The organism is Streptomyces sp. NPDC046915 (assembly GCF_040644935.1).
Classification (GTDB): Bacteria; Actinomycetota; Actinomycetes; order Streptomycetales; family Streptomycetaceae; genus Streptomyces.
Genome location: NZ_JBEYXB010000001.1, coordinates 398,175 through 626,445 on the forward strand (window position 1 = coordinate 398,175; position 228,271 = coordinate 626,445).

At 72.1% G+C, this 228,271-nt stretch carries 200 protein-coding genes and 5 pseudogenes (2 of these 205 only partly in view); 85 read left to right on the forward strand and 120 right to left on the reverse strand.

Annotated elements, in window-relative coordinates:
• Positions 1-224: the 5' portion of a 4'-phosphopantetheinyl transferase superfamily protein gene (locus tag ABZ915_RS01740; protein WP_361794061.1), read on the reverse strand. It extends 442 nt beyond the left edge of the window; the window shows 224 of its 666 coding nt (coding positions 1-224); it begins with the start codon at positions 222-224; the stop codon falls past the left edge of the window.
• A 64-nt stretch (positions 225-288) separates the two neighbouring features.
• Positions 289-735, reverse strand: coding sequence for a MarR family transcriptional regulator (locus tag ABZ915_RS01745; protein ID WP_361794064.1), 447 nt, complete (start codon positions 733-735; stop codon positions 289-291).
• 106 nt (positions 736-841) lie between these two features.
• Between ABZ915_RS01745 and ABZ915_RS01750 the strand changes: the two genes are divergently transcribed.
• Entirely contained in the window at positions 842-1,786 is a 945-nt protein-coding gene (locus ABZ915_RS01750) for an alpha/beta hydrolase (protein WP_361794067.1), read from the forward strand.
• Here the strand turns inward: ABZ915_RS01750 and ABZ915_RS01755 are convergent.
• On the reverse strand, positions 1,732-3,666 hold the full coding sequence (locus tag ABZ915_RS01755) for an N-acetylmuramoyl-L-alanine amidase (RefSeq protein WP_361794070.1): 1,935 nt from the start codon (positions 3,664-3,666) through the stop codon (positions 1,732-1,734). The genes ABZ915_RS01750 and ABZ915_RS01755 overlap by 55 nt on opposite strands.
• A 191-nt stretch (positions 3,667-3,857) precedes the next feature.
• Between ABZ915_RS01755 and ABZ915_RS01760 the strand changes: the two genes are divergently transcribed.
• Together ABZ915_RS01760 and ABZ915_RS01765 are read left to right on the forward strand one after the other, a co-directional pair.
• The gene (locus tag ABZ915_RS01760; RefSeq protein WP_361794073.1) at positions 3,858-4,217 is read left to right on the forward strand and encodes a transglycosylase family protein; all 360 of its coding nucleotides are present in this window, start codon (positions 3,858-3,860) and stop codon (positions 4,215-4,217) included.
• Between the two features lie 23 nt (positions 4,218-4,240).
• Positions 4,241-4,555 (forward strand): hypothetical protein, encoded by a 315-nt coding sequence (locus tag ABZ915_RS01765; protein ID WP_361794076.1) that lies wholly within the window; start codon positions 4,241-4,243, stop codon positions 4,553-4,555.
• A 26-nt stretch (positions 4,556-4,581) separates the two neighbouring features.
• Here the strand turns inward: ABZ915_RS01765 and ABZ915_RS01770 are convergent, their stop codons facing one another.
• Positions 4,582-5,025: a GNAT family protein gene (locus tag ABZ915_RS01770; RefSeq protein ID WP_361794079.1), complete on the reverse strand. Its 444-nt coding sequence runs from the start codon at positions 5,023-5,025 to the stop codon at positions 4,582-4,584.
• Positions 5,026-5,246: 221 nt separating this feature from the next.
• Here ABZ915_RS01770 and ABZ915_RS01775 point away from each other — a divergent pair, with 221 nt between their 5' ends.
• On the forward strand, positions 5,247-6,308 hold the full coding sequence (locus ABZ915_RS01775) for an NUDIX domain-containing protein (protein ID WP_361794082.1): 1,062 nt from the start codon (positions 5,247-5,249) through the stop codon (positions 6,306-6,308).
• Positions 6,309-6,415: 107 nt separating this feature from the next.
• Positions 6,416-6,910, forward strand: a complete 495-nt coding sequence (locus ABZ915_RS01780; protein ID WP_361794085.1) for a lamin tail domain-containing protein — start codon at positions 6,416-6,418, stop codon at positions 6,908-6,910.
• A gap of 60 nt (positions 6,911-6,970) precedes the next feature.
• On the opposite strand, the gene ABZ915_RS01785 is transcribed toward ABZ915_RS01780, so the two are convergent.
• On the reverse strand, positions 6,971-7,861 hold the full coding sequence (locus ABZ915_RS01785; RefSeq protein WP_361794088.1) for a LysR family transcriptional regulator: 891 nt from the start codon (positions 7,859-7,861) through the stop codon (positions 6,971-6,973).
• Positions 7,862-7,941: 80 nt separating this feature from the next.
• On the opposite strand from ABZ915_RS01785, the gene ABZ915_RS01790 reads away from it, so the two are divergent.
• From ABZ915_RS01790 to ABZ915_RS01800, 3 genes are read left to right on the forward strand one after another with little or no spacing between them, the layout of a single operon-like run.
• Complete coding sequence (locus tag ABZ915_RS01790) at positions 7,942-8,862, forward strand: EamA family transporter (protein ID WP_361794091.1); 921 nt, start codon at positions 7,942-7,944, stop codon at positions 8,860-8,862.
• Positions 8,859-9,491, forward strand: coding sequence for an NAD(P)H-binding protein (locus tag ABZ915_RS01795; RefSeq protein WP_361794094.1), 633 nt, complete (start codon positions 8,859-8,861; stop codon positions 9,489-9,491). The genes ABZ915_RS01790 and ABZ915_RS01795 overlap by 4 nt, the downstream gene beginning before the upstream one ends.
• 36 nt (positions 9,492-9,527) lie before the next feature.
• Positions 9,528-10,070 (forward strand): GNAT family N-acetyltransferase, encoded by a 543-nt coding sequence (locus tag ABZ915_RS01800; protein ID WP_361794097.1) that lies wholly within the window; start codon positions 9,528-9,530, stop codon positions 10,068-10,070.
• Between the two features lie 168 nt (positions 10,071-10,238).
• On the opposite strand, the gene ABZ915_RS01805 is transcribed toward ABZ915_RS01800, so the two are convergent.
• The gene (locus ABZ915_RS01805) at positions 10,239-10,565 is read right to left on the reverse strand and encodes a hypothetical protein (RefSeq protein WP_361794100.1); all 327 of its coding nucleotides are present in this window, start codon (positions 10,563-10,565) and stop codon (positions 10,239-10,241) included.
• A 169-nt stretch (positions 10,566-10,734) separates the two neighbouring features.
• Between ABZ915_RS01805 and ABZ915_RS01810 the strand changes: the two genes are divergently transcribed.
• Entirely contained in the window at positions 10,735-11,385 is a 651-nt protein-coding gene (locus ABZ915_RS01810; RefSeq protein WP_361794103.1) for a DedA family protein, read from the forward strand.
• Between the two features lie 9 nt (positions 11,386-11,394).
• Here ABZ915_RS01810 and ABZ915_RS01815 read toward each other — a convergent pair whose 3' ends face one another.
• From ABZ915_RS01815 to ABZ915_RS01825, 3 genes are all read right to left on the reverse strand, one after another.
• Positions 11,395-12,315 (reverse strand): RNA polymerase sigma-70 factor, encoded by a 921-nt coding sequence (locus ABZ915_RS01815; protein ID WP_361794106.1) that lies wholly within the window; start codon positions 12,313-12,315, stop codon positions 11,395-11,397.
• Positions 12,312-13,247, reverse strand: coding sequence for an NAD(P)-dependent oxidoreductase (locus ABZ915_RS01820; protein WP_361794109.1), 936 nt, complete (start codon positions 13,245-13,247; stop codon positions 12,312-12,314). Before ABZ915_RS01820 ends, ABZ915_RS01815 begins: the two co-directional genes overlap by 4 nt.
• A 112-nt stretch (positions 13,248-13,359) precedes the next feature.
• Entirely contained in the window at positions 13,360-14,205 is an 846-nt protein-coding gene (locus ABZ915_RS01825) for a class I SAM-dependent methyltransferase (RefSeq protein WP_361794112.1), read from the reverse strand.
• 404 nt (positions 14,206-14,609) lie between these two features.
• On the opposite strand from ABZ915_RS01825, the gene ABZ915_RS01830 reads away from it, so the two are divergent.
• From ABZ915_RS01830 to ABZ915_RS01850, 5 genes are read left to right on the forward strand one after another with little or no spacing between them, the layout of a single operon-like run.
• Positions 14,610-15,860: a cytochrome P450 gene (locus ABZ915_RS01830; RefSeq protein WP_361794115.1), complete on the forward strand. Its 1,251-nt coding sequence runs from the start codon at positions 14,610-14,612 to the stop codon at positions 15,858-15,860.
• A 56-nt stretch (positions 15,861-15,916) separates the two neighbouring features.
• Positions 15,917-16,534 carry a TetR family transcriptional regulator gene (locus tag ABZ915_RS01835; protein ID WP_361795762.1) on the forward strand — a complete coding sequence of 206 codons (618 nt, stop codon included), beginning with the start codon at positions 15,917-15,919 and terminating at the stop codon, positions 16,532-16,534.
• The gene (locus ABZ915_RS01840; RefSeq protein ID WP_361794118.1) at positions 16,531-16,731 is read left to right on the forward strand and encodes a ferredoxin; all 201 of its coding nucleotides are present in this window, start codon (positions 16,531-16,533) and stop codon (positions 16,729-16,731) included. Before ABZ915_RS01835 ends, ABZ915_RS01840 begins: the two co-directional genes overlap by 4 nt.
• Positions 16,728-17,927: an FAD/NAD(P)-binding oxidoreductase gene (locus tag ABZ915_RS01845; RefSeq protein WP_361794121.1), complete on the forward strand. Its 1,200-nt coding sequence runs from the start codon at positions 16,728-16,730 to the stop codon at positions 17,925-17,927. The genes ABZ915_RS01840 and ABZ915_RS01845 overlap by 4 nt, the downstream gene beginning before the upstream one ends.
• A 49-nt stretch (positions 17,928-17,976) precedes the next feature.
• The gene (locus ABZ915_RS01850) at positions 17,977-19,215 is read left to right on the forward strand and encodes a cytochrome P450 (RefSeq protein WP_361794124.1); all 1,239 of its coding nucleotides are present in this window, start codon (positions 17,977-17,979) and stop codon (positions 19,213-19,215) included.
• A gap of 32 nt (positions 19,216-19,247) precedes the next feature.
• Here ABZ915_RS01850 and ABZ915_RS01855 read toward each other — a convergent pair whose 3' ends face one another.
• Both ABZ915_RS01855 and ABZ915_RS01860 read right to left on the reverse strand, forming a co-directional pair.
• On the reverse strand, positions 19,248-23,090 hold the full coding sequence (locus ABZ915_RS01855; RefSeq protein ID WP_361794127.1) for a hypothetical protein: 3,843 nt from the start codon (positions 23,088-23,090) through the stop codon (positions 19,248-19,250).
• Positions 23,091-23,484: 394 nt separating this feature from the next.
• A complete protein-coding gene (locus ABZ915_RS01860; RefSeq protein ID WP_361794130.1) occupies positions 23,485-25,980 on the reverse strand; it encodes a SpoIIE family protein phosphatase in 2,496 nt (831 codons plus the stop codon).
• A gap of 196 nt (positions 25,981-26,176) precedes the next feature.
• On the opposite strand from ABZ915_RS01860, the gene ABZ915_RS01865 reads away from it, so the two are divergent.
• Positions 26,177-26,842 carry a DUF1579 family protein gene (locus ABZ915_RS01865; protein ID WP_361794133.1) on the forward strand — a complete coding sequence of 222 codons (666 nt, stop codon included), beginning with the start codon at positions 26,177-26,179 and terminating at the stop codon, positions 26,840-26,842.
• Positions 26,843-26,876: 34 nt separating this feature from the next.
• Here ABZ915_RS01865 and ABZ915_RS01870 read toward each other — a convergent pair whose 3' ends face one another.
• Positions 26,877-27,908: a LacI family DNA-binding transcriptional regulator gene (locus ABZ915_RS01870; RefSeq protein ID WP_361794136.1), complete on the reverse strand. Its 1,032-nt coding sequence runs from the start codon at positions 27,906-27,908 to the stop codon at positions 26,877-26,879.
• Positions 27,909-28,003: 95 nt separating this feature from the next.
• Complete coding sequence (locus tag ABZ915_RS01875) at positions 28,004-29,320, reverse strand: phosphoribosyltransferase family protein (protein ID WP_361794139.1); 1,317 nt, start codon at positions 29,318-29,320, stop codon at positions 28,004-28,006.
• Positions 29,321-29,403: 83 nt separating this feature from the next.
• On the opposite strand from ABZ915_RS01875, the gene ABZ915_RS01880 reads away from it, so the two are divergent.
• On the forward strand, positions 29,404-30,534 hold the full coding sequence (locus ABZ915_RS01880) for a CapA family protein (RefSeq protein WP_361794142.1): 1,131 nt from the start codon (positions 29,404-29,406) through the stop codon (positions 30,532-30,534).
• A gap of 42 nt (positions 30,535-30,576) precedes the next feature.
• Here the strand turns inward: ABZ915_RS01880 and ABZ915_RS01885 are convergent, their stop codons facing one another.
• Together ABZ915_RS01885 and ABZ915_RS01890 are read right to left on the reverse strand one after the other, a co-directional pair.
• Positions 30,577-31,992 carry an FAD-binding oxidoreductase gene (locus tag ABZ915_RS01885; RefSeq protein WP_361794145.1) on the reverse strand — a complete coding sequence of 472 codons (1,416 nt, stop codon included), beginning with the start codon at positions 31,990-31,992 and terminating at the stop codon, positions 30,577-30,579.
• Between the two features lie 66 nt (positions 31,993-32,058).
• Positions 32,059-35,301, reverse strand: coding sequence for a BTAD domain-containing putative transcriptional regulator (locus ABZ915_RS01890; protein ID WP_361794148.1), 3,243 nt, complete (start codon positions 35,299-35,301; stop codon positions 32,059-32,061).
• Between the two features lie 94 nt (positions 35,302-35,395).
• Here ABZ915_RS01890 and ABZ915_RS01895 point away from each other — a divergent pair, with 94 nt between their 5' ends.
• Positions 35,396-36,634, forward strand: a complete 1,239-nt coding sequence (locus ABZ915_RS01895) for an FAD-dependent oxidoreductase (protein ID WP_361794151.1) — start codon at positions 35,396-35,398, stop codon at positions 36,632-36,634.
• A 34-nt stretch (positions 36,635-36,668) separates the two neighbouring features.
• On the opposite strand, the gene ABZ915_RS01900 is transcribed toward ABZ915_RS01895, so the two are convergent.
• The gene (locus ABZ915_RS01900) at positions 36,669-37,172 is read right to left on the reverse strand and encodes a hypothetical protein (protein WP_361794154.1); all 504 of its coding nucleotides are present in this window, start codon (positions 37,170-37,172) and stop codon (positions 36,669-36,671) included.
• 155 nt (positions 37,173-37,327) lie between these two features.
• Between ABZ915_RS01900 and ABZ915_RS01905 the strand changes: the two genes are divergently transcribed.
• Both ABZ915_RS01905 and ABZ915_RS01910 read left to right on the forward strand, forming a co-directional pair.
• Entirely contained in the window at positions 37,328-39,655 is a 2,328-nt protein-coding gene (locus tag ABZ915_RS01905) for a GH92 family glycosyl hydrolase (RefSeq protein WP_361794157.1), read from the forward strand.
• 74 nt (positions 39,656-39,729) lie between these two features.
• Positions 39,730-40,221, forward strand: a complete 492-nt coding sequence (locus ABZ915_RS01910) for a peptidylprolyl isomerase (protein WP_361794160.1) — start codon at positions 39,730-39,732, stop codon at positions 40,219-40,221.
• 78 nt (positions 40,222-40,299) lie between these two features.
• Here ABZ915_RS01910 and ABZ915_RS01915 read toward each other — a convergent pair whose 3' ends face one another.
• Positions 40,300-41,670 carry a HEAT repeat domain-containing protein gene (locus ABZ915_RS01915; protein WP_361794163.1) on the reverse strand — a complete coding sequence of 457 codons (1,371 nt, stop codon included), beginning with the start codon at positions 41,668-41,670 and terminating at the stop codon, positions 40,300-40,302.
• 111 nt (positions 41,671-41,781) lie between these two features.
• On the opposite strand from ABZ915_RS01915, the gene ABZ915_RS01920 reads away from it, so the two are divergent.
• The gene (locus tag ABZ915_RS01920; protein WP_361794166.1) at positions 41,782-42,339 is read left to right on the forward strand and encodes a hypothetical protein; all 558 of its coding nucleotides are present in this window, start codon (positions 41,782-41,784) and stop codon (positions 42,337-42,339) included.
• A gap of 6 nt (positions 42,340-42,345) precedes the next feature.
• On the opposite strand, the gene ABZ915_RS01925 is transcribed toward ABZ915_RS01920, so the two are convergent.
• Positions 42,346-43,278: an SDR family oxidoreductase gene (locus tag ABZ915_RS01925; RefSeq protein WP_361794169.1), complete on the reverse strand. Its 933-nt coding sequence runs from the start codon at positions 43,276-43,278 to the stop codon at positions 42,346-42,348.
• 124 nt (positions 43,279-43,402) lie between these two features.
• On the opposite strand from ABZ915_RS01925, the gene ABZ915_RS01930 reads away from it, so the two are divergent.
• Entirely contained in the window at positions 43,403-43,978 is a 576-nt protein-coding gene (locus ABZ915_RS01930; RefSeq protein ID WP_361794172.1) for a helix-turn-helix domain-containing protein, read from the forward strand.
• Here ABZ915_RS01930 and ABZ915_RS01935 read toward each other — a convergent pair.
• The 7 genes from ABZ915_RS01935 to ABZ915_RS01965 form a co-directional block, all read right to left on the reverse strand.
• Positions 43,963-45,822 carry an ABC transporter ATP-binding protein gene (locus tag ABZ915_RS01935; protein ID WP_361794175.1) on the reverse strand — a complete coding sequence of 620 codons (1,860 nt, stop codon included), beginning with the start codon at positions 45,820-45,822 and terminating at the stop codon, positions 43,963-43,965. The two genes, ABZ915_RS01930 and ABZ915_RS01935, sit on opposite strands and share 16 nt — an antisense overlap.
• Positions 45,819-46,256: a lasso peptide biosynthesis B2 protein gene (locus tag ABZ915_RS01940; protein ID WP_361794178.1), complete on the reverse strand. Its 438-nt coding sequence runs from the start codon at positions 46,254-46,256 to the stop codon at positions 45,819-45,821. The genes ABZ915_RS01935 and ABZ915_RS01940 overlap by 4 nt, the downstream gene beginning before the upstream one ends.
• Positions 46,253-46,507 (reverse strand): lasso peptide biosynthesis PqqD family chaperone, encoded by a 255-nt coding sequence (locus tag ABZ915_RS01945; RefSeq protein ID WP_361794181.1) that lies wholly within the window; start codon positions 46,505-46,507, stop codon positions 46,253-46,255. The genes ABZ915_RS01940 and ABZ915_RS01945 overlap by 4 nt, the downstream gene beginning before the upstream one ends.
• A 53-nt stretch (positions 46,508-46,560) precedes the next feature.
• Positions 46,561-48,411 (reverse strand): lasso peptide isopeptide bond-forming cyclase, encoded by a 1,851-nt coding sequence (locus ABZ915_RS01950; protein WP_361794184.1) that lies wholly within the window; start codon positions 48,409-48,411, stop codon positions 46,561-46,563.
• 26 nt (positions 48,412-48,437) lie between these two features.
• Positions 48,438-48,548 (reverse strand): keywimysin-related RiPP, encoded by a 111-nt coding sequence (locus tag ABZ915_RS01955; RefSeq protein WP_107047813.1) that lies wholly within the window; start codon positions 48,546-48,548, stop codon positions 48,438-48,440.
• Between the two features lie 312 nt (positions 48,549-48,860).
• Positions 48,861-49,034 carry a hypothetical protein gene (locus tag ABZ915_RS01960; protein WP_361794187.1) on the reverse strand — a complete coding sequence of 58 codons (174 nt, stop codon included), beginning with the start codon at positions 49,032-49,034 and terminating at the stop codon, positions 48,861-48,863.
• A 21-nt stretch (positions 49,035-49,055) separates the two neighbouring features.
• On the reverse strand, positions 49,056-49,337 hold the full coding sequence (locus tag ABZ915_RS01965) for a hypothetical protein (protein ID WP_361794189.1): 282 nt from the start codon (positions 49,335-49,337) through the stop codon (positions 49,056-49,058).
• Positions 49,338-49,440: 103 nt separating this feature from the next.
• Here ABZ915_RS01965 and ABZ915_RS01970 point away from each other — a divergent pair, with 103 nt between their 5' ends.
• Positions 49,441-50,196 (forward strand): SDR family oxidoreductase, encoded by a 756-nt coding sequence (locus tag ABZ915_RS01970; RefSeq protein WP_361794191.1) that lies wholly within the window; start codon positions 49,441-49,443, stop codon positions 50,194-50,196.
• Between the two features lie 25 nt (positions 50,197-50,221).
• Here ABZ915_RS01970 and ABZ915_RS01975 read toward each other — a convergent pair whose 3' ends face one another.
• On the reverse strand, positions 50,222-51,037 hold the full coding sequence (locus ABZ915_RS01975) for an IclR family transcriptional regulator (protein ID WP_361794194.1): 816 nt from the start codon (positions 51,035-51,037) through the stop codon (positions 50,222-50,224).
• Positions 51,038-51,353: 316 nt separating this feature from the next.
• Between ABZ915_RS01975 and ABZ915_RS01980 the strand changes: the two genes are divergently transcribed.
• The 5 genes from ABZ915_RS01980 to ABZ915_RS02000 all read left to right on the forward strand — a co-directional run bounded on the left by ABZ915_RS01980 (position 51,354) and on the right by ABZ915_RS02000 (position 55,204).
• Positions 51,354-51,716: a carboxymuconolactone decarboxylase family protein gene (locus tag ABZ915_RS01980; protein WP_361794197.1), complete on the forward strand. Its 363-nt coding sequence runs from the start codon at positions 51,354-51,356 to the stop codon at positions 51,714-51,716.
• 81 nt (positions 51,717-51,797) lie between these two features.
• On the forward strand, positions 51,798-52,670 hold the full coding sequence (locus tag ABZ915_RS01985; RefSeq protein WP_361794200.1) for a fumarylacetoacetate hydrolase family protein: 873 nt from the start codon (positions 51,798-51,800) through the stop codon (positions 52,668-52,670).
• Entirely contained in the window at positions 52,667-53,515 is an 849-nt protein-coding gene (locus tag ABZ915_RS01990) for a fumarylacetoacetate hydrolase family protein (protein WP_361794203.1), read from the forward strand. Before ABZ915_RS01985 ends, ABZ915_RS01990 begins: the two co-directional genes overlap by 4 nt.
• Before the next feature lie 11 nt (positions 53,516-53,526).
• Positions 53,527-54,312 carry an SDR family oxidoreductase gene (locus ABZ915_RS01995; protein WP_361794206.1) on the forward strand — a complete coding sequence of 262 codons (786 nt, stop codon included), beginning with the start codon at positions 53,527-53,529 and terminating at the stop codon, positions 54,310-54,312.
• A gap of 103 nt (positions 54,313-54,415) precedes the next feature.
• Positions 54,416-55,204: a fumarylacetoacetate hydrolase family protein gene (locus tag ABZ915_RS02000; protein ID WP_361794209.1), complete on the forward strand. Its 789-nt coding sequence runs from the start codon at positions 54,416-54,418 to the stop codon at positions 55,202-55,204.
• Between the two features lie 34 nt (positions 55,205-55,238).
• On the opposite strand, the gene helR is transcribed toward ABZ915_RS02000, so the two are convergent.
• From helR to ABZ915_RS02035, 7 genes are all read right to left on the reverse strand, one after another.
• Entirely contained in the window at positions 55,239-57,410 is a 2,172-nt protein-coding gene (gene helR / locus ABZ915_RS02005; protein WP_361794212.1) for an RNA polymerase recycling motor ATPase HelR, read from the reverse strand.
• A 98-nt stretch (positions 57,411-57,508) separates the two neighbouring features.
• A complete protein-coding gene (locus tag ABZ915_RS02010) occupies positions 57,509-58,738 on the reverse strand; it encodes a glycosyltransferase (RefSeq protein WP_361794215.1) in 1,230 nt (409 codons plus the stop codon).
• A gap of 130 nt (positions 58,739-58,868) precedes the next feature.
• Entirely contained in the window at positions 58,869-61,538 is a 2,670-nt protein-coding gene (locus ABZ915_RS02015; protein WP_361794218.1) for a discoidin domain-containing protein, read from the reverse strand.
• Positions 61,535-63,256 (reverse strand): DUF2264 domain-containing protein, encoded by a 1,722-nt coding sequence (locus ABZ915_RS02020; RefSeq protein ID WP_361794221.1) that lies wholly within the window; start codon positions 63,254-63,256, stop codon positions 61,535-61,537. Before ABZ915_RS02020 ends, ABZ915_RS02015 begins: the two co-directional genes overlap by 4 nt.
• The gene (locus tag ABZ915_RS02025) at positions 63,256-64,122 is read right to left on the reverse strand and encodes a carbohydrate ABC transporter permease (protein ID WP_361794224.1); all 867 of its coding nucleotides are present in this window, start codon (positions 64,120-64,122) and stop codon (positions 63,256-63,258) included. The genes ABZ915_RS02020 and ABZ915_RS02025 overlap by 1 nt, the downstream gene beginning before the upstream one ends.
• Before the next feature lie 8 nt (positions 64,123-64,130).
• A complete protein-coding gene (locus ABZ915_RS02030) occupies positions 64,131-65,072 on the reverse strand; it encodes a sugar ABC transporter permease (RefSeq protein ID WP_361794227.1) in 942 nt (313 codons plus the stop codon).
• Positions 65,069-66,388, reverse strand: a complete 1,320-nt coding sequence (locus ABZ915_RS02035) for an extracellular solute-binding protein (RefSeq protein WP_361794229.1) — start codon at positions 66,386-66,388, stop codon at positions 65,069-65,071. Before ABZ915_RS02035 ends, ABZ915_RS02030 begins: the two co-directional genes overlap by 4 nt.
• Positions 66,389-66,479: 91 nt before the next feature.
• Between ABZ915_RS02035 and ABZ915_RS02040 the strand changes: the two genes are divergently transcribed.
• Positions 66,480-67,529 carry a LacI family DNA-binding transcriptional regulator gene (locus ABZ915_RS02040; protein WP_361794232.1) on the forward strand — a complete coding sequence of 350 codons (1,050 nt, stop codon included), beginning with the start codon at positions 66,480-66,482 and terminating at the stop codon, positions 67,527-67,529.
• Positions 67,530-67,535: 6 nt separating this feature from the next.
• On the opposite strand, the gene ABZ915_RS02045 is transcribed toward ABZ915_RS02040, so the two are convergent.
• The 3 genes from ABZ915_RS02045 to ABZ915_RS02055 all read right to left on the reverse strand — a co-directional run bounded on the left by ABZ915_RS02045 (position 67,536) and on the right by ABZ915_RS02055 (position 70,649).
• Positions 67,536-68,642, reverse strand: a complete 1,107-nt coding sequence (locus ABZ915_RS02045) for an FAD-dependent oxidoreductase (RefSeq protein WP_361794235.1) — start codon at positions 68,640-68,642, stop codon at positions 67,536-67,538.
• Positions 68,643-68,739: 97 nt separating this feature from the next.
• Complete coding sequence (locus ABZ915_RS02050) at positions 68,740-69,414, reverse strand: polysaccharide lyase family 7 protein (RefSeq protein ID WP_361794238.1); 675 nt, start codon at positions 69,412-69,414, stop codon at positions 68,740-68,742.
• Positions 69,411-70,649, reverse strand: coding sequence for an SGNH/GDSL hydrolase family protein (locus ABZ915_RS02055; RefSeq protein WP_361794241.1), 1,239 nt, complete (start codon positions 70,647-70,649; stop codon positions 69,411-69,413). The genes ABZ915_RS02050 and ABZ915_RS02055 overlap by 4 nt, the downstream gene beginning before the upstream one ends.
• Positions 70,650-70,902: 253 nt before the next feature.
• Here ABZ915_RS02055 and ABZ915_RS02060 point away from each other — a divergent pair, with 253 nt between their 5' ends.
• Positions 70,903-73,224, forward strand: coding sequence for a Tat pathway signal sequence domain protein (locus tag ABZ915_RS02060; RefSeq protein WP_361794244.1), 2,322 nt, complete (start codon positions 70,903-70,905; stop codon positions 73,222-73,224).
• A 25-nt stretch (positions 73,225-73,249) separates the two neighbouring features.
• Positions 73,250-75,148 carry a glycoside hydrolase family 97 catalytic domain-containing protein gene (locus ABZ915_RS02065; RefSeq protein ID WP_361794247.1) on the forward strand — a complete coding sequence of 633 codons (1,899 nt, stop codon included), beginning with the start codon at positions 73,250-73,252 and terminating at the stop codon, positions 75,146-75,148.
• A gap of 17 nt (positions 75,149-75,165) precedes the next feature.
• On the opposite strand, the gene ABZ915_RS02070 is transcribed toward ABZ915_RS02065, so the two are convergent.
• The 4 genes from ABZ915_RS02070 to ABZ915_RS02085 form a co-directional block, all read right to left on the reverse strand.
• A complete protein-coding gene (locus ABZ915_RS02070; protein ID WP_361794250.1) occupies positions 75,166-75,945 on the reverse strand; it encodes an SDR family oxidoreductase in 780 nt (259 codons plus the stop codon).
• 34 nt (positions 75,946-75,979) lie between these two features.
• Positions 75,980-80,548 (reverse strand): caspase family protein, encoded by a 4,569-nt coding sequence (locus tag ABZ915_RS02075; protein WP_361794253.1) that lies wholly within the window; start codon positions 80,546-80,548, stop codon positions 75,980-75,982.
• Positions 80,549-80,551: 3 nt separating this feature from the next.
• Positions 80,552-80,965, reverse strand: a complete 414-nt coding sequence (locus tag ABZ915_RS02080) for a hypothetical protein (RefSeq protein ID WP_361794256.1) — start codon at positions 80,963-80,965, stop codon at positions 80,552-80,554.
• Between the two features lie 115 nt (positions 80,966-81,080).
• Positions 81,081-81,530, reverse strand: coding sequence for a hypothetical protein (locus ABZ915_RS02085; RefSeq protein WP_361794259.1), 450 nt, complete (start codon positions 81,528-81,530; stop codon positions 81,081-81,083).
• Between the two features lie 32 nt (positions 81,531-81,562).
• On the opposite strand from ABZ915_RS02085, the gene ABZ915_RS02090 reads away from it, so the two are divergent.
• The 5 genes from ABZ915_RS02090 (at position 81,563) to ABZ915_RS02110 (ending at position 89,081) form a co-directional block, all read left to right on the forward strand.
• Positions 81,563-82,288: a hypothetical protein gene (locus ABZ915_RS02090; protein ID WP_361794262.1), complete on the forward strand. Its 726-nt coding sequence runs from the start codon at positions 81,563-81,565 to the stop codon at positions 82,286-82,288.
• Between the two features lie 213 nt (positions 82,289-82,501).
• Positions 82,502-83,254: an FtsX-like permease family protein gene (locus ABZ915_RS02095; protein ID WP_361794265.1), complete on the forward strand. Its 753-nt coding sequence runs from the start codon at positions 82,502-82,504 to the stop codon at positions 83,252-83,254.
• 868 nt (positions 83,255-84,122) lie between these two features.
• Complete coding sequence (locus ABZ915_RS02100; protein WP_361794268.1) at positions 84,123-86,042, forward strand: tetratricopeptide repeat protein; 1,920 nt, start codon at positions 84,123-84,125, stop codon at positions 86,040-86,042.
• On the forward strand, positions 86,035-88,194 hold the full coding sequence (locus ABZ915_RS02105; RefSeq protein WP_361794271.1) for a hypothetical protein: 2,160 nt from the start codon (positions 86,035-86,037) through the stop codon (positions 88,192-88,194). The genes ABZ915_RS02100 and ABZ915_RS02105 overlap by 8 nt, the downstream gene beginning before the upstream one ends.
• Complete coding sequence (locus ABZ915_RS02110; RefSeq protein WP_361794274.1) at positions 88,191-89,081, forward strand: hypothetical protein; 891 nt, start codon at positions 88,191-88,193, stop codon at positions 89,079-89,081. Before ABZ915_RS02105 ends, ABZ915_RS02110 begins: the two co-directional genes overlap by 4 nt.
• Before the next feature lie 109 nt (positions 89,082-89,190).
• Here ABZ915_RS02110 and ABZ915_RS02115 read toward each other — a convergent pair whose 3' ends face one another.
• Positions 89,191-89,385 carry a hypothetical protein gene (locus tag ABZ915_RS02115; protein WP_361794277.1) on the reverse strand — a complete coding sequence of 65 codons (195 nt, stop codon included), beginning with the start codon at positions 89,383-89,385 and terminating at the stop codon, positions 89,191-89,193.
• Between the two features lie 537 nt (positions 89,386-89,922).
• On the opposite strand from ABZ915_RS02115, the gene ABZ915_RS02120 reads away from it, so the two are divergent.
• From ABZ915_RS02120 to ABZ915_RS02130, 3 genes are all read left to right on the forward strand, one after another.
• Positions 89,923-90,987 (forward strand): hypothetical protein, encoded by a 1,065-nt coding sequence (locus ABZ915_RS02120; protein WP_361794280.1) that lies wholly within the window; start codon positions 89,923-89,925, stop codon positions 90,985-90,987.
• Between the two features lie 172 nt (positions 90,988-91,159).
• Positions 91,160-92,617: a cytochrome P450 gene (locus ABZ915_RS02125; RefSeq protein ID WP_361794283.1), complete on the forward strand. Its 1,458-nt coding sequence runs from the start codon at positions 91,160-91,162 to the stop codon at positions 92,615-92,617.
• A gap of 8 nt (positions 92,618-92,625) precedes the next feature.
• Positions 92,626-94,008, forward strand: coding sequence for a hypothetical protein (locus ABZ915_RS02130; RefSeq protein ID WP_361794286.1), 1,383 nt, complete (start codon positions 92,626-92,628; stop codon positions 94,006-94,008).
• An 8-nt stretch (positions 94,009-94,016) separates the two neighbouring features.
• Here ABZ915_RS02130 and ABZ915_RS02135 read toward each other — a convergent pair whose 3' ends face one another.
• Complete coding sequence (locus ABZ915_RS02135) at positions 94,017-94,421, reverse strand: VOC family protein (protein WP_361794289.1); 405 nt, start codon at positions 94,419-94,421, stop codon at positions 94,017-94,019.
• Between the two features lie 115 nt (positions 94,422-94,536).
• Between ABZ915_RS02135 and ABZ915_RS02140 the strand changes: the two are divergent.
• A pseudogene (locus ABZ915_RS02140) lies at positions 94,537-95,507 on the forward strand (YafY family protein).
• On the opposite strand, the gene ABZ915_RS02145 reads toward ABZ915_RS02140, so the two are convergent.
• Complete coding sequence (locus ABZ915_RS02145; protein ID WP_361794292.1) at positions 95,495-96,451, reverse strand: LLM class flavin-dependent oxidoreductase; 957 nt, start codon at positions 96,449-96,451, stop codon at positions 95,495-95,497. The pseudogene ABZ915_RS02140 and the gene ABZ915_RS02145 sit on opposite strands and share 13 nt — an antisense overlap.
• 85 nt (positions 96,452-96,536) lie before the next feature.
• On the opposite strand from ABZ915_RS02145, the gene ABZ915_RS02150 reads away from it, so the two are divergent.
• Positions 96,537-97,316 (forward strand): helix-turn-helix transcriptional regulator, encoded by a 780-nt coding sequence (locus tag ABZ915_RS02150; protein WP_361794295.1) that lies wholly within the window; start codon positions 96,537-96,539, stop codon positions 97,314-97,316.
• Here ABZ915_RS02150 and ABZ915_RS02155 read toward each other — a convergent pair.
• Together ABZ915_RS02155 and ABZ915_RS02160 are read right to left on the reverse strand one after the other, a co-directional pair.
• A complete protein-coding gene (locus tag ABZ915_RS02155; RefSeq protein WP_361794298.1) occupies positions 97,295-97,717 on the reverse strand; it encodes a hypothetical protein in 423 nt (140 codons plus the stop codon). The genes ABZ915_RS02150 and ABZ915_RS02155 overlap by 22 nt on opposite strands.
• A 95-nt stretch (positions 97,718-97,812) precedes the next feature.
• A complete protein-coding gene (locus ABZ915_RS02160; protein WP_361794301.1) occupies positions 97,813-100,131 on the reverse strand; it encodes a glycoside hydrolase family 95-like protein in 2,319 nt (772 codons plus the stop codon).
• Between the two features lie 241 nt (positions 100,132-100,372).
• On the opposite strand from ABZ915_RS02160, the pseudogene ABZ915_RS02165 reads away from it, so the two are divergent.
• Positions 100,373-101,404: pseudogene (locus ABZ915_RS02165) on the forward strand (M23 family metallopeptidase); the annotation flags it as partial.
• 17 nt (positions 101,405-101,421) lie between these two features.
• On the opposite strand, the pseudogene ABZ915_RS02170 reads toward ABZ915_RS02165, so the two are convergent.
• Positions 101,422-101,529, reverse strand: a pseudogene (locus ABZ915_RS02170) (MarR family transcriptional regulator); the annotation flags it as partial.
• 5 nt (positions 101,530-101,534) lie between these two features.
• Here ABZ915_RS02170 and ABZ915_RS02175 point away from each other — a divergent pair.
• Positions 101,535-101,903: a hypothetical protein gene (locus ABZ915_RS02175; protein WP_361794304.1), complete on the forward strand. Its 369-nt coding sequence runs from the start codon at positions 101,535-101,537 to the stop codon at positions 101,901-101,903.
• Between the two features lie 29 nt (positions 101,904-101,932).
• Here ABZ915_RS02175 and ABZ915_RS02180 read toward each other — a convergent pair whose 3' ends face one another.
• Positions 101,933-103,153, reverse strand: a complete 1,221-nt coding sequence (locus ABZ915_RS02180; RefSeq protein ID WP_361794307.1) for a phosphotransferase — start codon at positions 103,151-103,153, stop codon at positions 101,933-101,935.
• Between the two features lie 225 nt (positions 103,154-103,378).
• On the opposite strand from ABZ915_RS02180, the gene ABZ915_RS02185 reads away from it, so the two are divergent.
• A complete protein-coding gene (locus ABZ915_RS02185) occupies positions 103,379-104,761 on the forward strand; it encodes a glycoside hydrolase family 43 protein (RefSeq protein WP_361794310.1) in 1,383 nt (460 codons plus the stop codon).
• Here ABZ915_RS02185 and ABZ915_RS02190 read toward each other — a convergent pair.
• From ABZ915_RS02190 to ABZ915_RS02225, 8 genes are all read right to left on the reverse strand, one after another.
• The gene (locus ABZ915_RS02190) at positions 104,755-105,498 is read right to left on the reverse strand and encodes a class I SAM-dependent methyltransferase (RefSeq protein WP_361794313.1); all 744 of its coding nucleotides are present in this window, start codon (positions 105,496-105,498) and stop codon (positions 104,755-104,757) included. The two genes, ABZ915_RS02185 and ABZ915_RS02190, sit on opposite strands and share 7 nt — an antisense overlap.
• A 43-nt stretch (positions 105,499-105,541) precedes the next feature.
• Entirely contained in the window at positions 105,542-106,753 is a 1,212-nt protein-coding gene (locus tag ABZ915_RS02195) for an epoxide hydrolase family protein (protein ID WP_361794316.1), read from the reverse strand.
• A gap of 24 nt (positions 106,754-106,777) precedes the next feature.
• Positions 106,778-107,536 (reverse strand): ABC transporter ATP-binding protein, encoded by a 759-nt coding sequence (locus ABZ915_RS02200; protein WP_361794319.1) that lies wholly within the window; start codon positions 107,534-107,536, stop codon positions 106,778-106,780.
• A 9-nt stretch (positions 107,537-107,545) separates the two neighbouring features.
• On the reverse strand, positions 107,546-109,180 hold the full coding sequence (gene mdlC, locus ABZ915_RS02205) for a benzoylformate decarboxylase (protein WP_361794322.1): 1,635 nt from the start codon (positions 109,178-109,180) through the stop codon (positions 107,546-107,548).
• Positions 109,177-110,025, reverse strand: a complete 849-nt coding sequence (locus ABZ915_RS02210) for an ABC transporter permease (protein ID WP_361794325.1) — start codon at positions 110,023-110,025, stop codon at positions 109,177-109,179. Before ABZ915_RS02210 ends, mdlC begins: the two co-directional genes overlap by 4 nt.
• Positions 110,022-110,852 carry an ABC transporter permease gene (locus ABZ915_RS02215; protein WP_361794328.1) on the reverse strand — a complete coding sequence of 277 codons (831 nt, stop codon included), beginning with the start codon at positions 110,850-110,852 and terminating at the stop codon, positions 110,022-110,024. Before ABZ915_RS02215 ends, ABZ915_RS02210 begins: the two co-directional genes overlap by 4 nt.
• A complete protein-coding gene (locus ABZ915_RS02220) occupies positions 110,849-111,826 on the reverse strand; it encodes an ABC transporter substrate-binding protein (protein ID WP_361794331.1) in 978 nt (325 codons plus the stop codon). The genes ABZ915_RS02215 and ABZ915_RS02220 overlap by 4 nt, the downstream gene beginning before the upstream one ends.
• 88 nt (positions 111,827-111,914) lie before the next feature.
• Positions 111,915-112,499 carry a rhodanese-like domain-containing protein gene (locus tag ABZ915_RS02225; protein ID WP_361794334.1) on the reverse strand — a complete coding sequence of 195 codons (585 nt, stop codon included), beginning with the start codon at positions 112,497-112,499 and terminating at the stop codon, positions 111,915-111,917.
• 96 nt (positions 112,500-112,595) lie between these two features.
• Between ABZ915_RS02225 and ABZ915_RS02230 the strand changes: the two genes are divergently transcribed.
• On the forward strand, positions 112,596-112,883 hold the full coding sequence (locus tag ABZ915_RS02230) for a metal-sensitive transcriptional regulator (RefSeq protein WP_361439061.1): 288 nt from the start codon (positions 112,596-112,598) through the stop codon (positions 112,881-112,883).
• A gap of 34 nt (positions 112,884-112,917) precedes the next feature.
• Here the strand turns inward: ABZ915_RS02230 and ABZ915_RS02235 are convergent, their stop codons facing one another.
• The 4 genes from ABZ915_RS02235 to ABZ915_RS02250 all read right to left on the reverse strand — a co-directional run bounded on the left by ABZ915_RS02235 (position 112,918) and on the right by ABZ915_RS02250 (position 116,472).
• The gene (locus ABZ915_RS02235) at positions 112,918-113,667 is read right to left on the reverse strand and encodes a sulfite exporter TauE/SafE family protein (RefSeq protein WP_361794337.1); all 750 of its coding nucleotides are present in this window, start codon (positions 113,665-113,667) and stop codon (positions 112,918-112,920) included.
• Entirely contained in the window at positions 113,664-113,798 is a 135-nt protein-coding gene (locus ABZ915_RS02240) for a hypothetical protein (RefSeq protein ID WP_361794340.1), read from the reverse strand. Before ABZ915_RS02240 ends, ABZ915_RS02235 begins: the two co-directional genes overlap by 4 nt.
• Positions 113,789-115,195, reverse strand: coding sequence for a rhodanese-like domain-containing protein (locus ABZ915_RS02245; RefSeq protein WP_361794343.1), 1,407 nt, complete (start codon positions 115,193-115,195; stop codon positions 113,789-113,791). The genes ABZ915_RS02240 and ABZ915_RS02245 overlap by 10 nt, the downstream gene beginning before the upstream one ends.
• A gap of 128 nt (positions 115,196-115,323) precedes the next feature.
• On the reverse strand, positions 115,324-116,472 hold the full coding sequence (locus ABZ915_RS02250) for a glutathione-independent formaldehyde dehydrogenase (RefSeq protein WP_361794346.1): 1,149 nt from the start codon (positions 116,470-116,472) through the stop codon (positions 115,324-115,326).
• 204 nt (positions 116,473-116,676) lie between these two features.
• Here ABZ915_RS02250 and ABZ915_RS02255 point away from each other — a divergent pair, with 204 nt between their 5' ends.
• Positions 116,677-116,865, forward strand: coding sequence for a hypothetical protein (locus tag ABZ915_RS02255; RefSeq protein WP_361439068.1), 189 nt, complete (start codon positions 116,677-116,679; stop codon positions 116,863-116,865).
• Between the two features lie 19 nt (positions 116,866-116,884).
• On the opposite strand, the gene lexA is transcribed toward ABZ915_RS02255, so the two are convergent.
• From lexA to ABZ915_RS02280, 5 genes are all read right to left on the reverse strand, one after another.
• Positions 116,885-117,556 (reverse strand): transcriptional repressor LexA, encoded by a 672-nt coding sequence (gene lexA, locus ABZ915_RS02260; RefSeq protein ID WP_361794349.1) that lies wholly within the window; start codon positions 117,554-117,556, stop codon positions 116,885-116,887.
• Positions 117,557-117,662: 106 nt separating this feature from the next.
• A complete protein-coding gene (locus tag ABZ915_RS02265) occupies positions 117,663-118,814 on the reverse strand; it encodes an XdhC/CoxI family protein (RefSeq protein ID WP_361794352.1) in 1,152 nt (383 codons plus the stop codon).
• A complete protein-coding gene (locus ABZ915_RS02270) occupies positions 118,807-120,939 on the reverse strand; it encodes a xanthine dehydrogenase family protein molybdopterin-binding subunit (RefSeq protein WP_361794355.1) in 2,133 nt (710 codons plus the stop codon). The genes ABZ915_RS02265 and ABZ915_RS02270 overlap by 8 nt, the downstream gene beginning before the upstream one ends.
• Entirely contained in the window at positions 120,936-121,928 is a 993-nt protein-coding gene (locus ABZ915_RS02275) for a xanthine dehydrogenase family protein subunit M (RefSeq protein WP_361794358.1), read from the reverse strand. Before ABZ915_RS02275 ends, ABZ915_RS02270 begins: the two co-directional genes overlap by 4 nt.
• Positions 121,925-122,500 carry a 2Fe-2S iron-sulfur cluster-binding protein gene (locus tag ABZ915_RS02280; RefSeq protein ID WP_361794361.1) on the reverse strand — a complete coding sequence of 192 codons (576 nt, stop codon included), beginning with the start codon at positions 122,498-122,500 and terminating at the stop codon, positions 121,925-121,927. The genes ABZ915_RS02275 and ABZ915_RS02280 overlap by 4 nt, the downstream gene beginning before the upstream one ends.
• A gap of 223 nt (positions 122,501-122,723) precedes the next feature.
• Here ABZ915_RS02280 and ABZ915_RS02285 point away from each other — a divergent pair, with 223 nt between their 5' ends.
• Positions 122,724-123,302, forward strand: a complete 579-nt coding sequence (locus ABZ915_RS02285; RefSeq protein ID WP_361794364.1) for a TetR/AcrR family transcriptional regulator — start codon at positions 122,724-122,726, stop codon at positions 123,300-123,302.
• A 9-nt stretch (positions 123,303-123,311) separates the two neighbouring features.
• On the opposite strand, the gene ABZ915_RS02290 is transcribed toward ABZ915_RS02285, so the two are convergent.
• The 11 genes from ABZ915_RS02290 to ABZ915_RS02340 form a co-directional block, all read right to left on the reverse strand.
• Complete coding sequence (locus tag ABZ915_RS02290; protein ID WP_361794367.1) at positions 123,312-125,144, reverse strand: GMC family oxidoreductase; 1,833 nt, start codon at positions 125,142-125,144, stop codon at positions 123,312-123,314.
• Positions 125,141-126,550, reverse strand: coding sequence for a hypothetical protein (locus tag ABZ915_RS02295; RefSeq protein ID WP_361794370.1), 1,410 nt, complete (start codon positions 126,548-126,550; stop codon positions 125,141-125,143). Before ABZ915_RS02295 ends, ABZ915_RS02290 begins: the two co-directional genes overlap by 4 nt.
• The gene (locus tag ABZ915_RS02300) at positions 126,547-127,233 is read right to left on the reverse strand and encodes an FCD domain-containing protein (RefSeq protein WP_361794373.1); all 687 of its coding nucleotides are present in this window, start codon (positions 127,231-127,233) and stop codon (positions 126,547-126,549) included. Before ABZ915_RS02300 ends, ABZ915_RS02295 begins: the two co-directional genes overlap by 4 nt.
• Positions 127,234-127,319: 86 nt before the next feature.
• Positions 127,320-128,117: a hypothetical protein gene (locus ABZ915_RS02305; RefSeq protein ID WP_361794376.1), complete on the reverse strand. Its 798-nt coding sequence runs from the start codon at positions 128,115-128,117 to the stop codon at positions 127,320-127,322.
• 10 nt (positions 128,118-128,127) lie between these two features.
• Entirely contained in the window at positions 128,128-129,015 is an 888-nt protein-coding gene (locus ABZ915_RS02310; RefSeq protein ID WP_361794379.1) for an XRE family transcriptional regulator, read from the reverse strand.
• Entirely contained in the window at positions 129,012-129,233 is a 222-nt protein-coding gene (locus ABZ915_RS02315) for a hypothetical protein (protein WP_361794382.1), read from the reverse strand. The genes ABZ915_RS02310 and ABZ915_RS02315 overlap by 4 nt, the downstream gene beginning before the upstream one ends.
• Positions 129,234-129,358: 125 nt before the next feature.
• Entirely contained in the window at positions 129,359-130,012 is a 654-nt protein-coding gene (locus ABZ915_RS02320) for an HAD family hydrolase (protein ID WP_361794385.1), read from the reverse strand.
• Positions 130,013-130,098: 86 nt separating this feature from the next.
• Positions 130,099-130,851, reverse strand: a complete 753-nt coding sequence (locus ABZ915_RS02325) for a DUF2071 domain-containing protein (protein WP_361794388.1) — start codon at positions 130,849-130,851, stop codon at positions 130,099-130,101.
• A gap of 51 nt (positions 130,852-130,902) precedes the next feature.
• Positions 130,903-131,130, reverse strand: a complete 228-nt coding sequence (locus tag ABZ915_RS02330; RefSeq protein ID WP_361794391.1) for a hypothetical protein — start codon at positions 131,128-131,130, stop codon at positions 130,903-130,905.
• Complete coding sequence (locus ABZ915_RS02335; protein WP_361794394.1) at positions 131,117-131,371, reverse strand: DUF6400 family protein; 255 nt, start codon at positions 131,369-131,371, stop codon at positions 131,117-131,119. The genes ABZ915_RS02330 and ABZ915_RS02335 overlap by 14 nt, the downstream gene beginning before the upstream one ends.
• 107 nt (positions 131,372-131,478) lie before the next feature.
• A complete protein-coding gene (locus ABZ915_RS02340; protein WP_361794397.1) occupies positions 131,479-132,468 on the reverse strand; it encodes a superoxide dismutase in 990 nt (329 codons plus the stop codon).
• A 132-nt stretch (positions 132,469-132,600) separates the two neighbouring features.
• On the opposite strand from ABZ915_RS02340, the gene ABZ915_RS02345 reads away from it, so the two are divergent.
• From ABZ915_RS02345 to ABZ915_RS02380, 8 genes are all read left to right on the forward strand, one after another.
• On the forward strand, positions 132,601-133,041 hold the full coding sequence (locus tag ABZ915_RS02345; protein ID WP_361794400.1) for a MarR family transcriptional regulator: 441 nt from the start codon (positions 132,601-132,603) through the stop codon (positions 133,039-133,041).
• A 188-nt stretch (positions 133,042-133,229) separates the two neighbouring features.
• Entirely contained in the window at positions 133,230-133,565 is a 336-nt protein-coding gene (locus tag ABZ915_RS02350) for a DUF485 domain-containing protein (RefSeq protein WP_361794402.1), read from the forward strand.
• Positions 133,562-135,172 (forward strand): cation acetate symporter, encoded by a 1,611-nt coding sequence (locus ABZ915_RS02355; protein ID WP_361794405.1) that lies wholly within the window; start codon positions 133,562-133,564, stop codon positions 135,170-135,172. Before ABZ915_RS02350 ends, ABZ915_RS02355 begins: the two co-directional genes overlap by 4 nt.
• 202 nt (positions 135,173-135,374) lie before the next feature.
• Positions 135,375-136,571, forward strand: coding sequence for a PP2C family protein-serine/threonine phosphatase (locus ABZ915_RS02360; RefSeq protein ID WP_361794407.1), 1,197 nt, complete (start codon positions 135,375-135,377; stop codon positions 136,569-136,571).
• Positions 136,572-136,701: 130 nt separating this feature from the next.
• Complete coding sequence (locus ABZ915_RS02365) at positions 136,702-137,871, forward strand: hypothetical protein (RefSeq protein ID WP_361794410.1); 1,170 nt, start codon at positions 136,702-136,704, stop codon at positions 137,869-137,871.
• Complete coding sequence (locus ABZ915_RS02370) at positions 137,852-138,556, forward strand: hypothetical protein (RefSeq protein WP_361794413.1); 705 nt, start codon at positions 137,852-137,854, stop codon at positions 138,554-138,556. The genes ABZ915_RS02365 and ABZ915_RS02370 overlap by 20 nt, the downstream gene beginning before the upstream one ends.
• A gap of 86 nt (positions 138,557-138,642) precedes the next feature.
• The gene (locus ABZ915_RS02375) at positions 138,643-139,494 is read left to right on the forward strand and encodes a PaaX family transcriptional regulator C-terminal domain-containing protein (protein WP_361794416.1); all 852 of its coding nucleotides are present in this window, start codon (positions 138,643-138,645) and stop codon (positions 139,492-139,494) included.
• A 166-nt stretch (positions 139,495-139,660) separates the two neighbouring features.
• Positions 139,661-141,265, forward strand: a complete 1,605-nt coding sequence (locus ABZ915_RS02380) for an MFS transporter (protein WP_361794419.1) — start codon at positions 139,661-139,663, stop codon at positions 141,263-141,265.
• Positions 141,266-141,296: 31 nt separating this feature from the next.
• Here ABZ915_RS02380 and ABZ915_RS02385 read toward each other — a convergent pair whose 3' ends face one another.
• Positions 141,297-142,094 carry an SAM-dependent methyltransferase gene (locus ABZ915_RS02385; RefSeq protein ID WP_361795765.1) on the reverse strand — a complete coding sequence of 266 codons (798 nt, stop codon included), beginning with the start codon at positions 142,092-142,094 and terminating at the stop codon, positions 141,297-141,299.
• A 243-nt stretch (positions 142,095-142,337) separates the two neighbouring features.
• Between ABZ915_RS02385 and ABZ915_RS02390 the strand changes: the two genes are divergently transcribed.
• The gene (locus tag ABZ915_RS02390) at positions 142,338-143,129 is read left to right on the forward strand and encodes a polysaccharide deacetylase family protein (RefSeq protein ID WP_361794422.1); all 792 of its coding nucleotides are present in this window, start codon (positions 142,338-142,340) and stop codon (positions 143,127-143,129) included.
• Positions 143,130-143,139: 10 nt separating this feature from the next.
• Here the strand turns inward: ABZ915_RS02390 and ABZ915_RS02395 are convergent, their stop codons facing one another.
• The 3 genes from ABZ915_RS02395 to ABZ915_RS02405 all read right to left on the reverse strand — a co-directional run bounded on the left by ABZ915_RS02395 (position 143,140) and on the right by ABZ915_RS02405 (position 145,431).
• Positions 143,140-143,310 (reverse strand): hydrophobic protein, encoded by a 171-nt coding sequence (locus ABZ915_RS02395; protein ID WP_361794425.1) that lies wholly within the window; start codon positions 143,308-143,310, stop codon positions 143,140-143,142.
• A gap of 116 nt (positions 143,311-143,426) precedes the next feature.
• A complete protein-coding gene (locus tag ABZ915_RS02400; RefSeq protein WP_361794428.1) occupies positions 143,427-144,272 on the reverse strand; it encodes an SGNH/GDSL hydrolase family protein in 846 nt (281 codons plus the stop codon).
• 307 nt (positions 144,273-144,579) lie between these two features.
• Entirely contained in the window at positions 144,580-145,431 is an 852-nt protein-coding gene (locus tag ABZ915_RS02405; RefSeq protein ID WP_361794431.1) for an RNA polymerase sigma factor SigF, read from the reverse strand.
• Positions 145,432-145,653: 222 nt separating this feature from the next.
• Here ABZ915_RS02405 and ABZ915_RS02410 point away from each other — a divergent pair, with 222 nt between their 5' ends.
• The 3 genes from ABZ915_RS02410 (at position 145,654) to ABZ915_RS02420 (ending at position 149,173) form a co-directional block, all read left to right on the forward strand.
• The gene (locus ABZ915_RS02410) at positions 145,654-146,397 is read left to right on the forward strand and encodes a hypothetical protein (RefSeq protein ID WP_361794434.1); all 744 of its coding nucleotides are present in this window, start codon (positions 145,654-145,656) and stop codon (positions 146,395-146,397) included.
• A 123-nt stretch (positions 146,398-146,520) separates the two neighbouring features.
• On the forward strand, positions 146,521-147,579 hold the full coding sequence (locus ABZ915_RS02415; RefSeq protein ID WP_361794437.1) for an ABC transporter permease: 1,059 nt from the start codon (positions 146,521-146,523) through the stop codon (positions 147,577-147,579).
• A 61-nt stretch (positions 147,580-147,640) separates the two neighbouring features.
• Complete coding sequence (locus ABZ915_RS02420; RefSeq protein ID WP_361794440.1) at positions 147,641-149,173, forward strand: CYTH and CHAD domain-containing protein; 1,533 nt, start codon at positions 147,641-147,643, stop codon at positions 149,171-149,173.
• 30 nt (positions 149,174-149,203) lie between these two features.
• On the opposite strand, the gene ABZ915_RS02425 is transcribed toward ABZ915_RS02420, so the two are convergent.
• Positions 149,204-150,130, reverse strand: coding sequence for a YhjD/YihY/BrkB family envelope integrity protein (locus ABZ915_RS02425; protein ID WP_361794443.1), 927 nt, complete (start codon positions 150,128-150,130; stop codon positions 149,204-149,206).
• Positions 150,131-150,391: 261 nt separating this feature from the next.
• On the opposite strand from ABZ915_RS02425, the gene ABZ915_RS02430 reads away from it, so the two are divergent.
• From ABZ915_RS02430 to ABZ915_RS02455, 6 genes and pseudogenes are all read left to right on the forward strand, one after another.
• Positions 150,392-151,708: a hypothetical protein gene (locus ABZ915_RS02430; RefSeq protein WP_361794446.1), complete on the forward strand. Its 1,317-nt coding sequence runs from the start codon at positions 150,392-150,394 to the stop codon at positions 151,706-151,708.
• Between the two features lie 147 nt (positions 151,709-151,855).
• Positions 151,856-153,433 carry a CBM35 domain-containing protein gene (locus ABZ915_RS02435; RefSeq protein WP_361794449.1) on the forward strand — a complete coding sequence of 526 codons (1,578 nt, stop codon included), beginning with the start codon at positions 151,856-151,858 and terminating at the stop codon, positions 153,431-153,433.
• Positions 153,434-153,837: 404 nt separating this feature from the next.
• Positions 153,838-154,769: pseudogene (locus tag ABZ915_RS02440) on the forward strand (VOC family protein).
• A 7-nt stretch (positions 154,770-154,776) separates the two neighbouring features.
• Entirely contained in the window at positions 154,777-155,703 is a 927-nt protein-coding gene (locus tag ABZ915_RS02445) for a fumarylacetoacetate hydrolase family protein (RefSeq protein ID WP_361794451.1), read from the forward strand.
• 98 nt (positions 155,704-155,801) lie between these two features.
• Positions 155,802-157,280 (forward strand): glutamate--cysteine ligase, encoded by a 1,479-nt coding sequence (locus tag ABZ915_RS02450; protein WP_361794454.1) that lies wholly within the window; start codon positions 155,802-155,804, stop codon positions 157,278-157,280.
• Between the two features lie 10 nt (positions 157,281-157,290).
• Positions 157,291-157,719: pseudogene (locus ABZ915_RS02455) on the forward strand (MFS transporter); the annotation flags it as partial.
• 45 nt (positions 157,720-157,764) lie between these two features.
• Here ABZ915_RS02455 and ABZ915_RS02460 read toward each other — a convergent pair.
• Both ABZ915_RS02460 and ABZ915_RS02465 read right to left on the reverse strand, forming a co-directional pair.
• Positions 157,765-158,835 (reverse strand): maleylacetate reductase, encoded by a 1,071-nt coding sequence (locus ABZ915_RS02460; RefSeq protein ID WP_361794457.1) that lies wholly within the window; start codon positions 158,833-158,835, stop codon positions 157,765-157,767.
• On the reverse strand, positions 158,832-159,701 hold the full coding sequence (locus ABZ915_RS02465; protein ID WP_361794460.1) for a dioxygenase: 870 nt from the start codon (positions 159,699-159,701) through the stop codon (positions 158,832-158,834). The genes ABZ915_RS02460 and ABZ915_RS02465 overlap by 4 nt, the downstream gene beginning before the upstream one ends.
• A gap of 77 nt (positions 159,702-159,778) precedes the next feature.
• Here ABZ915_RS02465 and ABZ915_RS02470 point away from each other — a divergent pair, with 77 nt between their 5' ends.
• From ABZ915_RS02470 to ABZ915_RS02495, 6 genes are all read left to right on the forward strand, one after another.
• On the forward strand, positions 159,779-160,102 hold the full coding sequence (locus ABZ915_RS02470) for a hypothetical protein (RefSeq protein ID WP_361794463.1): 324 nt from the start codon (positions 159,779-159,781) through the stop codon (positions 160,100-160,102).
• The gene (locus ABZ915_RS02475) at positions 160,081-160,440 is read left to right on the forward strand and encodes a hypothetical protein (RefSeq protein WP_361794466.1); all 360 of its coding nucleotides are present in this window, start codon (positions 160,081-160,083) and stop codon (positions 160,438-160,440) included. Before ABZ915_RS02470 ends, ABZ915_RS02475 begins: the two co-directional genes overlap by 22 nt.
• Complete coding sequence (locus ABZ915_RS02480; RefSeq protein WP_361794469.1) at positions 160,437-161,003, forward strand: RraA family protein; 567 nt, start codon at positions 160,437-160,439, stop codon at positions 161,001-161,003. Before ABZ915_RS02475 ends, ABZ915_RS02480 begins: the two co-directional genes overlap by 4 nt.
• On the forward strand, positions 160,886-161,494 hold the full coding sequence (locus tag ABZ915_RS02485; RefSeq protein WP_361794472.1) for an alpha/beta hydrolase: 609 nt from the start codon (positions 160,886-160,888) through the stop codon (positions 161,492-161,494). The genes ABZ915_RS02480 and ABZ915_RS02485 overlap by 118 nt, the downstream gene beginning before the upstream one ends.
• Before the next feature lie 96 nt (positions 161,495-161,590).
• Entirely contained in the window at positions 161,591-165,742 is a 4,152-nt protein-coding gene (locus ABZ915_RS02490) for an HPC2 multi-domain protein (RefSeq protein ID WP_361794475.1), read from the forward strand.
• A gap of 4 nt (positions 165,743-165,746) precedes the next feature.
• Positions 165,747-166,409 carry a hypothetical protein gene (locus ABZ915_RS02495; protein ID WP_361794478.1) on the forward strand — a complete coding sequence of 221 codons (663 nt, stop codon included), beginning with the start codon at positions 165,747-165,749 and terminating at the stop codon, positions 166,407-166,409.
• A 36-nt stretch (positions 166,410-166,445) separates the two neighbouring features.
• Here the strand turns inward: ABZ915_RS02495 and ABZ915_RS02500 are convergent, their stop codons facing one another.
• Genes ABZ915_RS02500 through ABZ915_RS02600 form a run of 21 tightly spaced genes read right to left on the reverse strand, consistent with a single transcriptional unit; the run spans position 166,446 to position 190,698 of the window.
• Complete coding sequence (locus ABZ915_RS02500) at positions 166,446-166,718, reverse strand: hypothetical protein (protein WP_361794481.1); 273 nt, start codon at positions 166,716-166,718, stop codon at positions 166,446-166,448.
• A 5-nt stretch (positions 166,719-166,723) separates the two neighbouring features.
• Positions 166,724-168,844, reverse strand: a complete 2,121-nt coding sequence (locus ABZ915_RS02505) for an ATP-binding protein (RefSeq protein WP_361794484.1) — start codon at positions 168,842-168,844, stop codon at positions 166,724-166,726.
• A gap of 5 nt (positions 168,845-168,849) precedes the next feature.
• Positions 168,850-170,574 carry a hypothetical protein gene (locus ABZ915_RS02510; protein ID WP_361794486.1) on the reverse strand — a complete coding sequence of 575 codons (1,725 nt, stop codon included), beginning with the start codon at positions 170,572-170,574 and terminating at the stop codon, positions 168,850-168,852.
• Positions 170,571-171,104 (reverse strand): hypothetical protein, encoded by a 534-nt coding sequence (locus ABZ915_RS02515; RefSeq protein ID WP_361794489.1) that lies wholly within the window; start codon positions 171,102-171,104, stop codon positions 170,571-170,573. The genes ABZ915_RS02510 and ABZ915_RS02515 overlap by 4 nt, the downstream gene beginning before the upstream one ends.
• Positions 171,105-171,106: 2 nt before the next feature.
• Entirely contained in the window at positions 171,107-172,246 is a 1,140-nt protein-coding gene (locus tag ABZ915_RS02520; RefSeq protein ID WP_361794492.1) for a hypothetical protein, read from the reverse strand.
• Entirely contained in the window at positions 172,243-174,234 is a 1,992-nt protein-coding gene (locus ABZ915_RS02525; protein ID WP_361794495.1) for a hypothetical protein, read from the reverse strand. The genes ABZ915_RS02520 and ABZ915_RS02525 overlap by 4 nt, the downstream gene beginning before the upstream one ends.
• Positions 174,235-174,236: 2 nt before the next feature.
• Complete coding sequence (locus ABZ915_RS02530) at positions 174,237-175,463, reverse strand: hypothetical protein (RefSeq protein WP_361794497.1); 1,227 nt, start codon at positions 175,461-175,463, stop codon at positions 174,237-174,239.
• 11 nt (positions 175,464-175,474) lie between these two features.
• Complete coding sequence (locus tag ABZ915_RS02535) at positions 175,475-177,448, reverse strand: phage tail protein (protein WP_361794500.1); 1,974 nt, start codon at positions 177,446-177,448, stop codon at positions 175,475-175,477.
• Entirely contained in the window at positions 177,445-179,502 is a 2,058-nt protein-coding gene (locus ABZ915_RS02540) for a putative baseplate assembly protein (RefSeq protein WP_361794503.1), read from the reverse strand. Before ABZ915_RS02540 ends, ABZ915_RS02535 begins: the two co-directional genes overlap by 4 nt.
• A complete protein-coding gene (locus ABZ915_RS02545; RefSeq protein ID WP_361794506.1) occupies positions 179,499-181,457 on the reverse strand; it encodes a baseplate J/gp47 family protein in 1,959 nt (652 codons plus the stop codon). The genes ABZ915_RS02540 and ABZ915_RS02545 overlap by 4 nt, the downstream gene beginning before the upstream one ends.
• Positions 181,454-181,867, reverse strand: a complete 414-nt coding sequence (locus ABZ915_RS02550; RefSeq protein WP_361794509.1) for a GPW/gp25 family protein — start codon at positions 181,865-181,867, stop codon at positions 181,454-181,456. Before ABZ915_RS02550 ends, ABZ915_RS02545 begins: the two co-directional genes overlap by 4 nt.
• Positions 181,864-182,565, reverse strand: coding sequence for a phage baseplate assembly protein V (locus ABZ915_RS02555; RefSeq protein WP_361794513.1), 702 nt, complete (start codon positions 182,563-182,565; stop codon positions 181,864-181,866). The genes ABZ915_RS02550 and ABZ915_RS02555 overlap by 4 nt, the downstream gene beginning before the upstream one ends.
• The gene (locus tag ABZ915_RS02560) at positions 182,562-183,743 is read right to left on the reverse strand and encodes a type IV secretion protein Rhs (protein ID WP_361794516.1); all 1,182 of its coding nucleotides are present in this window, start codon (positions 183,741-183,743) and stop codon (positions 182,562-182,564) included. The genes ABZ915_RS02555 and ABZ915_RS02560 overlap by 4 nt, the downstream gene beginning before the upstream one ends.
• Before the next feature lie 10 nt (positions 183,744-183,753).
• A complete protein-coding gene (locus ABZ915_RS02565) occupies positions 183,754-184,425 on the reverse strand; it encodes a LysM peptidoglycan-binding domain-containing protein (RefSeq protein ID WP_361794519.1) in 672 nt (223 codons plus the stop codon).
• On the reverse strand, positions 184,422-184,607 hold the full coding sequence (locus ABZ915_RS02570; RefSeq protein WP_361794521.1) for a putative phage tail protein: 186 nt from the start codon (positions 184,605-184,607) through the stop codon (positions 184,422-184,424). The genes ABZ915_RS02565 and ABZ915_RS02570 overlap by 4 nt, the downstream gene beginning before the upstream one ends.
• A gap of 5 nt (positions 184,608-184,612) precedes the next feature.
• Positions 184,613-185,131, reverse strand: coding sequence for a phage tail protein (locus ABZ915_RS02575; RefSeq protein WP_361794524.1), 519 nt, complete (start codon positions 185,129-185,131; stop codon positions 184,613-184,615).
• A complete protein-coding gene (locus tag ABZ915_RS02580) occupies positions 185,128-186,621 on the reverse strand; it encodes a phage tail sheath subtilisin-like domain-containing protein (RefSeq protein WP_361794527.1) in 1,494 nt (497 codons plus the stop codon). Before ABZ915_RS02580 ends, ABZ915_RS02575 begins: the two co-directional genes overlap by 4 nt.
• 1 nt (position 186,622) lies before the next feature.
• Positions 186,623-187,081, reverse strand: a complete 459-nt coding sequence (locus tag ABZ915_RS02585) for a phage tail protein (protein ID WP_361794530.1) — start codon at positions 187,079-187,081, stop codon at positions 186,623-186,625.
• Positions 187,082-187,118: 37 nt separating this feature from the next.
• The gene (locus ABZ915_RS02590) at positions 187,119-189,383 is read right to left on the reverse strand and encodes a phage tail sheath C-terminal domain-containing protein (RefSeq protein ID WP_361794533.1); all 2,265 of its coding nucleotides are present in this window, start codon (positions 189,381-189,383) and stop codon (positions 187,119-187,121) included.
• A gap of 11 nt (positions 189,384-189,394) precedes the next feature.
• Entirely contained in the window at positions 189,395-190,123 is a 729-nt protein-coding gene (locus ABZ915_RS02595) for a carboxypeptidase regulatory-like domain-containing protein (protein WP_361794536.1), read from the reverse strand.
• On the reverse strand, positions 190,120-190,698 hold the full coding sequence (locus ABZ915_RS02600) for a DUF4255 domain-containing protein (protein ID WP_361794538.1): 579 nt from the start codon (positions 190,696-190,698) through the stop codon (positions 190,120-190,122). The genes ABZ915_RS02595 and ABZ915_RS02600 overlap by 4 nt, the downstream gene beginning before the upstream one ends.
• Before the next feature lie 185 nt (positions 190,699-190,883).
• Between ABZ915_RS02600 and ABZ915_RS02605 the strand changes: the two genes are divergently transcribed.
• Together ABZ915_RS02605 and ABZ915_RS02610 are read left to right on the forward strand one after the other, a co-directional pair.
• Positions 190,884-191,081 (forward strand): hypothetical protein, encoded by a 198-nt coding sequence (locus tag ABZ915_RS02605; protein ID WP_361445049.1) that lies wholly within the window; start codon positions 190,884-190,886, stop codon positions 191,079-191,081.
• Between the two features lie 376 nt (positions 191,082-191,457).
• On the forward strand, positions 191,458-191,991 hold the full coding sequence (locus ABZ915_RS02610) for a bacterial transcriptional activator domain-containing protein (RefSeq protein WP_361794540.1): 534 nt from the start codon (positions 191,458-191,460) through the stop codon (positions 191,989-191,991).
• Here ABZ915_RS02610 and ABZ915_RS02615 read toward each other — a convergent pair whose 3' ends face one another.
• The 3 genes from ABZ915_RS02615 to ABZ915_RS02625 all read right to left on the reverse strand — a co-directional run bounded on the left by ABZ915_RS02615 (position 191,992) and on the right by ABZ915_RS02625 (position 195,105).
• Complete coding sequence (locus ABZ915_RS02615) at positions 191,992-192,708, reverse strand: hypothetical protein (RefSeq protein ID WP_361794543.1); 717 nt, start codon at positions 192,706-192,708, stop codon at positions 191,992-191,994.
• Positions 192,709-192,825: 117 nt separating this feature from the next.
• Complete coding sequence (locus tag ABZ915_RS02620) at positions 192,826-194,160, reverse strand: serine/threonine-protein kinase (RefSeq protein ID WP_361794546.1); 1,335 nt, start codon at positions 194,158-194,160, stop codon at positions 192,826-192,828.
• Between the two features lie 189 nt (positions 194,161-194,349).
• A complete protein-coding gene (locus ABZ915_RS02625; RefSeq protein ID WP_361794549.1) occupies positions 194,350-195,105 on the reverse strand; it encodes a hypothetical protein in 756 nt (251 codons plus the stop codon).
• 124 nt (positions 195,106-195,229) lie between these two features.
• Here ABZ915_RS02625 and ABZ915_RS02630 point away from each other — a divergent pair, with 124 nt between their 5' ends.
• Together ABZ915_RS02630 and ABZ915_RS02635 are read left to right on the forward strand one after the other, a co-directional pair.
• Entirely contained in the window at positions 195,230-196,405 is a 1,176-nt protein-coding gene (locus ABZ915_RS02630; RefSeq protein ID WP_361794552.1) for an AI-2E family transporter, read from the forward strand.
• A gap of 69 nt (positions 196,406-196,474) precedes the next feature.
• Positions 196,475-196,870, forward strand: coding sequence for an SRPBCC family protein (locus tag ABZ915_RS02635; protein WP_361794555.1), 396 nt, complete (start codon positions 196,475-196,477; stop codon positions 196,868-196,870).
• Here the strand turns inward: ABZ915_RS02635 and ABZ915_RS02640 are convergent.
• The 3 genes from ABZ915_RS02640 to ABZ915_RS02650 form a co-directional block, all read right to left on the reverse strand.
• Positions 196,867-198,933 carry a SpoIIE family protein phosphatase gene (locus ABZ915_RS02640; protein ID WP_361794558.1) on the reverse strand — a complete coding sequence of 689 codons (2,067 nt, stop codon included), beginning with the start codon at positions 198,931-198,933 and terminating at the stop codon, positions 196,867-196,869. The two genes, ABZ915_RS02635 and ABZ915_RS02640, sit on opposite strands and share 4 nt — an antisense overlap.
• Before the next feature lie 39 nt (positions 198,934-198,972).
• A complete protein-coding gene (locus ABZ915_RS02645) occupies positions 198,973-201,417 on the reverse strand; it encodes a SpoIIE family protein phosphatase (protein WP_361794561.1) in 2,445 nt (814 codons plus the stop codon).
• Between the two features lie 102 nt (positions 201,418-201,519).
• On the reverse strand, positions 201,520-203,898 hold the full coding sequence (locus tag ABZ915_RS02650; RefSeq protein WP_361794564.1) for a glycosyl hydrolase family 65 protein: 2,379 nt from the start codon (positions 203,896-203,898) through the stop codon (positions 201,520-201,522).
• Positions 203,899-203,982: 84 nt separating this feature from the next.
• Between ABZ915_RS02650 and ABZ915_RS02655 the strand changes: the two genes are divergently transcribed.
• The gene (locus ABZ915_RS02655) at positions 203,983-204,432 is read left to right on the forward strand and encodes a universal stress protein (RefSeq protein ID WP_361794567.1); all 450 of its coding nucleotides are present in this window, start codon (positions 203,983-203,985) and stop codon (positions 204,430-204,432) included.
• 181 nt (positions 204,433-204,613) lie between these two features.
• Here the strand turns inward: ABZ915_RS02655 and ABZ915_RS02660 are convergent, their stop codons facing one another.
• Together ABZ915_RS02660 and ABZ915_RS02665 are read right to left on the reverse strand one after the other, a co-directional pair.
• Complete coding sequence (locus ABZ915_RS02660) at positions 204,614-205,261, reverse strand: pyridoxamine 5'-phosphate oxidase family protein (protein WP_361794570.1); 648 nt, start codon at positions 205,259-205,261, stop codon at positions 204,614-204,616.
• A 65-nt stretch (positions 205,262-205,326) separates the two neighbouring features.
• The gene (locus tag ABZ915_RS02665) at positions 205,327-206,262 is read right to left on the reverse strand and encodes a universal stress protein (protein WP_361794573.1); all 936 of its coding nucleotides are present in this window, start codon (positions 206,260-206,262) and stop codon (positions 205,327-205,329) included.
• 326 nt (positions 206,263-206,588) lie between these two features.
• Here ABZ915_RS02665 and ABZ915_RS02670 point away from each other — a divergent pair, with 326 nt between their 5' ends.
• The 3 genes from ABZ915_RS02670 to ppk2 are packed head-to-tail and all read left to right on the forward strand — an operon-like array spanning position 206,589 to position 208,594.
• Complete coding sequence (locus ABZ915_RS02670; protein WP_361794576.1) at positions 206,589-207,047, forward strand: cyclic nucleotide-binding domain-containing protein; 459 nt, start codon at positions 206,589-206,591, stop codon at positions 207,045-207,047.
• A 40-nt stretch (positions 207,048-207,087) separates the two neighbouring features.
• Positions 207,088-207,753, forward strand: a complete 666-nt coding sequence (locus ABZ915_RS02675) for a CBS domain-containing protein (RefSeq protein WP_361794579.1) — start codon at positions 207,088-207,090, stop codon at positions 207,751-207,753.
• Positions 207,754-207,790: 37 nt separating this feature from the next.
• Positions 207,791-208,594, forward strand: a complete 804-nt coding sequence (ppk2, locus tag ABZ915_RS02680) for a polyphosphate kinase 2 (protein WP_361794582.1) — start codon at positions 207,791-207,793, stop codon at positions 208,592-208,594.
• Between the two features lie 13 nt (positions 208,595-208,607).
• Here the strand turns inward: ppk2 and ABZ915_RS02685 are convergent, their stop codons facing one another.
• Entirely contained in the window at positions 208,608-209,513 is a 906-nt protein-coding gene (locus tag ABZ915_RS02685) for a universal stress protein (protein WP_361794585.1), read from the reverse strand.
• A gap of 192 nt (positions 209,514-209,705) precedes the next feature.
• On the opposite strand from ABZ915_RS02685, the gene sulP reads away from it, so the two are divergent.
• Both sulP and ABZ915_RS02695 read left to right on the forward strand, forming a co-directional pair.
• Positions 209,706-211,439, forward strand: a complete 1,734-nt coding sequence (sulP, locus tag ABZ915_RS02690) for a sulfate permease (RefSeq protein ID WP_361794588.1) — start codon at positions 209,706-209,708, stop codon at positions 211,437-211,439.
• A 145-nt stretch (positions 211,440-211,584) separates the two neighbouring features.
• Entirely contained in the window at positions 211,585-213,537 is a 1,953-nt protein-coding gene (locus ABZ915_RS02695; protein WP_361794591.1) for a PAS domain S-box protein, read from the forward strand.
• A 30-nt stretch (positions 213,538-213,567) separates the two neighbouring features.
• Here the strand turns inward: ABZ915_RS02695 and ABZ915_RS02700 are convergent, their stop codons facing one another.
• The 4 genes from ABZ915_RS02700 to ABZ915_RS02715 form a co-directional block, all read right to left on the reverse strand.
• On the reverse strand, positions 213,568-215,286 hold the full coding sequence (locus tag ABZ915_RS02700; RefSeq protein WP_361795768.1) for a GAF domain-containing sensor histidine kinase: 1,719 nt from the start codon (positions 215,284-215,286) through the stop codon (positions 213,568-213,570).
• A gap of 88 nt (positions 215,287-215,374) precedes the next feature.
• The gene (locus ABZ915_RS02705; RefSeq protein ID WP_361794594.1) at positions 215,375-216,067 is read right to left on the reverse strand and encodes a response regulator transcription factor; all 693 of its coding nucleotides are present in this window, start codon (positions 216,065-216,067) and stop codon (positions 215,375-215,377) included.
• A gap of 41 nt (positions 216,068-216,108) precedes the next feature.
• The gene (locus tag ABZ915_RS02710) at positions 216,109-218,493 is read right to left on the reverse strand and encodes a phosphoketolase family protein (RefSeq protein ID WP_361794597.1); all 2,385 of its coding nucleotides are present in this window, start codon (positions 218,491-218,493) and stop codon (positions 216,109-216,111) included.
• Positions 218,494-218,638: 145 nt separating this feature from the next.
• Entirely contained in the window at positions 218,639-219,079 is a 441-nt protein-coding gene (locus ABZ915_RS02715) for a pyridoxamine 5'-phosphate oxidase family protein (RefSeq protein ID WP_361794599.1), read from the reverse strand.
• Between the two features lie 300 nt (positions 219,080-219,379).
• On the opposite strand from ABZ915_RS02715, the gene ABZ915_RS02720 reads away from it, so the two are divergent.
• The 3 genes from ABZ915_RS02720 to ABZ915_RS02730 are packed head-to-tail and all read left to right on the forward strand — an operon-like array spanning position 219,380 to position 222,226.
• Positions 219,380-220,138: a hypothetical protein gene (locus tag ABZ915_RS02720; protein ID WP_361794602.1), complete on the forward strand. Its 759-nt coding sequence runs from the start codon at positions 219,380-219,382 to the stop codon at positions 220,136-220,138.
• Positions 220,122-220,844, forward strand: a complete 723-nt coding sequence (locus ABZ915_RS02725; protein ID WP_361794605.1) for a hypothetical protein — start codon at positions 220,122-220,124, stop codon at positions 220,842-220,844. Before ABZ915_RS02720 ends, ABZ915_RS02725 begins: the two co-directional genes overlap by 17 nt.
• Positions 220,841-222,226 carry a M48 family metalloprotease gene (locus ABZ915_RS02730; protein WP_361794608.1) on the forward strand — a complete coding sequence of 462 codons (1,386 nt, stop codon included), beginning with the start codon at positions 220,841-220,843 and terminating at the stop codon, positions 222,224-222,226. Before ABZ915_RS02725 ends, ABZ915_RS02730 begins: the two co-directional genes overlap by 4 nt.
• A 43-nt stretch (positions 222,227-222,269) precedes the next feature.
• Here ABZ915_RS02730 and ABZ915_RS02735 read toward each other — a convergent pair whose 3' ends face one another.
• Positions 222,270-222,725 (reverse strand): hypothetical protein, encoded by a 456-nt coding sequence (locus tag ABZ915_RS02735; RefSeq protein WP_361794611.1) that lies wholly within the window; start codon positions 222,723-222,725, stop codon positions 222,270-222,272.
• Positions 222,726-222,748: 23 nt separating this feature from the next.
• Positions 222,749-223,081 (reverse strand): hypothetical protein, encoded by a 333-nt coding sequence (locus ABZ915_RS02740; protein ID WP_361794613.1) that lies wholly within the window; start codon positions 223,079-223,081, stop codon positions 222,749-222,751.
• A 236-nt stretch (positions 223,082-223,317) separates the two neighbouring features.
• Between ABZ915_RS02740 and ABZ915_RS02745 the strand changes: the two genes are divergently transcribed.
• Positions 223,318-224,259 (forward strand): DUF389 domain-containing protein, encoded by a 942-nt coding sequence (locus tag ABZ915_RS02745; RefSeq protein WP_361794616.1) that lies wholly within the window; start codon positions 223,318-223,320, stop codon positions 224,257-224,259.
• Between the two features lie 47 nt (positions 224,260-224,306).
• Positions 224,307-226,145, forward strand: a complete 1,839-nt coding sequence (locus ABZ915_RS02750; protein ID WP_361794619.1) for a glycoside hydrolase family 15 protein — start codon at positions 224,307-224,309, stop codon at positions 226,143-226,145.
• Positions 226,146-226,188: 43 nt separating this feature from the next.
• On the opposite strand, the gene ABZ915_RS02755 is transcribed toward ABZ915_RS02750, so the two are convergent.
• Both ABZ915_RS02755 and ABZ915_RS02760 read right to left on the reverse strand, forming a co-directional pair.
• A complete protein-coding gene (locus tag ABZ915_RS02755) occupies positions 226,189-227,229 on the reverse strand; it encodes a cytochrome d ubiquinol oxidase subunit II (RefSeq protein ID WP_361794622.1) in 1,041 nt (346 codons plus the stop codon).
• Positions 227,226-228,271 carry the 3' portion of a cytochrome ubiquinol oxidase subunit I gene (locus ABZ915_RS02760; RefSeq protein WP_361794624.1) on the reverse strand. Its footprint extends 382 nt past the window's final position, so the window shows 1,046 of its 1,428 coding nt (coding positions 383-1,428); the start codon falls outside the window, past its right edge; it ends in the stop codon at positions 227,226-227,228. The genes ABZ915_RS02755 and ABZ915_RS02760 overlap by 4 nt, the downstream gene beginning before the upstream one ends.

The following is a 228,271-nucleotide window of genomic DNA, read 5'->3' on the forward strand; positions in this document are numbered from 1 at the left end:
TGCGTCCCGATCAGGATCGCGGAGGGCGGCCGCCCCAGAGCCCGCATGGCGCGCCGCGCGCAGGTCCTGCCGGCGGCGAACTCCCACTCCCTGTCCTGCGCCACCCGCCCCAGAGCCGCGGCCTCCTCGGGCAGCAGCCGCACCTCGCTGTCGCGCCCCACGATCTGGGCGGCACGCGCGACAGGGGGCAGGAGCCCGGCGATCGACTGCGACGGCCAGGTCATACCAGCAGTTTCGCCCGCCCGCATGCCCCGCGCATCTTCCCACCGCACCGCCTGGCCCAGCGGTTCACCCGGGGCCGGCGAGTGAGCGCCGCTCCAGCGCCGCGCGGAGCGTCGCCAGCGTCGCTGCCGTGCGGGCCAGTTCGTCGGCGGACACGGCGTCGGTCAGTGCGGTGAGTTCGCGGTCGACGGTGGGACGGGACCGCGCCAGCAGCCGGGCGCCCTCGGGGGTGAGGTCGAGCACCGACGAGCGCCGGTCCTGAGGGTGCGCGCTGCGCACGCACCACCCCGCGGCCTCCAGCCGGTCCACCGCCTTACTGGCGGCTCCCACGGTGATCGCCACCTCACGGACGATGTCCAGCACCCGGCAGTCCGGCACACGATCGATGATCTCCAGGCACTCGAACTGCCCCAGGCTCAGCCCCAGTTCGGCCCGCAGCCGGGAGCTCACCGCGTTGTAGAGCCGGGTCTCGACGCGTACGAGATCGGTGAACATCTGGGTGACGTAGCTCACAGGCGCTCCATTGAATTCCAAGGAATCATCTTCTCGGGAATCCAGTTGGCTCGAACAGATGGATTCCTGGGAATCCATCCTCCCACCACGACTCACGGAGGTCAGGATGACCCGACAGCAGCGTGACGCACTGGACGCCCTGCTCCGCTCAGCCCCGCGCGATCCGCGGCCCGGCCCCGAGGCACAGCGCAGCGGCTTCGCCGAGGCCCTGACCCGGCCGGCGCCCGACGACGTCATCACCCGCCGGACGGTGCTGGGCGGGCGCCCGGCCCTCGAACTGGAGCCCGCCGAGACCACTCCTCGCGGCCGGCTGCTCTACCTGCACGGCGGCGGATACGTCGTCGGCTCGCCGGACACACATGCCGGGCTCGTCGGGGAACTGGCCCGCCGGGCCGGAGTGAGCGCGACGTCCCTGGACTACCGGCTGGCGCCCGAACACCCCTTCCCGGCGGCGGTGGAGGACGGGCTCGCGGCCTACCGCGCGCTGCTGGACGGCGGCACCGACCCCCGGGAGCTGGCCCTGGCCGGCGACTCCGCCGGCGGCGGCCTGGCGATCGCCACCCTCCTCGCGGCCCGGGAGGCCGGACTGCCGCAACCGGCCGCCGTCGCCGTCCTGTCGCCCTGGGCGGACCTCACCCTCAGCGGCGAGAGCGTCCGCTCCAAGGAGGAGATCGACCCCATCTTCACCGCCGCCGAGGTGCGGGCCTACGCCGACCTCTACCTCGGCGACCGCGACCGGGCGCAGCCCCTGGCCAGCCCGGTCTTCGCCGACCTCACGGGACTGCCCCCGCTGCTCGTACAGGTGGGCTCGCACGAGGTGCTGCTCGACGACGCCGTCCGGCTGGCCGGACGTGCGGGCGCCGACGACGTCGACGTCACCCTCGAGGTCTGGCCCAAGGTCCCGCACGTCTTCCAGCACCACTACGGCCGGCTCGACGACGCGGACGCCGCGCTGGACCGGGCCGCCCGCTTCCTCGCCGAGCGGCTGCGCTCGGCTCAGCCGGCTCGTTCGGGGTCCGCCGCCGTGGTCTCCGTGACGTCACCGGCGTAGACGAGGGCCACCCGGTGGTTGTACTGGACGGTGTACATCTTCTTGCCGCCGAGGACGACCCTGCCGCTGGACGGGAAGTAGTCGTCGGTGACGGCCGGGGGCTGGGTGGCGACGTAGGCCTGGCCGGCCGGGACGGTGTACTGGGCCAGCGGCGCCTGGGTCGAGGCCCCCAGGCCTGACGGGTACTCGGAGGCATCCGGGTAGCTGGAGCCGTAGACCGGCACCGGCGCGTCACCGGAGGCACGGACGACCGTCACGCCCTCGGCGCGGGTGGTGTTGCAGCCGTCCGGGTTGTGGAACCACACCTTGGACCCGCTGAACCAGATGGCCGTCCAGTCGCCCTCCTGCCCGGCGACGACGTACTGCTGGCCGGCCTGTGCGGTGCTGCCCCAGTCGTTGATCCGGTCGGTGCCCGCGGCGCCCGGGTGCAGCGCCTGGTCGCCGAAGAGCGGGGCGTCCGCCTGGGGCGCGGTGCGCAGGTACACGAAGTTCGCCGGACCGGGCCGCTCGGTGCACTCCGTGGTGGCGCCGGTCGGGTCGTCGGACGGGCAGACCTGGACGGTCTGCTGGTTGCGGTCGAATCCGGGGGTGATCGTGACCACCGAGCCGACCGGGCCGACGCCGTGGCGCCCGGTGACCGGAGCACCGAGCAGGCGCATGAAGTGCTCCCAGTCCCATGCCGGTCCCGGGTCCCAGTGCATCCCGGAGACCAGCTTCGTGCTGGGCCCGGCCACGTTGTCGTGCCCCAGGATGTGCTGCCGGTCCAGCGGGATGCCGAACCGGGCGGCCAGGTACTTCACCAGTTCCGCCGTGGCCTCGTACTGGGCCTCGGTGTACCAGGTACCGCCGTGGGCGGCGTAGCCCTCGTGCTCGATGCCGATCGAGTGCATGTTCGTCGAGTAGTTGCCCGCGTGGAACGCGAGGTCCTTGGTCGGCACCATCTGTGTCACCGCGCCGTCGGAGGACCGCATCACATAGTGCGCCGCACCGCCGCCGGGGGTCTGGAAGATGTTGATCGCGGACTCGTAGGACGACTCGGTGTCGTGGATGACGATGGAGTCGATACGGATGCCGTTGGCGGGGCGGTCGGAGACCTGCCCGTTCGAGGGGGACGCCGCGACGAAGGTGCACGACACGGTGACGGGACACTCCGCCGTGGTGTCCTGGACGGTGACCGACTTCCGCACGGCCGACCGCGAGCCGGCCGGACGCGGATCCGGCACCGCGCGCAGGGTGACCCGCTGGCCGTCGTCGGTGGTGCGCGAGACTCCCTTGCGCAGGGTCGTGTAGACCCGGTCCGCGTACGCGGCTGCCGCCCGGCGCTCGGTGGAGCCGCTGAACCGGGCCACCGCCTCGTACCAGGCGCCCGGGTCCGGGGAGAGCTCACCGGCCGATTCCTTCTGATACGACGCCAGCAGCGCGGCGCCGCCGCGTATGTTGGCCGCCGGGTCCGTACGCAGCGCGCGGGCCGGCAGACCGGTCAGGCGGGCCGCCTTCCCGAGGGTGTGCAGCGCCGGGGCCGCCGCCGTCTTCGCCAGATCCGCCCGGCCGGCCGCGCCGGTGTCGCCGCCGGCCAGCATCGCCGGGGTGACGTCCGTCAAGTGCATGGGCCCGTAACCGCCGTCGGCGCTGTACCTGCCTTGATGCGCCTCCCAGGCCGACTGCTGGTACGCCACGGCCAGCAGGACCGCCACCGGCACCCGGTACTCGGCGGCCGCGGCGGCGAACTGGTGCTGCCGCTGGGCTGCCGCGGAGGTGACCGCGGACGCGCCGTCGGGCACGGCGGCCGCCACGGAGGGCGCGGACACGCCGGCCGCGGCCAGCAGCCCGGCCGCGACGAGCGCGGTGCCGCGGCCCCGCGCAGGGATGATGCGTCTCATCAAGGTTCCTGGACTTTCCTGGAGGGAGCTGAGCTCGGGTGCGGCGTTCAACCCCCCACCCTGGCCGGGCAGTTGACGAAACTAGCACATGCCGTACCACGGACAGGGGGCAGCCTCCCGACGGGCTGGGCGTCGCCCGAAAGGACGTCAATTCGGGCATAATCGACATTCAGCCATTACTGTCATTTGACATGATTTCAAACTATGAGAGTAATCGGCTCCAGAACAGCGGGCCGAACAAGGGGTGTCGCCTGGTACTCAGGCTGTTCCCGCTGGTCGCGGCCTTGCTGACGACTGTGACGCCGTCCGCGCAGGCCACGGCCCTGGGCGCCGACTGGGATGCCATCGCGAGATGCGAATCGAGCGGGAATTGGCACGCGAACACCGGCAACGGCCACTACGGAGGCCTCCAGTTCAAGCAGTCGAGCTGGGTCGCCGCCGGCGGACTCAAGTACGCCCGCCGCGCGGACCTGGCGACGAAGAAGCAGCAGATCGCCGTGGCCCGGCGCCTCGCCGCCCTTCAGGGCATGAACGCCTGGACATGCGCGTAGAGCCGCGGCCCCATACTGTCCGCATGGCCGAACTCACCCCCGGACAGCGGGCCCTCGCCGAGGTGATGTCCGAGGTTTCCGAGCTGGCGTACCGCGCCGGCTGGATGAGGGGCTGCGAATTCGATGTGTGGCGGCTCCTCCACGAGGGCGGGAACTGGGGCATGGCGGACGCCGAGCAGTTGGCGCCGCTCCTGGCCGAGGTGCGTGCCGCCCGCGACCGGGCGGGATGCTGGATCGTGTGGGGCGACGACGATCCCGGCGAGCAGGCGGTCCCGCTCGCCGAGTGGCTGCCCAGGTACGAGACGTGGGCGGCGTCCATGCCTCGCGGGGCTCGGTGACCAGCCGGGCGGGTGACGCGTCACCTTCAGCGGGCCGCAGGGTCCGCGGCCTCACGCGGTGTTGCCGGTCCGGTGCCGCGGCAGTGGGAGGTCGGCCCCCGGGCCGTGTGCGGCAGCCGGCGGGCATCGATCTCGCGGCCGTCGCGCAGGGTGTGGCGTGGTGGCCCGTCGTCCGCGACGAAACCGGCTTTGGCCGGCGCCCGCGCGCTCGCGGTGTTCGTCGGCTCGCATCCCGCCCGCACCGTCCGAAGCCCCAGGTGGGCGTGGCCGAGTAGCGCGGCGGCCCCGAACAGCTCCGTACCCAGTCCCTGGCCACGCGCATCAGGTGCCAGCCATCCGCCGATCTGCGCGGTGGCGGTGTCCACCTCCGTGGCTCCGGCGTGTCTTCCGTCGTCCAGGCGTACGCCGATCAGTATCTGTCCCACGTCCGGGTCGGGTTCGAAAGGCTGGACCAGCGGGCGCTCGGCCATCCGGGACGGAAGACGAGAGCCGGCATCACCGGGACGCAGCTGGAGCAGAGCCCCGCGAAGGCCCGCGCCGGTCACGACGCCCCTGTCCCACCCGAGTCCCCCTGAATGACCCCACGACCGACCCTGCCGGGTTCGACGTCGGCCGGAGTCTGGTGCCGCCGACGCGGGTAGCCATCGGCCGCGAGGCCTGACCGCGCCCAGACCAGGCAGGAGACATACCGATGGGACACACCACGCCCGACGAGTGGGACGCGCACTACGCCGCCGGCCGGACCTTCCGGCACCTCAGCGACGCCGAGCGAGAGCTGCTCGCCACGCACGCTCCGGCGCCCGAAGGCGGTCTCGCCCTGGATGCCGGCTGCGGACTCGGCGAACTCGCCCGCCATCTAGCCGCCGCCGGTTACACCGTCGATGCCGTCGACTGCGCTCCCGCTGCCGTCGACCTCGCCCGGTCCGGCACCGAGGACGGCTGGACCATCGGCTACCAGTGCTTCGACATCGAGCACGATTCCCTCGACGACCTGCCCCATCCCGCGTACGACCTGATCGTCTTCCGGCTCAGCTGGGCCTTCGTCCGCGACCGCACCCGCCTGATGAACCGCCTTCGCGAGCGACTGCGCCCCGGCGGCACCCTCTGCGTCATCACGCCCGTCGCCGAGAAGGTGCCGCACGACAAGCGGGCCATCGCCCTCGACGAGGCCGAGTTGGGCCTGCTGAGCGCAGGCTGGGCCGTCGCCGAACGCCATGACGCGGAGGGCCTCGCCTTCCTCGTCCTGCGTGAACCCGCCCCGGTCCGGGCCGCGTACGCCGGCAAGCGGCAGCCCTCCCCGCACGCTCTCACCGGCGCCGGTGTCGTCGTCACCGATGCCGTGGGGCGGGTCCTGCTGGGCTGGTCGACGCGCGGGGTCTGGGAGTTGCCCGGCGGCAAGAACAGCGCCGACGAGGACTTCCGCGAGGCGGCCGTACGGGAGCTGGAGGAGGAAACCGGCCTGAAGGCGAGCCCCGCGGACGCGCGGCTGCTGGCCCTCCTGATGGACTCCACCCACGGCATGCCCCGAATGACGGCCGCCATCCGCGTCCTCGCCCACACCGGTGAACCAGCGGTCACCGAGCCTCACTTGATCCACCGCTGGGAATGGCACGAGCCCGCCGACCTGCCCGCCCTCGCCCAGCCGATGTTCACCCCGAGCGCGCACGTCATCGACACCGTCTGGCCCGGCCTGCTGACCGGCCTGCCCCCCGTCCATCGCTACCCGATCGCAACCCATGTGGAGCCAGAGTGACTCCGATTGCCCGACCTTCACCATTCATGCACCAAGTCATCACCTCGCGGTCGCCTTTTGTGTAGGCTCCAGGCGCTTCATCCGCACCACCGAGGGGGGACTTCCTCATGCGTACCCGTTACGCCGTGGCCACCGCCGCCACCGTCGCCATAACCGCCGTGCTCACCGCCGCGCCCGCGCAGGCCACCGAGTACACCTCCGCCCTGAAGATCAAGGGCGTGCAGTACGACGCTCCCGGCCCGGACTCCAACCGGTGCTCCGGCGGCAACACCAAGGACGAGTACCTGACGATCAAGAACTACTCGCGCAGCACGACGGTCAACCTCAAGGGCTACGTCGTCAAGGACGCAACCGGCAACCACTTCACGTTCCCCGCCGACCACTACCTCCAGCCCGGCGACTACGTGAAGCTGCGCGGCGGCCACGGCACCGACTCCGACGCCCACAACGTGGTCTACCGCCAGAACTGCAACTTCATATGGAACAACGACAAGGACACCATCTATCTCTTCAAGCCTTCCGGAGCGCACGCCGACACCCACTCGTACACCAGGGCCGGCTCCGACCCGGACGGCAACGGATACATCACGTACCACGGCTGACCGCGGGCCACGGCTCGGCCGACCCTCACGAAGGGGAAGGGCCGCCGCCGGCACGTGTGATCACGAGGCGGGGCGGTCCTCCACCGGGATGTCGAGGATGCCGAGAAACGCGGTCGCCGCCGGCGTGCGGGCGAAGCGACTCCAGATGGCGTACTGGACGCGGGCCGGCGCGTCGGCGACGTCGACGGTGACCACGTCCGCGAGCTGGGGCGCGTAGGCGGAGGGCAGCATGGCCACGGCGAGACCCGGTCCGACGAGTCGCGCGATGTAGTCGGCGGAGGTCACTTCGAAGGCGACGTCACGGACGAGACCGGCGGCCTCGAAGGCCTGGTCGGACTGGGCACGTCCGGCCGTCCCGGCCGGCAGGTCCACGAACACCTCGGAAGAGAGCCTGCGAAGGTCGACGGCCGGTTCATCGGCGAGTGGATGGTCCGGCGCCACCACGACGACCAGTCGGTCACGAGCGAGCTCGCGGACGGCGACACCTTCGGGCCGGGCCGTCGTCGGCAGCCCGAGGAAAGCCACGTCGAGTGCTCCTTCCCTGACCTGTTCGGCGAGGTCATCGCTCGCGCCCACGCGCAGGCTGATACGTACGTGCGGGTACTCCCGGCGGAAGTCGCGCAGCGCGCCCGGGATGTCGACCGCGGTGAGAGTGGGGATCAGCCCCACGGCGAGCCGTCCGCGCACCTCCCCGACGGCCGCGGCGACTTCGGCGACCGCGCGCTCGGCGGCGTCCAGACACTGGCGGGCGGCCGGGAGGAACGCCTCTCCGGCCGGTGTCAACCGCACCCGGCGGCTGGTGCGTTCGAAGAGTCTCGCGCCGAGTTCCCGTTCCAGACGGGCGATTTGGTGACTGAGTGCGGACTGGACGACCAGGCACCGCTCGGCGGCCCGGGTGAAGCTGTTCGTCTCGGCGACGGCGACGACGTAGCGCATCTGTTGAAGCTCCATGGATCCATCTTGGATCGAGATCGATGGCGTGACAAACATGTATTGGACTCACCAATCGCCCGCGGATGACACTGCGATACATGAAGAGCCGAACACGCACCGCCCTGACCGCGCTCGCTCCTGCGGTGTGGGGCACGACCTACATCGTGACCACCGAGCTCCTTCCGCCGGCACATCCCCTGTTCGCGGGACTGCTGCGTGCGTTGCCCGCGGGCCTGATCGCGCTGGCGATCACCCGGACGCTGCCGCGTGGAGCGTGGTGGGGGAAGGCCGCGGTGCTGGGCGTGCTGAACATCGGACTGTTCCTCCCGTTGCTGTTCACCGCGGCCGAACGCCTCCCGGGAGGCGTTGCCGCCACCTTGTCGGCGGCCCAGCCGCTCGTCGTCGCCGTCCTTGCCGTGACCGTGCTCCACGAGCGTCTCTCCGTCCGGCGCCTCTTCTGGGGGGTGACCGGCGTCGCCGGGGTCGGCCTGGTGGTGATCGGGCCGAACGCGGCTCTCGACACCGTCGGGATCCTCGCGGGGCTCGCCGGCGCCGTCACCATGGCCCTCGGTGTGACGCTCACGAAACGCTGGGGACGCCCCGCCGAGGTCGGCCCCCTCGCCTTCACCGGCTGGCAACTCACCGCCGGGGGCGTGTTCCTGGCGCCTCTCACCTTCCTCGTCGAGGGATCGCCGCCCGCGATCGACCCGACCGCCGCTCTCGGCTACGTCTGGCTGGGGCTGGTCGGCGGCCTGATCACGTTCGTCCTGTGGTTCCAGGGCATCGCCACCCTGCCGGTCACCTCGGTCGCGGTGCTCAGCCTGCTCTCACCGCTGGTCGCCGCCCTTCTCGGCGCCGTCCTGCTGCACCAGACCCTCGGCCCGGTCCAGCTCGTGGGGTTCGGCCTCGCCCTCGCCGCGATCGTGGCGGGACAGCTTCCCGCCACCACGCGCTCACCCTCACCCCCTTCGACTCCCGTACCGGACGCACCGGACGCGGCGGAAAGGACTGTTCGATGAAGATCGCCATTGTCGGAGCCGCGGGCATGGTCGGCTCACGCGTCGTCGACGAAGCCACGAACCGGGGCCATGGCCTCGTCACGGTGTTCAGGAGCACGCGGCCGGCCGTCTTGCCACCTCGAGTCACCGCCGTAGAGGGCGACGCGAACGACCCCGGCCACATGAGCGGAGTGTTCAAGGGCACCGACGCGATCGTGGCTGCGACCCGTCCCGCCCCCGGGCAGGAACGCACCGCCGTCCCGACGACGACTGCGCTGCTCGACGCGGCCGCAACAGCCGGGGCGCGCATACTCGTTGTCGGCGGCGCCGCCCCGCTGCGGGTCCCTGGACACCCCGAGCGGCTGGTCGTCGACAGTCCCGAGTACGTGCCGCACGAGTACCGCGCCATCGCCGCCGCCAGCGCCGCACAACTGGACGCCTGCCGAGCGCACTCGGCCGACTGGGTCTATCTCAGCCCGCCCGCCGTACTCGAACCCGGACGCCGCACCGGAAGGTATCGACGTGGCACCACCACACTCATCACCGGCGCCGACGGCGGGTCCCGCATCTCGGCCGAGGACCTTGCCGTGGCCGTCCTCGACGAACTCGAGAATCCAGGTGAAGACAGACACTTCACCGTGGCTTACTAGGCGCTCCGCAGCGGAAGCAGTCCGACAGGAGACGGCGTGAGCCTGAAGATCGAAGCCATCGAGACCCCCGGGCTGAGCCTCGTGCCGCTCGCCGTCGGGCACGCGGACGAGATGGCCGAGGTGCTGTCCGACCCGGCACTGCATGACTTCATCGGCGGTACCCCGCACTCTCCGCAAGCTCTGCGGGCACGGTACGAACGCCTGGTGGCGGGCTCACCCGATCCCCTGGAGACATGGTGGAACTGGGTGATCCGGCTCCGCGAGGAGAACCGCCTGACCGGGACGGTGCAGGCGACGGTCACCACCACCGAGCACGGCCGCGCGGCCGGAGTCGCCTGGGTGGTCGGCACCCCGTGGCAAGGACGCGGCATCGCCACCGAGGCGGCACGAGGACTGATCTCCTGGCTGCGGGAACAGGACGTACGGGTGATCCGTGCCCACATCCATCCGGACCATCGGGCATCCGCCGCCGTCGCCGCCGCCGCGGGCCTGGCTCCCACCGGTCACCGGTATGACGGTGAGATCAGGTGGGAGCTCCGGTCGGACGGGCCTGGCAGGGCACCTGGACACGCTGGATGACGTTGTTGGCGAAGCCGCCTCTTCCAGGTCTGTTCGAGCGGCTGGGTGTTGCAGCCGGTCGGCCTGCCTCGTAGTCCTGCTCGACACCGCGCCCCACACCGTGATCGGCGCCGGTGAACACGACGTCGACCGCGTCGGACGCGACAATTCGCTTCCGCTGTCGCACGGTCACGCGCCGCTCACGCCGGTGTGGTGGTGGAGGCGGGCGGAGAGCCGGCGGTACGCGGCGCCGAGCACCGCTGCCTGGACAAGGGCGCCGACGACGATCCCGATCCACATGAGCGGGCCGGGCAGGACCAGGAAGAGCCAGGACGTGGGGGCCGTGACCACGAAGGCCCATACGCCGGCGAAACTGGCGTCCTGGTGCTCGACGAACAGCAGGTCCGCTCCGACCCAGACCAGGACGGCGGCCACCACCGTCAGATAGCCCACGGCCGCCGGATTGAACAGGCAGTGCCGTACCGTCGCGGTGAAGGAGCGCTGGTCCGCGTCCATGTCGAGCCTCCTGGGATCGTTTCCGGGTTCCCACGATCCCGTGGGCCGGCGACGGTGGCCTGAGTACCCGTACTCACCTTCGTACACGCGACCTACCCACCTGCATCCCAGCCGTGATCACGGGAAACTTGATAGGCAGCGACCGACGAACGGACCGGAGGCGAGGGATGTGATCGCCGTCAACCCGACGGACAGCGCGTCGCTGCTCGCTGCCTTCGGCGCGCTGGGGGTCCTGGTGGTGATCTTCGCCGAGTCGGGGCTGCTGGTCGTCGGGTTCTTCCTGCCCGGCGACACGCTGCTGTTCCCGGCCGGCGTGCTGTGCGCGGCGAGCGGTGAGCAGGATCCGCGGCTGGAGCTGTGGCAGGTGCTGGTGTGCGCGGCCGTCGGCGCCGTGGCGGGCGGGCAGGTGGGCTATCTGCTCGGGCGGCACGGCGGGCGCCCCCTGCTGGCCCGTACCTCGAGGCGGCGGGTGCGGGAGGGAGCGGCACGGGCGGAGCGTCTCCTGGCCCGCTACGGATACGGCAAGGCGCTCGTGATCGGCCGCTTCATCCCGATGGTGCGGACCGTGCTGCACCCGGCGGCGGGCGCGCTCGGTGTGCCCGCGCGGACGTTCACCGTCTGGCAGATCGTGGGCGGCCTGCTCTGGTCCCAGAGCCTCGTGCTGGCCGGATATCTCCTGGGTTCGTCGGTCGCCCACATCGACGACTATCTGCTGCTGCTCGTCGCCGTGATCGTCGTCCTCTCCCTGCTGCCCCTGCTGGCGGAGGCCCGCCGGTCGCGGCACGACCGGCGGGACCCCTCTCGTCCGACCAGGAGCTGACCGCGTCGGTCACGTGGGCCGGCGCGCCAGACCCGTCTCGCGGATGAGCGCCCAGGCGTCCGCCACCGGGCCTATGTGGCCGAGCTTGTCGGGGTTGAGCACCGTGCGGATCGTCTGGATCCGTCCGTCGAGGATCTCGAGCGTCCAGATGTTGATGACCTTGCCGTCCCGGTCGCGGAAGACCGCGCCGGGCTGGCCGTTCACCTCGTGGGGCTGCACGACCCCGCGGATCTGGGCGAACGGCGGGACGAGAGAGGCCAGCACCCGGGCCACGTTCTCGATACCGATGATGCGGTCGGCGAACTGCGGGGCCTTGCCGCCACCGTCGCCGACCAGGTGCACATCGGCGGCGAGCAGTTCCCGCAGCCCGTCGACGTCTCCCTCCCGGAAGGCCTCGAGGAACCGCTCGGCGAGTGCCTCGCGCTCGCGTCGGTCGGCCTCGAACCGGGGCCGGCCGGCGTCCATGTGGCGGCGCGACCGGACCGCGAGCTGGCGGCACGCCGCCTCCGAGCGCCCCACGGCCGACGCGATCTCCGGGAAGCCGAAGCCGAACACCTCGCGCAGCACGAACACCGCGCGCTCGAGCGGGCTCAGCCGCTCCAGCAGCAGCAGCGCCGCCATCGACACCGAGTCGGCCAGCTCCGCCGAGCGCTCCGGATCCTGGTACGGGTCGGTCAGCAGCGGCTCGGGGAACCACGGCCCGACGTACGCCTCCCGCCGCACCCGGGCCGACCGCAGCACGTCGATCGAGAGCCGGGTCACCACCGCCGAGAGGAAGGCCCTGGTCGAGGCCGGGCGGGTCGGAGAGGCCTCGTAGCGCAGCCAGGTCTCCTGGACCGCGTCCTCGGCCTCGCTCACACTGCCCAGGATGCGGTAGGAGATCGCGAACAGCAGCGACCGCAGTTCCTCGAACTCTTCGGCCCGCGTCACGCCAGCTCCTCCTTGAAGCCCTGCCGCCACGAGGGGTAGCGCGGCTCCCAGCCGAGCTCCCGCCTGGCCTTGGCGTTGGAGAAGCCGCGCCCCTCGGTCATCATCACCACCGCCTGCTCACCGGCCAGCAGCCGGGCCAGCCACACCGGGACCCGCATCGGCCGCTTCGCTCCCGCGCACGCGGCCAGGTAGGGCAGCCACTCGCTCGCCGGGGCGGGTTCGTCGTCGACGACGTTGAACACGCCCGTCGCCTTCTGTTCCAGGGCCAGGACGGTGGCGCTCGCCGCGTCGTCGAGGTGCACCCACGAGCTGTAGCCGGTGGCACGTCCGACGAGCGGGTACTGCCGCTTGCGCAGCAGCTGGACCTGGTCGTCGATGGCGCCCGGCCCGTAGAACGCGCCGTAGCGCAGGACCGCGCCTCCGGCCTTGAGGACCACGTCCTCGACATGGCCCAACGCTTTCAGCCCCTTGTGCGCCGCCGTGCCCTCGAGCGTGTCCAGCGGGTCCTCCTCGGTCTTCACCCAGCCGCCCTCGCGGATTCCGTTCCAGCTGGCGTAGCCCTGTGCGACGACGTGGGAGACGCCGGTCGCCTCGGCGGCGGCGGCCAGCAGGTGGTCCGTCCCCTCGGTGCGCAGCCGGTTGGTGGTGGCGAACCACCGGTCCGGGTGCTTCAGATCGGGCTTGCCGGCGTGTGCCGGGGAGATCGCGGTCATCTGGTGCGCGATCGCGTCCGGCCGGGCGGCCGCCACGGCCTCACCGACCGACACCGCGTCCAGTCCGTCCATCACGACACCGTTCGCGCCCAGCCGCGTCAGCGCGCCCAGCTTGGCCGCGCTCGTCGTCGTGGCCGTCACCTGGTGGCCCCGTGCCACGAGCTGCGGTACCAGCCGCCGCCCCAGAACCCCGGTCCCGCCCGCCACGAAAACCCGCATGATCGTCACCTTCCCGACGCAGAGCCTGTCTCCGAGACCCGAGACGAGACAGCACCGGCCGTTTGTGACATGAGGAGCGAAGCCGGGGAAGGAGGTCGTCCCGGCATCGCTGTCACCGTGCACCGCGCGGCTTGCGCCAGGTCATGATCTCGGTCGGCGGGAGATGTTCCGCGAAGCGGCCGTCGGGTGACGCCTGGCGCAGCACCGCGCGCAGATCGCGTTCGAATTCCCCCAGCCGGTCGCCGAACAGGTGAGGGGCGGAATCGGATCGGGAGAACACATACGCCACGATGTCGTCGGCGCCGCGGTGCACCACCTCACCGCCCGGTACGACATGCCGTTCGAAGTCCCCGAAACCGGCGCGTGCCAGGACGAGGTCCTCCCGGCCCAGCGTGCCGTCGGCCAGCGTCCCCTGCCCGGCGCGGCGCACCGGGCCCAGGTACCGCCGCACCAGGTCGCCGATCCGCGCGTACGGCGGATCCGGCAGCGGCAGGGGTGTCGGTTCGGCGGGCCGGTTCTTGAGGTCGCTGATGTGGACGAAGGCGCCTTGCGGCTCCAGCATCCGCAGCACGGCCGCGGCGACCCGATCGCGCTCGGTCCAGTGGAAGGACTGGGCGAACACCACCACGCGGAACTCACCCAGGCCGGCCGGGAGGTCCTCGGCACGGGCTGTCACCCACCGCGCGTTGGTCACCCCGCGACGCCCGGCCCGCCGCTGGGCCTCGGCGAGCATGTCCTCATCCGGGTCCATGCCGACCGCCTCGGCGAAGAAGCGCGCCAGAGCGAGCGTCACGACGCCCGGCCCGCAGCCGACGTCGAGCAGCCGGCCCCGCCCGTCCAGACCGAGAGCCGTGGCCAGCGTCGCGTCGAAGCCCGGGGCGTACGGCAGCCGGCCGCGCTCGTAGTAGGCCGCGCTTCCCCGGAACAGCGTGCTGTCCCACCGCCATCCATCGGGCATGTCGATCCGCTCCACGAGTTGCCGAGGTCTCCAGCAGATCGAAGCCCATCGGCGGCGTCGCGGCCACCCGGTTTCGGAGAGCGGTCCAACCGTAGGGGCGGTAGGGCCACGAGCGGAGCGCCCCGGAGTTCTCCGGGGCGCCGTTCCGCGGCAGCCGCTTCTCCAATGGCCGCGGAGCCCCACCCGTTCGGCGAGGACAGACAGAGAGTGCCACGCCGGAAGGCCAGGGAGGTGACCACCGGCCCGGAGGTCACCACCTCGTAAGGTCCGTGCCCGCCACGGCAGGAGCCCGGTGGTCGCATCTCGGCCACTTTTAAGTCAGTCGCTTGATTAATGCAGTCGCTTTAATTCTACTGGAGGGGAAGCGTCCGCTTGATCAGCCGCCCCACCCCACCGGAGGCCGTGTGTCCCCTGCACAAGAACGGGAACAAGCCCTGCTGCCCTACCCCCTCACGGGCCCGGCGGCGCTGGAACCCCCCGTGGAATGGGCCGAGTTGCACCGGCGCTGCCCGGTGGCCCGGGTCGCGCTGCCGAGCGGGGACGAGGCCGCGCTGCTCACCCGGTACGACGACGTGCGGCTGGCTCTGAGCGACTCGCGGCTGAGCCGGGAAGGGGCCGCCAACCCCGACGCGGCGCGCGTCGCCGACGGCGAGTCGAGCATCTTCACCAGCCCCATGGCCCAGACGCTCAACGCCGAGGGCCACGACCGATGGCGGCGCATGCTCGGCCGGTGGTTCACCGCCAAGCGCATGCAGGCCCTGCGTCCGGCGATGGAAGCGACGGCCGACCGGCTCGTCGACGCCATGGTGGACCAGGGCAAGCCAGCCGATCTCGTCGAGCATCTGGCCTTTCCGCTGCCGGTGTACGTGATCTGTTCCATGCTCGGCGTCCCCGAGAGCGACCGCGACGAGTTCAAGCTCTGGTCCGACACCTTCCTCAGCACCACCAAGTACACCTCGGACGAAGTGGCGGCGGCCTACCGCGCGTTCGAGTCGTACATGTCAGGTCTCATCGCCGACAAGCGCAGGACGGTGGCCGAGCGGGCCGTGGCCGAGGAGGAACAGGACCTGCTCACCCTGCTGATCAGTGCCACCGACGCCGAGGGCAGGCCCATGTCGGACGCCGCGCTCACCGCCACCGGGCAGGCACTGCTGATCGCCGGGCACGAGACGACCGCGGGCTTCATCGCCAAGATGCTGGCCCACCTGCTGTCGGACCGGGCCGGTCGCTGGGAGCGGCTGCTGGCCGACCCCTCCCTGGTCCGCCCGGCCGTGGAGGAGGCGCTGCGCTTTGACCCCAACGGCAGCGCGTTCGGCATGATCCGCTATGTGCACGAGGACATCGAGGTCGGCGGCACGGTCGTACGCCGCGGCACCACCGTGGTGTGCAGCATGGCCGCGGCCAACCGCGACACGGACGCCTTCGACCGCGCCGCCGAGATGGACGTGGCCCGCACCCCCAACCCGCATCTCACCTTCGGCGCCGGACCGCACTCCTGCCTCGGCCAGCCGCTCGCCCGGACCGAGATGCAGACGGTGCTCAGTGTCCTGCTGCGCCGCCTGCCCGGTCTGGAACTGGCGGTCGACGCGCGGGACCTGGAGCAGGTGGAGGGCCTTCTGACGCGCCCCTTGCGTGAGCTTCCCGTGCGGTGGTGACCGTGAGCGCCGCAGTCGTACCGGCCGAACGATCCGGGCAGACCCGCGAGGCCCTCATGGCCGCGGCGGAGCGGCTCTTCGCCGAGCGGGGCCTGCTCGCCGTGTCCAACCGGCAGATCGGCGAGGCGGCCGGTCAGGGCAATGTGTCGGCGGTGGCCTACCACTTCGGCTCCAAGACGGGACTCGTCCGGGCCGTCATGCGCAGGCACTCCGAGGCGGTCGACCGCATCCGGCTGCGCATGCTGGACGAGATCGGCGGCAGCGACGACGTCCGGGACTGGGTGGCCTGCCTCGTACGGCCCGTCCCCGAGCACCTCGCCTCGCTCGGCGTCCCGTCCTGGCACGCCCGTTTCGCCGCGCAGGTGATGACCGATCCCGTGCTGCGGGCGATCATCACCGACGAGGCCCTCGTCCGCGAGCCCCTGTGCCGCATCCTCCAGGGCCTGGGCCACCGCCTCGCCTCCGTACCGGCGGAGGTACGCGCCGAACGCGGCGACATGGCACGCCAGTTGATCATCCATACCTGCGCCGAGCGGGAACGCGCCCTCGCCGAGGGCACCCACACCCGACTGGCCTCCTGGGAGGACACGGCCGTGGCGCTGACCGACGCCGTCACCGGCCTGCTCCTCGCCCCCGTCACACCCCGCCCCTCACACAAGGACAGCCCTCTATGAAGATCACCGTCGACGAAGTGAAGTGCTGCGGCGCCGGCCAGTGCGTGCTCATCGCGCCCGAGGTGTTCGACCAGCGCGACGAGGACGGCATCGTCGTCCTCCTCGACTCGGAACCCGCCGAGGAACACCACGCGGCGGTCCACGAGGCCGCGAGCGTCTGCCCCGCCGCCGCGATCGAGCTGAGCGGGACCAGGTGACCACACCCGCCCACGTCCTGATCGTCGGGGCCTCGGTCGCCGGCCTCGCCACCGCCGAAACCCTGCGCCGCAGGGGCTACGAGGGCCGCCTCACCCTGCTGGACGCGGAGTCCCGTCCGCTCTACGACCGGCCGCCGCTGTCCAAGGGGGTCCTCTCCGGCACCTGGCCGCCCGACCGGGCGCTGCTGCGCACCCCGGAGGCGCTTCAGGCACTCGGCGCCGAGTTCGTCCTCGGCGACCCCGCCGTGGCACTCGACGTCGCGTCCCGCACCGTGCACACGGCATCCGGGCGGGTGCTGCGGGCGGACGCCGTGGTCCTGGCCACCGGGGCACGGCCGCGGACTCCGCCCGGTCAGGAGGCGTCGGCCGGAGTCCACGTCCTGCGCACCCTGGACGACGCACTGGCCCTGCGGGCCGGCCTGCTGACCGCGCCGCGCACGGTGGTCGTCGGCGACGGCGTGCTGGGCGCCGAGATCGCCGCCACCGCACGCGCGATGGGCGTGGACGTGACCCTGGCGGGCCCCCAACGCGCGCCTCTTGAAAGCCGGTTCGGTTCGGCAGTGGCCGGGGAACTCGCGGCTCTGCATCTGCGGCACGGTGTCGTTCTGCGCCTCGGCACCCCGGTCGACGGCCTGACCCGGCACGACGGCAAGGTCACCGGGGTGCGGCTGCACGACGGCGGGGCGCTGCCGGCCGACCTCGTGGTGGTCGCCGTGGGCGCCGCTCCGGCCACCGACTGGCTCGACGGAAGCGGTCTGCGACTGGACGACGGTGTCGTGTGCGACGCTCACTGCCGCGCCGCCGACGGCGTCTACGCCGTCGGTGACGTGGCCCGCTGGCACCACGCGGGCGCCGGAGAGCCGTGGCGGCTGGAGAACCGCACCAACGCCGTGGAACAGGCCGCCGCCGTCGCCGCGAACCTCCTCGGCGAGCGGCGCCCCTACACTCCCGTCCCCTACTTCTGGACCGAACAGTTCGACGCCAGGATCCACGTCTACGGGCATCCGGGCGCCGACGCCGAAGTGAGCGTCGTCGAGGGCTCCCTGACCGACCGCCGCTTCGTCGCGCTCTACCGGCGTGCGGGCCGGGTCACGGCCGTCCTCGGCTGGAACATGCCCAAGCAGGCACGCCTGCACCGCCAGACCCACCTCGCCGACCCCGCCCACGCGCCCACGCTCACCCCCGCCCGAACCTGACCGGCCCCCTCGCTTCCCCCTGCTCGCCACCGACCATTCGAGGACGACGATGACCACCGCACCCGTCACCGGCCCCGCGTCGGCCGACATCCCCCGGTTCCCCCCTCCGCGGTCCTCCGCCTGCCCCTTCGACCCCTCCCCCGAACTGCGCGGCCTCGCCCTCAGGGGTCCGCTGACCCGCGTCCGGTCCTGGGACGGCAGCACCCCGTGGGCGGTGACCGGCCACGCCGAGCAGAAGGCACTCCTCGGCGATCCCCGCCTCAGCGCCGACTTCGCCCACCCCGGCTTCCCCAGCCCCGTCCCCCACCACGGCGGCGGCAAGCAGGCCGCCACCGATCTGAGTTTCGTCGGGATGGACGACCCCGAGCACGCCCGGCTGCGCCGCATGGTCAGCGGTGCCTTCACCATCAAACGGGTCGAGGCCCTGCGCCCGGCCGTGCAGCGCACGGTCGACGACTTCCTGGACACCATGCTGGCCGGCCCCAAGCCCGCCGACCTGGTCCAGGCACTCGCCCTGCCCCTGCCCTCCCTGGTCATCTCCGACCTGCTCGGCGTCCCCTACGAGGACCACGACTTCTTCCAGACCAACAGCAGGACCCTCGTGTCCGCCGTCGCCACCGCCGAGGAACGGCACGCCGCGCACACCGACCTCGCCGAGTACCTGGACGACCTGGTGGCGACGAAGCTCACCCGCCCCGGTGACGACCTGCTGTCCGCCCTCGCCGCCCGCGTCCACGCCGGCGAGCTGACCCGCCGCGAGGCCGCCACCATGGGCGTGCTCCTGCTGCTCGGCGGACACGAGACGACCGCCAACATGATCAGCCTGGGCACCCTGCTGCTCCTCCAGCACCCCGACCAGCTCGCCCTGGTCCGCGACGCCCACGAACCCGCGGCGATCGTCTCCGCCGTGGAGGAACTCCTCCGCTACCTCTCCGTCGTCCATCTCGGCCGCCGGCGCACCGCCCTGGACGACATCCGGATCGCCGGCAAGACCATCCACGCCGGAGAAGGCGTCATCCTCCTCGGCGAACTCGCCAACCGCGACCCGTCCGTCTTCCCCGACCCCGACCGCCTCGACCTCACCCGCCAGGCCCGCCACCACCAGGCGTTCGGCGCGGGCACCCACCACTGCCTCGGGCAGCCCCTGGCCCGCATGGAACTCCAGGTCGTCTACCCCACCCTCTTCCGCCGCCTCCCCACCCTGCGCCTGGCCACCGACGTGGACCGGATTCCCTTCAAGTACGACTCGGTCATCTACGGCGTGTACGAGCTGCCGGTCACCTGGTAGGTCAGGCATCACCATGGCCGTACCGCGCGGCCTCAGCAGGATGCGCGGTACGGCATGTCGTGCACATACGTCCGCCATTCGGATCGTGGCAGGCCGGTGCCGACCCGTCGGCAGACCTCGCCCGCCACCTGGTCCGGAGCGATGTCGTAGCTTTCCAGCGGTACGTGTTCTCCGGAGACGTACAAGGTGCGGTCGTCCGCCCCGAAGGCCAGCGCCGTGACGCCCCCTCCTGAGGTGGAGAGGGCCGAGCCGATCGCCAGCCTGGTCGTGACGTCCCACAGGTGCACGTTGCCGTCGTCCGTGCCCACGGCCAGAGTGGTGCCGTCGTGGGAGAAGGCGATCGCCGAGACCGCCGCGCTGCCGTCGCTCCCCGCGTCCGACGTGACGGGCAGCTCGCCCAGGCGCCGCCGGGCACGGCCGTCCCAGAGGGTGACCCATCCGTCTTCGTCACCTGCCGCGAGGCGGTCGCCGTCGTGGCTGAGGGCCACCACCGTGGGTGACCCCTGAGTGAGGATGTGACTCGTCGTCCGGCCCGTTGCGAGATCGATGACCTGCCCGTCCGGGGTGACCAGGAACCGGCCGTCGTCCGGCAGGGTCAGGGAGTCTCCGGAGGTGTTCTTCCACCTGCCGGTTCTGGCGTGACGGCGTACGTCCCAGCGCTCGATCCGGTCACCGGCCAGCGACAGCAGCAGGGCTCCGTGGTCGTCCAGCGCCAGCGCGTCGACGCTCGCTTCGTCATCGCCCGGTGCGGGAACGTGGAAAGTGGTGTGTCCGGTGGGATGACTGGTGTCCACGCCGGTGAGGGTGACTTCGTCGTCGTCTTCGTTCCAGTCGGTGGAGAAGTAGACGAAGGTCCGGCCGTCGGGTGAGAACGCCGCCTTGTCCGTACAGCTCGGCTCCTCACCGACGCCGTCCTCCATGGGGCAGCGGGCCGTGGGCAGACGATCGGTCAGCACCCTGTTGTGCGTCACGTCGACAAGCTTCAGGCGGCGTCGGCCGCCCGACTGCCGTGCCACGGCCAGCAGCCGGCCGTCCGCGCTGAAAGCGGCGCTGGTCGTCACATCCTGCCGGTAGCCCGGCTGCAGGGCATGGCCGAGGGAAAGCGACCTCACGGTGGTGCTCACACCGCTCGACACGTACCGGATCAGACCGTCGCGCTGGTCGAGTTGCAGGTCCGAGGGACTCTGTGCCGTCACCGGAGCCCGGAACACGGGCGTCTCCGGTGCGTCGAGCCTCCATAGGAGCACCTCGTTGTCGTTACCGGCGATGACGAACCGTCCGTCCGGTGTGTACGCCGTCGTCTCGAGGCCGTGGTGCTTGATTCCCTTGCGTTCCTTGCCCGATGGCACGTCCCAGATGCGCATGCCGCTGCTGGTCGTGACCGCCAGTTCGTCGCCGACCGGAACGAAACGGATGCCCACGGATGTGCACTGCTCGCTGTGCAGCGCCGTCCAGGGACCCGGTGACCGGTGGTGTGTCGCGATGTTCCAGACCTCGATCCTGTCGTGGGAGCAGTCGGCGAGGAAGCGGTCGTCGGAGCTGACGTCCGCGTCGCCATCGAGCATGACGGCATTGGCGATGGTGTCGTCGCCGCTGCCGAGGCGGAAGGTCCCGCCGCCGAGCTCCCACAGCTCTCCCCGGCGAGGGGCCTTACCGGACTGGAACAGCAGCTTGTGGTGGCGTACGTCCCACAGCCGCGTCAGAGCCCCTGTTTCGACGTTCGTGGCGGAAAAGAGCAGAGTGCGCCCGCTCGGGCCGAACGAAATGGATGTCATGTCGACATCGGGAAGCTGCCCGATCCGCCGCCCCGTGCTCACGTCGTACAGGTTCACGTCCTGGCCGGTGCCGACCGCCAGGGTCCGTCCGTCCGGTGAAAGGGCGCTCTTCAGCGTGGCTGGCTCCTCGTCCGAGGGAATCCGGAAGGAGGAGAGCCGGTGATGTGCGCGCACGTCCCAACGTGTGGCTCGCCCGCTTTCGACGGACACGGCGATGCGTCCGCCGTCACTGAGATACGTGGCATCGGAGTAGGCGTCGGCGGGCCCTGGTATCCGGAAAACGTCGTGGTTCTTCTGCGCCATGGCCCCCACCAGCGCCGAACGCGTCTCGGGCAGGTCGGCGATCTTCCAGGCGGCGAGGCTGAGCCGCATGGCGGTCAGCGGGTCGGACGCACGCAGGCTCTCCGCCACGGCGGCGACGCGGCGCGCCTCGGCCTGCACCTTTCTGCGGTCGCCGGCACGGTTCTGCTGCCAGGCCACCAGGCCGGCCACCAGGGCCAGGGCGACGACCGCGGAGAGGACCATGGCGAAAGCACGGGTACGCCGTGCCGTACGCGCCGCCGACCGGCGCTCGTGCTCCGCGGCCGAGATCCCGGCGGACAGGAAGGACCACTCCAGCTCGGTCAGAGCGGTGCGCTGACCGGGCGCGGCGAAGGCCTCGGCTGCCGCCGCCAGGCGCGTGCCGCGGTACAGCGCCCCGAGATCGCGGTCCAGGTCCTGCCAGGCGCGGGCCGCCTCGGTCAGCCGGCGGTGGGTGCGAAGGCGGTCGCGTTCGGCGTCGATCCAGCCGCGCAGCCGGGGCCAGGCACTGATCACGGCCTCGTGCGCCAGGTCCACCGTGTCGCCGTCCAGGGTGATCAACCGGGCGGCCGCGAGGCACTCCAGGACCACGGCGGCGTCGTCACGGGCGTCCTCGGGGGCCGCTCCCTCGAGTTCGGCGCGCTCGGCGGGACGGCGGGTGTCGGATGTCCCTTCACCTGGGCTGATCAGGCGCAGCAGTATGCCTCGGGCCAGAGCGGACTGGATGGCGGTGAGCCGGCCGAAGGCCTCCTCCGCGGTGCGGGCGATCGCTCCGTGCAGGCCGCCGGCCGCCTCGTACGCCGTCTCGTTCAGGGCGCGGCTCCTGCGGCGGCGCCAGGTCTCCAGCAGGGCGTGGGACATCAGCGGGAGTGCGCCCGGTTCGCCCTCCACCTCGGTGAGCAGCCGCGCGGTCAGGGGACGTTCGACGATGCAGCCCGCTGCCTGGGCCGGTTTGACGATCGCCTCCCGTAACTCGTCCCGGCTCATCGGGGCGACCAGCAGCGTGGCGTCCTGGAGCGCGGCCGTCAGGCCGGGGTGGACGGCGCACCGTCCCAGGAAGTCGGCCCGCACACCGATGACCACGCGCAGCCGGCTCGCGGGGTCCGTGGCGGTCAGGAGCCGTTCGATGAACCGGTCGCGTTCGGCGGGGTCGTCGCACAGCGTGTAGAGCTCTTCGAACTGATCCACGATCAGCCACGTGTCACCGGCCGCGTCCGCGTCCTTCGGCACGAGGCGATCGGCGTGGACACGCATCGGGTGGCCGCCGGGCGTCAGGACGCGCAGCGCGGCCGGCCGCGGGACCTCCCCGTTCGCGGTGCGGAGCCGGGGAATGAGGCCTGCGCGCAACAAGGAGGACTTGCCGCTGCCGGACGGTCCGAAGACGGCGGTGAAGCGGCTGGTCCGCGTCAGCTCGACCAGGCGGTCGGTGAGTCGGTCCCGGCCGAAGAACAAGGCGGCGTCCGCGGGTTCGAAGCGGGCCAGGCCCCGGTAGGGCGGCTCCGCCTCCGGGTCGTCGGCGCGGGGCTCGGCCACCGTTTCGGCGTGAGCCGTGCGCCATCTTTCCTCCCACTCCTCCGGGTCCCCGTCACAGGCGCGGACGTAGGCCAGGACGACCGGCAGGGTCGGCAGCCGCTCGCCGGCGGCGGCCTGTGACAGCGTGCTCGCGCCCTGGCCGGTGCGCTCCGCCATCGCCCGGTAGGTGGGGCTGCCGGCCTCGGCCCGCAGCTTGCGTAACTCGAACGCCAGCCGTTGCACCGGGCCCGCGCTCGGATCCAGCGGACTCTCGGGACGCCCCGCCATCGACCGCTCCTCTCCCCCGCCTCCCCCGTGGCGGCGCAGGGGCCGACAACGTACGCACCCTGGAGGCGGCACGGCAACCCGGTGGAACAGGTCGCTGTTCCAGCGGCTCCGCCGCTCCCTGGTCGCCGGGCGCGCCCACGGCCGGCTCGCGCTGTGCTGGTCGACCGGCCCGTGGACGGGCCTCTCCGTCGAGCACCACGGGACGATCCGTGAACTCGCCGGGTACGTCCGCTCGACATCGTTCCTGCCGCCCTCGGTGCTCGCCGACCGTGCCGCCGGGTTCGACGCCGGCCTCACCGCCGAACCCAGCCGCCACACGGTCGACGACCGCCTCACCGAAGTGGTCGGCCCGGCCTACGAACTGGGCCGCGAACCAACCGCCTCTCGGGGTCGGTCAGAAGTGGCCGGTCGGGCTCTGTTGCGGCTGGGGCAGAGCGAGCAGGAGGAGCGTCACGTCGTCGTCGTGGACGGCGGTGTCCGGGATGAGGGTTTCGATCAGCCGGGCCGCGGCCTGATCGAGGATCTCCGGGTCCGCGGGCGCGTCCTTCAGGGCGACCTGGAGAGTGTGGGTGAGGGCATCGATCTGGGCGTCGATGTCGGTGCCGGGCCGCTCGACCAGCCCGTCGGTGTAGAGCGCGAGGGTGCTGCCCGGCGGCAGCGGGTGGGTCGTCTCCTGGAACGGCACCGCGCCTCCGGACGAATCGTTGACGCCCAGCGGCACGCTCACCGGTGCCCGCAGTCGGTGGGCGGGGCCGTCCGGGGACAGGGCGATGACCGGCAGGTGTCCGGCCGAGCACAGGCTGACCTCGCCGGCGGCCTGGTCGATGACGAGGTAGACGCAGGTGACGAGCTGGTCCGCCAGGTCGCTGACGAACGCGTCCAGTCCGGCCATGAGCCGGCTGGGCGGTATGCCGGTGCGCGCCAGTGCGTGGGAGGCCGCGCGCAGCTGGCCCATGACGGCCGCCGCCTCCAGGCCCCGGCCCATCACGTCGCCGATGACGACACCGGTGCGGTGCTGGTCCAGCGGAATGATGTCGAACCAGTCTCCGCCGACTCCGGGGTCCTGCTCGGACGCCAGGTACCGGTGTGCGCTGGGCAGGTACGGCAGGCGGGGCGGCTCGCCCATCAGGCTGTGCTGGAGGGTGTGGGCGATGCGTCGGTGCTGCTCGTAGCGCTCGGCGCGTTCGGCCTCGGTCTGTCTGCGTTCGGTGATGTCCCGTACGGTCAGGAAGACCAGCGTCTCCTGTTCGGCCTGGAGGCTGCTGACGCTCACCTCCACGGGGAACTCGCTGCCGTCGCGGTGCAGCCCGCACAAGCCCTTGTCCAGCACCATCGGACTCGGGTAGCGCAGCCGCAGGTAGGCGGCGAGGAGCGCGCTGTGCCGCCGACGGCTCCAACGGGGCACCAGATCGATGACCTCGGTGCCGGTGAGGTCGCCCGGCCCATGACCGAACAAGCGTTCCACTTGGGCGTTGGCCATGACGATGGCGCCGTGGCCGTCCGTGATCAGGGTGGCGTCGGGCGCGGATTCCAGCAGTGCGAGAAAGCGCCGGTTGGCCCGCTGGACCTCACGCTGGGCCGCGACCCGTTCGGTGATGTCGGTGACGACACCGCATACGGCGTAGGGCGTACCGGACGGATCCTTGAGGGGGAAGAGAGTGGTGAGGAAGTCCCTCGGCCCTCCCGGCAGGGCGAGGAGTTCCTCGCGTTGCACGGGAGCGCCCTTCGCCAGCATGGCGAGGTCCGTGGCTCGCAAGTGACGCGCGAGATCGGGCGGCATGACGTCCTTGTCCGTGCGGCCCAGCACCCGCTCGCGGGGCAGGTGTGTGCTCTCCTCGAACTGCGCGTTGACCGCCAGGTAGCGGCCGTCCAGGTCCTTGATGAACACCACCGCGGGCGTGTGGTCCATGAACGCCTGAAGCAGTTCGGTCTGCCGCACCTGCCACTGGGCACGGGCGTGCGCCACCTCGACACGGCAGCCCACGGCCAGCGCGCCGAAGATGATCGCGGAGAAGACGACCACGTGGCCGCACACCAGCAGCGCGATGCCCAGCCGCGCCCCGTACAGCCCCGCGTCCTCGCCCGCCAGGACGAGCCACCCCAGCACCAGCGGCGCCACCAGGGCGGTGGCGAACAGCCGGCGGCCCAGCGCGCCCGTGGTTCCCGCGTTCAGCAGCAGGCCCGCGACGCCTTCGTCGGGCCGGGCCAGGAAGGCGGCCGCACCCAGCAGGACCAGGGCCAGCCCCGTGTGCAGGGCCACACCCGTGTAGCCGCCGAACCGTTCCAGTTCGGGGACGCCGTAGGCGAAGCCGTAGAGCCGCGCCATGCCCACGGCGAAGACGGCCAGGCCGGGGATCTGACTCGTCCAGGCGGACAGACGGGGGCTGCTCGCGCACCATGACGCCAGGGCCGTCAGCGCCAGCGCCGCGGCCGTGTTCGGTGCCATGCGTCCGGGGACCTCTGTCGCCACCCGCGCGGTGTCGTCGTCGAAGAGGAGCTGGTCGATGCCCAGGCCCGTCCTGGTGACGTACTCCGCGATGGTGAGCCCGGCGATCAGCGCGGCCAGGAGCGCCGTCGCACGGGCCGTGGCGATCGTTCGCGGGGTCGCGGGTGTGCGGGCCACCGCGAACAGGGAGACGCCGAGCGCCAGGAGAGCCACGGCCGAGTTCGCCTTCATGGACGTGTCCACGCGGGGCAGTACGCTCTTCAGCGCGTCGATGCCGAAGATCCAGCCGGCCAGGCCCACCGCCCCGAGCGCGGCGGCCAGCAGGGACACCACCTGAGCAACGGCGCGAGCGGCGGCCAGGGCGGGCTGCTGGAACGGCAGACCCTCGGCCTGCACTGCTCCGGGCACGCGGGGCAGCTCGGACGTCGACTGCTCTTTCGTCACCAAAATCTCATCCTTTTGATGAACGTTCTCATCGCACGCACACATCAGGCACTCATCAGCTTAAATGCTGCAAAATATATGGATACGCACATAAGAGGCATTCACCGCACCATGGCAGGCTCTGCCCATCCATAAGGCCACGCTGGAAGACTGTGCGCCCGGCTCACAGAACCCTCTGGACTCCTTGGAGACAGCCATGGCCTCCTTACGCAAGCCTTTCTCCGTGCTGATGGCCACGGCCCTGGCCGTGCTGGGCCTGACCGGACTGGCAGGCGCGGCACCCCGAACCCCGGACACCGGTGCCGAAGCCCATGCCGGTACCGAACTGGTCCAGGACACACAGTCCGGGCCGCTCGACCCCGGCCCCTTCCACCGGCGCCTCGACCCGCTGGTCGGCGAGTGGAAGGCCGTGAAGTACAACTGGATCCTCGGCAGCGCGGACAAGCCCGTCGTATCCCGGGACATCACCGTCCGGACCCGGTGGATCACCAGGACCGGCGGCCGTTTCCTGGAGGAGAGGACAACGGGCACCCTGGGCGGCACCGCCTACTTCCGCGAGGGCATCCTCGGCTTTTCCAACATCGACCGCCGCTACGAGTGGACGACGTTCGACAGCGTCACACCGACCGCGATGACCTACCGCGGCCCCGCGCTGACCGAAGGCACCTCGGTCATCTCGATCCCCGGCGAGTTCACCGACCCCGGCATCCTGGGGCCGGAGTATCTCGGCAGGACCATCCCGATGCGCACGGTCATCACCATCGCGCCGGACGACCGGCACACGTTCGATCTCTACTTCACACCCCCCGGCCAGGCCGAACGGCTCGTCGACCGGGTCATCTACACCAAGAAGCTCAGCTGACCCCGGCGCCTTCGCGCACGCCCCGCACCACGGTTCAGGCGGGTTCTCCGGTGGTACCGCGCAGGACGAGGCGCGGGGTCAGTACGACCTCTCGGGGCTCGGTGCGGTCCCGGTCCAGGCGTTCGACGGCGGCGGTCACCGCGTGCCGGGCCTGTTCCCGGGCGCTCTGGCTGACGGTGGTCAGGTTGAAGCAGCTCAGCCGGGAGAGCGTGTCGTCGTCGTAGCCGGCCACGGACACCTCGCCCGGGACGGCGACACCGGCCCGGGACAGGGCGGCCAGAACACCGATGGCGCACTGGTCGTTGAACGCGACGACCGCCGTGGGCAGTTGGGGGCCGCCGAGGAGATGACCGACGGCGCGTTCGCCGGCCGCTTCGGTCTTGTCCCCGGTGAGAACCCGGATGTGGCCGTCCAGGCCGTGGCGGCGCATGGCGGTGCGGTAGCCGCGGCGCCGGTCGGTGGCGATGACCCCCTTGCCGCCGTCCACGTAGACGATGTCGCGATGGCCGAGTCCGACCAGGTGGTCGACGATCTGGCCCACGCCGTCGTCGTCGGCGGTGCGTACGACGTCCAGGGCGGCACCGGCGATGCGGCGGCCCACGGCGATGACGGGGGCCTTGTTGTCGAGGGCGGCGAGCGCGTCCGCGGGCGCGGTCGGACCGAGCAGGATCAGCGCCTCGCTGCGGAAGGCCAGCAGGGTGTCGACCGCGGTGTGTTCGTCACGGGTGCGGGTGAGGGTGCTGAGGACCAGGTCGTAGCCGACCTCTTCGGCCGCGGTGTGCAGGTGCTCGACCAGCTCGGCGTGGAAGGGGCTGTGGATGTCGACCATGACGCCGAGCAGCCGGCTGCGCCTGCTGGCCAGCGTGCTGGCGGTACGGTCCACCTGGTACCCGAGGTCGGCGGTCGCCTTCAGGACGCGCTTCCGGGTCCGTTCGCTCGGACCGGGCACACCGCGCAGCACCAGGGACACCGTCGCCGTGGACAGACCCACCCGTGCGGCCACGTCCTCCAGCCTGGGGCGCTTGTGCGCGCCGTTCCGGTGACGTACGGAACCGCTGTCGTCCACTTGTGCCTCCCCGCGGCGGATCCCCTTGCGCGACGCCCTTGACGCTCTTGACGCCCGCAGAAAACTAGGGCGATGATACCAGTGTTTAAAGCGCTTCAAGTCATGGCGTGGGCGGCCGGGGCCAGATGATCGGTGAACCAGTCGCGGGCCAGGTCGGTGACCGCCTCCAGGGCGCCGGGCTCCTCGAAGAGGTGGGTGGCACCGGGGACGACCGCGAGCCGGTTCTCGCAGCGCAGCTGGGCCTGGGCCCGGCGGTTGAGGCCGAGCACCATCTGGTCGTGGCCGCCGACGATCAGCAGGGTCGGTGCCGCCACGGCAGGCAGGCGCGGCCCGGCCAGGTCGGGCCTGCCGCCGCGGGAGACGACCGCCGCGACCCGCGCGCCCTGTTCCGCGGCGGCGCACAGGGCGGCGGCCGCGCCGGTGCTGGCGCCGAAGTAGCCGACCGCGAGCCCTTCGCTCTCCGGCTGTCCGCGCAGCCAGGTGGTGACGTCCACCAGGCGGCCGGCCAGCAGGTCGGTGTCGAACACGTTGGCCCTGTCGCCCTCCTCGTCCCGGGTGAGCAGGTCGAAGAGCAGGGTGCCGAGGCCGGCCCGGTTGAGCCCGGCCGCGACGAACCGGTTGCGCGGGCTGCGGCGGCTGCTGCCGCTGCCGTGCGCGAACACCACGAGCCCCGTCGCGCCGTCGGGCACGGTCAGATCTCCGCGCAGCCGCAGGGCACCGGCGGCCATGTCGACCTCCCGGTCCGGTGGCACGGTGTCCGCGGCCCTTCCGTACGGCCGGCCCGACGTCTGTTCCAGGAGGGTGACGACCTCGTCGTCGGCGAGCTGGGAGAAGTCGTCGTAGAACTGGCCGATCGCGTAGAAGCGCCGGGGCGTGTCCAGACAGACCAGTTCGTCCGCCTCACCGCCCAGCCGCGCGGTCCAGTCGCGCGGTGCCACGGGCACGGCCAGCACGATCCGCGCCGCTCCCCGTGCCCGGGAGATCCGGCAGGCCGCCCGTGCGGTCGAGCCGGTGGCGACACCGTCGTCGACCACCACCACCGTCCGCCCCGCCAGGCGCACCGGCTCCCGCTCGCCCCGGTACCGCCGGGCGCGCAGCTCCAGCACCTCGCGCTCGCGCTGCTCGACCTCGGCGAGCTCCTCCCGGGTGACCCGCGCGCCGCGCATCACCTCGTCGTTGATGACCCGGACGCCGTCCTCGCCGATCGCCCCCATGCCCAGCTCCGGCTGGTACGGCACCCCCAGCTTCCGTACCAGGCACACGTCCAGCGGGGCGTTCAGCTCGCGGGCGACCTGTGCCGCCACCGGGACCCCGCCTCGGGGAAGCCCCAGCACCACCACGTTCTGCTCCTTGAGGTACGCCAGCCGGGAGGCCAGCCGCTGCCCCGCGTCGAGACGATCCGTGAAGAACATGACCGGCCTCCTCGTCGGCGCCTGCGTCCCCGCTTCCATTTTCCCGCCGTGGGGAAGCCAGGACGACCGCTTAGCCTGGGAGTATGCGCGGGGGCCTGGTCACCCTCTTCCTCTGCGGTGACGTGATGCTGGGCCGGGGTGTCGATCAGATCCTTCCGCACCCCGGGGACCCGGCGCTGCGGGAGACGTACATCCGTGACGCCCGTGCCTACGTCGAGCTCGCCGAGGCGGTGAACGGAGCGATTCCCCGGCCGGTCGGTTACTCCTGGCCCTGGGGCGATGCCCTGCGGATCCTCGACGAGGCGGCGCCCGACGCCCGGATCGTCAATCTGGAGACCAGCGTCACGCGGGCCGGCCGGTTCGCGCCCGGCAAGGCGGTCCACTACCGGATGAACCCCGCCAACCTGCCCTGTCTGGCCGCCGTCCGCCCCGACGTCTGTGTCCTGGCCAACAACCACGTGCTGGACTTCGGGCTCGGCGGGCTCGACGAGACGCTCGGCGCCCTGGCCGGCGCGAAGCTGAGGACGGCGGGCGCGGGCCGGGACGTGGGCGAGGCGTCGCAGCCGGCGATCATCCCGGTCGAGGGCGGGGGCCGGGTGCTGGTCTTCTCGTGCGGGACGGCGTCCAGCGGCATCCCGCACGGGTGGGCGGCGACCGGCGAGCGCGGCGGTGTGGCCTTCCTGGCCGAGCCGTCCGATGCCGCAGCCGCCGGGATCACCAGCCGTGTGCGGCAGGTGAAGCGGCCGGGCGACATCGCGGTCGTCTCGGTTCACTGGGGGGCGAACTGGGGCTACGGCGTCTCCCGCGACGAGGTCGGCTTCGCCCACGCCCTCGTCGACGGCGGGGCGGACATCGTGCACGGACACTCCTCGCACCATCCGCGCCCCATGGAGGTGTACCGGGGCAAGCCGGTCCTGTACGGCTGCGGCGACTTCGTCGACGACTACGAGGGCATCACCGGCTATGAGCGCTACCGGGACGATCTGCGGCTGCTGTACCTCGTCGCGGCGGACCCGGACACCGGCACGTCGGCCACCGTGCGGATGGTGCCGCTGCTGGCGCGGCGGATGCGGCTGGTGCGCGCTTCCCGTGCCGACACGGAGTGGCTGCGGACCGTTCTGGACCGGGTCAGCAGCCGCGACTTCGGGTCGCACGTCGTCCGCGAGCCGGACGGCACCCTCCTGCTGCGGTCGCCGCTGGAGCGGCGGCCGTGATGGGGCCCGTGGTTCCTGGGGCCCCATACGAGCCGTCGTCGGTCATGCCGCCGCCGAGGGGCGGATGTTCTGGTTGAGGTGGAACATGTTCGTGGGGTCGTAGGTGTCCTTCACCCTCACGAGGCGTTCGTGGACGGCGTCCGGGTACGAGGCCCGCACCCTGTCCTCGGCGGCGTCACCGGTGAAGTTGACGTACATGGTCCCGTGGCCGTGGTGTGCGATGTCCTTGCGGGTGTCGCGGGCCCAGGCGACGTGGGCGTCGAAGTCCGTCGCGTCGGGGGACCGTGCGATCACGTTGCACAGCACGCTCGGCTCCCGCTGGCTGAAGGCCGTGGCGTCGGCGGGTACGCGGGCGTAGGCGCCGCCCAGTTGGTGCAGATGCATCTCGCTGGAGGGCGTGGGCGCTTCCAGATGGTGGCGCAGCAGGGCGTCGATCGAGGCGTCGGACGGCTCGATGAACGCCGACGTGAAGTAGTTGTGCGCGCCGGCCGTCCACAACGGGTCGAGCATCGACTGCATGGCGGTGTACGGCATGGGGCCCATGAGGTCGGCGATGGGTGTGCCCAGCCCGCGCAGCGGAGCGACGACCGGCTCACCGGCCGCGGGGTCGCCCGCGTACATGCCGACGAGCACCAGGACGCGGGTGCCGTGGACCTCCGGCGGCAGGAAGGGCAGCGGAGGTGCCGTCGTCAGGTTGATCAGGGTGGTCAGCTCGTCGGGCATGTCCGCGATCAGCTCCCGCCAGCCCGTGATCACCTGTCGGGCCTGTGCGCGGGGGTAGACGATCAGGCCGCCCAGGATCTGGGGCCCGACGGGATGCAGCTGGTACTCGAACGACGTGACGACACCGAAGTTGCCGCCGCCGCCTCGCAGCGCCCAGAACAGCTCGGAGTTCTCGTGCTCGTCCGCGCGCACCACGCGGCCGTCCGCGGTGACGACCTCGGCCGCCGTCAGATTGTCGGAGGCGAGCCCGTGGCGGCGCAGGAGCCAGCCCACTCCGCCGCCGAGCGTGAAGCCGGCGATGCCCGTCGAGGAGACCAGGCCGCCGGTCACGGCGAGGCCGAAGGCCTGGGTCTCCTGGTCGAGGTCGCCCCATGTCAGGCCGGCCTGGGCGACCACGCGGCGCCTGCGGGGATCGACGAGGGCGCCCTTCATGGGCGACAGGTCGATGACGATGCCGTCGTCGACGGTCGAGAACCCGGCGATGCTGTGGGCGCCGCCGCGCACGGCGACGGGCAGGTCCTGGCTGCGTGCGAACTCGACGGCGCGGACCACGTCCGCGGTCCCGGCGCAGCGCACGATCAGCGCCGGGTGCTTGTCGTGGGCTCCGTTCCAGACCGCCCTGGCCCGGTCGTAGCCGGCGTCGCCGGGGCGGACGACGGTGCCGCGCAGGCCCGCCTCCAGTTCGGCGATGGTGGCGTCGCCCAGGACGCCCTTTGCCGTGTCGATCGACATCATCGGCTCCTCTTTCCGAGTGTCTTGCGCTGATGTCCCTGACCGTAGGCAGCGCCTCTTAGCACTCACTCAGCAGCCGCTTTGCGCGGTCGGTGTCCGTGGCACCGTGCGCCTCACCACGGCCGCGCCGCGCGTGTCACCGAGGTCGGCGAAGAGGTCGCCGGCCCGCGCTGCCGACGCCCCGGCGGCGTCGCGGTCACCGGCCTCCCACTGGAGCCGCGCCAGCATGAGGGTGACCCAGCCGGCGGCCGGGATCGACCCGGCGATCTGTTCGAGCCGCTGGGCGCGGGTCAGCAGGGTCCGGGCTCGTGCCGTATCACCCGCTGCCCGGGCCACCAGGCCGAGGTGGAGGAGGCTGTTGGTGATGCCCGGGATGTCGTCGGTCTCCTCGAAGCCCACGAGGGCGCGGGAGACGGTGGCCCGCGCGCTCCTGGTGTCCCCGGCGGCCAGGTGGAGCAGGCCGAGGCAGCCGAGGGTGATGCCTTCCTCCCGGCGGTCGCCGAGCCGGCATCTGATCGCCAGCGCCGTGTCGAGGTACTTGCGCGCCGCGTCGTGGTCGCCCCGGCTTCGGTGGATGTTGCCGAGCGTGTTGAGAGCCAGGGACTCCCCGTGCGGGTCGGCCAGCGCGCGGAAGCAGTCGACGCTGTCCTCGGCCGCGGTGACGGCGGCGCCGGGGTCGCCCTCGATGCGGGTCGCCCACGCGAGGTTCGCCAGGACGTAACCGCATGCCCGGGACGGGCCGACCGTGCGGCCGGCGAGCACCGTCTCCTCGAAGAGCAGCGACACCTCCCCCGCGCCGTCGTCCCGGACCGCGTAGCCCGGCGTCATCACCGGGAAGAACGGGCCGCTGTCCGCCTCGGCGTCCGCCAGCAGCCGGAGGCTCTCCGTACAGGCGTCGTGGGCCGCCGTTCCCTCGCCGCGGCAGGCCGCCCAGACGGCCTCGAGGTGCGCGGCGACGGCGAGGACCGGCGTCTCGCCGGCCTCCCGGGCGAGGGTGCGGGCCCGGTCGAGAGCGGTGCGGGCGCGCTCCCAGGCACCGCGCATCCAGAGCAGTACCGCTTGCTGGTAGTAGGCGTACGAGAGCGCAGCCGGTTCCGGCCGGCGCCGGTGGATGGCCACGATCTGCGCGGCGATGTCCTCCAGCGGGGAGCCGTCACCGAGGCGGACGGCCAGTACGGCCTTGCCCATCAGCGCTCTCGCACGCTGCGGTGTGGGCGCCGGTGCGGCGGCCAGGGCGTCGTCGAGCCGCCGCCGGCCCTCGGCGAGGCGCCCGCGTTCGGGCCAGAACGACCGCAGGGCGACCGCCAGCCGCAGCGCGTCGTCCGGTTCGTGCCGCAGGAGCGAGCGCAGGGCGGCCCGGAGATTGTCGTAGTCGGCCTCCAGCTCCAAGGAGGTCGCTCCGGAGACACCCGTGGGCGGCTCGCGGTCCCGCGCCTCGGCGAGCTCCAGGTAGAAGCGCCGGTGACGGGCCTCGGTCGCCGCCTGTTCCCCGGCGGCCCGCAGCCGCTCGGCGGCGTACTGCCGGATCGTCTCCAGCAGCCGGTAACGGGCCTCGTCCTCGTCCTGCCGGGGCTCCATCCCCACCAGGGATTTGTCGGCCAGTCTGCCCAGGAGGTCCAGCACCGGGGTGTGGTCGGTGCCGTCGGCGCACACCTGCTCGACCGCGGCGAGCGTGAAGCCGCCCGCGAAGACGGCGAGCCGGCGCAGCAGACGCCGTTCGTCGTCGTCGAGCAGCCGGTGGCTCCACTCCAGGGTGGCCAGCAGGGTCTCCTGCCTGGTCACGCCGTGCCGGCTGCCCCGGCCGAGCAGCGCGAGGGAGTCGTCCAGGCGCTCGGCGATCTGACGTGGGGCCAGGAGGGGCACCCGAGCCGCCGCCAGTTCGAGGGCCAGGGGCATTCCGTCGAGCCGGAAGCAGATCTGGGCGACGGCCTCGGCGTTCCCCGGGGTCAGCCGGAATCCGGGGGCCGCGTCGGCGGCCCGCTCCACGAACAGCCGCACGGAGGCGAACCGGCCCAGCTCCGCCACGGACGGCAGCCGGCGCGGATCCGGAAGACACAGGGACGGCACCCTGAAGGTGCGTTCCCCGTAGCTGCGCAACGGCTCCCGGCTGGTCGCGAGCACGAAGACGCCCGGGCAGTGGGCCATGATGTCCGAGACCAGGGCGGCGCAGGCGTCGACCAGGTGTTCGCAGTTGTCCAGCACCAGCAGCAGGTCATGGTCGCGGAGTTGTGCGATCAGCGCTGGGCGGGCCCCGCCGGACGGCGGCAGTTGCACTCCGAGGGCTGAGGCGACCGCCTCGGGGAGAAGGTGTGGTTCCGTCAGCGCGGCGAGGTCCACGAAACACGCCCCGTCCCGGAACCGGTCCCCGCGCCGGGCCGCCACGGCGAGCGCGAGCCGGGTCTTGCCGCAGCCGCCGGCCCCGGTGAGGGTCAGCAGCCTGCTGTGTTCGAGCAGTTTCTCCACCTCGGCCGTCTCGCGCTCCCGGCCGATGAGGGCCGTGGCCGGCGTCGGCAGGCGGTGCCGTGGGGCCGCGGGGCGCTGTTCCGGTGCCTCGACCGAGTCGGCCAGCAGGGTTCGGAACAGGCGGCGCGTCTGCGGGTCGGGGTCGGCGCCGGTGTCCTGGCGCAGCGCGTCACGCAGACGTTCGTACGCGGCCAGCGCTTCCCGGCGCCGCCCGGCGTCCGCCAGAGCCCGCATCAGGGCCCGGTGGGCGGGCTCGTCCAGGGGGTTCTGGGCGATCAGGGCGCGCAGCACGTCGATGGCCTCGGCCGCGCGGTGGTCGTGCCCGAGCGCCTCGGCCAGCCCCAGCCTGAGCGTCGTACGCCGGGTCTCCAACGCCGTGGCGGCCTCGTCGGCCCATGGCTCGTAGCGGTCCTCGGGCAGCAGCCCGGCGTCGGCCAGGGCGAGCGCGGCGCCGTAGTCCGCCGCCCCGCCGCCGTCGGACGCCCGCCGTACCGCCTCATCGAGTTCGTCGAGGTCGGTCCGCACGCCGCCGTCGGGGCCGAGCAGCACCATGTCGTCGCGGAGTACGACGACATCGCCGGGCGACCCCGTGGCGGCCAGCGCGCGACGCACGGCGTGCAGCACCTGGTGCAGGTTGTTCGACGCGGCCGTCCGGTCGAGGTCCGGCCACAGAAGGTCGTAGAGCCGCTCCCGGTGCATCCGGTGGCCCGGGGACAGGCTCAGGAGTTTCAACAGGCTCCGGGCCTTGCGCAGCCGCCAGGCCCCGGCGGCGACCGGGCGGTCCGCGACCGCGACGGCGAAACCACCGAGAAGCCGGATGCGCACCTCGTCGGCCATGGCTGCCCTCACGAGCAGGCTACCGCCTGACCGGATCGTGGACCCGTCGGTGGACTACAATATTCACCGAGTGATGAATTGGGCTCTTCCGAAGGGCAGGGCTGCCATGGAGCGGACCACGTGTTGCGTAGTGGGGGGCGGCCCCGCGGGCATGGTGCTCGCGCTGTTGCTGGCCCGGGCCGGCATCGACGTGACGGTGCTGGAGAAGCACGGCGACTTCCTGCGCGACTTCCGCGGCGACACCGTGCATCCCTCCACGCTGGCACTGCTGGACGACCTTGGTCTGGCCGAGCGCTTCGCCCGGCTGCCACAACGCCGGGTACGCACCGTCCAGTTGCCCGTCGGGACCGGCCGGTCGAACGTCACGGTCGCGGACCTCGCGGTGCTGCCCGGCCCGTACAACTACGTGGCGATGGTGCCCCAATGGGATCTGCTGGACCTCCTCGCGGACGAGGCGGGGCGCGAGCCGTCCTTCCAGCTGCGGATGAACACCGAGGCGACCTCGTTCCTGATGGAGGGCGGGCGGGTGACCGGGGTGCGCTACCGCACCTCCGACGGCCGCACCGGCGAACTGCGCGCCCTTCTCACCGTCGCCTGCGACGGCCGCGGATCACTGGCGCGCTCGCTGCCGGAGCTGGGACGGCGCCGCTTCGGCTGCCCGATGGACGCGTGGTGGTTCCGGCTGCCTCGGCGCGAGGAGGACCCCCGTGGACTCGTCGGTGGTGCCGGTGACCGCTTCCTGACCGCGATGATCGACCGCGGGGACTACTGGCAGTGCGCCGCGCTCATCCCCAAGGGCACCGACAGCCGGCGCCGCGCCGCCGGCCTCGACCGGTTCCTCGCCGACTACGCCGCCGCCGTTCCCTGGATCGCGGACCGGACGCATCACCTTCGCTCGTGGGACGAGGTCAAGCTCCTCGATGTGCGGCTGGACCGGCTGCGCCGCTGGCACCGCCCCGGGCTGCTGTGCATCGGCGACGCCGCGCACGCGATGTCCCCGGTCTTCGGCATCGGTATCAACCTCGCCGTGGAGGATGCCGTGGCCGCCGCCCGGCACCTGGTCGAGCCGCTGCGCCACGGGCGGGTGGGGCTGCGCGACGTACGCGGTGTGCAGCGCCGCCGCCGTCCCACCACGGTCGTCACGCAGACCCTCCAGCGGGTGGCCCACGCCCGCGTCATCGCTCCCGTCCTTCAGGGGCAGCCGCCTCTCGGCAGCGTGGACAGGGCGCAGCACATGGCGGGCCTGCTCGCCGGGTCACGGTTCGTACGCCGCCTTCCCGCGTACTTCATCGGGTACGGCGCACTCCGAGAGCGTCCGCCGGCCGCGGCGGTGCGTAAGCAATAGCTCCCCGCTCCGCCGCGCGCGGGCCGCCGCGTACCTATTCCGCCGAGACCCCCGTTCCAGGGTTGACGGCGGAGAAGAGCTTGCCGATGGCGTCCCGGGAGCGGTGCGGGTCCCCTTCGTCCAGTGCCGCCAGGGCGGCGGCAGCGGCCACGCGTACGGGGGTGGGCAGTGCGGCCTCGGCGGCGATCCGGTACGCGGCGCTGCGACGGGCGAATCGCTCCGCGGCGGTCACTCCCCCGGCGCTCATGGGAAAGACGGCCGCTTCGTACTGGGCGACGACGGTGAGGAGGCCGTGGGAGAGGCCTTCGGCATAGCCGCGAGCCATCGCCTCCTGTTCCGCCACGGCGAAGTTGGCCATGACACGCCGCCGTACGAACACGGAGCCGGTCATGCACACGGCTCCGGCCGAGAGGCCGGCGAGGGCCGACGCCGTCCAGCCGCCGAGGAGCGCGCCCAGCACACCGCCCGCCACCACGACCAGGCAGGTGATGCCGCTCCAGAGCAGTACGAGGGCGCGAGCGGGTGTCAGGGTCGTCATGCCGTGCAGTGTGCCAGGACCGTCGGGGCCGGGTGGAGACGGGTCCGCACGCCGAACTCCGTTACTCGCACCCACTCTTGACGAGTACACGCACAGCACGAAGAATGGGCGCGCCGCTCTGACAACGTTGTCCAAAGGGAGGAGTACGGACGCCCATGAGATGGACTCAGCGCATTCGCGGTGCGGGCACGGTGATCGCGGCGGTCGCTCTCCTCGGCGGGGCCCTGACCGCGCCCACGGCCGCGGCGGCCACCGACCGGGACGGTCAACTCACCGATCTCGTCAACCCGTTCATCGGAACCCAGAACGAAGGCAACACCTACCCCGGCGCCGCCGTACCCTTCGGGATGGTGCAGTTGTCGCCGGACACCGGGCACAACACCGGTTACGACTACGCCCAGAACCACATCCGCGGCTTCTCCCTCGTCCACCTCTCCGGCGTCGGCTGCGGCCTGGGCGGCGACCTTCCCGTACTGCCGACCACCGGCGACGTCACGGAGACCGACTACGCGAAATACGAGGCCGCGTTCAGCCATGACACCGAGAAGGCGAGCCCCGGCTACTACAAGGTCGGGCTCGACAGCGGCATCGACGCCGAACTGACCGCGACCGCGCGCACGGGCGTACAGCGCTACACCTTCCCCGCCACGGACAAGGCCGACGTCCTGCTCAACGCGGGCCAGTCGCTGCACCGGACGGTCGCCACCAAGGTCGAGGTCCTCGACAACCGGACCGTGCGCACCGCGATCACCGGCAGCGGCTTCTGCCAGGACACCAAGCCGTACACGGTCTACACGATCACCCGCTTCGACCGCCCGTTCACCGCGTACGGCACCTGGGACGGCACCACGGTCACCGACGGGTCGAGGACCGGCCGGGACGGCGTGTACGTCCGCTTCGACACGACCAGGGACCGGACCGTCGAGGCCACCACCGCCCTGTCGTACGTCGACGCCCACGGCGCCGCCGTCAACCTCCGTGCCGAGGGCGGCCGTTCCTTCGACCGGGTGCGCGACGCCGCACGGCGGGTGTGGGAGGACCGGCTCGACGACGTGCGGGTGCGGGGCGGCAGCGACACCCTCCGCCGCACGTTCTACTCGTCCCTGTACCGGTCCTTCCTCGCGCCCAACATCGGCGGCGACGCCGACGGACGCTACACCGGCTGGGACCAACGGATCCACCGCGCGCGGGGCTTCACGTACTACCAGAACTGGTCCCTGTGGGACACCTACCGCACCCAGTCCCAGCTCCTGTCGCTGCTCGCGCCGCGCGAGGCCCGGGACATGGCGATATCCGTGATCAAGATCGACGAGGAGAGCGGCTGGCTGCCCAAGTGGGGGTACGGCACGGTCGAGACGAACATCATGACCGGCGACCCGGTGACCCCGTTCCTCACCAACGCCTACCAGCAGGGCCTGCTGAAGGGCTATGAGGAACAGGCCTACCGCGCTCTGCGGAAGAACGCCGACGGGGTGCCCCCCGCCGACTCGCCGGCCGTGGGCCGCGAGGCGAACGAGGCGTACATCGCCGACGGCTTCGCCCCGTACATCAAGGGCCGCCCGCACGCGAAGCCAGGAGACTCGGACTACGACCACGGGGCGTCCGCGACACTGGAGTACGCCCTGTCGGACGCCATGCTCGCCGAGATGGCCCGCGGCCTCGGCCATGCCGCCGACGCGGCGCGCTACACCGACCGGGCCCAGAACTACCGCCGGGTGTTCGACACCTCGACCGGCTTCTTCCGCGCGCGGGACGCCGCCGGCGCCTTCACCGGGCCGGACGACCCTGCCAGGAGCGAGGGATTCCACGAGGGCACCGCCTGGCAGTACCAGTGGCTCGTGCCGCAGGACATCCCCGGCATGGTCGGCCTGATCGGCGGCGAGCAGGCGGCCAACGACCGGCTGGACTCCTTCTTCGCCTACGACCAGCTCGTGCGGGAACCCGCCAGGACCGCCCGCGAGGTATGGGTGAACGGTCCGTACGACTACTACAACGCGGACAAGTACAACCCGCAGAACGAGCCCGACCTCATCGCGCCCTACACCTACCTCTCGACCGGCGAGCCGTGGAAGACGACCGACGTGGTGCACGCCGCGCTGACCCTGTTCACGGACACCCCGACCGGCATGACCGGCAACGACGACCTCGGCACGATGTCCGCCTGGAACGTGCTGTCGTCGATCGGTCTCTTCCCGGTGCAGCCCGGCTACGACACCTGGGGACTGTCCACTCCCGTGTTCGACCGGGTCGACCTCACCCTCGACCGGCGCTACTACCCCCACGGGTCCCTCACCGTGACGGCGCCCGGCACCTCGGACGTCCGCCGCTACATCGGGTCGGCCCGCGTCGACGGCTCCTCCTACGACCGCACCTACCTGACGACGCACGACCTGCGGCACATGCGGTCACTGGCGTTCACGGTCGGTGCCGAGCCGTCCGGGTGGGGCACGACCGCCCAGGCCGGGCCGCCCCCGCTGAACTGACCGCGCCGACACAGGACGCCCTTGGGCATGCCCTCCGAGAACGCCGGGCACTGCTTGACGATAGGTTGATCGCCATGAGCGAGAACGTTTACTTCGACATCACGATCAACGACGCACCGGTCGGCCGGATCGTCTTCAGGCTCTTCGACGACGTCGTGCCCAAGACGGCCAGGAACTTCCGTGAGCTGGCCACCGGCCAGCACGGCTACGGTTACGCCGGTTCCTCCTTCCACCGGATCATCCCGCAGTTCATGCTTCAGGGCGGCGACTTCACCCGGGGCAACGGCACCGGCGGCCGGAGCATCTACGGCGAGAAGTTCCAGGACGAGAACTTCACCCTCAAGCACGACCGGCCCTACCTGCTGAGCATGGCGAACGCCGGCCCGCACAGCAACGGGTCGCAGTTCTTCATCACCACCGTCGTCACGGACTGGCTCGACGGCAAGCACGTGGTCTTCGGTGAGGTCGTCGAGGGCCAGGACCTCGTCGACCAGATCGAGGCCCTCGGCAGCGGCAGCGGATCGCCCAAGGGGAAGGTCACCATCTCCGCCAGCGGCACGGTGTAGTCGGCGCCGCCGGTGCGGCGGGCCGGTTCTCGCCCGTTCTCCGGGCGGGTCAACCGGCCCGCACCTGCCGCGGTGGTGTCACACAGGGAGAGCTCCGGCCGGGTGACCGAGCTCTCGCCCGCAGGCGGTGAGAGCGAGCACACCTGAGCCGGCGACCCTGGTGTGCGCCCCCAGGGCGCCGGGATCGACCGAGAGCCGGGCGGCGATGTCCTTGGCGTAGCAGGTGTCGGGTATCCGGTGTTCCTCCTTGACGCGGCGGCACCAGGCGGCGAACTCCTCGGCGTCGGTGAAGTCGGCGCCGTCGAAGGCATCGGCGGGGAAACCGTCCTGATGCGGCAGGAGGTAGCCGGCTTCGGCCGGGTGTGCGGGGCCTTCCTCCCCGCCCTCCGCGGCGGCGAACGCGTCGTAGTGGCGCACCACTTCCCCGTCCTCGGCGAGGCACCAGGCCGTCCAGCCGTCCCCGCAGCTCATTCCGTACCAATGGGCGGCGCCGAACCGGCGGCTGAGGTCGGCGCACCGGCCGCGCACGACGACCGGCAACGTCTCCTCCGGGTCCTCCGCTTCCTCCATGCGGTGAGTGTCCTGGGACGAGCCCCCGAAGACGAGGGTCCAGCCGTCCAGTGCCGGGCTGACGAACGCGCGTGCGCAGCGGCGATGCGGGCGGGGCCGTTCCCAGTCGTGATGGTCATGGTTCCAGGCCGCGGCGCCGGTCCGGAGCGTGACCGGCTCGGGGTCGCCCAGGTCGAACGCCGCCAGCACCGCGTCCTGATCGGTGCTCGGGACCGCGTACCAGGATCCGCACAGGTGCATGCCTTCGGGGATCTCGCCCGATCGCTTGATCCGCGTCAGCCGGCGCCATGCCTCCTGGTCCCCGCTGTCGAGTACGGCCGGCCCGCCGATGGCCGCCAGTGCCTCCAGGGCTCCGGCCCGGATCCCGGGTCCGGTGGCGGGCTCTCGCCGCAGCCGCCGGAGCTTCGGGAGGGCTCCGGTGCCGATCGTCTTGAACACCCGGACCGCTCGCCCGCGGACCTCGGGTTCCGGGTCTCCCAACAGCGGGGTCAACCGGTCCATGAAGGGCACCACGGTCTCGCCCCGGCCCTGGAAGGCGGAGAGCGCGGTGCCGCGGACCCGCGCGTGTGCATGCTTCAGCAAGGGCACGTAGATCCCGGGATCGGCCACTTCCAGCCGTCCCAGGGTCCATGCGGCCCTCCGGGCCACTTCGGGTGAGTCCGCCGACACGGCCGCCTCCGCGAGCGGGAGGAGAGCGGGCTCCCCGATCCTGCACAGCACGTCCGCCGAGACCGTCCAGTCGACGGGTGACCCCTCGTCGCAGAGCACGTCCAGCACCGCCGCGACCACGGCCGCACCCTGTGCCACGAGGGCGTCCCGAGCCGACCGGGTACGGTCCCAGGAACCGGAGAGTTCCCCGGTCAGCAGTCCCTTGTCCATGGCGGGCACCCTAGCCGGGGGGTGTGACATACCAACGCGGTCGCTGCGACGCCGCTGGCGGGACTCACAGCCCGGACTCCTACCTCAGCTCATGCTCAGAACATCGGCAGAATGATCGCTTCCGTCATGGCCCTGCCCTACGGTCAACGGGTCCGACTGCCGGAAGAGCAGTCCTCAGCGGATGGGCGTCTCTTGGAGATCCCGGCTCGTCGTACGACGGTTCTCTCATCGGCGGCGGCAATCGCCGCCCTGGCCACGCTGGTCGTCGGCTGTGCCGGCGAGCACAGCGACAGCCGGCGCTCCCCCCGCACCCCTTCGCCGGCCGCCTCCTCCCGCGCCGTGGACGTGCCCGGGGTATCCGTGACCAAGGCTCCGGCCCTGCTGGAGGGAGAAGTCCTCGCCCAGGCGGCCGACGCCGGTGGCAACCGGGAGATGGACGTCCGGGGCGGGATCAGGCCCGGGGTGCTGTCGGTCCTCGTGACGTGCCAGGGCAAGGGCAGACTGACCGTCTCGGTCGAACCGGTCGGGCTGAGGTTCCCGCTCGACTGCGTGGACGGAAGAGCCGGCAGCGTCCTCAACCAACTGGAGGTGAAGCGCGCCCACGAACACGGAACGGTGAGCGTCACCGCCCCGGCCGGCGTCCGCTGGGCGCTCACCGTCGGACGGTAGGGGAACCTACGCGGCGGGCTGGTCGAAGTAGTGGCCTTTGTCGAGGTCGTCGATGAGCCCGGGGCCCGTCGGCTGCCAGCCCAGCAGTGCGCGGGTCAGGACGCTGGAGGCCGGGCTGTCGAGGGAGATGAAGCCGCCGAGCCAGCCGAAGTGTTCGGCCGCGGCCTCCGGCGGGACGCTGGTCACGGGGACGTCGAGATGCCGCCCTATCACTTCCGCGACGGTGCGGATCGGCACCCCCTCGTCGGCCGTCGCGTGCAGCACCGATCCGGCCGGCGCCTTTTCGAGGGCGAGACGGAACAGGTGGGCCGCGTCGGACCGGTGCCCGGCGGGCCAGCGGTTGGTCCCGTCGCCGACGTGGCCGGAGACGCCCTTGGCGCGGGCGATGCCGATCAGCGCGGCCATGAAGCCGTGATCCCCGTCGCCGTGCACCGTCGGAGGGAGCCGGACGACGGACGAACGCACGTCACGGGAGGCCAGGGAGAGCGTCAGCTGGGCGGTGTCCAGCCGAGTCCGCGGACCGGCCCCGAGATGCCCGAGGGAAAGGCGGGGACCGGCGTCCTCTTCGGTGGCGACGCGCCCCGGAGTGAGCCCGAGTATCCCGGAGGCGAGGACGAACGGACGGCCGGAACCCGCGAGCGCCTCGCCGAATGTCTCGACGGCCCGGCGGTCCGCGTCGGCGGCGCCCTGGAAGTCCCCCGAGAAGGCGATGTCGTGCTTGAACGCCAGGTGGATCACGCCGTCGGACGCGGCAGCCGCGCTGCGCAGGACGTCGAGATCGTCCACGGTGCCGCGCCGCACCTCGGCCCCGGCCGCGGTGAGGGCGGCGGCCGAGGCGTCGGAGCGGGCCAGCCCGACGACCTGGTGCCCGGCGCCGATGAGTTCGGGAACCACGGCGGAGCCGATCCAGCCGGACGCGCCGGTGACGAATACGCGCATGAGAAGCCCTTCGGATAGGTCGACCGCCCTCGGCGCCGCGTACAGCCGCACCCACGATCGATGTCAGTGACTGCCATCGACCGTAGCACCGATGTCAGTCACTGTCATCGCGTAAGATCAGGACATGGGTCGATGGGAGCCGAACGCCCGCGGGCGACTCGAACAGGCCGCACTGGAGCTGTACGGCGAGCGCGGATACGAACAGACCACGGTGGCGGAGATCGCCAAGCGGGCCGGGCTCACCGAGCGAACCTTCTTCCGGCACTTCGCCGACAAGCGGGAGGTCCTGTTCGCGGGCGCCGCCTCGCTTCAGGAGCTCTTCGTGAGCACCGCCTCCGGTGCGCCCGCGTCCGCAGCGCCGATCGACGCGGTGGCCGCGGCTCTGGAGGCCGTGGCCGCCATGTTCCAGGAGCGCCGCGCGCACTCCCGGCAGCGCCATGCCGTCATCGTCGCGAACGCGGAACTCCAGGAGCGTGAGCTGATCAAACTCGCCTCACTGTCCACGGCACTCGCCGACACCCTGCGCGGACGCGGCGTCAAGGAGCCGGCGGCGAGCCTGACCGCGGAGGCCGGGGTCGCCGTCTTCAAAGTCGCGTTCGAGCGCTGGATCGACGCGGACGACGAGCGGGACCTCGGGCATCTCGTCCGGGACTCGCTCGACGAACTCAAAGCGGTGACGGCGGGTCACGTGCGGCCCTGAGCGGGGCGCAGCATCTGGCTCTCGGCCAGCTTCCGGTACAGGGGGCTGCCGGTCAGGAGATCCTCGTGGCGGCCGCTCGCCGTGGTGCGGCCCTCGTGGAGTACGACGATGTGGTCGGCGTGCTGCACGGTGGACAGACGGTGTGCGATGACCAGGAGGGCGCACTCCTGGGCGACGTCCTTCATCACGGTGGTGAGCGCCGATTCGTTGATGGCGTCGAGGTGGGAGGTGGGTTCGTCCAGCAGGAGGAGGGCGGGGCGGGCCAGCAACGCGCGGGCCAGGGCGACGCGTTGGCGTTCACCGCCGGAGAGGGTGCCGCCGCGTTCACCGATGACGGCGGCCAGGCCGCCGGGCAGCCGCTCGACGACCTCTTCGAGCCGCGCGAGTTCGACGACCCGCCGGATCTCCGCCTCCGTTGCGTCGGGCACGGCGTAGGTGATGTTCTCGCGCAGGGTGCCATGGACCACATGGGTGTTCTGGTCGACGACGGCGATGCGTTCCCGGCACGCGTCGCGGCCGAGTTCGCCGGCGGGTCGGCCGTCGAAGAACACGGTTCCCGCGTCCGGCTCGTAGAACCTGGCCACCAGGGCGAACACCGTGCTCTTGCCGGCTCCGGACCGGCCCACCAGGGCGACGTGCCGACGGTGGGCGACGGTGAAGGAGACACCCCGGAGCACCGGACGTGCCGGGTCGTAGCCGAAGTGGACGTCGTGCAGGGCGAGGACGGGCCGGTCGGGGGCGGGGCCGTCGTCAGGGGCGGGGCCGTCGTCGGGAGCGGACGGCCGGATCCGGTGCGGCGTTCGGGTGCGGCGTCCCGGGAGTCGGGGCGCCGTCTGCTCGACCGGCAGACGGAGGACCTGCTCGATGCGCTGATAGGCACCCATTCCGCGCTGGACCAGCCCCGCCGCGCGGAAGACGGAGGACAGCGGCAGGACGAGGTAGGAGGCGTACAGCAGGAAGGCGACGAGGTCGCCGAGGGAGCCCGCGTGACCGTTGACGCGCAGACCTCCGACAACCAGGACGATGAGGAACGAACCCTGGACGGCGAGTTCGACCGCCGGGCTCATGACGGAGGCGAGCTTCGCGGTGCGCACCCCGGCGTCGTAGGCCGCGTCGACGCGTGCGCCGATGGTGGCCGCCTCGCGCTCCTCGGCGCGGTGCACGCGGACCATCGGCAGGGCGCCGAGGGCCCGTTCCAGGTCGGCGGCGAGGGCACCGACCGAGCCCTGCATGTGTTCGGAGGCGCGTCGGATCCCGGTGAGCAGCGAGGCGACGATCACGGCGGCCACGGCCACGGTAACGGTCACCAGAAGCAGCAGCAGGGGGTCGAGCCACACCATGAGGACGACGGCCCCGGCGGCGGCGAGGCTGCCGGTCACCAGGTCGACGAGGGCCTGGGAGACGACCTCGCGCAGCAGGGTGGTGTCGGTGGCCACCCGGGAGATCAGGTCGCCGTTGCGGTGGCGGTCGTACTCCCTCATCTCCAGTCGGAGCAGGCGTGCGACCAGGCCGTGGCGGAGTTGCCGTACGACGCCTTCGCCCATGCGTTCCAGGAGGAACCGGCCGATGGCTCCCGTGGCCGCCTCGGTGACGAACAGGACGCCGAGCAGGGCCGTCAGCGACCAGATGGTCTGTGCGCGACCACCGGCGTCGACGACGTGCTTGGCGACGAGCGGCTGGGCCAGTCCGAGGGCGGAGCCGACGAGGGTCAGGACGGTGGCGACGGCGATGGCGGGCCGGTGCCCGGAGGTGAGCCGGTACATGGTGGCCACCGCCGTCCAGGTCGATCTGTCGGCGTCGGCGACCCCGGCACGCCCCCCGCGCGGCACCGTCGTGCCGGTCATCGGTCCCCGGGCCGTGGGAGCGGGGCGACGGCCATCAGGCGGGCGAAGTATCCGTCCGGTACGCCCTCGCCGACGGGACGGCCGTCCGCCTCGATCCAGGCGTGGGCGGTGAAGGGCGGCACGACGCGTACCCCGGTGCACCAGGTCGGCCACGTTCCGCCGAGCCGGCACAGCAGTGCCGCTCCGAGGGAGCGCGGCAGGCAGCCCTTCGGTCCGGCGCAGCGCAGACTGGCGGCGCACATGGCGTCACGCGCGTCCTGCGCCTGTGCGGTGGTGGCGGGGGCCGCCCCGCGGCGCAGGAGGCCGAGTACGGCGCGGATGCGGCGGGGCGGCAGGAGGGCGAGGGCGACCGCGGGCAGGAGGACGAGCCGGGCGGCCACGCGTCGGGTCGCGGGCACCCCGGTGGGGCGTTCCAGCGCGCTCGGCGTCGTCATGAGGCCAGCTCCGCGTCACGCAGCTGCCGTACGAGCGTCTCGACGTCCTCCAGGGCCTGTGCCCGGTCGATGTCGAACTCCCGGACCAGGGCGGCGGCCGCGTCGGTTTCCTCGCCGCCGTCGAGCAGGGTGCGGACCACGAGGGTGGCGGTCGGGTTCAACTCCCAGTAGATGCCGGCCTTTTCGTCCAGCAACACTGTGCCGTAGCCGGTTTCGGCGGTGGTGATGTCGGCACCGAACCGCAAGGGCATGGGTGGCCGCCTTTCTGAGGTCGTCGATGACTTCCGGGTCGGTCGGGGCCGGTTCAGAGGTGGGGGGACGTGCGGGCGCCGCGGGAGAGGCCCCGGAGCCACACCTCGGCGGCGATGGTGGAGTAGAGGATGGCGTCGGACAGTCCCCGGGACGCGGGGCGCTGGGCGAGACGGCGCAGGGCTGTCGCGTCCACCAGGCCGAGGTCGGCCAGCCGGGAGTCCTCCCACAGGGCCAGCAGGTCGGCACGGTGTTCCCGCAGTCCGTCGGCCGCGTCCATGGAGGCCGTGGCCTTGTTGGTCCGACGCAGGCAGGCCTCGGGCACGATCCCGCGCATGGCGGCGGTCAGCACCGGCTTGTACTGCCAGGGCGTGACGCGCTCGCTGGGGCGTACGGCGAGGCACGCCTCGATGACGCGGTCGTCGAGGAAGGGAGAGGCCATCGGCAGGCCTGCGCGGGCTGCCATCCGGTCCCACTGGCGGATGACGCGCGTGCAGGAGCGGATCTGCTCGAGGTCGGTGTGCAGGCCGCGGTCCGGGTGCAGCGGTGCGGCCGTCGCCGCCGCGTCGAGCAGGGCCCTGCGGGCCATCCGCTCGGCATCGGGGGTGACCCAGTCGAACAGGCGCGGCGCCATCCCCCAGCCGAGGCCGGTGGCGACGGACGGGGGCGACGGGTCCCGTAGGTGGTCGGCGGCGGCGGCGAGCCACCTGCCGTAGGGCCGTGAGTCGGCGAGCGCCCGGACCGTGCCGGCCGGCGGCCACTGCCACAGCGCCCGGAATCCGCGCAGCCGGCGCAGGGCGAACAAGGGGCGGGTGCGCAGCAGTCGGTGGTAGTAGGCCTCGGAGCACCAGGCCACGTGGTCGCCGCCGATTCCGGTGAGGTGCAGCCGGCTGCCGCGGGCGGTGAGGCCGGGCAGGTGGTGCAGGACCCGAGAGCGGTCCATGACGCCGATGGTGGGCTCGTCCAGGAGGTCGTCGATGCCGAGCAGGTCGTCGTAGACCAGCGGGGAGGCGTCGGCGTCCCAGATCACGTGCTCGACGTCCGGCAGGTGTGCCGCGGCCTGCTCCGCCCAGTGGAGGTCGGTGTCCGCGGGATCCCGTCCCGGCCAGGTGCTGGCCACCAGACGGGCGGGAGACCGCTCGGCCAGGAAGCAGACGGAGGTGGAGTCCAGGCCGCCGGACAGGTCGCAGCTGACCACGCCCCCCTGGCGGGTACGCGCGCCGACGGCTTCCCGCAGCGCCGTGCGGATCCGGGGTGCCGCCTCGGCGAGGGGCGTGACCGGTTCCGGCGGGGTCCACCAGCGGGTGTGGCGGACGGTGCGCCCGTCCGCGGCGACGATCACGGCGTCCTGCGGGGGTACGGCGGTGACCGCCCGCCACAGGGATGTCTCGAACAGGGGGTAGGGGGCGGGCCACAGCAGGCGCACGGCCAGTTCCTCGACGTCGGGGTCGAGGCGCAGTGCGGCGGCGAGCGTGTCGGCGCGGCTGGCGGCCACGCGTGAACCCTCGATCTCGGCGTGGAAGACCAGGCGCAGGCCGGAGGCGCTGCCCTGGACCCTGACGCGGCCGTCGAGGGTCGCGACCAGGTGGAAACTGCCGGGCAGTCTGCGGGCCAGGGCGTCGAGTTCCGCGAGGTCGCGCAGGCGTGCGGTCCGGCGGCGCAGTTCGTCGGCGTCGACGGGGCAGCAGCCGATGACGGCGATGGCGGCGCTGCCGGCGCTCGCGGTGACGATCTCGTCGTCGTGCCAGTCGCCGACCAGCCAGGGCCGGCCCGACGGGTGGGTGAGGGTTCGGCTGGAGGGGCGGGTGAAGGAGCGGGCCACGGCGGCCGCGCCCGCGAGGTCGGTGAAGACCGCGAAATGCGCGTCGCCGGGGCCCGTCCCCGCACTTTCGTGCGCTTCAGTCATGACGTCGGGTCAAGGACCGTCGCTCGTCAGTTCTTGCTGAGGATCAGCCGGTCGTTGCCGGAGCGCTGAAGGAGTCCCGTCTCCTTCCGGAACGTACCGAGCCGGACGAGCGTCGGTGCCTCGTAAGCCTTCTTCATGACGTCTCCTCACGTGATCTTCTTTTCGCCCACCGCCTCTGGCCGACGGGCGATGGGCACGGCATCCAGCTACGCCCAAGGGGCGAGATCACGACAAGGCCACCCATGAAAGTCGGACGATATGCGAAAACTCTCCCTTTGTGATTTTTTTACCCTCTTCACTCTTCGCCGCCGGCGAGGGTGAGGTACGGCGGCAGACAGTGATCGCGCGCGAAGGAACGTCACGCCGCACGCGGGATGCGTGAGGGAGCCGCCGGGGCGCGCTCGACGCCGCCGGGCGTGCTCCCGTCCGGCTCCTCGGCCGCCCGGCCGTCACGAGGTCCTGATGTCGTCCCGTTCCCCCTCCGCCTGGGACGGTTCGGTCCTCGGGACATCCGGGTGCTGCTCCATGGCCGCTCGTTCGGCCGGTTCGTCGCGCTCGCCCTCGGCCTGTGAGGGGGTGTGAGAGTACAGCCAGGAGTCGTAGTCCGAGTCTCCGGTCTTCATGGCGGGCCTCCCTGTATCCGGTCAGGTCTCGATCACGGCATCGCATTCGGGGCACACCACGGACGCGTACTGCGGGGAGTACCAGGGCGCTCCGGGGTGCTCGGCGGGCCTCCAGGAAGCCGTCCGCATGGCGAAGGTGTCCTTGCCGCAGAGGGTCCGAGGCCCTGTAGCGGAGGACGTCCCCGGCGCGGAGGGCGCCGCGTGCACCCTGCGCACGGGCCGCTGCTCACCGCCCTGCGTTCCCGATGAGGAGCGCGCGGTCATCGGCTTGTCGAGCTCGTACACGACGACGATCCCGCCCATGTCTCCATGGTAGGCGGGCCCCATGGACACCGCCGTGGCACCGGGCCATGGTCTCGGTGATTCTTGAAAGCGACTTTTGCCCAGCGAAAGCAGAGGTGCTGCCGTGGGTTGGCTGGGACTGGAAGGCAGGCGGGCGCTCGTCATGGGGGCGGGAGGGCTGGGGGCCGCCTGTACCCGGGCCCTGGCGGACGCCGGGGCCCGGTCGGCCGTGGTGGACGTGGCCGAGGCGAGGCTGAAGTCGCTGCGGGACGATCCGGCGCTCGCGGACGCCGGTGTGCGGGTGTTCCCGGCCGATGTGACGACCTCCGAGGCGTGCGAGGAGGCCATCGCGGCGGCGGCCGGCGAGCTGGGCGGGCTGGACGTGCTGGTGCACGCGGTCGGCACGAACGACCGCCGCCCGGTGGTGGCCACCCCCGACGAGGTGTGGGACCGGATCGTCACCCTGAACCTGTCGAGCGCGTTCTGGGCCGGGCGGGCCGCGGGCCGCCTGATGCGTGCGGCCGGGCGGGGCAGCATGGTGTTCTTCTCGTCGGTCTCCTCCCGGCTCGCGCACAAGCACCACGCCCCCTACGCGGCGACCAAGGGCGGGCTGGACCAGCTGGTGAAGGTGATGGCCCGGGAGTGGGCAGCGGACGGCGTGACCGTCAACGCGGTCGCCCCGGGCTATACGGAGACCGAGCTGACCAGGTCGTACCTGGACAAGCCGGGGATGCGCGAGGAGATGGCCGGTCTGGTGCCGGCCGGGCGCCTGGGCACGCCGGACGACGTCGTCGGCGCGGTGCTCTTCCTCGCCTCACAGCGGGCGGCGTTCGTCACCGGGCAGGTGCTGTACGTGGACGGCGGCCGCACCCTCGTATGACCGTACCCGGCTCCCGTGACCGCGCTCAGCTCCCGCCGAGCAGCCGGGTGATCTCCTGGCAGGCGTCCAGCAGCGGTGGGCGCAGCTCGTCGAGCAGGCGGGTGACGGGAAACTCCATCGCGGGTACGGCCACGTTGACGCCGGCCACCACCGCCCCGGACGCGTCACGGACGGGACCGGCGACCGAACGCAGCCCGTACGCGAGCTCCTCGTCCTGTACGGCCCAGCCCTGCTCGCGGATCCCGGCCAGGGCCGGCCGCAGCCCGGTGAGCGACCGGACCGCGTTGGGGCCGGTGGTCCCCGTGAAGGACGCCTCCGTCAGGCGCCGCCCCAGCTCCGTGTCGTCCAGACCGGCCAGCAGCACCTTGCCGATGGATGTGGCGACCGCCGGAAGCCGGGAGCCGACCTGGATGTTGGCGGTCACGAGGTCGTTGTTGCGCAGCCGGATCAGATACAGCACACGGTCGTCGGAGAGGGTGCCGAGGTTGACCGTCTGACCGGTCGCCGCGGCGAGCCGGCGCAGCGGACCGTCGGCGAGCTCCACCAGGTCCATGCCGCGCAGCGCCGAGAAGCCGAGGGTGAGGACCTTCGGGGCCGGGTGGTAGGCGCCGTCCGGCAGTTGCTCGAGGAAGCCCTCGGTGACCAGGGTGGCGGCCATCCGGAAGGCGGTCGGCAGCGGTACGCCGGTCTCGGCTGCCATGTCGGTGAGCTTCATCGACGGGCGCTGCTCGGAGAACAGCCCGAGCAGCCTGAGCCCTTTGGCCAGCGCCTCGACGTGGTAGCTGCGCTTCGCCGCGGAGCCCTCCGGGGGCGGCGAGGTCGGTTCGTCACGCGGCGGCACTCGGGGCTCGCTTTCTGCACGGGCGTGCGTCCGGAACAGGGAACTTTCATTGTACGGAAGTCGATATCACGCAAGAGGGCTCGTGCGCGACACGCGCGACAAGGAGGTCCCATGGGAGCGCGACCGGCCGGGCTGCTGCCCGGAGAACTGGACGAGAAACAGGCGGAGGTCTACCGGGCCATCACCGGCGGCCCGCGCGCGGCCGTGCCGCAGGCGTTCGCGCTGACCGACGGGGAGGGGCGGCTGCGCGGCCCGTTCAACGCCATGCTGCTGAGCCCGCCGGTGGGACTCGCGGTCCAAGGCCCTCGGCGCGGCCGTGCGCTACGGGTCCGTCCTCGGCGACCGCGCCCGGGAGTTGGCGATCCTGGCCGTGGCCGCCCACTGGGGCAGCGCCTTCGAACGCGAGGCGCACGAGGCGGTGGGCCGGATCGCCGGCCTGACCGGGCCGGAGATGTCCGCGCTGCGCTCCGGCACGATGCCCGAACTCACCGATCCCGCCGAGCGGGCCGCCGTACGGGCGACCGCCGCGCCGCTGCGGAACCGCGCGCTCAGCGACGAGGAGTACGCCGACGCCGTGTCCGCGGTGGGCGAGCGCGGCCTGTTCGAGCTGACGACGCTGGTCGGCCACTACACCACGCCGGCCCTGCAGCTTCGCGTTTTCGCAGGTGAGGGCCCTTGACAGGCCACTGGGGCCGATCAATACTCAATGTCGGTTCGCACAGTGAATGCTACTTTCACTCTATGAAAGAAGGCAGGAACCGTGAAGCTGATCACCTTCGACGACGGGCGGGTCGGCAGGCTGGAACCGGAGGAGCGGCTGGTGCTGCCCCTGGAGGTGAGAAGCACCCGGGAGTACTTCGAACGCGACGGCAAGGTCGCGGAGACCGGTGAGCGGCTCGCGCTGGACGACGTGAGGCTGCGCGCGCCGATCGTGCCGAAGAAGTTCTTCCACACCTCCGGCAACTTCCGCGAGCACGAGGACGAGTCGAAGAACGTCGACTGGTCCCACCCCATGCACAAGGGCATCGTCTTCTTCCAGAACGTCGACGCGATCGTCGGCCCCGAAGAGCCCGTGATCTATCCCGAACACCTCACCAGTGAGCTGGACCACGAGCTGGAGATCGCCGTCGTCGTCGGCAGGCCCGGCAAGTTCTTCGGCGTGGACGACGCCCCGGACCACATCGCCGGCTACGTCGTCTTCAACGACATCACCGCCCGCGACATCCAGCGCCGTGAGATGGAGCCCGGGGTCTTCTCCTTCTGCAAGGCCATCGACACCTTCTGCCCGCTGGGCCCGTACATCGTCACGGCCGACGAGATCCCCGACCCGCAGAACCTCGACATGGAACTGCGGGTCAACGGCCGGGTCCGGCAGAAGTCCAACACCAGCCGGATGTCGGTCTCCATCCCGCACCTGGTCGCCTACCACTCCCCGCAGGGCTACAGCGCCGGCGACCTGCTCACCACCGGCACCGTCCAGGGCGTGGCCGGCTTCAGCGGCGACCCGGAGATGTACCTCAGGCCGGGCGACGTCATCGAGGCCGAGGTCGAGCGTCTCGGCATCCTGCGCACCCCGGTCATCGGCTGGCAGGAAGGGCACGGAACCCCCGTACCGCAGAAGGTGGACTGGTGAGGTTCGGCGTACGGGACGGCCGGGCCGTCGTCGCGCGCGGCGACCGGGCCGCCGACGTGGCCTCCGTCTCCGGCGGGGAGCTGCCCGCCGATCCGATGGCTCTGCTGGAGGACTGGGCCCGGCTGCGCGACTGGGCGGCCGGTCTGGCCGAGGAGGCGTACGACCTCCCCGTCGATCCCACCGCGCTCGGTGCTCCGGTGCCGCGCCCCCGGCAGGTGTTCGCCGTCGCCCTCAACTACCCGCCGCACGCGGCGGAAGCCGGTCACACCCCGCCCGACGAGCCGCTCGTCTTCACCAAGTTCCCGTCCTGCGTCACCGGCCCGCACACCACCGTCGCCCTCCCCGAGGGCAAGGTGGACTGGGAGGTCGAGCTCGTCGCGGTGATCGGACGGGAGACGTACCGGGTGGGCGAGGACCGCGCCTGGGACGCCGTGGCCGGGCTGACCGTGGGCCAGGACCTCTCCGAGCGCACCAGCCAACTCCGCGGCCGGCCGGCCCAGTTCAGCCTCGGCAAGTCCTTCCCCGGCTTCGGCCCACCGGCCCCCTCCTGGTCACCCCCGACGAGTTCGACGACCCCGACGACCTGGCGGTCACCGGCCTTGCTGAACGGCGAGGTCGTCCAGCACGACCGCACCAAGTCCGTGATCTTCCCGGTGCCGGATCTCGTCGCCCGCCTGTCCGCCGTACTGCCCCTGTTCCCGGGGGATCTGATCTTCACCGGTACCCCGGCCGGCGTCGGGAACCGGATGAACCCGCCGGGCTACCTCACCGCCGACGACGAACTCGTCAGCCGTGTCGAGGGCATCGGCGAGATCCGCCAGTACTTCACCGCCGTACACCCCTGAAGGGACGTTCCATGGCAGAGCAGAGCATCCCGCGCCGCTTCGAAGGCCGCACCGTGCTGGTCACCGGCGCCGGTAACGGCTACGGCGCCGAGATCGCCGTCCGCGCCGCCCAGGAGGGTGCCCGGGTCGCCGTCCACTACCGCAGCTCCGCCGCCGGGGCCGAGAAGACCGTCGCCCGCGTCGAGGACGCGGGCGGCGAGGCGTTCACCGTGCGGGCCGACATCTCCCGGCACCAGGACGTCGTCCGCATGGCCGAGGAGGTCTTCGGCCACTTCGGCGGACTGGACGTCCTGGTCAACAACGTCGGTGACGTGGCGGGCGACCAGATGTCCTGGCGGGACCTCACCGAGGAGTCCATCGACCACGTACTCGCCGTGGACGTCAAGGGAACCATGCTGTGCGTCCACGAGTTCGGCTCCCGGATGCTGGAGCAGGGCCACGGCGCCATCGTCAACATCGGCTCCACCGTCATCGTGCGCGGCAGCGCACGGGCTCCGCAGTACGCCGCCGCCAAGTACGGCATCCTCGGCATCACCAAGTCCTACGCCCAGGCGTTCGCGCCCGTCGTACGCGTCAACACCTTCGCGCCGGGCTTCATCGAGACCGAGACGCTGCTGAACCGGGCGGACTGGAAGTCCGGCCGCCGCGAGGACATGATCGCCAAGACTCCGATGGGCCGTGTCCCCGGCCCGGCCGAACTCGCCGGCACCGCGCTCTTCCTCGCCAGCGACGACGCCTCCCACATGACCGGCGTGTACCTCAACGCCGACGGCGGCTTCAACATGATCGGCGCCTGAGAGGGCGATCCCAGCGCCGTGGCCGAGAACGGCGCCGCGCTGAGCCCAGGCCCTATGTAGGGTCTACCGCTATCGGAGCATCCGCCACGGGGAGGAGCGCGGAATGTCCCTGACCGTCCGGCAGCGCGCGGAGGCCGCCAGGCTGCTGCGGCAGGCCGAACACCACAGGGCGCCGATCGATCCGCTGTCGGCGCTGCTGCCCGGCCTGGACCTGGCCGACGCCTACGCCGTCCAGCGGGACAACATCGCCCGGCGTCTCGCCGACGGGGCGACGGTCATCGGCCACAAGGTCGGGCTGACCTCCGCCGCGACACAGCGGCTCCTCGGCGTCGACCAGCCCGACTTCGGACACCTGATGGACGACATGGTCCACCGCGACGGCGCCCCGGTCACCGCGGCCCGCTACTGCGCCCCGCGCATCGAACCGGAGATCTGCTTCCGCCTCGCCGCGCCGCTGCGCGGTCCCGGTGTCACCGTCGAGGACGTGCTCGAGGCGACTCATGCGATCGCACCCGCGCTGGAGATCGTCGACAGCCGGATCCACGACTGGAAGATCACGCTCGTCGACACCGTCGCCGACAACGCCAGCTCCGCCGGCCTGGTCTGCGGCCCCTGGACGCCCCTGGCCGAGGCGCCCGACCTCGCCTCCGTCCTCGTCGACCTGGTCGTCGACGGCGAGCTCGTCGCCACAGGCAGCGGCAAGGCGGTCCTGGGCCACCCGGCCGCCGCCGTCGCCTGGCTGGCCAACGCCCTCGCCGGCTTCGGCACCGCGCTGGAGCCCGGACACGTCGTGCTGCCGGGCACCATGACCACCGCCCCCTTCGTCGGCGCCGGCCGGCGGATCGAGGCGCGCTTCAGCGGCCTCGGCCCGGTGTCGGTGACCTTCGCCTGACGCGCCGGCCGACGTCAGGTGCTCGTGAGGATCGTCAGGTGCTCGTGAGGATGACGAGTCGCTGGGTCGCCCGGGTCATCGCGACATAGCGGTCGACGGCTCCTTCGACGCCCTCGCCGAACTCCTCCGGGTCGACGAGGACGACCAGGTCGAACTCGAGCCCCTTCGACAGCTCCGGGGCCAGCGACCGGACGCGGGACGTCGCCCGGAACGTGGGATCGCCGATGACGCAGGCGATCCCCTCGGCGTGTTCGGCGAGCCAGGTGCCGAGGACGGAGTCCAGGTCCGCGACGGATCCGTGCGCGACGGGGATGCCGTTGCCACGGATGGAGACCGGCACGTTGGCGTCCGGGAGCGCGGCCCGGATGACCGGCTCGGCCTCGACCATGACCTCTTCCGGTGTGCGGTAGTTGATGCTCAGGGAGGCCAGGGCGATCCGGTCGATCCCGACCCGCGCGAGCCGTTCCTGCCACGACTCCGTGAATCCGTGCCTGGCCTGGGCACGGTCCCCGACGATGGTGAAGCTCCGGGACGGGCAGCGCAGGAGCAGCATCTGCCACTCCGCGTCGGTCAGTTCCTGGGCCTCGTCGACGACGATGTGCGCGAACGGGCCGGCGAGCAGGTCCGGGTCGAGGGTGGGCAGTTCGGACTCGTCGATCAGGCTGACCTGGGCGTCCTGGCCGCGCAGCATCGTCACCAGGCCTTCGCCGTCGTCGCCGTCGGCGCCGGAGTCGGCCGCGGCCCCGATCAGGTTGTCGACGACCTGGGCCATGCGCTCGCGCTGGGCGGCGAGGACGGCCTCGTGCCGGTGCTTACGTCGCGCCGCCTCCGGGTCGCCGAGCCGCTGCCGGGCCGCGTCCAGGAGAGGCAGGTCCGACACCGTCCAGGCCTGGGCGTCCGCGCGCTGGAGCCTGCGCACGTCGTCGCGGCCGAGCCAGGGAGCGCACTTCCGCAGATAGGCGGGCACCGACCACAGGTCTGAGACCAGATCGGTCGCTTCGAGCAGCGGCCACGCCCTGCCCAGGGCGTCGACCAGCTCCTTGTCGTGCTGAAGCGACCTGCGGAACCGCTCGCGCGGGACGTCGTCGCCGTCGTACTTGTCCAGCAGGATGGTGACCAGCTCCTCCCAGATCTGGTCGCGTGCCTCGTTGTGCGGTGTGCTCGGCCCGGGTGCCTGGAACGCCTCGGCCCAGTCGTCGGCGCTCAGCCGGAGGTCGGCCCAGTCCGTGGTGACCGTCATCCCCTCGGCGGGTGGCTCCTCGTAGAACTCGACGGCCGTCTCGATCGCCCTGACCATGTCCGCGGACGACTTCAGGCGGGCCACCTCAGGGTCGGCCTCGATCGTCGCTTCGGCTCCCTCGTCGACCAGGTCCCGCAGGACGCAGGTCTGCACGCCCTCCTCACCGAGGCTGGGCAGGACGTCGGAGACGTAGTTCAGGTAGGGCCGGTGCGGACCGACGAACAGGACGCCGCCCCGGCGGTGCCCGAGGCGGGGGTCGGAGTACAGGAGGTGGGCGGTGCGGTGCAGGGCGACGACGGTCTTCCCGGTACCCGGGCCACCGTCGACGACGAGGGCGCCACGGGATCCCGCGCGGATGATGGCGTCCTGGTCGGCCTGGATGGTGGCGAGCACGTCACGCATCCGGGCCGACCGGTTGGTGCCCAGACTGGCGATGAAGGCGGACTGGTCGTCGAGCGCGGCATGCCCTTCGAGCCCGTCGGCGGTGAACACCTCGTCCCAGTAGTCGCTGATCCGGCCACCCGTCCAGCGGTACCTGCGGCGGCTCTTCAGACCCATCGGGTCGGCGTGGGTCGCCGCGAAGAACGGCTCGGCCGCGGGCGACCGCCAGTCGAGCAGCAGCCGGCGGCCCTCGCTGTCGGTGAGGCCGAGCCGTCCGATGTGGACGGGCTCGGGGTCGCCCGCGGCGACCATGTGCCCGAGGCACAGGTCCAGGCCGAAGCGGCGCAGGGTACGCAGGCGTCCGGTCAGCCGGTGGACCTCGATGTCCCGGTCCATCGCGGCCCGGCCCGTTCCGCCCGGTGCCTTGAGCTCGGCGTCCAGGCGGTCGGACAGTTCGGCGACCGACTGCCGGAGGCACTCCGCGATGGCAGTGAAGTGCCGCTCGTCGTCGGCGATGAGCGTCGGGTCTGCTTTCGCGGAGAGGCGCTCGGGCAGGTCGAACGCGCTCGTGGTCAGGGGGTTCACTGCATCAGCTCCGATGTGGGGGCCGCTCGCGCCCATGGCGCACGGCGAGGCGTCCGGACCGCTGTGCCCGCGGGTCCGGGTCGGCGGATTCCGTGTGGTCACTCGGACGCGGACGGCGTTTCCCCACTGATCCCGTCGAGGATCAGCCGCGCGGCCACGGTCGCCCCGTCGGTGCGGACCGTGCCGGCCACGGCGGTCGCGCGAGCCCGGGTCTCGGGAGCCAGGGCCACCTCGAGCGCGGCCGAGAGGGACTCGAAGGTCGGGGTCGGGCCGTTGTGTGCCGCGCCGATGCCCAGTTCGGCCACCCGGGCGGCCCAGTGCGGCTGGTCCACGATCTGGGGGACGACCACCTGGGGCACGCCGGCCAGGGCGGCCGTCGTCGTGGTGCCCGCGCCGCCGTGGTGGACGACGGCGGCCACCCGGCGGAACAATGCCTGGTGGTTGACCTCGCCGATGGCGAAGCAGTCGTCCCGGTCGTCGACGGCCGCGAGGTCGGCCCAGCCGCGCCCGACGACCACACGGCGGCCCTGGGCGCGGACCGCTTCGACGGCCACCCGGGCGACGTCCGGCGAGGTGCGCATGGCCATGCTGCCGAAGCCCACGTACACCGGCGGCGCGCCGGCGTCCAGGAAGGCCTCCAGCTCGTCCGGGAGCGGGCGTTCGTCCGGCAGGATCCACGCCCCGGTCTGCACGAGGTCGAGATCCGTCATGTCCTGCCACGGGCCCAGGGCCGGGTCCGCCGCCAGCCACGGCCGGTCGGTGAGGACGTGGTCGCGGACGTTGTCCACCGGTGGCAGGCCGAGCTCCGCCCGGTGGGTGTTGAGTGCCTCGCCGTACAGCGCGTTCACGCGCTCGCCGTCCACCTTCCACAGCGTCCGGATGTCGGCGTCCGGCGGGGCCGGGCGGCCCGGCCGCCCGGGCGGCGGGAGGTGCGAGGACGGCAGTCCGAACGGATGGCAGCACGCGAACACGTAGCGGATGCCCAGTTTCTCGGTCACCGACCGCGCGCCGGCCGGCAGCAGGCCGGTGGCCACCAGCGCGTCACATCCCTCGGCCGCCGGGGCGACCGTGTCGAAGTGCGCGGCGACCAGTTCGGGCGCGAGCTTGAACGCGTCCGCCGGCGACGGATTCGGCCTGGTCACCAGCGAGCGCACCGACGGGCCGAACGGCACCGGCTCCACACCGGCACGGGCCAGCAGCTCGGCGAACTCCTCGTCCGGCGGCACGCACACCCGGACCTCGGCGCCGAGTGTCCGCAGCGCCCTCGCGAGCCCCGCCAGAGGTTCGACGTCCCCGCGCGACCCATACCCCATCAAAAGCACACGCACTTCGTGAATCCCCTATTTCCTCAGGACTTGGCCTAGGCCGGAGATTCTGCGGCACGAGGGGGGCCTTGCCGCAAGCCCCCCAGTGCGCTATAAGTTGAGAGTGGCAAGGAGTCCGAACTCCTTGCCTTTGTCATTTCCGATGGATCGTCAGCCAGTCCAGGGCCGCGACCCGAGGACCTCCCTTCGCGACGAGGTACAGGGTGTGGATGCCGGCCAGTCGGCGGCGCAGGGTGACCGACTGCTCCTGCCAGGTGTCGGTGGATCCGGTGGCGCGTACGGGCAGGGTTGCGGCCACCGGTCCGTCCGGGGCGTCGAGCCGGAGCTGGAGTGCGCAGTCCGTGGCGCAGGTGGAGGCGAGGCGCACGGTGAGCCGGTCGCCGGTGACGCTCGCCCGCCGGAAGCCGATCCGGTCGCCGGAGCCCAGTACGCCGGTGGCGGCCGTGCCGCGTGCGACGCCGCGCACGGTGGTGGCCTGCTCGGCCTGGAGCGTGGCGGAGGCGTCGGGGCCGTCGCCGTACAGGCGCAGGTCGTTGACCACCCAGGGAGCGGGGCCGCTCGCGGTGAGCGTGATCCGGACGTACCGGGCCGTCTGTGCCGGGAAGACCGCGTCCTGGGTGAAGGACCGCCCGGAGACCTGGGCGAGGGCACCGCTCCAGTGCGTGCCGTCGCGGCCGACGGACACGGAGAAGCCGTACGGCTGCCCGCTGGTGTCGCGCCCGGCGTCGAGGGAGAGCCGGCCGAAGGTCTTCGTCTCGCCCAGGTCGACGGTGAGCGACTGGCCGGGAGTCTGCGCGGCGGCGGCCGTCCAGCGGGTGTCGATGTCCCCGTCGACGGCGGCGGAGGCGTCCGTGCCGTCGCTCGCGGTCGCGGTCCAGCCGCCGTGCCGGACACGTTGCCCGCAGCCGGGGAGGTCGCAGCCGGTCGACCAGACCGGCGCACCGTACTCGTACGCGCCGATGTCCGGAGCCGTACCCCGCGCGTCCGTGGTGATCCCGTCGATCGTCTCGCCCGCGTCGATGGCGGCTGAGCCGTCGGTGAGCCACAGTTCGCCGTTGACGGCGTCGGTGTAACCGGGCTTGTCCGTGACGAGGTTGGAGCGGACGACGGGCAGCGGGTCGCCGGCCCGGGTCGCGCTGACCGGCATCGGCCCCACGATGTTGCTGAGGTACGAGCCGGAGGCGTCGGTCGCGCCGCTCAGCAGCGTCGAGTTGCCGTTGACGCCCACACCGTAACTGGAGTTGTGGTCCTGGTTGGCGATGCTCGGTCCGGTGTGGCCGTTGAAGAACGTACCGCGGCTGCCGGTGTTCCAGGCGACGTTGTGGTGCAGGAGGAAGTGCCCGGAGTAGTTGTCGACGTAGAAGCCGACCTGACCGTCGGCGTCGTGCGAGGTGTTGTGGTCGATGGAGCTGCCGGAGCCGTCGAGGCTACAGCAGACGTAGAAGGGTGAGCCGTCGCGGGAGGTGCGCATCGCTTCGGACATGTCGTTGTAGGCGATGCGGTTGCCGTGGAACTCGGTGCCGTTGACCTGCCAGGCCGTGTCGATGGAGGCGCGTCCGGTGCGCCGGATCGTGTTGTGCGTGACCGTGTGGTCGTTGCCGTTGATCTCGATGCCGGGTGTGTAGCTGCCCATCCATCCGACGTCGTGGATGTAGTTGTCGGTGACCGTGTTGCCGGTGCCGCGCACCAGGACCCCGTCACCGGCGGAGCGCGAGATCTCGCTGTTCTCCAGGGTGTTGCCGGTGCCGAGGATCTGCACGCCCGAGTCGAGGATGCGGGAGGCGACGATGTGCCCCTCGAACGGCGGGATCGCGAGGTCGCTGTCCGGCGGCATGGGGAGGGTCGAGAACTCGGAGATGTACGTGGCGTGGAGTCCGTCGACCACAACTCCCCTGCTGCCAGGGCCCGTTCGCAGGGAGGTGCCCCACAGGTTCAGGCCGCGCACGGTGACGTACGAGCTGTTGCCCAGGTCGACGCCCCAGAGGCGGTGCTTGGCGGTCACCGTGTGCCCGGCCATGCCGTGCTTCGGCGGGACGAGGTAGAGCCGGTGCGCGGACTCGTCGTAGTACCACTCCCCCGGCTGGTCGAGGGCGGCCTTCGAGCCCACGAGGTAGTAGTTGCGGTAGTTCTGGGCGCCCATGCACAGGGGCGGGCAGCGGTAGTTGCCGCCCTTGAAGTCCAGCTTGCCGGGTGTGGTGGTGGTCACGGTGCCGGTCTGCTGGGCCCAGGGGTTGGAGCCCGCCCACAGGTGCACGGTGGCGCCGGTCCAGTCGGCGTCCGGCAGGTCGGTGTCGTCGATGTGCTGGTCGGTGGAGGTCGGATCGGCCTCGGCCCAGGTGGTGTTCAGCGGGTCGGCGCCGGAGTTGGGCCAACGACCCTCGGCCGCACGGTCGTCGTCCAGGAACACCGCATCGAAGTCGGGGTCGAGCGGCAGGTTCGTGTCGGCGGCGACCAGTCCGTCCCCGGCGTCCTTCCAACCGGTCACCGGCTCGGTCCCGTCGACGGTCACCGGGCCGTCGCCGTACGCGGCGAGGGTGATCGGGGCGTCCTTCGTACCGGAGGGCGGGGTGACCTGCTCGCGGTAGGTGCCGTGGTGGACGAGGCAGGTGTCGCCGGGGCGGACGCGGGAGAGGCAGGCAGCGATGGTGCGCAGGGGGCTCGACGGGGAGCCCTGGGCGTGGTCAATGCCCCAGGGGGCGACGTGGTAGGTGCGGGCAAGGCCGGGGTCCGCCGCGTGCGCCTGGACCGGGAGGGCCGGCAGCGCCATCACGGCGGCCAGTACGGACAGGTGTCTCGGTCTCATGTCCCGTCTCCGGTCGTCGGGGGTTGCCGCCAGGCCGCCTCGGCTCCGGGGCCGGCGGGAGCGCCGAACACCGCGCATCTCAACCAGTGCTCCCCGGGCGGGATGTGACCGGTCAGCATGGGCAGTGCGGTGCGCCGGGCCAGGACGTTGGTGCCGGGCAGGCAGTCGATGACCTCGCCCCGGCGTAGGCCGTCGAGATCCCGCAGACCGGTGAAGCCCGCCGCTGCGGACGCGCGGGCGTAACCGGCGCCGGTCTTCCGGTTCACCCCTGGGTCGCGGTCGACCGCGAAGGCGCCCTCCGCCGTGTGGAGGGCACGTCCGCTCCGGATGCGGTGTCTGCGTACATGCCACGGGGGCGCGGCGGTCAGCCAGGTGGTGATCTCGACGTCGGGCCAGGGCCACCAGGTGCTGAGCACGGTGTTGCCCATCAGGTGCCAGCCGGCCGGTTCCTCGCGCACCCGGTAGTGCGTCCCGCCGTCGTCGCTGAGCGCGAGCATCGAGTCGTACGCGCCCTGTGCCGGCCCGAGCGCCCCGTTCGGCAGGCTGAAGCCGAAGCGCGTCGAGTAGGCGAACTTGGCGTACTTCGCGGCGCCGTGCCGTACCCAGGGGTGGTGCTGGCGTCCGGCGAGCAGCGTGACGTCCCCGTCCGCGCGCATCAGGACCGCACCGGCGTGCGGTTGGGAGCTGACCGTGGGGAGAGGCGGGGCGGGCTGCTCCGCGGCGGTCCAGAACGGGTGGTCCGCGGGCAGGGCCAGCGGCAGGAATGCCTTCAGGGACCAGTACGGTGAGCCCGGCGCGTTGTACTGCTCGGCCAGCGCGGGTTGCGGATAGCCGTACCCGATGGACAGCAGCCCGTCCGGACCGGTCACCGGGCGCCCCTGCCACCACTGCAGGTGCCGCAGCAGATAGCCCTTGACCTCTCCCCATGGCAGCGCCTCGACCCCGGCGAAGGGCAACGCGCCCCAGAACGCGGCCTGTGCCCAGCGGTAGGTGAGGCTGCGCCCGTAGGGGACGGCGGCGCCGTCGTCGGCGAACCAGTGCCGGAAGTCGTGCGCGAACCGGGCGGCGCGCTCACGGAACCGGTCGCCGTCCCCGGCCAGCCGGGCGTACAACAGCCCGTAGAAGTGCATGGCCCAGGGCACGTAGTAGTCGCGGCGTTCGGTGGCTCCGTCGGAGTACCAGCCGTCGCCGAGCCAGAAGGTCTCCAGCCGGTCGAGGCGGGCGGTGATCAGCTCGCGGTCGAAGGCCACGCCCACCCGGTCCAGGCCGAGGCCGATCAGCACCGGGAAGAAGTGCCAGTTGTTGTCGGCGGTCTCGCGCGGCAGGGCGCTCAGCAGCCAGCGGGCCAGCCGATCGCGTTCGGGGCCGGAGAGCTGATCCCAGAACCATTCGGGCGCCACCGCCAGCGCGAAGCCGATCGCGGCCATCTCCACGATCCGCTGATCGCGGTCGCCTGGTTCGCCCCAGTACTCGGGGTGGCCGGGATCGCTGCCGGCCGCCAGCCCGCGCAACCACAGTTCCACGTGCGGTACTTCGCCCTTGCCCGCGGCGAGCGGGGCGAGCCCCCACAACGGGCGGGCGAAGGACTCCAGTTCGGCGGCGGTGTCGTCGTGGATCGCGGTGTTGACGCCGAGGCGCACCCGGGCTCGTCCCGCGCTGAAGCACGGCACGACGGGATCGACCAACCTTCTTAAGGAACTCTGCAATTGATCCCTCATCAGCCCTTCTCCGCCCCGGCCAGCAGTCCCGTGCGCAGGAAACGCTGGGCCAGTACGAACCCGACGAGCAGAGGCGCACAGGCCACCAGACCGGCGAGCGCGGCCTCCGGCTGGTGGATGTCGAGGTCGGCGAAGCCGCTGGAGTTGTTGACCGCGCCGGTGGACTGCAACAGGGACATCAGACCGAGCTGGAGGGTGAAGGTGCGGTCGTCGGAGAGCATGACGAAGGGGAGGAAGAAGTCGGTCCAGCAGCGGACGAAACCGAAGAACGCGATCAGGGCGATCGCCGGGCGGGCCAGCGGCACCGCCACCGACCAGAACAGCCGCAGTTCGCCCGCGCCGTCGACGCGCCCGGCGTCCAGCAGGCTGTCCGGCAGGTTGGCCTGGAAGTGCAGGAAGGCGAGGTAGACGCCGAACGGGTAGAAGGAGAGCGGCAGGACGACCGCCCAGACCGTGCCGGTGAGGCCGGCCGCAGACATCTCCAGGTACAGGGGCAGCACCAGGGCGGCCGGGGGCAGGATCATCGTCACGACGGAGAGGGTGAGCAGCGTCCGGCGGCCCGCGAAGTCGTGCTTGGCGAGCACATAGCCCGCGGGCACGCACAGCAGCAGGGCGAGGACGACGCTCGCGCCCGCGTAGATGACGGAGTTGCCGATCCACAGGGTGATCTCACCGTCGTTGTACGACATCAGGTGCGACCAGGCTTCGCCGACGTTGCCGAGCGCGCCGAAGCCGAGCGGGGATCCGGTCGTCAGGTCGTCGGCGGTGCGGGTGGGCGCGAGGAGCAGCCAGAGCAGGGGCAGTCCGAAGAAGACGGCGGCGCCGAGCAGGAACAGGGCGCGGGCGCCGCGGGAGAGGGCGGTCATGGTCCGGTTCACCCGGCTTTCGTGGTGTCCGTGGCGTACATACGGGTGCGGGTGATCACGATCCAGGCGGCCAGCAGCCCGACCGCGAGCATGGCCAGCGACAACGCCGCCGCTTTGCCGAAGTCGCCGTCCTGGGTGGCGTAGACGTAGGCGAGCTGGTTGACGGACCAGGTGGGGCTGATCTGGCCGGGGGCGCCGGTGCCCAGCACGGTGGGTTCGACGAAGACCTGACTGCCGGCGGCGAAGCTGGAGATCAGCACGAAGGCGACATAGGTGCGGACCATGGGCAGCTTGATGTGCCGCATGGTGCGCCAGGCCGACGCCCCGTCGACCTGCGCCGCCTCCAGGACGTCCTTGGGGAGCGCGGTGAGTGCCCCGTACAGGACGACGATCCAGCCGCCCGCGTGCACCGCGACACCCATCACGGCGAGGACGGCGATCAGGCTGGAACCGGAGAGGGCGTCCGTGGCGCTCTTGACGTCCATGAGCTTCAGCAGCGGTCCGAAGGGGCTGTTGTCCGGGCTGACCATGAACAGCCAGAGCAGGGCCGCCGCCGAGCCGGTGACCGCGCCCGGCAGGTAGTAGACGAGCTGGAATGCACCGGACGCCCGGCCCGGCCTGGCGTGCAGGGTGAAGGCGAGCGAGAGGACCGTCAGCAGCAGGACGGGCAGCCAGAGCAGGAGGTACAGGGTGACGTTCTGGGCCGCCTCGCCGAGCCGGTAGTCGTCCAGGACGGCCGTCCAGTTGCGCCCGCCGGCGAAGGAGCCGTCATGGACGAAGGAGGTCCACAGGGCGTATCCGGCGGGCGCGAGTCCGAAGACCGCGAGGAACAGGGTGTACGGGCCGACGAGGATCCACACGGCGGTGGTGCGGCTCCGGTGCCCGCGGCGCCGGGGGCCGGCCGGTGCGGCGGCGGCCGTCGCCGGTGGGCGGGTGGGGGTCAGCGTCATCGTCCGACCGTGTATGCGCTGGTCCTGGCGGCGGCGGCCAGCTTGTCCTGCCAGCTCTTCAGCGCGTCGCCCAGGTCGCCGCCGGAGTCGGCCGCCTTGCCGACGGTGTCGTTGAAGCTCGCCTGCCACTCGGCCTCGAAGCGGACGGCGCCGAACCCGGGGCGCAGCGCGTTCGCCGACGCGGTGAGGGCGGGCATCGGGTCGGAGGCGTAGTAGGGGTCCTTGGACTTGGCCTCGCCCCACTTGCGGGCGGCCGCCGTGAACGCGGGGTAGGTGGGCTGCTTGGCCTGGAGGGCGACGTCGGTGGTCATCCAGCGCACCAGGTCCACGGCCTTCTGCGTACGGTCACCGGCGTGCGCGGAGACGAGGAAGGCGCCGCCGCCGACCTGGCCGGCGTAGGGCTTGGTCTCGCCGGGCCAGGTGGGCATGGGAGCGGCGGCGACCCGTCCCGCGGGGATCTTGAAGGCGGGCCCGAACATGAAGTCGCCGAACCAGGCGGGGCCCGGCAGCATCAGGATCTTGTTGTCCTTGCCGAGCTTGGCGAAGGCCGGGTCGGTGGGTACGACGGTCGTGACCGCCTTTGCCTTGGCCATCGGCTGGAGCAGGTCGGCGACCCGGGTGCAGCTCTGCGGGCTGAGGTCGATGCGGACCTTGGTGAGGCTGAGCGTGTCACGGGTGGGGCAGCCGCTGCTGCCGAAGTAGATGCCGGCGCCGTACTTGCCGTTGACCGCGCCGACGACGGTGCCGGGGTGGTCCTTGGCCGCCTTGAGCCCGACCTGCTGGTATGCGGCCCAGGTCCTGGGGACCTCGTAGCCGTAGCTCTTCATCAGCTTCGCGTCGTACCAGAGCACGGTCGGTGCGATGTCGTTGCGCAGGCAGTAGGTCTTGCCGCCGAAGGTGCAGGTGTCGAGGGAGCCGGGGGTGAATCCGTCGCGGACGGACTTCGGTACGAGGTCGTCGAGCGGGGCCGCGTAGCCGAACGTGTCGCCGGCCAGGGTCGCGGCCTCGGCCGGGTTGGCCAGGAAGACGACGTCGGGCCAGCCGCTCTTGGTGCGGTTGGCGAGCGAGACCTTGGTGGGGACGTAGCCGGCGTCGGGCGGGATGGTGACGATGCGCATCTTCAGGCCGGGGTGCGCCTTCTTGTACTGCTGCGCCGCCGGGGTGCGGGTGTTGTCCACCCACACCAGCAGCTCACCCTTGCCGCCGCCCGAGGTGTCGCTGCCGCCGCCGGTGCCACCGCAGCCGGTCAGCAGGAGCGCCGCGGTGGCGGCCAGGGAGGCGGCGCGCCAACTCCGGTCCGGACGCCATCTCTTCATCGAGAACCACCTACCACCTCTACGCTGGAGGGTTGGATTGCGATAGTTTTCGCAATCTGCGACCGCTCCGGAAACGTAGGAGATTCATCCGATGACGTCAACAGTCCGGACAGGATCCGGTGAAGCGAGGCGGCGCACGCTGGCCGAAATCGGCGACGAGGCAGGCGTTTCGGTCTCCACCGTCTCCAAGGTGTTGCACGACAGGTCCGATGTATCGGCCGAGACCAGAGCCAAGGTGCAGCGACTGCTGGAGAAGCACGGCTATCTCGCGCGCCAGCGGCCCGCCGCCACCGCGGCACCGCCCGGCGGGCTGATCGACCTGGTCATCAACGAGTTGGACAGCCCCTGGGCGGTGGAGCTGATCCGCGGTGCCGAGGACGTGCTGCACGAGGCGGGCATGGGGCTGGTCGTCTCGGCGACGCACGGGCGGCAGAAACGGGCGCGCCAGTGGCTCGACTCACTGGCCACGCGCCCCACGCGCGGCGCGATCCTGGTCGTACCCGAACTCACCCCCGGGCAACAGGCGGACCTCGCCGGACTCGGCATCCCGTACGCCCTCGTGGCGCCGATCGACGAGCCCGCGCCCGGCATCCCCTGGGTGGGCGCGACCAACTGGCCGGGCGGGCTGGCCGCGACCCGCCACCTCATCGAGCTCGGCCACCGGCGCATCGCCGTCATCAGCGGCCCGGAGCGCCGGCTGACCTCACGCGCCCGGGTGGACGGCTACCGCTCGGCACTGACCGAGGCCGGGCTCCCCTTCGACCCGGCCCTCGTCCGCTACGGCGACTTCACCCATGGCCTCGCGCATCAACACGCCCTGGATCTGCTGGCGTTGCCCGACCGCCCCACGGCGATCTTCGCGGGCAGCGACCATCAGGCGCTGGGCACCTACCGTGCGGCGGCCGAGCGGGGACTGCGCATCCCCGACGACGTGAGCGTGGTCGGCTTCGACGACCTGCCGTTCGCGGACTGGGTGACCCCCCGTCTGACGACCATGCGCACCCCCATCGCCGACATGACCGCGCTCGCCGCCCGGATGGTGCTGCGGCTGCTGTCGGGCCAGGAGCCGGAGACCACGCGGGTGGAGGTGGCCACGGAACTGGTCGTACGGGAGAGCAGCGGTCCGCCGGCGAAACGGTGACGCCGGTCAGGCCGCGGTGTATCCGAGCTGGCGTCGCATGAAGGGGGTCATGAGGGTCTTCGCCTTGGCCAGGGTGGTGGTGCGGGTTCCGAGCACCGCGGTCTCGCCGCCCGGTACGGGCAGCATGGTCACCCCGTCGGCCGGGCCGAACGGCACGATGAGCGGGGTGCGGTGAACCGCCCGGTAGGAGCGGGTCTTGCTGCTGTGCCGACCCGAACTGCGCAGGTACGCACGGATGTTGTGGACGGCTACCTGCGCCTGGGCCAGCGCCGCCGGGGTGACCTTGAGTTCGCCGACGTCGTTCACGTCACCGACCGCGAACACGTCCGGCCGGCCCTCGACCCGGAGCATCCGGTCGACCTTGACGTGACCCGTCCCGTTCAGCCAGTCACCGTGCCCGGCCAGACGCAGCCAGAGCGTGTTGGGGGTGGTGCCCGTCGCCCAGAGGGAGACGTCGGCGGCGAGGACGGCGCCACGGGCGTCGCGGTAGGTGCCGAAGTCGTTGCCGGGGGACATGAAGGTGTCGAGCCGTACCTCCACATCGTGCGACTCCAGCCAGGCCCGGGCCTTCCGGCCGGCGCGGGCGCTGCCCGTGGAGTGCAGCAACTCCGGTCCCGCGTGCGCGAGTGTGACCCGGGCGTCCGGTCGGGACAGGCGGATCTCGGCGGTGAGTTCGACGCCGGAGGGGCCACCGCCGACGACGAGGACGTGTTCGGCGGTGGCGACCTTCTGCTGGTGTTCGGCGAACGACTTGGTCGCCTCCTCGACGCTGACACCGGTGAAGCGTGCCGGTTCCGGGTAGTCGGCGCCGGTGGCGATCACCAGCACGTCGTAGGGGAGCCGCTCACCCGTGGCGAGTGCGACTTCCCTTGCGACGGTGTCGACTTGGACCGCCTTGCCCACGATCACCCGGCCGTTGCGCAGCAGCCGGTCGTACGGGATGAAGGGGGTCGCCGTCCACTCCGGGCGGACTCCGGCGCGCAGGGAGGCGATCCGGTGGAAGAACACCTCCTTGCGGTCCACCAGCGTGACGTGCGCCGTCGCGTCCAGCCGTTTCGCCAGGCGGACGCCCGCGTAACCGCCGCCTATCACCACTACGTTGCCTTCTCGCACCGGAGTCTCCTGCGCTGGTGGGGGGAATGAGCGCGAGGCTAACACTTGAAACATAAAGCGCCCGGAGAGCTCTGTGTGAGTCGTGTGAAGAGGGCGTTCACCGCGTCCAGTAGGAGATGTTACGGAAACGCGCCTCGGCACGGCCTGAACCGTGGTTGTACACGCCGTTCTTGAAGTAGCGGGTGGCGGGACCGCGGTCGTCGGCGGTCAGGACGAGGGAGTCGTCGAAGTAGACCTTGATGGTTCCGGTGCCGCTGCTCGCCTCGTGGGCGATCTTCACGTTGAACCAGGTGTCGTACGCACCGGTCTTGAGCACGGTGCCGTCGTAGCGCCGCACGGTGCCGCCGTTCGTGTCGTAGGCGTTGAGCATGATGTCGGTGGCGGGGGTGCCCGAGGGATGGACGCCCCGCAGGATCTGGACGAAGGAGGCGCCGTCCGTGCCGGACGGGAGGTAGACGTCGGCGTCCCACATGTGGTCGCCCGTGGTGTAGTCGACCTTCCAGCGCATCTCGGTGCGCGGGTCGGTGGAGCTGCCTTCCTCGAACGGCTCGTCGGTGGCGTACACCCACATGCGGTGGACGCCGCCGCTGTAGCTGTGCCGGTCGCCGAGGTCGAGGTTCCAGGGCTTCTGCCAGCTGTAGGTGAACGAGGTCCGGGTCCAGCCGTCGGTGGGGGCGGCGGCCGCGGCGGCGGCTGTGGTGGCGGTGTTCGTGGTCAGGGGGACGGCGAACAGCGCTCCGGCGCCGGCCCGTAAGACGGTTCTGCGGTTCATCGACTGTCCTTTCCGGTGAGGGAGTCGAGGTCGACCGCGTCGGCCATCGCCCGCAACCCCGTGTCGTTGAAGTGCAGGTGGTCGCCGGAGTCGTAGTCCGGCAGGATCCGGTCGGGTGCGGCGGGGTCGCGGACGACCGCGTCGAAGTCCACCACGGCGTCGAAGACGCCGCCGTACCGGATCAGGTCGTTGACGGACTGCCGTACGGCCTCGCGGGGCGCGGTCCAGCCGCCGTTGCCGCCGTACGGGGTGATGGTGCCGCCGACGACACGGATGCCGCGGGCGTGGGCCCGCGCCACGATCTCGCGGTACGCGGCCTCGAAGGCGGCGGGATCGGTCTGGTTGGGGCTGCCCTTGATGTCGTTGATGCCCTCCATGACGACCAGCGCGCGCACCCCGGCGCGGGAGAGCACATCGGCGTCCAGGCGGGTCAGGGCGCTCGGGCCGGTGCCGTCGAGGAGGACGCGGTTGCCCGCGATGCCGGCGTTGAGCACCCCGAGGCGCTCGCGCGGGGGCAGCGTGCGCAGCCGGGCGGCGAGCCGGTCGGGCCAGCGGTGGTTGGCGCTCGACGTCGAACCGGAGCCGTCGGTGATCGAGTCGCCCAGCGCGACGACGCTGCCCGCGGCCGGTGCGCCGAGCACGTCGACGCCGGTCAGGTAGTACCAGGAGCCGGTCGTCGTGGTGTACGGCGCACCGTCCTGGTCGGCGGTGTGGTCGCCGTCCGGGGCGATGAACGACGTCTGGAGGGCCGAGCGGTGGTAGGTCGCCGGGCCCGAATCGGCCGGTGTGTACAGGCTGACCAGGAGGTTGGCGTCGGGCGGCACCCGCAGCGGGACCGGGTCGCTCACCGCGTCCCGCCCCGCCGGTACCCGGGTGGTGGCGGAGCCGTGGAAGGTGACCGTGCGCACCGAACCGGGCACGGCGTTCGGGCTCTTCGGGGCGCCGCTCTCCTGTACGGCGACGGTGACGGAGCCGAGTTCGAGCGGCGCCGTGCCGAGGCGGTTGGAGAGCCGGATCCGGGCCGCGCGGCCTGGGACGCTGGTGTGAATCACGTTGCGCACCGACTGGCCGGGGAGTTGGGCGACGGTGCCGGAGGCGGCGGCCTCCCAGGTGCCGGTCCAGGGGGCTCCGTGGGGGTGATCGGACGGGGTCGCGCTCGCTGGAAAGGGCTGGAACACAAGGATCAGGGCGGCCACGAGAGCCGCGAGTAGCGACGCGATCGTGCCTCTGCGCATGGGGTGCCGTCCTTCCGGTCGGGAGACGGAGGCGGGGCAGGGAGCGGGACGCGAAGGCAGGCAACTCCAATACATCGGAGGAGTCAAGAACTTGAGTCAGGGTTATTTATGTGAACGTGAAGCTCACAGCCATGTACATCTTCAAGTCGGCGCGATCACCGCACTGCCGGCCTTGTTGACAGGTGCACGTAGTGTGCCTAGGTTCGCCGATACACCCGATGTATCGAGGATCCGTCAGGTATGGAGGACGACGATGACCTCGCAGCCGGAGAAACGCCCACCGGTGCCCCGCAGAGCCGTGATCGGCACCGCCCTGGGTGGAGCCGCGGCAGCGGCCCTCCCCGCCACCGCCCACGCCGCACAACCCTCAGCCGCGGTGCGATCGGCCGACGCCAAGGCCGGACGCCCGTGGAAACTCCGCGACAGCATGACCACCGACGGCGCCTGGGACCGGTTCCTGCGCGGCCAGGACCTGCTGTGGACCAGGCTGCCCACCCTCTGGTACGAGGGCCCGTTCCTCGGTGACGGGCTGCTCGGCAGCATGGTCTACCAGGAGCCGGGCGCCAACCAGATCCGCTTCACCGTCCAGCACGGCCGGGTCCAGGACCACCGGCCCGAGTTCGGCAGCGGCTGGGGCACCTGCCGCCTGCCGGTCGGGCACCTCACGCTCGAACCGGCCGGCACCATCACCGCCGTCGACTGGCGGCTGAGCCTGTGGAACGCCGAACTCACCGGCACCGTCACCACCACCGCGGGCACGCTCACCCTCTCCGCCCTCATCCACGACGAGGTCTTCGCCGCCCGTGTGACGGCCGGCGGCGGGGAACACGTCACCTGGACGTTCCACCCGGAGGAGGCCCTCAGCCCCCGGCACATCAGCGAGGCCCCGCCCTCCGGATACACCGCCAACCCGCCCTGGACCATCCGCACCACCGCCGACGGCACCGAGCAGGTGCTCCAGCCCCTCACCGGCGGCGGCCAGACCGCCACCGCGTACCGCCGCACCGGCCACGACCTGCTGCTCAGCGTCGGGCACAGCTCGCCCTCCGACACCGCCGCCGAGGCCGCCTCGCTGCGCAGCCTCCGGCGCGCGACCTCGTACGGCGCCTTACGGCGACGGCACACCCGCTGGTGGCACGACTTCTACCGGAAGAGCTTCGTCTCGTTCCCCGACCAGCGGCTCCAGAGCTTCCACTGGATCCAGCTCTACAAGGTCGCCTCCGCCAGCCGCGCGGGCGGCCCCGTCATGGCCACCTCCGGGCCGTGGCTGGAGCCCACGCCCTGGCCGGCGGTCTGGTGGAACCTCAACGTCCAGCTGGAGTACTGGCTCATCCATGGCTTCAACCACCCGGAACTGGACTCGCTCGCCACCACCCTGCGGCAGAGCCAGGAACAGCTCGTCGCCAACGTGCCCGCCGCCTACCGCGCGGACAGCTCCGGCATCGGCCGCAGCTCCGACATGTTCGCCGACAGGGAGGTGGGCCTGCCCGGCAGCGGCGCCGAGACCGGCGACCTCACCTGGGCGCTGCACAACGTGTGGCTGTCCTACCGGCATTCCATGGACAAGGCCCTGCTGCGCGACACGGTCTTCCCGGTGCTGCGCCGCGCGGTCAACTACTACCTGCACTTCCTCACCCCGGGCAGCGACGGCAGGCTCCACCTGCCGAGCACCCTCTCCCCCGAGTACCCGGTCGTACCGCCGCAGGACACCAACTACGACCTGGCCCTGATCCGCTGGGGCTGCCAGACCCTCCTGGAGTCCGCCGCGCTGCTCGGCATCGACGACGAGTCGAAGCCGCGCTGGCAGGAGGTGCTGGCCAGGCTCACCCCGTACCCGGTCGACGACAACGGCTTCATGATCGGCGCCGACACCCCGTACGCGCAGTCCCACCGGCACTACTCGCACCTGCTGATGGTGTACCCGCTGTACCTCGTCAACTGGGACCAGCCGGAGCACCGCGAGCTGATCGCGAAGTCGGTGGCGCGCTGGCACGCACTGACCGGCGCCCACCGGGGCTACAGCTACACCGGGGCCGCCTCGATGTACGCGATGACCGGCGACGGAGACACCGCGATCAGCTACCTGCGGAAGTTCTTCGACCCCACCACCCGCTACCCCTGCCGGGCCAACACGCACTACACCGAGGCCGGTCCGGTCATCGAGACGCCGCTGTCCGCCTCGCAGTCGCTGCACGACATGTTCTGCCAGAGCTGGGGCGGCGTGATCCGCGTCTTCCCGGCGGTCCCCACCGCCTGGGCGGACGTCACCCTGCACGACTTCCGTGCCCAGGGCGCCTTCCTGGTCAGCGCCGTACGGAAGGCGGGAGTCACCCGGTTCATCCGGGTCAAGAGCCTGGCGGGCGAACCCCTCAAGCTCCGCCACGGCCTGGCCGGTCCGCTCACCGTCCTGCTCGACGACGGCACCCCGGCCCACACCCACGACCTCGGCGACGGCACCCTCGCCATCGACCTGCCGCGCGGCCGTGAGGTCCTCGTGCACTCCGGTTCCCGGCCCGACCTCGTCATCGCCCCCGTCGCCGTCAGCGAACCGGGCGCGGCCTGGGGACTGCCGTAACGGCCACACACCTCGGAGGGATCACATGGCGGTTGCTCTCACCAGAACCCGAACCGCGGTCGCCGCGCTCTGCGCGGGCCTGCTGGCCGCACTCTTCACGACCGTGCCCGCGCACGCCGAACAGCACGAGCGATCATGGTCGGTGTCCGAGGCGGCACACGCACCCCGCGCACGGATCACCCTGGACGACACCACCGGCACCCTCAGCCTCACGGTCTCCCGTGCCGGCCGTACGGTCATCGAGCCGTCACCCGTCGGCATCGTCACCGAACAGGCCGACCTGTCACAGGGGTTGCGCTTCCTGCACCGCAAGGACCGTACGGTCGAGGAGCATTACCGGACGAAGTCCGGGAAACGGCTGGACCGCAGGGTCCGGATGAACGAGACCCGGCTCTCCTTCGCCACCGCCGCCGGCGCCCGGCTCGACCTCGTCGTCCGCGCCTCCGCCGACGGCGTCGCCTACCGCTACGTCCTGCCCGCCGGGTACGGCGACGTCCTCGGCGAGACCTCCGCGTTCGACCTGCCGCCGGACGCGAACGCGTGGCTCGGCACCTACCGGGTCGACAACGAGGGCCAGTTCAACCAGTACACCGCCGCGACCGCCCCCACCGGCGAGTACTCCGACCAGGCGCTCTTCTCCACCGCGGGCGGCTACACCCTGCTCGCCGAGTCCGACCTCACCGGCGCCTACTCGGGCGCCCGCCTCGCCCACGACCAGGGCACCGGCACCTACCGGATCAAGCTCGCCGACGACCGGGTCCACTCCGACGGCCCCCTCGCCACCCCCTGGCGGGCCATGGTCACCGGCGACCTCGCCACCGTCACCCGCTCCACCTTCACCGACGACCTCGCCCCCGCCGCCCAGGTCGCCGACACCTCCTGGATCCGGCCCGGCACCGTGCTGTGGACCTGGCTCGCCGGCGGTCGCACGGCAGGCCAGAGCCTCGCCGCGCAGAAGGCGTACGTCGACTACGCCGCCGAGCGGCACTGGCCGTACGAGGCCGTCGACGCGGGCTGGTACTTCAAGGCCGACGAGTGGGACACCACCGACCCGAACTGGCAGACCGACAGCTGGCTGCCCCAGCTCGTGGACTACGCGCGCGCCAAGGGCGTCGGGATCGTCGTCTGGATCCACCAGCGCGACCTCGACACGCCCGAGGAACGCGCCCAGTGGCTGCCCACCCTGGAGCGGTGGGGCGTCAAGGGCGTCAAGATCGACTTCATGAACTCCGAGGCGCAGTCCATGCTCCAGTGGTACGACGCGATCCTCCCGGAGACCGCCGCCCACCACCTCATGGTCGACTTCCACGGCTCCACGATCCCCAAGGGCATCCAGCGCACCTGGCCGCAGGTCATGACCCTGGAGGGCGTCGGCGGCGAGGAGAAGCGGACCAACACCGCCACCCACCTGACCACCCTGCCCTTCACCCGCAACGTCATCGGCTCCATGGACTTCACCCCCGGCGGCTTCCAGCGCGTCGGCCAGCGCCCCGACTCCGACGCGGCGGAGGTCGGGCTCACCGTCGCCTACGAGTCGGGCCTCCAGATGTTCGCGGGCACCCCCGAGTCGTACGACGCCCGGCCGCTCGCCCGGGCCTTCCTCGACCAGGTCCCCGCCGCCTGGGACGACACCCGGCTGCTCGCCGGGCAACCCGGTCAGGAGGCCGTGCTGGCCCGCCGCGGCGGCGACCGCTGGTTCCTGGGCGGGGTGTACGCCGGCGCCGCCCGCACGGCCTCGGTACCGCTGTCCATCGGCCCCGGACGGTGGCTGGTGGAGACGATCCGGGACGGCGCCGACGGTCTCGTCCAGGACCGCCGGATCCTGCGCGGCGGCGACACGCTCGGCGTCGACATCACGGCCGACGGCGGCTTCGCCTCGATCGCCTGCCGCTGGCACCCGGGCGTCACCACCTGCTACCGCTGACGGCCCGCCGCCAGGGCTCAGTGGACGGAGAACCCGCCGTCGACGAAGACCGCCTGGCCGGTGACGTAGGCGGAGGCGCGGCTCGCCAGGAACACCGCCGCCCCCGCGAAGTCCTCGGCCAGGCCGTTGCGTCCGACCAGTGTGCGTGCGGCGAGCGCCGCCACCTTCTCGGGATCGGAGGACAGACGTGTGTTGAGCGGCGTCATCACGAAGCCCGGCACGAGCGTGTTGCAAGTGACGCCGTACGGCGACCACGCCTCGGCCTGCGAACGGGCCAGCGATTCGAGGGCCCCCTTGGAGACGCCGTAGGCGCCGCTCTGGACGAACGCCCGGTGCGCCTGCTGGGAGGTGATGTGGATGATCCGCCCGTAGCCGCGTTCGGCCATGCCGGGTCCGAAGCGCTGTCCCAGCAGGTGGGGCGCCTCCAGGTTCACCGCCATGGTGGTGTCCCACACCTCCTCGCTCAACTCGCCCATCGGGGGCCGCAGATTGACCCCGGCCGAGTTGACGAGGATGTCGGGCTCCCCGAAGGCCCCGGCCGCCTCCTCGGCCGCCGCGCGCACGCCGTCGCGCGTGCCCAGATCGGCGCTCACCCAGGCCGCCCGGCAGCCGTCGGCCGTCAACTCGTCGACGGTCGCGGCCAGTTCGGCCTCCTTGCGCGCCACGACCACCACGCTCGCCCCGGCGCGCGCGAGGGCCCCGGCGATGGCCCGTCCGATGCCGGAGCTTCCGCCGGTCACCACGGCGACCCGGTCTTCCAGCAAGAACAGTTCGGAGAGATACGCCTTCGAGGTCATGATCGCACCTTAACCGCCGGCGTCCGGGGTCGCTTCAGCCGCAGGAGGTGAGGTGCTGAAGCTGCGGGAAGAGGGTCTTCCACTGGCTCTCGGGGACGCTCAGGGGGTAGCTGCGGCACAGTTCGTCGTAGACGTGGTCGCTGTCGAGGTCGAGCAGGAACGTCCATTCGTCGTTGTCGACCTTGCCCACCACCGCCATTCGGGAGTTGTTGCCCGGGAGGACTTGCATGTCGGTCACTCCTGGCAAGCTGGTGTCGGCGGGACTGCGCCATCGCCCGTCCGGTCCGGTGGACCAGATCCGGTACTCCTCTGACGTGTCGAAGAGTTGGTCGTCCACGGTCATGCCTGTCACCACGTGCCGTCCGTCCGGGGTGATCCCGATGGTCTTGACGGCGTGGTCGAACCTCAGAGTCTCCTGGCGCTTGGGGTGGTCGACGTCGCTGACGTCCCAGAAGAGAACCGCCCCGTCCCGCAGGAGGGTGACCAGCCGGCCACCGGGGACCGGAAAGTACCCGCGTGAAGTGGCGCGGATCCGGTGTCCTTTCCTGACGTGGTCAGGATCGCTCACCTTCCAGAGCTGGAGGCTCTCGCCCGGCTTCTCCACTATCAGCACCCGCGGCTTGCGGAGGTAGCCCGCTCCCTCACCATCGGCGCCTCCGGGGATCCTGGCGCCCTTGCGCGGGTGGCGGGGATCGCTGAGGTCCCACAGGCGGAGATCCCAGCCGGCAGACTTGTCGGCCTCCGACGTGACCAGGGTCCGGTCGTCGAGGAACCACGGCCGGCGGTGTGCCTGATCGGTCTCGGCGTCGACGACGGAGACCCTGACCGGCCTGTGTACGTCCTTGAGGTCCCACACCTCGAGACGGCGGGTGCCCACCGCGCCGACGGCGAAGAATCTGCCGTCGGGGCTCACGGTCGCCACCACGTCGGACGCCGTCACCGGGATGTCCGTCCCGTGCCGGGGACCACCGCTTCCGCTGCCGAGCTCCCAGAGGCGGAACACGTGTTTCCTGGTTCCGGCCTTGAACCAGTGGGCCACCAGCACCGGGGACTTTCTGTCCGGCAGGAAGTACCGTGCCTCCCACGACGGGGGCACGGTGAACACCGGACGGGGCGGAGCTGCCGTGCCGACTGCCCAGACGCGGTTCGTCTTCTTGTAGTCCTCCCCCACCTCCTTGGTGAGGAGGTAACGGCCGTCGGGGCTGATGGCATCGGTGCCGGGATCAGTGTCGGAGGGCACGCCGGGCATCCCCGGCGCCGGCGGGTGCTCCGGCCACAGTCGTACCGAGCCGCCCATGTCGCCGGCCGCGATGTACGCGCCGTCGGGACTGTAGGCGACGGCTTGGACGGGCTCGGCCGCGCTCCTCTCGCCGAATTCCGACAGGCTGTCGTAGAGAGAGGCCTCCTTCTTCCCGACCCGGCGCAGAAGTGCCTTCGGCTTGAAGTCTTCGCTGTCGGCCCCGGCGAGGACCTCGCCGTCCTTCCGGAAGGCGAGCGAGGGAATGCCACTGTCGAGCCCCACCACGCTCCAGCTGGCCGGGAAGGAGCTCTTCAGCTCCGGTTTGATGACGCGCAGCCGCCTGCCGTCCTCGATCGCCCACCAGACGATTCTTCCGTCGGCCCCCGTGGCGACGGCCAGGTCTCTACGCGGATGCGCGGCGACGGCCATGACGGTGTCGGCGGTGGCGGTGTCACGCAGCACCGGGTGGGCCGGATCGTGCACGTCCCACAGTCGGACCGCCGCGTGTCCCGATTTCTCATTTGGCGGACTGCCGTTGCCGGTCAGCAGATGCCGCCCGTCACGGGTGAACGCCACCGAGATGAGCTGGAGGCCCTTGCCGACGGACTTCTCGGAGCGCAGCCGGGGCCGGTCCGGGCCGGACATGTCCCACAGTCGCAGCCGACCGTCGTCGGAGCCGCTCGCCAGGGTCTTGCCGTCGGGGCTGAAGGCTACGGAGTAGGTCGTTGCGGTCGTCGTCCTGCACTCGGCCGTCTTCCGGGGATGCCGTGGGTCGGTGGTGTCCCACACCTGGAGACGGTCCTGCGTGTGGACGGCCAGCAGGTGCGTTCCCGGCTGGAAGGCGAGGACGGCGCCCTTGTCGCTCGGTTGGAGGGCGGCGCCCTTGCGGGGAATGGTGGGGCGGGTGATGTCCCACACCTGGACCCGGCCACCGCGCTGGCTGGTGGCCAGGACGTCGCTGTCGGACCGGTAGGCGACGTTGAGCACGGGCTGCGCGGTGCCGCCCTTGAGGTCCACGGGCACGGTGGACATGTACGAGGCGTAGAGGGCGGACCTGGTTTCGGGTGTCTGAGCGCTGTGGTAGGCGGCCAGGCTCAGTTGCAGCGCGGTCTGCGGGTCCTGCTTCCTCATCTCGTCGGCCTGCTTCGCCACCTGCTCCGCGATCAGCCGGGTCTCCCGGTCCTCGGCCTGGCTCTGGGCGAAGCGCGCCAGCACGCCGAACGTCGTCGACACCAGGACCAGGGCCAGGACCATCGCGAGCCCCGTCCGGAACAGCTTCTTGCGGCGGCGCTCGGTGCGCTCGCCGGCCGCGATGAAGTCCCGTTCCACGGGGCGCAGTCCGAGCGTGTGCCCGTCGTCCTCCATCACCGCCCGCGCGCCGGCGAGATGGTCGCCCTCGTACAGACCGCTCGCCGGGCGGCCGGCCTCCGCCCAGGCGTCGGCGGCCTGGGCGAGTCTGCGGCGCACCAGCAGGGCGTCGAGGTCGGCGTTGATCCAGTTTCGCAGCCGTGGCCATCCGTGGAGAACGGAGTCGTGGCAGAGCTGGGCCACACCGTCGTCCACGACGACGAGCCGGGCGTCGGCCAGCCGGTCGAGCAGGTCACCGGCGCCGTCCAACTCCTCCAGGGGCACCCGGCGCCGCACCGCTCTGCCCTCGTCGTCGACGAGGTGCACCATCCGCAGCAGGAGTTCGCGCAGGCGCTCGCGGCCGTCGGGGTCGAGCGCGTTGTGGATGTCCTCGGCGGTCTGCGCGACGGAGGTCCGGATGCCGCCGGACGCCTGGTAGCCGGCGAAGGTCAGCTCGGCGCCGCGCCGTCGGTGCCAGGTCTCCTGAAGGGCGTGCGCGAGGAACGGCAGGGCGATGGCGTCACCCGCCCCCACGCGCTCCTGCCTCAGTTCCCGCAGCAGCAGGTTCGGCAGGCCGTCCTCCCAGCGCAGTCCCGCGCTCCGGGCGGGCTGCTCGATGGCCGCGCGCAGTTCGTCGTCGTTCATCACCGGTACGGAGAACTGGCCTGCGCTGACGATCTGGGAGAGGCGGGGGTCCCGCAGGCACTGGCCGAGGTAGTCCGCACGCAGGCCCGCGACCACGCGGGGGCCCGTGCCGTCCGCCGGCCCGGCGAGGGCGCGGACGAAGAGACGGCGTTCCTCGGAGTCCTGACAGTGGGTGAAGATTTCCTCGAGTTGATCGATCACCAGCACGCGGGGCGTCGTACGGCCGGCTCTCGGGACGGTGAACCGCCCTGCTCCCAGGTCGCGTTCCACCTCACCGAACGGCCTGCCGACAGCTTGGGCCCAGGCCGCTGTGAGCGTCCTGAAGGGCCGCGCGCCCGGGGCGGGCACCATGAGCACCGGCTTGAGGTCCGTGGCGTCGAGGGCGGCGCCGAGGCCGGCCCGGAGCAACGAGGACTTGCCCACGCCGGAAGGGCCCACGAGAACGACGGGACCGCCACGGTCCGTGGCGGTGACCCGCTCCAGCAGCCGCCGGGTCAGTTCCTCGCGCCCGAAGAACAGGTGGCGCTGCTCCGGCAGGAACGGCCGCATGCCGGGGTAGGGGCACGGGCCGTCGCTCGACCGCGGGGCCGGTCCCGGATCCGTGCCGAGGGGCACGGCATAGCGGGGGTTGGCGGCCAGGACCAGGTCGCCGAGACGTCCGACGCTGCCGGCGTGGGGCCGGGCGGGCGAGTCCTCGAAGCGGCGGTCGAGGTGACGGTACACGTCGGTCAGGGTGAGCCACCTCGGCCCGCCGGTCTCGCCCTCCCCGAGCAGCCGCAGCAGTTCCCCGCCGAAGAGGGTGTACGTCTCGCCCTCGGGGGCGAAGGACGACGCGTAGTGGGTGGCCGAGGCCAGCAGGAAACTGCCGTGCGGCCGTACGGAGAGGTAGGGGTCCTCGCGTTGTCCGTTCCCCGCCGCCTCCGCGAGCCCCGAGAAGCAGCAGTCGAGGATCACCACCGGGCGCACCGGGGCGTCGCCGAGGCGGTTCTCGATCTCGGAGTAGGGGACGGCGTGGATGGTGTTGTCGTGGGACGGGGTGGCGGTGGTGGCCAGGTAGAGCTTGCCTCCCGGGCCCAGCAGCCCATGACCCACGAAGCAGAAGACGAGGACGCCGCCCTGGGCCTCGCCGATGGCTTCCTCCAGCGGGCCGAGGATGTCGGCGGCGGTCTGGGGGTCCGTGACCAGACGTACGTGGTCGGCGGCCATCCCGCAGGCCGAGGTGAGGGTGTCCGCCAGTGCGCGTGCGGTCCGTGCCGCGCTGGGCAGGCCGGCGAGTTGTGCCCCGTCGACCTGCCGTCCTGTGCCGACCACGAGAGCCCGGCAGTCACTGCCCAGCAGGTCTCGTGCGTCTCCCCCGGTCGCCTCTGCCATGGCTCAGGTACTTTCCCCGCCGTTCTCCCCGGCCGGCGTCCGGCCGGACTCCTCGATCGCCGCCGCGATGTTCCGGGCCAGGTCGCCGGAGCCCTCCGCAGTCAGGCCGCGCACCTTGGTGGAGGCGACCGTGATCTGTGTCTGGTCGGGAAGGGTGATCGTGACGGTCTGGTCGCCGCGCCGGTTCTGCAGCCAGGCCACGACGGCCGCCGCCAGGGCCGCGGTCAGGCCGCGGGGTGCCAGCAGCAGGGTCAGCAACTCCCCCGACGCGCCCATGCTCCCGGGCGGCGGCGGGGCCGCCGGTTGCCGCACGAGACGGCCGCGCAGCTCCGGATGACGCTGGAGCCACCCGTGCAGATCGCTCGTGGCCGCGACCGGGCCGCCGTGTGGGTCGCTCGGGGACAGGGTGACTTTCACATACCCTCCGTGGCTGGAGCGACGTCTGAGCAACCCGACCCTATCAGCCTCAACTGGACACGTTGACGGGCGAATTCGGACAAGCGGCGACTGCCGGGCGTCACGGTCGGCAGCGTCAGGCACCCTCCTCGCGCACGTCCTCCCGCGTCTCGTGCGCGCCCTCGCGCGTCCCCCGGGCAGCCCGTTCCGCCATCGGCGCCAGCCTGCGTGTCGCGCTGTCCACGATCTCCAGGTCTGCCTTGGTGTGGGCGATCGCCGCGTCGAGGAGGAGGGCCACCAGGGGGTCGTCCAGGTGGGAGCGGCGCAGCCGGGTGAGGCCCGCGAGTTCGGAGACGTACTTCTGGCGCTGCGCCGCCACGAGGGTGTCCAGCGTCTCGGGGCCCAGTGAGGATGCGCCGAACAGTTTCAGGAACAGTTCGTCCCGGAAGCCGCCCGTGCGCACCCAGGCGGTCGTCGCCCACTCGCGCAGTTCCTCCTGCCCGGTGGGAGTGAGGGTGTACCGGGTCTTGTCGGGGCGGTCCGACTGCGTCACGTGGGAGCGGGTGACGTAGCGACGCACGGTCACGCCTGAGCTGCCAGTCGGGCAAGGGCAAGGCCGTGGCCGAAGTGCCGGTCGCCTTCCCGGTGCTGCTGTCGGCGATCGGTCCGGCGGCCGGGGACCGGCTCGTCGGGCTCGGTGACTCGGTCACCTCCGGGCGGATGCTCACGGCGAAGGACCGGCCGGTCTGGGGTCCCGACCCGTTCGACAAGGGCCCGGCGGCCCAGCGTCAGCACGACTACCAGGTCCCGATCATGCTCAGCAGCCACACCCTGGTCTCGGGCAGGGTCAAGGCGACCGTGGAGCGGCTGGACGCCGGCGACCCGGCCGCCCTGCCGGCCAAGCTGGGCAGCCCCGCCGCGCACACCTTCGTCAAAGGCCTGCACCGCACCACCGTCGGCAAGGTCGACGGCGATCTCGACCGCGCCTTCCAGTCCGTGAGCTCTTCGGTCAACTTCCAGGCGGGCAACTACTGGACGGTCGGCCCGGTCGCCTACCGCGACACCGGGGACGGCCTGACCGCACGGACCCGGTCCGCACAGCCCGGCACAGTCTGGCAGGACAACTTCGACGACAGGCCCAGGACCGACATCCCCGAGGAGAACGCGGACACCCAGTACCGTTCGGTCACCGGCCTCACCGGTACGAACTGCATGGGCGAGAAGTCCTGCGGCAGCCCGGACTCGGGGCGCGCCCCCGCCCCGGTGCTGCACCTGGTCGGCCGTTACGACACCGCCAAGCTGCGTGGCTTCTCCGCGCTCTCCAAGGTGCCGCTGGAGACCTAACGGTCCCCGGAGGCCACCGGCGCCGACGCGGCCTCCCGCCGTGCCCTGGGCAACCAGCCCCTGCGGCCCGACCGCGATCTGGGCGGCTACCTCGGCGCGCCGCCCACCCTGCTCACCACGCTCGACTCGGTCTCCGCGTTCACCCACAGCCGCCACAAGCCCACCGCGCAGGAGAAGGCACCGGTCAGCGCCATCCGTATCCGGGTGGCGGGCGTGACCGGGGTCGACCCGGCCTCCCGGGCCCGGGTCAACGCCGTCGCCGCGCAGATCCACGCCGCCTACCCGAAGCTGCACGTCGAGGTCACCGTCGGCAGCTCGCCCGGGCCGCAGACCGTCGCGCTGCCCTCGGGGATCCGCATCAGCGAGAACTGGGCCGCCAAGGGCGTGGCCCTGCGCATCCTGCGGGCCGTGGACACCAAGAGCGCGGCCCTGTTCGTCCTGGTGCTGGTGGTCTGCGGGCTCTTCCTCGGTCAGGCCGCGCTGGCCTCCGTACGATCCCGTCGCGTCGAGATCGGCACGCTGCGCTGTGTCGGCTGGAGCGCCCCGGAGATCCTCCGGCTGATCCTCGGCGAACTGGCGGTGATCGGCCTCGGCGCGGGCGCGCTGGGCTCCGTCCTCGCCTTCGTCCTGGGCGGCTTGCTGGACGTGCCCCACGCGGCGCTGAAGGCGGTCCTGGTCCTGCCCGTCGCGCTGTTGCTCGCGGTGGTCGCGGGCCTGATCCCGGCCTGTCGGGCGACCCGGCTCGGGCCGCTGGACGCGGTCACGCCTCCGGTGACCGCCACCCGCCGGGCCGCCGCCGTCCGTTCGGTCGTCGGGCTCGCCGTGCACAACCTGCTGCGCGTCCGTGACCGTACGCTGCTCGGCGCCACCGGCCTGGCGCTCGGCGTGGCCGCCTTCACCGTGCTGCTGTCCGTCACCCTCGCCTTCCGCGGCGAGGTCGCCGGTTCGCTGCGCGGAATCCAGTGACTCTTTTTCCGGTTGCGAGCCGAGCGTACGGAAAGGCGCGATCAGAAGCGCCGGCCGCCCGCCGGTGAGCGCGTGCACCCGCTCGGCGAACAAAGACGGTCGAATCTCGCTGAACGGCGAACTTTCCCGATAGAAGTCGGCGTCCCTCCGGATCTGGCCCCGGAGGAACTCCCTCTCCGCGCGCAGTTGCTCCGTTACGCGTTCCAACTCGGCCGCATGCGTGCGATTTTCCCGTTCGATTTCGCCTTGCAAGCGCATCTCCACCGGCCGGTGCCGGTGCCCGGCCTGGAGTTCCTCCACCCGCGCCTGGTGCCGTGCCTCGATCTCCCGCAGTCGCCGCCGCACGTCGAACTCCTTCATCTCCCGTTCGCGACACGCCTGTTCAGGGTCCCATTCGCGTCCGGACGGGATGACTTGGGAGACGGCGGGCAGCACGGACACCTGGCCTGGCGTCTGGGCGGAGGACGCCGCGTGCCCGGCGGAGGAGGATCGTGAGGCGGTACGCGTCTCCTTGAGGTACTCCAGTGTGGCTATGTGGCGTTTGGTCTTCTGATTCTGCGCGTAGACGGAGGTCACCGTATCCGGAATCTTGGCTATCGTCTGACCGGCCCCGCTCAGCAACTCTTTACCCGCCGATCCGAGATCACGCAATCCTTCTGCGACCGTTTTCCAGAACCCACGGCGTGCCTTCCGTCGAATTGCAAAGGACCCGAGCCTTGCTCACTGCGCATCAGGAAGCCGAGGCGTGACTAGAGCCGGTCGTACGGTCGGGATTTTTGCTGCCCGGCCCTCCTCATGGACGAAGCGCGCGTGCCATCATGAAAAAGGCGTCGGCGGCCGGCTGTGCGCCGCGGCGACGGGGGCACGGATGATCGGCCTGCTGGACCCTGGCGACCGGCTCGACCACATGCTGATCCTGGAGCGTCACCTGGGCTCCCTCGGGGTGGCGTATGTCATGCGCGACCTCCGGCCCGACGCGGACGACATCGAGTCCTTACGCCCGGCCGTGCTGGTCGGCAAGACACTCAGACCGGAGTTCGCCGCCGACCGCTCCCATGTGGCCCGGTTCGAGGCGGAGTGCCACAACTGGCTGACCCTCGGGCTCTACAGACACGTGGTCCGGCTGTACTACGTGGACCGCTTCTCCGGCCAGCTGTTCGCCTTCGCCGAGCACATCCCCCAGGCCGGACTGCCCAACACCCTGCGCGGATGGCTGAAGCACAACCTCGTCGAGTTCGAGTCCGCGATGCGCTTCGCCGTACAGGTCTGCCGGGCGCTGACGTTCGCGGAACGCCGGGGGCTCGTGGCGCACGGGGACCTCAAGCCCGAGAACGTACTCGTGACCCCCCGGGGTGTCGCCAAGGTCAACGACTGGGGACTGTCCAGACTCCTGCGTGCGCGGAACGGGACCGAGCGCCCGGTGTCGGGGCGCGCACCGTATCCGTACCGGGGAGACAGCACGAGCGTCCGGGGGCACGGCACGCTCGGCTACGCGGCACCGGAACTGCTGCGCGGCGACACCGAACCCACCGCACGCTCCGATCTGTTCAGCCTCGCCGTGCTCGTCACGGAGATGCTCACCGGCAGGCGTCCACCGTTCGACGCGCCGGTGTCGTCGATGACGCCCGCAGGGGACTTCCTCGGCCCGGCCCGCCGCGACCACCTGGCCGAGGTCCTTTCCGCCTGCCTGTCGGCACGGCCCGAGGAGCGTCCGGACTCGGCTGCCGCTGTCGAGACGGCCTGTGCGCGGGCCTTCGAGGACGCCGTGGGCGTACCCGTCGAAGCGGAAGCCGGTGACGAGGGCATCAGGCCGGCCGATCTGGGACAGCGCGCACACAGCCTGTTCGTGCTGGGGCGGCTGGACGAGGCCATGCGGCTCCAGGAGAAGGCGCTCAGCTACGTCCGGCAGGACGGGGACGAGGAGCAGCCACGGCACACCGTCATCCTGATGGACTACAAGGAGCACGGCCTACGGACCATCATCCCTCGGCAACTCCTCGACGACGCCGACGAGGCGGTGCGTCAGGATCCCGGCAGCGCGGAACGCGCCAAGGAATCCGCCGGCCTGCACGACCTGGCCGGAAACCCGGAGCGTGCTGTCGAACTGTACGAACAGGCCCTCGGCATCGATCCCGACGACGGGGAGGCACTCGCGGCGATCGCGCACGTGCTCGGGCAACTGGGCCGGTGCGAAGAGGCGTTGGGGTACGTGGACCGGGCGATCGCCCAGGCCCCCGATGCGCGGCTGTGGCAGCAGCGATCGGCGTTGTACGAGCAGATCGGCGACCGGGCCAAGGCTCTGCGAGCCGCCCAGGAGGCCGTCGCCCTCGCGCCCCGGGACCCCGAGGCGCTCACCGTGCGCGGCCGGCTGCTCGCCGAAGGCGGCGATCACACCGGAGCGGAGGCCGACTTCCGGGCAGCGGTCGAGACGGACGGCGACAACACAGGCGGCCTGATGAACCTGGCCATCACACTGATGAAACTGGAACGCTTCGAGGAGGCCCGCGACTTCGTCGCCCGGGCCGTCGAACTGGAACCGGACTTCGTCCGGGGCCTGAACACCCTGGGCACCCTCCATCTGCACCTGGGTGCGGAGCCGGACGCCCTGGCCTGCTTCCAGCGGGCCGTCGCCGTCGACCCGCGCTACGCGAGGGCCTGGTACAACCTGGGGCTCGTCCACGAGTCGTGGGACCAGACCGACCGCGCCCGCGAGGCCTTCCACAAGGCATTGGAGACCGACCCCGCCCACGCCCGCGCGCGCGAGGCCCTGGAGCGGCTCGATGCCTAGCGTCGAGGGGACGGACGGAATCGACTTCACGGCCGTGGCCCGCGCCCCGCAGGCGCAAGCGGTCTTCCGCGCCGTGCTGGAGGGGCGGACCGAGCCGTTGCGCGGCGCGGCGGACCTGACCGGCCTCTGGTCACCCGTCGAAATCCTCGGGGCACAAGGGGACGCTGCGGGCGAGTCGTCCCACCCCGACAGTTTCGACGCGTTGGCCCTCCTCGTCTTCCGCCTGCTCGACGAAGGCCACGCGAACCCGGCACGCCGTCTCGCCGAGTTGCAGTGGCAGCTCGCCCGACGCATCGGCACCGACGAGATCGTCCTCATGTCCGCGGCCAACCTGGCGCAGGCCCTCCAGGGTGACCCCGTGCAGCACAAGCGCCGTCTGGAGCTGCTGGAGTTCGCGGTGCCGCAGATCCTGACCTGGGACCAGCCGCCGGCGGCCAAGGCGGCCCTGCTCTCCCATCTGGCGACGGCTCGCCGCGACGAGGCGGGCGACGATCCCGGCAGGATCCGCGCGGTGATCGCGGCGTGCCAGGACGCCCTGGCACTGGAAGAGCATCTCGGTGACGCGACACTGGCGGAACTCCACCTGGCGGCGGGCACCGCTCATCTGGTCACCGCGCGCTCCTCGGCCGAACCGTCCGCCGAGGACCTCCGGGCCGCGATCGGGCACCTCTACGAGGCCGTCGCACGATGGGATCCGCAGGAGGAGGGCAAGCGGCACGCGGACGCGTTGACCAGCCTGGGCCTCGCCTGTCTCGGTCTCGGCCGGCTCACCGAGGACACGGAGCTGCTGAACGCCGCCGTCAGCTGTTTCCAGCTGGCTCTGCGGCACGAGGGCGACGGCCGCGTCCGCGCCCGGGCGTCTGCGGGCCTCGCCGACGCCGAAGGGCTGCTGCGCGATCCGGCACAGGCACTCTCCGACGACACTGACCCGCGAGGACCCGAGGCGCGGTCCGCGCTGCCCCCGGGGATCGCCGCACTGTTCGCGGACGGGGACGCCGCCTTCGCCGCCTCCCGGGACGAGGGAGCCGACGCCGGAACGGTCCGGGCACGGGCCGTGGAGCAGTACCTGGCCGCCGCACGCCGGATAGGCCGCTCCGAACCGCCTCGCCTGCGGGCCGAGCTGTATCACCGCATGGCCACGCTCGCACTGGAGTCGAGCGACGAGGACGAGTTGTGGACGGGGGTGTGCTTCGCCGCCGCGGCGCGACGGCTCTCCCGGGACTCGTGGAAGACGGTCAGCCGGGCCCGCGTGAAGTGGCACCTCGCCGAGATGCTCATGAAGATCAGTCCTCTGGACGGCACCGAAAGACTCCTGCTCGCGAGCCGGCTGATGGTGGCCGCGCGACCACACCTGGAGGAGCACGGACTCGCCTTGGAGGCCGAGCAGCTCGGCCACTCCTACCGGTTCTGCGTCACGCTTCTGGCGGCGCAGGGCGACACCCAGGCACGGGCCGTCGCGGTCGGCCTGCACCGTGCCCGGCAGTCGGCCCGGATCGAGGGTGAGCTCCAGGCGCCGCCGCGCAGTCCCCTGCACGCGCGTTACCTGGACCATCTCCGAGCCGTACGCGCGGAGGCACGCGACGGCCTGGAGACGCTGCTGGCCGACGGAGAGATCCACCGGGTCGCCGTCGTCGCCGCCTTCGGGCTGACTCCCTGGGCGGCCGACGAGCTGGTCGGCCTGGCGGAATGCCGCAAGGATGCCGGTGACCTGACCGGCGCGCTCGATCTGGCCGCGGAGGCCGAGGAGGTCCTGGTGAGGGCGGCTCAGGCCGACCGGCCGGCATCCGGCGAACGCGCCTGGTGCGCCATGGCGACGCTCTACGCGGAGTTGGGGCAGCCGGCCGAGGCGCGGCGGTGTCTGGACGAGGCCCGTAGCGCTTCGTCACGGCCGGCGGCCCCGTACGAAAACGAGGACGAGGACGAAGTGAGCGAGGGCGACGTGAGTGAGGGCGAGGAGAGCGAGGGCGACGGATCGAGGCCCTCAGGCCCCTACCGGCAGCTGATCGAGGACACCGCCGCCGCGGTCCGGGGAGCCGGGACCGTCCCCCGACTCGACCCGGTGGCGACCGCCCGGGTCGTCGAACCGCGCGAGACGGCGCGACCCGCGCTGGCCCGCGCGCTCGAGGCACGGTGGGGAGGGAGCACGGTATGACCACGGGCGTCAGGCAGTACGTCTACATCTCGAAGACGAAGATCGGCATCCTGGAGGCGGAGCTCGTCCGGAGATTCCCGCTCACCGGTGCCCTGTCCGCCGAGATTCCGGGGTTGGGCGGGCTCGAGCTCTCTCCCGCCACACCCGACCAGCGGACCGAGCTGTACCGGCGCACCGGCGTCGTGCGCCGGAAGCTGGAGAAGCGCAAGAACAGCCTGCCCATGCCCGAGTCCGGCGTGCTCGGCACCTCGGCCTACTACCGGGACACGTCGGTGTGGGCCCACGGGCTGTACTCGTTCGCCGGTGACGCGAGTCTCGACGGCGAAGGGGTGCGCGTCGTGTCGTATCTGGCGTGGAGGTGCTGGCACGACGGGATCGTCCTGCTCGCCGGGTCCCCCCTGAACGTGCTCGGCGAGGACGACCTCGCGGTCCGGGAGGGGCTGCGGGCCTACGGGACCACGGGCACCTGGGCATCCGTCCTGCGGTTCGCCGAGGAGGGTCTGCGCACGGACGGCGACGAGACGTCCGTGGCCGGTGTCGCGAACGGCCGCCGCCACCACGGCGACGGCGAGGCGCTGCCCTGGCTGGACTGGGGCGGCCGTCTGACCAACGTCACGGAGGTGCCGGCCCCGCCGGAGCTGCTCGCTTCGCCCAGGGGTGTCGCCCTCGCCGCGCTGTGCCTCGGGTACCTCGCAGCGCTGCCCGCTTCGCGGATGGAGGTGGCCTTCCGGGTGTCCCAGCATCTGCCGCTGGGTCTGCGCGGCCCCGTCCCGCCGTGGGTGGCGGAACTCGTCGGAGACGAGGGGACGCGCCCCGAACGGCTGGCCCTGCTGCGCCGGTGCCGCAGGGTCTACGTCGGCTCTCCGCTGTACACGGCCTTCGCGTGAGCCTATGGAACCCGTGGGACCCGCGGGACCCGTAGAACGAGGGCTCGGCGGACAACGCCATGGGTCCCGGATACGTGATCCGGGACCCATGGGCGCGCAGACGCTGCCGTCAGCGCGTGGCGGTGATGCTCCCGCCCGCCGTAAGGCCCTGGGGCGTGGCAACGGCCAGAACGTCGGCGCAGAGGTCCGCGACGGGCGTCTCGATGTGGAGACCCCCGGAGCCGCCGGCCGCGAGGCCGCCGGAGACGCGGTCCAGGTCGGCGTCGGACATCTGGGCCGTCTCCACCGGGGAGGCATGGTTCATGACGCACTGTTCCCTTCGCATAGGCACTTTTCCATGGCGTAGTCCGCTCGCGCGATCCCCGACGACGTCAGCCGTCGAGCGAGAGCCGATACCGGCGACCTGCGCCACGCGAAGGATCCAAGCACGCCCGTCAGGGGACGGCCAGCCGCGCACGGCATGAGCAGACCTCATCGCGAAAGCAGCCTTCACCAGCGTGACGACCCGGTGACCGAGGACGCCCACTCCTTCACAGGGCCTGCTGCGCGGGAGCACGCGCGACCATTGCCCTCGGCCCGCGGCGGACACTCGGACACACGAATCCCCGGGCCGCGGCACGGCGGTGACCACTGCTCAGGGACGGTGTGCAGATTCAACGGATTTCCCGCGACCGTGCGGCTTCACCCGGACGGACCAGTGCCGCACCACCGGGCGCCGGCCCAGCAGGCGATCTTGGCCCGGCTGCCGCAGGATGGTGCCGGTTGCCCGCCCACGGGCCGACGGTGGCAGCCGTTTCCCGTGTGCGGCGGACTGTCGCCTCGTTCCCTGAGGGAGCCTCGTATGGCAGTGATGACGGAGGAGCTCGTACCGGCGCTGGAGGATGCGCGCCAGGCTCACGCCGCGGTCCTCGACCGGCTCCGGGCAGATGCGACGGTCACGCCGGCGGGCCCTCACCGGCAGATGCTCGAGCGCCGGGCCGCCGAGGTCCAGGTCGGGGTGCAGCGCATCCAGCGTCAGGTGCGCGATCTGCAACCGCAGGGGCTCGTGGGCACGGCGGCGAACATGACGCGGTACGTCTCGCACGGCGCGGTGCGCACGGCGATGCTGCCGCTGAACATCGGGGCGGCGGCCGTCAAGGGCATGCTGCCCGGCAGGCGCCCCGCCGACGCACGACGGCTGCTGCGGAACACGGAGAGCGAGTACTCGGCCGCCGCGCGGGCGCTGGCGACGTGCCGGGCCGGAGAGGTGCTCGCCGAGCAGGTGGACGACGAGACGACCGCCGAGTTGCTCGCGTCGCTGCGCCGCCAGGACGAGGAACTGCTGCTGGAACTGGAGGAGAGCCTCGCCGAGCACGCCCGTGCCGTGGCGGAATCCGCCGCCGGCTTCGGGCCGGGCCCGAGTGGCGACGGCGGTCTGGCCGACGCGGCGGTCCGGACGGTGCGGACCGCGATCGTCCAGGCCGGTGACGTGATTCAGAGTGGTGTCCGCAAGGCCAAGGACGTTGCCGAGGGCGCGGTGCGGCAGGGGGCCCGGCCCAGCCCCAGCCCCTGTCCCGAGGAGGTCCTGGGCGCGGTGCGGAGCGAGGAGGACCTGCCGATCCACGGGTTCAGCCAGCTCAGCACGGATCAGATCCATCGGCGGCTGGGCACGCTGTCCCAGTCGGACCTGACGGTGATCGAGGCCTACGAGCGCACGCACGCCCGCCGGAAGGGAGTCCTGGACGCCATCGAGCGACTGCGCGGCGAGCAGCCATGGGCCGGTTACGACACCATGGACCCGGACGAGATCACCCTGCGGGTGCGGGACGTTCCGGTCGACCAGGCCCGACGGGTACAGGAGTACGAGCAGCACCACCGCCGGCGCCAGGAGGTCGTGTCCGCCGCCCAGGACCGCATGCGTGGCTGACGTCGGCCGCTGATGCCGGCGGCAGACCTCGGCCGCTGATGTCAGCGGCCCGCTACTCGCCGGTACCCGGCCATGGATCAGGCGGGCACCCCTGAGGTAGGGTCTCCCCCCGGCCCGCAACCACCCACCGGTGACGGGCCGTTGCGGGGAGCGTCGGAGGGCTGCAAGCACGATGGAATCGCACCTGGTCGACGGAGGACCGGCGGAGCTCGGTGGCGCGCGCCTGGAGGACCTCGACCCGCAGCCGTTGCTGACCCGGGACTACGAGACGCGCCCCGCGCTCGTGTACGAGCGGCTGCGCGAGCGGCACGGGCCGGTCGCGCCCGTCGATCTGCTGGGCGTGCCGGCGTGGCTGGTGCTCGGCTACCGCGAGTCGCTCCAGGTGCTCCAGGACGACCCGGCCTGGCCGAAGGGGCTGGAGAACTGGCGGGCCCGCACGGAGGGCCGCGTGCCCGCGGACTGGCCGCTGGCCCCTTCCCTGGAGGTCAACCACGTCCTCATCCAGGGCGGTTCCGGCTACCGCACGCTGCGCACGGCGTGGGACGCGGCCCTGCGGCCGTTCCAGGACCCGCGCCAGCCGCAGACCAAGCGGCTCCGCGCGGCCGTCACGTCCTACGCCGACGAACTCATCACCCTGCTGGGCCAGGGCGGCGGCACCGGCCACGCCGACCTGTCGGCACAGTTCTCGCGGCCCCTGCCGCTGATGGCGGCGAGTCATCTCCTCGGCTTCCCCGACGCCCAGGGTGACGACGCGCTGATGGACATGTGGCGGGTCCTGGATGCCGGCCCGGACGCGGAACCCGCCCTCGGGCGACTCCTGGAGACGCTCGCCGAACTCGCCGCCGCCAAGATCCGCGAGCCGGGCGACGACTTCCCCTCCCTCCTGCTGGCCGCCCACCCCGACCTGTCCGTCGACGAACTGGCCCGCGAGCTGTTCATGCTGCTCGGGATGACCTCCGACCACGTCGGAATCCTCATCTCCAACACCGTGGTCGAGGTGATCTCCGGCGAGGTCGACGGCGGCGTACGGACCGTGCTGTCCGCCGGTATGGTGCGGGAGACGATGAACCGGGTGGTCATGCGCAAGCCGCCGCTGGTCAACTTCGTGCCGAGGTTCGCGGCCCAGGACACCCGGCTCGGCGAGTACACCATCCGCGCGGGTGACCCGGTGTGGGTCTCCTCCTCCGCCGCCCACGCCGACCCGCTCTTCGCCGGTCAGATGACCCCGGGCTCCACGATCAGCAGCCGGGCGCACCTGTCCTGGGGCGCGGGCCCGCGCCAGTGCCCGGCCCGCGAGCTGGCCTCCACGATCGCCGCGGCGGGCGTGAGCCGTCTGATCGAACGCTTCGCCCACCTGGAGCTCGCCCTCCCCGTCGACCAACTCCCGTGGCGGTCCTCCCCGTTCATGCGGGGCCTGCGGTCCCTGCCCGTACGGTACGAACTCGCCGCCCCCGCGGTGTCCCCCGTGTCGCGGACACCGGACGCCGAGACTGCCGGGGACGGGGACGCCGAGACGGTCGAACCGGCCAGGGAGACCGCACCGTCCGAGGCGACCGCACCGGACCAGGCCGCCAAGCGGCGGTCGTCGCTGTGGCGGTACCTGACGGGACTGATCCGCACGGGCGGCTGACGAACAAGATGACCGATCAGTATGAAGACGCGCTCACGTGGTTGTCGTGGAACGCGGCTGCCCCGGCCAGTGTGCTGCTGCGGCTCCTGAAACACGGCGACCGGTCCCTCAGAAAGTACGTCGCCCAGCGCAAGGATCTGCCGCCGGAGGTGGTCGAGGCGATCCTGGCCGACCCCGACCCTCACCTACGAATGGATTTCGCCGAGAGCTGGAACGCCGATCCCGCGCAGCGCGCCCGGCTCGTCGACGACCCGCTCTGGAAAGTCGGCTTTCTGATCGCCGCAGGCCCTTTGACGTACCGGACCGGGGTGGAACCGATGCCCGACTGGGCGTACGAACGGCTGCTCGCGCATCCGGACGAACGCGTCCGCCATGAGGCCGCGGTCTCGCCCACCATCCCCGCCCACGTCCTGGCCGGCTTGGCGGACCATGCGGACCGCGTGTTCCGCCGGGCGTCCTGCCGAGCATGGGACCGGCTCCCCCAGTCCGCGCGACAGGCGCTGCTCCAGGACGAGGACCTGGAGGTACGGCAGGCTGCCGCACTGTACGTCTGCCATGAGGACGCGGACCGGACCGCATGGCTCGTCGAGAGCCTCGGCGACTCCTGGCGGGTGGCCGACGTGCTGCGGACCGCGCGGCTCGGCCGGGACCTCGCCGAGCGTCTCGTCGCCGCGGACGAGCACCCGTCGGCCGTCGCCGCCAACCCCGGCCTTCCTCCGGACCTGGTCCGGCGGCTGGCCGTCCACCCGGATCCGCACGTACGGCTGGTGGTCTCCGCCCGGGCGGAACTGACCGAACGGGAACGCGCGGCCATCGACTACTTCGTGGAGCCCGAAGCACGCCTGAGCCCCCTGGAATGGGTGTGGGCCGCCCGCGAGGACGCCGACGTCCTGCGGCGGTGCGCGACCTCGGCACACCTCTGGCTGCGGCGCAGCGCCGCCGTGTGTCCCGGCCTGCCGCCGGACATGGCCGAACTGCTGGCGCGGGACGAGGACTTCGCGGTACGGCTGCTGCTGTGCGAGTTCCATCCCGAGCCGCCGCCGGAGCTGCTGCTCGACCTGTACCTCAACGGCGAGCACCGTGCCGTGAAGATGCTCATCAGCAACCCTCGGTTTCCCACGGCGGGGCTGGCGGCCCGCTTCGCCGACTCCACGGATCCCGAACGTCGCCGGCTCGTGCTGCGTGATCCCGCGCTGACTCCGGAGTTCCTGGACCGGCTCAGCCGTGAGCCGGAGATGACGGGGCCGGCCGCCCGGGATCCGCGGCTACCCCTGGCGCGGCTGCGTGAACTGCTGGCCGATCCGGAGCCGGTGAGTGCCGCCGCCGGCAATCCCGCTCTCCCCGCCGAGGACATGCACCGGCTCCTCGACAGGGCAGGGGTGCCGGCGTAGGCCGGCCGTCACTCCACGGCCAGGAGGCGCTGCGGGGCCTCGGGGCTGACCGGTGCGAAGAAGTTGACCAGATTGCCGTCGGGGTCCCTGAACAGCAGGGAACGGTTGCCCCAGGGCTGGGTCGTGGGCTCGTTCACGAACTCGACGGCGAGCGTGCGGAGCCTGTCGTACTCGCGGTCCACGTCGTCGACGAGGAACTCGATGATCACGCTCTCGTTGGCGGCCGGTCGCGGCGCCCGGGCACCGAGCGCCGCGACCGTGCGGACGCTCCCGAGAGCGAGGGTTCCGGCGGAGGTGCGGAACTCGGCGAAGTCGTCGGTGAAGCGCTTCGCGGTCCGGCCCGTCACCTTCTCGTGGAACTCGACCACGCGGTCGACGTTGCCGGTGATGATGCGGATCGAAGCGAACTGCATGGCGGTCCCCTCGGGCTGTGTCGCGGGACTGGGTGCGGGACTGTGTCGCGCCCTGTGGAGACCGTAGGACGGATACGGACAGGATCCGCCCGGTATCCGGGAGAGACCTGGCCGCATGACTCGTCCCACCGCGCGCGTACTCGCCCTCCTCGAGGTTCTTCAGGCGGGAGGCGTCCATACGGTCACCGACCTCGCCGGGCGGCTGGGGGTGGACCCGCGCACCGTCCGCCGCTACGTCGATCACCTGATCGACCTCGATGTGCCCGTGGAGTCGGTGCGCGGACGCTACGGCGGCTACCGGCTGGCACGCGGGTACCGGATGCCCCCGCTGATGCTCACGGAGGACGAGGCGCTGGCCACCGTGCTCGGTCTGATCACCGTGCGGCGGGCGGGGCCGGTCCCGACGTCGGACGCCGCCGCCGGCACAGCCGCCGCGAAGCTGCGCCGCGTGCTGCCCGAACCCCTGGGCCGACGGCTGGACGCGCTGCTGGCCACGACACGGTTCACGGCGACCGCCGACCGCGGCGCCGACGGCCCCCGGGGGGGGCGCGTCCTGCTCACGCTCGCCGAAGCCACCGCCGACCGGCATCCGGTGTCGATGGAGTACCGCAGCCGTGGCGGCAGGGTCACCGACAGAGTCATCCATCCCTACGGTCTCGTGGCCCACTCGGGCCGCTGGTACGTCACCGGCGCGGACGCCGAGACCGGGGACGTACGGACCTTCCGGGTGGACCGGGCCGGTCACCTGCGCATGCTGCCGGGCTCCTTCGAGCGGCCCGAGAACTTCGATGCCGCGTCGCACACGCTGGCCACGCTCGCCGAGACCCCGTGGACCCTGACGTCGAGATTCTCGTGCAGGGCACACGGGAGCACATCAGGTCGGCATTCCCCGAAGGCATCGCACTCGTCGACGAGGTTCACGAGACGTGGTTCCGTGTCCGGCTCCGTGCCGAGCGGCTGGACTGGATCCCGCCCCTGATCGCCGGGCTCGACTGCCCGTTCATGGTGCGTAGGCCGACCGAACTACGCACCCTGGTGCAGGAGTTGGCGCAGCGGCTCGCCCGGTTCGCCGCTCAGCAGGACTGAGCCGTGGCCTGTACGGCCGGGATCAGGTCCGCGACACGTTCCAGCTGGTCGCGCTGGGAGGACAGGCCCACGGCGCCGAGGCGGGCGACGATGTGCCGGGCGCCGGCGGCGACGTACCGTCGTAGATCCGCCAGTACCTGGTCGGCCGTGCCGGTGACGACAGCCTGGATCTTTTCCAGCTCCTCCAGGGGCATGCCGTATGCGGCTCGCGCGTACTCGTCCAGTGCCCGGCGGCCGCGCTCGACGTCGTCGTCGATCCGTACCGACACGAACAGCGCGGGGGTGATGTCCTCGGCCGCGCGTCCGGCGTCGGCCGCCGCCGTGCGGACATCGCGGAGGCCGGAGGCGTAGTCGGCGGGGTCGGGAGGGTAGGGCAGCCATCCGTCGTAAAGGCGGCCGGTGCGGGCCAGCGCCGCCGGGGTCGCGCCGCCGAGCCAGACGGGCGGGCCGGCGGCTCGGGAGGGCAGGGTCGTGGGCGGGAGGTCGTCGAACCGGAGGATCTCGCCGTGGAAGGAGCCGGCGCCTTCCCACAGGGCCCGCCACAGGGCGACGGTCTCGTCCAGACGGGCGAAGCGCCGCTCCCACGGCACCTCGGACAGGGTGTAGAGAGGCCGTCCGAAGCGGCCGGGGAAACCGGCGCCGACGGTCACGGTGAGCCGGCCGGCGGACAACAGGTCGATCGACGCCAGGGACTGCGCGGCCTGGACCGGCCGGCGCAGGAACGGCATCAGGGCGGCCGTGCCCAGGGTCACGGTCTCGGTCGCCGGGGCGAGCGCGGCCAGCATCGTGAGGGCTTCGATGCGCGGGCTGATCAGTGAGTCGTTGACGAAGAGGGAGGAGAAGCCCAGGCGTTCGGCCCGGCGGCCGAAGCCGACGAGCGTGCGGGGGTCGTCGGCCGCGCCCCACTGGGCGGTTCCGGTCGGAAGCAGTACACCGATGTCCATGCCGCGATGGTCATCACCGCCGCGGGTAGCGACAATTCCCCGGGGGGAATGGCCCGGAGCCCGCCCGGACCGTTACAACGGGTCAGTGGACTTCCCTCGTGCGCTTCGCGAACGCCGTACCGGCCGTCGTCTCAGCCAGCTCGACCTGGCGCTGCGGGCGGGCACCACCCAGCGGCACCTCAGCTTCATCGAATCCGGCAGGTCCGCCCCCGGCCGGAACATGGTCGTGCGTCTGGCCGAGTCGCTGGAACTGCCGTTGCGGGAGCGCAACGAACTGCTGCTGGCCGCCGGGTACGCGCCCGCCTACCCCGAGAGCGCGCTCGACGACCCGGTGCTGGCACCCGTACGCACGGCGATCGACCACATCCTGCGCGGGCATCTGCCGTATCCGGCACTGGTGGTGGACCGGCGCGGCGATCTGGTCGCGGCCAACACCGCCTTGGACGTGATCACCGAGGGTGCGGCCCCCGAACTGCTGGGTCCCGGCACGAACGTCTACCGCCTCGCGCTGCACCCGGACGGCCTCGCTCCCCGCATTCACAACCTCGCCGAATGGGCGCGCCACATCCTGGCACGACTCGGCCACCTGGAGGAGCTGCACGCCGAACTCAGTTCGTACGTCCCAGAGTTGGATCCCTCCGCAGGGCAGCTCGGTTTCGCGGTTCCGCTGCGTCTGCGGTCCTCGTACGGTGAGCTGCGTCTGATGACGACCGTGACGACCTTCGCCACCGCCGTCGACGTCACACTCGCGGAGCTGAAACTGGAGGCGTTCCTGCCGACCGACCCGGCGACGGCCGAGGCTCTCTCGACGGCCGCCGGGCCACTGGCCTCAGCCGCGGGGGGTCAGGCGCCGGGGAACATGTAGTCGGCCTTGATCCGTCCGGTCTCGTCGAGCACGAGGATCTCCGATCCGCCGCCCACCACCTCGCCGGTTTCGGCGGACACGGCCTCCCAGCCGAACCTGACCACGCCGTGGAGGCGTACCGCGCCGGCGCACGCCCGGAAGGTGAATCCCTCCTTCTCGACGAAGCGTTCGTAGCTTCGCGTCACCCGGGTCTCGATGGCGTCGTACCCCTGAGCCTCCAGTGCCGTGTGGTCGAAGCCGAGTTCCGCGGCGATCCGCCGCATCTCCTCGGGCGGCTGGAGGATGTGGGTGCCGTCCTGCGCCCACAGCCGTTCGATGGCCGCGCGGCGTTCGGTGGCCTCCGTCAGGTTCCACTGTGCTGTGTAACGGTCGGCCAGGTGCTGCGGGTCGATGTCGATCACATGAATCTCCTTGCCGGTCAGGTCGCTTGGGACCAGATCCTGCGGCGCGCGGCGGAGACCGACAATTCCCCGCGGGGAATGGGACCCGGCCGCGGTCAGGTGGCGGGCAGCCCCCAGCGGGGCGCCTCGCCGTTCGGGGGCACGGCCGCGACGGTCAGGTCGGGCCGGTCGCCCTTGGCCGTGATCAGCGCGGACTCGCCCTTGCGCAGGGCGACTTGGACCGTGCCGTCGGCGGTGCCGGCGTACCGCAGGGGGCGGCCCTGCCCGTCCCGTATGTCGACCGGTCCGGTGATTCCGTGCCGTACGGCGCAGGGCGCGCCCGCTTCGCTGACCAGTCGTACCCAGCGGGTGGTGCCGCCCCGGCGGACCGCGCTCAGCAGGAAGGCTCCCTGTGTACGGAAGTGATGTACCGTCAGGTCCGGCCAGGCGGCGGGCAGTGCGGGGAAGACCCTGATGGTCCCGCCCCAGGACTGGCAGATCATGTCGTGCAGGGACTGGGCGGCCGACAGGGGCGTCTCGATGACCGGACCCGACTCCTTGTACATGGTGTTGGGCTGGATGAAGCGGGCCATCAGTTCACCGAGGTACCGCAGCGCGTCCTCACCCTTGCCGAGCAGCGCCGACATCGAGGCGGCGCCCGTGAAGGTGTAGCCCTGGAGGGCGCCCTCGAAGCCGACCCAGTGCGCCAGCGACTCCTCGATGAGGGCGCGTTGGCCTGGGGTGCGGCCGGTCACCTCGTACAGCGGGTACACGGCGAGCAGATGCGAGTAGTGGCGGTGGGACTTCGCGAAGGGGATGTCCGCGCCGATCATGAAGCCGTTCTCGTCCGTCGGGTACGGCACACGCTTCGCGAGTACCTCGTGCCAGCGTGGTGCCAGCGGGTCGTCGATGCCGAGGAGTCCGGCCGATTCGAGGAGGGTGCGGCAGCCCCAGGTGAGGAGCATCAGGTCGTAGTTGCAGTCGCGTGAGTCGCCGCCGTACTCCGGGGAGAAGGTGGCGGGCAGGTGCAGGTGGCCGTCCGGGCCGGGCTCGAGGAAGTGCAGGTAGTAGTTGACCGCCTTGCGGAGCAGGGGGAAGAGGACGTACCTGAGGATCGTCTCGTCCATGGTGTGGCGGTAGCTGAGCCAGACGTTGTGCAGCGCCCAGGTGAGATTACCGACCTCGGGTGTCGGCGGGTCCTGGCCGGGGATGCCGACGCCGTAGCCGGTGAGGGGGTCGGCCGCGCCGTTGACCAGGTGGGGGTCGGTGGTGCGGGGGATGCCGAGCGAGTCGGCTCGGTACGGCTGCGTGACCTCCTTGGCGAGGTTGTCCCGGAACTCGCTCAACGCCCGGGTGATCGCGTCGAGTTCGAGGTGGTTGGAGCCGTGGACGAGCCAGTACTCCAGCTGGGCGTTGAGGTTCCACCAGGTGTTGGGCCACGGGGTGGGTTCCAGCCAGGGGCCGCTCGTCGCCATCACGGGGGCGTCGCGGCGGGCGGCGGAGGCCGCCTTGTACAGCTGGATCCAGTAGAAGCGCTGGATACGGGCGTCGGGCAGGGACAGGAAGCTCTTGCGGTAGTAGGCGTGCCACCAGTCGCGGTGGGTCACCGCCAGGGCGGAGTAGGAGAGCCGGGCGGTGCCGCGGACCGTCTTCAGGGCCCGCTCCAGCGCCGTGGTCCGCGGGTAGGAGTGCGCGACGTGGACGTACAGCGTCCGCGTGCGGCCGCTGGTCCGCTCCTGCCAGGCGGTGACGTGCTGTCCGCCCGCCAGCAGCGGCTGCACGGCCGCGGTCACACCGTCATGGTCGGCCACCTCGGCGGGCGGGTTGCCCCGGTAGCCGTCCGGCAGCGGTTTGAAGGCGGCGCGCGGGCTGATCGCGTCCGCCGGGTGGAACACCCAGCGGAAGCCGCGCTCGCCCTCGCCGGGCGTCACCTCCACGGCCAGGACGGAGCGGTCGTTGTGGACCAGGGCGCGCAGGGCCAGCGTGCCCCGGTCGGTGGTGAGGGTGCCGGTCAGTTCGGCGTCGTGCAGCGACAGCCGCCAGTCGAGGCCGGTGATCGTGCCCACCGGCTCCAGGGTGAAGTACCCGATCGGAAGCCGGGCCAGACCGAAGAGGGAGCCGAACTCGGGGCGGTGGTCCTGTACTTCGGAGTGCTGGACGTTGAAGCGCACGGCGCTCGACGTGGCGTCCGGCTCGGCGTAGATCCCCGAGCCGAGGAAGCCGTTGCCGAGGAACGGGCCCTCGTACCAGGTCGTCGGCATTCGCTGCCAGACCAGGTCGGCGTCGTCGAGGACGGTGCGCCAGGGGTCGGAGGGCTTCGCGGCGTCGGCGGCACGGTCCGCCGCCGACGCCGGGGTGGGCAGGCCGGGAGCGAGCAGTGCGCCGCCGACGGCGGATCCGGTGGCGAGGACGGTACGTCTGGACGGGCTGGGCACGGTACCTCCCGGCGGCTCGGTAATACATCGGAGCTATCCCGGAAGGCAACGTAGAGAAGTGTCGGGAGCGCGTCAATACGCCGGGATAGCTCGGATGTATTCGGACGATGCGTCAGGTCTGCCTCTTCGGGCACATCGCTCTGCCTCCATGCCCGGTGACGCCCGTGCCGCAGCGGGATAGCGTCCGCCTGTGCACAGCAGGCCCCACCCGCATGTCCCTTCGGAGGACACGCCACGCCCCCGCCGTCGGGGTCCCGGTCCGTTCACGCTGATGGTGTTGCCGGCGCTGGTCGCGGCCTCGGGAGTCGCCGGTTTCCTCATTCTGACGGGCGGCCTCTCCGCGGACGGGACGGAGGCCGCGACGTCCGGACCGGCCGGTGCGAGTGCCGTGAACGAGTCGTACGGACCCTGGCTGCGCAAGGCCGCCGGAAGGTGCGCGGTCCTCACTCCGTCCGTCCTCGCCGCTCAGATCGACCAGCTCTCCGGCTGGCGCAACGACTCGAAGGCGCAGGGCAAGTCGGGTATCGCCGATTTCACGGACACCGACTGGCGGCGGTGGGGCAAGGACGAGGACGGCAACGGGCGTTCCTCACCCCGGGACGAACCGGACGCCATCATGGCACTGGGCCGGCAGGACTGTTCCCTCGCCGCGAAAGTGACCGAGTTGCGGACCGAGGGGACCGTCTCGGGGGACCTCGTCGACCTGACCCTGGCCGCGTACGCGGTGGGAGAGGACGAGGTCGCGACGGCGGGGCGCGTGCCCGCGACGGCACGCACGTACCTCAGCGAGGTGAAGACCCGCTACGCGCGCTACGAGGGTTTCGACCACGAGAACAGCGGCGACGGCGCCGAACAGCCGGCGAGCGTCGTTCTCAGCGCGCCCGTGAGCACACTCACGGTCACCTCACCCTTCGGCTCACGCAAGCACCCCCTCACCGGAGTGACCAAACTCCACACCGGCGTCGACTTCGGCGCGCCGCAGGGCGCCCAGGTGTCCGCCGCACGACAGGGGCGGGTCGTGTTCGCCGCCCTCACCAAGGCCTACGGCAACCGCGTCGTCGTCGACCACGGCACCATCGGCGGCAAACGCCTCCAGACCACCTACAGCCACCTCTCCGTCCTCCAGGTCACCGCGGGCCAGACCGTACAGACCGGCACCCCGATCGGACGGGTGGGCTCCACGGGCCTGTCCACCGGACCGCACCTGCATTTCGAGGTCATCTACGACGGTTACTACACCGATCCGGAACCATGGCTCGCTCCGAGCCGCTGAAGCGACGTTCCCCGCACACGGCGCCAGGCGGCGGCGCCGGGGGCGAGCCAGGCCGCGATCGCGTCGTGCTGGTCGGGGGCGATGGCCACGATCCGGCGTCGCCGGTCGGCCGGGTCCTCGCGCCGGGCCTGTGCACATCAGTGAGACGGTCCTCGGCAGGAAGGCGGAAGAGGGCCTGATCCGTGAACTCGCGGATGCGATCGGTTCCGTCTGCGGCGGGCAGTTCAGGCGCCTGGTCGCAGTCGACCTGATCGGCATTCCCCCGCATCGGCGCGGCATCGGCGGGGCACCGTCCGGCCAGGCCGCCCCGAGCGTCACACTGAGCCCGCGCGAGGCGGCGTATCAGCACCCGAAGGTGCCGGACGCACCCGCGCGCCTGATCGCGGCGATCACCGACGCGGTGGCCGGTGTGCTGGGCGAGGAGGTCCGCGAGCAGGTGACGGTCGGTCTGCCGGCCGTCCCCGAAGGGCGCTCAGGAGTCGGGGGCCAGGTCGCCTGACCCAGGGCCCGGTCTGAGCGGGCACCGTGTCAGCTCGCCGTCCAGGGCCGGAGTTTGTCGGGGTTGAGGACGGCCCAGATCCGCTCGATCCGGTCGCCCGCGACGTCGAACGCCAGCACCGACACGGTGACGTCGTCCAGTTGGGCCACCAGGCCGGGCTGACCGTTGACCGTGCGCTCCAGGAGCGTCACGCCGGACAGCGCACCGGCCCGTTCGGCGAAGAAGCGCGCGATCCGCTCGGCGCCTCCGACCGGGTGGAGCGCGGCCGGGACGATTCCGCCTCCGTCGCCGGTCGCCGTGGCCTCGGGGACCAGCAGGCCGACGAGGGCGTCGATGTCCTGGGCCTCCCATGCCCGCTTGAAGGCCCTGACGACGCCGGCGCGCTGGGCCGCGGGAGGCCCGGGAGGCCGCGACCCGCGAAGACGACGGCGGGCCGACGAGGCCAGCTGACGGCATGCCCCCGGCGTGCGGCCGACGATCTCGGCCACTTCGGCGAAGGAGTACCGGAAGACGTCGTGCAGGACGAACGCGACGCGCTCGGCCGGTGTCATCGCTTCGAGGACGACGAGGAAGGCCATGTTGACCGACTCGTCGAGGGTGACACAGTCCACCGGCGGCACGTACGGCTTCGTACACCGTGTGCAGATAATCGTCTGCACACGCAGCCGGTCCGCGTACGGCTCGACCCGGGCGGCGGCGGCCCGGGCGGCGCGCAGGACCCGCTGGGCGCGGTCCTGGTCGGGCAGGTGCGGGGCCAGCGTCCCGAGCACGGCTGCCGCGTCGCGCAGATCCCACAGCCGGGGCCGCTCCCGCTCCACGGTCTCCAAGCCGGCCAGTCCCGCCGCGATGCGTCCGGCGAGCTCACCGAGCCGGGCGACGACGGAAGGCGCGAGGTAGCGGCTGTCCATGATCGGCTCGCCCGGCACGAAGTCCAGCAGACGGCAGGCGAGTTCCGTTCCTCCCACGGCGATGCCCTGCACGACGTCGCCGTCGAGCCCCGGGTGGACGCGGGGCAGCGGCAACTCCGGTGCGGTGGCCGCCAAGTGGCGTAGGGCGGCGCACTGGACGCGCAGTGCCTCTCGGTCCTCGGCGGGGTTCGCGATCTTCAGGACGTAGTCCCCGGTCCGCGTACACACCCGGTAGTTGCGGTCCTGCTGGCTGCCGAGGTCGCGCAAGGTCCCCGTCACCGCGTAACGCTCGGCGAGCGCGGCCGACAGCTCCTCCTCGTCGAAGTGGGGCATGGGCGGCATGGAGGTGCTCCACTTCTGACGTGCCGGAACGTTCCGGCAAACCGTGGGTTCGCCAGCTGACACATGTCAACGACCCTCACCCGCCACCCCGTCCGAGCCCACAGAAACCACAAAGCATGAGCGGAGTGATTGACGCGCACATGGCCACGCCCTACTTTCTGATCGCCTCTCCGAACCATGTTCGACATACCGACCATTGCAGCACCCTCGACCACTGGAGTACGTATGAGCCGCCCCCTCCCCAGCCGTCGACTCGTCCTCCGCACGGCCGCCGCCGCTCCCCTGGCCATGACCGGTGCGCTGGCCCTGGGCGCCGGCACCGCCCACGCCGCCGACTCGGCGTACGTCATGGGCTACTTCACCGAGTCCCCGAACGGCACCGGCACCGACTACGGCCTCCATCTCGCCGTCAGCAAGGACTCGCTGAACTGGATGCCGCTCAACCAGAACAACCCCGTGGTCACCCCCACCGAGGGGGATCTCGGGCTGCGCGACCCGTTCATCCTGCGCAAACAGGACGGCACCTTCGTCGTCCTCGCCACCGACCTCAAGGGCACCGACTGGAGCTACGTCAGCCAGTACGTGCACGTGTGGAACTCGGCCGACCTGCGCACCTTCACCGGCTACCACCGGCTGAAGCTGCACGACATGGACACGCACTGCTGGGCCCCGGAGGCGTTCTGGGACGCCGGCCGCGGCAAGTACGCGCTCATCTACTCCGCGGTGAACAGCAGCGGCCACAACGTCATCATGGTCAACTACACGACCGACTTCGTCACCGTCTCCGCTCCCCAGGTCTTCTTCGACCCCGGCTACGACGTGATCGACGGCGACATGGCCGTCGGCGTGGGCGGCGTCAACTACCTCTACTTCAAGAAGGACCAGACCCTCGTCGGCGCCCGCTCCAGCTCGCTGGACCCGGGCAGCTTCACCGTCTTCAGCACCCCGGCCTCCCACGGGGGCACCGAGGCCCCGGCCCTCGTCAAGTCCCTGACGTCCAGCACCTGGTACCTGTGGGGCGACACCTACACCCCGAACGGCGTCTTCTACGCCTGGCAGTCCACCGGCCTCTCGGCGGGCACCTGGACGGCGCTGGACCAGAAGGCCTACACCCAGCCGGTCAACTCCAAGCACTGCGGCATCGCGTCGATCACCGCCACCCAGTACGACAACCTCGTCGCCACCTGGGGCGCCCCCGCCTGGAACCGCCTCAAGTCCTACAACTATCCGGCCCGTTACGTCCGCCACTCCAACTTCGCGGGCCGTATCGACGAGTACCCTTTCGACCCGTACACCGACTCTCAGTGGAAGCTCGTCCCCGGCCTCGCGGACAGCTCCGGTGTCTCCTTCCAGTCGGTCAACTACCCGACCCGCTACCTGCGGCACCACAACTACCAACTGCAACTCGACGTGAACGACGGCACGTCGACGTTCGCGGCGGACGCCACCTTCTACCGGACGGCGGGCCTGGCCGACGCGAGCTGGTCGTCCTTCCGCTCCTACAACAACCCGACCCGCTACATCCGCCACTACGACTACGCCCTGCGCATCGACCCGGTCTCCACGGCCACCGAGCAGCAGGACGCGACGTTCCGTGTGGGCTACTGACCCACGTCGTACGGCTTCTGCCATACGGAGACGTGCGCCCGGCTGTCCTCCGTGAACGGCGCCTCGTTCCAGTCGGCCCACCGCTCGCGTGGCTCGAGGCCCGCGAGCCGGGCCATCAGGTCCAGCTCCGAGGGCCACACGAAGCGGTGGCGGGAGCGGGTGACCTCGGCCCGCCCGTCGGTGAGGCGGTAATGGTGCGAGACCAGGCGCTGGTTCACCAGGTCGTAGGTGTCGAAGCCGACGTGCTTCTCGCCGATGTGGAACGGCCGGGCGCTCTCCCCCGGCGGCAGCCGCCGCAGCTCGGGCACGCCGACCTCGACGACGAACCGGCCGCCGGGACGCAGATGGCGGGCGGCGTTGCGGAAGCAGGCGACCTGCTCGTCCTGGGTGAGCAGGTTGCCGATCGTGTTGTAGACCAGGTAGACGAGGCTGAACTCGCCCGGCACCCGCACCCGGGCCATGTCCCCCAGCGTCACCGGCATGCCGTCCCCGCCGGGCTTGCGGCGCAGCTCCCGCACCATGGGCTCGGACAGCTCGATCCCGCTGACGGCCACGCCCCGCTCCCGCAGCGGCAACGCGACCCGGCCCGTACCGACCGCGAACTCCAGCACCGGCCCGCCCTCCGCGCGACGCGCCAGGAACTCGACCGCGGGCTCCAGCACCTCCGGCGCGAACATGTACGCGGAGGACTCGTCGTACGTCCGGGCCACCTGCTCGGTCCACACATCCTGCTCCATGGCGCACCAGGCTGGCACGCCAACTCCCCGCACCGCCAACGGATTACGTCACCGGACGGTCCGGTGCGGGGCGCTGTCGGCCGGTCGTCGCCGCCGTGCGGTAGGGACGGAAGAACGCGCGCAGCTCCGCCGCGTACAGTTCGGGCTCCTCGAACGCCGCGAAGTGGCCGCCGCGCGGGGGTTCGGTCACGCGGACGACGTTGGTCGTGCGCTCGAGCCACGCCCGCGGCGGGCGGACGACGTCACCGGCGAAGAGCGAGAAACCGGACGGCACCTCGACGCGGCGGGCGAGCTGCGCGGGCGGGATCGCGGCGTTCGCGCGGTACATGCGCATCGACGAGCCGATCGTCCCCGTGAGCCAGTACAGCATGACGTTCGTGAGGATCTCGTCCTTCGTGAAGCTCCGCTCGATGTCGCCGTCGCAGTCGCTCCACGCCCGGAGCTTCTCGACGATCCACGCGGCCAGACCGGCCGGTGAGTCGGTGAGTCCGACGGCCGCCGTCTGGGGCTTCGTACGGTGCATGGCGGCGTAGGCCCCCTCGGTCGCGCCCCAGGCCGCGGCACCGTCGATCCAGGCGCGTTCCTCGGGCGTGAGCTCCTCCGGGGCGCCGGTGAAGACCGGCAGTCCCCCGTCGGTGCGGTGGACGGCCACGACCCGGTCGGGATGGTCGAGCCCGAGGTAGCGGCTCACATGGCTGCCGACGTCCCCGCCGGCCGCGCCGAACCGGTCGTAGCCGAGCACCGCCATGAGCTCGGCCCACAGACCGGCGACGGCGATGGAGTCCAGGGGCGGGCCGGTGGGGCGGTCGGAGTAGCCGTAGCCCGGCATGTCGGGTACGACCACGTCGAACGCGTCGGCGGGGTCGGCGCCGTGCGCGCCGGGGTCGGTGAGCAGCGGGACGACCTTCGAGTAGCGCCAGAACGAGTCCGGCCAGCCGTGGCTGAGGACCAGCGGAAGGGCGGGCCCGGCCGGCGCGGCGGCCCGCACGTGCACGAAGTGGATCCCGAGACCGCCCAGCCGCACGCGGAAGCGGGGCAGGCGGGCGAGCGCGGCCTCCTGCGCCGGCCAGTCGAAGCCGTCCGCCCAGTAGGCGACGAGCTCGCGGAGGTAGGCGAGGTCGGTACCGAGCGACCAGCCCGCGTCCTCGGGCGCGTCCGGCCAGCGCGTCGCGCGCAGCCGCGCACGGAGGTCCTCGAGTGCCGCGGGGTCGGTCCGCGGTGTGAACGGTTCTGGGCGGGGCGTCAGATCCGGCATGAGGCGCATCCTACGGGCCGGACCTCACGAGGTGGCCGGGGTGCGGACCGCTTGGCCGATCTTCGACCGGAGGCCGACGAACTCCGGTGCTCCCCGGGTCGTGAGCTGCTCGCGCGGGTCGGGGAGGTCGATCGGCTGGTCGAGGACGACATGGGCGGCGGGTGCCTGGGACAGGACGACGACGCGGTCGCCGACATAGACGCTCTCGTCGATGTCGTGGGTGACGAGGACGATCGTCGCGCCGTCAGTGCGGTGCACCTCCACGAGGAGGTCTTCCAGGTCCTCGCGGGTCTGGGCGTCGAGGGAGCCGAACGGCTCGTCCATCAGGAGCAGCGAGGGGCGGCCGATCAACGCGCGGGCGATCGCGACGCGTTGCTGCATGCCGCCGGAGAGCTGCCAGGGATGGCGGTCGGCGGTGCCGGTGAGGCCGACGCGGTCCAGGATGTCCTCCGCCTCGGCGCGACGGGCGGCGCGGCGAAGGCCCCGGCGGCGCAGCGGCAGGGCCACGTTGTCGCGGATCGTCATCCAGGGCAGCAGGGAACGGGCGTAGTCCTGGAAGACGACCGACATGCGGTCGGGGACGCCGGTGACGGGAGTGCCGTCGATGGTGACCGTGCCCTCGGCGGCGGGGAGCAGACCGGCGACGGTGCGCAGCAGCGTGGACTTCCCGCAGCCGGAGGGGCCCACCACACACAGGAGTTGGCCGTCCGGCACGGTGAGGCTGATGTCGTGCAGGACCTGGTGGTCGCCGTAGCGCTGGCCGAGGGCGTCGAGTCGGAGCATGGCGGCGCGTCACCGGCCCCGGGGCTCGGTGTACAGCGCGTCCTCGGTGGCGGTGACGCGGACGTGGAGGAGGTACGGGCCGTCCTCGTCGCCGGCGGCGAGCGCCCGGTCCAGCGCGGCGGGCAGTTCGGCGGGACGCCCGACTTCCGCGGCGGGGCAGCCGAAGGAGGCGGCCAGGACGGCGAAGTCGACACCGCCGATGTCCGTGCCGGGGACCGGCGTGATGCCGATGCGGCGGCCCAGGGCGCGCACGGCCGCGTAGCCGCCGTTGTCCAGGATCACGTACGTCACCGGGGCCCGGTGGCGGGCCGCGGTCCACAGCGCCTGGACGGAGTAGAGCGCCGACCCGTCCCCGAGGACGCACACCACGCGGCGTCGGTCGGCCAGGGCGCGGCCGACGGCGAGCGGCAGGCCCCAGCCGAGGGCGCCGCTGCCGGTGGTGAGGAAACCACCGGAGAGGTCGACGGGCACGCGCGCGTGGAGCGCGTCCCGGTGGCTGGGGGCCTCCTCGACGAGGACCCGGTCGCCCGGCAGCCGTTCCCGCAGGAGGTCCAGGAGCAGTTCGGGGGTGATCTTCGCGCCGTCGGCGGACACCGCGGGGGGTACCGGGCGGGGCGGGGGCGGTGGCCGGTCGGCGGGCCGCGTCAGCGCGGTCAGGAGTGTCAGCGCGGGCTTGAGCGTGGTGACGATGCTCGTGCCGGTGGGCAGCCAGGCGGCCTGTGCCGGGTCGCAGTCCAGGTGGAAGAACTCGGTGCCCGAATACAGGGGCGGGCCGTCGTCGGCGACGTGGTAGGTGAACAGGGGTGCGCCGAGGGCCACCACCAGGTCGTACGGGGCCAGTCGGTCGGCCAGGGGGCCCGCGACGGGCGGGAGGAAGCCCTGGAAGAGGGGGTGCGACTCGGGAAATCCGGAGCGTCCCGAGAGCGGGCTCATCCACACCGCGGCCCTGCTCCGCTCGGCCAGGGCGACCGCCTCGGGCAGGGCGTCCTCGTCGTCCACGCCGGGGCCGATGACCAGCGCGGGGCGCGCGCAGCCCGTCAGGCGGCCGGCGACCGCGGCCAGGGCCTCGGGGCCCGCGGTGTAGCCGGTGTGCAGCGTGCGGGGTGCGACGGGGAGGGCGGGCCGGTCCCAGTCGTCCTCGGGGACGGAGACGAAGGCGGGTCCGCGCGGGTGCGTCATCGCGACGCGGTACGCCTCGGCGAGCACGGCCGGGACATCGGCGGCGCGTTCGGGCTGGCGGGAGAACTTCACGTACGGGCGGGGGAACTGGGCGGGCTCGTCGGCGCCGAGGAACGGGCGCAGCTGGAGCAGCGAACGGGACTGCTGGCCGGCGACCACGACGAGCGGGACGCGGTCGCGGTGGGCGTTGAAGACGGCACCGAGGGCGTGACCGACCCCGCCCGCCGAGTGCAGGCTGACGAACGCGGCGCTGCGGGTGCCCAGGGCGTGACCGGCGGCCATGGCGACGACCGTGGCCTCCTGGAGGCCGAGCACGTAGGTGAAGTCATCGGGCCAGTCGCGCAGCATGCGCAGTTCCGTGGAGCCCGGGTTGCCGAAGACCGTCGTCATGCCGGTGTCGCGCAGGAGTCGGACGACGGCGTCGAGGACGGTCCCCTCCGGGCGGTCGTCCAGCCGGCTCCTCATATCGGCCTCCATCCGGAGCGTGCCCTGCCGACCAGCCGTTTCTCGACGGCCAGCAGGCCGGTGTTGAGCAGGAACCCGAGGGCGCCGAGCAGCACCAGTACCGCCCACACCGTCAGCAGGTCGGAGCGGGACTGGGCGTCGGTGAGCGTGAACCCGATGCCGTCGGCGGTGCCCGGCAGCAGTTCGGAGAAGACCATCAGGATCAGGGAGAGCGACAGGCTCAGTCGCAGGCCGGCGAAGACGCGCGGCAGCGCGGAGGGCAGGATCAGCAGCCGCAGCCGCTCGGCCGCGGTGAGCCGCAGCACGGCCGCGACGTCGAGCCGGAGCGGGTCGACCGCACGGGCCCCTTCCGCGGCGTTGACCAGCACCGGCCACAGGGCGCCGGACGCGATCGACGTCAGCTGCATCGGCGTACCGAAGTCGAGGACCACGACGAACACCGGCACCAGGGCCGGGGGCGGGACGGCCCGCGCGAACTGGAGGACCGGGTCGCACAGCGCGTACGCCCGCCGCGAACGGCCGATGAGGAGTCCGAGGGTGATACCGGCGACGGCGGCGAGTCCGAAACCCGCGGACATCCGGCCGAGGCTGGGCAGCACGTCGGCGATGGCCGCGTCGGAGAGGAACACGTGCCGGGCCGGGCCCGAGAGCCACAGGTCACGGGCGTGCCGGAGGATCCGCAGGGGCGGCGGGAAGTACACGCTGTGGTGGGCCACGGCGGCCAGTTGCCAGACACCGGCGGCGATCAGGAGGACCAGCCGGCGCAGGAGAGCGTCACGGGCGCGGGCCGCGGGGCCCGGGTGCGGCCCTCGCGCGGTGGTGCGGGCGTCGCGGGTGCCGGTCATGGGCGCTTCGCCGCCCGGCTCCGGGAATCCCGCGCCACGCGCTGCTCCTGCGGTACCCGCCGGTGCTCCGGCGCCCACGGGAACAGCCGGCGCTCGGCCTGTACCAGCAGCCAGTTGACGAGTACGCCGAGTGTGCCCGCCCACACCACGCCCGCGAGGACGTCCCGCGTGCCGTCCGTCGCGAGTTGTGCCTGGGCGATGAAGGTGCCGAGGCCCTCACCGAAGCCGGAGAGGATCTCCGTGGCGACGGCCAGGATCAGCGCGGTCGCCGCCGAGATGCGCAGCCCGGCGGCGATGAAGGGCGCGGTGCCGGGCACGTCCACGCGGAGGAGCACCGCGAGGCGGCCGAAGCCGAACACGCGCAGGGTGTCCCGGGCCAGCGGGTCCGTCTCGCCGAGTCCGTAGACGGTGTTGAACAGCAGCGGCCATACGGACGCGTAGGTGATGAGGGCGACCTCGGTCTCGGTGCCCGAGCCGAGGAGCAGGGACACGAGCGGGATGAGGGCGACGGACGGCAGCGGGCGCAGGAACTCGATGAGCGCGCGCAGGGCGGCGCCCGCCACCGGCACGCTGCCCAGGAGCAGCCCCAGCGGGACGGCGATCGCGAAGGCCAGGCCGAGGCCCAGGCCCCAGGCGCGCAGGGTGGCGCCGACGCCGGTCAGGAAGGCCCGGTCGCCGGCCAGTTCGACGGCGCGGGCCAGGACCTCGGACGCGGGCGGAAGGTAGCTGCGGCGGACGATGCCGGCGCGGCCGACCGCCTCGCAGACGCCGAAGGCGAGCAGCACGCCGGTCGCGCCGAGGACGGCGGTCTCCTGACGGCCTCTCACTTCGGCGGCTCCACCAGCAGCTTGGCCGGGTCGAGCGAGGTGTTCAGCAGGCCCTGCTCCTTCATCAGGCGGGTCAGCCGGCGCAGTTGCGCGGGGTCCGTGGTGGTGGCGTAGGCGGGCAGCCCGATGGCCTTGGCCTGGGGCGCGGTCACCTTGGTGTACTTGGGCAGTTCGGCGCGTACGGCCGACGGGTCCTGGGCGGCGATCTTGGAGGCGGCCGTGATGGCCCGGTGGAAGGCCGCCGCGGCCTTCGGGTGCCGGGCGGCGAACTCGCGGGTGGTGACGTATCCGCTCAGGGGCAGGGACGCCGCGGGGCCGGAGTCGCCGTCGAGCAGCACCCTGGCCCCCAGTTCGCCGCGGATCGCGCTGTCGAACGGCTCCACCGCGTGCACGGCGTCGACCTGGCCCCGTTGCAGGGCGGGGCCCATCTGCGGGAAGGGGACCTGCCGGTAGACGGGCCGGCCGGCGCCCTGCTCGTCCAGGATCGCGTTGAGGGTGAGCGACTGGATGTTGTTCAGGAGGTTGACCGCGACCGTATGTCCCTTGAGGTCGGCGGGCGTCTTGATGGCGGAGTCCTTCGCCACCAGGACGTCCATCATGTGCGGGGCGGCCCGGACGCCCTCGGCGAGGATACGGACGTCGGCGGTGCCCTTCTCCGCGGCCTGGAGGTAGGTGACGTAGTTGGCGCTGGCGATCACGTCGACCTGCCCCTTCAGCAGGGCGGGCAGTGCCTGCACGCTCTGCTGGACCGGCTTGATCCGGACGTCCAGCCCTTCCTTCGCGAACAGTCCCCGGTCCCGGGCGAGATAGAGGGCGGCGGCATCGGTCAGCGGCAGCGCGGCGACGGTGAGCTTCTCCCGGCCCTGGTCGTCGGAGTGCGTGTCGCCATCGCAGGCGGTGCCGGTGAGAACCAGCACCGCCACCACCGCGGCCAGTCCGCGACCGGGCCGGACTCGTAAGTGACGTGGCGTCATATCGGTATGGTCCTCTGGACGGAGGGACAGCACCACGGTCGAACCAGCCGAATCGCCGCGCGTGCGCACCACGCCTCGACGCGTGCGCTCACCGGCCGTACAGGGCCGCCGACGCCGCGTCGAGGTCGGCGGTGCGCGGGCGGTTGTGGGGCAGCTTGGCGAGGACGAGGGCCATGCCGCAGGTGCCGGTGAGCGCGGAGAGTACGAGGCCGCCCGCGATGCCCGCCGAGAGGATCCGGAAGGCCGGGTGGAGCAGGCCGAGGCCCAGGCCCAGCAGTACGAGCGTGCCGGCCGTGAAGCGCACCTGGCGCTCCATGCTCCAGCCGGTCCGTGCGGCGCGGGCCTCGGGGCGGTGGAGATCGTGGCCCCCGGCCGCCCAGGCTCCGGTGCCACCGACGAGGGTGGCGCTCGGTACGCCCCGCTCGGCCAGCAGCTCGCAGGCTTTCCGGGAGCGGGCGCCGGAGGCGCAGACGACGAGGACGTCGCCGCGTTCGGCGGCGTGGCGGATGCCGGGGAGCGCGCGCCGGAGGTGGTCGAGGGGGATGTTCAGGGCGCCGGGCAGGTGGCCGGAGGCGTACTCGCCGGGGGTGCGCACGTCGATGACGGTGAACTCGGGCAGCCGGGCGTGGGCCTCGTCCACGGTGAGGGCGGAGGGCGTGACGGGAACGGTCATGGCAGGTGTGATCCTTTCTGGAGGTGATCCCGGTGGTCGACGCCGTCCCGAAACGGGACGTACAGTACCCCCAGGGGTATATTTCGAGGAGTGGTCGTGGAACTGGATCTCGCCGGAGCCGAACTCAAGTCCGTGCTGAACCGGCTGCGCCGTGCGCAGGGTCAGATCTCGGGTGTGATCCGGATGATCGAGGAAGGCCGTGACTGCGAGGACGTGATCACGCAGCTGGCCGCCGCGTCCCGTGCCCTCGACCGCGCCGGCTTCGCGATCATCGCGACCGGTCTCCAGCAGTGCGTGGCCGACATCGAGTCCGGCCGCAAGAACGGCGAGGACGCCGAGCAGATGCGTGCCCGCATGGAGAAGCTGTTCTTGTCGCTGGCGTGAGGCCCCGCCCCCGCGTGTCCGGTGGTCGTACGCATCAGACGGCCACCGCGTCGATCAGCATGAAGGCGGCCACGGCCAGCAGGACCAGGGCGAAGATCCGCTGAAGCGCCGGCCCGGAGACCTTCGAGGCCAGGCATTTCCCGTCCCACGCGCCGAGGATCGCCGCACCGGCGAACGGGCCGATGACCGCCCAGTCCAGCCCGTCGGCCGTCCCGGCGCGCAGCGCGAGAGCGGCCAGCGAGTTGACGGTGATGACCAGCAGGCTGGTGCCCACCGCCGCCCGCATCCGCAGGCCGACCACGCCCACGAGGGCAGGTACGGCGAGGAAGCCGCCGCCGACGCCGAGCACTCCGGTGACGGCGCCCAGTCCCGCACCGGCCGCCGCCGCCCGGCCGGGCCGTACCGGGCGGTGGGATTCCGGTGCCGGACGCCGGCGCAGCATCCGGATCGCGGCCACGGCCGCCACCACGGCGAAGGCTCCGGTCAGCACCGTGTTCGGCAGCCGCCCGGCGGCCGCGCCGCCCAGCATCGCCGGAACGATGCCCGCCGCCGCGAACAGCAGCCCCGTGCCCCAGCGGACACCGCCCTCGCGCGCATGACCGGCCAGCGCGGTGGCCGAGGTGACACTCACGATGACCAGGCTCGCGGTGGTGGCCGCGACCGGAGTGAAGCCGAGCAGATAGATCAGGGCGGGTACGGCCAGCACGCTGCCGCCGCCCCCGAGCGCACCGAGCGCCAGACCGATGACGGCCCCGGCCGCCAGGGCGAGTATCACAGCACTCACGCGACCGTGCCGTCCCCACCCTGACCGCCGACGAGGGACAGGCCTTCGCCCGCGGGGTGGTGACCGGTGCGCTCGGCCGCCTCGCGCGCGGTGCCGCGGAGCGGGCCGCGGTGCAACGAGGTCATCGACATGTCTCGCTCCCCGCGCACTCCGGAGCCGTCGCGTCTTCGCGTACGACCAGCCCGGCCCGCTCGGCGCCGTCGAAGGAGTCGTCGACGGCGACGACGGCTCGGCCCGCCGCGTCCAGCAGTGACGCGGCGATGGCGGCGCGCATGCCACCCGCGCAGTGCACCCACACCTCGCCGTCGGGGATCTCGCCGATCCGCGGGTGCAGGTGGTGCAGCGGGATGTGGACCGATCCGGCGATGAACCCGTCGGCCCGCTCGGAGTCGCGGCGGACGTCCAGTACGACCACCCCGTGGTCCGGGCGCCGGCCGGCGAGGTCGGCGAACGTGGCCCTCGGGAAGGAGCTCAGACGCTCCCCGTCGCGCACCCAGGCCGACGGCGCGCCCGTGGCCGCGGCGGCGGGCCGGTCGATGCCGACGCGGGCCAGCTCGCGCTGGGCGGCGGCGAGCTGTGCGGCCGATTCGGCGAGCAGCGTCACCGGCCTGCCCCAGGGAATCAACCAGGCCAGATGCGTGGCGAGTTGACCCTCGCCCTCGAAGTTGAAGGCCCCCGCGACATGCCCCTGGGCGAACGCGACCCGGTTGCGCAGGTCGACCACCCATTCGCCCGCGGCGAGCCGGGAGGCGATCTCGTCGGCGTCGGCCACGGCGGGCGGCGTCAGGTCGAGCGGGGCGGGTCCGGCGGTGTTGGCGGGGCCCATGTGCGCGTAGTAGGCGGGGATGTCGTCGAGCCCGGCCAGCAGAGCACTCACGAAGGCGTCCACGTCCTGGGTGAGCGCGTCGTTGCCCGCCTTCTCCTTGCCGATCGTCGTGGCGCTGCCCGCGGCCCGGCCGGAAGCGCAGAAGCTGCCGAAGCCGTGCGTGGGCAACACCTCGGTGTCGTCGGGGAGTTCGGCGGCCAGCCGACGGGCGGAGGCGTGCTGGGCACGGGCCAGCCGCTCGGTCAGCCGCGGCTCGACCAGGTCGGGGCGGCCCACCGTGCCGATCAGCAGCGAGCCCCCGGTGAACACCGCGACGGCCGCCCCGTCGTGCTCCAGGACGTAGGCGGTGTGGTGCGGGGTGTGGCCCGGGGTGGCCATCGCCCGCAGGGCCAGACCGGAGTCGGGGTCGACGTCCGTGGTGTCCCCGTCGTGCACGGACACCCGCTCGAAGGTGACGCGGGCCGCGGCCGGGACGAGGTAGGCGGCACCGGTGACGCGGGCCAGTTCCGGTCCGCCGGTGACGTAGTCGTTGTGGATGTGCGTCTCGACGACATGCGCTATGCGCACCCCACGCCGGGCCGCCGCCGCGATCGCCCGGTCGATGTCCCGGGGCGGGTCGACGACCACCGCCGTTCGCTCGCCGCCGGCGAGGTAGCCGCGGTTCCCGATCCCTGCCGTCTCGATGGTGTCGATGAAGTACACCTGGCGCTCCCTTCAGCGTGAAATTACCCCCGGGGGTATCTGCACGCTAACACAGATACCCCTGGGGGTATTCCTCCATGGAGCGCCCGCCAGGGCGGTCTGCGGTCGTCGTCCGCCGGACGGCGTACTTACGCCTGGGGGTGGAGGACGACCTTGGTGTAGCCCTCGACGCGCTTGTCGAACTTCTCGTACGCCGTCGGCGCCTGGTCGAGCGGCAGCTCGTGCGAGACGACGAAGCTCGGCCGCGCACGGTCTTCGATGATCAGGTCACGCAGCTGGCGGTTGTAGCGCTTGACGTTGCACTGACCGGTGCCCAGGCGCAGCCCCTTCTCGAAGAGGCGTCCGATGGACACCATGAGCATGCCCTGCTTGGCCTGCTCGTCCGGTCCGCCGGGGTCGCGCGGAACGTACAGGCCGGGAATGCCGAGCGCGCCCGTCGGCCGGACCGTCTCGATGAGCGAGTTCAGCACGGTCGCCGGTTCCTCGCGGTCCTTGCCCTTCTTCCCCGTGGCCTGGGCCTGGTAGCCGACGGCGTCGATACCCTTGTCCGTGCCTTGGCCTCCCATCTGCTCCTTGATCTGCTGCGCCGGGTTGCCCTCGGTGAAGTTGATCGGCACGGCACCGATCTCCTCGGCCTTCTGGAGCCGCTCCGTCACCCGGTCGACCACGAACACCCTGCTCGCGCCGCGCAGCATCGCGGAATAGGCGGCCATGAGTCCGACCGGGCCACCGCCGTACACCGCGACGCTGTCACCTGGGCGGACGTCGGCCAGCTCGTTGCCGTGATAGCCGGTCGGGAAGATGTCGGCGAGAAGAACGAAGTCGGTCTCCTTGTCCTTGCCCTCGGGGAGCTTCAGGCAGTTGAAATCGGCGTACGGCACCCGCACGTACTCCGCCTGCCCTCCCACGTAGGGCCCCATCGCGACGTAGCCGTAGGCACCGCCGGCGAAACCCGGGTTCACCGTCAGGCAGAAACCCGTGAACCCGGCCGTGCAGTTCTTGCAGAATCCGCAGGCCACGTTGAAGGGCATGACGACCCGTTCTCCGCGACTGAGCGTGGTGACTCCGTCGCCGGTCTCCTCGACGACCCCGAGGTTCTCGTGACCGAAGACGATCCCCGGCTCCGCGGCGGTACGGCCCTCATACATGTGCAGATCCGAACCGCAGATGGCGGTCGACGTGACACGTACGATCGCGTCGTTCGGATGCTGGATCCGGGGATCCGCGACTTGCTCGACCGCCACCTCGAACGGTCCCTTGTACACGACAGCCCTCATCCTCAAGCACCTCCACTGGACGTTAAGGCGCGGTCACAGTGAGGAAGACGATGCCGAGGGCCCACTGCCCTTCCAGCAACAGGCCCGCGAAATCCATCGGTCTTCTGTGCTGTGGCTCATATACCAGGCTGGTACATGATGAGACGATTTGCACCCAGAGGACGCAGAGTCCGGTTCTGCTCCGGTCCGGAAGGATTGATCACTTTGTCGCGACGCCTCGGAACACTGCTCGTAGCAGTCACCGGCCTGTCCGGCACCACCTACCCGGAGGGCACCCGAGTGGCCATACGGGGCACCGGGGGATCCGTCGACGGCTTCGTCGACGGAGACTGGCTGCCGCTCGCCTGGTGGGAGTTCGCCGACATCCAGCCGGACGACGCACCCGGCCACTGAGCGGTCCGGCGCGCCGCACTCACAGCGCGCGCATCACGCTCACGACCTTGCCGAGGATCTGCGCCCGGTCGCCGGGGATCGGCTCGTAGGCGGGGTTGCGTGGCATGAGCCAGACCTGCCCCTCCTGGCGGCGCAGCACCTTGACCGTGGCCTCGTCCTCGAGGAGGGCGGCGACGATGTCGCCGTGGTCGGCGCTGTCCTGGCGCCGCACGGTGACGATGTCCCCGTCGCAGATCGCCGCGTCGATCATGCTGTCGCCGGACACCGTCAGCGCGAAGAACTCGCCTTCGCCGACCAGCTGGCGCGGCAGCGTGTAGACGTCCTCGACCATCTCCTCGGCGAGCAGCGGCGCGCCGGCGGCGATGCGGCCGACCAGCGGTACCTCCACGGCCGGCTCGGCGGGAGCGCTCGTTTCCCGGGCCACGGAGACCCGTACGCGATAGGCCCGCGGCCGGTGCGGATCGCGGTACAGGACCCCTTTGCTTTCCAGTTGCATCAGCTGGTGCGCGACGGAGGACGTGCTGGCGAGACGGACGGCCTGGCCGATCTCTCGCATGGACGGCGGGTAGCCCTGGCGCTGGACGGTGTCGGTGATGAAACGGACGATGTCCTGCTGGCGAGGGGTGAGCTCGCCCTCGGCGGACCTGGTGCCCGGCGGCCGTCCCCGGCGCACGGGCTCGCTGTTCTCCATACCGGGCACCTCCGCACAAGATCTCTCAGAGCGTGACCCTAACCCGCCGCGTCCCATGAATGGAACACTGTTTCGACAGCAGGTCGGGTACGGGCACTCATCGTGATCACGCGCGCACCGAAGGTGTCCGGATCGTTCCGCTCCCCCGGTCCCGGTGGATCGGCGTCCGGGATCCGGTGAGCGGGACCCCCGTCCCCCCGCGCCGGGCCGCGATGATCTCCGCCACTATGGACAGAGCGGTCTCCTCCGGGGTACGGGCGCCGAGGTCCAGGCCGATCGGGGACCTCAGTCGTGCCAACTGCCGCTCGCTCACGCCGACTTCGCGCAGGCGGCGGTTGCGTTCCTCGTGGGTGCGGCGCGAGCCCATCGCGCCGACGAACGCGACCGGCATCCCCAGTGCCGCCTTCAGCAGGGGCACGTCGAACTTCGCGTCGTGGGTGAGCACGCACAGCACCGTACGGCCGTCGGTCGTGGTCCGCCGCAGATAGCGGTGCGGCCAGTCGACGACGATCTCGTCGGCCTCGGGGAAGCGGGCCCGCGTGGCGAAGACGGGCCGGGCGTCGCAGACGGTCACGTGGTAGCCGAGGAACTTCCCCGCGCGCACCAGCGCCGCGGCGAAGTCGATCGCCCCGAAGACGATCATCCGGGGCGGCGGCACGTTCGCTTCGACCAGCAGCGTGAGCCCGCCGGGACAGTACGAACCGTCCGGCGCGACCTCGACCGTGCCGGTACGCCCGGTCTCCAGCATCGCCCGGGCCGCCGCCTCCGCGGTGCGGTCCAGCTTCTCGTGGCCGCCGAGACCGCCCTCGTACGTGCCGTCGGGACGCACCAGCAGGGCCCGGCCCAGGAACTCCTCCGGGCCGCGGGCGACCCGCGCGAGGGCCGTCTGCTCGCCTTGTACGGCGGCTGTCAGCGCGGACCGGAGCACCATCGCGGCGGGCGAACGCGCACCCACCGGCGTGATCAGGACGTCGATGGTCCCGCCGCAGGTCAGCCCCACGGCGAAGGCGTCCTCGTCGCTGTAGCCGAACCGTTCGGTGACGCTCTCCCCGGTGTGCAGGGACTGGACGCACAGGTCGTAGACCGCGCCTTCCACACAGCCGCCGGAGACGGAGCCGACGACGGTGCCCGCGCTGTCCACGGCGAGCGCGGCGCCGGGACCGCGGGGCGCGCTGCCGCCGACGGCCACGACGCTGGCGACGGCGAAGTCGCGGCCCTCGGCGAGCCAGCGGTTCAGCTCCTCGGCGATGTCAAGCATCCACCGCTCCGCCGGCGGCCGACAGCACACGGCTGGGACGGATGGGCAGGCTGCGGTGCCGTACGCCGGTCGCGTGCCAGACCGCGTTGGCGATGGCCGCGGCGGCGCCCACGACGCCGACCTCCCCGATGCCCTTGATCCCTACCGGGTCGTCCGGGTCGGGGTCCGCCACCCAGTCCGCCTCGATGAGCGGCACGTCGGCGTGCGTGGCCACGTGATAGCTCGCGAGGTCGGGTCCGACATGGCCGCCCGAGGCCCGGTCGCGGACCGCCTCCTCGTGCAGGGCCATGGAGATGCCCCAGGCCATGCCGCCCAGGAACTGGCCGCGCGCGGTGAGCGGGTTGATGATCCGGCCCGCCGCGAAGATGCCGAGCATGCGCCGTACGCGGACTTCACCGGTGGCGAGGTCGACGGCCACCTCGGCGAACTGCGCTCCGAAGGAGTGGCGTTCCTTCGCGGCGAGGGCGCCGATGGCGGCGGTGGTGTCCGACCGTACCGTGATGCCCTCCGGCGGAATGCCGGCGCCGAGCGCGAGCCGCTCGCGCAGTTCGCCGGCCGCCGCCGTGACCGCCCAGGCCCAGGAGCGGGTGCCCATGGAGCCGCCGGCGATCATCGCGGGGCCGAAGGCGCTGTCCCCGATGCGTACCTCGACCCGGTCCGGTGTCACGTCCAGTGCGTCCGCGGCGACCAGGGTGAGCGCGGTCCGGGCGCCGGTGCCGATGTCGGCCGCGGCGATCCGCACGGTGAACGAGCCGTCGTCCCGGGCGGTCACCGTCGCCGTGGAGGGGGCCGCCCCGGCCGGGAAGGACGCCGCGGCCGTGCCGGTGCCGAGGAGCCAGCGCCCGTCACGGCGCAGGCCGGGACGGGGGTCCCGGTCCGCCCAGCCGAACCTGCGGGCGCCCTCGCTGAAGCAGGCACGCAGATTGCGGCCGGCGAACGGGAGGCCGGAGACCGGTCCCCGCTCGGGTTCGTTGCGCAGCCGCAGCTCGATCGGGTCGATGCCGCACTTCTCGGCGAGCTCGTCGAGCGCGGCCTCCAGGGCGAACGACCCCGGCGCCTCGCCCGGCGCGCGCATCCAGGTCGGGGTCGGCACGTCGAGCGGTACGACGCGGTTGGCGGTGTGGTGGGCGTCGGCGTCGTACATCACCCGGGCCACCCCGGCGCTGGGCTCGACGAACTCGTGCACGGTGGAGGTGAGGCTCTGGGACCGGTGCTCCAGTGCGCGCAGCCGTCCGTCGGCGTCGGCGCCGAGCCTGATCCGCTGGGCGGTGGGGCTGCGGTAACCCGCCAGCGAGAACATCTGACGGCGGGTCAGGACGACCCGTACCGGCCGCTGGAGAACCGTCGCGGCCATCACGGCCGCCACCTGGGGGACGCGGACGCCCTTGCTGCCGAAGCCGCCGCCGACGTGCTCGGAGCGTACGCGTACCGAGTCGGGGTCGAGCGAGAACAGACTGGCCAGCTCGCCCACGACCCAGGAGGCACCCTGGTTGGAGTCGACGACCTCGAGCCGGCCGGCGTCCCAGTGGGCCGTCGCCGCGTGCGGTTCCATCGGGTTGTGGTGCTCTTCGGGGGTGGTGTACTCGACGTCCACGACGACGGCGGACGCGGCGAGTTCGGTCTCCAGGTCGCCCTTGTCCGTCACCGCCGGCATGTGGCCGTCCACGGGGCGGGCGTCCGGGTGGTCGACGGTGAAGTCGATGTCGTGGGGCTGCTGTTCGTAGTGCACGACGAGCGATTCGGCCGCTTCCCTGGCCTGCTCGGGCGTTTCGGCGACGACGAGCGCCACCGGCCAGCCCAGGTGCGGCACCCGGTCGTGCTGGAAGACGGCGCAGGTCGGGTCCGGCTTGCCCACCGCGCCGACGTAGTCGGTGTCGAGCCGCAGCGCGTTGCGGTGGTCCAGGACGGTGAGGACGCCCGGCATGGCGAGAACCGGAGCGGTGTCGATCTCGCGGATGTGCCCTCGGGCGACCGTGGACAACACCAGCCAGCCGTGGGCGAGTTCGGTGAAGGGGATGTCCGCCGCGTAGCGGGCCGCTCCGGTGACCTTGTCCCGGCCCTCCACGCGGGTGTGCGCGGTGCCGACGGCGCCCTTGGAGGTCCGCCTGGTGGGGGCAGTCGTCATCGGGTGGCCTCCCCTGCGAGTTCGGTCAGCACGGCCACCACGAGGTTGCGCATGAGGGTCACCTTGTATCCGTTGTGCGGCAGCGGCCTGGCCGCCGCCAGTTCGGCGTCCGCGGCGGCGGCGAAGCTCTCGCCGTCGGCCGGCGCACCGGTCAGTACCCGTTCGGCCGCCCGGGCCCGCCAGGGCCGGGACGCGACCGCCCCGAAGGCCAGCCGCACGTCGTGCACCATGCCGTCCCGGACGTCGAGCGCGGCGGCGACCGAACCGATGGCGAAGGCGTAGGAGGCGCGCTCGCGGATCTTTCGGTAGCGGGAGCGGGCGGCGACCGGAGCGGGCGGCAGGGTGACGCCCGTGATGAGGGCCCCGGGCGGCAGGGCGGTCTCCCGCTGCGGGGTGTCGCCGACCGGCAGATAGAACCAGCCGAGCGGCAGCTCTCCCGGCCCGTCGGCCGTTTCGTAGGAGATGACGGCGTCGAAGGCGGCCAGCGCCACACCCATGTCCGAGGGGTGGACGGCCACGCAGTGGCCGGAGGCGCCCAGGATCGCATGGTTGTGGTGCTCACCGTGGATCGCGGGGCAACCGCTGCCGGGCACACGCTTGTTGCACGGCTTGGTCACGTCGGTGAAGTAGCCGCAGCGGGTCCGCTGGAGCAGGTTGCCGCCGACGGTGGCCATGTTGCGCAGCTGTCCGGACGCTCCGGCCAGCACCGCCTGCGCCAACGCCGGGTAGCGGCGCCGTACTTCGGGGTGGGCGGCCAGCTCGCTGTTGGTGACGGTCGCCCCGATGCGCAGCCCGCCGTCCGACGTCGGCTCGATCCGGTCCAGCGGCAGTTCACGGACGTCGACGAGCCGGGCGGGACGTTCGACGCCGGCCTTCATCAGGTCGACGAGGTTGGTGCCCCCGCCCAGGAAGCGCGCGTCCGGATCGGTCCCGAGCACCGCGACCGCGCCGGCGACGTCGGAGGCCCTGTGATAGTCGAACTCCCTCACGCCGCGACCTCCCCGCGCTCCGTCGCCGTCTTCTCCGCCGGCGTCTTCTCCGCCGCCGCCCGGGCGACCGCCTCGACGATCGACACGTATGCGGCGCAGCGGCACAGGTTGCCGCTCATCCGCTCCCGGATCTCCTCGGCGGACAGCGGTGGTGGCCCTGACTCGGGCCGGAGGTCGTCGGTGACGGCGCTCGGCCAGCCGGCCGCGTGCTCCTCGATCACCCCGATCGCGGAACATATCTGCCCTGGAGTGCAGTACCCGCACTGGAAGCCGTCCAGATCGAGGAAGGCCTGCTGCACCGGGTGCAGCCGGTCGCCTTCGGCCACACCCTCGATGGTGGTGACCTCGCGCCCCTCGGCCGCCACCGCCAGCTGGAGGCAGGCCACGGCCCGCCGGCCGTCCAGCAGGACGGTACAGGCGCCGCACTGCCCCTGGTCACAGCCCTTCTTGGTGCCCGTGAGGTCGAGCCGCTCACGGAGGGCGTCGAGCAGGGTGGTGCGGTGGTCGACGGGTAGCGTGTACTTCTCGCCGTTGACGTTCAGGGTGATGACACTGGACGTCGATGAGGCCATGAGCAGCTTCTTTCGCTTTTCCGGAACAGGAAGGACGGTCCGGCAGCCGGACGGATCGGGCGTCGGAGGGGTGGCGTCGCACAGGGCTCCGCCGCTTCAGCGAAGGCACGTCCACGGCTATGGTGGACCTAACCGGACAGTTGTCCGCTACTACGGAAGAACCTAACGGACAGTTGTCCGGTTAGCAAGGACCGGGTTCGGCCACGAGCCTCGAGGAGGACGGGTGCAGGAGAAGAAGGACGCGCCTCTGCGCTCGGACGCGCAGCGGAACCGTGAGCGCATCCTGGAGGTCGCCCTGACCGAGCTGACGCGGAACGCGGACGCCCCGCTGAGTGTGATCGCCAGGAAGGCGGGCGTCGGGCAGGGCACGTTCTACCGCAACTTCCCCAGCCGCGAGGCCCTCGTCCTCGAGATCTACCGCCACGAGATGCAGCAGGTCGCCGACAGCGCGGCCGAGTTGCTCCAGGACCGGGCACCCGATCAGGCCCTGCGCGCGTGGATGGACCGGGTCGCCGAGTTCGCCATGGCCAAGGCCGGTCTGGCCGACGCGATCCGCCAGGCGACCAGCGCGCCGGGAAGTCCCGGCAAGCCTGCCCCCACCCCGGTGACCGCCGCGGCCGAACGCCTGCTCCGCGCCGCCGAGAAGGCCGGCACCATCCGCCCGGGAGTGACCGCGGACGACTTCCACCTCGCCATCGCGGGTCTCTGGCAGATCGACCCCGGCGACGACTGGCAGTCACGCGTCGGCCGGCTGCTGGATCTCGTCATGGACGGCCTGCGTGCGGGAGCGCCGGGGCGGTGACCGCCGCCGTCACGACCCCAGCTGGGCCTCCGCGACCGCCAGGGCCGCCGCCATGACGGTCAGCTGCGGGTTCACCTCGGGACAGCCGGGGAGCACGGACGCGTCCGCGACCAGCACCCCGCGCACCCCGCGGAGCCGGCCCACCGGGTCCGCCGGGAACCGCTCCGCGTCCGCGCCCGCGGCGACGGTACCGGTGGGGTGGTACGCCGACAGATGGAGCCGGCGGGCACTGGTGCCGGCCAGGACGGCGTCCAGTTGCGCGAGGCTGCGTACCCGGGGCGTGGCGGTGATGCCCGTGAGCACTTCCTCGGCGCCCGCGGCGAAGAGCAGCTCGCCCATGGCACGCACCGCCCGTATCAACCGGCCGGCGTCGCGGCGGTCGAGGTCGTAGCGGAGCAGCGTGCGGTCGCGGCCGAGGACGCGGCCGGAGGGCCGGTCGGCGATCATCGCGCCGAGGGTGGCCAGCCGGTGGGCGTCCTCCAGTTCACCGCGCAGCTCGGCGCCGAGGCCCGGCAGTACGAAGGAGCCCATGCCCGGCGGGGTGGCGGTGGCTTCGATGAGGACGCCCGCGTGGTGGTGCTCCTCCACTCCGACGCTCTGGAGCACGCCTTCCCAGGCGGTGACCGGCTCGGCGAAGCGCCCGGCGACGCTCGTGGCGGGGTGGACGCTGAGGTTGCGGCCGAGCCGGGGATGCCGGCCGAGGCCGGACCGGCGCAGGAGCGGCGGCGACTCCAGGGCGCCCGCGGCGACGACGACCAGGGGCGCGAGGATCTCGATCCCGCCGCCCTCGCGGCGTACGCGGACGCCCACCGCACGCGGCCCGCCGGGCCGGTCCGTGTCGACGAGGACGCGCTCCACCCGCGCTCCGCTGACGATCCGGGCCCCGGCGGCGCAGGCGTCGGGCAGCACGGAGAGCTGCACGCTCTGCTTGGCGCCGGTCGGACAGCCCACGACGCACTGACAGGACCCCTTGCAGCCGGGCGCGTTGCGGCGCAGGGGCGCGGCCCGCCAGCCCAGCGCGCGCGCCCCGACGAGCGCGAGCCGGCCGTTGCCGCCGAGGACGTCCAGGGGTTGGGTGGCCACCCGCAGGGTGCGCTCCACCTCGTCGAGACGGCGGCCGAAGCCGTCGGCGAGCGCGAACCCGAACTCCGTGCTCCAGCGGGCCAGCACGTGGTCCGGAGTGCGGTAGCAGGTACCGGAGTTGACGACCGTGGTGCCGCCGACCGCCCGGCCGACCGGCAGCAGCAGGGGCGGGCTGCCGAGGGCGACCGTCGCTCCCCCGTTCCGGTAGAGCTCGGCGAAGCGCTCGAGCGGGGTGCGCCGGCCGAACCAGTCGGTCGAGTGGTGCCGTCCCTCTTCGAGGACGACGACGTCGAGCCCGGCACGCGCGAGGGTCCGCGCGGCGACGGCGCCGCCCGCGCCGGAGCCGATGACGACGACGTCGGCCGTCGAGCGCGCGGGCCATTCGTCGGCGGGCGTGCAGTCGAGCGGCGGGTCCTCGCGCGCGAGCCGGCGCGCCGGCAGGCCCTCCTGGAGCATCCGCTCCGTCCCGGCGGCGAGGAGGACGGGCACCTTGACCACGTCGAGCAGCGCCGGCAGGGCGGGCCGTGCGCCCAGCGACCCGAGTACGGACTCGCGCTCCGGACCGGTGAGCGCGGCCAGTCCGCGTCCCGTGCGAACCCTGGCGTAGGCCTCCAGCCCGTGCGCCGCCGCCCGTATCCCGGCCCGGGCGGGAAGCGGCATCGAGGCGAGGACCGCCTCCAGCCTCGCGGGGACGCGTGCGGGCCAGCCGGCGGTGCCGTCGTCGGCGATGAGGGCGGCCACCAGGCCGGTGAGGCTCATCGCGTGCCCACCTCCGCGTGTGCGGTGCCGTCGAGCGTCCACTCGGCCTCGGTGCGCCAGCCTCCGAACCACCACCGCTCCAACAGGACGTGCGCGTCGGCGCGTTCGCTGTTGCGGCAGACGGCGTGGGAGCCGTCGGGATCGGTGTAGTCCAGGGCGAGGGTGCGGTCCGCGGGCTGGGTGACCGCCACGCGGATCCGGCGCGCTCCCGCACGGCCGGTGACCGTCCAGGTGGGCAGGTCGATGGCGGCGTGGAAGCGACCCGGTCCGGCCCAGCCGGCCGCCGGGCGCTCGGGGCGCCGCGGCCAGGTGCGTCCGCCCCGCAGCAGGCGCAGGAAGACCAGGGGCGGAAGCCTGCGCAGGCCCGGTCGGGTGGAGACGGCGGCGACGATCTCCAGGACGTCTCCGCCGCCGAGGCCGGCGTGCAGCCAGGCCCAGCGGCGGGCGTTGCCGTGACCGTGGATCCGGGCGGAGGCTCCCTCAGCCGCGGTGAGCGTCAGCGTCGTGCCGTCATGGGTGAAGGTTCCGTCGTAGCGGGCCCGCGCGGCGGGGAGCATGTGTGCGGCGGGCAGCAGGGGGCGGCGCCAGGACCATCGGGGGAAAGTGAACAGCGGCCCGGCCAGGGGCTGTTCGGTGAGCTTCCAGCGCAGGGCGCCGTCCTCGGCCGAGCCGGTGAGGGCCCCGGGGCCGGCCGTGACCCCGTCGGCGCTGAATCCGGCCGCCCCGGCGGTCCACTCGGCGGGGCCGAAGCGGGCGTGCCGTACGGGTCCGTCCTGGGGGAACACGGCGGCCCAGCCGTGCGCGTACGGGGCGGAGCCGTCGGCGGGCGCGGTGAGTTCGTGGTGGAGCCACAGCCCGCTGCCGGTCGCAGGGTCGGTGACGGTGGTGTACCAGACCTCGGTACGTCCCGGTTCGCCGCGCCAGCGCGGGGCGAGAAAGGCGGCCGGGTCCTCCCGGCGCGGGAGACGGAAGCTCGCGAGGAACGGAAGGAGCTGCGTGACCACGGGAAAGCGGAGTGTTCCGGTGCCGATCCGTGCGCCGTTCTCGTACAGGGTGTACGGCAGCACGGTCATCGAGGCCACCGGCCTCAGCGGCGTCACGGACTTCCAGCCGTCGAGCGTCACCCGGCGGCCGTGCGCGGCGAACGCGAGGCGGTAGCGGATACGGCGTCGCGCGAGCGGCGAGATCTCCAACTCGCCCCCGGTGTCCGGGTCGTCGGCCCAGCCCTCGACCCGGATCCGGCCGGTGGCGCGGGCCTCGGTCGTGCCGGTGAGCCGCAGGACGCCGTCCGCCGAGACCCTCAGGTCCAGCCGTACCCGGCGGGTGCGGTCCTCGTCGTCGAGCCGCAGTGTGCCGAGCATCGTCTCGCCGAAGACGGTGTCGCGGGCAGGGGTGTCCGCGTTCATGCGAGGCCTTCCAGCATGATGCGCTCGGTCGCGGTCAGATACTCCTCGGCCGCCCGCCGGGCGGCGGCCTCGTCGCCGGCCCCGATCGCGTCGACCACCGGCTCCAGACGGCCCCTGGCCGCCTTGGCGTCCGTGAAGGGTCCCCTGAGCGCGGCGCGCACCGGCACATAGGCGTTGAAGAGGGTGTTGGTCAGCAGGACGTAGACCCGGTTGCCGGTGGCGCGGGCCAGGGCCCGGTGCACCTCGATGTCGGCGAGCTGTACGGCGTCGGCGTCCGCCGCGTTCCCGACGGCTTCGAGCAGCCGGCGCAGTTCGGCGCGTTGCCGGTCGGTCGCCCGGGCCGCGGCCCGTTCGGCGATCAACGCGCCGATGCTGCGCCGTACTTCGAAGATCTCACCGATCCAGTCGGGGCTGTGCCGGACGAGCATGGGCAGCAGATCGGCTCCGCCCAGGCGCAGGTAGTCGCGCACGCGGGTGCCGACCCCGTGCCGGGTCTCCAGCAGCCCCGCCTGCACGAGGCGGCCGAAGGCGTGCTTGAGAGTGGTGCGGGTGACGCCGTAGCCGTCGGCGAGCCGCCGCTCCGGTGGCAGATAGCTCCCGGCCGGGTGGCGTCCGGCGAGGATGTCCTCGCGCAGACGGCTCTCCAGGACATCGACGATGGTCTCGCGGGGCAGTGCCTCCACGCCGTCCTCCCCAGTGGCTGAGTGGATGAGCCACTCAACCAGCAGGGGAAGGCGGAGTCAATGGGCCGGTGCCTGAAGCGAGTTGCTCAGCCCTCGGCCGCGTCCACGGTGGCGCCGCGGCGGACTTGCTCCGGGCGGGTGGGAAGAGCGGGGTTCAGCACACGGGTCGGCCGGCGGCTCCAAGGGGGTGTGGCGGAAAGGATGAAGCTGACGCGATCGGCGAACCGGGGTTCGGGGACGGGTATTTCGACGCCGGGATGGCGTGCGTAGCCGTGGGTGACGGCGTGGGCGACGTAGTTGGTGATGGCGTCGGCCCGGTGGGTGCGCGGACGGCGCCCGGACCTGCTCAGGCGGCTGAGGACGCGCAGGACGGTGGGGACGCTGGCGTCGAAGCGGAACTGGTTGTGGGGTGGCCAGGCGCCGGTGACGGTGAGCGTCTCCGAGTCGGTGACGGAGTCGAGGCCGGTCTGGTCGTACCAGAAGGCGGCCGCGTGGGCCTCGCCACGGGCCAGGTGGTGCAGGGACAGGCAGTAGGCGGCCGGGGTGTGGCCGGCGCCGGCGGCGTACTGCCACCAGAAGCGGGAGCCGTCGTCGATCCCGGCGAGATTCAGCGCGCAGCCCAGCAGCCAGGCTCCTTCGGGCTCGGGGAGCTGGTCGGTGAGGAATTCCAGGGCTCCGGGGGCGGCGGTGGTGACGACGGCCTCGCACAGGGTGTGCAGGTGCTGGGCGGCGGAGCCGTCGGTGTCCGCGCCGTCGGGGCGCGGGCCGGCCGGGTCGTGGGTGAGGTCGGGGTAGGTGCAGTCTTCGTAGGGGACGGTGTCGGGATGCACCTGTGCGTCGTGGCGCAGACGGGCGCGGGCCAGGAGCTGGTCGATGGCGGTCATGGCGGGTGGGTCACTCCCGGGGACTGTAGGGGCGGAGGAGGTCTTCGAGGGCTGCGCGGGCGTGGTGGTCGACGGCGTGGCAGATGGCCGGGCTCAGACCGAGGACGTCGGGCATGTCGTCGGGGTGCATGCCGCACAGGTAACGCAGCACGGCGACGTCCATCTGGTCGTGGGGCAGGCGGCCGATCGCGTCGAAGAGGTCGACCAGTTCGGTGAGGATGATGAAGTGGCCCGGCGTGCTGTCGCGGACCTCCGCCGTGGAGAAGACGGCCGGGCGCAGGTCGGGGTGGCCGTCGTGGTGGCGGTCGGCGCGGGCCATGACCCGGGAGCGCAGCAGGCGCCAGGCGTAGCGGCGGATGTCCTCGCTGGTGCCGGCCTCGCTCCAGCACAGCCACAGCAGGTCGAAGGTTTCTGCTACGACCCAGCGGGCGCGGTGGTCGGTGAGGAGGAAGGCCCGCGCGTAGTCGCTGTAGGGGGTGTGCAGGGCCTCGGTGAAGGCCTGGTGGGCGACCGGCGGGTGTTCGGGTTCGAGGGCGACCTGCTGTATGCAGTGCTCGATCCAGCCCGGTTCCTTCCGCGCCTCCCGCGCGGCCGCGGTCCACAGGCGGCGCATCGGCTGGACCGGCAGGCCCAGGGCGCGTATGACGCTGAAGGTGATCTCCCAGGCGGGGTAGTAGCCGTTGCCGCGCAGGAGTTCGCTGATGCGGGTCTTGGAGTATCCGGAGCGGTCGACGAGGTCGTTGAGGGTCAGGCCGCTCGAGAAGAGGAAACTGCGGACCGGCTCCAGCCAGGCCCGGTGCGACAGGCCGGCGGCCTGGGAGATCGGGGCGGGCTTGCGGCCCCGCTTGCCGCCGGTGTCCGGTGGCGGAGGCTGGTCTGCGTCGGGGGTCCAGATCATCGGGGCGGCTCCTGTCCGCCGACGGCGGTGGGGCCGGGCTCGGTCGGCGGGCGGGAGCCGTCGGGGGCGGTCAGGGCCTGGACGATCTGCTGCACGAGCAGGCCCAGGGACGGGAGCAGGGCGGCTGCCGCGGCCACCTGCCCCAGCGCGGTCATCACCGTGCTCCACGTGAGGACCGCCACCAGAACGGCGACGGTCACCACCTTCTTACTCGACATCGCACTCGGTTTCTGTGAGCAGTTCACACACCAACAGCCCCTTCCGGCAATGCCGTTGAAGCACCACCGGCAGGGCGACGCCAGCATGGCCCGAGATCCACCCGGCACGCCACGTGATCATGGAGTTACGGAACAATGGCCCCGATGACCAAGTCGACTGCCGTGGCGACGTCCCCGGCGACATGGGTGGGCCGGTAGGGGGCCTGGGGCCACGGCCGCCCGTTCGAGACCCATACGCTGCGCAGGCCCAGCGCGTGCGCGCCCGCCACGTCGGCGTGCGGCGAGTCACCGACGACCCACGCGCCGGTGAGGGGCACTCCGCCGGCATCCGCGGCGGCGTGGAAGATCTCCGGCTCGGGCTTCTTGTGACCGACGCCCTCGGAGATCACCCACCCCTGGACGAGCCGGTCGAGTCCGGTGCGGCGAATCTTCGCCTCCTGCTGGCCGGTGCGGCCGTTGGTGACGATCACGCAGGTCCAGCCGCCGGCCCGGGCCCTTTCCACGGCCTCGCGGGAGGAGTCCGTCAGCACGACGCGGTCGGCGGCGCCATGGTCCAGCAGGGAGTGGACGGCCGGGGCCGGCACCGCGTCCCCGTATCGCTCGGTCATGGCCGCGGCGACATCCCGGCGGGCGGCGTAACCGCCGGCGTCGACGGCCGTCACCCATGTCAGTTCGGTGTGGGGCAGGCGGTGCTCGGCCAGGAACGCGGCGACGGCGTCACGGAAGGCCGCGTCGCGGTCGACCAGCGTGTTGTCGAGGTCCAGCATCAGCAACGGCATGAACCCACCGAATCACTCCGAGCGTCACTTCTCTCGCGGTTCGGCGAACCGACTCGCCGCGCCGCACGGACGCGCGTCGGGTCGCTTCAGGGAGTGGGGATGCCTGCCGGGCGCAGCGGGCCTCCGAGGCGGACCGGTACGCCCGGGGAGTACAGCACGCTGACCGGCGCGTCGGCAGGCGCCGGCAGACCGGCGGCGGCGAGCAGGTTCTCCTCGCAGACAAGCAGCTCGGCGCGGTACAGGGGCCAGCGTGGATGGTGATTGGGCAGATAGGAGGCGCCGCCGAAGAACGAGTTGTGCATGCCCCAGCGGGCGGTGAGGAAGTGCTCCAAGTCCGTCGGCCGCTCGATGCGTTCGCCCCTGCGCACGGTGATACGGCTGGACGCTCCCCGAGGACCGGGCCAGCGGCGGGAGCTGGTGTAGGTGACGGTGTCGTCGGCGGCCTCGACCCTCATCCGCGACCAGAGGTAGGGCAGCCGGAAGCCGACGCGCCCCATCACCACGGGGATCAGCCGTGAGGCGTCCATGGAGCGGAAGACGACCCCGCGTCGGCCGTGCGCGTCGACGGAGTACAGGCGGACGTTGGTCTCCGGGAAGGACCCCAGATACGGCACGCCGGGCAGCCGCAGCCACCCCACCCGATGCATGCGGAAGGCGACGAGTCCGACGTACGTGACCCCGTCGTACGTGTCGGGAACGGTGCCGCCGGGCAAGAGCCCCGCCACCACGTCCGGTGCGACGGCCCAGTGGACGAAGCACAGATCGAGCCACTGCTGCGTGAGCAGCGGGGCACGTATGTCGGTCGGGGCGTCGGGGGTGATCGGCGTCGGCTGCTGCACGGTGCCCAGGATGGCAGAGGCCCCGGCACCCGGTGACTCGCGGGCCGTGCTCTACCCCTGGGAGCGGGTGGCGCCGAAGTTCGTCTCGTGCGTCCAGATGTGGGTGCACGACGGGCACTGAAGGTGCAGCAGGCTGCCGGTGTTGGACAGCAGGTAGCGCCAGTGCGCGGAGCACGTCTGCCCCTGCTCGCACTTGGCGCACCCGCGGTGGTCCGCGCAGTTCGGGCAGTCCACCCAGGCGCGGCGTCCGATGTCGGCCTGCGGGTCAAGCGGCAGCACGGCCGCCTCCTCGCCTCGGGAGCACACCGGCCGAGACCAGCTCGTCGTACAGGCGCTGCTGCTCCTCGCTGAGGCCGGAGTAGAGCAGATCCTGCGCCTCCTCCTCGCCGCGCAGCGCCGCGGCCGGGTCCCAGTCGGGGCCGAGAGCGGACATGACATGGGTGCGCCGGAGCATTTCGTGCGAGCTCAGGTCGACGGCGAATTCGACCGGTGCCGAGCTGTCGGAGCCAGGGGAGGACATACCACCGAACCTAGGAAAGCCCTGCGGGCTGGGGCAAGAGCAGGTGGGAGAAGTCACAGCAGGTCAGCGACTCGCCGCAGCCGGCCCGCCCCAGCACCGGGCGGGCTTCAGATGCCGGTGACGGACGCCACGGTGAACGGCGTCTCGGGCACGCCGGGACCCATCGGACCGCCCTTGTCGAACTGGGACCGTACGACCAGCAGCCGCCCCCGGTCGCGGACCAGCGTGGTCGGGATCTGCAAGGCGCTGTCGGTGAACCGCCGCTCCAGACGCGCGGACGTGCCGTCGGCGGACAGCCGCCAGCGGGTGAGGGTGTTGACGCTGTTGTGCGCGGCCCACAGCGTGCCGTGCGCCAGTTCCAGGCCGTCGCCGTGCGTCAAGTCCCCACCGTCCAGGGCGACTCGGCGGACCGACCCGGTGGCGGTGTTCACCTGGTACAGCCCGCCGCCGGTCATGTCGACGACGTACAGCCGGCGTCCCGCGGGGTCCACGACGATGCCGTTGAGGGTGATCGCGTCGGGGGCCCGCGGGTCCTCGACGGCGGTCAGGTCGTAGGCGGGGTCGAGCGTCCCGTGCCCGTCACGGGCGGCGGTGGCCAGGTCGGCGGGGGTGACACGGTAGACGACCGCGCGGGTGCTGTCGGTGAGGTAGGCCGTGCCGTCGGGGGCGAGGGCCAGGTCGTTGACGAAGCGGGGCGCGTCACCGGGGACCTCGAGGCGGGCGATCAGGCGCCGGCCGCGTGCGTCGTAGACGTCGACCCCGGCGGTCGAGTCGGTGACCCACAGCCGGCCGGCCCGGTCGGCCTTCAGTCCGTTGGCGGTGGTACGGCCGTCCGTACCCGCCGGGAGGAAGATCTCGGCGGTACGCCACCCGGGCGCGGCCCGGTAGACGGCGCCGGTGGTGTACGAGCCGACGTACACGTCCCCGGTCCGCGGGTCGAGTGCGATGCCCTCGGGGTAGGCGCGGTCGCCGGGGAGGGCGAAGGCGGTGGAGACGCGGGGTGCGGTGGCCGCGCGGGCGGCGGGGGCGGCGGCCGTGGACACGGCCAGGGCGGCGGCGGAGGCCAGGAACGTGCGGCGGTGCATCGAACGGGACACGGCGGTGGACGCCTCTCGGTTCGGCTACTCACAAGCTGACGTGTATGAACGTAGATTAGAACTCTAATGCTCGTCAATGTATTAACGAACGCAAGTGAGCGAATCGATGGACGCGCCCGCTACCATGCGGGCATGACGTCCATGCCCGCCTCCGAGCGCCTCGGCTCCCATCTCAAGCGGGCCGAGCAGGCTCTCAACGCGACCAAGAACGCGGTTCTGAAACCGGCGGGCGTGACGGTCGCGCAGTACGGCGCGCTGCTCCACCTCTCGGCCAACCCGGGCATCTCGGCCGCGGCGCTGGCCCGGCTGTGCGGGGTCACTCCGCCGACCATGAACACGGTCCTGAAGAACCTCCAGGACCGCGCCCTGATCGAGCGCACCCCGCACGAGTGGCACCGCAACGTCCTGGAGACCCGTCTCACGGACGAGGGCCACGCCGTCCTGGCCGACGCGGACACCCGCGCCGTACGCGTGGAACGCGCCCTGGCCGCGGAGTTCACCGAGGAGGAGCGTGCGGCCCTGGAGGGCCTGCTCGCCCGTTGCGTCGGCCTGCTGGAGCGGGAGCGCCCCTGACGCCCGGCGAGATGTCGCCGCTCACGGGCCCCGCCGGCCCCTGAGGCCCCACCGGACACATGGGCAACAACCGGACTTCCACCCCTACAGTCCGCCTACCAGGCAGTTCCGGAAAAACCCTCCTCGTCGTACGCACGGACGAATAGCGTGCGAGGACCCGAGCCGCTCCCCCCACCTGGAGTTCCGGAATGCCCCATGGCGATGCCCATGCCCGGCCGCACCACGGCGACCTGCGGCGGCTGCGACGCAGGTACCGATTACAGCGCCGGGTCACCACGCTGCTGGCCCTCGGCTACTTCACGGCCTTTCTGATCCTCTCCGCGGGAGAACCCGCCCTCATGGCCCGCCCGCTCCTCGGCGGACTGCCCACAGGTCTCGTCCTGGCGCTCTCCCACGTTCCCGTCACCTGGCTCGCCGTGCTGGTCTACGAACGCACCGCGCGGCGCTACGTCGACCCCCTGGCCTTCCGGGTCACCCGGCACGCGCCGTGGGCCGCCGGGACGGAGCGGGAGCGGCTCCCGTGACCGGCTTCGGCGAGACCGCCCGGACCTGGTCGCTGGTCGCCTTCTGCACCGCCGTCACCGTGACACTGCTGCTGTGCGTGCTCACCGGCCCGGACCACGACGACCTGGACGAGTTCTACACCGGATACCGCTCGCTCTCCCCGTTCCGCAACGGACTCGCGATCGCCGGGGACTACATCTCCGCCGCGACCGTACTGACCATCGGCGGAGTCATCGCGCTGTGCGGCTACGACGGCGTCGTCCTCGCCGTCAGCACACTGCTGTCGCTTCTGGTCCTGATGTTCCTGCTGGCCGAACCGCTGCGGAACACCGGCCGGTTCACCATGGGGGACGCGCTGGCCCGGCGCATGCCGGGACGGCCGGTGCGGATCGTCGCCTGCGTCGTCACCATCGCCTCGCTGGTGCCGATGATGCTGGTCCAACTGGCCAGCACGGGGCAGCTGCTGGCCTTCATCCTCGGCTTCTCCGGTACCGCCATGAAAACCGGCTGCATCGTCGGGGCCGGTACGTTGATGATCGTCTACGCGGCCATCGGCGGGATGCGGGGCACCGCGCTCCTGCACATCCTGAAGATGGTGGCACTGCTGGGATCCGGCGTGGCCATCGCCGTACTCGTGCTGCGCACCTTCGACTTCAGCCCCGCGGCCCTGTTCGGCGCCGCCGCCGACCGGAGCGGGGCCGGCGGGGCCTTCCTGCGCAGCGGCCTGCAGTTCGCCGGTGGCCCCCACCCGCGCCTGGACATGGTGACCACCCAGTTCGCCATCGTGCTCGGCGGCGCCTGCCTGCCGCACGTGACCATGCGCATGTACACCGCCGACAGCGCGCGCCAGGTGCGACGGTCGATGTCCTGGGCCGTGTCGTCCGTGGCCCTGTTCGTCCTCGTCATCACGGTGATCGGGGTCGGGGCGACGGCACTGGTGGGCCGCACCGGGATCGCGGCCGGGGACCCCCGCGGCAACACGGCCTATCTCCTGGCGTCACGAGCGGTGTTCGGCGCGCACGTGTCCCGCCCGGAGACCCTGCTGTTCACGGCGGTCACCACCGCCATCTTCCTCACCCTGCTCGCCTCGGTCGCCAGTATGACGCTGTCCTGCGCCAACTCCCTGGCGCACGACGTCATCGCCTCCCGCCGCCCGGGGATGGACCCGCCGCGGGAGTCGGCCGTCGCACGGGTCTCGGCGGTGGTGGTCGGCGCTCCGGTGATCGTGCTCGCCGCACTCGTCCAGCAGCGCAGCCTGCAACCCCTCGCGACCCTGTCGTTCTGTCTGGCGGCCTCCGCCATCGCGCCGGCGCTCGTCTACAGCCTGTTCTGGCGCCGCTTCACGCGCACCGGTCTGCTGTGCACCCTCATCGGCGGCAGCACGGCGGTACTCGTCCTGATGCCGGGCACCAACCTGGTCTCCGGCTCTCCCATGGCGGCCTTCCCGGACGCCGACTTCAACTGGTTTCCGTTCACCACCACGGGCCTGGTGTCCATTCCGCTCGGCTTCGCCTTCGGCTGGCTCGGCACGATGCTGCCCGGGCGGCGCGCGCGGCAGGAGGCACGCGCCCGGTACGAGGCCGTCGAACCGCTGATCCTCGCCGGACCGCAGCGCAGACTCCGGTGACGGTGCGGGTGGGCGGGCGGGCGGGCCGCCGAACATGCCGTTGAGTGGAGCAATGACCGGCGTGCCGGGGCGCGGCACCGCAGGCTGGATCTCTTGTGGAGACCGTGTGCCAGGAGTCCCGTGTGCGCAGGCCGCATGAGCCGAGCCGTCAGGCATGTCGTCCGCCCGCCGACCCGAGGCCGGCCGCGTCCGGGAGCGCCGGGTGAGGCACGGGCATACCTCCCACGCGGACCGTCACGGGTCGCCGGCGGGCAGCACGGCGCGGACCCGGCTGCCCGCTCCCCCGGCGTGGCTGCGCCGGCTTCCGGTGCTGTACGTCGTGGCCGTGCTGCTGCTCGAACCCGTCACGCCGGTGGAGTGGCCGGTGAGCTTCGCGCTGATCGCCCTGCCTCTGGTGGCCGCCTTCGCCCACGGAGCCGTCGTCGTCGGCTGCACCACGGTGTTCGCCGTCCTCTTCCAAGGCGTGCTGGCCGGCACCCCCTGCTGTGCCGGCCGCTCCGTCGGCTACCAGTGGGACCGCCACTACGTGGCCGCCTACGTGTGCACCGCCCTGGTGGGCGCCCTCGGCACCATCCTGGCCGCTCACCGCGTCCGCCGGGAGCGCACGCTCGCCGATGTGCGCTTCGTGGCCGACATCGCCCAGCGGGTCCTGCTCAGACCCGTCCCGCACCGGATCGGCGACATCCGGCTGGAGAGCTTCTACCTCTCCGCCGCCGCGGAAGCACACATCGGCGGGGACCTCTACGAGGCCGTCCCCACCGCGTACGGAGTCCGGCTGCTCATCGGGGACGTCCGCGGCAAGGGCCTCCTCGCGGTCGAGACCGCGGCCGCGCTGCTGGGGGCGTTCCGCGAGGCGGCCCACGACGAACCCGACCTGCCCGCCCTGGCCGAGCGCCTGGAGACGAGCATGTCCCGCAGGGCGACGCAGTTCGCCGGGAGCGAGATGAGCGAACGGTTCGTCACCGCCGTCTTCGCCGAGCTACCCGCCGACGGCCGCCACGTCCGCGTCGTCAACTGCGGCCATCCGCCCCCGCTGCTCATCCGCACCGACGAGGTGCTCGAACTCGACAGCGGCCGGTCGGCTCCGCCGCTGAACCTCGGCGTGCTCGTGGGCGCCCCGTTCCACGTCGACACCTACCCCGTCCGCCGTGGCGACCAGCTCCTGCTCTACACGGACGGCGTCACGGAGACCCGCGACCCGGCCGGCTCCTTCTACCCCCTCCTCCAGCGCCTCCGCTCCTGGGGCCCCGTGCCGCCCCGAGACCTCCTGGACCGCCTCCACCAGGACCTGCTCGCCTACAGCCACAACCGCCTCCAGGACGACACCGCCGCCCTCACCGCCTGGCTCCCTCCCGGCCCCCCGACGGCCGGGCCGAGCGGGAGCGACGGGCCGGGATGACGGCGGGGCCCCGCTCAGGTGTCGCGGGGCGACGTACCGGTGTGTGCGGCGCATCCCGGCGGGGAAGGTGGCAAGGACGGTGCGGGGGCCGTCGAGCGGGCGCGCCGCACGTTTCGGGGGGAGCGCGACAATGGAATACACCGTGGTCACACTGGGACCGTCCGGGGCCGGGAAAACCGTGTACCTGGCCGTGCTCTGGCAGGTTCTGCGGCTCCAGCACCACCGCCTGGGCTGCTACCTGACCCTCGACGACGTGGAGTTGGAGCAGCGCCTCAACCGCGCCTACCGGGAGGTGGCCGGCCCCGGGGAGTGGCCGCTGTCGACCGACGGCTCGGAGTTTCCCGAGTGGACCTTCTCGGTCAGAGTGCGCAGTCAGCACGGGCAGTTCACCGCCATGCGCGTCCGCTATCTCGACTACGCGGGTGACCGGCTGACCGACCCTCAGGAAGGCAGCCCAGCACAGCGGCGTCTGGACGCGACCATGCGTGACGCCGATGCCTTGCTCGGTCTGCTGGACGGCCGCAAGGTGCTGAGGATGATGCAGGGCGACGCCGGGTTCCTCGACGAGGACATGTCCCGGGTGTTCGGCCTGATGCAGGGGTGCAACGGCCCCATCCACTTCGTCATCACCAAATGGGACCTCCTGGCGGGCCACTACTCGCTCAAGCGCGTCCGCGAACGGCTCATGGAACACCCCGACTTCCACACGCTGGCCACGAGCCGGCAGTCGTGGCAGACGGCGGGCATGCCGGTCCCGCCCGGACGCGTTCGGCTGATCCCGGTCAGCTCGGTGGGGAACAGCTTCGCCTTCCTCGGGGCGGACGGCGCCATGCACAAGAAGGCCAACGCCCGCCCGGACCCGCTCAACGTGGACGTGGCCTTCGCCGCCGTGCTGCCCGACCTGCTGGCCAACGCCGTCTCCGTGCTCAAGGCGGAGGCGGAGGCGGAACGACGGATCGCCCGTGGCGAGCAGGACAACATGGTCCCGCAGTTCGTCCGCACCGTCGCCTCGGCGCTCGCCGCCCCCGCGCAGTCCCTGCTCGCCACCCGTGGCGTGCAACTGCCGGTGCAGACCCTCGCGGCGTTCATGGCGGCCACTGCCGGAGCCGCCGCCGGACTGATCAGGCTGCCACCGAGCGAACTGCGCAAGGCACGGCGTCTGCAGAAGACGTTCCGCAGGCGCAGTGTCAACGCGGTGCGGGACGAGGCCTCCGCCGCACAGTTCGTCACCCACAGACTGGTGGAAGTACTGACGGAGTTCGAGAGGAGTCCCGAGAACGATGGGTCGAACCTCAGCTGACCCGGACCGGCCCGTCCTCTTCTGGCCGTTCCTGATCAGCCGCGGCAGGACCGCGACGTACCGGGTGGTCGTCGCCCCGGACTTCCTGTGCGAGGCCGGGCTGGCCGGCGTGCTCTGGGACCTGGCGGGCGGCAGCCTCACCGAGCGGGGGCAGGCCCGGTACCGGGTCGTCTCCAGCCGGGCGGGCGGAAGCTTCGTGATCATGTTCCGGGTCCTGCTGCCCGAGCCGGGGAGCGACCGGGGATCAGGCACCCCGCCGCGCGACGAACACGGCCGGCGCATCCCGGTCATCACGGGGGTCGTCGAACGGGGCGCCGCCTTCACCGCCGGGACGGGCGTGGCCGTACTGGACGAGGCCCACGACCGGTGCCTGCCGGCCCTGCGCACCTTCTGGGACGCGGACCGTGCGATGCCGCCCCGCCCGTCCCCCGCGTTCAGCGCTCCACGACGGGCCGGAGCAGCGCTCACCTGGCAGGAACTGCCGCCCTACGAGGTCCCGGACGAGGGGCCCACTCCACCCGGCGCCGGGCGACGGGACGACGGACCCGGCGCCGCCGGACCCGGGAAACCGCCAGCGGCGGCACAAGCGCAGGACACCGGCGGCAGTCGCAGGATCGCGATGGCCGGGCTGGCCGTCGGCATCGCGGCCGCCGGCGCGGTGGTGCTCCGCGGCTGCGGCAGGTGACCGGGCGGCACCTGCGGCGCACGAGCCCGACCGCAACCGGTGGGCCCCCCGCCGTCGTCCCGGCGGTTCGCCTCTAGGCTTGGCCCGTGACCAGCTTCGATCAGGCGGGCAGCGCTCCCAGGCCGCAGTCGCTGATGCTGAGCTTCTTCGGCATCCATGTCCTCGGCCGGGACACCGCCCTGTCGTCCAGCAGCCTGATCGACGTGTTCGCACAGGCCGGGATCACCGAAGAGGCCGTACGGTCCACGCTCACCCGGATGGTCAAGCGCGGGCTGCTCGAACGGCACAGGCGAGGCCGCAAGACGTACTTCGGACTGACCCCGCGCGCCGTCGGTGTTCTACAGGAGGGGCACGACCGGATCTGGCACACCGGGGCCGTCAACCGGACCTGGGACGGCACCTGGACCCTGGTGGGCTTCTCACTGCCGGAGGCCTGGCGCAGCGAGCGGCACGATCTGCGGTCCCGGCTGGTGTGGAACGGGTTCGGCCCGCTCCAGAACGGCCTCTGGGTGGCGCCCGGCACGGTGAACGTGCCCGAGGTGGTGGCGGACCTCGGCCTCGACTCCTGTCTGCGCGTGTTTCAGGGGGCCGTGGCCGGTGCCCCGACCGAGGCGCGGACCGTACTCCGGACGGCGTTCGACGTCGAGGCCATCGCCAAGGGCTACGAGGAGTTCCTCGCCCGCTGGGGCGCGGATGCCGGCCTCCCGGACAGCGGCGACGAAACAGGCGCGCTCGTACGGCAGTTGCTGCTGCACACCGACTGGCTGGGACTGGTGCGCCAGGACCCGCATCTGCCCGCCGAGCACCTGCCCGAGGACTGGCCGGCGGGTCGGGCGGAGCGGGTGTTCCAGACGCTGGCGCGACGCTACGAGGCACCGGCCCGGCGGCAGGCGGCCGACACCTTGGACATGATCACCTCGGACGGGGCGCAGGAGTAGGTCTTCCGCGCACGGCGACCGGGCCCGCGGCCGAGTTCAGGCGCGGGCCCGGTTCGGCATGCCCGCGAACCGCTCGCACGTCGATCGACATTGGGCACTCTATTGACCGTGGTCGAAAAACTGCCCTACATTCACCGGCACACCCGCCGCTCACAGGGGAGCCCACGTGTCGACAGCAACGACCACGCACTCCGATGCCTCCGTCCGCGGACCGTCCAAAGGGCTGCCCGTCGGCACCCTCGTCGCCGGCTGTTTCGCCGTCTGCCTGGCCCAGATCGCCCTCGCGATGCCGGCCACCCTCAACGGCCTCTTCCAGGAGGACCTGCACCCCATAGGCTCACAACTGACGTGGATCTCGGACGCGTTCCTGCTGCCCGTCACCGTCCTGGAGCTGACCTTCGGCGTCCTCGGCGACCTCTTCGGACGCAAGCGGCTGCTCGTCGGCGGTGGTGCCCTGCTCGTCGTGGGTGAGGCCGTCGCCGCCGCGAGCAACGGCATCCACATGCTCTGGGTCGGCCAGATCATCGCCGGTCTGGGCGCCGCGGCCCTGTTCCCGACCTCGCTCGCCGTGATCGCCGCGGGAACGCACACGGCCCGCGACCGCGCCCGGGCGATCACCATGTGGGCCGCCGCCCTGTCCAGCGGCGGATTCGTCGCTCCCGTGCTCGGCGGCATCACCGGCAACTACGGCTCCTGGCGCTGGGCCTTCGTCGTCGTCACCGCACTGGCGCTGGCCAGCACCGTGCTCAGCCAGTTGCTGGCACAGAACTCCAGTGCACCCGAAGGGCGTTCACTCGACCTCGCCGGGCAGATCACCATCGGCGTCGGCATGTTCGCCCTGCTGTACGCGGTGATCCAGGGCCCGACGGACGGCTGGTCCGCGACACCGGTGGTGATCGCGTACGTCGTGGCCGCCGTCTTCATCGGGCTGTTCCTCGTCGCCGAACGGCGCGCCGCCTCCCCGCTGCTGCGCCTGGACCTGTTCACCAACCGGGCGTTCGCGGTGGCGTCGTTCGTGGCCGTGGTCGGCATGTTCAGCTACCTGGGCACCGCCTACGCCACCAGCATCCGGCTCGGCCCGATCCAGCACCAGAGCCCGCTGCGCGGCTCCTTCGCCTTCATTCTGCTCAACTGCTGGACACTGCTGCTGCTGCCGCTGATCTCGCGACTGCTGGAGCGGGTGAGCGCACGCTGGGTGCTCGGCTCCGGGCTGGCGCTGATGGCCGCGGGAGACTTCACCGCCGCCACCCTGTCCGTCGACGACCGTGCCCTGACCTCCCTGATCCTCCCCATCGGCCTGGTCGGCATCGGTTTCGCGCTCACCGTCTCCTCCATCACCGCGACCGCCGTCAACACGGTGGAGGTCCACTACGCGGGCATGGCCAGCGCGTCCACGAGCCTGCTGCGCGACTTCGGTTTCACTCTCGGCCCCGCCGTCATCGGGGCGATCGCCCTCAGTCACGCGGCCGACGAGTTCAACCAGAAGCTGGCCGCCTCCCACCTCGGGGCCCAGGTCAAGGCGGCGGCCGGTCAGGTAGCGGCCGAAGGCGGACCGCTCGCCGTCAACTCGGTGCCCCCGGCCTCGCCTCCCTCGGGCGCCGGCCCCCTCGCCCTGGAAGCCCTCGGCAACGGTTACACCATCGGCTACGTCGTCTGCGGCATCGCCGCCCTCGCCTGCTGCCTCCTCAGCCTGGTCGCCCTGCGCGGCACGGGCGGCGACGAGGAGGCCAAGGCCGGCATCACCGAGGAGGAGGAGCCCGCGGCGGCCTGAACACCACCGCACCCGTCGCCGCCCCGTGCGTTCAGCCGGCCTTGCGGGCCACGCCCCCGTAGAAGCCGATCTCGCCGGAACGGGGCGGTGGCGGGGTGTCCGGGCGCCAGAACGGAACCTGGGCCAGGCCGGGTTCGAGCAGTTCGAAGCCGTCGAAGAAACGCTCGACCTCGGCGCGGGACCGCAGGTTGAGGGTGGCGGTGGCGTTGTTGTAGACGGCCTGGGCTCCGCTGCGGTCGGCGAAGTCGCTCGTGGCGTGCGACAGCACCAGGAAGCTGCCGGCCGGCAGCGCGTCGCGCAGGGTGGCGACGATCCGCTCGGGCTCCTCGGCGTCGGTGAGGAAGTGCAGCACGGCGACCAGGAGCAGGGCGACGGGCTCGTCGAAGTCGATGACCTGGCGGACGTCGGGGTGGTCCACGACGGCCCGCGGGTCACGCAGGTCGCCGAGCACGATGCTGGTGGTGCCGGCGCGGTTGAGCAGCGCGTTGCCGTGCGCGCTCACGATCGGATCGTTGTCGATGTACGCCACGCGCACGTCCGGCGCCGCTTCCTGGGCGATCTCGTGCACGTTCGGCGAGGTGGGCAGCCCGGTGCCGATGTCGAGGATCTGACGGACGCCGCTGCCGACCACGTACCGGACGGCGCGCCCCAGGAAGGCACGGTTGGCCTGCACGCCGATGCGCACCTCGGGCGCCGCGTCGGCGAGTGCGTCGCCCGCCTGGCGGTCCACGTCGTAGTTGTCCTTGCCACCCAGCAAGTAGTCGTAGATCCGCGCAGGATGCGGCCTGCTGGTGTCGATCTCCTGTGTGTGGAAGCCGTCCTGCGTCACCTTGCGCTCCTCTCGGCGGACCGCCACCACGGCCCCCTCGCCCGCGAACGGATCACGACAGTTTCCCACACCAACTACCGTGCTCATGCCGCAAGTTCCTGGGAACTCCCGGGCGCCCCCAGGAGTTCTCGTGACCGGACGTCCGCGGAATTGTCCGTGGTTCGTAACAGGCGGATCCCTTGGTGCTCTTCTTCCGTCCTGATCAATGCACGAGTCGACAGAGACGGTGAGGGCGGGGCGCACATGGCACGGCATGGCGGACGGGGATGGCACGCTCGGGTGCTCGCGGCGGCGCTCGGTGTGACGGCGCTGGCCGCCGCCACCTCCGCGTGGACCGCGCAGGCCGGTTCGACCGGGGCGCAGGACGCACGCTCGGGTGCCTCGCACCACGGTGCGGCGGACGCCGGGTCGCAGGGCGGCGAGGGGAAGCCGGTGTCGGTGGAGATCGCCCACGCCTCCGACCACGGCGACCGGGGGGTGAACATCACGATCGACGACGGCCCCGACCCGACCTGGACGCCCCAGGTGCTGAAGGTGCTGAAGGACAACGGCGTGAAGGCCACGTTCTGCATGGTGGGCACGCAGGCCCAGGCGCACCCCGACATGGTCAAGGCGGTGGTGGCGGCCGGGCACCGGCTGTGTGACCACACGGTCTCCCACGACACCACCATGGACCGCAAGTCCGAGGCGTACCAGTCACAGCAGATCCTGGACGCCGAGAAGATGATCATCAAGGCCTCCGGGGGTGTCCGGCCGCTGTACTACCGGGCCCCGGGCGGCGCGTTCACCCCCTACAGCCGCAAGCTCGCCGCCTCGCACGGCATGCGTCCGCTGGGCTGGAACGTCGACTCCAAGGACTTCGAACGTCCCGGTACGGAGGCCATCGTCACCACCGTCAAGAGCGAGGTCTCCAACGGCCCGACGCTCCTCTTCCACGACGCGGGCGGCGACCGTTCCCAGACGGTCGCCGCCCTGCGCGAGATCCTGCCCTGGCTGAAGCAGCAGGGCTATTCCTTCGGCTTTCCCGTGCGCTGAGCCCGGAGGGTCACCAGCGATACCAGCGGCCCCTGCGGCCGCCGGTGTCCGCGGTGCGGACCACGAAGCCCAGCAGCCAGACGACCAGCACGATCACGGCGATCCACCACAGCGCCTTGAGCGCGAAACCCGCGCCGAAGAGGACCAGAGCCAGCAGCAGAACGAGAAGCAGGGGAACCATAGTTATCAACCTCCGTCGCTCCTGGTGCCCGGCGAACGGGGGAACACACAGCCGATTCACCTGGTTTCTTCACCGCTTCTGCGGGCACCGGTCGGAGATCCTTCACCGGCGTGGAGTCAGCCGAGTCCCAGGGTGGTGAGGGTCTGCTGAGCCATGTGTGACTCACCGAGGGCGTTGGGGTGGACGGGGACGATGTTGGTGCCGAAGAGGAGCGGTTCGATCCAGCGGGTCCCGACGGCCGCGCAGGCGTCGTGCCCCTCGGACGCCTGGGAGAGGTCCACGAAGGTGGCACCGGTCTCCTCGGCGGCCCGCTCGACGACGGCGTTGAGGTGCGCCTCCATGCCGCGCAGATAGGGCACGTCGCCCGAGGCGATCGGCAGCTTCGCGTAGCAGGACGGGTCGGCGGTGGCGGGCACGATCCACGGGTAACCCAGCACCGCCACCTCGGCGTCGGGCGCCGCTGAACGGACGCTGCCCAGGGCGGTCTTCAGCGCGGGGTAGGTCTTCTCGTCGATCTGGTCGTCGAACGAGCTGCCGTTCTGGTCCTTGCAGGGGCTGCCCTTTCCGCCGCTGAGGACGCCCGCCGTGCCGCAGGCCAGCACGGCGTTGATGAAGGTGCCGTTGTCGTTGCCGCCGACCGTGAGCGTCACCAGGTCGGTGTCCGGCCCGAGGGCGTCGATCTGCGGCGGTACTCCCGGGTACTGGGCCCCGGTGAAGTCCTTGGTCTGCGCGGCACCGCAGCTGACGTCGGTGAGGCCGGCGCCGGTCCGGGCGGCGATGACGTGGGGGTAGTTCGCCGTGGAGCGCAGGCACAGCAGGTTGGTGAGGTCGATGGGCAGTACTCCGGAAGCGGCGCTGTAGCTGTCGCCCAGGGCGGCGTATCGCAGGGGCGTGGTGGCGTGTGCGGCGGGAGCCGTGAGGCTGAGGGCGACGGCACCCACGGCCGCGACTGACGCGGTCATGACATGACGAAGGGCATGCATCGGCGTATGCTCTCTTCTCGGAAAGTGGACGCGGCGCCCGCGGGCATGGCAGTGCCCGCAGGCGTACTCAGAGCGGGAGTTCAGCGACTCGAGCAGCGAAAATGCCGAGGAGCGCGCGAGGTTACCGCACGTACCTACTGATAGGTAATGTGCGACCACTTGGACACCGCGTCAACGTTGTTGACCGCACTTCTTCAATCCCGCACGCAATGCGCCCACGCCGAACGGGCCGGCCTCCGGGTACACACCCCGGAGGCCGGCCCGTGACCCGGCGGACCGAGCGGGACTAGCCGGTCGTCAGAAGCCCCTCGCGCAGCCTTGCCAAGGTGCGGGAGAGCAGGCGGGAGACGTGCATCTGGGAGCAGCCGAGACGGGCACCGATCTCTGCCTGGGTCAGTTCCTCGACGAAGCGCCAGTGCAGGATCCGCCGATCGCGTTCGCCGAGGGCGGCGACGAGCGGTGCCAGGGCGTGGAAGTCCTCCACCAGCCCGAGCGCCGCGTCCTCGGAGCCGATGAAGTCGGCCAGTACGCTCTCGCCGTCCTCGCTGTTGTTGATCGCGGCGTCGAGGGAGGAGGCGTTGTAGCCGTTGGAGGCCAGCCGGGCCTCGATGACCTCGTCCTCGCTCAGGCTCATCAGCTCCGCCAGTTCCGTGGCGGTGGGTGTCCGGCCCATGCGGCTGCGCAGTTCCTCGGTGGCGCGCGCCAGTTGGACGCGGGCCTCCTGGAGGCGGCGGGGCACATGCACGGCCCAGGAGGTGTCGCGGAAGAACCGCTTGATCTCACCGACGATGTAAGGCACCGCGAAGGAGGTGAACTCCACCTCACGGGACAGCTCGAACCGGTCGATCGCCTTGATCAGACCGATCATCCCCACCTGGACGATGTCCTCCATCTCCTCCGGACCACGGCTGCGGAAGCGGCCGGCCGCGAAGCGGACGAGGGACATGTTCATCTCGATGAGTGTGTTGCGCGCGTACTGGTACTCGCGCGTGCCCTCCTCGAGGACCGTCAGCCGGTCGAAGAAGAGCCGGGAGAGTTCACGTGCGTCCTTCGGTTCCACAGCGGTCGGCTCGGCGATCTCCGGCAGTGCGACCGTTACCTGCTGACCGGTGTTCCTGACCGTCGCGACCGTCATCATGCCCCTTCCCCCGTCGGAGTCTCCGACGTGTGTTCGTATGAGCGGCGGCTACCCGGCCCTGCCGCGGATATGCAGCGTGTGCGCGGCCCCGTTTACCGATTGCCGGGCACGACTCACAGCCAAATGGGTGTACTCGCCCGTATCATCTGTCGCCCAAAGAGACTTAGTGCGTCGTCCGAAGGGACGCAGTCACCGGTCATGACCTGAGGAGAGTGCCGCCACATGCCCGAGAACACCACTCCCGCCACCGAACTGACATCGCAGTACATCACCCAAGTAGCCTCGGATCTCGAGCAGAACGTGAAGGAGCAGGAGCGCGTCAGTGAGGAAATCACCGCGCTCCAGGAGCAGTTGGCCGTTCTTCAGCACGACCACACGGTCCTCGTGAACATGCGGCAGGCCCTCGGCACATCCGCGGCGCCCGTTCAGCCGGCGGCCACGTCCGGCACAGCGGCAAAGACCGAGGCCCCTACGGCGGAGCCGGCCGCGAAGAGCGCGGCCAAGCGGACGCGCGGCAAGGAAGCCACCGCCGGCCGGGCGCGGCGCAAGTCCGCGAAGCCGGCCGTCAAGAAGCCGGCCGGCGCACCCGCTGCCGCCAAGAAGTCCGCCACCACACCCCCGGCCGCGAAGAAGTCGGCCACCACTCCACCGGCCGCCAAGAAGTCGGCGACCACTCCCCCGGACGCCAAGTCCTCGCAGCCCAAGCTGATCGAGCTCGTCCGCGCCCAGCTCGCCGGGCAGAAGGAACCCCGTTCCGCGGCGGAGGTCGCCACCACCCTCGGCGACGCCCACCCCGGACGGGACATCAAGGTGACGGTCGTACGTTCCACCCTCGAGAACCTCGTCGCCAGGAACCAGGCCCAGCGCAGCAAGCAGGGCACGTCCGTCTACTACACCGCCACGGAGGCCGCCCCGGAGACCAAGGCTCCCGCCGGCGACACCCAGCCCGAACCGACCGGCGCCTGACCGGCCGGAGGGGTCGAGCACCGCGAGCGGGAGGCCTCCGAGGAGACGAGGATCGCGGGCAGCCGCACGGCACCTGACGCGGCGCCGCGACCACCGCCCGGCACATCATCTAGCGTGGGCACTATGCCCGATCTGCCGCGTGGTGTTCACGGCCGCCCGCCCACCCCCGCGGAGCGCTGGGCCGCTTTCCGGGAGAGTCCCTTCCTGCCCGCGACGGTGCTGGTGCTGATCATCGCCGCGGCGGCCGGACTCTTCGCCGGCTCCTACACGTACGCCATGGCCAACCCGACCCCGCACACCATTCCCTCCGCGGTGGTCGGCGCCTACGACGGAGAGCGGGGCCGGCGTTTCATCACCGGGATGGAGCAGGCGCTGGACACCTCCCTGCGACTGCACCCCTACGCCACCCGGAACGCCGCGAAGGAGGCGGTGGACGAGCAGCAGGTGTTCGCCGTGCTCGATGTTCCCTCCTCCGGTTCCCCGGTCACCGTGGACGTCTCCGGCGCGTCCGGGGCGACGGTCGCCCAGGTGCTGGCGGAGGCGGCGGTGAAGGTCGGCACGGCCACCGGCGTACCCGTCGTGGTCCGCGACCTCAAGCCGTTGCAGCGGGGCGACCCCCGCGGCCTGGCCATCTTCTACATCTCGCTGGCGGCCGTGATCATCGGCTTCGTCGGCGCCATCCAGCTGAGCGTGCACGCGCGGGCACTCGATCCGCTGGAGCGCATCGCCGTCACCGCCGTGTACGCCCTGCTCGGCGGCTTCGCCATCGCCGCGGTGGTGGACTGGCTGCTGGGGTCGGTGGACCTGCCGTTCACCGAGTCCTGGCTGATCCTGGCGCTGACGATGTTCACCACCGGCATGGTCTTCACCATGTTCAACACCATGATGGGGCGCTGGGCCATGCTGCCCACCTGGGGGCTGATGGTCCTGCTGGGCAATCCCTCCTCGGGCGGTGCCGTCTCCTGGCCGCTGCTGCCCTCCCCGCTCGGCACCGTCGGCCGCTGGCTGCCGCCCGGGGCCTCGGTGAACGCCCAGCACACCGCCGTGTACTTCGCCGGTCACCAGCACGCCTTCCCGTTCCTGGTCCTGGCGGGCTGGGCAGCCGTCTCCGTGGCGGTCTTCTGGATCTGGCGGCGCCGCCACCCCGGCGGCCGGCCGGCCCCCGCACACGCGGGCTCCTGAAGAGTTCACGGTACGAGCTTCGTACGGGTTTGATGTGGTCGATCGCGTCAAGGTGGACTGCATGGGCCAGTCGACACGAGAGATCGAACGCAAGTACGCGGCACCGGCGGCGGACGACATGTCGTGGCTGTCCGACCTGGCCGGTGTGGAGACCGTCGCGTCGCTCGTCGACCGCGGGGTGCAGGACCTGGACGCCGTCTACTACGACACCGCCGATCTGCGGCTGGCGCGCAGCTCGGCGACGCTGCGACTCAGGACGGGAGGCACGGACGCCGGCTGGCACCTCAAGCTGCCGCTGGCCGGCGACAGCCGCGAAGAGATCCACAGTCCGCCGGCCGACGAGGTGCCGGAGGAACTGCGCGAGCTGGTGCTGGCCCGGACCCGCGGTGCGCCGCTCCGGCCGGTGGTACGCATCCGCACCACGCGCTCCGTGCGTGAGCTCGCCGGCACCGGGGGCGGCGTACTCGCCGAGCTGTGCCTGGACACGGTCCGGGCCGACTCGCTCCTCGATGAGGACGGGCACGCCGTGTGGACGGAGATGGAGGTGGAGCTGGCCGAGGGCGGCGACCCGGCGCTCCTGGACGACGTGGAGAAGGTGCTGCACGAGAACGGCGTGGACCGCGCGCCGTCCCCGTCCAAGCTCGCCCGCGCACTGGCCGAGACGACACCGGCGAAGGAGGCCGCCCCGGAACCGCACACGGAGGTCGTGCCCGGTTCGGCCGGCGAGCAGGTGTACACGTACCTGCGCACCCAGGCGCGGACGCTGGTGGACCTCGACCCGGCCGTGCGTCGCGGCGCGCCCGACTCGGTGCACCGGATGCGTGTCGCCTGCCGCCGCCTGCGCGGCGCGCTGCGGTCCCACCGCCCGGTCCTGGACCGCGAGGTGGTCGACCCCCTCCGCGGTGAGCTCAAGTGGCTGGCCGGTGAGATGGGTGCGGAGCGCGACCACGAGGTGCTGGCCGACCGCCTGAGCACGGGCGTGCGCGAGCTGCCCGACGAGCTGGTCCTCGGCCCCGTAGCCGCACGTCTGCGGGCGTGGGACGTGGCACAGCGGGACGCGACCCGTCGGCGCACCCTCGCCGCACTGGACTCGCCCCGCTACCTGGCCCTGCTGGACCGGCTCAGCGAGCTGACCACTCGCCCACCGCTGCGCGCCAAGGCCACCCGTATGCCGAAGAAAGTGATGGCCAAGGCGCTCACGAAGGAGTTCGAGCGGCTGCGGCGGCGGATGGACCGCGCGTTGGAGACGCCTCCGGGGCCGGAACGCGACACCGCCGTCCATGAGGCCCGCAAGGCGGCCAAGCGGCTGCGTTACGCCGCCGAGACGGCCCGCCCCGCCCTGGGCAAGCCGGCCCGGCGTCTCGGCAAGCGTGTCAAGGCCGTGCAGAAGGTGTGCGGCGACCACCACGACGGTGTCGTGGCCCGGGACATGCTCCGCCGGCTGGCCGTCGCGGCGAACGCGGCGGGTGAGACCGGGTTCACCTGGGGCCTGTTGCACGGTCAGGAACGGGCCGCCGGCCGCGCCCGGGAGCAGCAGTTGCCGGTGGTCTGGCAGCGGGCCTCGGCTCCGCGTCTGCGCAAGGCACTGCGGTAAAGGCACCGCGACCGCCGGAGGGACGCCTGGTCACTGGTGCTTGTTGCGCGGGTGGGGGAGTTGCTCGCGCGCGCTGCGCCAGCTCGACCGCGCCTGCTCGACCACGTTGTCCCACTGACGGCGGACCTCGTTCTCCGACGGTTCGAGCCCCTGCTGGATACGGGCGAGCTCGTCGCGTACCTCCCGTCCCACCGCGGCGGACGCCACGACGACGAGCATGACGCCGAAGAGCGCCGAGATCATCGCGAAGACGGCGCCGACGGTTCCGTAGCGTGCGGCGTAGGTGTTGAACAGCCGCGGCAGGTAGACGGCCGCCCCCACCGAATAGACGGCGATCAGCACCGCCGCCAGGACACCGAAGGGCAGCAGGTCCCGCCCGCCGATCCGCTTCGCCGAGAGGATCCAGCCGCTCCAGACGAGGAAGAGGGCGGTCAGCGGCACCTCGCAGGTCGCGGCCGCCAGGCCCAGCCGTCCTGGGGGCAGGACCGCGTAGACCCACCCGACGGCCACCGCGTAGACGATGACGGACAGCAGCCATTCGAGGCCGTTGCGCGTGTTGCGCACGCTGAGCGGCTTGAGGTCCCAGGCCTGTTCGAACAGTCGCTGTGCCGCGCGCGCGAAGCTGAGGGCGGAGATCACCAGGAACACGGACCCGACGGCACCGATGCTGCTGGATTCCCCGCTCGGGGAGGAGAAGAGGTCCTTGACCGCTTCGGCTCCCTCACCGGTGAGGCCGCACCGGCTGATGATCTCGTCCGAGATGTCGTTGCTGAGGACGTCGCCGAAGACGGCTCCGGCCAGGATGCCGAGCGGAATCAGGGCGGTCAGGGCACTGGAGGCCAGGGCCATCGAACGGTCGAATCCCACGATCCGCTGGAACCGGTAGACCACCCGCAGTGCGAACGCGGGGCGCAGCCAGAACGTCAGTGTTCTGATGACGCGTTCGCGGCGGATCACGGCGCGAGCCTAACGGGCGGTCGGCCGGCGGTGCCGGAAGACGCGGGCCGGCTCACCCGGGTGCCCGGAAACCCGGGTGAGCCGGTCGGCGGGAGGGTGGGTCAGCCGCTGCTGACGCCGATGGTGAGGGTTGCCTCGTAGCCGTCCGAGACGCTGGAGCCGGGCGCCGTGAGGGTCAGCAGTCCTGTTGGCGGCGTACGGGGACAGCTTCTGCACCTCGGCGTTGATGTCCGGGTCGAAGAAGAACTCAGGAGGCCGCCGATGGAGAAGCCGCCCGTATTCACCCCGGAGGAGATCGCCCGCTTCCGCGTGGAGCTCGCGGCGCGCCGCGCGCCCGGCGCGTACGAGCCGGGCCGCTGGTCGGTCAGTCCGCTCAACCGCCGTACGGACGTGACCGGTTCACCGCCCTCGTCGGTGCGGCTGCGGGACGCGACCCTGCGTTCCGTGGAGACGCTGCCGGGGGTCGTCGCGTCCACCGAGGCGAAGGAGGCGTTCCTGCGCCGGCTGGTGGGCAGCGGTGTCCCGGAGGTGGTCACGGCGGGACTCGGCGGCCGGGACGACCCGTCGATCAGGGCCGAGGTGGACCTGGTCAAGGACGAGAATCCCGACTGCCGGGTGGTGTGCCCGCTGATGCGTTCCGCCGGGGACATCGACCGGGCCGCGGCGGCGGGGTACGACGCCGTCCAGGTGTGGGTGCAGGGCTTCGGCGAGGCATCGCTGATCTATCAGGCGCCGGTCCACGACCGCGCATGGCGCGGCGAGGAGTGGCGCACCGAGGACACCCCGCGCGACCGGGCCGCCGTACTGGCCCGCGCCGCTCGGCTCGTGGAGTACGCGCGCGGCCGGGGCCTCGACGTCGTCGTGCCGTTGCTGATGGTGTCGTACGCCACCGAAGAGTCCCACGCGCAGTCGGTGACCGTGCTCGCCGAGGCCGGTGCCACCGAGTTCACCCTCTTCGACGGGCCGGGCGCGATGAGCCCCGAGGCGTACGCGCATCTGGTGCGGCTGACCCGCACCGTCGCTCCGGGCGTGGCGGTGGGGCTGCCCCCGCACAACACCTTCGGCCTGGCCGTGGGCTGTGCGGTCGCCGCGGTCCGCGCGGGCGCGACGGCGGTCGAGCTGTCGGTCAACGGCTACTGCGGCGGCCCCGGCAACGCGGACCTGGCGGCGACCGCCCTGGCCTTCGAGGCGCTCCACGGCGTACGTACGGGCATCAGGACCGAGCACCTGACGGAACTGGCCCGTATCGGCGAGGAACTGACGAGTCATCACACCACCTGGAACCATCCTGCACAACTGCCTGGAGCCGACCCTGGTGGGCAACGCCCTTACCGCGCCGTTCACTTCACACAGCGGCCCCCACACACTGGCCGACAAGCTCGCCGAGGCGGGCGTCGATCTCTCACCCGCCGAGGTGGCCGACGTACTGGCCCGCGCGAGGAAGGTGATGGCCGACGAGCAGCGCCTGCTGACCGACGAGGAGTTGTCCGCGCCGGCACGAGGAAGGTGGTGAACCCCTGGGCGGCACCCCCCGGGTTCGTGATGATCGATGATCGAGTTCATGATGGTGAACTCTGATCATGTGCACGTCTATTGACGCATACATGGCGCAAGCCTAGCTTCTGGGGAAAGCGCTTTCTGTGCCGGCGGCGGGAAACTCCGGCACAGCGCGCGTTCACGCACTCGAACAGACCCATGTTGCCGCACACGACCTGGAGACGAACGATGCACCTCAGACCAGTCATCGCGTCCATCGGCCTGCTGGCCGGCACAGTCGTCGCGCTGTCCGGCACCACCGCGCAGGCCGCGACCACACGTTACGAGGCCGAGAGCTCCCCTTCGGTCTGCACCGGCACCATCGACTCCGACTGGACCGGCTACTCCGGCGGCGGATTCTGCAACGGCACCAACGCGAGCGGCGCCTACGCGCAGTTCACCGTGAACGCCGCCACCGCCGGCACGGCGACAGTGAACATCCGCTTCGCCAACGGAACCACCAGCGCACGCCCGGCCGACCTCATCGTCAACGGCTCGACCGTGCAGAGCCCGTCCTTCGAGGCCACGGGCGCCTGGTCGACCTGGGCCACCAAGACCCTGACCGTGTCGCTGAAGGCGGGCAGCAACACCATCCGCCTGAACCCCACGGCATCGGGCGGCCTGCCCAACATCGACTACCTCGACGTGGAGACCAGCGGCAGCACGACCCCGCCGACGAGCGGCGCGCTGTACGTCGCGCCGAACGGCACCGACGGCGCGGCCGGCACGCAGTCCGCGCCGACCACGCTCACCTCGGCGATCAGCCGCATCGCCGCCGGCGGCACGATCTACATGCGGGGCGGGACGTACACCTACTCGTCGACGGTCACCATCCCGGCCGGCAGCAACGGCACCTCCAGTGCCCGCACCACCCTGTCCGCCTATCCGGGTGAGACACCGGTGCTGAACTTCTCGGCGCAGAGCGAGAGTTCGTCCAACCGGGGCATCCAGCTGAATGCCGACTACTGGCATGTCTACGGCCTCACCGTCGAGCACGCCGGTGACAACGGGATCTACGTCGGCGGCAGCAACAACGTCATCGAGCGCACGGTGACGGCGTACAACCGCGACACGGGGCTGCAACTCGGCCGGATCTCCTCCAGCACCCCGAGCAGCCAGTGGCCGTCCAACAACCTGATCGTGAGCGCCGAGTCGCACGACAACGCCGACTCCGACGGCGAGGACGCCGACGGCTTCGCGGCCAAGCTCACCACCGGTACCGGGAACGTCTTCCGTTACGACGTCTCCCACAACAACATCGACGACGGCTGGGACCTCTACACCAAGACCGACACGGGCGCCATCGGCCCGGTGACCATCGAGTACTCCCTCTCCTACAACAACGGCACCCTCTCCGACGGCACCGTGAACGCCAACGGCGACCGCAACGGCTACAAGCTCGGCGGCGACGACATCGCGGTCAACCACGTCGTCCAGCACAACATCGCCTACCACAACGGCCATCACGGGTTCACCTACAACAGCAACCCCGGCACGATGACCGTCTCGAACAACGTCGGCATCGACAACGCCCAGCGCAACTTCTCGTTCGACACCGGCACTTCGGTGTTCCGGAACGACACCTCGTGCCGGTTCGCCGTGAGCGGCTCGAACGACAAGACCATCGGCGACGCGGACAGCTCGAACCAGTTCTGGACCGGCTCGAACGGCTCCCGCTGCTCCTCGTACAGCGGCGCGCTGGGCTGGTCCTACGCCGCCGACGGCCACCTCGTCGTGACCTTCGGCGGGACTCAGGTGACGCCGTAACCCGCTCCTCGCGGCTCGCGTCTCCGGCGCATCCACCGGGTGGATGCGCCGGATAGGGGATCCGGATGACGCGGAGGGTGGGCGGCGGTCCTGGAGTCGCCCTGGGGTCTCAGCCCCGGCCCGCATCATCCAGCCCGTCCGGCGTTTGAGGACGAGGCCCGTTCAGGGCCGATGCGGGGGTCTGGGGGGCGGCAGCCCCCAGCGACCGGGCGGCGGCCCGTTCCGTCACCCCGCCTGCACGGCGGCGCCGACTTCCGCGGCCTTCTGCCGCAGCCAGATGATGGCGGGCCGGCTCAGCCCGATGCGCTCAGTGGGCGCCCTGCGCGCCGCCGGCCTGCCCGACGCCGACTTCCACGCCGTCCGGGGCGGCAACGCCGCCGCCCTTCTCTTCGAGAAGTGACACCATGCGCCTGCTGACCCATCTGCGGCACGTCGACCTGGCGGTTCCCGACTACGACAAGCAGCTCGACTTCTACGCCGGTGTCTGGGGCCTGACCAAGGCCGAGGAGGACTCCGGGATCTCCTTCCTGGCCGCCAAAGGCTCCCCCGAGCGGTACGTGATCCGGCTGCGCAAGGCCGAGGAGAAGCGCCTCGACCTGGTCTCCTACGGCGCGGCGAGCGCGGCCGATGTGGACGTCCTGGCGGAGCAACTGCTCGCTGATGGAGTGCGGTTGATCTCCCGGCCGGGCAAGGTGGACACCCCCGGCGACGGTTACGGCTTCCGCTTCTTCGACGTCGACGGACGCACCATCGAGGTGTCCGCCGACGTCGAGGTCCGGCAGCACCGCAGGATCGAGGAGAAGGAGTCGATCCCGGTCAAGCTGTCGCACGTCGTCCGCAACTCGCCGGACCTCGACAGGACCCGGCAGTGGTACGAGCGCCACCTCGGCTTCCGGCACTCCGACACGCTCAGCTCGCCGTACGTCGGTGACGTCATGCACTTCATGCGGATCAGCAACCAGCACCACTCCATGGCCATCGCGAAGGGCCCGCACACCTCCCTGCACCACGTCTCCTTCGAGATGCGCGGCATCGACGAGTACATGCGGGGCTCCGGACGTGTGATGCGGGCCGGCTTCCGGAAGGTGTGGGCCCGGGCCGGCACATGGCGGGTGACAACACCTTCACGTACTTCCTCGACCCGCACGGCAACACCGTCGAGTACACGACGGAGCTGGAGCCGCTGGCCGAGGACACCTGGCACCCGCACGTGTACGACTTCTCCCGGCCCGAGGTCACCGACCAGTGGGGCACGGCCAACCCGATGAACGAACTGGTCGCCAAGGAGTCGTTCAACGACGCCGACCGCGGCGTGTTCGTCGCCCCGCCGGGGTGAGGCGGCCATGCGCATAGCCACCTACGTCCACGCGGGACGGCGTCGGTGCGGTGTCGTCGAGGACACCCTCGTACACCCCCTGCCGGACGGCACCTCACCCCTCGATGCCGTCGGAGTCCGCCCGACGGGCCCCGCCGTACCCCTCGCCGACGTGCGTCTGCTGTCGCCCCTGGAGCCGCCGAGCATCCGTGACTTCGTCGCCTTCGAGGAGCACGTCGAAGGCGTACGGCGATCCGTGGACGGGGCCTGCGGTGTGCCGGCCGCCTGGTACGACGCCCCGGCCTCGTACTTCACCAACCCCTGCGCGGTCATCGGTCCGTACGACGACGTGCCCGTTCCCCCGGGCTGCCGGGTCCTCGACTTCGAACTCGAGGTGGCCGCGGTCATCGGACGCGAGGGCCGCGACCTCACCCCCGGACAGGCCCGCGACCACATCCTCGGCTACACGATCCTCAACGACTGGTCCGCCCGCAACCTCCAGTCGGCGGAGATGAAAGTGGGTCTCGGTCCCTGCAAGGGCAAGGACACCGCCACCACCCTCGGCCCGTACCTCGTCACCGCCGACGAGCTGGAGGGGTTCCGGGACCGGGAGGGCTTCCTGCGGCTGGCGCTGACCGCCGAGGTCAACGGCGAGGTGGTCGGCGAGGACCTGCTGTCCAACATGAGCTGGACGTTCGAGGAGATGGTCGCCTACGCCTCCCGCGGCACGCGGGTGCGCCCCGGTGACGTCCTCGGCTCGGGCACCTGCGGCAACGGCGGCTGCCTCGCCGAGCTGTGGGGCGTGCGCGGCGGACAGGATCCGCCGCCGCTGAAGCCCGGCGACACCGTCACCCTCACCGTCGAGGGCATCGGCACCGTCTCCAACACCGTGGTCGCCGGTGCGGAGCCGGTACCGCTGCCGACCGGCCGCCGCCGCGCCCGGGAGCGGCCGTGAGCGACCTCCGCCCCTGGTGAATCCCGCCTGGTAAGGGGCGGCTGGTGGTGCGACGCTGGGGGGAGAGGTGTTCGCGGAGGGGGAAGCCGGGAGGACCGATGGGACGGGACGTTCCGGCGCTGGTCTTCACGCGCGAGGACCGCCGCCGGTACCGGGTCAAGATGCAGGAGTGCCTCGACGCGTTCGCGCAGATGCTGCGCGAGTCACGGTTCGAGTCCGAGCGTCCCCAGGTGGGGCTGGAGATCGAGCTGAACCTGGTCGACGACCGGGCGGAACCGGCGATGCGCAACATCGATGTGCTGGAGGCGATCGCGGACCCCGCCTGGGCCACCGAGCTGGGCCGGTTCAACCTGGAGATCAACATTCCGCCCCGCCGTCTGACGGCGGGCGGCCCCGACTCCTGGGAGTCCGAGATCCGCGCCGCGCTGAACCATGCGGAGGAACGCGCCAGGTCGGTCGGCGCGCATCTGATCATGATCGGCATCCTGCCCACCCTCAGGCACGCGGACGTGGGCGAAGGAGCCCTGTCGGAGAACCCGCGCTACCGGCTCCTCAACGACCAGATCTTCGCGGCCCGGGGCGAGGACCTGCTCATCGAGGTGGACGGCGCCGACCGACTGCGGACCTACGCGGACACGATCACCCCCGAGGCCGCGTGCACGAGCACCCAGTTCCACCTCCAGGTCTCCCCGGAGGAGTTCGCCGGCTACTGGAACGCGGCACAGGCGATCGCCGGCATCCAGGTCGCGCTGGCGGCCAACGCGCCGTTCCTGTTCGGCAAGGAGCTGTGGCACGAGACCCGTATCCCGCTGTTCGAGCAGGCCACCGACACCCGCCCGCAGGAGATCAAGGTGCAGGGGGTACGGCCCCGGGTGTGGTTCGGCGAAGGGTGGATCAACAGCGTCTTCGACCTCTTCGAGGAGAATCTGCGCTACTTCCCGGCGCTGCTGCCCCTGTGCGACGAGCAGGACCCCACCGAGACGCTGGACCGCGGCGACATCCCCCAACTGGCCGAGCTCACGCTGCACAACGGCACCATCTACCGCTGGAACCGCCCGGTCTACGCCGTCGCCCACGACAAGCCGCACCTGAGGGTGGAGAACCGCGTACTGCCGGCCGGCCCGACCGTCGCCGACACCCTCGCCAACGGCGCCTTCTACTACGGGCTCACCCGCGCCCTGGTGGAGGAGGAGCGGCCGGTGTGGTCGCGGATGTCCTTCTCGGCCGCCGAGGACAACCTGCACACGGCGGCCCGGCACGGTATCGAGGCACGCCTGTACTGGCCCGGGATGGGCGAGGTCCCGGCGTCCGAACTCGTCCTGCGGCGACTGCTGCCGCTGGCGCACCGGGGACTGATGCACTCCGGCATGGACGAGGCCTGGCGGGAGCCGCTGCTGGGCGTCATCGAGCAGCGGTGCGTCACCGGCCGCAACGGAGCGGTCTGGCAGAAGGAGATGTTCCACCAGATCGACGAGGCCGCCCATACCGGCCGCCACGAGGCCCTGCGGCGGATGACGCAGCAGTACATCGACTACATGCACCTCAACGCCCCGGCACACACCTGGCCGGTCGACTGAGCAGCGGCGTGACCGTTGCCCGATGCTGATGACGGGTCAGGTCGGCACGATCTGCGCCCTGTTGCTGATCGGCGTGTTCTCCCTGGTGCTGCCCTCCGGTGACGGCCGGGCGTACGCGGTGCTCGCCATGACCGTCACCTTCCTCGCCTTCCAGCAGGGCGCGATCTCCCCGGTGACCTGGCTGATGCTCTCGGAGATCTTCCCGATGCGGATGCGCGGCTTCGGCATGGGTGTCGCGGCTGTGGTGCTGTGGCTGACCAACTTCGTGATCGGCCTGGTCTTCCCCTCCCTGGTCTCCGGGATCGGGATCTCCAACACCTTCTTCCTCTTCGTGGTGGCCGGGCTCCTCTCGCTCACCTTCGTCAAGTTCTGCGTCCCCGAGACCAAGGGACGCACCCTCGAAACCCTCGAAGCCGAACTCCAGGCGCGCTTCTCCTGACCCGCTCCCGCCCGAGGACGGCACATCGCGGCCGCCGGGCGGGAGTCAGGGGGCGAGGGCTCCGGCGAGGGCGTCCGTGAGGAGTGTGCGCAGGGCGTCCTCGGTGACCGGTCGCGGGTTGGCGTAGGGCTGGGCCTGTGCCTGGGCGGTGACCTCGATGAGGTCGGGCTCGGTGAGGCCGAGGTCGGCCAGCGAGCGTGGGGCGCCGAGTCCGGCGGACAGCCGGGCGAGGTGCCGGGGCACGTCGTCCGTGGCCAGGGCCCGGCGGAGGGCTTGGTCGGCGTCGGGTGCGGCGGGAAGGTTGAAGGCGGCGACGTACGGGAGCAGGACCGTGTGGGTGGCGGCGTGGGGGAGGTCGAAGGTGCCGCCGAGGATGTGACAGAGCTTGTGGTGCAGGGACATGGTGGTGGCGCCCAGGCACGCCCCGCACAGCCAGGCCCCGCGCAGCGCGGTGGTCCGGGCCTCCAGGTCCCGGGGGTCGGCGGCGACGGCGGGCAGGGCAGTGGCTAGCGAGCGCACCGCTTCCCCGGCCATCAGGGACACGATCGGTGAGGCGTCGGGCGCGTACAGGGCTTCCACGGCATGGGCGATGGCATTGAACCCGCTGGTCACCGACACGTCCACGGGGAGGCGGAGGGTGAGTTCGGGGTCGTAGACCACGCTGCGCGGAAGGACGGCCCGGTCCCGGCCGGTGCGTTTGCGGCCGTTCTCGGTGAGTCCCCAGACGGGAGTCATCTCCGAGCCGGCATAGGTGGTCGGAACGGCGATCACGGGCAGGCCCGTCTCCAGGGCCACGGCCTTGCCCAGACCGACGGTGGAGCCGCCGCCGACGGCCAGGCAGCCGTCCGCGTCCACGGCGCGTGCGGCGGCGCGGGCCGCCTCGGCGACCTGCACCGGTACGTGCATCCGCGCCCCGGTGAACAGCCCGGCGCACGCGTCGCCGAGCAGCGCGGCGGCGTGCTCGGCGAGCGGGCGCTGCCCCTCGGTGGCCAGCACCAGCAGCCGTCGCAGCCCCGACCGCTCGGCTTCCTGGGGCAGTCGGCGCAGACTGCCGGCGCCGAAGACGACGCGCATGGGCAGGGCTTCGTAGGTGAAGGAGGCCGGGCCCGCGGTCATGGCGTCACCTCGGGTTCCGGGGCCAGCACGATGTCGAACCTGGCGTGTGTGAAGGGAGCGGACACGCCGAGGCGTTCGGCTTCCCGCTCGTCGTCGGACTCGGTGAAGTCGGTGATCAGGCCCCGCTTGACCGCGAAGACGGCGTCGGAGTCCAGGTAGGGGCTGCCCGCGACGAACGCGTGGGTGGTGACCGTCCGGTGGCCGTCGGCGCTCGCGATGAAGTGGATGTGGGCGGGCCGGTAGGGGTGCCGGCCGGTGGCTTCCAGCAGTCTGCCCACGGGGCCGTCGGTGGGGATGGGGTAGTGGGAGGGGACGACGGTGCGGAACCGGTAGCCGCCCTCGTCGTCGGTGCGGAACAGCCCGCGTCCGTTGCCGGGAGGCTGTACGCCGGGCTGCTGCACGTCGTAGAAGCCCTCTTCGTCGCACTGCCATACGTCGATCTCGGCGGCCGGCAGGGGTGTGCCGTCGGCATCGAGGACCTGGCCGGAGACCACACAGGGGCGGCCGGTGGCGAGCAGGTCGATGGAGTCGCCGAGCGCACGGCGCGGGGAGTCGGTCATGTGGAAGGGGCCGAGGACGGTGTTCTCGGTGCCGCCCTCGGCCCCGTTGATGGTCTCGACCAGCGTGGAGACGCCCAGGACGTCGGAGAGCAGGACGAACTCCTGCCGGGTGTCGTCGCACTTGTGGCCCACCGCGGTGAGGAAGCCGATCGCGGCCTCCCACTCCTGGGTCGTGGGCTCTGTCTCGCGGACGAAGGAGTGCAGATGGCGGGTCAGGCTCTCCAGTACCGCCCGTAGCCGCCGGTCCTCGGTTCCCCGGAAGCTCTCCGCGACCGCGTCGGTGGCGGTCTCGACGGTGAAGTCCATGGTCAGTCGCTCCGCATATGAGAGGAAGAGGGAATCAGACCCTCACTATATGAGCCGGTGTTGTTTGAGTGGAGGGCATGACAGCAGACGCAACCTTGCCGGACCGGTTCGCGGCGCTGGACACCGCCACCGTGTCCGACGCCCTCGACGCGTGCGGGCTTCCGCCCGGCCAGGGTGGCCTCCGGCCGATGTGGGGCACGCCGAGGGTGGCCGGATACGCGGCGACCGTCGAACTGGAACCGCTGACCGGGGAGCACGGCGGCTCCCACATCCTCACGGACGCGATCGCCGAGGCGGGTCCCGAGAACGTCATGGTGGTGGCCACGGCGGCCGTACGGACGTGTCCTCCTGGGGCGGCGTCGTCAGCGTCGGCGCGAGCATGCGCTCGATCCGGGGTGTGATCACCGACGGCGCCTGCCGGGACGTGAGGCAGGCCCGCGAACTGGGGTTTCCGGTGTTCGCCCGCGCCCAGGTGCCGGTGACGGCCCGGGGTCGCCTGCGGCAGAAGTCGTACGGCGGTCCGGTCGCGCTCGGGAACGTGGCCGTGCACCCGGGCGACCTGGTGCCGGCGGACGAGGGCGGGGTCGTGGTCGTGCCCCGCGGGCGAGCCGCCGACGTGCTCGAGGCCGCGCGGGGCCTGGCCGGCCGGGAAGCGGCCATCGAGGCGGAGGTGCGGGCCGGGGTGCCGCTGCCGCGGGCGATGCGGGACGCGCGCCTGGCCGGAACGGAGGAGAAGTGACACGGCCCGACGGCGGCGATCCGATCGCCAGGCTGCGCGCGCTGCCCACCGCGGCCGTCTCGGACGCCCTCGACCGGGCCGGCATCGACGGCGCGCTGCACGGTCTCTCCCCGCTGTCCGACGGATTCCGCGCGGTCGGCCCGGCGTTCACCGTGCGCTACGAACCCGTCGGCGACAACGCCCGGGGCACGGTCGGTGACTTCCTCGACGACGTACCGCCCGGCGCCGTGATCGTCATCGACAACGGGGGCCGCACCGACGTCACCGTGTGGGGCGGCATCATGACCGGTACGGCGGCGGCCCGGGGCATCGCCGGGACCGTCGTCGACGGCGTCTGCCGGGACGTCTCCGCGTCCCTGGAGCACGGCTACCCGCTGTTCAGCACCAGGCCGCGTTCACCGGGCGCCCGTTCCTCGCCTACGACGCGCCGGGCTGCGGTGAGACCGTGTGCGACGACCTGTCGAAGGTCTCGGTCCCGTTCCTCGTCAGCACGGCGCGGGCGATGCTCGAACGGGCCGGCATCACACGCTTCCACCTCGTCGGGCACTCCATGGGCGGCCTGACCGCGCTGCTGCCGGCGTACCGGGAACCCGACCGCGTACTGAGCTTCGTCGACATCGAGGGCAACCTCGCCCCGGAGGACTGCTTCCTGAGCCGGCAGATCCTCACCTGCCCGGCCGGCGACGACGAGACCTTCCTCGCGGACTTCACCGAGCGGGTCCGCCGCTCCCCGTCACCGGCCGGCGCGCTCTACGCGGCGGGCCTGCGCCACAAGGTGCGCGGCGGTGCCGTGCGCGGCATCTTCGAGTCCATGGTCGGCCTGTCCGACCACGGCGAGCTGATGGCGAAGTTCCTCGCGCTGCCCTGCCCGCGCATGTTCATGTACGGCGAGGAGAACTCCTCCCTGTCCTACCTGCCGAAGCTGCGCGGCAACGGGGTCGAGCTCGCGGAGATCCCGCACAGCGGGCACTGGCCGATGTACTCGCATCCGGTGGCCATGTGGGAACGCATCGCCGGCTTCCACACGCGCCAGGACCGGGTGACACGGGGGTGACGGTCTCGTCACGGCCGTGCTGACACCCTGCGTCAGGGTGTTCCCGGGCACCGGGTTCCCGTCGCCACCGACGTGCCGTGGGAGGGATCGCGTCCGATGCCAGCACCGAAGGCTCTCGCACTGCGGCCGACGGTGTCGACGACGACGGCCGGAACGGCGGCGACGCAACGGCCGGAGGCACCCGGCCGCACGGGCGCCCAGCCGCAGTCGTCCAACGCGGCGGTGACGGCCCTCCTCGCGAGCCGACGCGTACCGTCGGCGAGCCCGCCCGTCCCGGCGAGCCCGCCCCTCCCGGGGCGGCCGGCGTCCGCCGCGCAGGACATGTTCGGCAACGGCGCCGTCGCGGCGGCCGGCCAGGCTCGGAGCGGCCCCGCAGGACCGGTGGCCCCGGCACCCGCGAACGCGACGCCGGCCCCCGCCGCGGCCGGTGGCGCGCAGACCGCGCGGGCACGGCCCGGTCCGGACGCGGATCCGAAGTTCGCGCACCTGAAGAAGGACGTGGGGCACAAGAAGCGGGCGCTGGCCGCCTCGCACCCGCCGCCACGGACCGAGGCGACGGCGGCCCAGAACGCCGCCCGTCCGCCGAAGGACGACGCGGAGGCGCAGGGCAAGACCGCCAACGCGGAGAAGATGAACGAGGCCCGGCCCAAGGAGTTCGACAAGGAGGCGTTCATCAGGGCGGTCGAGAAGGCGATCGCCGACAAGGCGCCCAAGAACCTCGACGAGGCGGACAAGTTCGCCGGCTCCGGCAAGGCCGAGGAGGTCCGCGCGGAGGTGCACGGCAAGGTCGGTGAGGGCAAGGCGGAGTCGGCGCAGCAGATCGCGACGACAACCGCCGCACCACCGGACACCGCCGCGGCCGTGCCCAAACAGGTCGTACCGATGACCGCGGACCGGCCGCCCTCGCCCCCCGGCGCTCCGGACGCGGCGAACGCCGTGCCGGACCGGCTGCCGCCGGCGGCCACCGATCTGTCCGCCGGTCCGGCCGAGGTCAACCAGCGGATGGCGGACGCGCAGGTCACCGAGGCGCAGTTGCAGCGGTCCAACGAGCCCACGTTCAACCAGGCGCTGGGTGAGAAGAAGGCCGCCGAACGCCACTCCGAGGTGGCCCCCGGGCGGATGCGCGGCCATGAGAAGCAGGTGCTCGACTCCGCGACGGCGCGGGCCCGGCGGCTCGGCACGGCGGCGATGGGCGCGATGGGCGTGCAGCGGGCGCTGACCGGACAGCGGGTCGACACCGGCAAGAGCGGCGCCAAGGGCCGGGACGAGGAGAAGCGGGCTCAGGTCACGACACTCCTGCAAGGTGTCTTCGACACGATGCAGAAGGACGTCCAGGGCATTCTCGACGGTCTCGACAAGCTGGTCGACGACCAGTTCGGCAGGGGCGAGAAGCAGGCGCGGGACGCCTTCACCGCCGAGCACAAGCAGAAGATGGAGGAGTACAAGGACCGCCGCTACGCGCACGCGGCGGGCAAACTGCGCTGGTTCCACGACCTGTTCGCGGGTCTGCCGGCCGAGGCCGACAGGATCTTCGAAGAGGCCCGCGACCACTACGTCCGGCGGATGCGGCAGGTCATCTCCGACGTCGCCACCACGATCGGCGCGGAGCTGAACAGGGCGAAACGGCGTATCGCGCAGGGCCGGTCCGAGATGCGGGCGGCGGTGGACAGGCTCCCGGCCGACCTGAGGGCCATGGGCCGGGAGGCGGCCGCCGAGTTCTCCGACAAGTTCGACCAGCTCACGCAGTCCGTGGACGACAAGGGCACCCAGCTCGTCGACACGCTGGCCACGAAGTACACCGACGCGCTCAAGTCCGTCGACGACGAGATCGCCACGGAGAAGGAGAAGAACAAGGGGCTCGTGGCCAAGGCCGTGGACGCGGTCAAGGCCGTGATCGACACGATCATGGAGCTCAAGAACCTGCTGCTGGCGGTCCTGGCCAAGGCCGCGCAAGCCGTGATGCTGATCCTCAAGGACCCGATCGGCTTCCTGCGCAACCTGGTGACGGCTGTCGGCGCGGGGCTCAGGCAGTTCCTGCGGAACATCGGCCGGCACCTGCAACAGGGCATCATGTCCTGGCTGCTGGGCAAGGCGAGCGAGGCGGGACTCGAACTCCCCGCGAAGTTCGACGCCCAGGGCGTCGTGCAGATGCTCGCCTCGCTGCTCGGGCTCACCTGGCAGAACATCCGCGGCCGGATCGTCCGCAAGGTCCCGAAGATGGAGCCGGCGATCGCGGCGGCGGAGACCGCGCTGCCGCTGGTCGCGGAGGTCCGCAAGCGGGGCGTCGCCGGAATGTGGGAGGACCTCAAGACCCGTGTCGGGGATCTGAAGAAGGAGCTGCTGGACAAGGTCATCGCCTACGTCACGCCCACGGTCGTCGAGGCCGGGATCATGTGGGTGCTCTCGCTGCTCAACCCCGCGTCCGCGTTCGTCCGCGCGGTGAAGCTGATCATCGACGTCGTGCGTTTCGTGGTGACCCAGGCCCGGCAGATCTTCGAGTTCGTGGGCGCCGTCCTCGACGCGGTCATCGCCATCGCCCAGGGCGGCAGCGGCGGCGTACCGTCCCTCATCGAACGCGCCCTCGCCCGCTCCGTCCCCGTCCTGCTCGGCTTCCTCGCCTCACTCCTGGGCCTCGGCGGCATCGCCGCCAAGGTCAAACAGATCGTCCAGGCCCTCTCCAAGCCGGTGAACCGGGCCGTGGACTGGGTGATCGACAAGATCGTGGGGCTGGTGAAGAAGCTCTGGGCCAAGCTCAAGGCCTCACTGAGCAGGAAGAAGACCGGAGCGAACAAACCCCGCACTTCCATGGCGGCCAGAGCCAAGGAATGGCTGCGCGGCGGCGACGACACCCCGGCGGGCCTGCGGAAGCGCCTGGACAAGGCGCTGGCCGCGGCGCAGTCCGCGGCGCGACGGGTGAAGGGCGGCGGCCGCGTCAGCCAGACGGCACTGCGGGCCGTCTTCAAGGTCATCCGCGTGCGCTACGGCCTGACATCGCTGGAGCCGCTGCTCAGGGACGGCCGTTGGCACGCCCGCGGCACGGTGAACCCGGTCGGCGAGGTCGACCTCGACATCCCGGCCGGACCGCTCACCCAGCAGGACGACGACTTCGTCAAGGAGATCGCCAAGCACCTGCCGCCCCTGGGTGACCGGTTCGCCCGCGAGGCCCGGGAGCGGTGGAGCAAGGACCTCCAGGGCAAGGCGGTCGGCGGCCAACTGCTCTGGGACGAGCCGGCGCTGCCCGGCGAGAAGATGCCGGCCGACGGCATGGTGGTACTGGAGGACCCCGGTACCCACCGCCGCCTCCTGCCTTACTTCCACGCCAAGAAACGTACGGGCGGCGCCACCTCCGAGGCGTTCTACGAGCACGCGTTCGGGCTTCCGGCGATCCGTACCCGCCTGCTGAGCATCTTGGGCGCGGCCGCTCTCGCCGAGCTCCGCAAGCCTCGGGCCGGCCATCCCGCCGACGTGAACACCCAGCTGACCGAGTTGAAATTCCACAACATCAGGAAATGGGGCGAGTTCGCTCCGATCCCCGGCGCCGGGGCCGGCGCCGACGCCGACCTCAAGGCCGCCGTGGAGACGGCCGGCGGCATCGTCCCGTTCTTCAAGAACGTGGTCGAGGTCGCGGGAGGGCCGTGGGAGAAGAAGGTTTTCCAGCTGTGGGACCACGACCCTCCGTCGAAGGACTTCCTGATGGACCGGTTCCGCGGCGCGGACCAGGGGAAGCACGAATGGATTCCCACCGACTACATCCCCAACGTGCTGCGGCGGGCGATGACCCAGCGGTCGAAGATGGTCGAGGCGCTGCGGTGGGTCGTGCTGCACCACGCGCTGCGGTCACCGACCCGGTACGTCATCTGGGAACTCGTCGGCGCCACGCCGCAGGGACATTCCGGCGTATTCTGGGAGTCCTATCAGAAGGAGGGGAAGACCAAGTACAAGTTCACGCTCACCAAGAACCAGGACAAGTTCCACAACCGCCTACGCGGTGTCTTCGACCGGTGGAGCGGGACAGCGCTGGGGTACGTGGCGGAACTGCGCGCGAAGCTGCCGACCATCATGTGGGACGGCCAACTCGGGCACTCTCAGCAGCAGTTCCTGACCACGCGGGTCGACGCCCTCGTGATGACGTCCGGCGGCTTGGTCTCCATGACGGTACGAGAACTGAGCGAGTTGCAGCAGACCAACTTCGACCTCATCAATGATGACTTCGACAACGCCGAGAACGCCGTCAGCAAGGAGATCTGACCCGGTGACCACCCTCGACCCGGCCATCGAGCGGGCGATCCAACTCCAGCTTCAGCGGGATCCGCCGTTCACCCGACAGGATCTGGCCGCCGTGGAAGGGCTGGCCGTGCTGGGGGCGACCGACATCAGCGACCTTGCACGGCTCACCGGGCTGCGAGTGGTGCGCCTGATCGCCTACGGCGGCCGCGATCTGACACCACTGGCCGGGCTGCCGGTCACCGTGCTGGAGGTCAAGGTGAGCGCGGTGTCCGATCTGGCGGTTGTCGGGGAGTTGCCCAAGCTGCGGAGGCTGAGGGCGCGGAACAACGCGATCACGGAGATCGACGTGCTGGCCTCGGACGAGCGCCCCTTCCGGGAGCTGGACCTGACGGGCAATCCGCTGTCGGACCACGCTTACCACGAGGTGCTGCCCGTGCTCCGCGAACGGCAGCCGCAACTGCGCGTGTCCGGCGAGCGGGAATGGCGGCTCACTCGCCGGCTCCACGCCAGTGGTCTTCCGTTCGACTACTACCACGACGACGAGGGCTACTGGCTGTGCCGGCCCGGACTGGAACACACCGCGTACCCGGACGCCGACCACCTAGAGATCGAGCCGGATGAGCTCGAAGCGGCCCTCGACCGCGACCCGTCCGGGATCCCGGGGCTGTTCCCCGCCTACGACACGTGACACCGGCCCTGACGCCGCTCGGCAGGCCGGTTGATGTCAGCCGCGGCGCAAAGCCGCCGACGCCGCCCTGAGCGCCGCCGTGGCCACCGCCGCATTGCCCGTTTGGTCATGCCCCGGCAGGATCACGTGCCCCACCGGCACCGGATGGTGCGCTGCCTGAGCCATCGTCGCGTTGCTCACGGGCACGGGCACGGGTACCACGGTCACCGGACCGCCCTGACGGGTGGCGGTCGCCACCTCCTGGGTACGGGCCGGCGGTACCGGCGCCACCAGGCGGTGCAGGGAGAGCGGTGGTTCGGTCGGCAGCATCGGTGTCACCCCTGGGATCCGTCGTCGAGCAGATGGGCGTGCGGGCCGAGTTCGGCCGGGCGGAGCAGGCGTGCCTCGCGTTGGAACTGGCGGGCCGCACCCCGTACGACGTGGCGCATGCCGATCGTGGGACTGTCGCCGTCGGCGGCGGCCAGCGCGGCCGTGCGGGCCGCCGCCGTGATGCCGGCGCCCGTCATGTCGAGACGGGCCAGGACGTCCAGGTCGACGTCCTGGGCGAGCGGGGCTTCCGGGGGGAAGGCGAGGCGCCAGAGGCGACGGCGCTCCGGGGCGGCCGGGCGGGGGAAGTGGACGACGAAGTGGAAGCGCCGGGTGAACGCGGGGTCGATGTTGTCCTTGAGGTTGCTGGTGAGGATCACCAGGCCGTCGCTGGCCTCGAGGCGTTGCAGGAGGTAGCCGACCTCGAGGTTGGCGTAGCGGTCGGTGCCGTGCTTCACCTCGCCGCGCTTGCCGAAGAGGGAGTCGGCCTCGTCGAAGAGGAGCACCGCGTGGCTCTCCTCGGCCTGCCGGAACGCCGCTTCCATGTTCTTCTCCGTCTCCCCCACCCACTTGGAGACGACCTGGGCGAGGTCCACCTTCAGCAGTTCCAGGCCGAGCATGCCGGTGACGATCTCGGCGGACAGCGTCTTTCCGGTGCCGGGTTCGCCGGTGAAGAGCGCCTTGACCCCGCCGTGTGCCGCGCGCCGGGCGAAGCCCCAGCTCTCGGCGATCCGGGGCCAGGCGCGGAACGCGGAGGCGATCTCCAGGATCTGGCCCAGCTGCACGTCGGGCAGGACCAGGTCCTCGACGGTGCGCCGGGGCAGGATGGAGTGGACGGAGCTGCCGCTGCGTCCCCGGGTGACGGTCGCGATGGCGGGTTCGACGTGGCTGGAGACCGGTTCGGGGCGGCCGTTGCCGGCCAGGCGTGCCCCGGCACCGGCGACGGATGCCACGGCGCGCAGTTCGCCACCGCTCATCCGGTACCGGACGGCGAGGTCCTCCAGCAGGGGGCCTTCCAGGTCGGGGAGCGCGGCGGACCACATCGCCCGCCGGTCTCGCAACCCGGGTGCGGGGACGGTGAGTTCGGCGTACACGCGGGCGGCGAGCAGGCCCGCCGGGCGCCAGGGTTTGAGGCCGGTCAGGCAGACCGGCACACGGGAGCGCAGCAGGACCGCGGACACCGCCTCGGCCTGCTGCCCGTGCGGCTCGCCGTGCAGGTCGTCGGTGGGGATCCACAGCACCGCGCCCAGTGCGGCGGCCGTCCGCAGGTCGGCGGCGGGGTCGGCGGTCAGCCGCCGCAGCGGTGCCCCGGCGGCGCGGGCCAGTGCCTGTACGGCGTCGAGCTGGGCGTCCGGCGGGCATCCCCACAGCCCGGCGAGGTCGATGCCGCCGGAGCCGAGCGCGCCGCCGAGCCGACCGAGGTGGTCGCAGGACAGGTGCGGGGCGGGGACGCGTGGCTCCGGCTCCGCGACCTCGCCGGGGTCGTGGCCGAGCAGGCCGACGTCTCCGCCCCAGCCGAGCAGGAAGTCCAGGACGCCCGGGCCGAGGACGAGTTCCTGGGCGAGGTCGACCGGGGCCTCGCCGTGCGGGCGAAGCAGCCCGTACCGGCGCAGCGGCCCGGCCGGTCCGAGGCCGCGGCGCAGGGCGAGCCGGCTCGCCGCGCCCGGCTCGGCCCCTTCCGTCCCCGCGCACACCGTGACCAGCAGTTCCACGCTCGGCAGCCGTCGGTTCAGGTTGTCGACGATGTAGGCGTAGATCCGCTCGTATCCGCGGTCCAGTTCGGGCGCGGCGACGAGGAGCAGGGCGTCCTGTTCGGCGCGGCTCAGGGTGAACCGGGCGGCGAGCGCGTCCAGCGGCAGGGTGCCGCCGTCGGCGGAGGCGCGCCGCCTGAGCAGCTGTTCGGCTTCGGGCTCCGGGCGGGTGGGGTCGCACGGCTGTGTCATCGCCTCGGTGAAGCCGTGCACCTCGTCGAGGAGGACGCCGACCTGTTCGTCGGTCACGCAGTACGGTGTGAGGTCCGGCCGGGTCAGCCTGGCGGCGATCCGCGCCTGCCGGTCGACGGCGGCGCGCAGCGCGGCGTGCAGGCCGGCCAGCCGCATCCGCAGGTGCTCGACGGCGGGTTCGCCCATGCCGCTCACCCGCCCGAGAAGGTCAGGGTCCGGCCCCGCAGCCAGACCACGTCGGGGACGTCGGCGAGCAGTCCGCCGCGCAGCAGGTCGGCGTGGCGGCGCCCCAGCGGGACGCGCACCCGTACGGCGTCGGTCTCGAACCGGACGATGGCCTCCAGGTCGGCGAACCGGCTCAGGGCGAGCAGCGGATCCGGTGTCTCGCGCTCGCGCCAGAGTGTCCAGGCGATCGTGGACAGGCCGAGGGCCGCGGCGAGGGTCACGGTGCGCTCCAGGTCGCCGTGGGTTGCGAGCGGTACCGCCCTGCGTTCTTCGGTCAGGGCGGTGACCAGGTCCGCGAGGCGCGCCGCGTGGCCGGGCAGGGCGGCGGCGAGCCGTGGGTCGGGGCGCCCCTCCGCCGCCGTCCACAGCGGGGTGCGCCAGGGCAGCCGGGTCGCCGGGTCGCCGCGCAGCGGTCGTACGGCGGTCATGAACGGCACGTCCGCGGCGGCGAGTTCGCTCAGGGTGCCGGGCGGGAGAGGGCCGTCGCAGATCAGTACGGGCGGTCTTCCGCAGGCCTGCCAGTGCGGCAGCAGCCGGGCGGTGTCCCCGGCCCAGGCGACGGGGAACATGCCCTGGGCGTCGACGAGGAGCAGCCCGCTGTCCGCGCCGGTGAGCAGGAGCGGGTCGGCGGGGTCGTGTCCCCGGCACACCGCGAGCGCCAGGACGCCGTCGAGGAGCGGGAGCGCGGGGCGCACGCGGTCGGCGAAGGCGGTGAGCCGTTCCTCGGGCAGGGGCGGTTCGAGACCGGCGAAGACCGCCGCGGCCTCGCCGTCCTGCCTGTCGCGGCGCCAGCCGCGTGCGGTCGGGCCCAGCACCTTGTACGCGAGCGCCGCCGCGAACATCGGTGCGTCGTCGGCGAGTTCGACGCCTGCCAGGGCGGGGCCGATCGCGTCCAGATAGCCGATCCGGGCCAACGGCCCGGCGAGCAGGAAGGGCAGCGCGGAGCACACCTGTGCCTCACGCCCGGTCGTACGGGGTACGGCCGAGCCGCCCGCCGCCGGAGGGGGTACGGCGTTCTCGTGGGCCGCCGAGGCGGTGTACCGCGTGCGGGGCCGGGGCAGGTCCGCGTCCGGCGGGCTCCCGCGCAGCGGCTCGGGCAGTGCCCCGTCCGGTCCGGTCCGCAGGGCGGCGCGCCGCGCGAGTTCGGCGGACAGCTGTCCGGCCGACGGGTCGCCGGCGTCGAGCAGCGCGCGCAGGAAGACACGCAGTGAGTCGTCCGGGAGCAGTCCGAGGAGCGCGTCCAGTTCGTTCCGCTCGGCGAGCTCGGTGAAGAGCGCGCCGGTGCCGGGCGCGGACCACGGCGTGCGTTCCGTCGCGAAGAACTCCTCGAACGACTCGGGTTCGGCGTCCGGCGCATCGGCGGGGACCTCCACCACGGACGCCGGTACGACATGGACGTCGAAGGACATCTGGTCACGACCGGACCGGCTGGACCGACCGGGCCCACCGGACCCGCCGGACCCGCCCGGCCGGACGACGACGATCACCGGCTCGGTGATCTCCACGTCCGGGCCGTCGCCCGCGAGGTGCTCGGCGAAGTGCTCCTCGAGCGCCTGCGGGACGGCGTCGACGGCCCGGCGGACCAGGGCGCGGGGATCGGGTCCCCAGCTCCAGCCGCCGCGCCGGACCACCGTCACGGTGCACCGGTGCACCGTGATCTCCCCGGTGGATCCGACGGCGGGCGCGGTCACGGCACGTCCTTCCTCTCCAGGAGGCCCGCCCAGCCGGCCACCAGCACCAGCACGCCGTACGAGGCCGCCGCGGCGAGGTCGACCGACAGCTTCAGCTCGGTCTGCTGGGCGGGGATCTCCCCGGCGAGCACATGGGTGTCCTGGGCGCCGGAGATGAGCGCGACCACTTTGACCGTGCTGGTGGGGGCATGGGGGACGGTGACCTTGAGGACGTCCTTCGCGAGGACGAGGCCGCCGCTGGTCCATGACGGCAGGTGCAGCAGCGTCGGCTTGGGCTTGCCGTCGGACCCGCGGTCGACGCCGTAGGCCAACGGCTCGGCCAGCACGCCGGGTTCGTCGTCCACGGCGGCCACGGCGAGGTTCCGGGCGTCGAGCGGAAGGGTCGCCGTGCCGTGCGCGCCGAGGGAGACCCGCACGGGCAGGGCGCGCCCGACGAGCGCCGCCGGATCGACGGGGGCGGTCCCGCCGGTCAGGGCCAGCGCCCCCACGACATGGCCGGTGTCGAGCGCGTACACCACGGAAAGAGCCATGGTCAGCCACCGCCGTTCGTTGCCGCGACCGTCGCCACGACGAGGAAGTCCACCGCGCCGGGCCGTTCGACGACCTGGCCCGGGGCCGCCACGGGGTCGTACAGACGGGCCCGGCACCTCACCCGCAGGTTTTCGTCCACCGTCGCCTCCACCGGGCTGTACAGGGTCGACTCCGCCAGGACGGGCGGGGTGCGCGGGGTCAGGTGGACGTGTGCCACCACCCGGCCGTCCGCGACCTGTTCCGCGGTGATGCCGGACGGCAGCGGCAGCAGCATGCCGTCGGTGGCCGTCCCCGAGGTCACGAGGGTGCTGCCGACGGGCAGGAGGCCGTTGAAGCTGCCCGTGATCCGCAGGTTGCCGTTGGCCTCCACGGTCATCAGCGGGTCGAGGGCGCCGCCGCCCCGGTAGAGGCCGAAGACCAGGCTGGGCTTGTCGCCGCCGGACAGCACGATGGCCGGCTTGCCCTCCTGGGTCGCCGGGGCCGTGCGCAGGGTCAGCGAGCCGGACTGGGCGGACACGGTGTCCGCGCGCACCCCGGAGTACCGCACCGGGACTCCGCGCGCCGTGGTCTCGGCGCCGGTGAAGTGCCCGTCGGTCCATCGGACGTACCCCAGCAGGATGTGCCAGAGGACTGGCGGGTCGGCCGGTGCCGCGCCGATCGCGGGCGGTTGCGGGTCCGCGTACACGCGTTCGTCGCCGAGCCGCCCGAAGATGATCTGGTACGACTCCTCCACCCGGGTCCTGGCGGTGCTGCCCGCGCACGAGTCCGGCTGCGGGGACGCGGCCGGTTCGCGGTCGGCCGTGGCGAGGAACACCGGATAGGGCTCGGACGTCTTCTGGTCCGCGCCGTTGATCTCCTCGAAGTCGCTCTCGCGCAGCACGACCGGATCGGTGAGGACGATCTCGCGGCCGGTCCCGTCGACGGCGAACCCCGCCGACACGCTCACCTCGACGTAACGGGCGTTGGTCAGCGGGTCGGTACGGGGCTCGGTGACGAGGGCGAGCCCTTCGGCGACGCCCCAGTCGTGCAGGTGCCGCGCGTGCCGCGCGGAGACGCCGCGCGCGTACTCCACCGTGGCCGACAGGTCCGCGGCGGCCAGTACCTGGCCCTCGTGGAAGGCGGGACGCATCGGGCCCGTCATGGCGTCTCACCGGGCTTCCGGGAACGGGCGGGACGGGTCCGCTTCACCGGGGGCTTCGCTGGGTCGGTGGGCTCGGGGGACTCGGGGTCCGCGGCCCCCGGTCCCTCCTCCAACTGCTCCAGACGCGGTCCGAGCCGCTCCGGCAGCTGGTCCGCCATCCGGCTCACCTGTTCCTGCGCTCCGCCCAGTTGTGCCCGCAGGCCCTCCAACGCCGCGGTCAGATCGGCCACTTGGGTTCTGAGCATGGACAGCTCCTGCATGCTGTCGGTCACTTCGCTGGGGGTCGTGTAGACCTGCTCGTGCAGGGCCTTGGGAGGTGTCTCCCCGGGTGCCGGGGTGAGCAGCAGGGACAGCATCTCCTCCAGGTCGCCGGTGCGCGGCCAGTCGCCGAGCAGCCCGTCGGCGTACGGGCGCGGGACGGGCCCCTCGGTCGGAAGCTCCGGCCTGCGGTACCGCGGCAGGGGCCGGCAGCAGATCCGCTCGGCCAGTTCCCGCAGCCGGTAGAGCTTGGGCAGCCACTCGCCGTAGGCCGATCCGCCCGGCAGCACCTGTTCCCTGGTGGCGGAGCAGACGCGTACGACGTCACAGCCGTCCAGCTCCACGTACGCGAGCAGCACGTCGGTGTCGGCACAGTCGCCGCACGGCGGGTTCAGCGTGGCGCACGCCGCGTCGGTGACGAACCTGCGCACCGCCGTGGTCAGGGCCGCGGCCGCCTCCGCGATCTGCTGGAGGTCGGCGATGGTCGTCCGTTCCGTGCTCCGGTCGGGCGGGGGCGGCAGCAGCGACGGTACGTCGACGGCGGCGACCTCCGTGCGCAACGCGCAGTCGGCGAGGCCGGCGCTCTGCTCCAGGCGGCCGAGGAGCCACTCCCGGATCAGGGCGAGGTCGACGCGGAACTCGGCCTGAAGGGCGTGGCTGAGCGGTGTGCCCTGGGCGACCAGGCGTACTTCCAGCGGCGCGTCCGGGTCGCCTTGTCCGGGTACGACCCGTGCCGCGGTCTCGGTGACCACCGCGCCGGCGATGGTGCGGTGCAGCGGGTCCGGCCAGGCCGCTTCCAAGTCGGTGTCGCTCAGCCGGTCGCAGGCCGAGCCCAGTACGCGGCGGGCCACCGGCACCGACGCGAGGTCCGGGTACTCCCCGGTGAGCTGCTCCTGCCCGGCCGGATCGTAGGTGTCGAACCGGGCGACGGCGCTCGCCAGCGCACGGACCTGCTCGGTCATCTCGCGGGCCGTGGACGCGGGCAGCGGTCCCTCGCCGTCCGAGTTCTGCTCCAGCCAGGCGAGTCCGGCCGAGTAGCGCTTGGCGTCGGCGGCGTCGAAGCGGAAGGTCCGGCCCGTGCCGAGGGACGCGGCGAACAGGGCGTCGAGGTAGAGACCGAGCCGCTGGTCGCGGCCGCGGGCCTGGTCGGCCCGGCCCAGATCGCCGAGGGCCGCCAGCAGTTGGGTGCCGGGGTTGTGGCGGTGGTCCTCGAAGTCGCCGCACTTGACGAGGAACCGGTAGCCCTCCTGGACCCGGGAGGGCACGCAGCCCGTGGCGGGGCAAGGTTCCTCCGTGGCGTAGGGCGCGACCGGCTCGACGGGGAGCTCCCGGTAGCTCACGAAGAGGCCGTAGCGGCGTGTGCCGTCGTCGTCGCAGGGCTCCTGGCAGTCCACGCCGAGGGCGCCGACGCGTCGCTCCTGCACCAGGGCCCGTACGTCGACCCGTTCGGCGCAGGACAGCACGATGTCGTTGCCCGCGCAGTCGAACGCGTGCCCAGGGTGCACCACCACGGTGCCTCCGCCGCAGGGGTCGCAGCTGACGCCGAGTCCGCAGACCACGCCCGGCCCGGACAGGGAGCGGTTGTGGAGTCTGTTCTTGGCCGTCAGGTAGTCGAGCAGCAGGCTGAGGTCGTCCTCGGTCAGCAGTTGGCCTGCGAAGAAGCGAGGACGCACGAAGGCGGAGGTGCGGGTGGCGTCGCCACCGCAGCCGCATCCGCAGTCTGTTCGCATGATCAGCGCTCCTTCACGAAGAACCAGCTCTCGAAGACGTCCCCGCCGGTGCCGGTGCCGGACGTCCACGGACCGATGCCGGACGGCGGGAGGTCGCAGCCGCCGCGCGCGGGGGCTGTCTCGGCCGGGTCGGCCGTGTCGGTGTGGGTGTGGATCAGCGGTACGCGTCCGCCGACGTGGGTGCCGTCGACCGGGCGGCAGCAGCGGTCGAGGACGAACGCCGTACGGACGGTGATCAGTACCCGGTCGCCGTCCTGCAACGTCTCCCGGGTCGTCTGCCGGTACCGGAACTCCTCGGTGAACTCGCACGGGTCGTCGTCGGGCCGGGCGAAGGTGCCGCCCATGTACCAGGTGGAGGCGTTGCGGCCGCTGCCGCCCTCGATCACCTGGATCTCGACCACGCCGGGCTGGAGCGAGTCGGTCCGCACACCGGCGGAGAACCGCACCAGCAGCCCGCCGTCCTCGTGCTGGGTGCCGAGCAGGGCCTTGGCCTCGTCGATGGTGTAGGTGTGGCCGTGGATCCAGTTCACGCCGGTGATGACCGTGGGCAGGTGCCGGCCGAACGGGCGGCGGACGTTCATGTGGATACGGTCCTCGGGCACCGGCTCGCGGAAGTCGACGCAGTCGATCCGGGCCAGCCACAGCACCTTGTGCCCGCACGGGGCGCAGCAGCAGGTGTCGCAGCGCTCGTCCGCCGGCGGTTCGCACCCGGTGACGCGGACCGACCAGCACTCCTCCGTCCAGCCGAACTCGCAGTCGGAGGTGTCGGCGCAGGCGTCGTTGTAGACGGCGCGGGTGGCCTCCACCGCCCGCTCGGCGTACTGGACGCCGACCCAGACCGTGTCGGTGTCGCGTTCGTCCGGGGGCAGCGCCTTCCACAGGTCCACGACACCGCCGCCGCGGACCACGACCTCGTTGCCGTCGGCGTCCACCGCGAGTCCGGGCGTGATCCTCACCCTGGCCCTGTGCCGGGTGCGCTCCGTCTCCTCGGCCGGGGCCGCCTCGCCGGACGGCGGGCAGTCGTCGTCCTGTGGCCCCGGCTCCACGAACAGGCCGCACACCACGCCGTAGCCGAGCAGGCAGCGCATACGCAGCTTCAACTTCTCGCGGTGGTAGTCCTGTTCGCGCTGGAAGTCCCGGGCACCCAGCATCTGGCCGTGGAAGTACCGCAGCCTGCGCAGGGGCGGCGCGTCGAACTCCGCGCGCCTGTCCGTCTCTGTCTCCGTCATCGCCTGTCCTCTCACACAGCTCGCGTATGCACACCGACGGCGGAGACGACTCCCACGCCCACCCCTCGGCGCGACCCTCTCGGTCCTGCCCTGAGCACCCCGTCGCGGCCCAGCCGCAGGGGACGTTCGCCGCCCAGCACGGGGGGCGGCAGGGGTACGAACGCGGTGTCCACGCCGACCGTGGAACGCGTACCGACCACGAAGCCCGCGCCCCCGGTCCGCACCGACCCCACCGTGTGGGCCGGTGCCTGCCGTTCCACCAGCCGCCGCAGCGCCGTCTCGTCCGCCGATCCCGCGGGCAGCAGCACCCGGAACCGGTGCGCGTGCGCGGTGAGCGGGTCGCTGTCCGGGGCCCCGAACGCCCGCAGCGGGGCGGAGCCCAGCGCCGAACCGCCGACCCGGAACCGGCTCGCCGACCGGCTGAACAGCCGTACGGCGCCCAGGCCCTGACCGCTCCCGCGGTCGGCGGCCTCGCGCAGCCACGCCCAGCGCCGGTCCGAGGCCGACTCCTCGATGACCGGGCTCACCCCGAACACGATGCGAACCGCCTCCCGCAGCGCCCACGGTGTGCCCCTGCGCCGGTACAGCGCCGGGGCCGCCGCCAGCAGCGCGCGCCGGGTCGCGGCGTCCCAGCCGGCCTCGAAGGACAGGCCGAGCAGCCCGGCCAGCCACGGCAGCACCCGGTCCGGCACACCGGCCGGGTCGAGCAGCGCCGGATACCGCTCGATGACCCGGTCGAGGTCGGCGAACGAGGCGTCGAACAGCGACAGGAAGCGCTCGGTGAAGTCGTCGGCCGCGGGGTCCGTGCGGTAGGCGGGCGGCAGGAGTTCGGCGCTGGTGACGCGGGGGAGGTCGAGGCGGATCCGGCGTACGACGGGTGTGGCGCCGCCGTCCCCGGAGAGCCGCAGCCGCAGTCGCAGCCGGCGGCCGGGAGGCTGGTCGACGAGGAAGTCCGTGACTCCCGGGGGCGCCGCCTGCCAGTCGGTCTCGTCGTACCGGCCGTCCTCGGTCACCACGATCTCCACCGAGACCGCCGTGCCGGCGGGCACGTCGGCGTCCACGCGCACCCGGTGCCAGCGGCAGCGGGAGACGCCGCTGTCGATCAGCCCGGTGAGCAGGGTCCCGCCGGTGACGTACGGGGTGGTCGCGGCGGGCGGGGTCTGTCGCGGCCCGCCCTGCCAGGTGCAGCAGGTCGTCACGGCGCCGTCCGGGCCGTCCTCCCTCAGGCAGAACCCGTCCTCGTCCGCCGAGACGAGTGTGGACGGTGGCAGGGCCGCGGCGAGTTCGTCCAGGGTGACGACGTGGAAGCGGGCGGGCCGGCCGCTCCGGTCCACGCCCCGGTGGATGCTCAGCCTGCCGTCGTCCTCGGTGAGCAGCCACACCGTCCGGTCCCCGCCGGTGCGCAGCCCGACGATCTCTCCCCGCACCCCGGTGCGCAGCACGCCGCGCGGGGCTCCCGTGGAGTCGAACCGGCGCAGGTCCGTGCTTCCCTGACAGGCCACCAGCACCTCGTCGCCGGGTGCGAGCGCGGCCCACCGGGGCCGCTCGGCCCTGATCACCCCGGCGAGCTGTTCGCCCTCGCGGCGCCACACCAGGACCCGATCGTGGTCCACCACGGCCAGCCGGTGTCCCCGCGCGGCCACGGAGAGGGGTTCGCGCAGCCCGGCGGTGCCGCAGCCGGACGGCCACACGGACGTCCAGGTCCCGGTGCAGGCGTCGCGGCGCAGCAGTTCCGGCCGGTCCGGGACGAGCAGGTACCAGGCGCACGGGCCGCACCCCGGGGCGAGGCGGGCATCGGGGAACCACGGCAGCAGCCGCTCCCTGGTGGGCCCCTCCGGTGCGGGGCCGCTGTGGGCCAGCCGGATTCCGGCGGGGTCGTCGAACCCGACGACGCCGTCCGCCCCCGGCTCGCCGCCGACGGGCTCCTCCCAGCCGACGTAGGCGTCGAGGAGGCGGAAGGTGGCGGGGTGCGGGATGCACGTCATGACCGGTCTCCTACCGGGATCAGCAGCGGGCGCTCCGGCCAGACGAGGGTGTGCGGCGGGATCGCGTGGTCGGTGCACGGCGGCCGGCGCAGTCCGTCGACGACGAGGGAGAGCCGCGAGACGGCGAGGACACCGTCGGTCGCGAGGAGGCGCCGGACCAGTGCCGTGTGCCTGAGCGCGCCGCCGAACGGCCAGCCCGCGCCGTCCTCCCCGCCGTGCACCGGATCCAGGTAGGCGCGGATCGCGTCGCCCGCCCGCGCCAGAACGGTGGCCCGGTCGTGTACCTCAGGGTCTTCGTCGAGCGTCACCCAGGCCTCCACGGCGACCCTGCGGTAGGTGGCCGGGGCGGCGACCACCGTGACCCCGGCGGGCGCGACCTCACGGGCCAGGAAGTCGCTGACGGCCCGCAGCGTCGCGTCGGTGGGGACCGGCGGCTCTCCGGTGTCGTCGCCCGGCGGTACGACGAGCACTCCCACCACACCGGGGATGGGCACTCCGGGGAACTCCGGGTGCAGGCCGGCCACGCCCTGGGCGCGGGCCACCGAGGCGCCCGGCGCGTCGGTGGCGAGGAGGCCGTAGTCGGCGGGTGCCACGGCCCGGCCCCGGGCTCGCAGCTGTCCCACGCCCCGGCGCATCGCGTCGGCGTCCGGCTCGGCGTCCGTTCCTCCGGTGGCCGGGAAGGGGTTGTTGACGCCGGTGACGAACGGCAGCGCGGTCACCACCGCGTTGACGGCGCCGGCCTCCACGGCGCCGGCGCTGCCACCGCCGACCCGGTAGCGCACGGCCCGGACGTTGCGGAAGCCGGGCGGTACGGCGGCGCCGTTGACGCCGTCCCCGAAGGTGACCTCACCGGTGGCGTGGTCGACGGTGAACACCCGGTCGTCGGCGCCGTACCCGGCCAGGCTCTCCACTTCCCGCCAGCGAGAGGAGGATCGGGCGGTGGTGCCGAACACGTCGCCGCCCGTGTCGTCGTCGACCTCGATGACGAGGGATCCGGCGAGGATGGGAACCTGACTGAGCGTCATGTGCCGTCGGCCGTCGGCTCCGGGGGTCTGCACCGGTTGCAGCGGCTCGTCCCGGACCGTCCGGGCGGCCGTGGCCGGGACCATGTTCAGCCGCAGCCCCGAGAGCACCGGCGCCGCCCCGGCGAAAGCGCCCTGGGCGATCCGCAGGCGCAGCCAGCGCAGCAGGGGCCTCGGCCGGGAGCCGGGCGGGCTGCCGGGTTCCCAGGTGCGCGGAACCCTGAGCTCTATGGTCCCGCCGGCGCTCAGCCCGGCCGTGGAGTCGCTCATCAGCTCGGCGGGCACGAGCCGGGTGCCGTCGAGGACGTCCCAGCGCAGCAGGGGCGCGGCCGGCAGGGGCAGGGGGGTGAGGCCGCCGGAGGCCGCGGGCGCGGGGGTGGCGGCGGCGACCACCAGGCCCAGGGTGAGCCGCGGGTAGGGGGCGGCGGTTCCGGCGAGACCGATCCACAGGCCGTCGCCGGGCTGCGGGTCCCGGCCGAACGGGGCGAACGGGCGGCTCGGTCCGGCGGGTCCCAGTGGCAGGTCCTCGAGCGTTCCGCCCGTCTGCACGGCGAGCGCGGCGAGGCTCGCCGGGGTGGCGTACAGATCGTCGTCCGTCTCGTAGACCACCTGGCCGTCCGCGGTGGACGCCGCGCTCTGGAACCCGGCCGGGACCAGCACGGACGCGCCGTCCGGCGGCTTCACGGTGAACTCGAGCAGTGCGGCGGCCGCAGTGGCGGGCCGGCGTGCCACACCCGCCGTCGCCAGGTGCTCGGCCAGCAGCTTCTCCGGGAGCCGGTTGACCCGGGTGAGCACGGGTTCGGCCTGTGTGCCGAAGAGCCGTACGAGGGCGACGCCCGCGTCCTGGCGGTCGGGGTCGGTCCAGTCCGGGGTGTATCCGGCGATCCTGCCGCGTACGTCGGAGCGGACGGCCTCCGCGGTCGCCTGGACCAGCTCCGGCTGGACTCCGGTCGGCCCGGGTCCCGGTACGAGTTCGCCCGCGTCCCGCGCGTCGTTCCCCGTGTCCTTCTCCCACCACACCTCGCCGGTCATACCAGCCCCTCCCCCGGTTCCACGGCGGTCACGATCCGGGTGCGGACCGAGCGCAGCACGGGCAGTTCACCGGCGCGCAGCTCCACGTCCTGGCAGTCCTCGTCCGGGTCGGCCCCGTCCAGGCCGATCGCGACACCGGCGACGTCCGCGAGGTCCCCGAGCGCCGTCTGGGCCGCCCGCAGCAGGGCCGAGGGGCGCAGTGCCTCCCCGAACGGCCAGCCTTCCCGCGCCTCGCCGCCGACGAGCGGGTCGAGGAAGCGGCGCAGCGCGGTGGTGACCACCGCGGACACCCGGGCCCGGTCGGCGGGGCCGCCCGACAGGTCGACCCGGAGGGCGACATCGCGGTAGCGGGGTCCGCGCACGAAGACCTCGGCGGTGAGCAGCCGTGCCTGGTCGAGGCGGGCGGCGACCGCGCTCAGTGTGCCCGGGTCGGGCCGGGGGGCGGCGACGAAGTCCTCCCGGGCGAGGTCGGTGCGCGGCGCCGAGGGGACGATGTGGACGCAGACCGCGCCGGGCACGGGCGTGCACGCGAATCCGGGGTGCTCGCCGAGGGACGCGTAGGCGCGGGCGACGGCGACGCCGGGCGTCGTCCGGGCGAGGGTGACGAAGTCGTCGGCGGTGACCGCTCGGGTCACCTCCCCCAGGGCCGCGGCCGCGCGCTCTCGCGCGGCGGTGACGGTCTCGGGGTCCTCGCCGCCCTCGGCGCGCACGAGGTTGGCGGCGGTGACCGCGCCGAGTGCCGCCGGGGTGTCCGGGGCCGGGAGCCAGTTCGCGGTCAGTCCGCCGTTGCCGTCCCGGCCGCCGCCGACCACGTAGTCGACCGTGACGTCCGGGTCCGGCCCGGGGATGCGCCCGGTGAGCCCGTCGCCGAAGACCACCGCGCCCTCGGTCCGGTCCAGGACGTAGACGCGGTCGGCCGACGCGCCGAAGGTGAAGTCCGGCACCGGCTGCCAGTCCTGACCGGCCAGCCGCACGGCCGCCGCCAGGAGACGCCCGGCGGCGCCCGGCAGGACGAGGTGCTGGCCGGGGAGTTTGAGCCAGGCGTCGAGCTGGTCCGCCAGGTCGGCGCCGTGCACCGTGTACGACCGGCGGTGGCGGGCGGCGGAGACGTTGACGGCGAGCTGGAGGAGGCGGGGCGGGGCCGCGTAGGTCGCGGCGGCGGTGGACACCAGCACACCGGTGTCCCGGGTGGACCAGCCGGCGGGCGGGTACAGCCGGACGATCCCGGACCGCCGCAGCCCGGCCGTGCCGTCTTCCACCTTCTCGAACTTCTCGAACGGGCCGCCGGCGTCGGAGCCCGGCCGGAACCAGGACCAGGTCAGCTCGGCCGGGGGCGGTACGTCGGCGACCGCGCCGGGCAGCCAGGCCGCCACGGACGCGGCCGGTGTGTCCAGTTCGACGAGGAGACAGACCGGACCCGGCGCGGGCCCGTCCCCGGTGAGGGGCAGGGTGAACCGGGCCTGGGCGGGTCCGCCGTCGGCGGCCAGGAGCGGGACGCCCCGGCGTGCCCTCAGGTCCGCCGTGCGGTCCCGGTCGGTCCACACGGTGACGTCCTGGTCCTCGGCGAGCGGGAGGACGGTGACGTCGTCGTCGAGGGTGAAGACGACGTTCCCCGCCGGGTCCCGGGTCAGCGGCGTCCCGGCGGGGACGACCGGGACCGCCGTGTCCTGCTGCCGCGCGGACAGCCGCAGCACGGTGGCCGCGGGCCGGGCGGGGCGCGGCGGGTCGAGGCCGAGCAGGCGCAGTACGGCGACGACCAGCGCGTCGGGCACCTGGTCGAGCCAGTACAGCCGTTGTTCGAGGAGGTAGGCGAGGAGTTCGAGGAGGGTGACGCCCGGGTCGACGGGCGCGTGCAGTGTCCAGGTGCCGTCCGACTCGGCGGGGATCCGGCGGCGGACGGCCGCCATCATGTCGGCCCAGGTGAGGTCGTCCAGCCGGGGTGCGGGCACGGTCATGAGGCGCTCCCGGCCGGGCCGGCGAGGCCCAGGTAGAACGGGAACACCAGGTTCGCCTTGGTGTTGCTGCGCCGGACGCGGTAGACGACCGAGACGGTGACCCGTGATGCGTCGGCGGGGTCCGCCTCCGCCCGCACCTCGTCGAGCTCGACCCTCGGCTCGTACGCGCGGACGGCCTCGGCGATCGAGTTCTCCAGGTCGCGCAGGTTCTGCACGCTGCCGGGCGCGAACACCAGATCCGGTGCGCGGGTGCCGAGTTCGGGCTGCATGACGCGTTCGCCCCGGCCGGTGAGGAGCAGCGCCCGCAGACAGTGCTCGATGCTCTCCTCGCCCACGGCGTAGCCGAGCCGGCCGCTCTCGTCGGGCAGGACGGGAAACCGCCAGCCGGTGCCGAGGAAGTCCTCGCTCATGCCGTCCTCGCCTTCTTGGCCAGCACGGCCGGTGTGAGCGGCGGGGTGGGCGGGCCGGTGGGCCCGGCGGCTGAGGGATGCGTGTGCGTGTTGAACGCCTGGAGCAGCGCGTTGCCGAGCACCAGGGGTTCGGTGGCCCCGGCGCCGAGCTCGATGGAGGCGGAGTCGACGGTCACCTTCGGCGCCTTGATGGTGATCTCGCCCTGCGCGGACACGGTGACGCTGCCGCCCTCGGCGGCGGTGATCCGGACCGCCTTGCCCTGGTCGTCCAGCTCCACCACATGGCCGGCGGCCGAGGTGATCCGCACGGCGGCCTGGGAGGCGGTGTCGTCCAGGAGTACCTGGTGGCCGTGCTTGGTCCGGATGAGTTTCTGGTCGCGGCCGTCGGCGCGGGCGGCCGGCGGCTTGTCCTGGCCGTTGTACAGGCCGCCCAGGACGATGGGGAACCGCATGTCGCCGTGGACGAAGGCGACGAGCACCTCGTCGCCCTTCTCGGGCACGAACACGGCGCCGTAGCCGTTTCCCGCGTAGAGCTGGCCGACCCGGCACCATTCGGTGACCGTGGTGCCGTCGAACCACGGGAACTGAAGCTTGACCCGGCCCTCGTCGTCGCCCTCGTTCTCCACGACGAGCGCTTCGACGACGCCGTAGTACCGCTTGTCGGTGCTGCGGGCCCGTGGCGTGGTCCTGGTGGTCACTGGTCCCCCTGGTGGATCCGCCGTCCGGTGAACTGGGTGAAGAAACCGCTGGTGTTGAGCGTGTGCTCGACCCGTTTGACGAAGTACGTGCCGGAGAAGCGGCGGCCGAGGCCGTAGATCTCCAGGTTGTCGCCGGGCCGCAGTTCGGGCAGGCCCGCCACCTTGCCGGTCGCGGTGATGAACTCGTACGCGCGCTCCCGCAGCAGGCTGATCGCCAGATCGCGGGCCTCCTGGTCGCTGGTGACCGGCGCGTCGACCATGACTTCCTGGCGGCCCTGGAGCGTGGACTCGGCGACCTGCGGCCCGCTCTGCCCGTCGGCCGAGTTCTGTCCGGCGGGAAGGTTCTCGGCGGTCGCGGTGAACGCGATGGCCTGCTTGGTGCGGGGGTCCCAGCCGCGTACGGTGAGCTTGCTGACCTGCTGGGAGACCGTCAGCGTCGGGGTGAACTCCAACAGGTTGGGGATCAGTCCCGCCGGCTGCGCGCTGGGGCCGGTGGACAGTCCCGGCGCGTAGGCGAGCCGGTACACCCGGATCGGGCGGCCGTCGCGGCCGTCGGTGGGTCTGGTGAAGTAGAGCGTGTCCTCGCCGGTGGTCGGGTCCGGCAGGATGTAGCAGTCGAAGTCGAGCCGTTTGGCGCGCTCCAGCAGGAAGCTCGCGTCGTCCTGGTTCTTCTGCACCACGAGGTCGTGGGTGGGGCCCTCCCTGGTGACCTCGATCCGCAGGTGGTTGCGCTGGGCGATCTGCTCGGCGATCCGCCAGTCCGGCATGTCGCGGTAGACCTTGGTCTCGTTCTCGGTGGGTTTGCGGTCCTTGAGCCGGAGCAGCCCGTCGACGCCGCTGACCTGGACGGTGGGTGACGCCCCGTCGGTGAACCTGGGGCTGAGCGTGGAGATGGTGCCGGTGGCGACGGTGAGCAGCTTGTCGGCGTAGCCGAGCCGGACCGAGACCCGGCCGCCGAGCCGGAACTTCGGTGAATCGCTGTGCTTGAACCTGAGGTTGGCGTCGTCCCAGTTGTTCAGGGTGAGGTCGAAGCCGGACATCTCGTCGAGGTCCCGGTTCACCTTGATGTCGATGATGTCGTTCTTGGTGGAGGGGTCCATCTCCAGTCCCTCGATGCGCACTTCGAACTCGGGCGCGTACCGGTCGGGGGAGGCGATCTCCGGCGTGGGAGAGCTCATCGCGCGCTCCTCACGGCAGCCGGGGCACGGTCAGCACCCGGCCCGGCCTGAGGTCGCGTGGGTCGCTGATCCCGTTGGCCCGCGCCAGTTCCCGCCAGGCGTCGGGCCGCCGGTACAGCGCCGCGGAGATGGAGCTGAGGGTGTCGCCGCGGCGCACCACATAGCTCTTCTCCACGGTGGGCGAGGAGCGCGGCGTCTCGGCGACCTGGACGGCGGCCGGGCGGAACTCCTTGAGGGAGAGGTCCAGCAGGGCCCGCAACGGCACGCCGTCCGGCCGGAACAGCTGGTAGTTGACGTCGAGTTTCTCGACGACGCCGGTGAAGACCTCCTCGTCCCACACGAACCGGACGACGGGCGGCGCGTGTTCGCGGCTGTCGGGCCTGAGCAGGCCCCGCAGGGCGGCGACATACGCGGTGCGTACGTTCTCCAGGGTGTCGGAGGTGTCGACCAGCGCCTGTACGGTGAGCGTCTCCGTGCCGCCGCGTACGTACTGGAGGGGCGGTGTCTCCAGGCCGGGGATGGTGATCTCGGCGAAGGTGTTGCTCTTGCTCAGTTTGTAGTCGGTGGGGTTGAACCGCAGCGGAATACGGCGCTGCCGTTCGTCGGCGATGACCGGCCGGACGATCTCCAGGCGGGCCTGGGCGGCGCCCTGGCGGGCGAAGGAGACGGGCGTCACGCTCACGGCTGGTCCTCCCCGTCGCCGAAGCTGCGTTCGCCCTTGGTGTGCTGGACGCGGGCGCACTCGGCCTCGTACAGCTTCGCCCAGGCCTGGATGTGCTTGTTGAACAGCCGGGTGAACACGGCGCCGTCGTCGCCCTCCACCTGGAACCGGACCTCTAGGTGATGAATGGTCACCTTCGGCACGCCGGTCACCTCCCTTGGCTCGGCCGCGACGCGGCGTCCGCGGCGGTGTCCTGGACGACTCTGGTCAGTCCCTCGTGCGCGATCTCCAGCGACTCGATCGCGATGGCGTTCTGTTCGGCGTGCAGGTCGGGGCCGCTCCACTTGGCGGCGAGCCCGCCGTGGAACGCCCAGGCCGCGCCGGGTGTCCCGTCCGGGGCGAGGACGATCACCGCGCCGTCGCGGCGGGCGCCCAGCGAGTCGGCGAGCCCGGCCCGGTACCACGCCCACAGGCCGGCGTCGCGGACCACTCCGCGCTTGAGGGTGATCCGGTTCCACGAGTGGCGCAGCGGCAGTTGGTGGACGGAGTCGTTGCGGCCGCCCTCCGGGTAGCTCGTCACCTCCAGCTGCGCGCCGAGCCCGGTGACCTCCTGGAAGGCTCCGGAGGCGACCAGGGGCAGCAACAGCGCCTGGGCGGGCGGCAGATAGGCGTCTCCGGGGTCGAGCGTCACCAGGAAGCGGTACTTGGGCAGCGGGTCCTGCATCATGCCTCGATCACCTCCAGGCCGCGGTCCTGGCCGAGCACGAGGCGCAGCCGGATGAACTCCATGGGGACGGCGGGGGCGACCTCGATCTCGCAGACCAGTTGCCCCGGGTCCTGTTCCGGCGGGTTGTTCGTGTCGTCGCACACCACCTGGAACGCCTGCTCGGGCCGTGCCCCGGTCAGGGCGCCCGTGCGGAAGGCGGCGAGGAGCACGGAGGTGACCGCGCGGACGAGCGTCAGCCGCAGCTCGGGCGAGTTGACGTCGAACACCAGCGGGCTCGCCACCCGCCGGATCGCGCGCACCAGCAGGTGCAGCAGCCGGCGGTGGGCCACGTAGCGGGTGCGGGGGTCGGCGGACAGGGTGCGTCCGCCCCACACCATCAGCCCCCGGCCCCGGGTGCACCGGATCAGGTCGACGCCCGCGTCGAACAGCCGGACCTGTTGCGGCTCCGGCAGGTCGGCCGCGAGGTCGACGGCCTCCAGGATCACGGCGCCCGCGGGCGTGTGGTGTGCTCCGCGCTCGCCGTCGAGCCGGGCGATCACGCCCAGGACGTGACCGGACGCCGGGACGGTGCGCAGCCCGGGGCCGTCGGGGGTGCGCAGCCCCGGGTGGTAGACGGCCGCGCAGCTCAGCAGTTCACTGTCGTCGGTCGCGGTCAGTGACTCCACCCACTCCACCGTGTCGTCCACGGAGGACAGCCCGGGCGGCACGTCCAGCACGACGAGCCGGTCGAGCAGCGGGGACACGGTCCGCAGCAGTTCCAGGACGGCGTCCGTGTGTGCGGCCCCGGACAGGTCCGTGCCGAGGTCGGGCAGCGCCACCAGGGCCGGTTCGGGGAGTTCGGACTGCACGGTCACCGCGTCCGCGTACTCCTCCCGGGTCGGCGGGACGTCGGTGCCGCCCGTGAGCGTCAGTTCCCAGGACATCGAGATCGGGCCGGTCGCCGCCGGGGGCGGCTCGGGGCCGTCGGGGAGCAGCCGGATGTAGCGGGACGCGGTCAGCCGGTCGGCCACCTCGGCGAGCGGCAGGCCGGGGAAGGACTCGGGGGTCTCGCCGGGGACCGTGATCCGCAGACTGACCGTGGGCGGTCCGGCGACCGTGCTGGCCTGGAAGCGGATCGCGACGCGTACGCCGTTGCCCCAGGTGCCCGGGCTGGTGGCGACCACCTGGTAGCGGGTGGCCGTGAGTCCGCTCAGGTCTCCGGCCGTCCATGGGGCCGTGGCGGTGGCGGCCGGCCCGGAGAGCCGGAGCACCCAGGCGGTGCGGCCGCCGTTCTCGAAGAAGCCGCGCAGCGCGTACGGGGTGGCCGATGCGCCGTCCGGCGGACCGAAGGCGCCCACGACGTCGTTCCAGTTCTCCACGCGTACCGGGGAGCCGACCGGGCCACGGCGGACCCGGCCGAGGAACGCCGCCACGTCCGTGCGCAGCGGCTCGGCGTCCGAGCCGCGCGGGACGGACGTCAGGGATACGCCGGGAAGCGCTTCGCCGGTCATGTCAGGTCTGGATCTCCAGCTTCTCGACCGCCAGGACGAGCGTCTCCATGGCGATCTCGTTCTTGGTCGCGCTGAGCGTGGGGCCGGTGTACTTGGTCGGCCAGCCCCGGCTGAAGCTCCAGCGCATGGCGTCATGGTGGTTCTCGTCCTCCAGCACGATCAGGCCGGAGGTGCGCTTCACCGTGCCCTGGAGCGCCAGGACCACCCAGTTCCAGAAGTCGACGTGGCCGGTGATGCCGCGCTTGAAGGTGAGGTTGGTGAACTTCTTCAGCCCCGGGATCTTGCGGACGGTGATGTCCTCGCTGCCGTTGCGGTACTCGATCGGCGGGACCTCCAGCTCCAGGCCGCTCACCTCGGTGAAGGAGCCGCTCACCGCGACACCGTCGTTGCTGACGTCGTTCACGGTGATCCTGAAGTTGTACGACGCGTAGGGATCGTCCCTTGTCGGCAGAGGTGGCATGGTGGCCCCTTCTCGGTCGGGTTCTCGGTCGGGTGGATCAGGTGAGCTGGTTCTCGCTGGTCTTCTGCTGGATCCGGAAGATCACGAATTCGGCCGGGAAGACCGGCGCGACGCCGATGACGCAGACGAGCCTGCCGTTGGCGAGGTCGTCCTCGGTCATCGTGGTGCGGTCGCAGGCGACGAAGAACGCCTCGGAGGCGGTGGTTCCGGCGAGTGCGCCGCTGCGCCAGACCGTGGTGAGGAAGTCGGTGACCGTCTGGCGGACCACGGCCCACAGCGCCTCGTCGTTGGGCTCGAAGACCACCCACTGGGTGCCCTCGTCGATCGACTCCTCGAGGTAGAGGAAGAGCCGCCGGACGCTGACGTACTTCCACGAGCTGTCCGAGGACAGGGTGCGTGCCCCCCACACCCGGTGGCCGAACCCGGGGAAGAACCGCAGGGCGTTGATGCCCTTGGGGTTCAGCAGGTCCTGGTGGCGCTTGGTGATGTCCTGCGCGATGCCGTCGGTCTGCCGGATGCTTCTGATGACGACGTTGGCGGGCGCCTTGTGCACGCCTCGCTCCACGTCGACCCGGGCGTAGATCCCGGCCATGTGGCCGGACGGCGGTACCTCGACGTCGCGGTTGGTGGACGGGTCCTGGGTGACCAGCCAGGGGTAGTACAGCGCCGCGTACTTGGTGTCGAACGGCTCGCGGAACGCCTGGATGCCCTCCATGTCGAGTCCGTCGCGGGGGTCCAGGATCGCGAACCGGTCCTTGAGCGTCTCGCAGTGGGTGACCAGGGCCGACTCGACCGTGCCGGACCACATGCCGGGCACCGCGCAGACGGCCACCTCGTCGATGTCCTCCAGGGCGACGATGCCGGTCCGTCGGCCGCTGCCGCCGTCCGTGCCGACGAAGTCGGCGACGCTCAGGGTGTCGTACTTGTCCTGGCCGTCCGCCAGCGTCAGCCAGGAGCCGATCGCGGGCACCGGGAACAGTGCGGGGTCGGTGGACAGGCCGGCCAGTGCCGTGGCCCGGACCAGCTGGGACCGGCTCTCCAGAGCGGTCGTCACGTTCGCGGGGCTGTCGCCGGTGAGCCGGAGACCGGGGAACGTCTCGGTGACCGCCGCGCCGCCCGGGTCGGTGAACCGGGTGCCGACCTCGGCCTCGACCAGATGGATCCGGTCGCCCTCGAAGAACGTTCCCGGCACGTTCCGGTCGAAGGTCACCGTGTCCTCGGCGACCGACACGACGGTCAGTACGGTCATGGTGGTGCCGTCGTCGAGCTGGGTGACCGCGCCCTCGTACAGCCGGCTCGCGCCGCCGACACGCAGGGTCGGAGCTGCCGTGGTGTTGCCCCGGCGCACGCGGCGCACGGTGAGTCCGGTGTCCCAGGCGGCGTGTGTCGTGCCCGGCGGGAGGGTCAGCGTCACCTTGCCGTCGGCCGGCTGGCTCGCCTGGACCTTGAACCGGCGGGGGCCGATCTGCACCCAGACCTCGGCGGGCAGTTCGTCGGGGTCGAGCCCGCCCACCGCGGCCACCTCGACCGTCCCGCTGTCCTGAGCCGCGTCCGCGACCAGGCGCGTGATGAACAGCGCGCCCTCCTGGGGCTCGGGTAGCACCGGCAGCGCGGCGCCGACCATCGGCTGGATCCGCACCTGGACGGCCGCGCCCCACGCTCCGGGGCTGACCGCGGACAGCTTCAGCGTCTTCTCGGTGCCGCGCTGCCCGATCTGGACGTAGTCCCCGCGGGCCGTCCTGACCTCGGCGGTCAGTTCCGTGTCCAGGGTGAGCCGGCGGTTGGTCATGTCGTAGCCGGAGACCACCGCGGTGTGGATGAGCTGCTGGTCGTCGCCCCGGTAGACGTCGATGTGCTGGCCGATCCCGGTGAAGCCGATCAGATGGCCGAGTTGCAGGCTGGTGGCGCCCCGCGCCGCGTCGGTGGCGACGGGGCTCACCAGGCCGCGCACCAGGGTGCCCGAGGCGGGTTCGGCGCCCGCGGCGACGACCCGTTTCACGTACAGCCGCTGTCCGCCGTTGTCGAAGAAGCCCTTGACGGCCAGCGGGAACAGCCACCAGCGGCCGCCTTCGGCGGGGTTCTCGGCCCAGGCGTCACGGACTCCGGCCTCCGGCTCGGGCAGGAAGCCGCCGAACACGGTCTGGTACTCCAGGAAGTTCGTGACCAGTTTGGGCTTGCCGGTGGACGGGCCGCGAGCGGTGACCCCGACCATGCCGGCCGTGCTCGTGCTCACCCCCGCGATCGGCCGTGGCCCCGCGTCGATCTCCTCGACGTAGACCCCGGGGCTCAGGTACTCGGCCATGGACGGCTCCTTCACTGCTCACGGATCTCGATGACGTGTCGGCGCGAGGCGTCCTGGGGCAGGCGCACGGTCAGCGCCCCCGCCCGGCCCGGCCGTTCGACCGCCTCCAGACGGAAGGTCTCCTCGGCGGGGTTGTCCGCGGCCTTCTCGCCCTCCCACCGCAGGGCGAGCCGGAAGGCGCCCGTGGCGTCGGCCAGGGTCCGTTCCTGCCACGGCGTCAGGTCGTCGCCGGTGTGCCCGGCGGCCTCGACCAGCGCGTTCGCGACGGGCGCCCGCGTGGCCGCGTCGACCACGACACCGTGGACGGTGCGCACTCCCGGCGCGTAGGGATAGGAGACCGCCGGCAGCATCCGGACCAGCCTCGGTGCCGTCTCCACGGCCGGCGGGTGGGTATCGTCGTAGGCGTGCACGAGGAACTCGACGCCGACGAGGCCGGCCGCGAAGGGCTGGTCGTCGGCCGGGTACAGCGGCAGGTAGCCGGGGGCCGTGAACAGGGCGCGGTGGCGCTCCGGCGGGACGGTCCACGGCTCGCTCCGCCTGCCGAGCCCCGGGAAGGCGAGGGCACCGCTGGGTGTGCGCACCGCCCTGTCGTCCAGTGCCACCCAGCCGTCCGTGTCGTCGAACCGTTCGAGGCGGACCGCCACGCCCGCCGGGCGCACCAGACGGGCGTGGTCGTCGAACGGCACCAGCCAGACGGGGCTGTGGAGGGTCGACCGGGCCAGGGGCAGGAAGGCGCTCATGGCGTCGCCGTCCCCTCGACGGTCCGGCTCTGCACGGGCCGCACCGGTGTCTCGACGGCCGAGTCCAGGTTGACGACGCGGATCTCGTAGTTCAGCGACAGCCGGTAGGGCTTCTGGATCGCGTACCAGACCCAGGACTTCTGGTCGAGGCTCAGCGGTGTCAGCGTCAGGTGCAGCGAGTCGGTGCTGCCCGCCAGGCTGCCGGTCAGCTGTGCGCCGTCCAGGATCGCGTCGTCGTAGAAGGTCTGCAGGGCGCGTCCGAGCATGCGGTGCTGGGTCGCCTGGTCGCCGCCCCAGGGGGTGATCAGATACCGCAGCAGCAGGGCCATGGGCGCCTTGCGAGTGGTCGGCGGGCCGGGCGGCTGGGAACGCACCGGGGGCCGGTTGCGCGAGGTGGGGTCCTCGGCGATCTCGTAGAGGAACACGGTGAGTTTGGGCGGCGGCGTCTGCACCGTCTCGGAGAGGTCGTTGAGTTCGGCGATCGGCGATTCCATCTGCCCGAGCCCGCGCAGGGCCTGGTTGAGTGCGCTGACGATGCCCGACGAGACGTCGGCGATCACACCGAAGTCACCCACTCCAAGCCCCCTCGTCCCGGCCTGCGCTGAAGACGTACGCCGAAACAATGCAGAGCCCCATGTGATCCGGCCGCGACGAACCCGTCGCACCGGCGTCACCACGGTGTCCCCCCGGCCGGCGATGACGTCGGCGGACACGGACCGACAACGCCGGGGTGACATCGGCGGGGAACACTTGGTCTCTCATGGAGACCCCCTCGACGCGGTCCGGCGTCCTGATACTGCGGGTGTGGGTGGAAGGCGGCGGGTCCGACGGCTTCCGCGCGCGCATCATCCAGGCGGTCGGCGGGCAGCAGGAGCCCCCCACCGCGGCGAGCAAGACCACCGCTGTCCTCGACGCGGTACGCCTCTGGCTCGAGGAGCTGCTTGAGCAGGACGGGTGACGTTTCCGCGACGCGGTGGTGATTCCTTTCCGACGCCTGTCACGCTAAGAAACGACCTGCGATCATGATTTGCTCGTAACATGGGCTTCGAGAATCCCTAGAGCCACACCGAAGATCATGAAAGCCGACATCGGTACCGGGGGCGTCGATGAACGGACAAACACAAGGCATCACCTTGAGGTTGCTCAAGGGCTTCGCACTATCGGTTGACCATACACGCGTTCCGGTTTGCTCCAGTACGCAGCGACTCCTCGCTTTTCTGGCCCTACAGGACATGCCGCGCTCACGCACCTACGTGGCCGGAATTCTCTGGCCGGACGTCACGGCTTCGCGTGCCAATGCAAACCTGAGATCCTCCCTCTGGAGGGCGACCCGCATGGGTCACCCCATCATCGAGGTATCGGTGCGCGATCTGGCCATCGCCAAGCACATCGCCGTGGACCTGCACGAAGCGGTTGCACGCGCACACCGACTACTCGACAAATCACGCTCCTGCGACGACATCCTCACGATGGACACGCTGTCCGACTTGTCGGCCGACCTGCTTCCGGAATGGCCGGAACACGACTGGATGCTGATTGAACAGGAGCAATATCATCAGCTGCGCCTTTATGCCCTGGAAGCGATGACGGAACGGCTCACGGCGGCGCGACGCCATGGCGAGGCGGTCGCCGCCGGACTCACCGCTGTGCGTACGGAACCCCTGCGGGAAAGCGCGCATCGCGTCCTGGTGAAGGCGCATTTGGCGGCCGGTAATAGGGGTGCGGCATTACGTCAATATGAACAATGCCGCCGTGTTCTGCGCGAGGAATTGGGACTTGAACCCTCACCGTCGCTGGGAGCCCTGCTGCCACCCCGCTGCGAAGGCGGCGAACAGTCACGTCTCCAGCCGACCGGCATCCAGGCCTGATCAGCGCTCCGGGAGCTGGTCGTAGGTCTTGAACGTGTAGGTGGCGTCGTAGGTCATGAGGTTTCCGCTCGTCGCCTGAAGGCCGAGTATTCGGTTGAGGGACGCGGTCAGGGGTCCGCAGTGTTCGGCGGCGGGGGCGGAGAACGTGTCGTCGTACGCGGAGAACTTGATCAGCGGAGGATCCTGGGAGAGCCACTCCGAAGGGCCCGACCGCTTGAGCTGGAAGTCGACCGGGGCGTCCGCCCCGATGGTGCAGCTGTGCCGCAGCAGGGGGCCGAGGAGCCGGAAGCGCAGACTGAACTGCCCGGTGTAGAAGTCGGATCGGCCGCCGTATTCGGGCAGTATGGCCAAGCCCTTGGACATGGCGGTCGGTGTGGTGTGCATCGTCCCCCACACCTGCCCGTCGGTACCGTCCGGCAGCGGGCCCTCGGCGTGTGTCATGGTGATCGGGGCGAGGTTCACGGTGAGCTTGCCCATCGTCAACTTCGGTGCGGCGTTGTGCACTTCGCATCGCCAGCGGGCCGGGTCCACGCCGGAGGGAAGGGGCGGGCAGTCGCTGAAGTCGGCTGCCGAAGGAGTGGCGGCGGTCGGTTCGGCGTGGGCGGTACCCGGTGTGTACGCGGCGGTGATGCCCACGAGTGCGGCGACGCCGGCGGCGGAGACAGCGGTGCGGCGGACGATGGAGAGAACGGGGCGGGCGACAGTGGAGTTCGGCATGTCGATCATCCTGCCGTCCACCACTCTCCGGCCACCATCGGTGACACCCCCGGCCCCACCCTGAGAGGACCCTGACACCCTGTCAGGGCCGCTGTCCGTCAGGCGTCGGGGGCTCCGTCAGTGATTCTTCCCGTGCTTGGGGGCGCTCGGTTTCTTGGGCTTCTTGCTGTCCGCCAGCGCCTTGTACTTCTTTGCCAGGGATTGCGGACCGGCCGCCGCCCTCCCTCTGCCATGGGCCTCGTCCGCACCCTGGTGCGCCGAGGAGGTCCCGGGGTCCTGCGCGGAACGCACGGCGGGTGTCCGCGGGGCGGGGCGTGTCGGCCCGTGCGCCGGTGTCGAGGGGGCGCCGGAGGGCTCGGTCGTCCGAGTCGTCGGTCCGTGGCCGTCGGCACCCGAGGCGGTGCCGCCGCCGGAACCGGGCAGGCCCACGATCGATCCCGTCAGGGCGACACCGAGCAGCGTGGTCAGCGCGGCCCCGGCCGTGGCCAGGTTCCGCCTGCCGCGCCGCCGGGCGGCCGGGACCTGGCGCGGGGCCGCCACGGTCCGCAGCGGCTCGGGATCGACGGAATACGCCGGGGCGTCAGCCCGGCCGGTGCCGTACGCCCCGGCCGAGAGCATGGCCCTCGACCCGCTCAACGCGGTCAGCGCCTCGGCGCACACGGCCGCCTCGGGGCGTTCACGCGCCTCCTGCGCTGTCATGACCGTCAACAGGCGGGACAGCTCACCGTCGAGGGAGGCGGGAATCACCGGGGCGCGGTGCAGGCGGGCGATCGCCGCTTCCAGCGGGGCGCCGTCGTACTCCAGTCGTCCCTTCAGGCACTCCAGCAGGGTCAGGCCGAGGGCGTAGACGTCCGCGGCGGGGCCCACCTCGCGGCCCGTGACCTGTTCGGGAGCCAGATACGCCGCGGTGCCCACCAGCGCCCCGTCGGCGGTGTGCGCGGTGGCGTCGATCAGCCGCGAGATGCCGAAGTCGGTCAGGTGGGGGGCGCCCGCCTCGTCCATGAGGATGTTGGACGGCTTGACGTCGCGATGGACCACCCCGGCGGCGTGCACATGCGCGAGGGCCTCCGCCAGGGCGGCGCCGAGGGCGCACACGTGGGCGCGGGGCAGCATGCCCGCGGCGATGCGGGTGCGCAGCGTCGCGCCCTTGAGGAGCTGCATGACCAGGAACGGCCGGCCCCTGTCCCGTCCGAAGTCGTGGACGGTGACGAGGCCGGGATGCTCCAGCCGGGCCAGCAGCAGGGCTTCCTCGGCGAATCGTTCCTCCGTCTGCGCGTCGGTGCCCGCACGGAACACCTTCACCGCGACGGGCCGCCTCAGCTGGAGATCGAAGGCCTCGTGGACATCGGCGGCACCGCCCCGCCCGAGCAGGGCGCCCAGCCGGTAGCGGCCGGCCAGCATCGCGCCCCGGAGGGGCGATTCCGGCCCCGCGGACCACGGGCGTACTGGCATGTTGCTCCCCCAAGACGGGCGCGCTGTGTTCCTGACCGGTGTATCCGGACGGGTTCCTGACCGGCGTATCCGGACGGAGATGTTCGCGTTCCCAGAACGGGTCGCGTTATCCCTTGCGGACGCTCCTCGGCCCGAAGGGAGAATTTCCGTCAACCTGAGGGAAACTCACCCGCGAGCCGGAGCAGAGCGCTATCGCGGGTCGTCGTACTCGCGTGAGACCACCTCGACGCGCCCGGTGGCGTGGTCGCAGCGCACGGTGTCCAGCCCCAGGGACTCCAGTTCGGCGATCGACGCGGCGTGCGTGACGGTGTTCAGCGCGAGCATGCCCACCCTGGGGTCGTCGTCGCCGAGCACCACGTCCCCGGCGAGCAGCGTCTCCATCAGCCGCTGCGCGGAGGCCGAGGGGAGCTGCTCGTCGACGGCGATGTGCAGCATCAGGTGTTCGTGGCCGGTGTCGGCCCACCGGGCCTGCGACACCCAGGCCGTGCGGACCGCGGGGAACTCCCGCACCCGGCGGGCCAGTGCGTCCCGGAGGGCCACCGCGACCGGGTGGGTGGACCAGCTGAGCACGACCTGCTCGCCGGCGGCCTGCCGGCCGCGCCCGCCGAGGGTCCGGTGCAGCAACGGGGCCGGTACGCGGGCCCAGCCCTTCCCGGAGTGGAGCGCCAAGGCCGTGACCCCGGTTCGCTCGACGATGTCCAGCAGCCGCAGGGCATCGCAGTGGATCGCCGCCGCGGCCTCCGGCAACCGCTCGGCGCAACACGCCTCGCTGGTGTAGCCCGGAAGGGCGGGCGTGCCGTCCTCGCCGCGGAAGAACAGCACCGAGCCGTTCTCCCGGACGGGAACGAACACCCCGTGGTCGACCAGGGCGGCGAGCAGCCGCTCCGCCTCCGTCCCGGCGGCGTCACGGTCGAGTATGTCGGCGAGGGCCGTGTTGACTGTCACGCTCGAAGCCTAGGGCAGCGGACCGCCGGTCCTCGCGCGTTGTTTCGCCTCGTCCGCCCGGCTTGCCCTTACGGTGCTCTAGAAGTGACGGAAGGTCAGAAACGGAGGGGAGGCACGGGAGGCCGTGGCCGATACGGGCGGTGGAGCGGCCGGGCGGAGCCGCGGGCGCCGGGCGGGCCGCGTGGTGCTGGGGAGCCGGCCGGCGCACTCCGTGCGGCTCCCCCCGCGCCTCCGCTCCGGCCCGGCGGCCCTCGGCGCGGCCGAGCGGACGGTGCCCTCCCTGCGCGTCGCCGCGGCCTACGCCTGGCGCCTCATCGTGGTCGGCATCGTCGTCTACGGTGTCTTCACCGTCCTCGGCCGCTTCCAGCTCATCGCCGTGGCCCTGTTCCTCGCGCTCGTCGTCACCTCGGTCCTGCGTCCCGTCGCCGACCTGCTGAGCCGCGTGCTCCCCCGGCCCCTGAGCGTCGCCATCGCCCTCGTGGGCAGTCTGCTGCTCCTGCTCGGTCTGCTCGCCCTGGTCGGCAACGCGGTGGCGGGCGAGTCGGCGAAGCTGGCGGGTGAGTTCCAGGGCGGCGTCCACCGGCTCGAGCAGTGGCTGCGGCGTCCGCCGTTCCGGATCAGCCCCGGCAAGCTCTCCGAGCTCCAGGGCCAGCTGGTGGACTACCTCGACGCGCACCGTTCGAGACTGCTCAGCAGTGCCGTCAGCGGTCTCGGCCGGGTCGTCGAACTGGCCGCCGGCGGGGTGCTCGCGCTGTTCTCCTCGCTCTTCTTCATCCACTCCGGCGAGCACCTGTGGGCGTGGGCGCGCGACCAGCTGCTGCCCAGCGGCGCCCGCCCGGGGTGGGACCGGGCGGGGCGCGCGGCCTGGCGGACGTTCGCCGGGTACACCCGGGGCATCATCATCGTGGCCGCCACCAACGCCGTGCTGGTCGGTGTCGCCCTGCTCGTCCTGCGGGTACCGCTCGCGCTGCCGCTGACCCTGCTGGAGTTCTTCGCCGCGTTCGTGCCGCTGGTGGGCTCACCGGTCGCGCTCGGCGTGGCCACGGTGGTCGCCCTCGCCGGGCGCGGCCCCCTCACCGCCCTCGCCGTCCTCGCGCTCATCGTCGTCATCGGCCAGCTCGAGGGACATGTGCTGCACCCCCTGGTGCTGAGCTGGGCGGTCCGTCTCCATCCCCTCGTCGTGGCCGTGTCGGTCATCGCGGGCAGCATCGTCGCGGGGGTGATCGGCGCCGTCGTGGCCGTCCCGTTCATCTCGGTCGTCTGGTCGGTGCTGCGCGCCCTGCGGACGGCGCCGGCGTAGGGACTTTTCGGCCGCCGCAGAAGGGGCACGCGTCCGGGGTACGTACCCGAGCGGAGGAACGGTGCCGCCATGGCTGAGTACGAACGTTCACGCACGATGCCCGCACAGCCCGACCAGGTCTTCGACCGGGCCGCCGACGTCGGCCGGCTCGACGCCTGGCTGCCGGACGCCCTGCACGTGCACCCCGAGGAACCGCCCGCCGTCACCGTGCACGAGGACCGCTCCGACGAGGACACCTCGGCGCTGCTGCGCACCGAACGCGATCAGATGCGCATCGAGTGGGGCACCCGTGAGCAGGGCAGCTACGCCGGCTGGCTCCAGGTCGCCGGCATCGGCAGCGGAACCAGTGAGGTGACCGTCCATCTGTCGTTCTTCGAGGGAGGCCACGACCCCGGCGAACGCGCGGCCCGCGAAGCCCTCGACCGCAGTCTGGAACGGCTGGAGGAGCAGGTGCGGGCCGGCTAACGGGTCCGCGCCACCAGGAGGGCGACGTCGTCGTGGTCGTCGGGGTGGCGCAGGCCGTACAGCAGCAGGTCGCAGGTCTCCTCCAGGGGCCGGTGGGGCTCCTGGAGGAAGCTGAGGAGCATGTTCAGGCGGTCGTCGATGGAGTGATGGCGGGTCTCGACGAGACCGTCGGTGTAGAGGACGAGCAGGTCGCCGGGGTCGAGGCGGGTCATCGTGGTCTCGAAGGCGATCCCGCCGACGCCGAGCGGCGCTCCGGCGGGCAGGTCGAGGAGCCTCGGGGCCTGGCCGGGGCGGGCCAGCGCGGGGGGCATGTGTCCGGCGTTCGCGAGGTGGCAGTTGCGCGTCCGGGGGTCGTACACGGCGTAGAGGCACGTGACGATGTAGTGCTCCAGATCGCAGGTGATCTTGTCGAGGTGCTGGAGCACCGCCTCCGGAGCCAGGTCGAGGTCGGCGTAGGCACAGGTGGCTGTGCGCAGCCGGCCCATCGTGGCGGCCGCGTCGATGCCGTTGCCCATCACGTCGCCCACGACCAGCGCGGTCTTGTCGTCGGCCAGCGGGATCACGTCGTACCAGTCGCCGCCGACCTCGCTGGTGGCCTGGGCGGGCTGGTAGCGGGAGGCGACCTCCAGCCCGGTGTGGTGCAGGGGATGGTCGGGCAGCAGGCTGCGCTGGAGGGTCAGGGCGGTGTTGCGCACGCTCTGGAACCAGCGGGCGTTGTCGATGGCGACGGCGGCACGGCTGGCGAGCTCACTGGCCAGGACGACGTCGTCGTCGTCGAACGGGAGCGGGTTGCGGGTGCGTTTGAGGTCGAGGGCGCCGAGCACCTCGCCGTGGGCGATCAGCGGCACGGCGAGATAGGAGTGGACGCCGGCCCGGGCCAGGAGCGTGACGGCCTCGGCGTCGCGTGCGATGCGCGGTAGGTCGTGCTCCCCCACGTGCCGCACCAGCACGGGTCTGGCCGTGTGGACGCACAGGGTCACCAGGCGGTCCCCGTCGTAGGCGGCCAGGTCTCCGGGAGGGTCGGCGGCGCGCAGGGCCACGGTGGGGTGGGACGCCCGGAGGGCGAGCGCGCGGAAGAGTTCCGGGCCGTTGGCGGGCTTGCTGGTGCGGCGGTAGGCCAGCGCCTCGTCCAGGACGTCGACGGCGACCACGTCGGCCAGATCGGGGATGGCTATGTCGGCCAGCTCGTGGGCGGTCTCCTCCACCTCCAGCGTGGTCCCGACGCGGGTGGAGGCGTCGGCGATGAGCGCCAGACGACGCCGGGCCCGGTCGGCCTCGAGGGCCGCACGGTGCCGCTCGGTGACGTCGACGACCGAGGCGGCCGCGCCCAGGGTCCGCCCGCCGGGATCCTCCAGGCGGTAGAAGGACAGGGACCAGGCGTGGTCCTCGTCGGGGTCGGTCGGGGGACGGCCCACGTGGTACTGGTCGAGCAGCGGGGTGCCGGTGGTGAGCACCTGGCGCAACGCGGACTCGATCGTCCCCACGTCGGAGAAGGGCAGGGTCTCGCGCAGCCGACGGCCGATGTGGTCCTCGGCGGGTATGCCGTCGATGCGCGCCAGTGCGGGATTGACCAGGATGTAGCGCAGTTCGGGATCCAGGAGGGCCAGGCCGATCGGGGACTGTCTGATCAGCCGGTCGCACAGCGCCAGGTCGGTCTCGACCCGCTGGAGCAGGGTGTGGTCGGCCGCGATGCCGAGGGCGAAGATCTCCCCCACGTCGTCGAGCAGCCGCATGGTGCGGAACTCCATCAGGCGGCTGCTGCCGTCCTTGTGCCGTACGGGGAAGGCGCCCGCCCAGCTCCGGCCGGTCTCCAGCACGTCCGTGAACAGACTCAGGACGGACTTCAGGTGTTCCGGGCCGATCAGCAGCCGTGCGGCGTACTGGCCCAGCGCCTCTTCGGAGGTGTAGCCGAACAGTTCCTCGGCCTGCGGGGTCCAGAACACGATGCACCCGTCGGTGTCCAGCACCACCGCGGCGACGCTCAGCACGTCCAGCAGCCCGGTCGGCCGCGGCGTCTCGGGAACGGAGACGTCACGGTCGGTCTCGGGTGATTCGGCTGTCATCCCAGCCCCTCCCTTCCGCCGGATCGGCATCCGGCGGAGTCACGTACCGTCGGGCAGTTGTTGCTCCGTCCAGATCGTCTTGCCGTCGGATGTGTGGCGGGTGCCCCAGCGCTGGGCGACCTGGGCGACCAGGAACAGACCCCGCCCGCCCTCGTCGGTGATGCGCGCCCCCCGCAGGTGCGGGGAGGTGTGGCTGGCGTCCGAGACCTCGCAGATCAGGGCGCGCTCGTGGATGAGCCGCAGCCTGATCGGCCCGTACGCGTGCTTGATGGCGTTGGTCACCAGTTCGCTCACGATCAGTTCCGTGGTGAACGCCACCTCGTCGAGGCCCCACTGGGCGAGCTGGCGGGCGGCGTTGTTCCTGGCCACGTGCACCGCCGAAGGGTCCGCGGGGACGTCCCAGGAGACGACGCGGTCGGGGCTGAGCGCGTGGGTCCGCGCGATGAGGAAGGCGACGTCGTCGCGCGGGCGTTCCGGCAGCAGCGTGCGGACCATGATGTCGCACAGTTCCTCGAGCGGCCGGTCGGGGTGGGCCAGGGTGAAGCACAGGCGCTCCATCCCCACGTCGACGTCCCGGTCCGAGGCCTCGATCAGGCCGTCGGTGTAGAGCGCGATGATGCTCCCCTCCTCCACCGTGATCTCGGCCGACTCGAACGGGAGGCCACCGAGTCCCAGGGGCGGCCCGGCGGGGATGTCGGGGAACTCGACCGGCTCGCTCAGGTGGGCGATCGCCGGGCTCGGATGCCCGGCGCGCGCCACCACGATGGTGCGGGTGACGGGGTCGTAGACGGCGTACACACAGGTCGCGCCGACGACGACCGGGCCCTGCGCGGCGGCTTCGGCCTCGTCCGACAGACGCATGACCAGGTCGTCGACATGGGTCAGCAGTTCGTCCGGGGGCAGGTCCAGATCGGCCAGCGTCTGGACGGCGGCCCGCAGCCGCCCCATGCTGGCCGCTGCGTGCAGCCCGTGGCCGACGACGTCTCCCACGACGAGCGCGACCCTGGCGCCGGAGAGCGGGATGACGTCGAACCAGTCGCCGCCCACCCCCGCCTCGGTGTCGGCGGGCAGATAGCGGTAGGCGACCTCGACCGCGTTGTGCCGGGGCAGATCGGGCGGCAGCAGGCTGGTCTGGAGGGTGAGCGCGGCCTGGTGCTGCCGGGCGAAACGCCGGGCGTTGTCGACGCACACGGCGGCCCGCGCCACCAGTTCCTCGACGAGGAGCAGATCGTCCTCGTCGAACGGGTCGGGGTTCTTCCAGCGCAGCAGGGTCACCACTCCCATGGTGATGCCGCGGGCCCGCAGCGGGACGACCAGGTGCGTGTGCACGCCGAGCCGGAGGAGTTTCGTCCAGCGCTGGGAGTCGTCGACGAGCCACGAGGTGGCGGCGCTGACGACCTCGAGGATGGGCTTCCCGGTGGCCAGGCAGCGTTCCTGCGGGGACCGCGCCGGGTAGCGGGTGGCGGCGCCGATCTGCACCACCACTTCGGGATGGTCCTCCTGGATCGACAGATGGGCGGCCCGGTGCAGCGTCGGATCGCCGTGCCCGGGTCCTCCGGGCCGCCCCGCCTCCGTGCGTCCTTCGTCCAGTCGTACTTCGTCCAGGAGGTCGATCGCCACGAAGTCGGCGACGCGCGGCACCACGACCTCCGCCAGTTCCTGCACCGTCCGTTCGAGGTCGAGGGTGGTCCCGATGTGTTCACTGGCCTCGTTCAGCAGGGTCAGCCGGTCGCGTGCCGTGTCCTGGCCGGTGGCGTGGAGGGCGACGAGGCAGATGCCCAGCGTCTCGCCCTCGGCGTCCCGCACGGGAAAGAAGGAACGCAACCTGAAGTTCCGTTCCCTGGTCCGGCGGGCCATGGCGGGGCGGGGCGGCGCGTGGTCCAGGGTCACCTGGGGCTGCCCGGTGATGAGCGCGCGCCTGGCATGACGGTCGCCGAGGAACGCCGGCTCACCGGCGCCGGTGATGGTGCCGGGCGAAGCGGCGTCGTCCGGCCGGCCCCCCTCCATCTCGGCCAGCGCGCGGTTGCCCCATTTCCAGCGCAGTTCGGTGTCCAGTACGGCGATTCCGAGGGGGGACCGCACGAGCAGGCCGCGCGCGACCGCGTCGAAGAACTCGTACTCCAGCCGGTCCCTGACGTCGCAGGCGACGACGAGCCAGCCGTGGTGGCCGTCGGCGCCGACGAGGGGGCACATGCGGATAGAGAGCTCGACGGCGTGGCCGGCGCGGTGCCGGGCGGCGAGCACGCCGGTCCAGCCGCGGTCCGTGCGCCGCAGCCCGGAGACGGCGGCGGCGAGGTTCCCGTCCGCCATGACGGATGCCACCGGCTGTCCGACCACGTCACGGGCCGGGTAGCCGATCAGGCGCTCGGCTCCGGGGCTCCAGGAGACGATCTGCTGATCGGCATCGGTGACCACCACGGCCGCGGACTCGATGTCGAACGGATCGGCCGGATCTGCACTGCCGAGAGCGCCGCTGACGCCCATATGCACGTCCCATCCCAGGGCCGGGCCCCCACGTGCCCATTGTCGCACCGAGGGTCGGGCCACGCCGCGCCGGTGCACGCCCTCTTCCGGTGGGCGTCGGGTTCACACGGGCGTGACCAGGCGGCATGTCTCTCCGGGCCGAACGCGGACGGTCCCGCCGGGCCGGCCGACCGCCCGGACGTCGATCGGGGAGCGGTCCGACGGCGGCACGGTGATCTCCAGCAGGCCACGCTCCAGCCGCAGTCGTACGCCCCAGTGCCCCCGGTAGCGGATGGCGAAGCCGTACGAGGAGAGCTCCGGCAGCGGCACCGGGTCGAGCCACAGCGTCCCTTCGCGGGTCTCCAGTCCGGTCAGCCCGCGCTGCACGAGGTCGAGGGTGCCGGCCATGGCGCCCAGGTGTATCCCCTCGCCGGTGGTGCCGCCCTGGAGGTCCGCGATGTCGCCGCGGAGGGCGTCCTGGCAGTACGTCCACGCGTCGGCGCGCCGGGCCCGGGCGAGGACCCAGCCGTGGACCAGGCCGCTGAGGGTGGAGCCGTGGCTGGTGCGGTCCAGGTAGTAGTCCACCGTGCGCGCCCAGGTGTCCTCCCCCAGGCGGTAACCGAGGCGGCGGAAGACGGCCTGGAGTTCGGCGGGTGAGAAGAGGTAACCGAGCATCAGCGCGTCGGCCTGCTTGGAGGCCTTGTAGCGGTTGACGGTGTCGCCCTCCGCCTCCAGGATCCGGTCCAGGCGGCGGATGTCGCCGTACCGCTTCCGGTAGTCCTCCCAGTCGAGTTCGGCGAGGTCGCGGTAGCCCTCGAACTGGCTGATGACGCCGTCGTGGAAGGGCACGTGCAGCGTGCGGGAGACGTCCTGCCACCGCTGGAGCTCGGCGTCGTCCAGTCCGGTGCGCTCGGCCAGTTCACGCCGGCGTGGTTCGGGCAGGCCGTCCAGCACCTCCAGCGTGCGGGTCAGCACCCAGGCGGCCGTGACATTGGTGTACGCGTTGTCGTCGAGGCCGGCCTCCGGCGCTTCCGGGTAGGCGTCGTGGTACTCGTCGGGGCCCATCACGCCCCGGATGCGGTGCCGTCGCAGGCGTTCGTCGTAGACGGCCGAGTCGGCCCAGAACCGTGCGATCTGGAGCAGCATCTCGGCGCCCTTGGTGTGCAGGAACTCCGCGTCACCGCTCGCCTCGCAGTACTGCCACACGTTGTACGCGATCGCCGAGCCCACGTGGTGCTGGAGCCAGGAGTGGTCGGGCAGCCAGCGTCCCGAGCGCGGGTTGAGGTGCAGCCGCTGGCTCTCCTCGCGTCCGTCGCTGCCGCTCTGCCACGGGTACGACGCCCCGCGCCGGCCGATCGCCCGCGCGGCCGAGCAGGCCTGCTCCAGGCGGCGGTGGCGGTAGCGGAGCAGGGCACGGGAGACCTCCGGGAAGTGCAGGTTCAGATACGGCAGGACGAACAGCTCGTCCCAGAAGACATGGCCGCGGTAGGCCTCGCCGTGCAGGCCCCGCGCCGGTACTCCCACGTCCAGGTCGGCGGTGTGCGGGGAGAGCGTCTGGAGCACGTGGAACAGGTGCAGCCGCAGAATGCCGCCCGGCTCCCCCGGTACGTCGATGTCGGCCCGGCGCCACAGCTGGTCCCAGGCCGTGCGGTGCGCCGCGAGCAGCTCGTCGAAGCCGGGCGCGCGCCGCACCCGGTCGGTCGCGGCCCACAGCGGGTCGCTGATGGCGGGGTCGCGGGAGGTGTGCAGGGCGACGGTCTTGTCGACGGTGACGGTCCGGCCGGGAACCAGGGCCAGGCGCATGCGCTGGACAGCCCGCCGCGGCTCGTGCTCGGCGACGGCCGGCGCGTCGGCGGTCAGGCGGGCCGCCATGCCGATCCGGATGTCCGAGGTACGGGTGCGGCAGCGCAGCCACACGGTGCCGGGGCCGGCGTCGCCGGTGTGCACGTGGGTGAGGTGACGGCCGTCCAGGCCCCGGTAGCGCGGCACACCGGCGTTGGTGACGGCGCCGTCCAGGGCCGCCTCCACGTCCAGGTCGACCGGGTCGCCCTCGACGGCGAACTCGGTGCGCAGGGCGGCCAGGTGCGGATCCGCCATGTGCACGAACCGCTGCTGCCGCACCGCGAGTTCGCAGCCCTCGCCCAGGGCGAACCTGGTCCGGCGCTCCAGGATCCCGGACGCCGGACGCAGCACGAGGCGGTGCTCCGGCACCGGCGCCGTGTCGGGGGTGCACCATGGTCCGCCGGCTCGCCGGAAGCGGAGGGGGAGCCAGTTGGGGAGGTTGACGATGTCCTCGTTCTCGACTCCGCGGCCCGAGACCTGGGAGGTGAGCCGGTTGTAGCACCCCGCGACATAGGTGCCCGGGTAGTGCACGCCGTCGGCCGTGCATTCCGGGAGCGCCCCGCGGGTGGCGAAGTACCCGTTGCCCAGCGTGCACAGCGACTCCCTGAGCGGCTCGTCGGCGGGGTCGTAACCGACGTACTCCCAGACCCGTTCCGTCATGGCGGTGGTCTCCCTCCGGCTGGCGCGGGCAGGCGAGGCCGGGCAGCGTGGACGTAGGGACAACGACTGCTGAGCGAGGTGGCCATGGAACGCCCTGAGGCGGTACCCCGGGTGGTGGTGGGCGTGGACGGTTCCCCGTCGTCGTATGCGGCGCTGCGCTGGGCGGTGCGGTACGCGCAGACCGTCGGCGGCGTCGTGGAGGCGGTCCTCGCCTGGGACACACCGTCGGACGTCGGCTGGAGCGGGCCCGCGATCGATCCCGACTTCGACCTGCAACAGGCACGGGAGCGGTTCACGCACGAGCTGCACACGGTCTTCCCGGACGGGCGTCCCGCGGGCCTGGAGGAACGGCTGGTGGAGGGCGACCCCTCCGAGGTGCTGATCCGGGCCTCGGAGGGTGCGGCGGTGCTCGTCGTGGGCCGCCGTGGACGGGGCGGTTTCGTCCGGGCGATGCTGGGCTCGGTCACCCACCGCTGTGCCCAGCACGCGGCCTGCCCGGTCATCGTGGTGCCCCAGGCAAAGGATGGGGCGTAGTGATCCGCGAGGCGGAAAGGACCACACCCGCTTCTCGCGGATCCTGATTGCGCGGTGCGCGGCCCGTGGCCGCTTCCCCGCGTCCGATGGAGGCCCTTTCCGCACTTTCCATGGAACCACCGCGCGGCCGTCGGCACGAGGGCCGGGGAGGCCTTCCGGGGGATCCGCCGGGCCCGCACGGTCACCGGACGTCGATGCGGCGGCCGGTGAGGGCGGCGATCTCGATGCGTACCCAGACGTCACGCTCGCCTCCGGCCCACGGCGTGCTGTAGGCGCGTTCGGCGAGACGGCGTACGTCGTCGGGGTCGGTCACCGTGTCGGCGGGGCCGCGCACCAGGACGCTCCAGCCCTGGCTCAGCGCGTCGTCGACGCGGTCGACCTCGAAGGCGACCTCGTGGCCGATCCCCTGGGCGGGCACGGAGCCCGGCTCGGTCCGGAAGACGATGGCGTCGTCGACGACGCTGTAGTTGACGGGGACGACGACGGGTGCCTGTTCGGTGGAGACCGCGAGCCTGCCCACGCCGTGCGTCGACAGCAGCCTGCGGCACTCCTGCTCGGCCAGTTCGCTCAGGCGCGGAGCGCGGGCGGCGTGCCCGGTGCCGGGCGGCAGGTCGACGTGGCCGCCGCCGAGCTCCGTGAGGCTGGTGCGCAGCGCCCCGGCCAGCCTGAGCAGGGTGCCCGAATCCGGTGCCGCGGTGCTGTGCTCCTCCAGGTGCGCGAGGTAGCCGGGGGCCATGCCGGCCCGGAGGGCCACCTCCTCCCGGGTGAGCCCCAGTTCCGTGCGCCGCCGTTCGATGCGGCGTCCGAGGTCGCCCTGCCGTTCGGCCATGGTCACCCACTCCTCGGGCCGTGCTGCGGATGTGTCTCCGAGTACCCGTACCTTCGCCGCCGGTCTCATCGCGATGTGTCTCCGGTGTCGCCGGTGTCGTCCGCGACGTCCGGGACGTCCGCGGTGGACGGCCGCGGCGGTACGACCGCCACCGGGCAATGGGCGTGGTGCAGCAGTGTGTGCGCGACCCGGCCGAGCTGGAGCCCGAAGTAGTGGTGCCGGCGGCGGGCGCCGATGACGACGATGTCGGCGGCGGCCGAGCGGTCCACGAGCACCTTCCGGGCCGGGCCCTCCACCGTGGTGCGGCGCACACGGAGGTCCGGATGGCCGGCGCTCGCGTCGTCGAGCAGCGTGTCGAGCAGGTCGGAGGCCTCCTGCTCGTGCCGGTGCGCGGGCTCCCCGGCGAGCAGGAGGTGGTCGGCGCCGCGGTGCGCGGGGCGGCGCCAGGCGCATACGGCGTCGAGGACGCATCCGCGTGCCTCGGCCTCCTGGACGGCGAAGCGCACGGCGTCGCCGGTCGCCGGGTCTGCGACGCCGAGCAGGACACGCTCATGGGTGCCTGCCAGGCCGGCCCGGTCCCCGCGGACGACGATCACCGGGCAGTGGGCGCGGGCGGCCACGGTCAGACCGACCGAGCCGAGCAGCAGGCCCTTGATCCCGCCCCGGCCGCGTGTCCCCGTCACCAGGGCGAAGGCGCTGTCGCCTTCGTGCAGCAGGGCGTCCGCCGCCTCCTGGGGCAGGATGTCGGTGGTCGCCTTCACGTCCGGGTTGCGTACCCGGGCCCGCTCCGCCGCCGCGGCGACGACGTGCTCGGCCATCACCTGCTCGGAGGGGCGTTCCCGGCTGCCCGCCGGCACGGTGCCCTCGTAGCGCTCCCAGAGGGAGGCGTACACCAGCCGCAGCGGGAGCCCGCGGCGGGCGGCCTCGTCCACCGCCCAGTCGACCGCCGCCAGGCTGGACTCCGATCCGTCCACGCCCACGACCACGGGCAGTTCCACCATCGGGCTCACCGCCTTTCGCCGGGCTGCCACGGCGTGCAGCACGGGACTCCACTGCCACCGTCGCACGCGCCGGGGCGCGGTGGTGAGGGCCGTTCGGCCCCGCCGGAGCCCGCGCGGTCCCTCGGCATCGGCCCGCTCGCCGCCCGGCGGGCCGCCGGCCGGCCGGTTGCGCGCCGCCGTCGGCATCCGCGCCTGGGCCGATCGGCCCCGGCGCCAGGACCGGGCGGCCCGTGGTGCCCGGCGCCGTCCCGGCGGAGGCTGGAGTCAGCAGCCCCACGACGCTGCGCCGTCCGGCCGTGGCGGCGGGCACGAAAGGAGCCGGAACGATGACCTCCACCACCACTCTGACCGCGGCACTCCCGGCCGGCCACCGGGAACGCCTGATGCACGTCGCCCGCGAAGTCTCCTTCCCCATCGGCACCCGCCTGTTCGAAGAGGGCCGGCGCGCCGACCGGTTCTGGATCCTGCGCACCGGCACCGTCACCCTCGACATGCACGTCCCCGGCCGCCGCTCCGCCCTCATCGAGACCCTCGGCCACGGCGAACTCGTCGGCTGGTCCTGGCACTTCCCGCCCCATGTCTGGCAGCTGGGCGCCGAGGCCACCAGCCCCGTACGCGCCTGGGAGTTCGACGCCGAAGCCGTACGCTCGATGTGCGCCGACGACCCCGAGTTCGGGCGCGCCATAGCCGTCTGGGTCGGCCAGGTGACCGCCCACCGCCTCCACTCCACCCGTATGCGGCTCCTCGACCTCTACGCCCCCTACGGAAGCGGCAGCCGGTTCTGACCGGCCCGCGCCGTGCCCCTTCTCATCCTCGGGAGGAGACATGCCCAGCAGCCCGTACACCGTCAGCGACGTGATGACGCACACCGTCGTCGCGGTGGGCCGCGACGCCCCGTTCAAGGACATCGTCCAGCTCATGGACGAGTGGAAGGTCAGCGCCCTGCCCGTGCTGGAGGGCGAGGGCCGCGTCGTCGGCGTCGTCTCCGAGGCCGACCTGCTGCCCAAGGAGGAGTTCCGCGACAGCGACCCCGACCGGTTCACCCAGCGCCGGCGCCTCGACGACCTCGCCAAGGCCGGAGCGCTCTGCGCGGGTGAGCTGATGTCCGCGCCGGCCGTCACCGTGCACGCGCGCGCCCCGCTCGCCGAGGCCGCGCGCATCATGGCTCGGCGCAAGGTCAAGCGGCTGCCCGTCATCAACGACGAAGGCCTCCTCGAAGGAGTCGTCAGCCGCTCCGACCTGCTGAAGGTCTTCCTGCGCGGTGAGGAGGACATCGCCGACGAGGTGCGCCGCGAGGTCGTCGACCGTCTCTTCCCGGCTCCCCTCGAACCGATCGGGGTGCGGGTCCACGACGGCGTCGTCACCCTCACCGGCCGGATCCGTGACAGCTCGCTGGTGCCCGTCGCCGCCCGGATGGTGCGCGCCGTCGAGGGCGTGGTCGACGTCGAGTGCGACCTGAGCACCGGATCGGTGTGGAGCGATTGGCAGTGACCTGCCGGAACGCGAGGCCGAGCGGAGAATGGGCCGCATGGCCGAGAAGAAGGCGGCGGGGCTGCCCCGCAAGACATACGAGAGTGAACTTCTGCGGCTGCAGACGGAACTGGTGAGGCTCCAGGAGTGGGTGCGGGCGCAGGGCGCCCGGCTGGTCGTCGTCTTCGAGGGACGGGACGCGGCCGGCAAGGGCGGCACGATCAAACGGGTCACCGAGCACCTCAACCCCCGTGTCGCCCGCATCGCCGCGCTGCCCAAGCCGACCGAGCGGGAGCGCACCCAGTGGTACTTCCAGCGGTACGTCGAGCATCTGCCGGCCGCCGGGGAGATCGTGCTGTTCGACCGGTCCTGGTACAACCGCGCCGGTGTCGAACACGTCATGGGCTTCTGCACCAAGGAGGAGCACCAGCTGTTCCTGCGCCAGTGCCCGATCTTCGAGCGGATGCTGGTGGAGGACGGGATCCTGCTGCGCAAGTACTGGTTCTCGGTGAGCGACGCGGTGCAGCAGGCCCGCTTCCGGCGCCGGCTGGATGATCCGCTGCGGCGCTGGAAGCTGTCTCCGATGGACCTGGAGTCGATCACCCACTGGGAGGCGTACTCGCGGGCCAAGGACGAGATGCTGGTGCACACCGACATCGCCGAGGCGCCCTGGTACATCGTCGAGAGCGACGACAAGCACCGGGCGCGGCTGAACATGATGGCCCACCTGCTGGCGTCCGTCCCCTACCACGACGTGCCACCGCCGGTGCTCGAACTGCCCGAGCGGCCGGCGCCCACCGGGTACCAGCGTCCGCCGCGTGATCTGCAGACCTATGTTCCCGACCACTCGGCCGGCCTGTGAACCCCGCCCCCGGTCAGTCGTGCGGGACGACGGCGACCGGTGCGGTGGCGTGGTGCAGGACGGCGTGGGCGACGGGGCCGACGTGCGAGCCGAGCGGGGCACGGCGGGTACGGCGGCCCACGACGACCAGGGACGCGTCGTGCGAGGCGTCGACCAGCCGCGCCGAGGCGCTTCCGGTCCCGCTGTCCTCGACGACCTCCACGGAGGGGTACTTGTGGCGCCAGGGCTGTAGTACGCCGCTCAGCGCGGCCTTGCTCCGGTCGGCGAGTTCCTCGTCGAAGACGAGGTCCGCGACCACTCCGTAGGCGTAGTACGCCGGCAGCGGCCGGGCGTACACGGCCCGCACGGACGTCCCGCGCCGGACGGCCTCCTCGAAGGCGAACGCGAAGACGGTGTCGTCCGGGGCGGCGAGGTCCACACCGAGCACGACGGGCCGGTACGGCGTCGCGGCGGACGGAATGCCGGCGGGGTCCTTCTCATGCTCGTCGGCGGCCTGTTCCCCGGCCCGCACCAGCACCACGGGCCGCTCGGCACACGCGACGACCGCCTGCCCGACGGAACCGACCAGGAAGCCGCCGACACCGCTCAGCCCGCGAGAGCCGAGCACCAGCAGTTCGGCACCGCCGGCCTCGGTCGTGAGCACGTCCGCCGGGCCGCCGGCGCGATGCTCCGCGGTGACCTCCACACCGGGGTGGCGCAGCCGCAGCCCCTCGGCCGTCTCCCGCGGCAGCCTGTCGCTCCAGTGCTGCCGCGTCTCGGCGCCGACCAGCGGGGCCTGCGCCATGGGTTCCGGCACCGGCTCCCACACGTGCACCAGCCGCAGCGGCAGACCACGCAGCCGGGCCTCGCGGGCCGCCCACTCGGCGGCGGCCCGGCTCTCGGGGGAGCCGTCGAGGCCGACGGTGATGGTGCGGGACATGATGTCCACCTCCTGTTGTCGGGTCACTCACAGCCTTCCGCCTCGCGCGGCCGCCGGGCAGGGTCCGCAGGTCCCCGCGGCGAGCCGAACGGCCCTACGGAGGCGGGGCGAGGCGGAAGACGGGACCGGTCGGCCCATCCCGGGGGCGTCGCCGCCGGTGGATGCTGAAGCGGACACGTCGGGAGGAGGCCCATGTCCACGAGCACGGGCGGGCACACCGCCCGGCTGCGCCGCCTGGCGCCCGGGATCGCGATCCTGGCCGGCTACCGCCGTGCCTGGCTGCACGGTGACCTGCTGGCCGGTGTGACCGTGGCCGCGTACCTGGTGCCGCAGGTGATGGCGTACGCGGCCGTGGCCGGACTGCCGCCGGTGACCGGGCTGTGGGCGATCCTGCCCGCGCTCGCCCTGTACGCGCCGCTGGGTTCGTCGCGGCTGCTGTCCGTGGGTCCCGAGTCGACGACCGCGCTGATGACGGCGTCCGTCGTGGGCCCGCTGGCGGCCGGGAACGCGGGCCGGTACGCCACGCTGGCGGCCGCGCTCGCGGTGACCGTCGGGCTGCTGTGCCTGGTGGCCTGGGTGGCACGGCTCGGCTTCCTCGCGGATCTGCTGTCCCGGCCGGTCCTGACGGGCTATCTGGCCGGTGTGGCGCTCATCATGACCGTGGACCAGCTGCCCAAGCTGACCGGGGTGCCGACGACGGGAACGGAGTTCTTCCCGCAGCTGTGGTCCTTCCTCCGCGGGCTGCCGCACGTCCATCCGGCGACGCTCCTGTTCTCCGTCGCGGCGCTGGTCCTGCTGTTCACCCTGCCGCGCGTGGTCCCGGGCGTGCCGCCGCCGCTGGCCGTGCTGGTGCTCGGCACGGCGGTCGTGGCCGCGTTCGATCTGGACCAGCGGTACGGCATCGCGGTGATCGGCGCCATCCCCTCGGGCCTGCCCCAGGCCTCCTGGCCGCACCTGGCCGAGCTGCCGCGGCTGGTGCTGCCGGCGCTCGGCGTGCTGCTGGTCGCCTACACGGACTTCGTGCTGACGGCGCGGGCCTTCCGCGCCCCCGACGACCCCGAGCACGACCCCGACCAGGAGTTCCTGGCGCTGGGCGCCGCCAACCTCGGCGCGGGCGTGCTGCACGGCTTCCCGGTGAGCAGCAGCGCCAGCCGCACCGCGCTCGCCTCCTCGTCCGGGGCCCGCAGTCAGCTGTACTCCCTGGTGGCCGGTGCGGTCGTGCTCGCCGTGCTGCTCTTCCTCGGCCCGCTGCTGTCCCGCACCCCGTCGGCGGTGCTCGGCGCGCTCGTCGTCTACGCCGCCGTCCGGATGACCGACCTCGCCGGGTTCCGCCGCCTGGCCGCGTTCCACCGCCGCGAACTGCTGCTGGCGCTCGGCTGTCTGGCCGGGGTCCTCGTGCTCGGCATCCTCTACGGTGTGCTGGTCGCCGTCGGCCTGTCGGTGGCGGTGCTGCTGGTGCGGGTGGCCCGGCCGCACGACGCGGTGGAGGGCCTGGTGCCCGGCCTCGCGGGCATGCACGACGTCCGTGACTATCCGCAGGCCCGCACGATTCCCGGGCTCGTGGTGTACCGCTACGACTCCCCCCTGTTCTTCGCCAACGCCGAGGACTTCCGGCACCGGGCGCTGGCCGCGGTGGACGCCCAGGACGGCCCGGTGCACTGGTTCGTGCTCAACACCGAGGCCAATGTCGACGTCGACATCACCGCCCTGGACGCCGTGGACGAGCTGCGCCGCGAGCTGGTCCGGCGCGGCACGGTCTTCGCCCTGGCCCGGGTCAAGCAGGACCTGCGCGAGGACCTCGACTCGTACGGGCTGACGGAGTCGGTCGGGGCGGACCGGATCTTCCCCACCCTGCCGACCGCGGTGGCCGCCTACCGGCAGTGGGCCGCGGATTCGGGCCACCGGGACAAAGGCGACCCCATCTGAACAACCGGGGACGAGGAGGGGAACGGTTCGGCCACCGCCCGGCGATTTCCGACCACTGCCCTGACATGACGCGACAAGTCACGGCGGAGGGTTCCCGGATGCGTTGGGATGTCGCCAGCAACACGAGCGACCTGGCGGTGTGGGTATGAACGCATTCGTGGAAGGGCCGGCCCGGTCGGCCGACCCGGCGGTGCTGGAGCGGTGCCGGTGCGGTGCCCGGTTGCCCCAGGGCGGCCCGTCCGCGGCCGAGGAACGGTTCCGCGGGCTGCTGGAGGCGGCGCCGGACGCCATGGTCATCGTCGACGACACCGGCATCATCAAGCTGGTCAACGCCCAGACGGAGGCCCTGTTCGGCTACCGGCGCGAGGAACTGCTCGGCCGCCCGGTCGAGTTGCTCGTGCCGCACCGCTTCCGGGTCCACCACACCCAACACCGTGACGGGTACGCCGCCAACCGGCAGGTGCGTCCGATGGGGGCGGGTCTGGAACTGCACGGGCTGCGCAAGAACGGCAGCGAGTTCCCCGTGGAGATCAGCCTCAGCCCCATGGAGACGACGGACGGGCTGCTGGTGTCGGCGGCCGTGCGCGACGTCAGCGACCGCAAGGCGGCCGAGGCCCGGATCAACGAACTCGCCGCGCTCGTGGAGTCCTCCCAGGACGCCATCCTCGCCAAGACCCTCGACGGGTACATCACCTACTGGAACGCCGCCGCCGGGCGGCTGTACGGCTACACGGCCGAGGAGGCCATCGGCCGGCACGTGTCCCTGCTCGCCCCGGCCGAACTCCAGGACGACATCTGCGCGCTGCTGAAGCGGCTGCGGCACGGGGAGAAAGTCGAGCACTTCGAGACCCTGCGGGTCACCAAGAGCGGCGCGCTGCTGGACGTCGACGTCACGCTGTGGCCGACCCGGGACACCGGGGGCAAGGTCGTCGGCGCGTGCGCGATCGTCCGCGACATCAGCGACCGCAAGCGCGCGGAGGCCGAGCTCACGGCCCTGCTGGAGCAGCAGCGGCACATCGCCCTCACCCTGCAACGCAGCCTCATGGGAACGCCTCCCGCCCTGCCCGGCCTGGACACCGCCAGCCGCTACCGGCCCGCCACCCAGGGTGCCGGTGTCGGCGGCGACTGGTTCGACCTGATACCGCTGGGCGCCGGACGGGTCGGGGTCCTCATCGGCGACGTGATGGGCCGAGGGCTGGAGGCGGCCGCCGTGATGGGCCAGCTGCGTTCGGCCGCGCACGCGCTCGCCAAGACGGGCATGCAGCCCCGCCAGCTGATGCAGGCCCTCGACACCGTCGTCACCGACCTGGACGTCCCCGACCAGCTGGTCACCTGCTGCTACCTGATCATCGCCCCGGACGCGGGCACCGTGACGGTCTGCTCGGCCGGGCACCTGCCGACCCTCGTCGTCGGCCCCTGGGAGGGCGTCCGCGCCCTGCCCACGCCGGTCAACGCCCCGCTCGGCGTGGGCGACGTCCTCTACGAACAGTCCTGCACGGCCATGGCGCCCGGCGCCACGCTCGTGCTGTACACCGACGGCCTGATCGAGACGCCCGGCAGCGACATCGAGGCGCGGATCGGTGAACTCACCACCGTCCTCGACACCTTCTTCCCGCAGGCCACCGGGCTGGAGGCGGCCGCCGACCGGGTACTCGCCGAGCTGCTCCCCGACGCCGACGGTCACAACGACGACGTGACGCTCCTGCTGGCCCAGCTCCCGGCGGCGCCCCTGGCCGCCGTCACCACCGACCTGCCCGCGACCCCGGCCTCCGTTCCCGACGGGCGGGCGTTCCTCAGCCGGACCCTGACCTCGTGGGAGTGCGCCGCGGCGGCCGACGACGCCCTCCTGCTGCTGTCCGAGACCCTCACCAACGCGGTGCAGCACGCCGAGGGGCCGCTGCGGCTGCGCCTGTGCCGGACCGCCACCGATCTCACCGTCGAGGTCAGCGACCACAGCCCGCACCTTCCCCAGCCCCGCCTCGCGTCCGAGGACGAGGAGTCCGGCCGGGGCCTGTTCCTGGTCCGCACCCTCGCCGACAGCTGGGGGGTGCGGCCGACGGACGAGGGCAAGACGACCTGGTTCACCCTGAGGCTGTGAGCCGGGAGGACCGTGGCCTGTGGCTCGTCCCTACCGCAGGGGCACGTGCCACACCAGCCCGGCGCCTCCGCCCTCCGGGGTGGTGATCTCCATGTCGCCGCCCAGCTTCCGGGCCCGTTCCGTCATGTTGGCGAGGCCGCTGCGGCGGCCCCGGGGCGGTATGCCGACGCCGTTGTCGGTGACCGTGAGCCGTACCTCGGTGCCGTCGGTCTCCAGCACCACCTCGGCCCGGTCGGCGCGGGCGTGCCGGGCGATGTTGGTGAGGGACTCGGAGAGCACGGCCACGATGTGGTCGGCGGTCCCCTGCGGCACATGGGTGTCGAGCAGGCCCTCCATCCGGACGCTGGGCGCGAAGCCCAGCACCGGCGCGGCCTCGCCGGCCACCCGCACCGCGCGGGCCCGCAGCCCGGGTGCCTCGTCGTCCTCACGGGTACGCAGGCCGAAGATCGTCGACCTGATGATCTTGATGGTCTCGTCGAGGTCGTCCACGGCCCGCAGGACCCGCTCGGAGGCCTCCGCGTGCTGGATGAACCGGCCCGCGCTCTGGAGCGTCATGCCGGTGGCGAACAGCCGTTGGATGGCCAGGTCGTGCAGGTCCCGGGCGATCCGGTCGCGGTCCTCCAGCAGCGCTATCTGCTCGGCGTCCCGGCGGCGCTCCGCGAGCTCCATGGCGACGGCGGCCTGTGCGGCGAAGACCTTCAGCTGCTCCGTCTCCTTGTCGGAGAAGTCGCTCGCGCCCGTCTGCCGGGCCAGCAGGACCACACCGCGGACCCGGTCCTCCCCACCGATGGGAACGGCCACGGCCGGGCCCAGGCCGGCGAACCGGGGCGGCCCGGCCGAGATCCGCGCGTCGTGCGCGACGTCCGGGCTGCTCACCGGGGCGCCGAGAGCGAAGGCCTGCCCGGTGAGGGTGCCCTCCAGGGGCAGCACCAGCCCCTGGTGCGCCTCCGCCTCCCGGCCGATGGCCAGCTCCACCGCGAGGGTGTCGGTGTCCTTCATCGGAATCGCCACCGCGGCGAGGGCCGCGCCGGTGATCTCCCGTGCCCGCTCGGCGATCAGCCCGAGGACCTCGTGCTGTCCGGTGCCGGACATCAGGCTGCTGGTGATCTCCGCGTTGGCCTCCACCCAGCGCTCGCGGAGCCGGGACTCCTCGTACAGGCGGGCGTTGTCGATCGCCACGCCCGCCGCCACGGCCAGCGTCGACAGTACCGACTCGTCGTCCTCGTCGAACTGCAGGCCGCCGCGTTTCTCGGTCAGGTACAGGTTGCCGAAGACCTGGTCGCGTACCCGGATGGGAACGCCGAGGAAGGTGTTCATCGGCGGGTGGTGCGGCGGGAAGCCGTACGACGAGGCGTGCTCGGAGAGCTTCGGCAGCCGCAGCGGCTCGGGGTGGCGGATCAGCTCGCCGAGGATGCCGTGGCCCTGAGGGAAGGGGCCGATCCGGGCGATCTCCTCGTCGCTCACCCCGACCGTGATGAACGCCGACAGCCGCCTGCCGTCCGAGCCGATCACTCCGAGTGCCGCGTACTCGGCGTCGACCAGCGCCGCCGCGGCCTCCACGATGGCGCGCAGCGCCTGCTCCAGTTCCAGCTCCCGGCCGACGGAGAGCACCGCCTCCAGCAGGCTGTGCACCCGGTCCCGGGTGCCGCGGGCCGCGTCCAGCCGGGCCTGCAACTCCTCCAGCAGCTCGTCCAGCCTCAGCTGCGGAAGCCGCACCCGCGCCTCGCGAGGATCCTCGCAGCTCCCCACACAGACCTCCCAGCCCCCGTCACCGACCACCAGCCGCCCGTTCAACTGCCACGGTAGCGGGCAGGGTGAGGGGGCGGTACGGGAGGCCTCAGCGTCCCTCGGCGCGCCGCCGGTCCTGGGCCTGGGTGGCGATGACGGCGGCCTGGATGCGGCGCTCGACGCCGAGCTTGGCGAGCAGGCGGGAGATGTGGTTCTTCACCGTCTTCTCGGCGAGGTACAGCCGTTCGCCGATCTGGCGGTTGGTGAGGCCCTCACCGATCAGCGCCAGGATCTCCCGCTCCCGCTCGGTCAGTCCGGGCAGGGCGTCCGGTTCCTCCTCCTGCGGCTGTCCGCCCCGCAGTCTGGCCATGAGCCTGGTGGTGGCGCTCGGATCGAGCAGCGACTGCCCACGGGCCACCGTGCGCACCGCCGAGACCAGGTCCGAGCCCCGGATCTGCTTCAGGACGTACCCGGACGCGCCCGCCATGATCGAGTCGAGCAGTGCCTCCTCGTCGTCGAACGAGGTCAGCATCAGGCAGCCCAGCTCCGGCAGCCGCGAGCGCAGTTCCCGGCACACGCTCACGCCGTCGCCGTCCGGCAGGCGGACGTCGAGGACCGCCACGTCCGGGCGCAGGGCGGGGACGCGGACCAGGGCCTGCTCGGCGGTGGCGGCCTCACCGACGACCGTGATGTCCGGTTCGTCGTTCAGCAGGTCGTGCACCCCGCGCCGTACCACCTCGTGGTCGTCGAGGAGGAAGACCCGGATCGGGGTGCCCGGGCCTGCCTGCTCGCGGTCGGCCATCGGTCGCTCCTCGGGAAGGGTTCCGCGTGCGTGTCCGCCGTTCAACCATTCCACACCCAGTCGGCCACCTCGGGCAGGTCCGTGCCGTGCTCCCGGATCCACAGGTGGTGGCGCTGGCGGGTGTCCTCCATGCGCTGGCGTACGGGCGCGGCCCGCACCGCCAGGCCGGGGACGCGGTCGATGACGTCCATCACCAGGCGGTAGCGGTCGAGGTCGTTGCGGACCACCATGTCGAACGGCGTGGTCGTGGTGCCGATCTCCTTGTAGCCGCGCACGTGCAGGTGGTGGTGGCCCTCGCGCCGGTAGGCCAGGCGGTGGATCAGCCACGGGTAGCCGTGGTACGCGAAGATCACCGGCTTGTCGGCGGTGAACAGCCCGTCGTACTCGAAGTCGCTCATCCCGTGCGGATGTTCCTCGGTCGGCAGCAGCCGGGCGATGTCGACGACGTTCACCACCCGCACGGCCAGCCCGGGCAGGTACCGGCGCAGCAACTGGGCCGCGGCCAGCACCTCCTGGGTCGGGACGTCGCCCGCGCAGGCCAGTACCACGTCCGGTTCCCGGGTGCCGTCCTCGGTGCCGGCCCACTCCCAGATGCCGGCGCCGCGCGCGCAGTGGACCCTGGCCTCGTCCATCGACAGCCAGTCGAAGCAGGGCTGCTTGCCCGCGACGACGACGTTGACGTAGTCGCGGCTGCGCAGCACGTGGTCGGCGACCGACAGCAGGGTGTTGGCGTCCGGCGGCAGGTAGACCCGAACCGCTTCCGGGCTCTTGTTCAGGATGTGGTCGACGAAGCCGGGGTCCTGGTGGGAGAAGCCGTTGTGGTCCTGGCGCCACACGTGCGAGGTGAGCAGGTAGTTGAGCGAGGCGACGGGGGCGCGCCAGGGCAGGCGGCGGGTGGTGCGCAGCCACTTGATGTGCTGGTTGACCATGGAGTCGACGATGTGCACGAAGGCCTCGTAGCAGGAGAACAGCCCGTGCCGGCCGGTGAGGAGGTAGCCCTCCAGCCAGCCCTGGCAGGTGTGTTCGGAGAGGATCTCCATCACGCGGCCGTGCCGGTCGAGGTGTTCGTCCACCGGCAGGGTGCCGGCCTGCCAGGCCTTGCCGCTGGCCGCGTAGACGGCCTGGAGGCGGTTGGAGGCGGTCTCGTCGGGGCCGACGAGGCGGAAGTCACGGCGGTCGGCGGTGGCGGCCATGACGTCCTGGAGCATGTCGCCGAGTACGCGGGTCGGTTCGTGCAGGGTCGCGCCGTGCTTGTCGACCGCGACGGCGTAGCGCTCCAGCGGCGGCAGGGGCAGTTCGCGCAGCAGCAGGCCGCCGTTGGCGTGCGGGGTGGCGCCGAGCCGCCGGGTGCCCGCCGGGACGCAGGCCAGGACGTCGGGGCGCGGGGCGCCGTGCTCGTCGAACAGTTCCTCGGGGCGGTACGAGCGCAGCCACCGCTCCAGCTGCCGCAGGTGCTCCGGGTTGTCCCGGACGGCGGCCAGCGGCACCTGGTGGGCGCGCCAGGTGCCCTCCACGGGCAGACCGTCGACCTCGGCCGGGCCGGTCCAGCCCTTCGGGGTGCGCAGCACGATCACCGGCCAGCGGGGCCGGTCCGTGGCACCGTCCTCGCGGGCGGCGCGCTGGAGAGCGGCGATCTTGTCGACGGCGGTGTCCAGGGCGTCGGCCATCGCGCGGTGCACGGCCGCCGGGTCGTCGCCGGTGACGTGGATCGGGTCGTGGCCGTAGCCCCTGAGGAGGTCGTCGAGTTCGCCCTCGGGCAGCCGGGACAGCACCGTCGGGTTGGCGATCTTGTAGCCGTTCAGGTGGAGGACGGGCAGGACGGCGCCGTCGCACACCGGGTCGAGGAACTTGTTCGAATGCCAGGAGGCGGCCAGCGGCCCGGTCTCCGCCTCGCCGTCGCCGATCACGCAGGCGACCAGCAGGTCCGGATTGTCGAGGGCGGCGCCGTAGGCGTGCGAGAGGGAGTAGCCCAGCTCGCCCCCCTCGTGGATCGAGCCCGGGGTCTCCGGCGCGACATGGCTGGGCACCCCGCCGGGGAAGGAGAACTGCTTGAACAGCCGGGCCATGCCGGCCGCGTCCCGGGTGACGTCCGGATAGGTCTCGGTGTACGACCCCTCCAGCCAGGAGTTGGCCAGGACGGCGGGTCCGCCGTGGCCGGGGCCCCAGATGCACAGGGCGTCCAGGCCTCGGGCCTTGATGACGCGGTTGAGGTGGGTGTGCACCAGGTTGAGGCCCGGTGACGTGCCCCAGTGGCCGAGCAGGCGCGGCTTGACGTGCTCCGGGCGCAGCGGTTCGGTCAGCAGGGGGTTGGCCATGAGGTAGATCTGGCCCACGGAGAGGTAGTTCGCGGCGCGCCAGTGGGCGTCCAGGACGGCGAGCTCCTCGTCCGTGAGCCCGGTGAACGCCTGCTGCGTGTCGACGGACATCGGGGGTTCCTTCCGGGTCGGACGGCGATCGGGGTCGTGACGTGTGCCGGGCGGGCACAGCACCCACCCTCCGGCGGACCTCCGGGTACCCGACAGGGCCGTTCGGTCCACGTTCCCGGGCCGAGCCGCCCGTGCGGGGCGCGGCTCAGGGCCCGAGGTCCACCCCGTACAGCGTCCGCCCGCCGGTGAGCTCGCGCCCGGTGACCAGCTCCGGGTGGATGCGTACGAACACCTCCTGGGGGGACGGCGCCCAGGAGCGCGGGCCGGTCCGGGTGAGCCGCCGCTGCTCGGCGGGATCGGTCACGACCGTGGCCCGGCCGGTGACGACGACGCTCCATCCCGCGCGCCTGGCCGCGTCGACCTCGTCCGCCTCGAAGGCGACCACCGCGCCGTCGACCGCGCGGGCCAGCTCCGAGGCCGCCGAGGTGCGCAGCAGCACCGCGCCGTCGTCGTCCAGGCAGAAGTTGACCGGAAGCACCGCGGGCAGGGCACGGCGGGTGTGCACGATGCGGCCGACCGGCACCTTCGTCAGCAGACGGAGGCACTCCTGCCGGTCGAGCTCGCGGAAACCGTCGTTGGCATACATGGCCGGTCCGTCTTTCGTCCTTCGCCTGGTTCAGCGGTATCGCTCCATCGTCCGCCGCGACCGGGCAGGGGGGTGAGGGTCCTTCGGCCCTCAGCCGCCCGGAGAGCGGCCCTGGCCGGCGGGCGGTGTCCGAGGCGGAGAGATTTTTATCTGTCTTCGCTTCGAAGATGTCATTCGTGGGATTTTCCGCTCTTTGGGGTGGGAGCGGGCCTCCTGTTCCGTATAGTCCGGTCGGCGGGTGCCCGGGCACCCGGAGGGGGAGACATGATGGTTCGTCAAGGGCGGCGAAGAGCCGCCCTGTTGGCTTTCGTACTGCTGGGGTGCTTCACGAGCCTCACCGCGTGCGGCGGTGACGGTGGCGGCGGGTCGGGGGCGTCGGCGGACGCCGGTGCGCCGGCGACGGCCGTGTCGACGGCCACGACCGACGCGGAGACGGCGACCGCGACGCCGGCCGGCACACCGGCCGAGGAGGAGACGGCGATTCCGGAGCCTTTGAGCACACCGGAGGACACCACGACCGCCGAGACGGACTCCGCGGACACGGAGACGTCGTCCGGGGTACCGCGCGGGACGTGGACCGGCACCGCGCACGTCAGCGTGGACTTCGCCGACCCCGGCTGTGCCACCGCCTCGCAGTCGTACGACCTTCCCGCGACGCTGGTCATCGACGATCCGGTCGGATCGGAGAGCAACTCCTTCCACCTGTCCTGGGCCAGTGACAGCCAGACGGCGGAAGGGGCCTTCGGAGTGACCTCCGCGCTCAGCGGAACCGACACCACCGACGGCCGCGGTGTCGAGATCGAGTACTGGTCGCTGTCGGACGACGGCGGAGGGGACCTCTCCGGCCGGCTCACCGACTCCGCCTCCGCCCAGGGCGCCGCGCTCAACCTCGTCTTCGTACCCAAGCCGCTGTTCCAGTGCGGCAGTTACACCAACTACCCCTACGGCATGGCGGTGGGTACGAGCCTGGAGGGGACCGTGTCCGACGCCTCGGCCTCCTTGACCCTCAGCGGTACCTCGGCCGACGGCACCAGGAGCTTCCGTGTCGAATGGTCCTAGCGGTACGGAGCTCCTGGACGACTGGGCCGGGCGGATCGCGTCGGCGGCCGCCCCGGACGAGATCGACTTCGCCGGTCACACCGCCCGGGTGTACACGCGCGGCGGCCGAGGACGCCGGGTGCTGCTGCGCCCGGCCCCCTCGGTCCCGGCGGGTACCGGAGGCGCCCTCGCCGCGGCCGTGCTGCCGATGCTGTGGGACGCGCTGGCGGCTTCGTACGCGCTGCTGAAGGCGGCTCTGGGGTCGTCGGTCCTCGCGAACACCATCTCCGCGTCCGCCCTGCTGCTCGCCCTGAGTGAGCGCCGCGACGGAGGTCCGGCCCCGGACGCCACGCCCGGACCAGAGCCCGAACCCGCGCCAGGACCCGGGGCAACGGGCGGCCCGGAGCCGGACGCGGACGAGGCGGCCGAGCTGGCCGTGCTGGCCGGTGCGGTGGTGGAGGTGTCGCGCTGTCTGCAGGCCCGGGGTATGCGGGGTCCGTCGGCAGACCAGGCCGCCGCCCGAGCCGTCGCGGCCCTGCACGCCGGCCGTGACGCGGGGGCCCTCGCCTTCCTCGCCCTGCTGGCGGGCGTACGTGCTCCGGACGCGGAGGAACCCGCCGCCGCATCCGGAGCACGGGCCGGCCTGCGCCGGCTGGCCGCCCGGTTGCCGAGGCCGCTCCGGCGGCCGGAGCGCCGGGCGGACCGACGGGCGGGACGGTCCGGATGAGGCCGCGCGCCCGGGACGGCGGGACGCCGCTGGCACCGCCCCCGTGGCTGTGGCTGCTGCTGGCCACCTACCTGTGGCAGCTGCCCTCGGGAGTCGGCTGGTGGCGCGCGCAGATCCGGGACCTGTGGACCGACCGGGGCGCCTACGGCGCGGAGGTCGTCGCGAGCCCCGGCTTCGCCGCGCTGAGGGTGTCCACGGTGAGCCAGCTCATGCCCACGCTGGTGCTCGTCGCCGGGCTGTTCACGGTGGTGGTCCCGCACGTCCGTGGCCGCTACACGCGGTGGCGCTACCGGCTCACCGACGCGACCGCGTTCGACGACGGCACCGCCGACGCGACGGGACAGGACACGGGACAGGAAGGGCTCGCCGGCCTGCGGCAGGCGGCGCTGACCTGCGCGCCGGGCACCACGCTGGCGGTGTCGATGTGGGGCAGGAGCCCGCCCGCCCGGGTCTACGCGACCGGCTGGCGCGAGCGGCGGATCGCCGTCTCCCTGGGATTCGTCGCCCTGTGGCGGCGCAGCCCCGACCGGGCCCGGGCGTTGCTGGTGCACGAGGTGGGCCACCTCGACTGCGGCGAACACCTCATCGCCGGCCTGGGCAGCCCGTTCACCCGCGCGGTGCAGGTCTGGCCCCTGGTGTTCCTGGCCTCCGGGGTCGCGCCGCTGGTCTGGCTGGCGGCGCGGCACGAACCGACCGCGTCACTGATGTGGGCCCAGGTCGTCGTCGTGCTGTCGAAGGCGACGGTCGTGATGGTGCCGGTGGCGGCCCTGTGGTGTGCCGAACTGGCGGCCGACCGGTACGCGGTGGCGGTGAGCGGGCCCACCGTCGTCACGCAGGCGCTGGACGAGCTGCGGCCGCCGGGCCGGCGGCACGGGTTCTGGAATGTGACCCATCCGCCCATGAGGCTGCGCCGGTGGTGTGTCGAGCGGGCCGACCGGCCCGTGGTGCCGGTGCTGCTGACCGTCGCCGGTCCCCTGGCGCTGCTGGCGCACGCCGCCGTCGTGACCCTGCTGGGCGGCGTGGCCCTCGCCCTGGCGGGCGACCCGCTGTCCGCGGCGGTCGCGAGCAGCCTGGAACTGGCCCACCGGGACCTGCTCACGGTGCCTCTGTGGGCGGCCGTCGTCTGTGTGGTCCTGGTGTGGCCGGAACTGGCGGCGGCGTGGCTGCGCCTGTGGCGCGGCAGGGCCGGGGACGCCGTCGTACCGGACACCACGGCTGGGCCCGGAGTGTTCGCCGTGGGCCACTGGACGGTGCGGGCGGCGGCCGTGGCGCTGCCCGCCCTCGTTCTCGCCGTCGCCCTGCTGCCGCCCAGCGGCGCCATCGACCGCGATCCGGTGCTGCGCCCGTCCACCGCCACGGCGGAGGACACCTCACACGGCTGACCGGCGCATGCGCCACGCGACGGTACGACAGGAGTGACCGCGGTCAGTGGCGGGGGCACGCGCTGTGGTCGGGGTGGCCCAGGGTGCGGCGGCATTCCTTCAGCTCCGCCTCGTAGAGGTGGTCCTTGCCGTCGGCCAGTTCCTGACGTGCCCGGGCTTCCAGCTCGGCGAACGGCCGGTAGTAGGTGGCGTTGTACTCCTCGACGATCTGGAACGTCCAGTGCCCCGGGATGACGTTGCGGCCCAGGATCTCCCGCTGCACACGGTCCGCCCAGTCGTCGTGGCCGGCCGCGCGCAGCAGTTCCACCGCGCGGTCCAGCTCGAAGTCCGCGCTGCCGGTGAGCTGGTGGAAGGAGTACAGGTGGCCGCGGGCCCGCTCGGTCGTCTCCAGCGCCTTCGACAACGACCCCAGGGCCTCCACCGTCTCGTCGGACAGATGCGCGGGCCGCCGGTGGTCCGCGTCGGGGCCGTCCTCGGAACTGTCAGGGTGAACAGTCATCGCGGTGCCAGGTCTTCCGGCGGTCAGTGGACGATGGTGAAGCTGCGCCACATCCCGGTGGAGTGGACCACCTGGTCCGAGGTCTGCGTGGGCAGGTAGACGCTCTGCCCGCCCGGCGGTTCGGTGCAGTCGGTCGTCTGGAACAGGATGATGTCGTTCTCCGTGTAGTTGTGCACGGCGGTCACACCCTCGCGGAACCGGTGGCAGCCGTCGACCGAGGGGTTGGAGATCTTCTCGACGGGCCTGACCCCGCTGCGCGCGTCGATCGTGCCGAGCGCCTGCTCGTCGCAGGCCGTCAGCGCGAGGCCGAGCAGTGCGATGCCGGTGAGCGCGGCCAGCGACCGTGGAGCGGGCATCGGGCCTCCTGTGCCGGGGTGAGAGCTGGCTGGTTCGTCGTCCCCACTCCACTATCCGTCGCGGCGGGCACGCGCGCCCGGCGAGTACGTCCGTTGCGGGCACGTGGACGGGTCCGGCGCGCGGCGCCCGACTCGGCACGGTGGGCGATCACAGGTGATAGTGGACGGGTACGCCCGCGTGCTCCACGCCCGGGCGCGCGTACCGGGATCGGTTCCGGAGGTTTCCGGAGGTTGGGATGGACCTGGTCCACTTCCGGATGGTCGTGGCGCCCGCGCTCACCCGGCCGGCCGTCGATCTGCTCACCTCGAACGATCATGTCCTGAACCTGGTGATCGTGCGGGCGGTCCACGTCACGGGCGGTGACGCGGTCGAGTGCGATGTGCCGAGGGGCGCCGCGAACGGCGTGCTGGAGGACCTGCGCGAGCTGGGCGTCGACCGGACGGGGTCGATCGCCGTGGACGGTGTCGACATGATGTTCTCCCGGAGCGCGGAGCGGATCGAGGCCGAGCAGCCGCCCGTGCTCGCCCGCGCTCCGCTGTGGGCCGCGGTCGAGGCCCACATCCGGGCGGAGGGAACCTATGTGCCGTCCTTCTACCTGTTCCTGGTGATCGCCGGGCTCATCGGCGCGGTCGGCATCCTGACCAACTCGCAGATCCTCATCGTGGCCGCCATGGTGGTCGGCCCCGAGTACAGCGCGATCACCAGCGTCGCGCTCGGTCTCGACCGGCGCAACCGGCGCCGGGTCCGGGAGGGGACGCGCGCCCTGACGGCCGGTTTCCTGCTGGCCATCGTGGTCACGCTGGGTTTCGCGGTACTGGTGCGAGCCGCCGGCCTCCAGTCCAGGGCCTTCGAACTGGGGCTCCGGCCGGTCTCCCACCTCATCGACACGCCGGACTTCTTCTCGGTCGTCGTCGCCTTCCTCGCCGGCGTGGTCGGGATCGTCTCGCTCGCCGAGGCACGCGGCAGCGCCCTGCTCGGTGTGTTCATCTCGGTGACCACGATTCCCGCCGCCTCCGACATCGCCGTCTCGCTCGCCTTCGCGGACTGGCATCAGGCGTGGGGCTCGCTGGTGCAGTTGCTGCTCAACGTGGTCGTCCTCGTGGTCGTCGGGGTCCTCACCCTCCGTGTGCAGCGACGTCTTTGGCAACGCGCGACGCGGGCCTCCGGCTTACGCTGATCTGGGGGGTGCGTTCGGGTGAATCGCATGCCGGAAGGGGCGCCCCGATGGACGACTACCCACTGATCGAGAACCACGGTCTGCTGGGCGATCTGCAGACCTCGGCGCTGGTGACCACCGACGGGGTGATCGACTGGTTCTGTTCCCCGCGGTTCGACTCGCCGAGTGTGTTCGGCGCTCTTCTGGACAAGGAGAAGGGCGGGCACTGCGCCATCCGGCCGGCGCACCCGACCCACGCGACCAAGCAGCTGTACCTTCCCGACACGGCGATCCTGGTGACCCGGTTCATGACCGAGGCGGGCGCCGGAGAGGTGATGGACTTCATGCCCGTGACCGGTACGGCGGTCACGCGCCGCCACCGGCTGGTCCGCCTGGTCCGCTGTGTGCGCGGCAGCATGACGTTCGAGGTGGAGATCGCCCCGCGGTTCGACTACGGGCGCACGGCCCACCAGTTGCACATCACCGAGCACGGAGCGGTGTTCGCCGCGGACGACGGCACGAAGCTCACCGTGCACCCCATCCGTGAACCGGAGGACGACCGGCTGACGGACGTTCTCACGGCCCGGGAGTCCGACCTGCACCTCTCGCTGACCCTCCAGGCCGGCCAGCAGCGCGGCATGATTCTGGAGATGGGCGCGGAAGGGCCGCCCGCCGAGGTCCGTGAGCCCGAACACCTGCGGCTCTTCGAGGAGACCGCCGCGTTCTGGCGCACCTGGCTGAGCCAGTCCCGCTACACCGGGCGCTGGCGTGAGGTGGTGGAGCGGTCCGCGATCACGCTGAAGCTCATGACCTTCGCGCCCAGCGGCGCCGTGGTGGCCGCCCCGACGGCGGCCCTGCCGGAGCAGCTGGGCGGCGAGCGCAACTGGGACTACCGCTTCACCTGGATCCGTGACGCCTCCTTCTCGGTGTACGCCCTGCTGGGACTGGGGTTCACCGACGAGGCCAGGGCCTTCATCGTCTGGCTGGGCGACCGGGTCCAGGAGCGGGCCGGCAGCGACGGCAACACGGGCCCGCTGAACATCATGTACAAGGTCGACGGCTCCTCCGACCTGGACGAGCAGCTCCTCGACCACTGGGAGGGCTATGAGCGTTCCGCGCCGGTACGGATCGGCAACGGCGCCGCCACACAGCTCCAACTGGACATCTACGGCGAGGCGCTGGACAGCATCTACTTCGCGCAGCAGCACGGCTTCCACGTCGGGCACAAGGGATGGACCTCGCTGCTGACGGACCTGGAGTGGCTGGCCGACCACTGGGACCAGGCGGAGGAGGGGCTGTGGGAGACCCGCGGCGGCCGCCAGGACTTCACCTACGGCCGGGTGATGTCGTGGGTGGCCTTCGACCGCGCTGTGCGACTCGCCGAGTCGAACGGCTGGCCGTCCGGGGCCGCACGCTGGCAGGCCGAGCGGGACGCCGCCTACCAGCAGGTGATGGCCAAGGGGTGGAGTGAGAAGCGCGAGGCCTTCGTCCAGCACTACGGCAGTGAGGTACTGGACTCCTCGCTGCTGCGCATGGCGACGGTCGGGTTCCTGACCCCCGGGGATCCGATGTGGTCGTCGACCCTCGACGCCATGGAACAGGAACTGGTCAGCGACAGCCTGGTCTACCGCTACAACCCCGAGGCCTCGCCCGACGGTCTGCGCGGCTCGGAGGGCACGTTCTCGCTGTGCACGTTCATGTACGTCGACGCCCTGGCGCGCGCGGGACGCACCGACCGGGCGAGGCTGGTGTTCGAGAAGATGATGGGGTACGCCAACCACCTGGGCCTGTACTCCGAGGAGATCGACCCGACGGGACGTCAACTGGGCAACTTCCCGCAGGCGTTCACCCATCTCGCTCTCATCGACTCGGCCCTCACCCTGAACGCGGCTCTCGACCGGCGGTAGCCGTCCCCGGTGGGGCCCGGCAGGATCTCGTCCTCGGTCACCGTCATCCTTCGTCGGCGGTGCCGCCGCGGCGCAGGTCGCTGTCGCTGAGGCCCTCCAGTTCGCCGTGGGTGTCCAGCCAGTAGAGCAGGGCGACCGCGGGCACGACCAGCACGACGGCGACGAGGATGACGAGCCCCAGCCAGCGCAGTGTGGTGTGCGCGCCCGCTCCGTCGGCGACGGTCAGCGTGGTGGGGATGAGGTACGGGCGCTGTGCCATGCCCCAGGCGAGGACGGCCGACGCGACCACGCCGACGGCGGTGACCCGGGACCAGGCGCCGGACGGCCGGATCAGCAGCCACGCGGTGGCGAGCGTGGCCAGCGCCGCCAGGACGACGAAGACGAGTCCCACGCCGTGCGTGAGCCCGTGCCAGACATGCGGCGCGTCGCCTTGGGTGACGGCCAGGGTGATCACGGCGAGAGCGACGACCGTGACCAGCGCGCCCAGCGCCCGGCGCCGGAAGTAGGTGTCCAGGTCCGGTGTGTCGAAGCGCCGGGCGTCCGCGGCGAGGAAGACGGCACCGAGGAGGGCCGTGGTCGCCACGGCGAGCAGCCCGAACAGGACCGAGGTGGGGTTGGACCAGGCGTCCGCCGACGCCTGGGTGCCCGCCGTCACCCGGCCGGAGGCCACTCCCCCGGCCGCGGCGCCGAGGAAGAACGGCGTCAGCAGCGAGGAGACGGCGAACATGGCGCCGTACAGGCGCCGGCCGGCCAGCCGCCGGGTGGGTTTGCGCAGGGCGAAGCCGGCGCCGCGCAGCACGATGCCGACGGCGGCCAGGGCCAGCGGCAGCCACATCGCGGTGAACACCCGCTGGAAGAAGACGGGGAAGCCCGTCCACATGATGACGAGTACGAAGATCAGCCAGACGTTGTTGACCTCCCAGACGGGCGCCATGGCGTGGTCGATCAGCCATCGGGGGCGCTTGCCGCGTTCCGCCCCGCCGGCGGTCAGGTCCCAGAAGCCGGCGCCGTAGTCGGTGCCGCCGGCGCAGGCGTAGGCGGCGACCGCGAGCAGCAGCACGACGGCGATGACACCGGCGATCACGGCCGGCTCCCGGTGGAGCGCGGCCCGTACGGGGTGTCCGTCTCGGGGGTCCGGTCCGATGGCTCGCGGTCGGCCTTCTCGTCGGCGAGCCGCCAGCGGGTGCGCATCTTCAGCAGCACCAGCAGGAAGGACGCGAAGACGACGACGTACACGACGACGACCAGGCCGAACATGGTCCACAGGGCGGCGGAACGCGTCGACGTCACCGCTTCGGCGACCCGCATGTTCTGGTAGACGATCCACGGCTGGCGGCCCACTTCGGTGGTGATCCAGCCGCATTCGACGGCGACGACGGAGGCGACGCCGGCCACGGCGGCGCACCGGTAGAACCACGGTGAGCGGGGCAGCCTGCGGCGGCGCAGCCAGACCAGGGCGTACCACAGGGCGAGCAGCACCAGCAGGGAGCCGATCCCGACCATGGTGTCGAAGGTCCAGTGGACGATGGTGGCCTGGGTGGGCGTCGGCCGGTCGCTCGCGGGGACCGAGGTCAGCCCGGTGACCTTCGTGTCCGGGCGGAAGCCGGCCAGGATGGAGTCGAGTTGCGGGATCTTGATGCCTCCGGAGATGGTCCCGTCCGGGTGCAGCCGGCCGAACAGGTATTCCGGGACGTGGGTGTCGGTCTTCCAGACGATCTCCGTGGCGGCGAACTTCACCGGCTGCTTGTGGAACACCTGCCGGGCGATGGAGTCGCCCAGCATGAACTGCACCGGTGTGCATACGGCGGCCAGTGTGAAGGGGACCGCGAAGCCGAGCCGGTGGTACCGGTCGCGGCGGCCGCGCAGCCGGCCCATGGCGTAAACGCCCGCCGTGACGTAGCCCGCCGTCACGAACATCGCCATGACGAAGTGCCAGTACTCCGGGCCGAACATGGGCGTGAAGATCGCCTTGCGGATGTTCACGTTCACGGGGTTGCCCGCGGAGTCGAGGCTGAAGCCCCGCGGGGTGTTCATCCACGAGTTGGCGGCCAGGATGCCGAAGGCGCCGAGCAGGGCGGCGAACGGGAGCGGCAGCCCGAGCAGGAAGTGGGTGCGGGACGGAAGCC

Bases quoted from the DNA above. Each gene is read 5' to 3' on its own strand.
- ABZ915_RS01750 (WP_361794067.1), top strand. From the start codon at position 842: ATGACCCGACAGCAGCGTGACGCACTGGACGCCCTGCTCCGCTCAGCC.
- ABZ915_RS01755 (WP_361794070.1), bottom strand. From the start codon at position 3,666: ATGAGACGCATCATCCCTGCGCGGGGCCGCGGCACCGCGCTCGTCGCG.
- ABZ915_RS01760 (WP_361794073.1), top strand. From the start codon at position 3,858: ATGATTTCAAACTATGAGAGTAATCGGCTCCAGAACAGCGGGCCGAAC.
- ABZ915_RS01765 (WP_361794076.1), top strand. From the start codon at position 4,241: ATGGCCGAACTCACCCCCGGACAGCGGGCCCTCGCCGAGGTGATGTCC.
- ABZ915_RS01770 (WP_361794079.1), bottom strand. From the start codon at position 5,025: ATGGCCGAGCGCCCGCTGGTCCAGCCTTTCGAACCCGACCCGGACGTG.
- ABZ915_RS01775 (WP_361794082.1), top strand. From the start codon at position 5,247: ATGGGACACACCACGCCCGACGAGTGGGACGCGCACTACGCCGCCGGC.
- ABZ915_RS01780 (WP_361794085.1), top strand. From the start codon at position 6,416: ATGCGTACCCGTTACGCCGTGGCCACCGCCGCCACCGTCGCCATAACC.
- ABZ915_RS01785 (WP_361794088.1), bottom strand. From the start codon at position 7,861: ATGGAGCTTCAACAGATGCGCTACGTCGTCGCCGTCGCCGAGACGAAC.
- ABZ915_RS01790 (WP_361794091.1), top strand. From the start codon at position 7,942: ATGAAGAGCCGAACACGCACCGCCCTGACCGCGCTCGCTCCTGCGGTG.
- ABZ915_RS01795 (WP_361794094.1), top strand. From the start codon at position 8,859: ATGAAGATCGCCATTGTCGGAGCCGCGGGCATGGTCGGCTCACGCGTC.
- ABZ915_RS01805 (WP_361794100.1), bottom strand. From the start codon at position 10,565: ATGGACGCGGACCAGCGCTCCTTCACCGCGACGGTACGGCACTGCCTG.
- ABZ915_RS01820 (WP_361794109.1), bottom strand. From the start codon at position 13,247: ATGCGGGTTTTCGTGGCGGGCGGGACCGGGGTTCTGGGGCGGCGGCTG.
- ABZ915_RS01825 (WP_361794112.1), bottom strand. From the start codon at position 14,205: ATGCCCGATGGATGGCGGTGGGACAGCACGCTGTTCCGGGGAAGCGCG.
- ABZ915_RS01835 (WP_361795762.1), top strand. From the start codon at position 15,917: ATGGCCGCGGCGGAGCGGCTCTTCGCCGAGCGGGGCCTGCTCGCCGTG.
- ABZ915_RS01840 (WP_361794118.1), top strand. From the start codon at position 16,531: ATGAAGATCACCGTCGACGAAGTGAAGTGCTGCGGCGCCGGCCAGTGC.
- ABZ915_RS01850 (WP_361794124.1), top strand. From the start codon at position 17,977: ATGACCACCGCACCCGTCACCGGCCCCGCGTCGGCCGACATCCCCCGG.
- ABZ915_RS01855 (WP_361794127.1), bottom strand. From the start codon at position 23,090: ATGGCGGGGCGTCCCGAGAGTCCGCTGGATCCGAGCGCGGGCCCGGTG.
- ABZ915_RS01865 (WP_361794133.1), top strand. From the start codon at position 26,177: ATGGCCTCCTTACGCAAGCCTTTCTCCGTGCTGATGGCCACGGCCCTG.
- ABZ915_RS01875 (WP_361794139.1), bottom strand. From the start codon at position 29,320: ATGTTCTTCACGGATCGTCTCGACGCGGGGCAGCGGCTGGCCTCCCGG.
- ABZ915_RS01880 (WP_361794142.1), top strand. From the start codon at position 29,404: ATGCGCGGGGGCCTGGTCACCCTCTTCCTCTGCGGTGACGTGATGCTG.
- ABZ915_RS01885 (WP_361794145.1), bottom strand. From the start codon at position 31,992: ATGATGTCGATCGACACGGCAAAGGGCGTCCTGGGCGACGCCACCATC.
- ABZ915_RS01895 (WP_361794151.1), top strand. From the start codon at position 35,396: ATGGAGCGGACCACGTGTTGCGTAGTGGGGGGCGGCCCCGCGGGCATG.
- ABZ915_RS01900 (WP_361794154.1), bottom strand. From the start codon at position 37,172: ATGACGACCCTGACACCCGCTCGCGCCCTCGTACTGCTCTGGAGCGGC.
- ABZ915_RS01905 (WP_361794157.1), top strand. From the start codon at position 37,328: ATGAGATGGACTCAGCGCATTCGCGGTGCGGGCACGGTGATCGCGGCG.
- ABZ915_RS01910 (WP_361794160.1), top strand. From the start codon at position 39,730: ATGAGCGAGAACGTTTACTTCGACATCACGATCAACGACGCACCGGTC.
- ABZ915_RS01915 (WP_361794163.1), bottom strand. From the start codon at position 41,670: ATGGACAAGGGACTGCTGACCGGGGAACTCTCCGGTTCCTGGGACCGT.
- ABZ915_RS01920 (WP_361794166.1), top strand. From the start codon at position 41,782: ATGATCGCTTCCGTCATGGCCCTGCCCTACGGTCAACGGGTCCGACTG.
- ABZ915_RS01925 (WP_361794169.1), bottom strand. From the start codon at position 43,278: ATGCGCGTATTCGTCACCGGCGCGTCCGGCTGGATCGGCTCCGCCGTG.
- ABZ915_RS01930 (WP_361794172.1), top strand. From the start codon at position 43,403: ATGGGTCGATGGGAGCCGAACGCCCGCGGGCGACTCGAACAGGCCGCA.
- ABZ915_RS01935 (WP_361794175.1), bottom strand. From the start codon at position 45,822: ATGACCGGCACGACGGTGCCGCGCGGGGGGCGTGCCGGGGTCGCCGAC.
- ABZ915_RS01940 (WP_361794178.1), bottom strand. From the start codon at position 46,256: ATGACGACGCCGAGCGCGCTGGAACGCCCCACCGGGGTGCCCGCGACC.
- ABZ915_RS01945 (WP_361794181.1), bottom strand. From the start codon at position 46,507: ATGCCCTTGCGGTTCGGTGCCGACATCACCACCGCCGAAACCGGCTAC.
- ABZ915_RS01950 (WP_361794184.1), bottom strand. From the start codon at position 48,411: ATGACTGAAGCGCACGAAAGTGCGGGGACGGGCCCCGGCGACGCGCAT.
- ABZ915_RS01955 (WP_107047813.1), bottom strand. From the start codon at position 48,548: ATGAAGAAGGCTTACGAGGCACCGACGCTCGTCCGGCTCGGTACGTTC.
- ABZ915_RS01960 (WP_361794187.1), bottom strand. From the start codon at position 49,034: ATGAAGACCGGAGACTCGGACTACGACTCCTGGCTGTACTCTCACACC.
- ABZ915_RS01965 (WP_361794189.1), bottom strand. From the start codon at position 49,337: ATGGGCGGGATCGTCGTCGTGTACGAGCTCGACAAGCCGATGACCGCG.
- ABZ915_RS01995 (WP_361794206.1), top strand. From the start codon at position 53,527: ATGGCAGAGCAGAGCATCCCGCGCCGCTTCGAAGGCCGCACCGTGCTG.
- ABZ915_RS02000 (WP_361794209.1), top strand. From the start codon at position 54,416: ATGTCCCTGACCGTCCGGCAGCGCGCGGAGGCCGCCAGGCTGCTGCGG.
- ABZ915_RS02015 (WP_361794218.1), bottom strand. From the start codon at position 61,538: ATGAGACCGAGACACCTGTCCGTACTGGCCGCCGTGATGGCGCTGCCG.
- ABZ915_RS02020 (WP_361794221.1), bottom strand. From the start codon at position 63,256: ATGAGGGATCAATTGCAGAGTTCCTTAAGAAGGTTGGTCGATCCCGTC.
- ABZ915_RS02025 (WP_361794224.1), bottom strand. From the start codon at position 64,122: ATGACCGCCCTCTCCCGCGGCGCCCGCGCCCTGTTCCTGCTCGGCGCC.
- ABZ915_RS02030 (WP_361794227.1), bottom strand. From the start codon at position 65,072: ATGACGCTGACCCCCACCCGCCCACCGGCGACGGCCGCCGCCGCACCG.
- ABZ915_RS02035 (WP_361794229.1), bottom strand. From the start codon at position 66,388: ATGAAGAGATGGCGTCCGGACCGGAGTTGGCGCGCCGCCTCCCTGGCC.
- ABZ915_RS02040 (WP_361794232.1), top strand. From the start codon at position 66,480: ATGACGTCAACAGTCCGGACAGGATCCGGTGAAGCGAGGCGGCGCACG.
- ABZ915_RS02050 (WP_361794238.1), bottom strand. From the start codon at position 69,414: ATGAACCGCAGAACCGTCTTACGGGCCGGCGCCGGAGCGCTGTTCGCC.
- ABZ915_RS02055 (WP_361794241.1), bottom strand. From the start codon at position 70,649: ATGCGCAGAGGCACGATCGCGTCGCTACTCGCGGCTCTCGTGGCCGCC.
- ABZ915_RS02060 (WP_361794244.1), top strand. From the start codon at position 70,903: ATGACCTCGCAGCCGGAGAAACGCCCACCGGTGCCCCGCAGAGCCGTG.
- ABZ915_RS02065 (WP_361794247.1), top strand. From the start codon at position 73,250: ATGGCGGTTGCTCTCACCAGAACCCGAACCGCGGTCGCCGCGCTCTGC.
- ABZ915_RS02070 (WP_361794250.1), bottom strand. From the start codon at position 75,945: ATGACCTCGAAGGCGTATCTCTCCGAACTGTTCTTGCTGGAAGACCGG.
- ABZ915_RS02075 (WP_361794253.1), bottom strand. From the start codon at position 80,548: ATGGCAGAGGCGACCGGGGGAGACGCACGAGACCTGCTGGGCAGTGAC.
- ABZ915_RS02100 (WP_361794268.1), top strand. From the start codon at position 84,123: ATGATCGGCCTGCTGGACCCTGGCGACCGGCTCGACCACATGCTGATC.
- ABZ915_RS02105 (WP_361794271.1), top strand. From the start codon at position 86,035: ATGCCTAGCGTCGAGGGGACGGACGGAATCGACTTCACGGCCGTGGCC.
- ABZ915_RS02110 (WP_361794274.1), top strand. From the start codon at position 88,191: ATGACCACGGGCGTCAGGCAGTACGTCTACATCTCGAAGACGAAGATC.
- ABZ915_RS02115 (WP_361794277.1), bottom strand. From the start codon at position 89,385: ATGAACCATGCCTCCCCGGTGGAGACGGCCCAGATGTCCGACGCCGAC.
- ABZ915_RS02120 (WP_361794280.1), top strand. From the start codon at position 89,923: ATGGCAGTGATGACGGAGGAGCTCGTACCGGCGCTGGAGGATGCGCGC.
- ABZ915_RS02125 (WP_361794283.1), top strand. From the start codon at position 91,160: ATGGAATCGCACCTGGTCGACGGAGGACCGGCGGAGCTCGGTGGCGCG.
- ABZ915_RS02130 (WP_361794286.1), top strand. From the start codon at position 92,626: ATGACCGATCAGTATGAAGACGCGCTCACGTGGTTGTCGTGGAACGCG.
- ABZ915_RS02135 (WP_361794289.1), bottom strand. From the start codon at position 94,421: ATGCAGTTCGCTTCGATCCGCATCATCACCGGCAACGTCGACCGCGTG.
- ABZ915_RS02145 (WP_361794292.1), bottom strand. From the start codon at position 96,451: ATGGACATCGGTGTACTGCTTCCGACCGGAACCGCCCAGTGGGGCGCG.
- ABZ915_RS02180 (WP_361794307.1), bottom strand. From the start codon at position 103,153: ATGCCGCCCATGCCCCACTTCGACGAGGAGGAGCTGTCGGCCGCGCTC.
- ABZ915_RS02185 (WP_361794310.1), top strand. From the start codon at position 103,379: ATGAGCCGCCCCCTCCCCAGCCGTCGACTCGTCCTCCGCACGGCCGCC.
- ABZ915_RS02190 (WP_361794313.1), bottom strand. From the start codon at position 105,498: ATGGAGCAGGATGTGTGGACCGAGCAGGTGGCCCGGACGTACGACGAG.
- ABZ915_RS02195 (WP_361794316.1), bottom strand. From the start codon at position 106,753: ATGCCGGATCTGACGCCCCGCCCAGAACCGTTCACACCGCGGACCGAC.
- ABZ915_RS02200 (WP_361794319.1), bottom strand. From the start codon at position 107,536: ATGCTCCGACTCGACGCCCTCGGCCAGCGCTACGGCGACCACCAGGTC.
- mdlC (WP_361794322.1), bottom strand. From the start codon at position 109,180: ATGAGGAGCCGGCTGGACGACCGCCCGGAGGGGACCGTCCTCGACGCC.
- ABZ915_RS02210 (WP_361794325.1), bottom strand. From the start codon at position 110,025: ATGACCGGCACCCGCGACGCCCGCACCACCGCGCGAGGGCCGCACCCG.
- ABZ915_RS02220 (WP_361794331.1), bottom strand. From the start codon at position 111,826: ATGACGCCACGTCACTTACGAGTCCGGCCCGGTCGCGGACTGGCCGCG.
- ABZ915_RS02225 (WP_361794334.1), bottom strand. From the start codon at position 112,499: ATGACCGTTCCCGTCACGCCCTCCGCCCTCACCGTGGACGAGGCCCAC.
- ABZ915_RS02240 (WP_361794340.1), bottom strand. From the start codon at position 113,798: ATGTCGATGACCTCGTTGCACCGCGGCCCGCTCCGCGGCACCGCGCGC.
- ABZ915_RS02250 (WP_361794346.1), bottom strand. From the start codon at position 116,472: ATGAGGGCTGTCGTGTACAAGGGACCGTTCGAGGTGGCGGTCGAGCAA.
- lexA (WP_361794349.1), bottom strand. From the start codon at position 117,556: ATGGAGAACAGCGAGCCCGTGCGCCGGGGACGGCCGCCGGGCACCAGG.
- ABZ915_RS02265 (WP_361794352.1), bottom strand. From the start codon at position 118,814: ATGCTTGACATCGCCGAGGAGCTGAACCGCTGGCTCGCCGAGGGCCGC.
- ABZ915_RS02270 (WP_361794355.1), bottom strand. From the start codon at position 120,939: ATGACGACTGCCCCCACCAGGCGGACCTCCAAGGGCGCCGTCGGCACC.
- ABZ915_RS02280 (WP_361794361.1), bottom strand. From the start codon at position 122,500: ATGGCCTCATCGACGTCCAGTGTCATCACCCTGAACGTCAACGGCGAG.
- ABZ915_RS02290 (WP_361794367.1), bottom strand. From the start codon at position 125,144: ATGAGCCTCACCGGCCTGGTGGCCGCCCTCATCGCCGACGACGGCACC.
- ABZ915_RS02295 (WP_361794370.1), bottom strand. From the start codon at position 126,550: ATGAACGCGGACACCCCTGCCCGCGACACCGTCTTCGGCGAGACGATG.
- ABZ915_RS02305 (WP_361794376.1), bottom strand. From the start codon at position 128,117: ATGACCGCCATCGACCAGCTCCTGGCCCGCGCCCGTCTGCGCCACGAC.
- ABZ915_RS02310 (WP_361794379.1), bottom strand. From the start codon at position 129,015: ATGATCTGGACCCCCGACGCAGACCAGCCTCCGCCACCGGACACCGGC.
- ABZ915_RS02315 (WP_361794382.1), bottom strand. From the start codon at position 129,233: ATGTCGAGTAAGAAGGTGGTGACCGTCGCCGTTCTGGTGGCGGTCCTC.
- ABZ915_RS02320 (WP_361794385.1), bottom strand. From the start codon at position 130,012: ATGCCGTTGCTGATGCTGGACCTCGACAACACGCTGGTCGACCGCGAC.
- ABZ915_RS02335 (WP_361794394.1), bottom strand. From the start codon at position 131,371: ATGTCCTCCCCTGGCTCCGACAGCTCGGCACCGGTCGAATTCGCCGTC.
- ABZ915_RS02345 (WP_361794400.1), top strand. From the start codon at position 132,601: ATGACGTCCATGCCCGCCTCCGAGCGCCTCGGCTCCCATCTCAAGCGG.
- ABZ915_RS02350 (WP_361794402.1), top strand. From the start codon at position 133,230: ATGCCCCATGGCGATGCCCATGCCCGGCCGCACCACGGCGACCTGCGG.
- ABZ915_RS02365 (WP_361794410.1), top strand. From the start codon at position 136,702: ATGGAATACACCGTGGTCACACTGGGACCGTCCGGGGCCGGGAAAACC.
- ABZ915_RS02370 (WP_361794413.1), top strand. From the start codon at position 137,852: ATGGGTCGAACCTCAGCTGACCCGGACCGGCCCGTCCTCTTCTGGCCG.
- ABZ915_RS02390 (WP_361794422.1), top strand. From the start codon at position 142,338: ATGGCACGGCATGGCGGACGGGGATGGCACGCTCGGGTGCTCGCGGCG.
- ABZ915_RS02395 (WP_361794425.1), bottom strand. From the start codon at position 143,310: ATGGTTCCCCTGCTTCTCGTTCTGCTGCTGGCTCTGGTCCTCTTCGGC.
- ABZ915_RS02400 (WP_361794428.1), bottom strand. From the start codon at position 144,272: ATGACCGCGTCAGTCGCGGCCGTGGGTGCCGTCGCCCTCAGCCTCACG.
- ABZ915_RS02405 (WP_361794431.1), bottom strand. From the start codon at position 145,431: ATGATGACGGTCGCGACGGTCAGGAACACCGGTCAGCAGGTAACGGTC.
- ABZ915_RS02410 (WP_361794434.1), top strand. From the start codon at position 145,654: ATGCCCGAGAACACCACTCCCGCCACCGAACTGACATCGCAGTACATC.
- ABZ915_RS02415 (WP_361794437.1), top strand. From the start codon at position 146,521: ATGCCCGATCTGCCGCGTGGTGTTCACGGCCGCCCGCCCACCCCCGCG.
- ABZ915_RS02420 (WP_361794440.1), top strand. From the start codon at position 147,641: ATGGGCCAGTCGACACGAGAGATCGAACGCAAGTACGCGGCACCGGCG.
- ABZ915_RS02430 (WP_361794446.1), top strand. From the start codon at position 150,392: ATGGAGAAGCCGCCCGTATTCACCCCGGAGGAGATCGCCCGCTTCCGC.
- ABZ915_RS02435 (WP_361794449.1), top strand. From the start codon at position 151,856: ATGCACCTCAGACCAGTCATCGCGTCCATCGGCCTGCTGGCCGGCACA.
- ABZ915_RS02445 (WP_361794451.1), top strand. From the start codon at position 154,777: ATGCGCATAGCCACCTACGTCCACGCGGGACGGCGTCGGTGCGGTGTC.
- ABZ915_RS02450 (WP_361794454.1), top strand. From the start codon at position 155,802: ATGGGACGGGACGTTCCGGCGCTGGTCTTCACGCGCGAGGACCGCCGC.
- ABZ915_RS02460 (WP_361794457.1), bottom strand. From the start codon at position 158,835: ATGACCGCGGGCCCGGCCTCCTTCACCTACGAAGCCCTGCCCATGCGC.
- ABZ915_RS02465 (WP_361794460.1), bottom strand. From the start codon at position 159,701: ATGGACTTCACCGTCGAGACCGCCACCGACGCGGTCGCGGAGAGCTTC.
- ABZ915_RS02470 (WP_361794463.1), top strand. From the start codon at position 159,779: ATGACAGCAGACGCAACCTTGCCGGACCGGTTCGCGGCGCTGGACACC.
- ABZ915_RS02475 (WP_361794466.1), top strand. From the start codon at position 160,081: ATGCGCTCGATCCGGGGTGTGATCACCGACGGCGCCTGCCGGGACGTG.
- ABZ915_RS02490 (WP_361794475.1), top strand. From the start codon at position 161,591: ATGCCAGCACCGAAGGCTCTCGCACTGCGGCCGACGGTGTCGACGACG.
- ABZ915_RS02500 (WP_361794481.1), bottom strand. From the start codon at position 166,718: ATGCTGCCGACCGAACCACCGCTCTCCCTGCACCGCCTGGTGGCGCCG.
- ABZ915_RS02505 (WP_361794484.1), bottom strand. From the start codon at position 168,844: ATGGGCGAACCCGCCGTCGAGCACCTGCGGATGCGGCTGGCCGGCCTG.
- ABZ915_RS02515 (WP_361794489.1), bottom strand. From the start codon at position 171,104: ATGGCTCTTTCCGTGGTGTACGCGCTCGACACCGGCCATGTCGTGGGG.
- ABZ915_RS02520 (WP_361794492.1), bottom strand. From the start codon at position 172,246: ATGACGGGCCCGATGCGTCCCGCCTTCCACGAGGGCCAGGTACTGGCC.
- ABZ915_RS02525 (WP_361794495.1), bottom strand. From the start codon at position 174,234: ATGCGAACAGACTGCGGATGCGGCTGCGGTGGCGACGCCACCCGCACC.
- ABZ915_RS02530 (WP_361794497.1), bottom strand. From the start codon at position 175,463: ATGACGGAGACAGAGACGGACAGGCGCGCGGAGTTCGACGCGCCGCCC.
- ABZ915_RS02535 (WP_361794500.1), bottom strand. From the start codon at position 177,448: ATGACGTGCATCCCGCACCCCGCCACCTTCCGCCTCCTCGACGCCTAC.
- ABZ915_RS02540 (WP_361794503.1), bottom strand. From the start codon at position 179,502: ATGACCGGCGAGGTGTGGTGGGAGAAGGACACGGGGAACGACGCGCGG.
- ABZ915_RS02545 (WP_361794506.1), bottom strand. From the start codon at position 181,457: ATGACCGTGCCCGCACCCCGGCTGGACGACCTCACCTGGGCCGACATG.
- ABZ915_RS02550 (WP_361794509.1), bottom strand. From the start codon at position 181,867: ATGAGCGAGGACTTCCTCGGCACCGGCTGGCGGTTTCCCGTCCTGCCC.
- ABZ915_RS02560 (WP_361794516.1), bottom strand. From the start codon at position 183,743: ATGAGCTCTCCCACGCCGGAGATCGCCTCCCCCGACCGGTACGCGCCC.
- ABZ915_RS02575 (WP_361794524.1), bottom strand. From the start codon at position 185,131: ATGATGCAGGACCCGCTGCCCAAGTACCGCTTCCTGGTGACGCTCGAC.
- ABZ915_RS02580 (WP_361794527.1), bottom strand. From the start codon at position 186,621: ATGACCGGCGAAGCGCTTCCCGGCGTATCCCTGACGTCCGTCCCGCGC.
- ABZ915_RS02585 (WP_361794530.1), bottom strand. From the start codon at position 187,081: ATGCCACCTCTGCCGACAAGGGACGATCCCTACGCGTCGTACAACTTC.
- ABZ915_RS02590 (WP_361794533.1), bottom strand. From the start codon at position 189,383: ATGGCCGAGTACCTGAGCCCCGGGGTCTACGTCGAGGAGATCGACGCG.
- ABZ915_RS02595 (WP_361794536.1), bottom strand. From the start codon at position 190,123: ATGAGCGCCTTCCTGCCCCTGGCCCGGTCGACCCTCCACAGCCCCGTC.
- ABZ915_RS02605 (WP_361445049.1), top strand. From the start codon at position 190,884: ATGGAGACCCCCTCGACGCGGTCCGGCGTCCTGATACTGCGGGTGTGG.
- ABZ915_RS02610 (WP_361794540.1), top strand. From the start codon at position 191,458: ATGGGTCACCCCATCATCGAGGTATCGGTGCGCGATCTGGCCATCGCC.
- ABZ915_RS02615 (WP_361794543.1), bottom strand. From the start codon at position 192,708: ATGCCGAACTCCACTGTCGCCCGCCCCGTTCTCTCCATCGTCCGCCGC.
- ABZ915_RS02620 (WP_361794546.1), bottom strand. From the start codon at position 194,160: ATGCCAGTACGCCCGTGGTCCGCGGGGCCGGAATCGCCCCTCCGGGGC.
- ABZ915_RS02635 (WP_361794555.1), top strand. From the start codon at position 196,475: ATGGCTGAGTACGAACGTTCACGCACGATGCCCGCACAGCCCGACCAG.
- ABZ915_RS02640 (WP_361794558.1), bottom strand. From the start codon at position 198,933: ATGACAGCCGAATCACCCGAGACCGACCGTGACGTCTCCGTTCCCGAG.
- ABZ915_RS02645 (WP_361794561.1), bottom strand. From the start codon at position 201,417: ATGGGCGTCAGCGGCGCTCTCGGCAGTGCAGATCCGGCCGATCCGTTC.
- ABZ915_RS02650 (WP_361794564.1), bottom strand. From the start codon at position 203,898: ATGACGGAACGGGTCTGGGAGTACGTCGGTTACGACCCCGCCGACGAG.
- ABZ915_RS02655 (WP_361794567.1), top strand. From the start codon at position 203,983: ATGGAACGCCCTGAGGCGGTACCCCGGGTGGTGGTGGGCGTGGACGGT.
- ABZ915_RS02660 (WP_361794570.1), bottom strand. From the start codon at position 205,261: ATGGCCGAACGGCAGGGCGACCTCGGACGCCGCATCGAACGGCGGCGC.
- ABZ915_RS02665 (WP_361794573.1), bottom strand. From the start codon at position 206,262: ATGGTGGAACTGCCCGTGGTCGTGGGCGTGGACGGATCGGAGTCCAGC.
- ABZ915_RS02670 (WP_361794576.1), top strand. From the start codon at position 206,589: ATGACCTCCACCACCACTCTGACCGCGGCACTCCCGGCCGGCCACCGG.
- ABZ915_RS02675 (WP_361794579.1), top strand. From the start codon at position 207,088: ATGCCCAGCAGCCCGTACACCGTCAGCGACGTGATGACGCACACCGTC.
- ppk2 (WP_361794582.1), top strand. From the start codon at position 207,791: ATGGCCGAGAAGAAGGCGGCGGGGCTGCCCCGCAAGACATACGAGAGT.
- ABZ915_RS02685 (WP_361794585.1), bottom strand. From the start codon at position 209,513: ATGTCCCGCACCATCACCGTCGGCCTCGACGGCTCCCCCGAGAGCCGG.
- sulP (WP_361794588.1), top strand. From the start codon at position 209,706: ATGTCCACGAGCACGGGCGGGCACACCGCCCGGCTGCGCCGCCTGGCG.
- ABZ915_RS02695 (WP_361794591.1), top strand. From the start codon at position 211,585: ATGAACGCATTCGTGGAAGGGCCGGCCCGGTCGGCCGACCCGGCGGTG.
- ABZ915_RS02705 (WP_361794594.1), bottom strand. From the start codon at position 216,067: ATGGCCGACCGCGAGCAGGCAGGCCCGGGCACCCCGATCCGGGTCTTC.
- ABZ915_RS02710 (WP_361794597.1), bottom strand. From the start codon at position 218,493: ATGTCCGTCGACACGCAGCAGGCGTTCACCGGGCTCACGGACGAGGAG.
- ABZ915_RS02715 (WP_361794599.1), bottom strand. From the start codon at position 219,079: ATGTATGCCAACGACGGTTTCCGCGAGCTCGACCGGCAGGAGTGCCTC.
- ABZ915_RS02730 (WP_361794608.1), top strand. From the start codon at position 220,841: ATGAGGCCGCGCGCCCGGGACGGCGGGACGCCGCTGGCACCGCCCCCG.
- ABZ915_RS02735 (WP_361794611.1), bottom strand. From the start codon at position 222,725: ATGACTGTTCACCCTGACAGTTCCGAGGACGGCCCCGACGCGGACCAC.
- ABZ915_RS02740 (WP_361794613.1), bottom strand. From the start codon at position 223,081: ATGCCCGCTCCACGGTCGCTGGCCGCGCTCACCGGCATCGCACTGCTC.
- ABZ915_RS02745 (WP_361794616.1), top strand. From the start codon at position 223,318: ATGGACCTGGTCCACTTCCGGATGGTCGTGGCGCCCGCGCTCACCCGG.
- ABZ915_RS02750 (WP_361794619.1), top strand. From the start codon at position 224,307: ATGGACGACTACCCACTGATCGAGAACCACGGTCTGCTGGGCGATCTG.